The following is a 230,686-nucleotide window of genomic DNA, read 5'->3' as shown; positions in this document are numbered from 1 at the left end:
TTGGCGCCGGGGGATTTCTTCGGTGCCTCGATCACCTGAAGCCGCCGCCGCTCGGCCTTGGGTAGGTTCATGTCATCGGTGCATTCGGCGACGAGCGATGCGACACGCTCTGAGAATCGCTGCGCAAGCTCCTTGCGCGTGGTGTCGGTGTCTTCGATCGTATCATGCAGCCAGCCGGCCGCGACCAGCTCGGCGTCGGCGCCGTCGGTCGCGGTCGCCAACAGGTTCGCGACCTCCGCGAGATGATTGATGTAAGGCTCGTTGCCGCGCCTCTTGCGCGCCATGCCGTTGTGGCGCTGCGCGGCCAGCTCGGCAGCTTCGCAGATGAGGCGGATTGGGGACATGCTCATGCCACCGTCGAGTCATCAGAGGCACCGCTCTCTCCGTTCCCTCCCCCCTTGCGGGGGAGGGTCAGGGAGGGGGGTGCTCCGGGCTCCGCTGCCTGAAGGATGGCAAGAGCCACGCCCTCCAGGTTCTTCATGACGTCGTCATTGGTGAAGCGAAGCACCCGATAGCCGCGGGATTCGAACCACGCGTCGCGCCGTTCGTCATGCTGGATACGCTCTTCGAAGTCGTGGCTTTCACCGTCGATTTCAACGATGAGCTTGCAGGAATGTGCGACGAAATCGGCGATGTAGTTGCCCATGGGAGCTTGCCGGCGAAAGCCGAGGCGAGCCAAGCGATGGGCTTTGAGATGACGCCAGAGCAGCGTCTCTGCACGCGTCATCGCGCGCCGCAATTCGCGAGCGCGGGTTCTTTGCAATTGAGAGACCTCGTCGTGTGGCATACCCCCCTCCCCGGCCCTCCCCCGCAAGGGGGGAGGGAGCGAGACAGCTGTGCCCACCTCACTGCAGATCACGGCACTCATCTCAGCTTACGATCACAGCTTCCCCATCACATCGCCGCGGAAGCCGTAGATGGTCTTCTTTCCCGCCAAGGCGACGAGTTGCACGTCGCGGGTCTGGCCGGGCTCGAAGCGGACGGCGGTGCCGGCGGCGATGTCGAGGCGCATGCCGCGCGCCTTCTTGCGGTCGAACTTCAACGCGGGGTTGGTCTCGAAGAAATGGTAGTGCGAGCCGACCTGGATCGGGCGGTCGCCGGTGTTGGCCACCGTCAGCGTCACCGTCTTGCGGCCGGCATTGAGCTCGATCTCGCCGTCCTGGATGAAGCGTTCGCCGGGAATCATGTGCTACCTCGTCTTGCTCTGCTGCTTCATGGCAGGGCTTGTCCCGGCCATCCACGTGGAGCCACCTGGTTCGAAGGTCGTGGATGCCCCGGCCGAGCCCGGGCATGACGGTGTTGTTATAGCGTCGTGTCTCAACGGATCGGCTCGTGCACGGTGACCAGCTTCGTCCCGTCAGGAAAGGTCGCCTCGACCTGGATGTCGTGGATCATCTCGGGGATTCCGGGCATCACCTGATCGCGGGTAAGCACCTGCGCGCCGGATTGCATCAGCTCGGCGACGGTGCGGCCGTCGCGCGCCCCTTCCAGGATGAAATCGGAGATGATCGCGATCGCCTCGGGATGGTTGAGCTTGACGCCGCGGTCCAGCCTGCGGCGCGCCACGATCGCCGCCATAGAGATCAGAAGCTTGTCCTTTTCGCGGGGAGACAGGTTCATTCAGAATCTCTTCCGTTCAACTCGTCAGTTCAGCATTCAATTCAGCCAGAGCCGCGGCAGGGCCGCGCCGGTGCGCGCCAGCACAGCCATCATGTCGGCGCGCAAACGCGCCGCATCTTGGGCACAGAACCGCGCCATTGCAAAGCCATTCCAGGCCGAAATTCCGACCTCGCCGGCGAAAGATTCGGACGCTTCTCGGATGCGCTCGACCAGGGCCTCGTCGCCGGGCACGATCAGGGCCGTACCGATCGCGGCGCCGCCTTTGGCAATGGCCGATCGCGCGAGCTTGGCGCCGATGTTACCGTCGAGCCGGACCGTCTCGGCGAATACCAGCTTGCCGCCATGCCTCAGCCGCCAGCGATCGACGAACTCGCCCTGCTCCATCCGCTCGCCCATGGCGGTGCGGCCGAACACGACGATCTCGCACAGCAGGAGCGAGGCGGCCTCGTCGAGCGCGATGTCGAAACGGCGCTGCACCCGGGCGCGGTCGAACAGGATGGTCTCCTGCGGCAGCCACGACAGATGCGCCCCTGCGCCGACCTGCAAAGCGATGTTGAGCTGCGCTGCCGGCCCCGGTGCGCGATAGACCTTTTCGGCGGCCGCCGTCGTCAAGGTCAGACGCGAGCCTTGGCCTGCCGTGACGTCGATATCGAAACTGTCGCCGCCGGCAACGCCGCCGGCCGTGTTGACGAACACGCCGGACAGGCCCCGATCCTCCGGCGAGGGAAAGCGGACACGGAGGGAGCCGGATTCATGCAAGGCGCCGCGCCGCGTCACCCCCTCGCGGGCGTGCACGTCGAAGCGCACGGCACCGCGGGCGCGGTTGGCCTCGAACACAGAAGATGTCGCCAAAGTGTCGCTGCGCATCCGTCTCCCCAGCCGGTCGCGGCAGAATGGTCTACAGCGCCATCTGGCGGCTGATCTCGCTCGCGTCGAGGTTTGCGCGGTCGCAGGTGAACTTCACCGCGCCGCGATCCATCACCGCGAAACTGTCGCCGAGTTCGCAGGCAAAGTCGAGATATTGTTCGACCAGCACGATGGCGATGTTGCCGAGGTTGCGCAGATACGAGATGGCGCGGCCGATGTCCTTGATGATCGAGGGCTGGATGCCTTCGGTCGGCTCGTCCAGCAGCAGCAGCTTCGGCCGCATCACCAGCGCTCGGCCGATCGCGAGCTGCTGCTGCTGGCCGCCGGAGAGGTCGCCGCCGCGCCGGCCCAGCATCGATTGCAGCACCGGGAACAGCGAGAACACGTCGTCCGGAATGTGCCTGTCCTCGCGCTTGAGCGGGCCGAAGCCGGTCTTGAGGTTCTCCTCGACCGTCAGCAGCGGGAAAATCTCTCGGCCCTGCGGCACGAAGCCGATGCCCTTGCGGGCGCGCTCATAGGGCTTCAGGCCGGTGATGTCACTGCCGTCGAGCATGATCGCGCCCGAGGCGATCGGATATTGTCCGACCATCGCGCGCAGCAGCGAAGTCTTGCCGACGCCGTTGCGGCCGAGCACACAGGTGACCTTGCCGGGCTCGGCCGAGATCGAGACGCCGCGCAGCGCCTGGGCTGCGCCGTAGAACAGGTTGATGTTCTTGACCTCAAGCATCGCTCAGCGCCCCAGATAAACTTCGATGACCCGCTCGTTGGACGAGACCTGGTCGATGGTCCCTTCCGCCAGCACTGTGCCCTCGTGCAGGCAGGTGACCTTGACGCCCAGCTCGCGCACGAAGGTCATGTCGTGCTCGACCACCATCACGGTGTGGGTCTTGTTGATCTCCTTCAGCAGCTCGGCGGTCAGATGCGTCTCGACGTCGGTCATCCCCGCGACGGGCTCATCGACGAGCAGCAGCTTGGGATCCTGCGCCAGCAGCATGCCGATCTCCAGCCACTGCTTCTGGCCGTGGCTGAGGCTGCCGGCAAGGCGGTTGCGGGCGTCGGTGAGGCGGATCGTCTCCAGAACCTTGTCGATCCGCTCGGACTCGGCCTTGCTGCCGCGCCAGAACAGCGTGCCCTTGACGCTGTGGTCGACGTTAAGCGCGAGCAGCAGATTGTCCTGCACGGTCTGGCTCTCGAACACGGTCGGTTTCTGGAATTTGCGGCCGATGCCGAGCTCGGCGATGCGGGTCTCGTCGAGCCGTGTCAGATCGGTGACGCCGTCGAACAGAACCGTCCCCTCGTCAGGCTTGGTCTTGCCGGTGATGATGTCCATCATCGTGGTCTTGCCGGCGCCGTTCGGGCCGATGATGGCGCGCATCTCGCCGGGCTCGAGCGTCAGCGACAGATTGTTGATGGCGTGGAAGCCGTCGAACGAGACGTGCACGCCGTCGAGATAGAGCATTGCGGATGTGGTGCGGCTGTCCATGACGTTCATGTGCGCCTACTCCGCCATCTTGGGTTCGGTGACACCGTCCTCGGCCGCGGCACTCGCCATGGTCGCGGCGTTGCGCTTTTCCTTGGACTGGTCCCACCAGGCGTTGAAAGTGCCGACGATGCCCTTGGGCAGCAGCAGCGTCACCAGGATGAACAACGCGCCCAGCATGAACAGCCAGTACGGCGCGAGCACGCCCGAGGTGAAGAAGGTTTTGGCATAGTTGACGACGACGGCGCCGAGCGCGGCGCCGACCAATGTGCCGCGGCCGCCGACCGCGACCCAGATCACCGCCTCGATCGAATTGCCCGGCGCGAACTCGGACGGATTGATGATGCCGACCTGCGGCACGTACAGCGCTCCGGCGACGCCGGCCATGCAGGCCGACACCGTGAACACGAACAGCTTGTAGGATTCGACCCGGTAGCCGAGGAAGCGCGTGCGCGATTCCGCATCGCGCACCGCAATCAGCACCTTGCCGAGCTTCGACGAGACGATGGCACGGCAGATCAGGAAGCCGGCGATCAACGCCAGGCAGCTCAACGCAAACAAGGCAGCGCGCGTCCCTTCTGCCTGGACGTTGAAGCCGAGGATGTCCTTGAAGTCGGTCAGGCCGTTGTTGCCGCCGAAGCCGAAATCGTTGCGGAAGAAGGCGAGCAGCAGCGCATAGGTCATCGCCTGCGTGATGATCGACAGGTACACGCCGGTGACGCGGGAGCGGAAGGCGAGCCAGCCGAAGCAGAAGGCGAGCAGCCCCGGCACGACCAGCACCATCAGGGCGGCGAACCAGAACATGTCGAAGCCGTACCAGTACCAGGGCAGCTTCGAATAGTTCAGGAACACCATGAAATCGGGCAGGATCGGGTTGCCGTAGACGCCGCGGGTGCCGATCTGCCGCATCAGGTACATGCCCATCGCATAGCCGCCGAGCGCAAAGAACGCGCCGTGACCGAGCGATAGGATGCCGCAATAGCCCCAGATCAGGTCGATCGACAGCGCCAGGATCGCGTAGCAGACATACTTGCCCCAGAGCGCGACCAGATAGGTCGGCACCTGCAGGAACGAGCCCGCGGGCAGCAGCAGGTTGGAGAGCGGGATGAGGATGCCGCAGGCCGCGACGACGGCAAGGAAGATCGTCGCGCTGCGGTCCAGCGATCGCGTCAGCATGTGAGGGGTCATGCTTCCACCGCACGGCCCTTGAGCGCGAACAGACCGCGCGGCCGCTTTTGAATGAACAGGATGATGAGGACCAGGATTGCGATCTTGCCGAGCACGGCGCCGGCGACCGGCTCCAGGAACTTGTTGGCGATGCCGAGCGTGAAGGCGCCGACCAGCGTGCCCCAGAGATTGCCGACCCCGCCGAACACCACGACCATGAAACTGTCGATGATGTAGCTCTGGCCGAGATTGGGGCTGACATTGTCGATCTGCGACAGCGCCACGCCGGCGATGCCGGCAATGCCCGAACCGAGACCGAAGGTCAGCGCGTCCACACGCGAGGTCGCGATGCCCATCGAGGCCGCCATGCGTCGGTTCTGTGTCACCGCGCGCATCTCGAGGCCGAGCGCGGTGTAGCGCAGCATCGCGAGCAGGATCGCGAACACGGCAAGCGTGAAGAGCAGGATCCAGAGCCGGTTATAGGTGATGGTGATCTGGCCGAGCTCGAACGCGCCGCTCATCCAGGAGGGATTGCCGACCTCGCGGTTGGTCGGGCCGAACATGGTGCGCACCGCCTGCTGCAGCACCAGCGAGAGACCCCAGGTCGCCAGCAGCGTCTCCAGCGGACGGCCGTAGAGGAAGCGGATGATGCTGCGCTCGATCAAGACGCCGATCGCGCCGGCGACGAGGAAGGCGAGCGGCACGGCGATCAGCAGCGAATAGTCGAACAGGCCGGGATAGCGGGTGCGGATCACCTCCTGCACCACGAAGGTGGTGTAGGCCCCGAGCATCACCATCTCGCCATGCGCCATGTTGATCACGCCCATCACGCCGAAGGTGATGGCGAGCCCGATCGCGGCGAGCAGCAACACCGAGCCGAGCGAGAGGCCGTACCAGGCGTTCTGCACCATGGACCAGACCGCGAGCGAACTCTGGATCGAGCCGATCGCGCTCGCGGCCGCCTTGGTCACCGAGGCCGGCTGGTCGCCCATGCCGGTGAGCAGCGCCAGCGCGTCCTGGTCGCCGCGCGCCTTGAGCGTGGCCACGGCCTCGAGCTTCTCGACCTCGGTCGCATCGGACTTGAACAGCAGGATGGCGGCGCGGGCCTCGCCGAGGGCCGTCTTGACCGCTCTGTTGCCTTCCTTGGCGAGCGCGGCATCTACCGCATCGAGCGCCGTCTCCTCATGCGACTTGAAGACCGATTGCGCGGCCTGCAGGCGCGTTCCGACATCCGGCGATTGCAGCGTCAGGCTGCCGATCGCGGCATCGACGCTGCGGCGCAGACGGTTGTTGAGGCGCACCGCGCTCGCACTATCGGGAACGCTGGCCACCGCCTCGCCGGTCGCGGCGTCGATCGACCTGCCGTCGGTACCGGTGACGTAAACCTTCTTGCTGTCCGGATCGGCCATCAACCGGCCGTCCTGGAGCGCGCTGATGATGGGGAAGGCCAGCTTGTTGCCGCTGCCCGCGACCGCGCCGATCGCCTCTTCCGTGTCGGAGAAATCGTCATTGGCGAACTTGGCGACTCCGTCCTCGAACGGGCCGGCGAAGGCCGGCAGCGCAAACGCGATCAGCAATAGCGAGAGCGCAAGCGAGCAGAGGCGCGCGGACAAATAGGCTGGCACTGTGAATGACCCCGGCGGGAATGGGTGGAGAAGGCGGCGGGATCGCCGCCTTCTCCGGTCGCGCAATGGCGTGTCAGATCCGGATCAGGAGCCGGAACCGAGGCACTTGTTGGTCTTGGTGTTGAAGTTGCCGCACTTCTTGCCGACCCAGTCGCCGATCAGGTCCTTGGAGCCATCGAGCTCCTTCGACCAGGCATCGCCCGCGACGAGGCTCGGGGTCTTCCAGACCACGTCGAACTGGCCATTGCCCTTGATCTCGCCGATGAACACTGGCTTGGTGATGTGGTGGTTCGGGAGCATCTTGGAGGTGCCGCCGGTCAGGTTCTTGGCTTCGATGCCCGGGAGAGCGTCGATGACCTTGTCGGGATCGGTTGACTTCACCTTCTCGACCGCCTTGACCCACATGTCGAAGCCGATCACGTGCGCTTCCATCGGATCGTTGGTCACGCGCTTCGGATTCTTGGTGTAGGCCTGCCACGCCTTGATGAACTTCTCGTTCTCCGGCGACTTGATCGACTGGAAGTAGTTCCAGGCGGCGAGATGGCCGACCAGCGGCTTGGTGTCGATGCCGGCGAGCTCTTCCTCACCGACCGAGAACGCGACCACCGGGATGTCCTTCGCCTTGATGCCCTGGTTGCCGAGCTCCTTGTAGAAGGGAACGTTGGCGTCGCCGTTGATGGTCGAGACCACCGCGGTCTTCTTGCCGGCCGAGCCGAACTTCTTGATGTCGGCCACGATCGTCTGCCAGTCGGAGTGACCGAACGGCGTGTAGTTGATCATGATGTCGTCCTGGGCGACACCCTTGGACTTGAGATAGGCTTCCAGGATCTTGTTGGTGGTGCGCGGATAGACGTAGTCGGTGCCCGCGAGCACCCAGCGCTTCACCTTCTCTTCCTTCATCAGGTAGTCGACGGCGGGGATCGCCTGCTGGTTCGGCGCCGCACCCGTATAGAACACGTTGCGCTCGCTCTCCTCGCCCTCGTACTGCACGGGGTAGAACAGGATGCTGTTGAGCTCCTTGAACACCGGAAGCACCGACTTGCGCGACACCGAGGTCCAGCAGCCGAACACGACCGAGACCTTGTCCTTGGTGATCAGCTCGCGCGCCTTCTCGGCGAACAGCGGCCAGTTCGACGCGGGGTCGACGACGACGGCTTCGAGCTTCTTGCCGAGAACGCCGCCCTTCTTGTTCTGCTCGTCGATCAGGAAGAGGATGGTGTCCTTCAGCGTGGTTTCGCTGATCGCCATGGTGCCGGACAGAGAGTGCAGCACGCCGACCTTGATGGTGTCGTCCGCGGCCTTCGCGCCAGTCAATGAAGCCAGACCGAGCATCAGTCCGGCGGTCGCGGCGAGCACGCCGCGGCGGCTAAATGATGCCGCTATATCGTGAGTAGATTTGCTAAGCATGAGTGTCTCATCTCCCTGACGCAGACGTGAAAAACGCTGCGAAACGGCCCCACGGCCGCCTGCGATTAACGGATTCGCAAGAACCGTGCCATGGGCTTAACACCATTCAACTTATTGATTTTACTGTAAAAATTTTGGGAAAACGGAGTCTTGGGGCGAAGCGACCGCTCAAATCTTGAGCAACGAGAATGTATGCCAAAGCGGCAGGCTGGTCATTTTTTGAGCAAATTCTTTGCTCTGGCTAAATTTCCGGCATAACTATTTCTGCACTGCAATCGCCATTTCGCGCCAGCCTGCCTTGAAAGCGCCCCTTGGATGTTCCATATGAGCAGCCGAGACCTCTTGCGAATCAAGAGGTCGTTGCGAGCCGCGTGTTCTTAAGCCCCTTAACGGGCCTCTGGCTTGCCCCATATCTCCCAAGCCATCCGACACCCTAAACACGCAGGTGTCTTCTCGACACCCTTTTGCGCGCGCCGCGCCGATTGCGCCGGGCGTCCGCTTTTGACATGGAAAGAACCCATCTTTTGACTTCGTTTCAGGATTTCGGCCTCGCCGAACCGATCGCGCGTGCTCTCGCGGAAGAGAACTACGTCACTCCCACCCCCATCCAGGCCCAGACCATCCCGATCGCGCTGACCGGGCGCGACGTCGTCGGCATCGCCCAGACCGGCACCGGCAAGACCGCCTCGTTCGCGCTGCCGATCCTGCACCGCCTGCTCGAGCATCGCATCAAGCCGCAGCCCAAGACCTGCCGGGTGCTGGTGCTGTCGCCCACCCGCGAGCTGTCCGGCCAGATCCTCGACAGCTTCAACGCCTATGGCCGCCACCTGCGCCTCGCCTCGACGCTGGCCATCGGCGGCGTGCCGATGGGCCGCCAGGTCCGCGCCCTGATGCAGGGCGTCGATGTGCTGGTCGCCACCCCCGGCCGCCTGCTCGACCTCGTGCAGAGCAACGGGTTGAAGCTCTCGAGCGTCGAGTTCCTCGTGCTCGACGAGGCCGACCGCATGCTCGACATGGGCTTCATCAACGATATCCGCAAAATCGTCGCCAAGCTGCCAATCAAGCGGCAGACGCTGTTCTTCTCGGCCACCATGCCGAAGGACATCGCCGAGCTCGCCGACGCCATGCTGCGCGACCCCGCGCGCGTCGCGGTGACCCCGGTGTCCTCGACCGCCGAGCGGATCAACCAGCGCATCGTCCAGGTCGACTTCTCCGCCAAGCCGGCGTTCCTGACCAAGCTTCTGAAGGATGAGCCGGTCAACCGCGCCCTGGTCTTCACCCGCACCAAGCACGGCGCCGACAAGGTGGTGAAGTCGCTCGAGAAGGCCGGCATCCCTGCCAGCGCCATCCACGGCAACAAGTCGCAGAACCATCGCGAGCGCACGCTGGCCCAGTTCCGCTCGGGCGAGATCCGCACCCTGGTCGCCACCGACATCGCCGCCCGCGGCATCGACGTCGACGGCATCAGCCACGTCATCAATTTCGACCTGCCCAACGTGCCGGAAACCTACGTCCACCGCATCGGCCGAACCGCGCGCGCCGGCGCCGACGGCACCGCGATCTCGCTGGTGGCCGGCGGCGAGGAGCTCAGCTATCTCCGCGACATCGAGCGGCTGATCCGCGTGGCGCTGCCGCGCGAAGACCACCGCACCGATGCGGGCCGCCGCGACGCCGGCCCTCCCCCGCCGCAGCAACGGCAGGGCCGGCCGGGCGGCCGCCCGGGCCAGCGTCCTCAGGGCGCCCGGCACGGCGACGGACGGCGTGGCGACGAACGGCATGCTGACGGACGTCATCACAGCGCCGGCAGGCCGGCCGACGGACGGCCCGGCGAAGGACGTCATGGCGAGGGCAGACCTGTTGATGGCAGGCCGGGAGAAGGCCACAAGGCCTCCAAGGGGTCTCGCCGCCGCCGTGGTCCTGGTGGTAAGATGAATTCCTCACCCGCCGATCGGTCGGAACAGCGTCCCGCGCATAGCGCCGGCAAGCCTGATGGAATACAAGGCGTTGCCTTTTTGCGTCGCGAGAGCCGCCCCACCGGCCGACCGAACCGCAATCCTCATTCGAACTAGCAGTCTACGACTGGAGACACCCACATGGCTAAGGAAGAGCTGATCCAGTTCGAAGGACTGGTCACCGAAATCCTCCCCGACGCCCGCTACCGCGTGCAGCTCGACGCCGGACACGAGATCGTCGCCTATACCGCCGGCAAGATGAAGAAGAACCGCATCAAGACCCTGGCGGGCGACCGCGTGACGGTGGAGATGTCGCCCTATGACCTCGAAAAGGGCCGGCTGATTTTCCGCCACAAGGACGAACGCCCCAGCGGCGTGGGCGGACCGCCTCGTCCCGGACAGCGCGGCGGCCAGTTCCGTCGTCGCTAGTCGAGCGGCGGCGCGGCAGTAAAATTCCGAGTCTTCCATTGGTCCGCCGTGAACACCACGGCGGATCAAAAAATCGTGCGCGGCTGGATTGTTTTGACGCTGGAATTCCGATAAAAGGAATTTATCGATTTTCGGCCGGACGACATTAGCATCCACCGGTACAGCCGGTTCAGACACGCTGACGACCCTTCCAAAAATTCGATCTAACTGGCCTGCGCGAGCAGGCTGTCACATTGTGTTATCTGAGAAGGGACTACCCCCGTGAGCATGGGAACCGTGAAGTGGTTTAACGCGACCAAAGGCTTCGGCTTCATTCAGCCCGACGACGGCGGCCAGGACGTGTTCGTCCACATCAGCGCTGTGGAACGTGCGGGCCTCGGCACGCTGCGCGAAGGTCAGAAGATCTCCTACGAGATCGTGGCCGACCGCCGTTCCGGCAAGTCGGCTGCGGACAACCTCCGCGCCGCAGGCTGAACCCACCGGGCCTCGCCCGATCGGCTCGCAAGAAGCAAGAAGGCCGTGCGCAACGCACGGCCTTTTTCATTTTCAGGCCCCCCTCGGGAGCGTCAGCACGAGGACGGCACGTTGTTGTATTGAACGCAAGTGGCCTGCCGCGGCCGCGTGTAGGACAGATCTTTCAGCGGTATGTTCGACTTCAACACGTAGCCCACCGACGGCGTGTAAGTGTAGCTCGCCTCGCTGAGGATGAGATAGGTCGACGGAATCAGCAGCGTCGGCGGAATCTCGTTGGTCACCTTGTCGCCGGCCTTCCGGCCCGACGTCGCCAGCGTCGCTTGCGTCGCGCCGCTCGCGATGGTTCCGGCCTTGCTCCACTGCACCGTAGCAATGCTGTCCGCATCGATATAGATCTGGGAGATCGAGCCTTTCACGAGAGTAGCGTCGTAAGGCATCACGATCGAGATGCTCGCCGTGAACGTGTTCTGCATGTCGGCATCGGCAAGCGTCGTCGATTGCGACGTCAGATCGGACAGCGTCCGTGCGATCAACGTGACCTTGCGATCGATCGCCACTGCCGACGAGAATTCGACGGTCCCGAAGAACATCACCAGCATCAGCGGGACGATGACGGCGAATTCGGTCGCCGCGAGCGCGCGCGTGTCGGCGACGAAGTCACGCGCCGAGCAGCGGGCATTCCCCAGGAAGTTCGCAATCGCCTGCATTGGCCCGCCCAGATCCATCTGCCTCAGAAGGGTTCGTTCTTGAAGGCTGCGGTCGCCACCAGCAGCCGCTTGTTGCTGCAGCCGATGTTGTAGCCGAGGCCGGTGACGAAGAGCGGCCATTGATAGAACAGCCGCACCACGACGACCTGGCTGGAGCTGCCGGGATTGTATTGCACGCCGGCCGGATTGAAGGTGCAGGAATCGCCGTAATTGGTGAGGCTCAGCGCCGTGAAGGAGCTGGTGCTGACCACGTCGACGTAAAGCTTGCTGCAATCGAACAGCGCCGGGATCTGGGTGCAGACATAGGCCTTGAACGTGGTCTGATTGCATGCCGAGACCGCGTTGGGCACCGTCTGACAGGCCGCCACCGAGCCGCCCTGTGCTTGCGCCTGACCGGTCAGGATCGCACGCGCCGAATTCTGGGTGATGGTCTCGAGCACCTGCCCCGCGAAGAACACCAACGCGGTCTCGATGATGGCGAACAGCAGTCCGAAGAAGACCGGAGCTACCAGCGCGAACTCGACCGCGGCGGAGCCGCGGCGGCTGCCTCGAAACCGGCATAGCGCTTTCCGGAGCGTGAATCTCGTAGGCGCAGGCATCGCGTCAAATTCCCCAGCAGCGGCGATCATCTGCTTCGTTCAATAGCTAAAACTGATTGTTTAAGTGTTGCAGGCGATTCACGCTGCACGAAGCGGTCGGTTAAGGATGCGTTAACCCCGCGCGCCGGCGGCGGCCAAGGATGACGCGCAGAGGGACGTCGCTGGCATGCAGAAGCGGCGCCGCAGAATCAGGCGATCCACCCCGGCGCGAACCCGCCAATCGCTCCGGCTAGTTGGACTTGGTGGCCGCACCGGCGTTGCCGCTGGCACTGCTGCTCAGCGAACCGGCCTGGTTCATGGTGTTGTTGAAGTAGGTGTCGCTGTCCCCAAGCGTCACCCGACGCTGGCAGAGCGGCATGCAGCTGTAGGACTCGCGCTCGATCCCGCGATAGACGGTGACGAGCCGGTCGCTCGGGCCTTCGACCTGAATCTGACGGTCGACCAGAATCTCGCCGCCCCGGTCGAGCGCAATGAAATTGGTGGCACCGTAGCCCTTGCCGGTCACGACGATCATGCCGCCGGGCTGGAGCGTGACGTCGGCGATCAGGGGATTTCCGACCACGATGGTCGCCACCTTGCCGGGCAGCCGCACCAGCTTGGCCTGGTCGACGTTGACGGCGATGGTGTCGGCGGTCGGTTCGGCGAGCCCGGCAGCCGGCGATGCCAGCACTGCGGCAGCAACCAGAAGACAGACCCGCGCATGACGGCGCAGCAATTCCTTACGCATACTCATACTCCCGGGACGTCACAAACCGGCAGAAGCGAACAGCTAACAGCGGAGCCGGTGCCCGACCCGGCTAACCTGCCCTTAATTTGTGAACGTTCCGCAAACTCGCCGACGATTGTTTGAACGTAGTCGAGATTTGCCGCCGATTTTCCCACCCTACTGGCGGAACGGATAGGCCAATTGGCCCCCGATCTCCTTCGGTATGGCCGCTTCGTCCTTGCCGTAATCCTGCGGCAGCCGCCCCTCCGGCATGCGGAACGTGCCGAACAGCACGTCCCAGACCGGGAACGTCCCGGCGAAATTCGTGTTGCCGCCTTCCGTGAGCGACGTGTGGTGCCAGCGGTGGAACACCGGCGTTGCCAGCAGATATTTGAACGGTCCGAAGGTCCAGTTCAGGTTGGCGTGCACGAACGCCGAATGGAAGGTGGTGAATGGGCCAACCCAGAGCATGATGTTCGGGGAAATGCCGGCCATCAGCAACACGACGTCGACGCTGATCGTGCCGAGCAGGAGATTGATGGGATGGAAGCGGGCCGCCGAAATCCACCCGATTTCCTCGGACGAATGGTGGATGGCGTGGTACTTCCAGAAACCGCCGTCATGGAAGAAGCGGTGGATCCAGTACAGCATGAAATCGGACAGCACCAGGAACAGCAGGGCCTGCACCCACAGAGGCAGCTGCGCCAGCGGCCCATGGCCGTTGTCGTAGAAGGCGATGAGCTCGTCGGCGTCGTGGATGTTGAAGACGACGGCGGCGCCGACGATCAGAAGTCCGATCCGCATGGTGCGGGCGAACACCGGAACGAAAAACCAATAGCAGATGTCGGTGATGATCTCCCGCTTGCGCCACCACGGGGCGCCGGGGTTGCAGGCCCAGAAATGCTCGAGCACGGTGAAGACCGCCGCGAGCACGAAGGTGACGGGGAGCAACTTCGCGATGGTCTCGCCGAGCATCAGGGCGACTTGCATGGGCAGGCTCGACATCATCGCCTCTCTCCGCGAATTCCGGTCCTCGCTTACGCCTACTCCGTGAGATTTAAGGGAGGGTGAAGCGACCGCCGTGCCGGCGACGCATCTGGAACCGAAATTGAGGCCGCGGCTTTAAGGCGAAATTCACTCTGGACAAAAGCATCGCGCCGGACGCGGGTTTACGCGATCGGATTAACTCTACCGAAAGAGCTCGGCTCACATGGTCATCGGGTCAAAGACAGCGCCGAACGAGGCGATCCCACCCGAATGGAGTTTTGTTCATGAAGAGCTTGATTGCGCGTTTCGCAAAGGATGAATCCGGCGCAACCGCCATCGAATACGGTCTGATCGCCGCCGGTATCGCGCTGGCCATCATCACCGTCGTCAACAGCCTCGGCAGCACGCTCAACACCAAGTTCACCTCGATCAGCACCGGGCTGAAGTAAGCAACAGACGAACGACGGCAAAAGCCCCGGACCTCCGGGGCCTTTGTTTTTCCAAGGACGGCGAGTTCCAGTGGCGTTGCGTGAGTCCAGAACCGGTGCCGCGGTCGCGGCAGACGAGGCAGCTGCGGCCGAGGTCGGCTCGCCGGTCTATTGGGTCTGCCTTGCGCTGCTGCTTGCGACAGTCGCGCTCGCCGTGCGCATTGCCAGCCTCTGGTAGGCATGCGTTCCGCAGCTTCGGCCTTGCGTGACCCTCGCGGCCGTTGTCGGTTTGTTTAGCACTGCCGGCTAGAATGCGGCGACGCCAGTTTCCGCGGCAAACTCAGGCCTCAAGACGCAGCCCATGATCCTCGACCTTGCGCGCCTTCTGCTCTTCCCTGCCCTGATGGCGTTCGCCGCCGCGAGCGATCTGTTCACGATGACGATCTCCAATCGCGTGTCGCTGGCGCTGGTCGCAGGCTTCTTCGCGCTTGCCCTTGCCGGTGGCATGGCACCTTACGAGATGCTGAGCCATGTCGGCGCCGGCGCGCTCCTGCTCGTCATAGCCTTCGCCTGCTTTGCGATGGGCTGGGTCGGCGGCGGCGATGCCAAGGTCGCGGCCTCCGTCGCGCTTTGGTTCGGGTTCGCGCAGCTGATGAACTTCCTGCTCTACGCCTCGCTGTTCGGCGGTGCGCTGACGCTGCTCCTGCTCCAGTTCCGGCAATGGCCGCTGCCCTACGGGCTGGCGGGTCAGGCCTGGCTCGCGCGGCTGCACGCCAAGGAGAGCGGCATCCCCTACGGCATCGCGCTCGCGCTGAGCGCGCTGATGGTCTACCCCGAGACCGAATGGGTGAAGGCGATCGACCTCGCTCACCTCGCACTGCGCTGAACGCACCGGGTAAACCCGGCGTTAAGGCGATTTAGATACGCCTCATTAACCATGCTTTGACGAATAGCTGGTCAACTGCCGATTACGGCGGCGGCAGCGTCGCGGCGTCTTGTTGGAAAGTGAAGCGTATGAATAGGGCACGCATTGTCGTCCTGGCGGTCGCCATCAGCGCCGGCGGCGTCGCCGCGTACCTGGCGAGCGGCTCGGACCAATCTGCGCCGCCTCCGGCTCCGGTCGCCCAGCTTCCGACCGTCGACGTCCTCGTGGCCAAGAACGACATCGGCCTCGGCCAGACCGTGAAGCCGGAAGACGTGCAATGGCAGACTTGGCCGGCCGCGACCGCCAGCGCCACCTTCATCCGCCGCAACGAGCGTCCCGAGGGCGCGACCCAGGTCACCGGTTCGATCGCGCGCGCCCCGTTCATTCAAGGTGAGCCGATCCGCGACCAGAAGCTGGTCAAGGCCGAAGGCTCCGGTTTCATGGCTGCAATCCTGCCCACCGGCATGCGGGCGATCTCGACCGAGATCTCGCCGGAGACCGGCGCAGGCGGCTTCATCCTGCCCAACGATCGAGTCGACGTCCTCTTGACCCGCCGGCTGAAGAACCCGGACCAGAACAACGGCGCCCCCGACATCGTCACCTCCGAGATCATCCTGGCCAATATCCGAGTCCTCGCCATCGACCAGGCGCCAAAGGAAAAGGACGGCCAGAACGCGGTGGTTGGCAAGACCGTCACCCTCGAGCTCAATCCGGCGCAGACCGCAACACTCTCCGCAGCCCGCCAGAGCGGCACGCTGACGCTGGCGCTGCGCAGCATCGTCGACGTCAAGATGAGCGAAATCACGCTCGATGATTCCGCGCAGAAGCGGGACGGTGTTTCGATCATTCGCTACGGCATTCCAAGTCAGACGGCGAAAGCACGATGAAGACAGTCGATATGAAACGCAGGGTGGATTTGGCGACGATGCGAACCTCGGCGGTTCGCGCCCTGTCGTTTTCGGCCGCGTTGGCGCTGGCGCTCAACCCGTTGCTGACCCCCGCGGTCGCCGCCGATTACCGTCCCGGGGCCCTGGCCGCGGCGGATGGCCAGATGAACGCGCGCTTCCTCTCGCTCGGCGTCGGCAAATCCGTCGTGATCGACCTGCCGCGCGACATCAAGGACGTGCTGGTCGCCGATCCCAAGATCGCCAACGCGGTGGTCCGCTCGGCGCAGCGCGCCTATATCATCGGTGCCACGGTCGGCCAGACCAATATCGTGTTCTTCGATTCCGCCGGCCAGCAGATCGCGGCCTATGACATCGCGGTCAAGCGCGACCTCAACGGCGTGCGGGCCGCGCTGAAGCAGATACTGCCGAATTCGGACATTCAGATCGACGGGCTCGGCGACGGCATCGTCCTGACCGGCACGGCGGCGAATCCGATGGAAGCGCAGCAGGCCAACGAGCTCGCCGCGCGCCTGGCCGGCGGCGTCGACAAGGTGGTGAACTCGATCGTGGTGCGCGGCCGCGACCAGGTCATGCTCAAGGTGACGGTGGCCGAGGTCCAGCGCACCATCGTCAAGCAGCTCGGCATCGACCTGAGCGCCAGCCTCAATTACGGCACGTCGGTGGTGAGCTTCACCAACTCCAATCCGTTCACGGCGCTCGGCAAGAATCTCGTAGACGGCAACAATTTGACGGCGAGCTTCGGCGGTTCGTCGTCGGTGCAGGCCACCCTGCGCGCGATGGAAACCGCGGGCGTGATCCGCACGCTGGCCGAACCGAACCTGACCGCAATCTCCGGTGAATCGGCCACGTTCATCGCCGGCGGCGAATTCCCGGTCCCGGCAGGCTATGCGTGCGACCCCACCACCCATGTCTGTACCACCCAGATCAGCTTCAAGAAGTTCGGTATCTCGCTCAACTTCACCCCCGTGGTGCTGAGCGAAGGCAAGATCAGCCTGCGCGTGATGACGGAGGTCTCGGAGCTCTCGAACGAAAACGCGATCACGCTGTCGCAGGCCGTGACCTCGACCTCGGTGAACTCGCTGACGGTGCCCTCGATCAGGACCCGCCGCGCGGAGACCTCGCTGGAAATTCCCTCCGGCGGCGCGATGGCGATGGCCGGCCTGATCCAGCAGCAGACCAAGCAGGCCATCAGCGGATTGCCGGGGCTGATGCAGCTCCCGATCCTCGGCACGCTGTTCCGCAGCCGCGACTTCGTCAACAACGCCACCGAGCTGGTCGTGATCGTGACGCCCTATGTCGTTCGCGCGGTGGCGCCAAAGGACTTGTCGCGGCCGGATGACGGCTTCGCGCCGCCTGCGGATCCACAGGCCCAGCTGCTCGGCAACATCAACCGCATCTACGGCGTGCCGGGCCGGACCGAACCGGCCAAGAACTACCGCGGCACCTACGGCTTCATTACCGACTGAGGCGGAACGGGGACTTCACGATGATCACAAGACCACCCCAGCTTCGCAAGCGCGCCATCCGTCTCGGTGGCGCGCTGGTCGCAATGGCGCTCGCGCTCAGTGGCTGCCAGCACGACGAGGTCGTCACCGCCTCGATTCCGACCGACTACAAGCAGCGCCACCCGATCGCGATCGAAGAGCAGAATCGCTCGATCGTCGTCTTCGTCGGCCATGCCCGCGGCGGACTGACCGCTGCCCAGCGCGCCGACGTGATGGGCGTCGCCTCGGCATGGCTGCGCGAAGGCACCGGCGCCATCCGCATCGACGTGCCGTCCGGCACGCCCAATGCGCGACCGGTGGCGGACACGATGCGCGAAATCCAGGCGATGCTGGCCGCGGCGGGCGTTCCGCCGCGGGGTGTCAACGTTCGCCCCTACCAGCCCGAGGACAGGCGCTTCCTGCCGCCGATCCGTCTCACCTATTCCAAGATCGCAGCGATCGCAGGCCCCTGCGGCCTGTGGCCGGACGACATCGGCCCTTCGATGAAGAACAAGGGCTGGTTCGAGAACAAAGAGTACTACAATTACGGCTGCGCCTATCAGCGCAACCTCGCGGCGATGGTCGACAATCCGTCGGACCTCGAGCAGCCGCGGCCTGAAACGCCGTCTTACACCCCCCGGCGCATCACCGGTCTCGAGAAGTATCGCAAGGGACTGACGAGCGCGACCACCTATCCCGAAGCCGACAAGGCCAAACTCAGCGACACCGGCAAATGATCAGCTACGCTCGCCAGACACACGAAGAGCAGCCGGAAGCCCCGCCTCCGCCGGTCGAGGAGCATATCGCGCCCTCGCCGCGCGTCTCGGTCCAGGCCTTCTGTGAGACGGTCGAGACCGCGGCCGCGGTGCAGTCGGCCGGCGAGGATCGCCGCCTCGGCAAGGCCCATCTGAAGATCCAGATGGGCGGCATGGCAGCCGCGATCGAAGCCTACCGCTCGGCTCCCACGCCGAACGTGATCGTGCTCGAGAGCGACGGCCGCAACGACCTCCTGGGCGGGCTCGACCAGCTCGCCACCGTCTGCGATGCCGGCACCCGCGTGGTCGTGATCGGCCGCATCAACGACGTCACGCTCTACCGCGAGCTGGTGCGCCGCGGCGTCAGCGACTATGTGCTCGCGCCGGTCGGCGCGATCGACGTCGTACGCTCGATCTGCAACCTATTCTCGGCGCCGGAAGCCAAGGCGGTCGGCCGCATCATCGCCGTGGTCGGCGCCAAGGGGGGCGTCGGGGCTTCCACCATCTCGCACAACGTCGCCTGGGCGATCGCGCGCGACCTTGCAATGGATGCCGTCGTCGCCGATCTCGACCTGGCCTTCGGGACCGCCGGGCTCGACTACAACCAGGATCCGCCGCAGGGCATTGCCGACGCCGTGTTCTCGCCCGATCGCGTCGACACCGCCTTTATCGACCGCCTGCTGTCGAAATGCACCGACCATCTCAGCCTGCTGGCGGCGCCGGCGACGCTGGACCGGGTCTATGATTTCGGCACCGACGCTTTCGACTCCGTGTTCGACACGCTGCGCTCCACCATGCCGTGCATCGTGCTCGACATTCCGCACCAATGGTCGGGCTGGACCAAGCGCGCCTTGATCGGGGCGGACGACATTCTGATCGTGGCCGCCCCCGACCTTGCCAATCTGCGCAATACCAAGAACCTGTTCGACCTGCTGAAGGCCGCGCGCCCCAACGACCGGCCGCCGCTCTACTGCCTGAATCAGGTCGGCGTGCCGAAAAGGCCCGAAATCGCCGCCGCGGAGTTCGCCAAGGCGATCGAGAGCCAGCCGATCGTCTCGATCCCGTTCGAGCCGCAGATCTTCGGCTCGGCGGCCAACAACGGCCAGATGATCGCGGAGATCTCCGCCAACCACAAGTCGATCGAGATGTTCCTTCAGATCGCCCAGCGCCTGACCGGCCGCAGCGAAACCAAGAAGCAAAAGTCGTCCCTGTTTTCACCCCTGATTGACAAGTTGCGGGGAAAATAGCCGCCGCATGGAGTTGTTAAGTGTTCGGTAAGCGTAGCGGAACAGACACCGACCTTCGGGCGCCCAAGCCCGGCGCCGTGTCGCTCGAGCCTGCCCAGGCTCCGGCGCCGACGGTCTCGCGCGCCCCCCCGCCGCCGGCCGTCGCCTCGCCGCCGCTTGCTCCCGCCAAGGCTCCGCCGCCCCCGGCCATGGAGAGCCGGCGTTCCGACAATTATTACGAGGTCAAGGCGACCATCTTCGGCGCGCTGATCGAGGCGATCGACCTCGCCCAGCTGGCCAAGCTGGATTCGGAATCCGCCCGCGAGGAAATCCGCGACATCGTCAACGAGATCATCGCGATCAAGAACATCGTGATGTCGATCGCCGAGCAGGAGGAACTGCTCGACGACATCTGCAACGACGTTCTCGGCTACGGCCCGCTCGAGCCGCTGCTGTCGCGCGACGATATCGCCGACATCATGGTCAACGGCGCCAACACAGTCTACATCGAGGTCGCCGGCAAGATCCAGCGCACCGGCATCCGCTTTCGCGACAACCAGCAGCTCCTCAACATCTGCCAGCGCATCGTCAGCCAGGTCGGCCGGCGCGTCGACGAATCCTCGCCGATCTGCGACGCGCGCCTCGCCGACGGCTCCCGCGTCAACGCCATCGTGCCGCCGCTGTCGATCGACGGCCCGACGCTCACCATCCGCAAGTTCAAGAAGGACAAGCTGACGCTGGATCAGCTCGTCAAGTTCGGCGCGATTTCGCCCGAGGGCGCCGAGATCCTCCAGATCATCGGCCGCGTCCGCTGCAACGTGCTGATCTCCGGCGGTACGGGCTCGGGCAAGACGACGCTTCTCAACTGCCTGACCAACTACATCGAGCACGACGAGCGCGTCATCACCTGCGAGGACGCCGCCGAGCTTCAGCTCCAGCAGCCCCATGTGGTGCGGCTGGAGACCCGTCCGCCCAACATCGAGGGCGAGGGCCAGGTCACCATGCGCGAATTGGTGCGCAACTGCCTGCGTATGCGGCCCGAACGCATCATCGTCGGCGAAGTCCGCGGACCCGAGGCGTTCGACCTGCTCCAGGCCATGAACACCGGCCATGACGGGTCGATGGGCACGCTGCATGCCAACAATCCGCGCGAAGCGCTGTCGCGCTGCGAATCCATGATCACGATGGGCGGCTTTTCACTGCCCTCGCGAACGATCCGCGAGATGATCTGCGCCTCGATCGACGTCATCGTCCAGGCCGCGCGCCTGCGCGACGGCTCGCGCCGCATCACCCACATCACCGAGGTGATGGGCATGGAAGGCGACACCATCATCACCCAGGACATCTTCCTCTACGACATGATCGGCGAGGACGCCAACGGCAAGATCATCGGCCGCCACCGCTCGACCGGAATCGGCCGTCCGAAGTTCTGGGAACGCGCCCGCTATTACGGCGAGGAGAAGCGCCTTGCCGCGGCCCTCGACGCCGCGGAAGTGGCGCCGACGACGTGAGCAGGTCAGCGACGCCATGAACATACAGGTCCTCGCCCTCGCATTTCTGGCCACCGCCGCGGTCGGCGGCATCGCCTGGGTCTTCCTCTATCCGCTGCTCTCCGGGGAGCGGAAGGCGGAAAGCCGGCGCGCCTCGATCTCGCGTGCCGACGCGCCGATGGCCAAGCAGAGCGAAAAGAGCCAGCGATCGCGCCGCGAGCAGGTCGAAACGTCGCTGAAGGATCTCGAGGCACGGCGTCAGCAGGAGAAGAGCGTTCCGCTCAATATCCGCCTCTCCCAGGCCGGACTGGACTGGACGCCGCAGAAATTCTGGATCGTGTCCGCCGTCGTGGCGGGCGTCTTGTTCGCGGCGGCCCTGTTCGTCGGCGGCGGCCTGCTCGGCGCCGCCGGTCTCGCCTTTGCCGGAGGTTTTGGCCTGCCGCGCTGGGCCCTCGGCTTCCTGAAGAAGCGCCGGGAGGACAAGTTCCTGAAGGCACTGCCCGACGCGGTCGACGTCATCGTCCGCGGCATCAAGGCCGGCCTGCCGCTGTTCGAATCGATCAAGGTCGTCGCGGCCGATTCGCCAGAGCCGCTGCGCAGCGAATTCCTCGCCATCATCGAGACGCAGGCGATCGGCATGCCGCTGGGCGAGGCTTGCTCCCGGCTCTATGAGCGCATGCCGCTGCCCGAAGCCAACTTCTTCGGCATCGTCATCTCGATCCAGCAGAAATCGGGCGGCAACCTCTCCGAGGCGCTGGGCAACCTCTCCAAGGTGCTGCGCGACCGCAAGAAGATGAAAGAGAAGATCCAGGCGATGTCGATGGAAGCCAAGGCCTCCGCCGGCATCATCGGCTCGTTGCCGCCGATCGTGATGTTCCTCGTCTATCTCACGACGCCGCACTACATCTCGCTGCTTTGGACTCATCCCACCGGCCAGCTGATGCTGGTCGGCTGCGTCATCTGGATGTCGATCGGCATCATGGTGATGAAGAAGATGATCAATTTCGACTTCTGACGGTGATGCATGGTCGAGTTCCTCGTTTCGAAACTGCATGACGTCCGCTTCATGACGATGCTGCTGGCGGCCATCGCCGCCAGCGCCACCGTCTATACGCTGGTGATGCCGCTGTTCGCCGGCGAGGGACTCTCCAAGCGCATGAAGGCGGTCGCGAGCGAGCGTGAGCGCATCCGGCAGCGCGAGCGTGAGCGCCTTAACAAGAACGAAAAGGTCTCGCTGCGCCAAACGCCGAAGCAGCTCGTCTCCAAGGTCGTGGAGGACTTCAACCTCACGAAATGGCTGGCGCAAGAGGCGGCGCGGGACAAGCTGATCATGGCCGGTTACCGCGGCCAGGCGCCCTATATCACCTTCCTGTTTGCCCGCCTGGTCACGCCGATCGTGCTCTTCGTCGGCTCGCTTCTCTACGTCTTCGTGATCGCGCACATGGACAAGCCGGTGCCGATCAAGATCGGCATCTGCATCGGCGCGGCCTATCTCGGTCTCCAGGCGCCGATGCTGTTCCTGAAGAATGCGATCTCCAAGCGCCAGCTCTCGATCAAGCGCGCCTTTCCCGATGCGCTCGACCTGCTCCTGATCTGTATCGAATCCGGCATGTCGGTCGAAATGGCGTTCCGGAAGGTCGCCACCGAAATCGTGGGACAGTCGATCGCGCTGTCGGAGGAGTTCACGCTGACCACGGCCGAGTTGTCCTACCTGCAGGACCGCAAGGTCGCCTATGAGAATTTGGCGCGACGCACCGGGCTCGAGGGCGTCAAGTCGGTCTGTCTCGCGCTTCAGCAGGCGGAACGCTACGGCACCCCGCTCGGTCAGTCCTTGCGCGTCATGGCCCAGGAAAACCGCGACATGCGGATGACCGAGGCCGAGAAGAAGGCCGCCGCGTTGCCGCCGAAGCTGACGGTGCCGATGATCCTGTTCTTCCTGCCAGTGCTGTTCGTCGTCATTCTCGGACCGACCGGCATCAAGATCACCGAGATGCAGTGACACGAGCCGTCGTCCGCGCGGTCCGCGGGACGGCTGCGAATGCTGAAGATCAGAGCTTGATCAGTCGGGCTGGTTGAGCGCGGCGACCGGGGTCCGCTTCGGCCCGCCGCGATGATGGTCGCTGCGGCTCAGCATGTCCTTGAGATAGGCGACATTGGCCGCGGCCTGATCCGGCGGCAGATCCGCCTTCACGATGGTCTCGGCCTCGGCGAAACGGCCCTGGAGACCGACGACGAGGCCGAGATTCTGCCGCACCCGGCTGCTGGCGCGCGGCGAGGCGTAGGCTTGCCGCAACGCCTCTTCGGCCTTGGGCAGATCCTTCGACAGCATGTAGGACAGGCCGAGATTGGAAAGCACGCCGGGATCACCCGGCGCGATCTTGAGCGCGCTCGCATAATAGGAGCGCGCCTCGCCGTGACGGCCCATCTGGTCTAGCGCGGTGCCCTGCACCGAGAGCAGGCGCCAGTCCGGATTATCAGGCGAATGCGCTTTCGACAGGACGTCGTAGGCCTGCTGGAAATTGCCGTTGTCGGCGAGCGCGCGGCCATACTGCGCGAGCAGCGCCTTGTTGCCGGGATTGGCGATGGTCGCCTGCTCAAGCACCGCGGCGGCCTGGGCGCGTTGGCCGTTGGCGCGCAAGGCCTGGCCATAGGCGAGCGCCGCCTCGGCGTCCCTGGGATTGGCACGGTAGCGCTCGCCATAGACCTCGACGGCGCGCGCGGGATCGGTGGGCGCCGCCTCTGCCCGTGGTCCGCCGAGCGAGCCTGTCACATCGGAGAGTTTCGACATGCCCGTGCAGCCGCCGAGGCCCATGGCCACCGCCGCGACCAGCGAGGTGGACGCAAGAAGCCGGGCGAAACTGAACCGTTGACGCATGACGCCTTGACTCTCGAGCCGATTGATCGAGCCGAACGCGTCAGCAATAGGCTGTTAACCCTAACGGCGGGTTAACGCCGCTTCGCAGGGCCATCTCACCCCCGCCTGCCGTGGCACCTCTGCCAAGGTCGGGATCGAGGCCGAGCGCCTGCCGGTCCGGATCCCGCAGCCATTGCCGCCGCTCAATAGTCGATCGCAAGCCGCTTGCGGATTTCGTCGACGCGCTTGTCGAGTGCATCGAACCGCGCGTGGACCGAGCGGTCGTGGAGATAGAACACGTAACCGCCGGCAAGGAGCGCGAAGATCCAATGGTGGTGCTCGACATAGCCAAAGATCGCCTCGACGGCATGGCCGATGAACGTGACCACGCTCCACACGAATTCCATTGCATGTCCTCCCGGCGCGTTTGTCGTCGCCCGATCTCCAGCGCTGGCGACCCTTGCCGGAACCTAGCATGGGCCCCTTGCCGCGAGTAGCGCCTCGCCGAAACGGTGTCAGCAAAGCCGATTGCAGCCGCGGCGAAACTCTGCGAAGTCTCGTCCGTTCGCATCACCCGTTTGATCCGACGATCCGGACCCGCCAATGCCTTCTGTCTTCGAGACGTCATCCACCGCCATCCCGATCACCTTCGTTACGAAATCGAGCTGGGATCGGGTCGCCGAGGCGCTGCCGCCGCCGCAACGCCAGTTCGCCACCTCATGCGCCTTTGCTGCCAAGCCCGGCGGTTATCTCGCCCTGCCCGCGCCCGATGGCGCGATTGCACAGGTGCTGTTCGGGCTTGAGGATGAGGGTGCAAGATCGCGCGACCTGTTCCGGCCCGGCGCGCTGCCCGGCCTCTTGCCGCCGGGCATTTATCGCTTTGCCAATGCCCCGCACGATACACGGCTGGCGGCACTCGCCTTCGCGCTCGGCACCTACCGCTTCGCGCGCTACCGCAAGGCTGACAGGCCCGAGGTCCGGCTGGTGCCGCCTGACGGCGTCGACCCGGCCGAGATCGAGCGGATTGCTAATGCCGCAATTCTCGCGCGCGACCTCATCAACACGCCGTCCAACGACATGGGGCCGGATGAGCTCGCCGCCGCCGCGCAAGCCCTCGCCGCCGAGTTCGGCGCAAGCTTCGCCTGCACCATCGGCGAGGAGTTGGAGAAGCACTTCCCGCTGATCCACGCCGTCGGCATGGCTTCCAGCCGCGCGCCGCGGCTGATCGACATCGGTTGGGGCGATCCCGATCATCCCAAGGTGACGCTGGTCGGCAAGGGCGTGTGTTTCGACACCGGCGGGCTTGACCTGAAGCCGTCGAGCGGCATGCTGATCATGAAGAAGGACATGGGCGGCGCCGCCAACGTGCTGGCGCTGGCGCGCATGGTGATGGATGCGAAGCTGAAGGTGCGCCTGCGCGTGCTGATTCCGGCGGTGGAGAACGCGGTCGCCGGCAACGCCTTCCGCCCGCTCGATATCTTCACCTCGCGCAAGGGCATCACGGTCGAGATCGGCAACACCGACGCCGAGGGACGCCTGGTGCTCGCCGACGCGCTGGCGCTGGCCGACGAGGAGAAGCCCGACCTGCTGATCGACCTGGGCACGCTGACCGGCGCGGCGCGGGTCGCGCTCGGGCCGGATCTGCCGCCCTTCTATACCAATGACGAGACCCTCGCCGCCGACCTTGCGCGCTGCGCGGTGAAGGAGAACGATCCGTTGTGGCGCATGCCGCTGTGGCCGCCTTACGATCAGTGGCTGGACTCCAAGACGGCCACGATCACCAACGCGCCATCGGGCGGCTTTGCCGGCTCGATCACCTGCGCGCTGTTCCTGCAACGCTTCGTCGAGCACGCCGGGAGCTGGCTGCACGTCGACATCTACGGCTGGACGCCGTCGGCCAAGCCGGCACGCCCCGAAGGCGGCGAGTGCCAGGCCGCGCGCGCCATCTACACCTTGCTGAGCGAGCGCTATGCATGATCCGCGAATAACACCGGCGCGGCGCGACCTCGCCGCGAAATATCTTGAAGGCAAGGTGCAGGCGGATCGCTTCGTCGCAGGCGAGGACTTCGAGGTGATTGAGCCGGTCGCGCCGGTGCGCGAGCAGCCGTCCTCGAGCGCGATGCTGATGACGGAGGCCCTGCGCGGCGAGCGCGTCACGGTCTACGACCGCAACGGCGAGGGTTGGGCGTGGGGCCAGCTCAATGGCGATGGCTATGTCGGCTGGCTGCCGGATGCGGCGCTCGTGAAGCCTTCGGCCGCCCCGACCCACGTGGTCAGCGCGTTGCGGACGTTCGCATTCCCCGGCCCGTCAATCAAGCTGCCGCCGGCCGAGACGCTCGTGATGGGATCCAGGCTCGCCGTGGCGCGCGAGGACGGCAGCTTTGCCGTGACGCACGACGGCAGATATCTGCCGAAAACGCATCTCGCCGAGCTCGATCATCGCGAGCCGGACTTCGTCGCAATCGCCGAGCGCTTCGTCGGCACGCCCTATCTCTGGGGCGGCAAGAGCAGTCTCGGCATCGACTGCTCCGGCCTCGTCCAGGTCTCGCTGACGGCAGCAGGGATCGGCTGCCCGCGCGACAGCGACATGCAGCTCGCCGGTCTCGGCCGCACACTGGAGCCGCATGAGCGAAGCCGCTTGCAGCGCGGCGATCTGATCTTCTGGAAGGGTCACGTCGCGATCGCCCGCGACGGCAGCACCATGGTTCACGCCAACGCGTATCACATGGCGACCGTGATCGAGCCGATCGAGCCGGCCATTGCGCGAATCAGGCAGGCCGGCAGCGAGGTCGTTGCAATCAAGCGGCTCTGACGGGGCTTACGTCGCCACCGAGCCGTTCCCCGCCGTCTCCAGCCGGAACGCGGCGGCGAACAGCGCGCGCGTGTAATCCGTCTTCGGGTTCTTGAACAGCTCGGCAGCCTGTCCCTCTTCGACGACCTTGCCGCCGCGCATCACGATGAGATGGCTGGCGAGAGAGGCGACGACGCGCAGATCGTGCGAGATGAACATGTAGGTGAGCTCGCGCTTGCGCTGCAGCTCCCGCAACAGGTCGACCATCTGCGCCTGGAACAGCATGTCGAGCGCGCTGGTCGGCTCGTCCAGCACGACGAAATCCGGCTCCAGCACCACCGCGCGTGCGATGCTGATGCGCTGGCGCTGGCCGCCGGAGAATTCGTGGGGATAGCGGAAGCGGGTATCGGGCTTCAGCCCGACGTCTTCCAGCGCCTTGACGACGCGCGCCTCACGCTCCTCACGCGACAGCTTCGGCTGATGCACGGAGAGGCCTTCGGCGATGATGTCGGCGATCGACATGCGCGGCGAGAGCGAGCCGAACGGGTCCTGAAACACGATCTGCATGTCGCGCCGGAACGGGCGCATCTCCTTGAAACGCAGGCCCTGGATATCCTTGCCCAGGAACACGATGCGTCCGTTCGAGGAGATCAGCCGCAGCAGCGCCAGCCCCAGCGTGGTCTTGCCCGAGCCGGATTCGCCGACGACACCGAGCGTCTCACCCTTGCGCACCGCGACGCTGACACCGTCGACCGCCTTGATGTGGCCGACCGTTTTGCGCATCAGGCCGCGCTTGATCGGAAACCACACTTTCAGATCGTTGACCGACATCACCACCGGTGCGTCCGGCTGCGGCGGCGCCGGATCCGGCTTCGGCTCTGCCGCGAGCAGGTCGCGCGTATAGGGATGCTTCGGCGTCTTGAACACCTGCTCGACCGGGCCCTGCTCGACGATCTCGCCGTTCTTCATGACACAGACCGTGTCGGCGATGCGGCGCACGATGCCGAGATCGTGGGTGATGAACAGCAGGCTCATGCCGAGCCGCGAGCGGATGTCGGCGAGCAGCGCCAGGATCTGCGCCTGCACGGTGACGTCGAGCGCCGTGGTCGGCTCGTCCGCGATCAATAGATCCGGTTCGTTGGCGAGCGCCATCGCGATCATCACGCGCTGGCGCTGGCCGCCGGAAAGCTGATGCGGATAGCTGTTCAGCCGCGTCTCGGGCTCGGGAATGCCGACCTGCGTCAGCAGCTCCAGCGTCCGCCTGCGGGCCTCCGCGTTGCTGGTCGGATTGTGCAGCTGGATGATCTCGCCGATCTGCGCCTCGATCGTGTGCAGCGGATTGAGCGAGGTCATCGGCTCCTGGAAGATGATGGAGATGTCGCTGCCTCTGATCTCCCGCATCTCCTGCTCGGAGCGATCGATCAGCTCCTGCCCCTTGAAGCGGATGCTGCCCGAGGGATGCGAGGCGTTCGGATAGGGCAGCAGCTTCAGGATCGAGAGCGCGCTGACCGACTTGCCGGAGCCGGATTCGCCGACCAGCGCCAGGCATTCGCCGCGCTTGATCTGGAACGAGACCTTGTCGACCGCGAGCGTGGTGGCGCCGCCCTGATGGAAAGCCACCGAGAGATCGCGAACGGCAAGCAGGGGCTGGTTGATCGCATCCATGACCTTACCTGAACGTCTTGCGCGGATCGAAGGCGTCGCGCACCGCTTCGCCGATGAAGATCAGGAGCGACAGCATGATCGCGACCGAGAAGAAGCCGGAGAAGCCGAGCCAGGGCGCCTGCACGTTGGACTTGGCCTGCGACAGCAATTCGCCGAGCGAAGGCGATCCCGGCGGCAGGCCGAAGCCCAGGAAATCGAGCGCCGTCAGCGTCATCACCGAGCTGGACACGATGAAGGGCAGGAACGTCATGGTCGCAACCATCGCATTCGGCAGCAGGTGGCGGAACATGATGACCGGGTTGGACACGCCGAGCGCCCGCGCCGCCTGGATGTATTCGAAGTTGCGCCCGCGCAGGAACTCGGCGCGCACGAGACCGACCAGCGAGACCCAGGAGAACAGCAGGAGGATGCCGAGCAGCACGAAGAAGCCGGGCACGAGCACCGAGGACAGGATCAGGAGAAGATAAAGCGAGGGAATCGCCGTCCAGATCTCGATGAAGCGCTGGAAGATCAGATCGACCCGGCCACCGAAATACCCCTGCACCGCGCCCGCGGCGATGCCGATGACGGACGAGATGATGGTGAGGCAAAGGCCGAACAGCACCGAGATGCGGAAGCCATAGATCAGCCGCGCGACGACGTCGCGGCCCTGATCGTCCGTGCCGAGCCAGTTGTATTCGAGGTCGCGGCAGCTCTTCAGCCCCTTCTTCTCCACCACCGGCTGGCACTGCTTCTCGGTCAGCATCCAGGTCGGCGGCGACGGCGCCGGCGTCGGCAGGTCGAGATTGTGGGTGTCGTAGGAATAGCGGATCAGCGGCCAGACGATGCTGCCGTTCTTGTCCTTGATCAGCTTCTGCAAGTACGGATCGCGATAGTCGGCCGCCGTCTCGAAGTCACCGCCGAAGGTGGTTTCCGAATAGGTCACGAAAGCGGGCCAATAGAGCCGGCCGTCGAACTTGATCAGGAAGGGGCGGTCGTTGGCGATCAGCTCGGCGAACAGCGAGACCACGAACAGGGCGATGAAGATCCAGAACGACCAGTAGCCGCGCCGGTTGGCCTTGAAGTTCTGCCAGCGCCGCCGGTTGAGCGGCGAAGGCGCAAACGGCTTGCGCGTGATTGGAACGGCGTCGCCAAGGGGCGACTTCGCTGTGGTTTCGATCGGCGTCGGCGCGGTCAGCGTCATCAGACCTCCCGCGCCTCGAAGTCGATCCGGGGGTCGATCCACATATAGGTGAGGTCGGAGACCAAATTGATCACGAGGCCGACCAGCGAAAAGATGTAGAGCGTGCCGAACACCACGGGATAGTCGCGGTTGAGCACGCTCTCGAAGCTGAGCAGCCCGAGCCCGTCCAGCGAGAAGATGGTCTCGATCAGCAGCGAGCCCGAAAAGAAGGCGTGGATGAAGGTGCCGGGGAAGCCCGCGATCACGATCAGCATCGCGTTGCGGAAGACATGGCCGTAAAGCACCCGGCCCTCGCTGCAACCCTTGGCGCGCGCAGTCATGACGTATTGCTTGCGGATCTCGTCCAGGAACGAGTTCTTGGTCAGGAACGTCATGGTGGTGAACGCGCCCAGTCCCATCGCGATCAGCGGCAGCGTCAGATGCCAGAAATAATCGATGATCTTCCAGTACCAGGGAAACTGCGACCAGCCGTCCGAGGTCAGTCCGCGCAGCGGGAACCAGTTGAAGAAGGAGCCGCCGGCAAACAGGATGATGAGCAGGATCGCGAACAGAAAGCCGGGAATCGCATAGCCCAGCACGAGAATGGTCGACGTCCAGGTGTCGAAGCGCGTGCCGTCCTTGACCGCCTTGCGGATGCCGAGCGGGATCGAGATCAGGTAGGTGATCAACGTCAGCCAGATCCCGAGCGAGATCGAGACCGGCAGCTTTTCCTTGATGAGCTGGAGCACGCTGACGTCCCGGAAATAGCTCTTGCCGAAATCGAAGCGGGCGAAATTCCACACCATCAGCGCGAAGCGTTCCGGGGCCGGCTTGTCGAAGCCGAACTGTGCCTCGAGCTTCTTGATGAAATCGGGATCGAGGCCCTGCGCGCCGCGGTATTTCGAGTTGATGGCATCGCCGCCGGCACCGACTTGCCCCGGCGCGCGCTGTGCAAAGTCACTGCCGCCCGAAATGCGCGAGGTGCCGCCGGTATCGGCCCCCGAAAGTTGCGCGATCACGCGCTCGACCGGGCCGCCCGGCGCGAACTGCACGACGACGAAGGAGACGAAGAGGATGCCGAGCAGGGTCGGAATCATCAGGAGGAGACGGCGGGCAATATAGGCGCTCATGATTATTTCGCCTGCTCCAGCTTGGCGGCCTTGGCCGGTTCATGCCACCAGATATCGGGCGCGCCCACGCCGTTGGCGTAACGCGGCAGCTTCGGCGGATGACCGAACTGGTCCCAGTAAGCCAGCCGATGCGTCTTGTTGTACCATTGCGGCACCCAATAGCGGCCGGCGCGGAACAGACGATCGAACGCGCGGCAAGCGACGGTCAGCTCCTCACGGCTGTCGGCCGCCATGATCTTCTCGATCATGGCGTCGATGGCCGGGCTGGCGACGCCCGCAAGATTGTACGAGCCCTTGGTATTCGCGACCTGCGAGGAGAAGAACGCGCGCATGGCATCGCCAGGCGTCGCCGACATGCTGAAGCGCTGGATCGTCATGTCGAAGTCGAAATCCTCCACGCGCGCGCGATATTGCACGGCATCGACGAGGCGGAGGCTTGCTTCGATGCCGAGCGTTGCCAAATTCTTGATATACGGCGCGTGATGCGGCTGAAGCGACGGCTCCTCCGCCAGGAATTCAATCTTGAATACCTCTCCGCTCGGCAGCATTCGCTTGCCATCCTTGATCGGATAGCCGGCTTCGTTGAGCAGCTGCTGCGACTTGCGCAAGAGAGCGCGGTCCTGCCCCGAGCCGTCGGAAACCGGCGGCGCGAATGGCGCAGCGAACACTTCATCGGGAACCTGACCGCGGAACGGCTCCAGCAGCTTCAGCTCTTCCGGCGACGGCGGCCCGTTGCTCGCCATGAGATCGGAATTCTGGAACGGCGACACCGTACGGGCATAGGCGCCGTACATGATGGTCTTGTTGGTCCATTCGAAGTCGAACGCATCGATCAGTGCCTCGCGCACGCGCGGGTCCTTGAACTTGTCGCGCCTTGTATTGATGAACCAGCCCTGCGCGCCGGACGGCGTGTCGTCGGGCACGACCTCGAGCTTGACGCGGCCCTCCTTGACGGCGGCGAAATCATAGCGCGTCGCCCAGATGCGCGAGGTGAATTCCTCGCGGTAGAGATAGTTCTTGCCGGTGAATCCCTCGAAGGCGACATCGCGGTCGCGATAGAACTCATAGCGCACGACATCGAAATTATAGGTGCCGCGGCAGGGCGGCAGATCGGCGGCCCACCAGTCCTTCACCCGCTCATACTCGATGTAGCGATTGACCTCGAACTTGCTCACCTTGTACGGACCCGATCCCAGCGGAATCTCCAGAGACGATTCATCGAACGGGCGAGAGGCGTAATAGGCTTTCGAGAAGATCGGCAGGCTCGCGGCATAGAGCGGCACGTCGCGCGCCCGCCCCTTGGCAAAGGTGACGACGAGCGTTGCATCGTCGACCGCTTCCGCGCCGATCATGTCGCGGAGCTGCACGAGGATCAGGGGATGCCCCTTGGTCTTCAGCGCCATCAGCGAAAACGCCGCATCGTGCGCGGTAAGCTTGGTGCCGTCGTGGAATTTCGCCTCCGGCCGGATCGTGAAGCGGTAGACCAGCCTGTCCGGCGAGATCTGCACGGATCTGGCGGCGAGCCCATACATCGCATCAGGCTCGTCGCTCGCGCGCACCATCAGCGGTGCGAATGTCATGTCCATGCCTTGCGCGCCATCGCCCTTCAGGATGAAGGCGTTGAGCGAGTTGAAGGTCTGGTAGGACTGGTTATAGGCCCGCACCGACGGAATCAGCGAGAACGTGCCGCCCTTCGGCGCATCGACGTTGACGTAGTCGAAATGGTGGAAATCGGCGGGATATTTGAGATCGCCGAACGCCGAGATGCCGTGCGCCTCGGTCCCGGCTTCCGTTGCACCCGCACGGCGCAACGGCGCCCCCATGGACGCCCCGAGGGCGCCGCCAACACCCAAGGCCAGCACGTGGCGGCGTGACATCTGCGTCATGCGGGGGATATCCTTCACGACTTCTTTGCGATCCGCGCCGCCTTGTCTGCGTCGTACCACCAGATGAACGGGAAGCCGGACTGACCGTATCTCGGCAATTCCGCCGGCCGGCCGAAGCGGTCCCAGCGCGCCGTGCGGATCTTGTTGTAGGTCCACTGCGGCACGACGTAGTGATTCCACAGCAGCACGCGGTCGAGAGCCTTGGTGGCTGCGACGAGATCATCGCGATCGGTGGCGTAGATCAAGCGCTCGATCAGCTTGTCGATGGCCGGATTCTTGATGCCCGCGATATTGCGCGACCCCGCGATGTCGGCCGACTTGGACGACCAGAACTCGCGCTGCTCGTTACCCGGCGACTGCGACTCGCCCCACGAGTTGGTGACGATGTCGAAATCCCACTCGCGCGTCCTGTTCTCGTACTGGGTCGGATCGACCGTCCGCACGCTGACGGCAATGCCGAGCCGCTCCAATGACGGCTTGTAGAACAGCGTGATCCGCTCGAAGCTCGGATCCGAGTTCAGCAGTTCGAGGGTGAACTGGGCGCCGGTCTTGACGTCGACCAGCTTGCGGTCGCGCACCTCGTAGCCGGCTTCCTTGAACAGGCGCAGGGCCTCGCGCAGATTCTCGCGCACAGCCTCCGGACTGCCCCCCACGGGATTGCTGTAGGCCGTCGTGAAGACTTCGGGTGGGACCTGGGCGCGCACGGTCTCGAGGATCTCGAGCTCCTTGCCCTGCGGCAAGCCAGTCGCCATGAGCTCCTCGATGCCGTCGAAATAGCTGCTGACGCGCTTGTACTGGCCGTAGAAGATCTGCTTGTTCATCTCCTCGAAGTCGAACGCAAAGTTGAGCGCACGGCGCACGCGGGGATCGCTGAACTTGCCGCGGCGCAGGTTCGGCACGAAGGCCTGCATCACGCCTGAGCTGCGATTGACGAACTCCTCGAGGATCACACGCTTGTCGGTCACGGCCGGGAAGTCGTAGGCGGTCGCCCAATTCTTCGCGCTGTTCTCGGTGCGCCAATCGACCTGGTCGGCCTTGAAGGCCTCGATCGCCACGGTGGCGTCGCGGAAATATTCGTAGCGCAGCTCGTCGAAATTGTTGCGGCCGACATTGGCAGGCAGGTCGCGGCCCCAATAATCCTTGACCCGTTCAAGTGCGATCGACCGTCCTGCAACGAAGTCCTTAACCCGGTAGGGACCGGAGCCGAGCGGCACTTCGAGCGTCGTCGCCGAAACGTCCCGCTTGCGGCCCTGCGCGTCGGTCCCCTCCCACCAATGCTTCGGCAGGACCGTGAGCTGGCCGACGATCTGCGGCAGCTCGCGGTTGCCCGGCGCGTCGAACACGAATTTCACCTCGCGCTCGCCCACCTTCTCCGCCCGGACCACATGGCTGTAATAGGCCGAGTACATCGGGTGGTGCTTCTTGAACGAATCGAGCGAGAAGATCACGTCGTCCGCAGTCACCGGCTTGCCGTCGTGCCATTTGGCCTGCGGCCGCAAGCGGTAGGTGACGAAGGAGAAATCGTCGGGATGGCTGACGGCCTCGGCCAGCGCGCCGTACTCGGTCGAGACCTCGTCGAGCGAGGCCGTCATCAGGGATTCGTAGATGAATGCGACGGCACCTGCGACCTGCCCCTTCACGCCCGACACGACGATGTTGAAATTGTCGAAGGTGCCGACGGCGATCTGGCGGGCAACGCCGCCCTTGGGCGCTTCCGGATTGACGTAGTCGAAGCGCTTGAAGTCAGCGGGGTACTTGACCTTCCCGAACAGCGACAGGGCATGACGCCAAGGCAGCTCAGTTGCTGATTGCGCCTGCGCTGAGCCGATGGCGGGAACGCCGGCCGCGGAACCGAGGACGGGAAGCGCTGCGGCCGCAGTGCCTGTGAGCAGGAGATCGCGTCGGGTAATGGCCAAATCAACATCCCTGTCTTGAAGGAGGCTACTCCTTTAAGTTCCCAATATAGGCGAGGTTTCGACCGAATATGTTGCTTTTTCCTCATCTTGAAGGGCCGGATGGCCCGCCAGATGCGGCCAAACGCCCCGATAAATTCACCGGGAGGCCCGGGTACGAAAACGGCCAGGCTTCTCAGCCTGGCCGCCTCTTCCAAGACAGATTGTTGAGGCCTTACTTCGAGGCCGTCGGCAGCGGCTGCGGATGCTCTGACAGCGAATTCAGATAGGCGATGACGTCGGCGCGCTCGGAATCCTTGGCAATACCGGCGAAGCCCATCGCGGTGCCCGGGATAAAGCCCTTCGGATTGGCGATGAACTTGTTGAGATCGTCGAACGTCCAGTTGCCGCCCTTGGCCTTGATGGCGGCCGAGAAGTTGAAGCCGCCACGACCCTGGCCCTTCGGCTCGCCGACGACGCCATAGAGGTTCGGCCCGACGCGATTCGGGCCGCCCTTCTCGAAGGTGTGGCAGGCGCCGCACTTCTTGGCGGCGGCGGCGCCCTTCTCGATGGAGGCGGTCTGGAGCAGCTTTTCGATCGGCTCGGACGGTGCGGCCGCAGCGCCGCCTTCCTTGCCGTGGCCGGCATCTTCCTTCACCGCGATCTCGAAGCCCGGCTTTTCCGGCATCTTGGGCGAGAACAGCGCATTCGCGGTGAAGCTCGTCACCAGCAAGAAGAGACAGGTGCCGAGCACGGCACCGAGAATTTTATTGAGTTCGAAAGAGTCCATTTCCGGCCAGGCCCCACACCGCAAGAAGGATCGAGCGGCCGGGCGGCCGCCAGGACGAGCCTCGGGAGAATCAACCGTTCGCTATCGTTTCCCCGAGTTTTGCCATTGAGATATCGGTTTGCCCGGGGTCTGGCAACCCGTATAAGCGAGCCGCCTTCAGGCTCGTCCCCACCCCCTTGCTCGGCGTGAAAAACGCCCCGTTTCCAGACCCTTGACCCCAAGACCTTGCCGCCAAGAACTTGACCCCATGATCGACCCTCGCATCCTGGTGCTGATCCCGGCCCGCATGGCCGCCACCCGCCTGCCCGGCAAGCCGCTCGCCGATATCGCGGGCCTGCCGATGATCGTCCATGTGCTGCGCCGCGCCGAGGCCGCTGCCATCGGCCGGGTCGCGGTCGCAACCGACACGCCGGAGATCGCCTCGGTGGTGGCCGCCCATGGCGGCGAGGCGGTGATGACCCGCCCCGATCACCCATCCGGCTCCGACCGCATCCATGAAGCCATGCAGAAGCTCGATCCGGAAGGAAGGGCCGAGATCGTGGTCAATCTCCAGGGGGATTTCCCAACCATCACGATCGACAACATCCGCGAGGTGCTGCCTCCCCTGCAAGACCCGGCCGTGGACATCGCGACCCTGGCCTCGCAGATTCATACCGAGGAAGAGGACCTGGCGCCGAGCGTGGTGAAGGCGATCGGAACCTCGCTTGGCGGCAGGCGGATGCGCGCACTTTACTTTACCCGCGCGACGGCCCCTTACGGCGACGGACCGCGTTACCACCATATCGGGCTCTATGCCTACCGCCGCGCCGCGCTGGAGCGCTACGTCTCGCTTCCGCCGTCTCCGCTGGAATTGCAGGAAAAGCTCGAGCAGCTCCGCGCGCTGGAGGCCGGCATGCGCATCGACTTCACCATCGTGGATACAGTGCCCCGCGGAGTTGATACGCCGGCGGACCTGGAAACCGCCCGCAGCATCCTTTCCAAATCCTGAGCCGCTGTTACAAGGCCGATCATGAGCAAGATGAAGATCGCATTCCAGGGCGAACCCGGAGCCAATTCGCACATCGCCATCGTCGAGGCCTATCCGGACGCCGAGCCGATGCCCTGCGCCACCTTCGAGGACGCGCTGTCGGCGATCTCGTCCGGCGAGGCCGATCTCGGCATGATCCCGATCGAGAATTCGGTGGCGGGCCGCGTCGCCGACATCCATCATCTCCTGCCGGCCTCCGGTCTCTTCATCATCGGCGAGTGGTTTCTCCCCGTTCGGCATCAGCTGATGGCGGTGAAGGGGACCAGGCTCGAGGACATCAAGAGCGTCGAGAGCCATGTGCATGCGCTCGGCCAGTGCCGCCGCATCATCCGCAAGCTCGGCATCAAGCCGATCGTTCACGCCGATACGGCCGGCAGCGCCCGCGACATTTCCGAGCGCAAGGACAAGACGGTGGCCGCGATCGCCTCGCGCCTCGCCGCAAAGATCTATCGCCTCGACATCCTCGCCGAGGACATCGAGGACGAGGCCCACAACACCACGCGCTTCGTGGTGCTGGCGCGCGAGCCGAAATGGGCCGCGCAGGGCTCCGGCCCGCTGGTCACAACGTTCGTTTTCCGGGTGCGCAATTTGCCGGCCGCGCTCTACAAGGCGCTCGGCGGCTTTGCCACCAACGGCGTCAACATGACCAAGCTCGAGAGCTACATGGTCGATGGCAATTTCTTCGCCACGCAGTTCTACGCCGACGTCGACGGCCACCCCGAGGACAAGAGCCTCGCCTTCGCCATCGAGGAGCTAAAATTCTTCTCGCGCGAATTCCGCATCGTCGGCGTCTATCCCGGCCATCCGTTCCGCGCGACGTTCAGCGAATCGCAGCAGAGTTGATGACGTCGTTCCGGGGCACGCGAAAGCGTGAACCCGGAACCTCGAGATTCCGGGTTCGATGCTTCGCATCGCCCCGGAATGACAATCAAGCCGCCGGTTTCGCCAGCCCGAACGCCTCCGCCAGCAGCGAATACGACCTTTTCCGCGCCTCGTGATCATAAACGGCGGTGATGACCATCAATTCGTCCGGCTTGCTCGCCTCGATCAGCGGCTGCAGCTTCCTCTGCACGGTCGCGGGGCTGCCGACGAACAGGCGGGAACGGTTGCGCAGGATAGAGGTGCGCTCGGCGTCGGAATAGGGATAGGCCTGCGCCTCCTCGACGCTCGGCAGCGGCAAATACTGACCGCGGTCGCGGCGCAGCCTGTTGAGGTCGAACGAAGAGGCGAGCCGTTCAGCCTCCACGTCGGTATCGGCCGCGATGGCGGCGACCGCGAGGATCGCGTGCGGGCTCGCGCGCCAGGCCGAGGGCTGGAAGCGATTGCGGTAATGCACCATCGCATCGACCGCATCGTGGGAGGCGAAGTGATGGGCGAAGGCGAAGCCCATGCCGATCTGCGCTGATAGCTCCGAGGAATAATCGCTGGAGCCGAGCAGCCAGATCGGCGGCAGGGCCGTATCGTCGGGCATGGCGACGACGTTGTTGTAGGGGTGCCCGGCGGGGAATTCGCGCGTCTGCCACAGAATCAGTTCGTGCAGCCGCTCCAGAAAATCATCACCCTCGCGGCGATCGAGCCGGCTGCGCAGCGCGTAAGCCGTCGCACCGTCGGTGCCGGGCGCGCGGCCGAGGCCAAGGTCGATGCGGCCGGGAAACAGCGCCTCCAGCATCTTGAAGCGCTCGGCTACCACCAACGGGGCGTGGTTGGGCAGCATCACCCCGCCGGAGCCGACGCGGATATGCTTCGTCACCGCTGCGATCTGGCCGATCATGAGGTCGGGCGCAGGGCTCGCGACGGAGGCGAGGTTGTGATGCTCGGCGAGCCAATAGCGGACATAGCCGAGGCCGTCGACATGGCGCGCCAGATCGATGCTGTTGCGCAGCGCCGCCGCAGGCTTGGTGCCGGTGGTGACGACGGAGAGGTCGAGAACGGAGAGCGGGATCATGGCGGCCTAACGTAGTGGACGGCCGCGCGGCGACAATGGGGCGGCTGCGCAGGTCTGGCGTGTGCCGGCCGCGAGCAGATGCGGCAGCCCGGGGCGACGAGATGGGCCAATTAACATCTAGATAACGATCGCATCGTTCTGCCCACCAGCTGAAACTAACCACATCTCGGCTCCTCGCTTACATAATATATTGATGTTTAATAAGTTTTATGGAAGACAGATCATCCCACTAGGATCCATACGCGACTGATAATTCCAGAAGAATTGACAGAAGTGGGCCACTTCCCATTCCCGATGGGCTGTCGATCAAGTCGCCTTTGGCTTATCTTGGGCGCCATGTGAGCTGACCGTCGGCCGCCGAATCCGGCGCCGAGACTTTGGCGGCGGCAAAGCTGGAGTGAGTGGGGCCATGACCGATCTGACGATTCCTGCCCGGGCCGACCGGCAAGACGGGCACCTGAAGCGGCCTGCGATCTCCTTCGAGTTCTTTCCACCCAAGACCGAGGAGATGGAGCGCAATCTCTGGGAGACCATCAACCGGCTCGCCCTGCTCGAGCCGAAATTCGTCTCGGTGACCTACGGCGCCGGCGGCTCCACCCGCGAGCGCACCCATGCGACCATCGCCCGGATCCTGAAGGAAACCGCGCTGCTGCCGGCGGCGCACCTGACCTGCGTCGGCGCCTCGCGCGGCGAGATCGACGAGATCGTCGACCGCTATCACGAGGTCGGCGTCCGCCACATCGTCGGCCTGCGCGGCGATCCCGCCGGCGGCATCGGCACGCCCTATGCCAGCCATCCCGACGGCTACCAGAGCTCGGCCGAGCTCGTCGCCGGGATCAAGAAGCGGCACGCCGATATCGAAGTGTCGGTCTCGGCCTATCCCGAGAAGCATCCCGAGGCGCGCGACTTCGACGCCGACATCGACACGCTGAAGGCCAAGGTGGATGCCGGCGCGACCCGCGCGATCACCCAGGTGTTCTTCGACAACGACCTCTACTTCCGCTATCTCGACCGCGTCCGCGCCCGCGGCATCGACATTCCGATCGTCCCGGGCATCATGCCCATGCACAATTTCAAGCAGGCGCGCAATTTCGTCACCCGCGCCGGCACCACGGTGCCGGACTGGTTCGCCGCGAAATTCGAGGGCCTCGACGACGATGCCGAGACCCGCAAGCTGGTGGCCGCGACGGTGGCCGCCGGCCAGGTGCAGAAGCTCGCCAAGCACGGCGTCGACACCTTCCATTTCTACACCATGAACCGCGCCGATCTCGTGTTCGCGATCTGCCATTTGCTCGGCATCCGCGCCAAGAGCGTCCAGAAGGCTGCGTGAAAGAAAATGACCGTCCCCGTTTCCGCCAAGCGAACTGCCCTGCTCAACGCCGCCCGCGAGCGCATCCTGGTGCTCGACGGCGCCATGGGCACGATGATCCAGAATCTGCAGCTCGACGAGCAAGCGTTCCGCGGCGAGCGCTTCAAGAACTTCCATCGCGACCTGCGCGGCAACAACGATCTCTTGATCCTGACGCAGCCGCAGGCGATCGAGGACATCCACGCCGCCTATTTGCGCGCCGGCGCCGACATCGTCGCGACCAACACGTTCTCCACCACGTCAATCGCGCAGGCCGACTACGACCTCGCCGACATCGTCTACGAGATGGCGCGTGAAGGCGCCCGCCTTGCCGGCAACGCCGCACGGCGCGTCGAGGCCGAGGACGGCAAGCCGCGCTTCGTCGCGGGCGCCATCGGCCCGACCAACCGCACCGCCTCGATCTCGCCTGATGTCTCCAATCCCGGCTACCGCGCCGTCACCTTCGACGACTTGCGCAAATCCTATGGCGAGCAGATCCGCGGCATGCTCGACGGCGGCGTCGACCTCCTGCTGGTCGAGACCATCTTCGACACGCTGAACGCCAAGGCGGCGCTCTATGCGGTCGCCGAGATCACCGAAGAGCGCGGCATCGACATGCCCGTGATGGTGTCGGGCACCATCACCGACAAGTCCGGCCGCCTGCTCTCGGGCCAGATGCCGGAGGCGTTCTGGAATTCGGTGCGGCACGCCAGGCCCATCACCATCGGCTTCAACTGCGCGCTCGGCGCCGAGGATCTGCGCGCGCATATCGCAGACATCGGCCGCGTCGCCGATACGCTGGTCTGTGCCTATCCCAATGCCGGCCTGCCCAACGAGTTCGGCCAGTACGACGAGAGCCCGGAGTACATGGCGCGGCTGATCGGCGAGTTCGCCCGCGACGGCCTCGTCAACATCGTCGGCGGCTGCTGCGGCACCACGCCGGATCATATCGCGGCGATCGCAGCGGCCGTCGCTCCGCACAAGCCGCGCATCGTGCCCGCGATCGAACCGCGCCTGCGGCTGTCCGGGCTGGAGCCGTTCGTGCTGACGGACGCGATTCCGTTCGTGAACGTCGGCGAGCGCACCAACGTCACGGGGTCCGCCCGCTTCCGCAAGCTGATCACCGCCGGCGACTACACCGCCGCGCTCCAGGTCGCGCGCGACCAGGTCGAGAACGGCGCGCAGATCATCGACGTCAACATGGACGAGGGGCTGCTCGATTCCGAAGCGGCGATGGTGACCTTCCTCAACCTCGTCGCCGCCGAGCCCGACATCGCCCGGGTCCCCGTGATGGTCGATTCCTCGAAATTCTCGGTGATCGAGGCCGGCCTGAAATGCGTGCAGGGCAAGCCGGTGGTCAACTCGATCTCGATGAAGGAGGGCGAGGAGAAGTTCATTCACGAGGCCAAGATCGCCCGTCGCCATGGCGCGGCCGTGGTGGTGATGGCGTTCGACGAGGTCGGCCAGGCCGACACGTTCGCGCGCAAGACCGAGATCTGCAAGCGCGCCTACGACATCCTGGTGAGCAAGGTCGGCTTCCCGCCTGAGGACATCATCTTCGATCCGAACGTGTTCGCGATCGCGACGGGCATCGAGGAGCACAACAATTACGGCGTCGACTTCATCGAGGCGACGCGCTGGATCCGGCAGAACCTGCCGGGCGCGCATGTCTCCGGCGGCGTCTCCAACCTCTCCTTCTCGTTCCGCGGCAACGAGCCGGTGCGCGAGGCCATGCACTCGGTGTTCCTGTATCACGCCATCAAGGCCGGCATGGACATGGGCATCGTCAATGCCGGGCAGATGATCGTCTATGACGACATCGACCCCGAGTTGCGCCAGACCTGCGAGGACGTCGTCCTCAACCGCGATCCGGGTGCGAGCGAGCGGCTCCTGGCGCTGGCGGAGAAATTCCGCGGCAAGAAGACGGAAAGCAGGGAAGCCGATCTCGCCTGGCGCGAATGGCCGGTGGAGAAGCGGCTGTCGCATTCGCTGGTGCACGGCATCACCGAATTCATCGAGCAGGACACCGAGGAAGCCCGCAAGACGTCTTCGCGCCCGCTCGACGTGATCGAGGGGCCGCTGATGGCCGGCATGAACGTGGTCGGCGATCTCTTCGGCGACGGCAAGATGTTCCTTCCGCAGGTGGTGAAATCCGCCCGCGTGATGAAGCAGGCCGTGGCCTGGCTGATGCCGTTCATGGAGGAGGAGAAGGCGCGCAACCTCGCCAACGGCATCGGCACCGAGGGTTCCTCGTCGGCCGGCAAGATCGTGCTCGCGACCGTCAAGGGCGACGTCCACGACATCGGCAAGAACATCGTCGGCATCGTGCTCCAGTGCAACAATTTCGAGGTCATCGACCTCGGCGTGATGGTGCCCGCGGCCAAGATCGTCGAGACCGTGAAGGCGGAGAAGGCCGACATCGTCGGCCTCTCGGGCCTGATCACGCCCTCGCTCGACGAGATGGCGTTCTTCGCCGGCGAATTGCAGCGCGAAGGCCTGAAGCTGCCGCTGTTGATCGGCGGCGCCACCACCAGCCGCGTGCATACGGCGGTCAAGATCGACCCGAGCTATCGCGCCGGCCCCGTCGTGCATGTCAACGACGCCAGCCGCGCCGTCGGCGTCGCCTCCTCGCTGCTCTCGCCCGAGAAGCGCGAGACCTATGCCGCCGAGGTGCGCGCCGAATACGCCAAGATCTCGGAAGCGCATCTGCGCGCGCAGGCCGACAAGAAACGGCTGAAGCTGGCTGACGCCCGCGCCAACCGCGTGCCGGTCGATTTCACCGCCAACAAGCCGGTGAAGCCGACCTTCCTCGGCATCCGCAGCTTCGACGACTACGACCTCGCCGAACTGATCGACTACATCGACTGGACGCCGTTCTTCCAGACCTGGGAGCTCGCGGGACGCTTCCCCGCCATTCTCGACGATGCCAAGGTCGGCGAGGTCGCGCGCTCGCTCTATGACGATGCACGCAAGATGCTCGACACCATCGTCAAGGAGAAATGGTTCCGGGCCCGCGCGGCGATCGGCTTCTGGCCGGCCAACGCGCAAGGCGACGACATCGTGCTCTATGCCGACGAGAGCCGGACCAAGAGCATCGCCACGCTGCACACGCTGCGCCAGCAGTTGGAGAAGCGGGAAGGCCGCTTCAATGCCGCGCTCGCCGACTTCGTCGCGCCCGCGGGTGTTCCCGATTATATCGGCGGCTTCGTCGTCACCGCCGGCATCGGCGAGGATGCGGTCGCCGACCGCTTCAAGATGGCCAACGACGATTACTCCTCGATCCTGTGCAAGGCGCTGGCCGACCGCCTCGCCGAGGCCTTTGCCGAGCGCATGCATGCCCGGGTGCGCCGCGAGTTCTGGGCCTATGCGCCGGACGAGACGCTCTCCGCCGACGATCTGATCCTGGAGAAGTACCAAGGCATCCGCCCGGCGCCCGGCTATCCCGCCCAGCCCGACCACACCGAAAAGGCGACGCTGTTCGAGCTGCTCGATGCGGAGACGACCTGCGGCGTGAAGCTGACCGAGAGCTTTGCGATGTGGCCGGGCTCCTCGGTCTCGGGCCTCTACTTCGCAAACCCCGCGAGCTATTATTTCGGCGTCGGCAAGATCGAGCGCGACCAGGTCGAGGACTACGCCGCGCGCAAGGGCATGAGCGTCGCGGAGACCGAGCGCTGGCTCGCGCCGGTGCTGAACTACATCCCGCCGCAACAGACCGACAAGACCTTTGCGGCCAAACCGGCCAACGACGAGACCCCAGAGGATCTCGCCTCGCATCCGCCGGGCTGCACCTGCGCGGTGCATCTGGTCTGGCAGAAGAAGCGCGCGGGGGCGGGATAGACCCGCCTGCCAGACAAAAAATGCGAAAACAACCCCATGCACAGTAGAATGGGGTTGAAAAGGTTGAATAATTTCGGTCCACCCGAAGACGCTTTGCGGCGTCGGGCAAAACAGCGGTACTATTGCATCATCGGGCTGTCCCGCGCGGTGCCGCAACGGCGGCGGATGTATCCTGTAACCCTCCCACATGCACGGTGCCCATCCTCCCCTGGAGGGGGAGGATCGGTTCGCATGCAGCGAAGCGGAATGCGAACCGAGGCGGGGTGACAGTCTGTCCGCGGAAGCGCTGCCCGTGTGGAGAGATCACCCCACCCCGCTCGCGCTTCGCGCGATCGACCCTCCCCCTCCAGGGGAGGGTGAGATCTCACCCCTTCGGCGGGGCCAGCGGCTGCACGATCTCCTTGAACGGTGCCAATGCCTCGCAACGCTCCGCATGTGCGGTTAGCGCCGGATAGCGCGAGGCGTCGAACAGCTGGGGATGGGCCTCGCGGGTGAAGCGGACGACACAGGCGACCGCGACGTCGGCGTGGCCGATGCGATCGCCCAGCCAGTACGGCGTCGTCACCTTGGCCCGCTCGGCTTCCAGCACCTTGAGCACGTCGCCGATCTGCGCCTGGCAGCGCTCGACCCAGAGCGCGAGCTGCTCCTTTCGCAGCACGCGCTCGTAGAGCAGGCTCACCGCCTTGTCGCCGAGGCCGGAGGCCAGCGCGCAGATACGCAGATGCCTGCGCCGCTCAACGCCGGCGCGCGGCAGCATCGCCTTGGCCTCGCCGACGAAGTCGTCGAGATAATCGAGAATGATCGTGCTCTCGATCAGCACCTCGCCGTCGTCGAGCACCAGGGTCGGCACGCGGCGCAGCGGATTGTACGGCGCGATCTTGTCGGCATCGCCGAAGGTCGACCACGGCCGGTGCTCGAAGGGAAGCCCGTAAAGCTTCAGCGCGATCGCGACGCGGCGGACGAAGGGGGAATCATATTGGCCGATCAGGAACATGGTTCTCGCTCTTCTCAATCATTGGACACGGCAGGGCCGATCAGTCTCCACGACCGGCTCGGTGCGGCGCAACAATTATCTCGGAAACGGAGCATTGCGCCGGCTGCAACGACGCCCGCAATGCCTCACGTGCTACCCGTCAAAGACCGTCCTGGATCGAGCGCTTGATCGCAGCGATGGCCGTCTCGTTGCGCTTGTACATCGTCCACTGCTTGATCCGCTTGGCGCGCACCAGCTTGGCTGATGTCAGCACCCGCATGTGCTCGCTCAATGTCGGGGCGCTGACGCCGAGCTTTTCGGCGATCAGCAAGCCGCAGACGCCGTCCTCGACCAGGTCGCCATCGGCCTGCTCGCGAAAATGCTTCCGCGGATCGCGCAGCCATTCCAAGATCTGCAGGCGACGTTCGTTGGCGAGCGCACGCAGGGCGAGGGCAAATTTCATTTAGTTATTTTGCTAATTACCTAATTGATGTCAACTCGTCGATGCGCTATTCTGCGTGGCATCATGACAGCGACAATGGACATCACGCGGGAGCGGATCGCGGCGACCGAGCCGGTCATACGCCCGCATATCAGGCGCACGCCGCTTGTTCAGGCCGATCTCGCCGATTTCGGTCTGCCGACCGCGCCCGTCACGTTCAAGCTCGAGATGCTGCAGCATTCCGGATCGTTCAAGGCGCGCGGCGCCTTCGCCAATCTGTTGCTGCGGCAGGTGCCGCGGGCCGGTGTCGTCGCCGCATCCGGCGGCAATCACGGCGCGGCGGTCGCCTATGCGGCGCAGCGGCTCGGCCTTCCCGCCACGATCTTCGTGCCCGACATCACCTCGCCGGCCAAGGCCGAGCGGATCAGGAATTATGGCGCGAAGCTCGTGATCGCGGGCAGCCGCTACGCCGATGCGCTCGCCGCGAGCGAGGCGCATGTCGCGCAGACCGGCGCGCTGGCGGTTCATGCCTACGATCAGGCCGAGACCCTGCTCGGCCAGGGCAGCGTCGGACTGGAGCTGGAGCAGGATGCGCCCGGCATCGACACGCTGCTGGTGGCGGTCGGCGGCGGCGGACTGATCGGCGGCATTGCGGCCTGGTACGGCGGCCGGACGCGCATCGTCGCGGTCGAGCCCGAGCAATCGCCAACCCTGCACAGCGCGTTCGAGGCGGGCGCCCCGGTCGATGCGCCGGCCGGCGGCATTGCCGCCGACAGCCTTGCGCCGCGACGCGTCGGCGAATTGATGTTTCCGGTCGCGCGCGCCCATGTCGAGCGCGTCGTCCTGGTCAGCGACGATGCGATCCGGCAGGCCCAGGCCGCCCTGTGGTCGCACCTGCGCCTCGTCGCCGAGCCCGGCGGTGCAGCCGCCTTTGCCGCGGTTCTCTCCGGCCGCTATCGTCCCTCGCCAGCCGAGCGCATCGCGGTTCTGGTCTGCGGCGCCAACACCAATGCGGTGAATTTCGACAGCTGATCGGGAATGACATGACGGGACCGCGCGGACTGATCCTGATATCGATCCTGCTGCCGATGATCGCTGCCGCCCAGGCCCAGGACCGCCCGATCGGCTTCCTGACGCCCTCGAAGAACATCGCCTGCCAGTTCTTCACCGATAACGGACAGGGCGTGCTCCGCTGCGACATCATGAACATGGAGAGCCGGCCGGGGCGGCCGGCCGATTGCGACCTCGATTGGGGCCACGCCTTCGAGATGAGCGCGAAGGGCGCCGCGGGCCGCATCTGCGCCGGCGACACCGTGATGGACCCATCACTGCCGGTGCTGGCCTATGGCGAGGTGTGGCAGCGCGCGGGATTCACGTGCAGGTCGGAGCAGACCGGGCTGACGTGCTTCAACGCGATGCAGCGGGGGTTTTCGCTGGCGCGGGGGAAGCAGGAGGTGTTTTGAGAAGTAGCCCGCACGAAGCGGAGCGACATGCAGGGATCTTTTTGAGCGCTTTCCCGGATGTCGCTTCGCTGATCCGGGCTACGGCCGTGCTAATCGATAATCGGCACATGCTTCGCGGCCGTTCGCGGCGCCGTGCCGTCGAGGCGCGGATCGTCGGCAATCTCGATCTGGCGGCGGAACGCGCGGAAGCCGGAGCGCTGGTAGAAGGCGACGGCGGAGGGATGGTCGAGGGTACAGGTGTGGACCCAGACGCGGCGGACGTCGCGTGACCATGCGCGCTCCAGCGCGCGGTTCATCAGGAAGCGGGCGGCGCCGGTGCCGATCAAGGGTGCGGTGACGCCGAAATAGGCCAGCTCGCACTGGCCGGGGTCGCGGAAGTCGAGTTCGAGCAGGCCTTCGTCGCGGCCGCCTGCGACCAGCGCGTAGATTTCAACATCAGGCGCTTGGATGATTGCGGCGAGCTCAGTGTCGGTCATGCGGGAGCGCGAGAACCACAGCCAGTCCTCGCCGACGCGGCGGAAGATGTCGCGGTACCAATGAAGCGCGGGGGAATCGACCTTGCGCAGCGACCAATTGCCGGGCGGATCGTCGCGGCGCGCGGGAGGTGCGGTCATCTCCAGATGGGTGACGACGGCGGCGATCTTGCCGTTGGGGACGTCGGAATAGCCGTCGGGGATCATTTGTCCTTACCTTCGTTCGCTGGAGAGCAGCCCGTGCCGGTGGCTCCATGCTCCGTCATTGCGAGCGAAGCGAAGCAATCCAGACCGTCTCCGCAGGGGCAGCCTGGATTGCTTCGTCGCAAGAGCTCCTCGCAATGACGGTGTGGCGGCCGCTGACCACGCCTCGCTCCATGCGGGTACGCGAGACCCGCCTACCCCTCCCCCTCGTCACTCGCCAGCACGCCCTTCACCGCCCTCGCCCAGCCCGCCAACTTCCGCTCGCGCGTCGCCTGGCTCATGTTCGGCTTGAAGCGATGCTCGAGGCGCCAATTGTCGGCGAACTTGGTCGGCTCGGGATAGACGCCGGCGTTGAGGCCGGCGAGGTAGGCGGCGCCGAGGGCCGTGGTCTCCTGGATCACGGGGCGGTCGACCGGGGCGTCGAGGAGATCGGCGAGGCGCTGCATGGTCCAGTCGGACGCGGTCATGCCGCCGTCGACGCGGAGCACGACGCTGGCGGTCTCGGAGCTCGGCCAGTCCGCGCGCATCGCGGCCCAGAGGTCGAAGGTCTGGTAGCAGACGCTCTCCAGCGCGGCATGGGCGAGCTCGGCGGGGCCGGTGTTGCGGGTGAGGCCGAACAGCGCGCCGCGCACCCTAGGATTCCAATAGGGCGCGCCCATGCCGACGAAGGCGGGGACGAGATAGACGCTCTGCATGGAGTCGGACTGGTCGGCCAGCTGTCCGGTCTCGGCGGCGTGCTTGATGATGCCGAGGCCGTCGCGCAGCCATTGCACCGCCGAGCCGGCGACAAAGATCGAGCCTTCAAGCGCGTAGGTGCGTTTGCCGTCGAGCTGGTAGGCGACCGTGGTGAGCAGCTTGTTCCTGGAGACGACCGGCGTGGTGCCGGTGTTGAGCAGCGCGAAGCAGCCGGTGCCGTAGGTGGACTTCATCATTCCCGGGCGGAAGCAGGCCTGGCCGATGGTGGCGGCCTGCTGGTCGCCGGCGATGCCGGAGATGGCGATCGCGCCGCCGAACAGATCGGGCGTGCTCTCGCCGAAGCGGGCGGAGGAGTCCTTCACCTCGGGCAGCATCGAACGCGGCACGCCGATGATCTCCAAGAGCTCGTCGTCCCACTGCCCGGTGTGGATGTTGAACAGCAGCGTGCGCGAGGCGTTGGTGGCGTCGGTGGCGTGCACCTTGCCGCCGGTGAGGCGCCACAGCAGGTAGCAATCAACGGTGCCGAACATCAATTCGCCGCGCGCGGCGCGGGCGCGGGCGCCGGGGACGTGATCGAGGATCCAGGCGACCTTGGTGCCGGAGAAATAGGGATCGATGATCAGGCCGGTCTTCTGCGAGATCACCGGCTCGCGGCCGTCTGCTTTCAGTTTCGCGCAGATGTCGGCGGTGCGGCGGTCCTGCCAGACGATGGCGCGGTGCACGGCCTGCCCCGTGGCGCGGTCCCACACCACGGTGGTCTCGCGCTGGTTGGTGATGCCGATCGCGGCGATGTCCTTTGCGCTGAGGCCGGCCTGCGCGATCGCTTCGCGGCACACCATCACAGTCGAGGTCCAGATGTCCTCCGGCTCGTGCTCGACCCAGCCGGAGGCCGGGAAATGCTGCGGGAATTCCTGCTGCGCTTTGGCGGCGATGGAAATATCGCCGCGAAACACGATCGCGCGCGAGGAGGTGGTGCCCTGGTCGATGGCGAGGACGAAAGACATGGCGGCGCATCCTGGCGTTGCCCCCGGGGGGTACGTTGATTGAGGCAGAGAAGACGGGATTGCCGGCCAGAGGTCAAGGCGTGCGCGGCAGGCGCCTTCTTACCCTCCCCTGGAGGGGGAGGGTCGGATCACATGCAGCAAAGCGGAATGTGATCCGGGGTGGGGTGACGGTCTCTCCGCAGCGAACAGTGCCCGTGGGGAGAGATCACCCCACCCCGCTCGCGCTACGCGCGATCGACCCTCCCCCTCCAGGGGAGGGTAAGAGAGGGCGCTTCTCGATTAGGTTGGCGTTTTTCGCTTGCGCCGGTGAGCGAGGTGCATAGTTTGCGTCCCGCGCGAGCCATAGAGTCAACATAGACCCGCTCCATCACCGCGGTCAGATCGTTTGAGAGCTCCGAATTCCAGAAGCGGATGACGCGGTAACCTTCGTTCTCAAGCCAGCGTTGGCGTTCGAGATCGCGTGCGGCCACATCGTCTTCATTATGGTGTCCACCATCTAACTCGACGATCAGCCGTTTGGCCGGACAGAAAAAGTCGACGATGTAAGGACCAATTGGCGCCTGGCGGCGGAAGTGCGAGCCGTCCATCGGAAGTTCTTTGAGCGCACGCCATAACATCCGTTCGTGGGGCGTGGTATTCGCTCGCAGCCTCTTTGCGGCGGCGCGTCGGATTGATGTTGAGACCATTGTTGTGGCTTCACCCCACCCCGCTGCGCATTGCATGCGCAGCGACCCACGGGCGAGCTAGCTCGTCCCGGACCCCTCCAGGGGAGGGTAAGGGAAGCGCGGCATCAACGCAATTGCAAGTGGTGTGACGCTACACCGCGGCCGTGGTCACGCCGCCGTCGATGACGATGGTCTGGCCGGTCATGAAGCTCGACGCATCGGAGGCGAGGTAGGCGACGGCGCCGGCGATCTCGTCGGGCTCGCCGATGCGGCGGAGCGGCGTGGTAGCGGTGCGGCGCTTCAGCATGGCTTCGTCTTCCCACAGCGCGCGAGCGAAATCGGTCTTGACCAGGCCGGGCGCAATGCAATTGACCCGCACGCCTTTCGGGCCCCATTCGCCGGCGAGCGAGCGGCACAGCGCGAAGTCGGCGGCCTTGGAGATGCCGTAGGCGCCGATCACGGTGGAGCCGCGCAGGCCGCCGATCGAGGAGATGATGATCACCGAGCCGTTGCCGCGCTCGGCCATCTCAGGGATCGTGAGCGCGGAGAGCCAGATGTTGCTCTTGACGTTCGAGCCCATGATCTTGTCGAAGGCCTCGTCCGTGATGTCGAGCAGCGGGCCGTAATACGGATTCACCGCGGCGTTGCAGACCAGGACGTCGATCTTGCCGTAATGCTTCGTGGCGCCGGCGATCAGCGCCTCGACCTCGGCCTTGCGCGCGATGTTGCAGGGAATGACGATGGCGTCGCCGCCGGCTGCAATGATGCCGTCGGCAACCTCCTTGCAGGCCTCGGCCTTGCGCGAGGAGACCACCACCTTGGCACCGAGCCTGGCGAGGAGCTCGGCGGAGGAGCGGCCGATGCCGCGGCTGGAGCCGGTGACGACCGCGACCTTGCCGGTGAGATCGAACGGGGTGTTTTTCATTGTTGTTTGAACTCCCTGTTTCCGTCATGGCCGGGCATAGCCGTCTGAAGGACGGCGTCGCTTCCGCTCGCCTATGCCCGGCCATCCACGTTCTTCCTAGTCGGCAAGACGTGGATGCCCGGGACAAGCCCGGGCATGACGATCTTTGTGCAGATGCCGCCTCGCAATGCGACGGCTAGACCAACCCGCCCGCGTCGGCGACGCGGCGCTGGTGGTAGTCGGTGTCGCCGAAGGTGTTCTCGATCATGGTGAGGCGCTTGAAGTAGTGGCCGATCTTCGCCTCCATGGTCATGCCGATGCCGCCGTGAAGCTGGATCGATTGCTGGCCGACGAATTTGGCCGACTTGCCGATCTGCACCTTCGCCGCCGCGATCGCGTTGCTGCGCTCCTTGGCGTTCTCGAAATCGTTCGCCATGGTGGCGAACATCGACATCGAGCGCGCCTGCTCGGCCGCGACGAACATGTCGGAGGCGCGGTGCTGCAGCGACTGGAACGAGCCGATCGCAACGCCGAACTGCTTGCGCGTCTTGATGTACTCGACGGTGGTCTTGAGCGATTCGTCCATCAGCCCGACCGCCTCGGCGCAGAGCGCGACGCGGGCCTCGTCCACCACGCGTTCGATCAGCGCGAGCGAATCCTCGGGATTGCCGAGCACGGCGTCCGCGCCGACCTCGACGCCGGTGAAGGTGATGTCGGCGGCGTGCAGGCCGTCCTGGGTCGGATAGCCCTTCCTGGCGACGCCCTTGGCATTCGCCGGCACCAGGAACACGCCGATGCCGGACTTGTCGCGGCGCTCGCCCTTGGTGCGCGCGGTGACTAGAAGCGTATCGGCATTCTCGCCGTTGAGCACGACGAACTTCTCGCCGTCGATCACCCAGCCGTCGCCCTTCTTCTTCGCGGTCGTGGTGACGTCGAACAGATCGTAGCGCGAATTCTTCTCGAGCTGGGCGAAGGCGAGCGTCTTGCTGCCGTCGATGATCGAAGGGACGTGCGCGGCCTTCTGCGCATCGGTGCCGGCATGGCGCAGGAAGCCGCCGCCGATCACCACGGTCGCCAGATAGGGCTCCAGCACCAACGCCTTGCCGAGCGCCTCCATCACGATCATGGTCTCGACACCGCCGCCGCCGAAGCCGCCTTCGGCCTCGCTGAAGGGCAGACCGAGCAGGCCCTGCTCGGCGAGCTTGAGCCACACCGTCTTGCTCCAGCCGCCCTTCTCCGCCATGTATTTCTTGCGCTGCTCGAAATCGTAGGAATCGGTCAGCAGGCCGTCGATGCTTTCCTTGAGAAGCCGCTGCTCCTCGTTCAGATCAAAATCCATTGTTTTCTGCTCTCCCGGTATTGAGGTCGTCATGCCCGGCCTTGTGCCGGGCATCCACGTTCTTGGTGCCGCTAGGCGTGGATGGCCGGGTCAAGCCCGGCCATGACGGCGAGTGTGTGGTTATGGATTCCGGGCTCGCGACTTGGTCGCGCCCCGGAACGACGCCTAGAGCCCCAGCACCGCCTTGGCGATGATGTTGCGCTGGATCTCGTTGGAGCCGCCGTAGATCGAGACCTTGCGGTTGTTGAAGTAGCTCGGCGCGATCTGGGCGGTCCAGTCCATGGCTTCGTTCGAGCCGTCGTCGCCGTGCACGTCGTAGGGCGCGGCGAACGGGCCGATCACTTCCATGAGCAGCTCGGTGGTGGTCTGCTGGATCTCGGAGCCCTTGATCTTCAGCACCGAGGACGCCGGATTGGGCTTGCCCTTGCCTTGCTTACCCTCGTCGGCGACGACGCGCAGCTGGGTCAGCTCGAGCGCCTTCAGCTCGATCTCGCAGGCCGCCAGCTTCTCGCGGAACGCGGCATCCTGGATGATCGGCTTGCCGCCGGATTCGACCTTGCCGGCGAGATCGCGGATGCGGCGCAGCCGCTCCTTGGAGACGCCGACACGGGCGATGCCGGTGCGCTCGTTGCCGAGCAGGAATTTGGCGTAATCCCAGCCCTTGTTCTCTTCGCCGATCAAATTCTCGACGGGCACCTCGACGTCGTCAAAGAAGACTTCGTTGACCTCATGGCCGCCGTCGATGGTCTGGATCGGGCGCACGGCGACGCCCTTGGACTTCATCGAGAACACGATGAAGGAGATGCCCATCTGCTTCTTGGCATTGTTGTCGGTGCGGCAGAGGCAGAAGATCATGTCGGCGTGCTGGGCCAGCGTGGTCCAGGTCTTCTGTCCGTTGATGATCCACTTGTCGCCACGGCGCTCGGCCTTGGTCTTGAGCGAGGCGAGGTCCGAGCCGGAGCCGGGCTCGGAGAAGCCCTGGCACCACCAATCGTCGACATTGGCGATGCGCGGCAGGTACTTTTTCTTCTGCTCCTCGTTGCCGAAGGTGTAGATGACCGGGCCGACCATGCTGACGCCGAAGGCGAGCGGCTGCGGCGCCGGATGGGCCTGAAGCTCCTCGTTGAAGATGTAATGCTGCACGGCGGTCCAGCCGGTGCCGCCATATTGCTTGGGCCAGTGGCTGACGCCCCAGCCCTTCTTGTTGAGGATGCGCCACCAAGTTACCATCTCGTCCTTGGAGAGATGACGGCCCTCGACCATCTTGCGCCGCGTATCCGGCGGGACGTTGTCGCGGAAGAACTGCCGTACTTCCTCGCGAAACGCCTGCTCTTCTTTCGTGAATGCGAGATCCATCGGATCCTCCTGTGAGCGACTTTTTTCCTACTCAACCCGCCGTCATTCCAGGATGCGCCGTAAGGCGCAGGCCCGGAATCCATATCCCCGACTGGTGGTTATGGATTCCGGGCTCGCCGCTTCGCGGCGCCCCGGAATGACAGAAACATTTACTGCAGCACCTCGAACAGACCCGCCGCGCCCATGCCGCCGCCGACGCACATGGTGACGACCGCGTATTTGGCCTTGCGGCGACGGCCTTCGATCAGGGCGTGGCCGGTCAGGCGCGCGCCCGACATGCCGTAGGGATGGCCGACCGCGATCGCGCCGCCGTCGACGTTGATCTTGTCGGGGTCGATGCCGAGCTTGTCGCGGCAATACAGCACCTGCACGGCGAAGGCCTCGTTGAGCTCCCACAGGCCGATGTCGTCGACGGTGAGGCCGTGGCGCTTGAGCAGGCGTGGCACGGCGAAGACCGGGCCGATGCCCATCTCGTCCGGCTCGCAGCCGGCCGAGACGAAGCCGCGGAAGATGCCGAGCGGCTTGAGGCCGCGCTTGGATGCTTCCTTGTCGCTCATGATCACCGAGGCGCTGGCGCCGTCGGAGAGCTGGCTGGCATTGCCGGCGGTGATCGAGAAACCTTCGCCGCGCACCGGCTTGAGGCCGGCAAGGCCTTCGATCGTGGTCTCGGGACGCGGGCCTTCGTCCTGCGACAGCGTGATCTCCTTCATCGTGACAGCGCCGGTGGCCTTGTCGGTGACCGCCATCTGCGTCGTGATCGGCGCGATCTCCTCCTTGAACTTGCCGCCCTGCTGGGCCGCCGCGGTGCGGCGCTGGCTCTCCAGCGAATACTCGTCCTGCTTCTCGCGCGAGATGCCGTAGCGCTTGGCGACCACCTCCGCCGTGTCGATCATGGGCATGTAGACCTCGCCCTTGATCTTGAGCAGCGCCGGATCCTGGGCGTGGAAGCCGTTCATCTTGTCGTTCTGCACCAGGCTGATCGATTCGCCGCCGCCGCCGACCGCGATCTCGACGCCGTCGAAGATCACCGAGCGCGCAGCGAGCGCGATCGCCTGCAGGCCCGAGGCGCATTGCCGGTCGATGGTGGTGCCGGCGACGGTGACGGGAAGGCCGGCGCGCAGCAGCGCCTTGCGCGCGATGTTGCCGCCGGTCGCGCCCTGCTGCAGCGCGGCGCCCATCACGACGTCCTCGATCTCCTTGGGATCGACCTTGGCGCGCGCGACGGCTTCGCCAATGGCGTGGCCGAGCAGCGTGGCGCCCTCGGTGGCGTTGAGCGCGCCGCGATAGGCCTTGCCGATCGGGGTGCGGGCGGTGGAAACGACGACGGCGTCGGTCAAGAACGACCTCCTGATGCTTGTTGAACGGATTGTGACGGTTTCTGCTGCTGGCGCAATTCGTGACGCGACAATTTCCCGACCGGCGTGCGCGGCAGATCGTCAACGAACTCGACCGCGGCCGGGACTTCGTGCTTGCCGAGCTTGCCGTTGAGCTGCGCGCGCAGCTCGTCGAGCGAGAACGGCTTTGCGCCCGGCTTCAGCTTGATGAAGGCCTTGGCGGCTTCGCCCCGATAGGGGTCGGGAATGCCGAGCACGATCACCTCGTGCACGCCCGGAATCGTATAGATCGCCTGCTCGATCATCTGCGGATAGACGTTGAAGCCGCCGGAGATGATCATGTCCTTCTTGCGGTCGACCAGGAAGAAATAGCCGTCGGCATCGACGTAGCCGATGTCGCCGGTGAGGAAACGGCCGTCGACGAAGGCGTCCGCCGAGCCGTCCGGCTTGTTCCAATAGCCCCTGGTGACGTTCGGGCCCTTGATGCGGATCTCGCCGACCTCGCCGGGCGGAAGCACGCGCCTGGGATCGTCCAGCGCGACGACGTCGAGCTCGATGCCGGGCAGCATCAGGCCGATCGAGCCGGGCTTCTCCGGCCCGGTGGGCGGGTGGCCGGTGCCGGGCGAGCAGGTCTCGGTCATGCCCCAGCCGCTCTTCAGCTTCTTGCCGACCTTGCGCTCGAAGAAGCTCGCGATCTCCACCGGCAGCGGCGCGCCGCCGGAGCCGATGGTGACGAGCGAGGAGAAGTCGCGCTTGTCGAGGTCGGGAAGCGCCGCGATCGCGATCCACATCGTCGGCACGCCCGGAAAGTAGGTCGCGCGCTTGACCTCGATGTCGCGCATCACGGCTTCGACGTCGAAGCGCTGATGCAGCGAGATCAGGTTGCCGCGGCTGAGCGAGGACAACAGCACCACGGTGAGCGCGTAGATGTGGAACAGCGGCAGCACGCAGATCACGCGCTCGATCACGTCGCCGCGCGTGGCGCGCCCCGGCTTGCCCCAGACGTCGTAGATCGACACCGCGGAGGTGAGATTGCCGTGCGTGAGCATCGCGCCCTTGGGCAGGCCGGTGGTGCCGCCGGTATATTGCAGCAGCGCGACGTCATCGGCCGTCACGACCGGCCATTGCGCCGGCGCAGTGGCGCCCGCGACGAAGGCCTTGAAGGTAACGATGCGGGGATCGTCGGGGATCGCCGCCTGCGGCGTGCCGACCTTGCCCCAGGTGTCGTCCTCGCAGACGACGAGGCGGTCGATCAGTCCCTTGTCCAGGAATTTGAGCGCGGTCGGCAACAAGGCCTGGAGGTTCGAGGTGACGAGCAGACGCGCGGCGGAATCCGACACCTTGTGCGTCAGCGCGATCTCGCCGTCGAGCGGCGAGAGGTGCGCGACACGGGCGCCCGCCTTCAGCGCGCCGAAGAAATTGACGGGATGGTCCGGCGAATTGCCGAGGAACAGCGCGATCGACGTGCCCTTGCCGCAGCCGGCACGGAGAAAAGCCGCGGCGGCGCGCTCGGCCAACGCCGCGAGCTCGGTATAGGTGATGGCGCGATCGCGGAATTCCAGCGCGGTGCGCGGACCGTAATCGGCGGCAGCCTTCGACAGCAGGTCGGGCAACGTGCCCTGGACGATCGGATCGTCCCAATGCACGCCCTCGGGGTAAAACTGTTCGCCGGGATGGGTCATTTTAGGATTGCTTGAGCGAGCAACTAACACAGACCGTCATTCCGGGGCGCGACGAAGTCGCGAGCCCGGAATGACGAGGGTTGGGACAAAGCCCCCATCACGCCGCCTTCGACGCCGCCGCGAGCGAGGCGAAGGTCTTGCCTTCCGCCGCGAGCTTCTTCAACAGCGGCGCGGGCTCGAGGCTCGGATCGTTGGTCTCCTTGGCGTAGTAGGAGAGCCGGTCCGCGATGTGCTTGAGACCGACGCTGTCGGCCCAGAACATCGGGCCGCCGCGGTAGATCGGCCAGCCATAGCCGTAGAGCCAGACCACGTCGATGTCGGAGGGACGTGCCGCAATGCCCTCTTCCAGGATCTTCGCGCCCTCGTTGATCATCGGATACATCATGCGCTCGAGGATCTCCTCGTCGCTGACGACGCGCTTCTTGCGGCCGAGGCGGGCAAGCGTCTCGTCGATCAGCTTCTCGACCTCGGGATCTGGCAGCGGCGCGCGGGAGCCGGCTTCGTACTTGTAGTAGCCCTTGCCGGTCTTCTGGCCGAAGCGGCCGGCTTCGCACAGCGCGTCCGCGATCTCCGACTTGATGCCGCGGTCCTTGCGCGAGCGCCAGCCGATGTCGAGGCCGGCCAGATCGCCCATCGCGAACGGTCCCATCGGCATGCCGAATTTGGTCACGACGGCATCGACCTGCTGCGGCAAGGCGCCCTCGAACAAGAGCTTCTCCGACTGCTTGCCGCGCTGGGCCAGCATGCGGTTGCCGACGAAGCCGTCGCAGACGCCGACCACGGCCGGCACCTTTGCGATCTTGCGCGCGATATTGACGGCCGTCACGAGGGCGTCCGGCGCGGTCTTGTCGGCGCGCACGATCTCGCACAGCTTCATGACGTTGGCCGGCGAGAAGAAGTGCATGCCGAGCACGTCCTGCGGACGCTTGGTCGACTTCGCGATCTCGTCGATGTTGAGGTAGGACGTGTTGGAGGCGAGCACGGCGCCCTGCTTGGCGTACTGGTCGAGCTTGCCGAACACTTCCTTCTTCACCGCCATGGTCTCGAACACGGCTTCGATGACGAGGTCGGCATCGCCGACATTCTCGATGCCGACGACGCCGTTGATCAGCGCCATGCGCTTGGCGGGCGCATCGGCCGGAATGCCGCCGCGCGCTGCGGTCGCTTCCCAGTTCTTCTGCATGATGCCCATGCCGCGCTTGAGCTGCTCCTCGCCGGTCTCGATCAGGGTGACGGGGATGCCGGCATTGGCAAAGGACATCGCGATGCCGCCGCCCATGGTGCCGGCGCCGAGGATGGCGACACGGTTCACCGGACGCGCCTTGGTGCCTTCGGGGACGCCGGCGATCTTGGCGGCTTCGCGCTCGGCGAAGAAGGCGTAGCGCTGCGCCTTGGACTGGTCGCTGGCGACGAGCTTGAGGAAGCCCTCGCGCTCTTTCTTCAGACCCTCGTCGAAGGGCAGGTCGATGGCGTAGCCGACGGCGTCGGCGGCGGCGAACGGCGCCTCCAGGCCGCGCGACTTCTTGGTCATGGCGGCGACCGCATTGGTGAAGATCGAGCGGTCGGCCTTGGCGGCCGCAATCTTGGAATCGTCGTCGCGCAGACGCCGCAGCGGACGCTTCTCCGCGATGAGCTTGCGCACGAAGGCTTCGCCGCCCGATGCCGGTCCCTCGACGATCTCCTCGATCAGGCCGTTCTTGAGCGCTTCCGCCGCACCGATGGGATCGCCGCCGACGATCATCTTGACCGCGAGTTCGGGACCGACCGCGCGCGGCAGGCGTTGGGTGCCGCCGGCGCCCGGCAGCAGGCCGAGCTTCACCTCGGGCAGGCCGAGCTTGGCCTCTTTCACCGCGACGCGGAAATGACAGGCGAGCGCGACCTCGAGGCCGCCACCGAGCGCCGTGCCGTGGATCGCGGCGACCACCGGCTTCGGCGAGTTCTCGATCTCGGACAGCACGTCGTTGAGGGCGGGCGGCTTCGGCGGCTTGCCGAACTCGGTGATGTCGGCGCCCGCGATGAACGTGCGACCGGCGCAGGTCAGCACGATGCCCTTGATGGCGGGATCGGCGATTGCGGCTTTGATGCACTCCAGGATGCCACCACGCACTGCGGCACTCAACGCGTTGACCGGAGGGCTGTTGACCGTGACGATCCCGACCTCGTCATGACGCTCAAGCTTGACCACTTCGCTCACGGTGTTCCCTCCTTGGTGGGGATTAACTTTTGTTCGATTTCGCGGTGCGGAATTTAATTCCGCATCTTGACGGCAGGGTTATTTTGAAGCACGTGGCTTGTCAACGACTCCGCGCAAGAAGCAGATCAGGGATGAAGCGTACAGGAAAGAAGACAGCGACCGATCGGAATTTCGTCGTCGCGCTTTCCCGCGGACTGGACGTATTGCGAGCATTCCACCCCAATGACGGCCTTCTGGGCAATCAGGAGATTGCGGCGCGCACCAATCTGCCGAAGCCGACGGTGTCGCGGCTGACTTACACGCTGACCAAGCTGGGTTATCTCGCGCCGGTTCCCCGCTTCGAGAAGTACCAGCTCACCCCTGCCGCGATGTCGCTCGGCTACGCCGCGCTTGCCAATCTCGGCGTTCGGCATTTGTCCGAGCCGTTCCGCGAGGAGGTGATGCGCGCGACCGGCGGCGCCGTCGCGGTAGGCGGCCGCGACCGTCACAGCATGATCTATTTCGGGCAAAGCCGCGGCAGCGAGACGGTCGGCGTTCAACTTGACGTCGGCTCCCGCGTGCCGATCGCAACCAGTGCGATGGGCCGTGCCTATTTCTGGGCGCTCGACGACGCGGATCGCGCGGAGTTGTCGCGCCTGTTGCGCGAGCATTACGGCAGCCGCTGGCCGAAGATGCGCGACGGGTTGGAACGTTCCGGCGAAACCGTCGCGAAATACGGTTTTGCGATTTCGGTCGGCGACTGGCACGACGACATCGGCGCCGCCGGCGTCGCGCTCAAGCTCAACGACGGAACCGGACCTTACGCATTCAATTGCGGCGCGCCCGCATTCCGCTTCACGGAAGAGCGTTTGATCAACGACATTGGACCGCGTCTCTTGGCGATGGTAAGGAACATCGAAGCGGCACTCGGGGGTCTGATGCCGCATTCAAAAAAAGACGTCAGCAAAAAGCTGAAATCAGGAGGGAAAGTTGCTCGTTTGGCCGAGGGGATCAGATAGCCTTTGTCATCGTCGGGAGCGGTTCGCATCGCCCCTGCGCTCACTGAACGACGTGAGCGAGACGAGATGACGCAGGCACAGCTCGCGCAGGGGACATCGCCCCTGCTCGCGGTTCGCGACGTCAGCGTCGTGTTCGGCGGCATCGTCGCGCTCAACGGCGTGTCATTCGACATGCACAAGGGCCAGATCCTCGGCTTGATCGGCCCCAACGGCGCCGGCAAGACCACGCTGTTCAACTGCCTGTCCCGGCTGTATCAGCCCTCGTCCGGCGACATCCTGATGGAAGGCGCAAGCATCCTGACGCGCCCGCCGCACCGGATCGCCGAGATCGGCATCGGCCGTACCTTCCAGAACGTGGCGCTGTTTCCGAACCTCTCGGTGATGGACAACGTTCGCGTCGGCGCCCATGCGAAGACCTCCAGCGACATCATCAGCGACTCCTTGAGGCTTGCCTGGGTCCGGCGCAGCGAGGCCAGCATCAACAGGAAGGTGCAGGAGATCCTCGCGTACCTCGGCCTCGAGGATGTCGCCCATACCGTCGTGTCCGGCCTGCCGTTCGGCACGCAGAAGCGCGTCGAACTGGCGCGCGCGCTGGCGGCGGATCCGAAGATCCTGCTGCTCGACGAGCCGGCCGGCGGCCTCAACCACGAGGAAGTCTACGTGCTCGGGGACCTCATCCGCAAAATCCGCGACGAGCGCCACATGACCGTGCTGCTGGTCGAGCACCACATGGGCCTCGTGATGTCGATCGCCGACCACGTCGTCGCGCTGAATTTCGGCAAGAAGCTCGCGGAAGGCACCCCCGCCCAGGTGCAGGCCGACCCCGACGTCATCAAGGCCTATCTCGGGAGCAAGGACCAATGACGCCACTGCTCAACGTCAAGGACCTGCGCGCTTATTACGGCCAGGTCCAGGCGCTCCACGGCCTGTCCTTCTCGCTCAACGAGGGCTCGCTGACGACGCTGCTGGGCGCCAACGGCGCCGGCAAGACCACCACGCTGCGCGCGATCTGCAACATGGTGCGCTCCACCGGCGGAGTCGAGTTTGAGGGCAAGCCGCTCAACAACCGCTCCACCGAGAGCATCGTGCGGTTCGGCATCGCCCACGTGCCGCAGGGCCGCGGCACCTTCACCAACATGACCGTGGAAGAGAACCTCCAGCTCGGGGCCATCACCCGCAAGGACAGCGCCGGCATCGTCTCCGACATCGAGCGCATGTATGCGCATTTCCCGGTGTTGAAGCAGCGCCACACCCAGCAGGCCGGCACGCTGTCCGGCGGCGAGCAGCAGATGCTCGCGGTCGCCCGCGCCCTGATGCTGCGGCCGCGGCTGATGCTGCTCGACGAGCCCTCCTTCGGGCTCGCCCCGCTGGTGGTGCGCGACCTGTTCGGCATCCTCAGCAAGATCAACCGCGAGGACAAGGTGTCGATCCTGGTGGTCGAGCAGAACGCCCAGCTCGCGCTCGAGCTCGCCGATCAGGCCTATGTGATCGAGACCGGCCGCATCGTGATGTCCGGCAAGGCCAAGGACATCGCGAACAACGAAGAAATCCGCAAATCCTATCTGGGTTACTGAGGGAGCCGGGACAATGGAACTGTTTACCAACCAGGTCCTGGCCGGCATCGCCACCGGCGCGATCTATGCCTGCATGGCGCTCGCCGTGGTGATGATCTACCAGGCCATCGACCATCTCAACTTCGCGCAAGGCGAGATGGCGATGTTCTCGACCTTCATCTCCTGGCAGCTGATGCAATGGGGCGTGTCCTACTGGGCCGCCTTCCTGATCACGCTGGCATTTTCCTTCGTCGCCGGCATCGCGATCGAGCGCATCCTGTTCAAGCCGCTCGCCAAAGCGCCGGTGCTGACCAACGTCGCCGGCTTCATCGCGCTGTTCGCCATCATCAACTCCTCGGCCGGCCTGATCTGGGACTTCACCATCAAGCAATATCCGACCCCGTTCGGCTCCTCGCCGTTCCTCGGCAGCCAGCTGATCTCGACCCACCAGGCCGGCATGATCGGCGTCACGATAGCGCTGCTGCTCGCGCTGTATTTCTTCTTCCAGTACACGCGGATCGGTCTTGCGATGCGCGCCGCGGCATCGGTGCCCGAATCGGCCCGCCTCGTCGGCATCAACACGAGCTGGATGATCGCGCTCGGCTGGGGCATGGCGACCGCGATCGGCTCGATCGCCGGCATGCTGATCGCACCGGTGGTGTTCCTGGAGCCCAACATGATGGGCGGCGTCTTGATCTACGGCTTCGCCGCCGCGGTGCTCGGCGGACTGTCGAGCCCGTTCGGCGCCGTGGTTGGCGGCTTCCTGGTCGGAGTGTTCGAGAATCTCGCCGGCACCTACATCCCCGGCGTCGGCAATGAGCTGAAGCTCCCGATCGCGCTCGCGCTGATCATCTCAGTCCTGGTCGTCAAACCCGCCGGCCTGTTCGGCCGGCACATCGTCAAGCGAGTTTGATCATGAGCGCAGCAGAAGAAGTCGTCGCCGAAGGCCACGAGGCGGTCGAGGCGGTTCCGAAGCGGGCCATGACGCTGGGCACCGGCACCTCGCTGGTGGTGCTGGCGGCGCTGTTGCTCGTGCCGATGCTTGTCAAGAACTTCATCATCTTCCAGATGACGATGCTCCTGATCTACGGGCTCGCGGTGCTGGCGCTGAACATCCTGACCGGCGGCTCCGGCCAGTTCTCGCTCGGCCAGAGCGCTTTCTACGCCGTCGGCGCCTATACGTCGGCGGTGCTGATGGAGTACTTCAACGTCAACTACGCGCTGACAATTCCGGTTTCCGCCGCGATCTGCTTCGGATTCGGTTACCTGTTCGGCAAGCCGGCGCTGCGGCTGTCGGGCATCTACCTGGCACTCGCGACTTTTGCGCTCGCGACCGCGATGCCGCAACTGCTCAAGCTGAACTTCCTCGAGCACTGGACCGGCGGCGTGCAGGGCCTCGTCGTCACCAAGCCGGACGCGCCGTTCGGGCTGCCGATGTCGCAGGACATGTGGCTGTACTACTTCACGCTCGCCGTGACGGTCGCGATCTACATCTTCTCGGTCAACCTGCTGCGCTCCCGCTCCGGGCGCGCCTTCATGGCGATCCGCGACAACGAGATCGCGGCCTCCTCGATGGGTGTCAACGTCGCCTTGTACAAGACGCTGGCCTTCGGCGTGTCCGCCGGCATCACCGGCGTCGCCGGCTCGCTCGGCGCCATCGCGGTGCAGTTCGTGGCGCCCGACAGCTACACCATCACGCTGGCGATCTCGCTGTTCCTCGGCATGGTGGTCGGCGGCGTCGGCTGGCTGCCCGGCTCGTTCGTCGGTGCGGCCTTCATCATCTTCGTGCCGAACATGGCGGAAAGCATCTCCAAGGGCCTTTCCGGCGCGGTGTTCGGCGTGCTGCTGTTCCTGGTCATCTACCTCGTGCCCCATGGCTCAAGGCAGATCGCGATCCTGGGCCAGCAACTCGTCGGCAAGCTCAGAAGAAACTGAAACACTCGAAGACTGTTGTTTAAACGAAGGAGACCGAATTGCGATTTGGAAGAACACTGCGAGCCGCCGCGCTGGTCACGGCAACGGCGGCCATTGCCCTCACCTCCGGCGCTGCACTCGCCCAAAAGAAATACGACACCGGCGCGTCCGATACCGAGATCAAGATCGGCAACATCATGCCGTACAGCGGTCCGGCATCGGCCTACGGCATCATCGGCAAGACCGAGGAAGCCTATTTCCGGATGATCAACGACAAGGGCGGCATCAACGGCCGCAAGATCAACTTTGTCACCTATGACGACGCCTATTCGCCGCCGAAGGCGGTCGAGCAGGTGCGCAAGCTCGTCGAGAGCGACGAGGTGCTGGCCGTGTTCAACCCGCTCGGCACGCCCTCGAACAGCGCGATCCAGAAATATCTCAACGCCAAGAAGATTCCGCAGCTGTTCGTCGCCACCGGCGCCACCAAGTGGAACGATCCGAAGAACTTCCCCTGGACCATCGGCTGGCAGCCCTCCTACCAGAGCGAAGCCCAGATCTATGCCAAATGGCTGATGAAGGAAAAGCCCGACGCCAAGATCGCGATCCTCTATCAGAACGACGATTTCGGCAAAGACTACCTCAAGGGCACCAAGGACGGCCTCGGCGCCAAGGCCTCGTCCATGATCATCATGGAGGAGAGCTACGAGATCTCCGAGCCGTCGATCGACGGCCACATCGTCAAGATCAAGGCCGCCAATCCCGACGTGCTCCTGATCTACACCACGCCGAAGTTCGCGGCCCAGACCATCAAGAAGACCGCCGAGCTCAACTGGAAGCCGCTCCAGATCCTCACCAACGTGTCGATCTCGGTCGGCAGCGTGATGAAGCCGGCCGGTTTCGAAGCCGCGCAGGGCGTGCTGTCGGCGGCCTATGCCAAGGACTCCACCGACCCGCAATGGACCAACGATCCCGGCATGAAGAAGTGGAACGAGTTCGTCGACAAGTACATGCCCGGCGCCGACAAGACCGACACCGCCATGGTCTACGGCTACGGTGCGGCCTCAACCCTGGCCAAGGTCCTGGAAATGTGCGGCGACGATCTGACCCGCGCCAACCTGATGAAGCAGGCGGCTTCGTTGAAGGATTTTGCGCCGGACACGCTGCTGCCCGGCGTCAAGATCAACACCGGCCCCACCGACTTCGCCCCGATTTCGCAGCTCCAGATGCAGCGGTTCAAGGGTGAGAAGTGGGAACTGTTCGGTGAGATCATCAGCGGCGACGTCGCCTCCGAGTGACACGCTGACGCAATCGTCCGAGCCCAAGAAGCCCCCACGAGCGATCGTGGGGGCTTTTTGTTGACGTCACGCGTCAATCTTGTTCAATGCGGCGCCGATCCAACTCGGGGTGGGAGAATGATAACTGCCGTTCGATGTCAGGTTGTGGCGCTGGCCGCAGTCGTGTTGTGCACTGCAATGGGCAACCCGGCACTGGCGCAGACCAAATACGACACCGGCGCATCCGATACCGAGATCAAGATCGGCAACATCATGCCGTATAGCGGCCCGGCTTCGGCTTATGCCGCGATCGGCAAGGTCGAGGAAGCCTATTTCAACAAGATCAACGCCGAGGGCGGCATCAACGGCCGCAAGATCAAGTTCATCTCCTACGACGACGCCTATTCGCCGCCGAAGACGGTGGAACAGGCGCGCAAGTTGGTCGAGAGCGACGGGGTGCTCTTGATCTTCGGCTCGCTCGGCACCTCCACCAACAACGCCATCCGCAAATACATGAACGAGAAGAAGGTGCCGCAATTGTTCGTCGCGAGCGGAGCCTCGAAGTGGAACGACCCGAAGCAATATCCCTGGACCATGGGCTGGCAGCCGAGCTACGCCAGCGAGGCGCGCATCTACGCCAAGTACATCATGAAGGAGAAGCCGGACGGAAAGATCGGCGTGCTCTACCAGAACGACGATTTCGGCAAGGACTATCTGAAGGGGTTGAAGGACGGCCTCGGCGCCAAGGCCTCGATGATCGTGCTGCAGGAGTCCTACGACACCTCCGAGCCCGCGATCGACGAGCACGTCGTGAAGCTGAAGGCCTCGGGCGCAGACGTCTTCATCAGCATCACCACTCCGAAATTCGCCGCGCAAGCGATCAAGAAGGCGGCGGAGATCAACTGGCATCCGGTCCACATCATCTCCAACGTCTCGGCCTCCGTCGGCGGTGTGATCGAACCGGCCGGCATCGAGATATCCCAGGGCATCCTGTCGGCGACCTACACCAAGGACAGCTCCGATCCGCAGTGGAGTGCCGACGACGGCATGAAGAGGTTCTATGACTTCCTCGCGAAGTACGATCCCAAGGCCAACAAGCTCGAAGCCGGCGTCGTGTACGGCTATGCCGCCGCGCAGACGATGGTGAAGGTGCTGCAGATGTGCGGCGACGATCTCACCCGCGAGAACGTCATGAAGCAGGCGGCTTCCCTGAAGGATTTCGAGCCCGACACGCTGCTGCCCGGCATCAAGATCAACACCGCGCCGGACAATTTCGCCCCAATCGAGCAGCTGCAAATGATGCGCTTCAAGGGCCGGAAATGGGAGCTGTTCGGCGACGTCATCTCCAGCGAGGTGGGGCATTGAAGCCGCACCAGGGCGCAATTGAAAATAGCTTTGATCTCACAAAACAACCTCTGCGCAGCTGAGTGACGGCCCGCTTCATCTCGCGCGCCGGAATATTCCGCATCCCCTCGAAAAAGAAGCACCTCGCCGCGATGGCGCCGGCGGGCGTTCTCCTTGCTGGGCGCCCGAGAAGGGTATTCAATGCGTATCGGAGCGGCGCGCAATGATCGCTCTCGACAAGAACAATCGACACATTCAAACCGAGCTAGGGAGAGCAAGATGCCTGCAATGCATGTGCGATTGGGGGCCTTCTCGGCCGCCCTCGTACTGGCTGCCACCCTGTCCACGACAGCGTTCGCGCAGAAGAAATACGACACCGGCGCATCCGACACCGAAATCAAGATCGGCAACATCATGCCCTACAGCGGACCGGCCTCCGCCTACGGGGTGATCGGCAAGACCGAGGAGGCGTATTTCCGCAAGATCAACGCGGAAGGCGGCATCAACGGCCGCAAGATCAACTTCGTCTCCTATGACGACGCCTATTCCCCGCCGAAGACGGTGGAGCAGGCTCGCAAGCTGGTCGAGAGCGACGAGGTGCTGGTGATCTTCAATCCGCTCGGCACGCCACCGAACTCGGCGATTCAGAAATACCTGAATCAGAAGAAGGTGCCTCAGCTGTTCGTCGCCACCGGCGCCACCAAGTGGAACGACCCGCAGAACTTTCCGTGGACGATGGGCTGGCAGCCGAACTACCAGAGCGAGACGACCATCTACGCGAAGTATATCCTGAAGAACAAACCCGACGCCAAGATCGCGGTGCTCTATCAGAACGACGACTACGGCAAAGACTATCTGAAGGGCTTCAAGGACGGACTCGGAGCCAAGGCAGCCTCGATGATCGTCATCGAGGACAGCTATGAGGTCTCCGAGCCGACCATCGACTCGCACATCGTGAGACTGAAGGCCACGGGCGCCGACGTCTTCGTCAACATCACCACGCCGAAATTCGCGGCGCAGGCGATCAAGAAGAATGCCGAGCTCGGCTGGAAGCCGCTGCATTTCCTCAACAACGTCTCGGCCTCGATCGGCAGCGTGATCAAGCCCGCCGGCTTCGAGAACGCGCAGGACATCATCTCGTCGCAATATTTCAAGGACCCGACGGATGCCCAATGGAAGACCGACGCGGCAATGATCGCCTGGAACCAATTCCTGGATAAGTACTATCCGGAAGCGAACCGCGCCGACGCCTCGGTGATGTACGCCTACATCGTGAGCCAGGGTCTCGTTCACGTGCTGAAGGCCTGCGGCGACAATCTGACCCGCGAGAACGTCATGAAACAGGCCGCCAGCATCAAGGACTACGAGCCGGCCGGCCTGCTGCCTGGCATCAAGGTCAACACCTCGGCCACGGACTTCGCGCCGCTCTCGCAGCTGCAACTGATCCGCTTCAAGGGCGAGCATTGGGAGCGATTTGGCGAGATCCTGAGCGGGGACGTCGGCGGTTGATCTTAACCAGCCGCTAAAGATGTCGTCTCAATCGACTAAAGACGCAGCCCCTGCGGCTTTGCCGCAGGGGCTTTTCCTTGAAGCTTTCGAGCAAATCGTATTGAATTGCGGCCGCGTCACCAAGAACCATCAAGCCAAGAACAAGGACGCGCACATCAAGAAAAATAGGGAGATTGGAATGCCTGCTGTTACTGGCAAGATTGCCGCTGCGTCACTGGCGCTTGCGCTCTTTGCGGCTACGACATCCACCGCATCGGCCCAGAAGAAATACGATACCGGCGCGACCGACACCGAGATCAAGATCGGCAACATCATGCCCTACAGCGGACCGGCATCCGCCTACGGCGTCATCGGGCGGACCGAAGCCGCCTATTTCAAGAAGATCAACGACGAGGGCGGCATCAACGGCCGCAAGATCAATTTCGTCTCCTACGACGACGCCTACTCGCCGCCCAAGACGGTGGAGCAGGCGCGCAAGCTGGTCGAGAGCGACGAGGTGCTGCTCATCTTCAACTCTCTCGGCACGCCGCCGAACTCGGCGATCCAGAAATACATGAACTCGAAGAAGGTGCCGCAGCTGTTCGTCGCGACCGGCGCCACCAAGTGGAACGATGCGCAGAATTTCCCCTGGACGATGGGCTGGCAACCCAACTACCAGAGCGAGACGCAGATCTACGCGAAATACATCATGAAGACGATGCCGAACGCCAAGATCGGCGTGCTCTTCCAGAACGACGATTACGGCAAGGACTACCTGAAGGGCTTGAAGGACGGCCTCGGCGCCAAGGCCGCCAGCATGATCGTGCTCGAGGAAAGCTACGAGACGTCGGAGCCGACGATCGACAATCACATCGTCAAGCTGAAAGCGTCCGGCGCCGACGTCTTCGTCAACATCACCACGCCAAAGTTCGCGGCGCAGGCGATCAAGAAGATCTCCGAGATCGGCTGGAAGCCGACCCACTTCCTCAACAACGTCTCGGCCTCGGTCGGCAGCGTGATCAAGCCCGCCGGCTTCGAGAATTCGCAAGACATCATCTCGGCCGCCTATCTGAAGGACGTGTCCGACCCGCAGTGGAAGGACGACGCCGGCATGAAGGCCTTCCTGGAGTTCATGGCGAAGTACTTCCCTGAAGGCGACAAGCTCGACGGCGGCACCGTCGTCGGCTACGGCGTGGCCCAGACCCTGGTGGAGGTGTTGAAGAAGTGCGGCGACGACCTCACGCGCGCGAACGTCATGAAGCAGGCGGCGAGCCTGAAGGACTTCCGCACCGAGGTGCTGCTGCCCGGCATCAAGATCAACACCGGCCCGACCGACTTCGCACCGATCAGCTCGCTTCAGCTCATGAAGTTCAAGGGCGAGAAGTGGGACCTGTTCGGCGAGGTGATCAGCGCCGACGCCGGCGGCTAGCCCCGCGCCACTTGCAAATGCCACGCCCCCTGCGCCGACCGCGCAGGGGGTTTTTGCTTGCGCGCCGATCATGATGACGCGATTGCACAATCGAATAATGGCAGCGGCCGCTTACGCTTTTGCGCCCGATGCGATAGGCATGTGAGCGGCGCGTGACCCGCCAGCTTGTTCCGTCTGCTCAAGGCCTTTCGTGATGACCGATCGACGCCCCCTGCTCCGCGCACTCTATGATGCCGCCGTCGCCGCGGCCCATCCCAATGTGGTGCTGGCGCCGCACTTGCCGCCCGCGCCGAAAGGACGCGTGATCTGCCTCGCCGCCGGCAAGGGCGCCGGCGCCATGGCCGCAGCGGCCGAGCGGCATTATCTCGACACGCTCCGGCTCGCACCGGAACGCCTCGTCGGCATCGCCACCACGCGCCATGGCTACGGCGTGCCGACGCGCCGGATCCGCGTGGTCGAAGCCGGTCATCCCGTGCCGGACGAGGCCGGCCTGAAGGGCGCCGCCGACACGCTCGCGCTCGCAGGCGAGGCCGGGCCGGACGATCTGCTCCTGGTGCTGCTCACCGGCGGCGGCTCGGCCAACTGGATCGCGCCGAGCGAGGGCATCAGCTTCGCGCAGAAGCAGGCGGTCAACAAGGCGCTGCTGCGCTCGGGCGCACCGATCGGCGAGATGAACGTCGTGCGCAAGCATCTCTCGCGGATCAAGGGCGGCCGGCTGGCGCGCGCCGGCAAGGATGCCGCCGAGATCGTGACGCTCGCGATCTCGGACGTGCCGCATGACGATCCTTCCGCAATCGCCTCCGGCCCGACCGTGCCCGATCCGACCACGCTGGCGGACGCACGCGCCATCGTCGCGAAATACAAGCTCGACATCGACGACGCCGTCCGCCGCGCGCTCGACGATCCCCGCAACGAGAGCTGCAAGCCCGACGATGCCGCCTTCGCGCGCGCGCGTTTCGAATTGATCGCGCGGCCCAAGCAGTCGCTCGATGCCGCGGTGAAGCTCGCGCGCGAATCCGGCTACGAGACCATTGACCTCGGCGCCGACCTCGAAGGCGAAGCGCGCGAGGTTGCCGCCGCGCACGCCAGGCTGGCGCTGGACGCGCGCGCGCAAGGCAAGCGCCTTGCGATCCTCTCCGGCGGCGAGCTCACGGTGACCGTGCGCGGCCAGGGGCGCGGCGGACCGAACCAGGAATACGCGCTGGCGCTCGCCAACCTGCTCAAGGACACACCGGACGTATCCGCGCTGGCAGGCGATACCGACGGCGCCGACGGCGGTGGCGGCCACCCCACCGACCCCGCCGGAGCGCTGATCGACGCGGCGACGTTCGCCAGCATAAAGGCGCAGGGGCTGCAGCCGCAGCAATATCTCGACAACAACGACGCCACCGCGTTCTTCGAAGCCACCGGCGACCTGCTGCTGCCCGGCCCGACGCTGACGAACGTCAACGACATCAGGGTCATCCTGGTGGATTAGGGCTCGCCCTGCTCGACGCGATCGTGGCTTGATCCCAGCCGTGATCGCTTCCACGAGGCCGCTGCTGTTCCGTGCGGAAGCAGCGGGTGCAGGACATTCGCAACAAGGGAGCGTGAGCGGCCTAGCCTTTGCCGCCGACATGCTCCAGCAGCGCGAGCAGGCCCTTCAACAAGTCCGTCGGTGACGGCGGGCAGCCCCTGATGTGCAGATCCACCGGGATCGTCTCGGATACGCCGCCGACGCAGGCGTAGCTGCCTCTGAACATGCCGCCATCGACCGCACAAGCGCCGACCGCGACGACCCATTTCGGATCCGGCGTCGCGTTGTAGGTCCGCTCCAGCGCTTCCCGCATGTTCTTCGTCACGGGACCCGTGACCAGCAGCACGTCGGCATGGCGCGGCGAGGCGACGAAGCGCAGGCCGAAACGTTCGACGTCGTAGAAGGCGTTGGAAAGCGCGTGGATCTCCAGCTCGCAGCCGTTGCAGGATCCGGCATCGACCTCGCGAATGGCGAGAGAACGCCCCAGCCGGGCCTGGGCAGCGCGGTCGACTTTCGCTGCAAGCTCGGCCAGCGCCGAACCATCCGGCGCCGGAGCGGGCTCCGTCAGCGAACGATGGGTGAGGCTTTCGAACAGGGTGTTGCGCATGGCTTAGAGGTCCACGGCCGAATAGGAACAGTTGAACGACTTGTTGCACAGCGGGAAGTCGGCGATGATGTTGCCTTCGATCGCGGTTTCCAGCAGCGGCCACTGGAACCACGAGGCGTCGCGAAGGTGGCAGCGGTCGATACGCAACTCGCCATCGAGCCGCACCCACACCAGAACGTCGCCGCGGAAGGCCTCGGTGAGCGCCATGCCTTCACAGGCACCCCCGCCGCTGCGGGCCGGCAGCGCGGTCTCGAGCCCGCCCGGCCCAAGCCGGTCGAGAATCTGCTCGATCAACGCGACGCTCTGCTCGACCTCGCGAATTCGGATCCAGACCCGCGCATTCACGTCACCGGTCTCCAGGACCGGCACCTCGAACGACAGCGCGTCGTAGGGCCCGTAGGCCAGCGCCCGCCGCGCATCAAAATCGCGGCCCGAGGCGCGGCCGACATAGCCGCCGGCGCCAAACTGGCGCGCATATTCCGCCTTCACGATGCCTGTGGTGACGGTGCGGTCCTGGAGGGACGCCGTATTGTCGTAGAGCTCGATCAAGCGCGGAAACACCTTGCGCAGCTCGGCGACCAGCGCGCGTAGCGCGGACACGCCGTCCGGCGCAATGTCACGCGTCACGCCTCCGGGCACGATGACGTCCATCATCAGGCGATGGCCGAACGCGAGGCTCGCAGCGCGCAGGCAGCGCTCACGCAAGACGCCGGTCTGGGCATGCATCAGCGCGAACGAAGCGTCGTTGCAGATGGCCCCGATGTCGCCCAGATGATTGGCGAGCCGCTCCAGCTCCGCCATCAGCGCTCGCAAGAGGTTTGCTCGCCTGGGCGCCTCGATCTGTAGTGCCGCCTCCACGGCACATGCGAAAGCAAAGGCGTAGGCGACGGTGCTGTCGCCTGAGGCGCGGCCTGCGAGCTTTGCCGCGGCCTCGAGGCTCGCCCCCTGCATCAGCGCCTCGGTGCCCTTGTGGGTGTAGCCGAGCCGCTGTTCCAACCGCACCACATGCTCGCCATTGGCGGTGAAGCGGAAATGACCGGGCTCGATGATCCCGGCATGGACCGGGCCGACCGCCACCTGGTGCAACGCCTCGCCCTCGGCCGGCAGGAACTGGTACGGCCGCACGTCGCGCGATGCGTTGCGGCCGGAGAGCGGGTAGGATTGGCCCCAGGCACCGTGATCGAGCCATGGCCTCAAATCGTCGGCAGCGGTCGGAACAAGCCCGAACAGGTCATGGATGGTCCGCTCCAGCCGAAGCGCCGGCGGGTGACGGTTGGCGACGCTCGGAAATGTGCCGTCCGTACACTCGTAGCTGACGACCACGATCGCGGCCGAGCCTGCATCGCGCATCGCCATATGCACGGCGGTCGGCTCGCCCCAGAAGCCGAGCAGTGTGAGCTCCCCGTCGGCGAGCCGATCGATCGCCGCCCGCCAGCCCGCCTCCGTCACGATGGCGCGCGGCCAGGGCCGGTGCGACGGCACCGCTTTGACATGGGGGATGCTGTCGAGGATGCCCATCGCCTATCCCAGCAGCTTCGCGACGTTCTGGAAGCCGGTGACCAGCACCGGCGGCAGATAGATGCCGGCCATCAGCACCAGTCCGAGGTGCGTGAACATCGGCACGTAGGAGGCCTCAGCGGGCGCGGTCTTGCCCTTGGGCTCGCCGAACATCACCACGCCGACCCGCAGGAAAAGCCCGCCCAGCGCGATGATGATGCCGAGCACCAGGATCACCGTCAGCCAGGGCGCGCGGGCGAATGTCGAGCTCACCACCAGAAACTCGCTCATGAAGATGCCGAACGGCGGCAGCCCGACGATGGCGACCACGCCGAGCATCAGGCCCCAGCCGAGCACGGGGTTGGTCGTCGTGAGGCCGCCGATATCGGCGATCTTCTGTGTGCCCTTGACCTGCGCGATATGGCCGACGGCGAAGAAGATCGCCGACTTGGTCAGCGAATGCATGGCCATGTGCAACAGGGCCGCGAAATTGGCGAGCGGACCGCCCATGCCGAAGGCGAAGACGATGATGCCCATATGCTCGATCGAGGAATAGGCGAACATCCGCTTGATGTCGCGTCGACGGTAAAGCATCAGCGCGGCGAAGATCACCGAGGTCAGGCCCATGGTCACCATCAGCGGACCCGGCTTGATCGCCTCGGAGTTGACCGCGAGCATCATCTTGAATCGCAGCAGCGCATAGAGCGCGACATTGAGCAACAGACCTGACAGCACCGCCGAGATCGGTGTCGGGCCCTCCGCATGCGCATCCGGCAGCCAGGCGTGCAACGGCGCAAGCCCGACCTTGGTGCCGTAGCCCAGCAGGAGGAAGACGAAGGCGACGTTGAGCAACGCCGGATCGAACTGTGCGGCGTGCTTCACCAGCACCGTCCACACCATGCCGTCGAGCCCCTCGCCCACCGCGGGGCGCGCCGCCATATAGACCAGGATGGTGCCGAACAGCGCCAGCGCGATGCCGACGCTGCCGAGGATGAAATATTTCCATGCGGCTTCCAGCGCCTCGTGGGTGCGGTAGATACCGACCATCAGCACGGTCGTCAGCGTCGCCACCTCGACCGCGACCCACATCAGGCCGATATTGTTGGCGACCAGCGCGAGGTTCATCGCGAACATCAGCATCTGATACATCGCGTGATAGAAGCGCAGGAAGGCCGGCGTCAGCCGCCCGATCTCGATCTCGTGGTGGATGTAGCTCGCGCTGAAGACCGAGGTCGTGAAGCCGATGAAGGTCGTCAGAACTATGAAGACCTTGTTGAGGTCGTCGAGCAGTAGATATTGTCCGGACGTCGGCTCGATCACGAACAGGGACACCGAAGTGAGGAAGGTCGCGAGCGCCGCGACGATGTTGAGCTTCGCCGCCAGCATGTAGCCGGGCAGGATCGCGAGCAGAGCGGCGGAGACGGACGGGATCAGCAGGATCGCACCGAGCGCATCGATCGTCATCGCCGCTCTCCCCGGAAGCGATCGAGCGCCTGTACGTCCACGCTGTCGAAGCGCTCGCGGATGCGGAACAGGAATATCCCGATCACGATGAAGGCGATCAGCACTGAGAAGGCGACGCTGATCTCGACCACCAGCGGCATGCCCTTGGCGCCGGTTGCCGCCAGCACCAGCCCGTTCTCCAGCGACATGAAGCCGACGACCTGGCTCACGGCGTTGCGTCGCGTAACCATGATCAGGAGTCCCAGCAGCACCACCGACAGCGCGAAGGCGAGGTCCTCGCGCGCGAGCGCGTCGGCGCCCGGCGTCACCCGCAACATCACCACCATCGACAGCGCGACGAGGCCGATCCCGGCCATCATCGTCAGTCCGATGCCGATCACGTTCTCGATCTCGCGGTGGATACCGAGCCGCTTGATGATGCGGTGCAACGCCACGGGGATGATGATGGCCTTGAAGACCAGCGCGATCAGCGCCGTGATATAGAGATGCGGCGCTTGCTGCACATAAGCCTGCCAGCCCACCGACAGCGCCAGCACGCCGGCATGCAGCGCATAGACGTTGAGCAGCGCATAGAGCCGATCCTGGTAGAGCATCATGAAGCTCGCCAGCACGAGGGAGCCGGCGAGCAGATGGGCGATGTCGAATTGCAGGCTGCTCATCTCAGAGGCTCCCCGACACGAAGCGCAACAGCGTGGCAAGCAATGCCAGCATCAGCGCCGCACCCAGGAACTCCGGAATCCGGAACACGCGCATCTTGGCGATCGCGGTCTCGAACAGCGCAAGCAGGAAGCCGAGGACCATCAGCTTGCCGAGATAGACCAGCGCGCCAGATGCGAGCCTTGCAAGGCTCGCATCCGCGGTCGCCGTGCCCCATGGCAGGAACACGCAGGCGATCAGCGAGACATAGAGCAGAAGCTTGAGCTGCGAGGACAAGTCGATCAGCGCGAGATGCCGCCCTGAATATTCCAGCACCATGGCCTCGTGCACCATGGTGAGCTCGAGATGGGTGGCGGGGTTATCGACCGGGATGCGGGCATTCTCCGCCAGCGCCACGATGGTCAGCGCCACGAACGCCATCCCCAACGACACACGCAGGCCGACCGCGTCCGAGCCCATGAACTCGGCCACCGTGGAAAGCTGCGTCGAGCCGGCGATCATTGCGACCGAGAACGCGGTGATCAGCATCGCGGGCTCGGCGAGGGAGGCGATCATCACCTCACGGCTGGAGCCGATGCCGCCGAAGGCGGTTCCGACATCCATGCCGGCGAGCGCCTGGAAGAAGCGGGCGCTGCCGAGCAGCGCAGTGATGGCGATGAGATCGGCGGTCCAGGAGAACAACAGACCATTGCCGAAGGTCGGCACCAGCGACGCGGCGACCCAGGTGCCCGCGAACATCAGGTAGGGAATGACGCGGAACAGCCAGGATGCGTTGTCCGCGAGCACGACGTCCTTGCGCATCAGGCGGATGAGGTCGCGATAAGGTTGGAGCAGCGGCGGCCCGCGCCGGCGTAGCAGCCGTGCCTTCACCTTCCGCACGAATCCCGTCAGCAGCGGCGCGAGTCCCAGCACCAGCGACATCTGCGCGCCCTGGGAGAGGATGTCGCGTAGCCCGCTCATAGGGCCACCACCAGCAACAGCACGATCAGCGCCACGAACACCAGCGTCAGGTAGCGGCGGATGCTGAAGAACTGCAGGATATTGATGCGGTCCGTCGCAAAGCCGATGGCCTTCGCGACCGGCGCGTACAGCCCATCCCAGATCAGATCGTGCAGTTCGACCGTGAGCCGCGCGGGAAGCGGCGAGGACGGCGGCGGCATCTCGCCGATCTCGCGTGCACCAAAGATGACGCTGCCGAACACCCGGCGGATCGGCTGCGAGAAGCTGGAGGCCGAGTACTGGATCGCCGGGTCCGCGTCGGGATAGCCGCAATCCCAGGCCGGCGCGCGGCGTACGCGGTCGGAGGCGAGACGGTGAATGGCTGACGCCGCCGTCGTGCCGCACAGTGCCACGAACAGGAACACCAGAAGGCCGTTATAGGAACTGCGGCTTTCCGCGATCGGCACGATGGTGAGCCATTGCAACCCGACCTGATGCGGCATCACGTTGCCGACCATATCCTTGCTCACCGGCGCCAGTACGTCGATGAACAGTCCCGGCAGGATTCCGGCAATGAGGCAGAAGGCGGCAAGCCCGAACATCGCGGTCAGCGAGAAGCGGTCGGTCTCGTGCGCCGCCGCCGCGACATCCGAACGCGGCCGACCGAGGAAGCTGATGCCATAGAGCTTGACGAAGCAGGCCGCGGCAAAGGCGGCCGCGAGCGCCAGCAGACCTCCGACCGCCGGGATGACGAGCTTGAGGCCCCAGGAGGGCAGTTGCGGCGAAAGCAGGATCGCCTGAAAGGTCAGCCATTCCGAAACGAAGCCGTTGAACGGCGGCAATGCCGAGATCGCGACGCAGCCGACCAGCATTGCGAACGCCGTCTTCGGCATGCGATGGATCAGGCCGCCGAGCTTCTCCATGTCACGCTCGCCGGTCGCTCCCAGCACCGCGCCGGCGCCGAAGAACAACAGGCTCTTGAACAGCGCATGATTGAAGACGTGCAGCATCGCCGCGGTGAAGGCGAGCGCCGCCACCCAGTCGAGCCCTTCCGCCTTGAAAGCCAGCGCCAGCCCGAGGCCGGTGAAGATGATGCCGATGTTCTCGATCGTTGAATAGGCGAGCACGCGCTTGATATCGCGCTGCATCAGCGCATAGAGCACGCCGAGCGTCGCCGTCGGAGCGCCGATCAGCAGCACCACCATGCTCCACCACCACACCGGTTCGGGCACGAGATCAAAAACGACGCGCACGAAGCCGTAGACGGCGACCTTGGTCATGACGCCGCTCATGAGCGCGGAGACGTGGCTGGGCGCGGCGGGATGGGCGAGCGGCAGCCAGGCGTGCAGCGGCACCAGGCCGGCCTTGGAACCGGCGCCCAGCAGCACGAGGATGATGACCGTGCCGGTCAGCGTAGCGGAAGGATGCGAGGCCCGGATCGCATCGAAATCGTAACCGGCGTCGCTCGCGAGCAGGCCGAAGGCGAGCAGCAGCGCCAGCGTGCCGAAACTTGCCATCAGGATATAGACGAAGCCGGCGCGGACATTCTCCGGGTCCCGGTGATGCGACACGACCATCGCCCAGGAGGTCAGCGACATGAATTCCCAGGCGACCAGGAAGCTGAAGGCATCGTTTGCCAGCACGACGACGTTCATCGCTGCGAGGTAGGCGGGATAGAACGGCAGCACGCGGCCGGGGGAGTCCTCGTGCCGGCCGTAACCGAGCGCGAACAGGCTCGCAGCGACGCCGCCGAGATTGACGACGACGAGGAAGAAGGCGGACAGCGCATCGAGGCGGAAATGAGCACCGAGCCAGGGCAGGCCGATCGGCAGTACCGCGCTCGGCGCCGGCTGAGGGGAATGGAGCAGACCGGACAGCGCCGTGACGCAGAGCGTCGCTGTCGCGATCAGGCAGCCGCCGTAAAGGATGATCGAGCCGCGCCGGTGCGTCGACAGCAGGATTCCCGCAGGCGCCAGCGCCAGCAGAGCCGCCACCGACCATAGCGCGACGGCGATCATGGCGGGGCCTCGATCATGGCTTGTCGTCCGCGCCCGGTGGTGGAGATCTCAACCGCACTCCGCGCCCTCCGCCGCTTGACACCGCTCCCTCGGCGATCAGCTCGATGCCGGCAACCGACAGCGCCTCAACCAGCTTCACCAGGGAATCGACATTGCCGCGGATCACCCCTTCGGAGGCCTCCATGCGCTGGATCGTCGGCAGCGACAGCGAACAGCGCTGCGCGAGTTCGCGCTGATCGATCCTGAGCAAGGCACGGGCGGCTCGAAGCTGCGCGGCGGTGATCACGGGGCAGGATGTCCGTGGCGGCTACAATGATTGATTTGCCAAGCTTATGGCGCATGAAATGATGTTTCAAGCATCATTTTATATATGCAGCGCGTCATATGCGGTCGAGCGGGTCGCGGACGCCCGCAACGGAAGCCAATCAAGCCGGGACATGGCAATCGCGCGAAATGCGACGACGATGAGATTCCAGAGGCGCGCCAACGCACTCAGGGCGTGACGCCCGCTTCAAAACTCGTTGGCGATCTTCGAGAGCATCGCGATCAGGGCTTCGCGGTTGCTTTGCCCGAGCAGATCGTTCAGCCGCGCCTCGTGCTTGGTGGCGACCAGCTTCTTGGCGCGGGCCAGCACGGCCTTGCCCTTGTCGGTCAGCACCAGGATGTGCGAGCGGCGGTCGTTGGTGGAGCGGATCCGCGCGCAGAGGTCGCGGCTCTCGAGGTTGTCGAGCATCGCCACGAAGTTCGGCCTGAGGATGCCGAGGGTGGATGCGATCTCGGTCTGGTTACGGCCGGGATTTTTCTCGACCAGCAGCAGCACGGAGAACTGCGCCGGCGTGAGCTGGAGCGAGGCCATGCAGCGCAGGAAATTCTCGAACACCTTGAGCTGCGCCCGCTTCAAGACATAGCCGAGCTGCTCGGAAAGCCCGCCGAGCTGGAGCGCCTCGGCGCCCCCCTGCCCCTGCGATTCGGCCGTGTCCTTGCGGCCCTTGGCCGGATCGGCCGGCTTTTCGGAGGTCTTTTCAGCGGCTTTGGAAACGGTCATCGCCTCGTGCTCGTAATCCCGTTAAATTCGGGACGGGTCGTTCCCCACCCTTGATGTTATATTTGATAATTGTTATGGACCATATCAAATATCGCATGCGTGTTTCAACGGCTGTGAGCGGACCGTCCACCGCAATCGAGCGGACCGGTTCGTAATATGAGGGGGAGCGTCCGGTCTTGAATACCACAATCATGCTGTTCCTGGTGCAGGACGGCATCACCAATGGCGCGATCTATGCGCTGCTCGGCCTGGCGCTGGTGCTGGTATTCGCCGTCACCCGCGTCATCCTCATCCCCCAGGGCGAATTCGTCACCTACGGCGCGCTGACCTATGCCTCGCTGGCCGCGGGTCAGATGCCGGGGACGGCCAAGCTCGCGCTGGCGCTCGGCATCGGCGCCTTCGCTTTCGACCTGTTCGTGGCGCGCAAGGCGCTGCACGGGCGGCTGGTCGTGCGCAGCCTCATCACGAACATCGTGCTGCCTTCCATCGTGCTGGCGCTGACCGTGTACTTCGCCGCCCAAAAGCCGCCGGTCGCGATCTGCATCGCGCTGTCGCTGGTGATCGTCGCGATGATCGGCCTTTATCTCTATCGCATCGCGTTCCAGCCGCTGGCGCACACGTCGGTGCTGGTGCTGCTGATCGCCTCCGTGGGCGTCCACCTCGCGCTGCAGGGCCTCGGCCTTCTGTTCTTCGGCGCCGAAGGCCAGCGCGGACCGGCCGTGCTGTCCGGTGCCTTCACCGCCGGCGCGCTGCGCTTCACCGGCCAGAGCATCACCGTCTACGCCATCACCGTCGCCTTCATCGTCGGGCTCTGGCTGTTCTTCGGCCTGACGCTCTACGGCAAGGCGCTGCGCGCGACCGCCGTGAACCGTCTCGGGGCGCGGCTCGCCGGCATCCGCACCACCTTGTCGGGGCAGATCGCTTTCCTGCTGGCCTCCGTCATTGGTGCGCTGTCGGGCATCATGATCGTGCCGATCACGACGCTCTATTACGACTCCGGCTTCCTGATCGGCCTGAAGGGCTTCGTCGCCGCGATCATCGGTGGCCTCGTCAGCTACCCCTTGACCGCCGTCGCGGCGCTGGTGGTCGGCATCGTCGAGGCGTTCTCGTCCTTCTATGCCTCCAACTACAAGGAAGTGATCGTTTTCATGCTCTTGATCCCCGTGCTGCTGCTGCGCTCGCTCGCCGCGCCGGCGGTCGAGGAAGAGAAGGACTGAGGCCAAGATGCAGAGCCGGCTTCCTATCATTGTCTTCGCGCTCGTGATGGCGGCGATCCCGTTCGTCCCGGGAATGCCCCCATTCTGGATCGTGCTGCTCGACAATATCGGCCTCGCCGCCCTGGTCGCGATGGGCCTCGTGCTGCTGACCGGGGTCGGCGGTCTCACCTCGTTCGGCCAAGCCGCCTTCGTCGGCTTCGGGGCCTACACCACCGCGGTGCTGTCGACGGCCTACGGCGTGTCGCCATGGCTGACGCTGCCGCTCTCGCTCCTCGTCAGCGGCCTGTTCGCGGTGCTGCTGGGTCTGATCACCGTCCGCCTCTCCGGCCATTATCTGCCGCTCGGCACGATCGCCTGGGGGCTCGGCCTGTTCTATCTGTTCAGCAAGCTGGAATTCCTGGGACGGAATGACGGCATCTCGGCGATCCCGCCGCTGTCGATCGGCACGTTCAAGATGCTCTCGCCCGGCTCGATCTATTACGCGATCTGGATCGCCGTGATCATTTCGGCACTGCTGACGATGAACCTGCTGGACTCTCGCACCGGCCGTGCCATCCGCGCGCTCAGGCGCGGCCATGTCGCGGCGGAAGCCTTCGGCGTGCACACGCCGCGCGCCAAGCTGCTGGTGTTCATCCATGCCGCGGTGCTCGCCGGCCTCTCGGGATGGCTCTACGCGCATCTCCAGCGCGCGGTGAACCCGACCCCGTTCGGCGCGCATATGGGCATCGAGTATCTCTTCATCGCCGTGGTCGGCGGCGCCGGCTATGTCTGGGGCGGTGTCCTGGGCGCCGCGATCGTCGTGGTCCTGAAGGAGGTGCTGCAAAGCTATCTGCCGCTGATCCTGCCGGGCTCCGGCCAGGTCGAGACCATCGTGTTCGGCATCATGCTGGTGGCGCTGCTGCAGCTTGCGCCCGGCGGTCTCTGGCCCTGGCTGATGTCGTTCCTGCCGGAGCGCACGAGCGGCAGGAAGCCCGACACGTCGCAGAAGCTGGAACATCGCGCCCGTGCGGCCGGCGAGTCCGGCGTCCTGCTCCAGGTCGACAAGGCGCGGAAACAGTTCGGCGGCGTGGTCGCGGTCAACAACGTCTCGTTCGACGTGCAGGCCCGCGAGATCGTCGCGCTGATCGGCCCGAACGGCGCCGGCAAGAGCACGACGTTCAACCTGATCACCGGCGTGCTGTCGGCGACATCAGGCTCGATCTCGGTGCTCGGCAAGAAGGTCGACAACGCGCCGCCGCAGGAGATCGTCAAGCTCGGCATCAGCAGGACCTTCCAGCACGTGAAGCTCGTCCCCGACATGACCGTGCTGGAGAACGTCGCGATCGGCGCGCATCTGCGCGGCCATTCCGGGCCGATCTCCTCGATGCTGCGGCTCGATCGCGCCGACGAGGCAAAGCTGCTTGCGGAGGCCGCCCGCCAGATCGAGCGCGTCGGCCTCACCGAGCAGATGCACCAGCTCGCAGGCTCGCTGTCGCTGGGACAGCAGCGCATCGTCGAGATCGCGCGGGCGCTCTGCGTCGATCCGATGCTGCTGCTGCTCGATGAGCCCGCCGCAGGCCTGCGCCACATGGAGAAGCAGCGGCTCGCGACGCTGCTGCGTGACTTGCGTGACGGCGGCATGAGCGTGCTCCTGGTCGAGCACGACATGGGCTTCGTCATGAACCTCGCCGACCGCATCGTGGTGCTCGATTTCGGCACCAAGATCGCCGAGGGCACCCCCGCCACGATCAAGACCAATCCCGAAGTGATCAAGGCCTATCTCGGAGTGGCGGCATGAGCGCGCTGTTGTCCGTCACCGACGCCCATGTCGCCTACGGCAAGGTCGAGGCAGTGCGCTCGGTCTCGCTCGAGGTCGGGGCCAACCAGATCGTCACCATCGTCGGCGCCAACGGTGCCGGCAAGACCACGTTGCTGTCCGCCATCATGGGCATCCTGCCGCTGAAAGGCCGCGTCGTCTTTGCGGGGGAGGATCTCGCCCGGCTCGACATCGAGGACCGCGTCGCGATGGGGCTCGGCCTCGTTCCCGAGCACCGCGAATTGTTCGTGACCATGAATGTCGAGGACAATCTCGAGCTTGGCGCCTTCCGTATCGAAAGGTCCAAGGCGAGGGCCTCGATGGAGCGGGTCTATACGCTGTTTCCGCGGCTCAAGGAGCGGCGCAAGCAACTCGCCGGCACGCTCTCGGGCGGCGAGCAGCAGATGCTCGCGATGGGCCGCGCCCTGATGGGCGAGCCGAAGCTGCTGATGCTGGACGAGCCGAGCCTCGGCCTCGCCCCGATCATCGTCGCCGACATCTTCCGTATCGTCGCCGAGCTCCGCGCCGCCGGCGTCTCCGTGCTGCTGGTCGAGCAGAACGCGCAGGCGGCGCTGAAGATCGCGGACCAGGCTTACGTGATGGAGCTCGGCGAGTTCGTGCTCAGCGGCAAGGCCAGCGACATCGCCGCAAACGAGCGGGTGGCGGCGAGCTATCTCGGCTTCCAGCACGAAGGCGCGAGTGTGTTGTGACTCTCACCCTCCCCTGGAGGGGGAGGGTCGCTTCGCATGCAGCGAAGCGAAATGCGGAGCGGGGTGGGGTGACGGTCTCTCCCCATCCAACACTGCCCGATCGGAGAGATCACCCCACCCCGCTCGCGCTTCGCGCGATCGACCCTCCCTAAGTGAGCGCCGCGTTACCGAGCTCCTGTCACCTTCTCCTCCTTCAACGCCGCAACCTCCGCCTCTAGCTCCGCGATCCTCGCATCCCGCGCCGCCAGTGCCGCCGCGACATCGGGCGCGTCGAACTTCTGCGGGATGTGCTGCGGGCAGTTGGTGTCCCAGGCCGCGATCTTGAACAGGATCACCTGCTCCGGCCGGGCGCGGTAACCCTTCGGCATCAGCGAGGCCGTCAGCGCCTCGTCGTCCTCGACGACGTGCGCCTCGCCCCAGATCTTCACGCGGCGGCGATGGGCGTAGTCCATCACGAAGATGTAGGCCTTGGGATTCTCCGAGAGGTTTCCCTGCGTGATGTATTGCCGGTTGCCGGCGTAGTCGGTGAAGGCCAGCGTCTGCTTGTCCAAGACCTTCAGGAATCCCTTCGGGCCGCCGCGGTGCTGGATATAGGGCTGGCCGTCGGCCGATGCGGTGGCGAAATACAAGCTGCTGGCGTCAGCGAGGAATGCGGCGAGGTTTTCATCGACCTCGGTGCGCCATCCTCGCTGCTCGGCATGGGCATAGCCCTCGCGCGATCCCTTTCGGGTCTGGATCGATTTCACCGCCGGCGAAAAGGCGACGTCGCTGGCATAGGTGTGGGTTGCCGTCATCGGGATAACTCCTGGAATTCCGGCGCATTGGTGCGTCTGTCACGGGCTAAAGTGGACCTTCCAGAGGTTAAAACAATCGATCAGCTTGACACTTCATCATTGCGATATATGCAATAATGCGATGGACCGCCTCGAAGCCATGCACGTCTTCGTCACCGTCGCCGATCTGCGCGGCTTTGCGCCGGCGGCGCGAAAGCTGCGGCTGTCGCCCTCGGCGGTGACGCGGCTGATCGCGGCCCTGGAGGAGCATCTCGGCGCGCGGCTGCTGCAACGAACCACGCGGCAGGTGACGTTGACCGACGTCGGGAGACGCTATCTGGAGCGGGCGCGGCGGATCCTCGCCGATGTCGAGGAGGCCGACGGCTCCGCACGCGAGGAGCGCAACCGGCCGAGCGGGCGCCTGGTGGTCTCGGCCCCGGTCGGCTTCGGCCGGCTGCATGTCGGGCCGGTCATGACCGCCTATCTCAAGCGCTATCCCGAGGTCGCCTGCGAATTGCGGCTCTCCGACCATCTCGTCAACCTGGTCGAGGACGCCGTCGACGCCGCGGTGCGCATCGGCCACCTCGCCGATTCCTCGCTGGTGGCGCGCCAGGTCGGCGAGATGCGGCGGATCGTGGTGGCCGCGTCCGCCTATCTCAAGCGCCATGGCGAGCCGAGGACGCCGGAGGCGCTGCGCGGGCATCAGACCATCCAGTTCGGCCCGTCCGCGAGCTGGCATTTCATGCAGGACGGCCGCGACATCGAGGTGACGGTCGCGCCGCGCTTCACCAGCAACAGCGCCGACGCCGCCCTGCAATATGCCGAGGCCGGCGGCGGCGTGACACGGGTGCTGGCCTATCAGGCCGCCGAAGGGCTGAAGCGCGGGCGGCTGAAGATCGTGCTGGCGAAATACGAGCAGCCGGCGTTGCCGATTCACATCGTCTACCCGACCTCGCGCCTGCTCTCAGCCAAGGTGCGCGCGTTCATCGATCTCGTGGTGGAGACGGCGGAATGGAGGTTTGGGTAGGTCTCGTGTCCCGGACGCGGTGCGGCGCGAAGTGCCGGTCCGCAGAGCCGGGACTCAAAATGCAGTACGGTCCATGCGAGTATGGGTCCCGGCTCTGCGCAGCATCGTTGCACGCTGCAGCGCGTCCGGGACACGAAGAGCATCACCCCTTCTTCGGCACCACGCGGAACGTCCCGCTCGCCCGCGCGATCACGGCATCGTCGGCTTTCGCCAGACATTGCGCGAAACAGATCGTGGTTCCGGTCTTGATCGCCTCGCCCTCGACCGCGAGCCATTGGCCGATCTCGGCGGCCCCGGCATAGTCGACCGACAGCGAGATGGTGACCAGCGAGGTCGACCAGCCCGTCGCCTGGGCACAGCTATAGCCCATGGCGGCATCGGCCAGCGCGGCAATCAACCCGCCATGGATCAGCCCGCGCGCGTTGGTATGCGGCATCGCCAGCCGCAATCCCACGGTGACGCCTTTCCCGGTCTTCTTGGAGTAAAGCGGCTCCCAGGGATCGGTGAGCGGCGCCTTGCGGAAATGCGGCTCGAAGCCGGCGGGGATGTCGGTGAGGGTCATCGCTGTCTCGCGCTATCGTGTCACCGGCATTGAACACGACGGATGCGGCGGGCGCATCAATTACAAAGTTTCAAACGGGATTTGCGCGCGTGTTTGAAACGCGCGAGGGCAGCAAGCACAGATCCCGTAGGGCGGGCAAAGGCGCGTAGCGCCGTGCCCACGATCTCTGCACAATTGAGAAAATTGGTGGGCACGCTTACGCTTTGCCCACCCTACGGCACCGTCCTTAAAACGGCAGCCCTACGTAATTCTCCGAGAGCGACGTCATCGCCGCCTGCGACTGCGTGACGTAGTCGAGCTCGGCGAGCTGGATGCGCGCGCCGATGCTGCCGGTGTCGGGGAATTTGTGCAGCATCGAGGTCATCCACCAGGAGAAGCGCACCGCTTTCCAGACCCGGGCCAGCGCCTTGCCGGAATAGGCGTCGATGCCCGCGCTGGACTTCTCGTCGTAGAATTCGCGCAGCGCGCCCGCCAGATAATGCGCGTCGCTGGCGGCGAGGTTGAGGCCCTTGGCGCCGGTCGGCGGCACGATGTGGGCGGCATCGCCGCACAGGAACATCCTGCCGAAGCGCATCGGCTCGGCGACGAAGCTGCGCAACGGCGCGATGCTCTTCTCAATCGAGGGGCCCGTCACGAGGCTGTCGGCCGCCTCCTGATCGAGCCGGCGCTTCAATTCGTCCCAGAAGCGGTCGTCCGGCCATTGGTCGACATGGTCGTCGAGCGAACATTGCACGTAATAGCGGCTGCGCCTGGTCGAGCGCATCGTGCAGAGCGCAAAGCCGCGGGCGTGATTGGAATAGATCAGCTCGTGACTGACCGGCGGCGTGTCCGAGAGAATACCGAGCCAGCCGAACGGATAGACCCGCTCGAACTCTTCAATGGCCGAGGCGGGAACGCTGGCGCGGCTGACGCCGTGGAAACCGTCGCAGCCGGCGATGAAGTCGCAATCGAGCGTGTGGGTGACGCCGTCCTTGACGTAAGTTACGCGCGGGTGACTGCCGTCGAAATCGTGCACCTGGACGTCCTTGGCCTCATAGACCGAGACGAGACCGGTGGTCTTGCGCGCATTCATCAGATCGAGCGTGACCTCGGTCTGCCCGTAGATCATGACCGTCTTGCCGGTCGCACCCTTCATGTCGATACGATGACGGCGCCCGGAAAATGCGAGCTCGATGCCTTCGTGCACCAGACCCTCGGCATGCGCCCGGGTGCCCGCGCCGACCTGGTCGAGCAGCGCGACGGTTCCCTCCTCCAGCAGCCCGGCGCGGATACGGCCGAGCACGTAGTCCGGGCTCTGCCGCTCCAGAATGACATTATCGATGCCGTAAGCGTGCAGCAGTTGCCCAAGCAACAATCCGGCCGGCCCGGCCCCGATGATTGCGACCTTTGTCCGCAATACTTGCTCCTCCCGATCCTGTAGGCTTTCGTGGCGGCCTGCTTGTCGCTTCAAGACGCTCAGGATAATTATACCATATAATCGTTGGGCAAAAGGGGAGCGCGGCCGCCGCGAAGGGCGACAAATCCATGCAACAGGGCTGACGGTGGATGCGCGCCAATTCCGGCTTGAACCCGTCCGCCATCTAGATAACATGTTAATTAATCAGACCGGGCCGTCGAAGCCCGCCGTCGACAACAGGGAGAGACGCGTGATGAGAAGAGCCTGTCTGGCATTGCTGCTGGCCGCGAGCGTGACGCCTGCCTTGGCGCAGGACAAGACCTTCGATCTGAAGATCTCGCACTGGGTACCAGCTTCGCATCCGCTACAGAAGTCGCTGGAAGACTGGGCCGCGGCGGTCGAGAAGGATTCCGGCGGCACCATCAAGGGCAAGGTGTTTCCGGCCCAGCAGCTCGGCAAGGCGTTCGACCATTACGACATGGCGCGCGACGGCATCGCCGACGTCACCTACGTCAATCCCGGGTATCAGCCCGGCCGCTTCCCGATCATCGGCGCCGGCGAGCTGCCGTTCCTGATCTCTGACGCCAAGGGCGGCTCGATGGGCCTGGACGCATGGTATCGCAAACATGCCGAGAAGGAGATGAAGGACGTCAAATACTGCCTCGCCTTCGTCCACTCGCCCTCGTCCTTCCATTCCAAGACCAAGAAGATCGTGATGCCCGAAGACGTGAAGGGCATGAAGATCCGCCCGGCGCACGCCACCATGGCGAACTTCGTCACTTCGCTCGGCGGCACCAACGTGCAATCCTCGGCGCCGGAAGTGCGCGACATCATCGAGCGCGGCGTCGCCGATGGCGTCACCTTCCCCTGGGGCTCGCTGGTGCTGTTCGGCATCGACAAGGTGACCAAGTACGACATGGAGGCGCCGCTCTACACCACGACCTTCGTGTTCGTGATCAACAAGGACAAGTACAATGCGATGTCCGACAAGCAGAAGGCCGCGATCGACAAGAACTGCTCGGTCGAGATGGCGGGCGTGGTCGGCGAGCACTGGGGCAAGTTCGAGGATGCCGGCATCGCCAAGGTGAAGGCGGAATCCAGCCACGAGGTCTACAAGCTGACGGCCGAGCAGACCGCCGCCTGGAAGAAGGCCGCCGAGCCCTTGGTGAAGACCTGGAGCGACGGCGCCAAGAAGGCCGGCGCCGATCCGGATGCCGCGCTCGCGGACCTCAAGGCCTCGCTGAAGAAGTACAACGCGCTGGCGGAGTAGCCTTCGTCGAAGGAAACGCGGCGGCGAGGGGCACTCGCCGCCGTTGCCCTGCAAGGTACCGTTAGCAGCGCACGACGCTTCGTCCCCCTCTCCCCGCTTGCGGGGAGAGGGTCGGGGTGAGGGGGAGTCTCCACGGGGACGGAGACAGCGGGACTCGCGGAGAGTCCCCCTCACCCGCCACGCTTCGCGTGTCGGCCTCTCCCCGCAAGCGGGGAGAGGCGAAGGGCTGCAGCCGGGTCGAGCACAAGAATGACATCACACAGGACACACCCATGAAGCGCTCCTGGATGGATCGCGTGATCGACTCGATCGAATGGATCGCGGCCGGCTTCGTCGGCATCGTCGCGCTCGACATCTTCCTGTCGGTGCTGCTGCGCAACACGCTGAACTATTCGATTCCCGACAGTTTCGACATCGGCCGCATGCTGCTCGGCATCCTCATCTTCTGGGGCATCGCCGCGACCTCCTATCGCGGCACCCATATCACCGTGGACCTGATCTGGGCCAATGTCGGGCCGCGCTACCAGCGCATGATCGACGTGTTCGCGACGCTGGTATTGCTGTTCGTCGTGACGGTGCAGACCTGGACGCTGTTCGACAAGGTCCGGCTGACCTACAACGACAATGTCCAGACCTTCGACCTGCACATGCCGACCTGGCCATTCTTCCTCGTCGCCTGGATCGGCGACGTCTGCGCCGTGCTGCTGATCGCGATCCGCACGTACCGGCTGATCTTTCACCCCGAAGACATGCAAGAACCGAAGATCAAGGTGACGGAGTGACCATGAGTACCGACGCCGTCGCCGTCATCGGCTTCGTATCCCTGTTCGCCCTGATGCTGCTGCGCGTGCCTGTCGGCATGGCGATGGGCCTCGTCGGCGTGACCGGCTTCAGCTACCTCGTCGGTTCGACGCCGGCCCTGAAGATGGTGGGCCAGGTCACCATGCGGACGGTGACCGATTACACCTTCGGCGTGATCCCGATGTTCCTGCTGATGGGCTCATTCGTCAGCAATTCCGGCATGAGCCGCGAGCTGTTCCGGGCCGCCAACGGCTTTGTCGGCCATTTGCGCGGCGGGCTCGGCATCGCCACCGTCGGCGCCTGCGGCGGCTTTGCCGCGATCTGCGGCTCCTCGGTCGCGACCGCCGCGACCTTCTCCGCCGTCGCCTATCCCGAGATGCGCCGGTTCGGCTATCCGCAATCCTTCGCCACCGGCGTGATCGCGGCCGGCGGCACGCTGGGCGCAATGCTGCCGCCCTCAACCGTGCTCGCGGTCTACGGCATCATCACCGAGCAGGACATCGGAAAGCTGTTCATCGCCGGCATCATTCCCGGCCTTCTGGCGATGAGCATGTACATGATCACGATCTTCCTGATCGGCTATTTCCGTCCCGATTTCCTGCCCAAGGGCAAGGCGACGTCGTGGCGCGAACGCTTCGCCGGGCTGAAGGACATCTGGGCGCCGGTGCTGCTGTTCATATTCGTGATCGGCGGCCTCTACGGCCTGCCCTTCCTGCCGCGCTTCACCCCGACGGAAGCCGGCGGCGTCGGCGCCACCGGCGCCTTCATCATCGGCGTGCTGACCGGCCGTCTCGATCGCGAGAAGGTGCTGGCCTCACTGCTGCAGGCCACCCGCACCGCGGCCGCGGTGTTCACCGTGCTGATCGGTGCCCTGATCTTCGGCTATTTCCTGACGATGACGCAGACGCCGCAGAAGGTCACGGAATTCCTCACCGGCCTCGGCCTCGGCCCCTACGGCGTACTGGCGCTGATCATGGTGATGTATCTCGTGCTCGGCTGCCTGATGGACGCCATGGCGATGATCATCCTGACCGTGCCGATCATTTTCCCCGTCATCATGCATCTCGGCTTCGACCCGATCTGGTTCGGCGTCATCATCGTGATGACCGTCGAACTCGGCCTGATCCATCCACCGGTCGGTATGAACGTCTTTGTCATAAAAAGCGTGGTGAAGGACGTCTCCTTCACCACCATCTTCAGGGGCGTGATCCCGTTCGTGGCAACCGACCTCATCCGCCTCGTGATCCTGATCGCCTTCCCGCTGCTGGCGACCTGGCTGCCGACGCGGATGATGGCGAATTGAGAGGTGACGCGATGACCACACCCACCCTCGAGACCAAATACGCCTTCACCATCACCGCGCGCATCGGCGACGTCGTCACCGCCGGCGAGACCGGGATCGGCGTTCGTCGCATTATCCCGATCATCGGCGGCGAGGTGACGGGCGCGATCACGGGCAAGGTGCTCCCGTTCGGCGCCGATTTTCAGACCATCCGCCCCAACGAGCTGATCGATCTCGAAGCGAAATACGCCTTCGAGACCGACGACGGCGCCGTGGTCTATGTCGAGAACAAGGGCATGCGCTTTGGCCCGGTCGAGCTGCTGCAGAAGCTCAAGCGCGGCGAGCCGGTCGATCCCAAGCTGATCTATTTTCGCACCGTGCCGAAGTTCGAGACCGGGCATGAGAAATATCGCTGGCTGATGGAGCACATTTTCGTCGGCTCCGCGGCGCGGCACGCGGACCGCGTCGTGATCGACGTGCATCAGGTGATGTGAGGACAACTACCTCGTCATTGCGAGCGCAGCGAAGCAATCCAGCATCCCTCCGTGGAAAAATTCTGGATTGCTTCGCTGCGCTCGCAATGACGGAGAGTGTGGCAACAGCAGCGCGTCAAAATGCCCCCGAGCCTCTGGCCGCGACGTCAGACCCCGGCAACCGATCCCTGCCCCCGGGGTTAATATCGTCCCGCCTCCTTGACCTTGACTCCCCCAGAATTCGTTATACAACATAACTATTCTGACAAGGACGCAAATGACACAGGGAAACGCCGAGACCGCTGCCGCGGGTGGCTCCGGGCTACTCCGGATCGAGAGGGTGGACCGGGTTCTGACCGTGGGTCTGAACCGGCCGGCCAAGCGCAATGCGCTCAACGACGGCATCATCCTGGAAATCGGCGAGTGCTTTGCGTCCCTGCCCGAGGACATCGGCGCCGTCGTCATCCACGGCATCGGCGACCATTTCTCCTCCGGCCTCGACCTCTCCGAGCTGACCGAGCATGACGCGACCGGCGGCCTGCTGCATTCCCAGATGTGGCACCGGGTATTCGACCGCATCCAGTACAGCCGCGTGCCCGTGATCGCGGCCCTGAAGGGCGCCGTGATCGGCGGCGGGCTGGAACTCGCCTGCTCGGCGCATATCCGCGTCGCCGAGCCCTCGACCTATTTCGCGCTGCCGGAAGGACAACGCGGCATCTTCGTCGGCGGCGGCGGCTCGGTGCGGCTGCCGCGGCTGATCGGCGTCGCCCGGATGATGGACATGATGCTGACCGGCCGCGTCTATAGCGCGACCGAAGGCGCGTCCTACGGCTTCGCGCAATATGTGACGGAGGCCGGCAATGCGCTCGGCAAGGCCATGGAGCTTGCGACCAAGGTCGCCTCCAACGCGCCGCTGACCAATTTCGCCGTGCTCCAGGCGCTGCCGATGATCGCGGAGGCCAATCCGCAGACCGGTCTTTTGATGGAATCGCTGATGGCGACCGTGGCGCAGAGCGACAAAGAGGCAAAACGCCGGATCCGTGAATTCCTCGAGCACAAGACCGCAAAGGTAAAGCCGAAGCCATGAGCGCGCAGCCGTCCTCTTCCAGCATGGAGCGCGGCGCGAGCAGTTTCCCGCTGCGGCCCATCTCGTTCGGCGATCCCGCCGTCAACATCGAACGGCGCGACGACGGCACGATCTATCTCAGGCCGAAGCAGCCGCTCGGCGACTATCCGGTCCGCATCACCGACCGCCTGCATCATTGGGCGGCGACCACGCCGGATCGCGTCTTCATGGCGGAGCGCGAAGGCAGCCGCGGCTGGCGCAAGATCACTTACGCCGAGCTGCTCGTCGCGAGCCGTCACATCGCTTCAAGCCTGATTGCGCGCGGCCTGTCGGCAGAGCGGCCGGTCGTCATCCTCTCCGGCAACTCGATCGACCACGCCCTGGTCGCGTTCGGCGCATTCTACGCCGGCATTCCGTTCTGCCCGGTATCGCCGGCCTATTCACTGGTGTCGAAGGACTACGGCAAGCTGTCCTATCTGATGAAGCTGCTGACGCCCGGCCTGGTCTTCGCCGAAGATGCGGACAAGTTCGCCGATGCGCTCGCCGCCAATGTCTCGCTCGGCACCGAGATCGCGGCCTCCTATGGCCGCGTGCCGGGCCGCGACGTCACGCTGCTCGCCGACCTCATGGCGACGCCGACCCGCAGCGATCTCGACGACGTCCATGGCAGGATCGGTCCCGACACCATCGCGAAATTCCTGCTGACCTCGGGCTCGACCGGCAATCCGAAGGCCGTCATCAACACCCAGCGCATGATCTGCGCCAACCAGGTGATGCTGCGCGAGACGCTCGCTTTCCTGAAGGACGAGCCGCCGGTCATCGTCGACTGGCTGCCCTGGAATCACACTTTCGGCGGCAACCACAATATCGGACTGACGCTCTACAATGGCGGCTCGATGTATCTGGACGCAGGCAAGCCGATGCCCGGCGGCATCGAGGAGACCGTGCGCAATCTCCAGGAGATCTCGCCGACGGTCTATTTCAACGTGCCCAAAGGCTATGAATCGCTGCTGCCCTATTTGCGCGAGGACCAGGGCCTTCGTGCAAAATTCTTCGACCGCCTGCACGCGATGTTCTTCTCGGGCGCGGCACTCTCGCCGTTCATCTGGGACAGCCTCGACGAGCTTGCGGTGAAGGAAAAAGGTTATCGCGTCCCGATGCTGACCGGGCTGGGCGCGACCGAGACCGCGCCGTTCTTCATGTCGGTCAATCCGCGTACCAGCCGCTCCGGCCATGTCGGCCTGCCCGTTTCGGGCAACGACGCCAAGCTGGTGCCGAACAACGGCAAGCTGGAGGTGCGGGCGAAGGGGCCGAACGTCATGCCCGGCTACTGGCGCCAGCCCGACATCAGCGCGAAGTCCTTCGACGAGGAAGAATTTTACAAGATGGGCGATGCGCTCAAGCCCGCCGATCCCGACGATCTCAACGCCGGCTTCGATTTCGACGGCCGCGTCGGCGAAGACTTCAAGCTTGCCAGCGGCACCTGGGTCAGCGTCGGCCCCTTACGCGCGCGCCTCACCGCGGCCTGCGCACCGCTGGTGCGCGACGTCGTCATCGCCGGCATCAACCGCGACGAGATTTCCGCGCTGGTGGTGCTCGACCTCGACGGTTGCCGGCTGATCAATCCGACGCTGCCGGCCGACGATCTCGTCGTCGCGACGCGCGACCGTCTGGTGCGCGAAGCCTTCCGCGAGCGCCTGACCGGTTTCCTCAGCCAGGCAACGGGATCCTCGACACGCATCACGCGCGCGATCCTGATGGACACGCCGCTGTCGATCGACAAGGGCGAGGTCACCGACAAGGGCTCGATCAACCAGCGCGCCGTGCTGGAGCACCGCACCGAATTGATCGAGGAGCTCTACGCTGCCAATCCATCCAACCGTGTGATATCGGTCGGATAAGAAATCAACGCTACAGGAGAACGCCATGTTGTTGAAGGATCAGGCAGCCATCGTCACCGGCGGCGCATCGGGACTGGGCGCGGCCACCGCGCGAAAGCTGGCGGCCCAGGGGGCCAAGGTCGCGGTGTGCGATCTCAATACCAAGCTTGCCGAGACGGTTGCGGCCGAGATCAAGGGCGTGGCCGTGACCTGCGACGTCTCCGATGCCGCCTCGGCCGAAGCCGCGGTGGCGCAGGCTGCGAAGGCCCACGGTCCGGCGCGCCTGCTGGTCAATTGCGCCGGCATCGGCGTTGCCAAGCGCGTGGTCGGCCGCGACGGCCCGATGGCGCTCGCCGATTTCGACAAGGTGATCAAGGTCAATCTGATCGGCACCTTCAACATGCTGCGCCTTGCCGCCACAGAGATGTCCAAGCTGGAGCCGCAGGCGACCGGCGAGCGCGGCGTCATCATCAACACCGCGTCCGTTGCCGCCTATGACGGCCAGATCGGGCAATCCGCCTATTCGGCGTCCAAGGGCGGCATCGTCGGCATGACGCTGCCGATCGCGCGCGAGCTGGCGCAGTTCGGCATCCGCGTGCTCACCATCGCCCCCGGCCTGTTCCTGACGCCACTGCTCGCGAACCTGCCGCAGGAAGCCCAGGACTCGCTCGCCGCCGCGATCCCGTTTCCGCGCCGGCTCGGCCAAGCCGACGAGTTCGCCGCGCTCGCGCTGCACATGGTCGAGAACGCGTACCTGAACGGCGAGGTGGTGCGCCTCGACGGCTCACTGCGCATGGCGCCGAAGTAAATTGATGAGCGGCATTGCAACAGCGACCTCGACCTTACCTCTCCCATTGGGAGAGGTCGGCGCGCAGCGCCGCGTGAGGGGCCCTGCCCCATCGAGAGAGCGTACTCCCTCACCCGAATTGCTGCGCAATTCGACCTCTCCCTGCGGGAGAGGTGAGAACCGGCACCAGTGAGTACAAACCGCATGTTCGTGAATCGGCGCGAGGTCCAGATCCAGTGGGGCGATTGCGACCCCGCCAACATCGTCTACTACCCGCGCTACTTCGCGATGTTCGACGATTCGACCTCGACCCTGTTCGAGGTCGCCGGCTTCTCCAAGCAGGATCTGGTCCGCAAATACGGCCTGGTGGGCATCCCCATGGTCGACACGCGGGCCACGTTCTACATCCCCTCGACCTATGGCGACTGGATCACCATTGAAACGAGAATCGAGAGCATCAAGCGCTCGAGCTTCGAGGTGAAGCACAACGTCTACAAAGGCGAGGCGCTGGCGCTCGAAGGGTTCGAAACCCGCGTGCTGGTCGGCCGCGATCCCGTTAACCCCGACAAGCTGAAATCGGCACCATTCCCGGCGGAAATGGTAGCCAAGTTCACGGGGAGTTAGAGCCTGGAGCTAAATCGCCGCATCACCAAAAGAGGGGGCTGAAATACCCCCCGATTTCTGCTTTCAAAGAAACACGTAAAGGGAGGAAATAGAATGAAACGCTTTTACCTGACTGCCGCGATCGTCGCGGCGACGCTGGCCCTGCCGGCGCTGCCCGCGCTGGCCCAGTCCAGCGAGATCACCATCGGCATCACCACCACCACGACCGGGCCGGGCGCGGCCCTCGGCATTCCCGAGCGCAACGCGCTGGAGTTCGTGCCGAAGGAGATCGGCGGCGTGCCGCTGAAGGTGATCGTGCTCGACGACGGCGGCGATCCTACCACCGCGACCACGAACGCCCGCCGCTTCGTGACCGAATCCAAGGCCGACGTCATCATGGGCTCGGCGCTGACGCCGCCGACGATCGCCGTATCCAACGTCGCCAACGAAGCCGGCATTCCGCATTTCGGCCTGGCGCCGTTCCCGATCACGCCGGAGCGCATGAAGTGGTCGGTCGCAATGCCGCAGCCGATTCCGATCGTCGGCAAGGTGCTGTACGACCACATGAAGGCCAAGGGCGTGAAGACGCTCGGCTATATCGGCTATTCCGACTCCTATGGCGATCTCTGGTTCAACGACCTGAAGGCGCAGGCCGTGCCGATGGGCATGACCATCGTCGACGAGGAGCGTTTCGCCCGCCCCGACACCTCGGTGACCGGACAGGTGCTGAAACTGGTCGCCGCCAATCCCGACGCCATCCTGGTCGGCGCATCTGGCACCGCGGCCGCGCTGCCGCAGACCGAGCTGCGTGAACGCGGCTACAGGGGCCTGATCTACCAGACCCACGGTGCCGCCAGCATGGACTTCATCCGCATCGCCGGCAAAGCGGCGGAAGGCGTGCTGATGGCCTCTGGCCCCGTCATGGCCCCCGAGGAACAGCCGGACAGCGCGCTGACCAAGAAGCCGGGCCTCGCGCTCAACGCGGCCTATGAGGCCAAGTACGGCCCGAACAGCCGAAGCCAGTTCGCCGGCCATTCCTACGATGCGTTCGAGATCCTGAAGCGCGTCGTCCCGGTGGCGCTGAAGACGGCCAAGCCCGGCACGCCGGAATTCCGCGAAGCCATCCGTCAGGCGCTGCTGTCGGAGAAGGACCTCGCGGCAAGCCAGGGTGTCTACAACTTCACCGAAAAGGACCGTTACGGCGTCGACGAACGCGCCCGCATCCTGCTCACGGTGAAGGACGGCAAGTACGCGCTGGTGAAGTAGGCGCGACGAACACTCCAAGACGACGAGAGCCGGCCGAAGGGCCGGCTCTTTTGTTTTGTCCGTGTGAGCGAGCTGACGCTCCGGTAGCGCTGCGCCCCCCTCTCCCGCTTGCGGGAGAGGGTTGGGGAGAGGGTGTTACCGCGCTGGGATTGTGGCTTACGGAGCAGCGCCCCAGAGGAGAGAGCCGTCACCCGGCGCACGGGACGAAGCTTCGCTTCGCCCGGACGCGCCGACCTCCCCCGCAAGCGGGAGAGGTTGCACCGAACCCGTGGATACGCTGCGTTCCTACGCCGCCTGCCGCAGCGGGGCCCAGGCGAATTCAGGGTAATACGTCTCCATCATGCGGTCGACGAAGGCGGTGAGGTTCGGAAAGGCCTCCGCGCGCTCGCGCAAGGCCGATTCGAAGAACGGCGTCAGGACGCCGGCGAGCATACCGAAGGCGGTGGCGTCGACGCCGCAGGGCTTGCTGCCCATCAGGTACGCCTTGTCGCCGAGCTGCACCGAGAGCGCAAACAACGAGCGCACGGCGAGGTCGACATCGTCATCGGGGGCGTGGCGGCCGAGGCCGGAGAGCAGATAGTTCTCGGCGACGCGGAACTGCGCATCCTCGCGCAGCTTCTCGCGGTTGTGCTCCGGTGCGCCGTCGAAGAAGTGCGCAGGTCCCTTGGCGAAATTCACCGGATCGACCCAGCGCGCCCCGACCAGCCCCCAGTAAACATGGTGCTCCACCATCCGTTCGAACGCCCAGGCCTGCGCACGCTCGGCCAGCGACAGGCCGGCATCGAAATCGAAGCCGTAGCGACGCTCGATATGGGCGCGGATGAAGGTGGAATCAGCCACCGCCTCACCGCCGTCGTCGATGAACGGCAATTGCCCCTTGGGAGAGGCCGGCGGCATCGCCCGCTCCTTCCGGTAGGGTAGTCCCGCCATCTTGAGCTGCACCTCCGTCTTGGTGACGAAGGGGCTGATTTCCGGCAGGCCGAAGCCGGTGCCGAAGCCGTAAAGCGTGATCATGCGAGCTCTCCTGAACGTCTCGAAAGTCGACGGAACCTAGCGACCGGCTGCTGCCACCATGGTGGCAGCAGCCGTGATATGTTCTGCGAAGCGGGCTCCCCGCCAGGCGCGGCCCATCACGTGGCGGACCAGCGCGTCCGCGGCCTGGGTCAGCGAGCGTGCCACCACGCTTGCGAGAGCAAACCGGAGATCGACGGCCATGAGATCGAGCGAAACGAGGCGGCCGAATGCCGATACGGACCACGCCTGTGCCCGCAGCATCGGAATCGCCGGGCCGAAATGGGTTGGAATGATCATGGACAAATCCCCTTCAGTCGATGTGTTGTCCCGGTATAGAACCCCCCTGCTGCCAACATCCTGTCAGCAGCCGCGCGCCGCTTGCTGAAAAACCACCGATAAGAGAATTGTCATGAGACGCGCCGACCGGCTGTTTCAGATCATCCAGGTGCTGAGGCGCACGCGTAAGCCGCTGACGGCGGACGCCATCGCGGCCGAGCTCGAGACCTCGAAACGCACGATCTATCGCGACATCGCAACGCTGATCGGCCAGCGCGTGCCGATCCGCGGCGAAGCCGGCATGGGCTACATCCTGGAGAAGGGATTCGACTTGCCGCCCTTGATGCTGACGCCCGACGAGATCGAGGCGGCCGTGCTGGGCGCGCAATGGGTCGCCGGCCATGCCGATTCGGCGCTGGCGCGCGCGGCCGAAGATCTGATGGCCAAGATCGCAGACACCGTGCCCGAACGCTTGCGCCCCTTCGTGCTGGAGCCGGCGAGCCGCGCGCGCCCAAGCTGGAACAGGGAGCCGGACCGCCTGGACATGGCGCGCACCCGCACCCAGATCCACGAAGGCAAGAAGATCATGCTGCGCTATCGCGACGAGCAGGGCCGCGCCAGCGAGCGCATGATCTGGCCGATCTCGGTCGGCTATCTCGAAGCGGTGCGGCTGCTTGCCGCCTGGTGCGAGCTGCGCGGCGACTTCCGCAGCTTCCGCACCGACCGCGTCGTGGAGGCGAACTATCTCGACGAGAAATATCCGGAACGACGCGACGTGCTGCGCGCAAGATGGCGGCAGAGCCTGGTCTGGGGCCCGCCAAAGGACACGTGACGAGGATGCAGGAGAGTTCCCCCATCGATCCGTCGAGCTGCTGCCAGAGTTGCGGCGCGTGCTGCGGCTATTCGGCCAACTGGCCGCGCTTCTCGATCGAGAGCGACGAGGAGCTCGCTGCGATTCCGGAGACGCTGGTCAACGAACGCCAGTCCGGCATGCGCTGCGAGGGCGATCGCTGCTCGGCCCTGCAGGGGGACATCGGGAAAGCCACCGCGTGCGGCATCTATGCGACGCGGCCGGAGGTGTGCCGCACCTGCATGCCGGGCGATGCCGAATGCGCGATGGCGCGGCGGAAGTTCGGATTGCCGGTGATCGCAATCGTTTAGGCAGGAACGGCTTCGCCGATCTCGTCGTCGAGCTCGTCATCGAGCGGGGCGAGCACCGACAGCGGCTTGGTCGACAGCGTGATCGGCTTGCGGCCGCCCGACAGCGACGGCGAGGCTTTGGTCGCGCCTTCGCGAGACAGCGCATAGAGCGTGGAGCCGACACGGCCGCCGTTCTCGATCAGATCGCGCTCGCTGCAGCTCGCTGCGATCACGACCGCCAGCGAATGCAGATGGTTGCGGCGATAGCAGAACAGCGCCAGCCTGGCGCGCGCGTCAGGGGAAACACTCTCAACCAACCTCGGCAGGCCACTCTCGCTGGCGCGGTACATCTCGCCAAGGAGTTCGTCGCGAACCGGGCAGAAATCGCTTTCAAAGGCGTCGCGGCTTGAAAACATTGCAGTTCTCCCTCGTGTGAGGAAGATGCAGCGCAATTCTCTAATGAAAGGTTAACCACGCCGGCCGGTAGTCACCCGGGGTGCTTGCGCGCGGGCTGCGAATCGGAAGCGCTCCTGGGTACAAATGCCTCTGCGCGGCGTCATGGCCGGGCTTGTCCCGGCCATGACGGAGAACCACACGGCACGAGGAACGTGAATGCCCGGCACAAGCCCGGGCATGACGACCTTTCGTGATGCAAGCGATTGCTTCCAGCCAAAGGCCGCAGGGGCCGGTTTCAGTTCGTCGCCATGAAGATGGAAAGGCCGAAGCCGGTCAGATGATGCAGCGCCTGGTCGACGCCGATCAGGGTCCAGAACCAGGGATGCGCCAGGTCGACCCCGAAATTCGCCGAGACGAACCCCTTGGCACGGTCGATCGTGATGTGGATCACGAAGTCGATGAAGGCCACGAACCAGAATTTCGGCGCCACGATCAGGATCAGCGGCAGTGCAACCGCAAGGTGAACGAGGCAGTGCACCAGAAGCGGCAGGGCCCAGCCGTGCTTCTGGTCCTTGCCGTGCGCCATCCAGGCGGTCTGGAGGACGAAGTCGGCGATGATGTGCTTGAACGTGAGCAGCAACATCCAGCCAATGAGCGCTTCGACCGGAACCGCCGATGACATGGGTGGAAACGACAAGGCTGACGCCCTCATTGACGTGACAAGGAAATTTGGAGCGTTCAGCGCAACTTATTCTTGGACCAGGTCTGGACCGGTCAAATCGCCGGAAGGCGCGATTTATGACATCTCCCGCGGCGGAATGCAGCCGGGGGAACCGGAAATTCGCCAAGTGTGGCTAACCGGGCATAGGGGCGAGCCATGGCCGCGGAAGCCTCGCGTAAGGTTACCTTCGGCTCGAAATTTGCTTTCCGCGGCCTTCGCGCTATCATTCCAGATAGAGAATACCGTTCTTTTTTCAGACGTTTACGAATTTTAGGGCGCGCCCCGCGATCGCATCCGCGAGCTGCCCACCACCGAGACAATAAGGCCAGAGTGCTGCCATGAGTACTGAAGGCCCGATTTCGTCACTTGCCGAACCGCCGCCACGGCGCCCCAAGGTGATCAAGACCAATCAGCAGCAGGTCTTCCTCTACGTCGTGCTGACCCTGCTGTTGTCGCTGGCCACCGTCTGGGGCGGCCGCGCGATGCTGCACAATTCGGAAACGCTGACCTTTGCCGTCGGCGCCCCCAACAGCGACGAGGCGCTGTTCGCGGCCAAGCTCGCCACGGTGCTAACGTCCAACGCCTCGCGCTTGCGGATCAAGATCGTCAACAACGCCGACAGCGCCAAGGCGCTCGCACAGTTCGACCGCAAGCAGGCCGACCTCGCCGTCCTGCGCACCGACGCCAAGGTCCCGCTGCGGGCGCGCACGCTCGCGATCCTCGAGCACGATCTCGTGCTCCTGCTCGGTCCGGGCAACAGGAAGATCAAATCGATCGCCGAGCTGAAGAAGAAGAAGGTCGCCGTTCTCGCCGAGAGCGAATCCTCCCTCGCCTTCGTGCGCAGCATTCTCGACATCCCCGACGGTCCGGACGCGGCGAAGATCCAGATGGCGCCGCAGGGCGCAACGCTCGACAAGCTGTTCGCACCGGCAAACGGCTTTGGCGCGGTCGTCGCCATTGTCCATGCCTCCAGGGCGGTACGGGACAAGGCCTATGAGCAGGTCGCCCGGCGCGGCGGCTTCACGCTCAACGCGATCGACGAGGCCAAGGCGCTGGCGCGCAGGCTTCCTGGCATTTCCAGCGAGACGCTCACGGCAGGCACGCTGTCGACATCCCCGCAAATTCCCGATGACGACCTCGACACGATCGGGCTGGAATGGCTGCTGGTGGCGCAATCCAGGATGTCCCCGAGCACGGCAGGCGAGCTCGCCCGCATCGTCTACGAGAACAAATCCGCGCTCGGGCTCGACAACGGCTTTGCCACCAGGATCGAGCCGGCCTCTGTCGAGAAGGACGCCTTCGTGATGGCGCACCAGGGCGCGGCCGATTACATCAACGACGACACCAAGTCGTTCATGGATAAGTACAGCGACTTGATGTATGTGGGCGCCGCCGCGCTCAGCGTCATCGGCTCGATCTTCGCCGCGATCTACGCCAAGATCACCCGCATCGCGCCGGAGAAGGCCAGCGAACTCTCCACCGCCATCCTCGACATCGGCGAGCGGATCGAGCACGCCCACTCGCTGGATCAGCTCGAATGTCTTCAGGACGAGCTCGAGGGCATCCTGCGCGGCGCCGTCATCGGACTGCGAGACGGCACGATCAGTACCGACGGGCTCGACACCTTCAAGCTGGGCTACGAGTTCGTCCGCGACGAGATCGGCATGCGCCGCGAGCATCTGAAACGTCATGCCAGCGAGACCGAGAAGTCGGCGCCGGGCGCCGGCCCCGCCCCGCACGACGACAGCAATGTCGTGGTCGTCAAGACCGCCCAGAGCGCCTGAGCAGCCGGGTCGTTCGGGGCCGCCGCTGCAGCGCATCACGACGTGCTGCATTGCGTCTGGGCACGCGGCTGGGGCTGTGACCTCCGCCCTGTCGGTAGTCTGGAACCAGCGTGATCTGCAACCGTTGGTTCTGTTGCAACCGGAAACCGCCGCATGCGTGCACTCCTCATCATCCTCCTCCTGGGAATGCTGGCGGCGGCCGGCTACTTCGCCTATTCCGCAATGGCGGTCGATGGTGAGCCGATTCCGACGGAAGGCTACGTGGCGCTGGCGCTGGGCGCGGGGTTTTCCATCATCGTCGGCGTTGGGCTGATGGTGCTGTTGTTCTTCAGCAGCCGCCGCGGTTACGACGAGCCCCCGCATTTCAGGTAGACCCCATGACCAAGGCGGCCTGCGCCGCGGGCACCATCGGCGTGCTCAGCAGGTCTTGCTGTCGGACCGGCGGCGTGCTCTGGGTGCTCGAACTGGTGCCGGGCATTCCGGGCCTGCGACAGCTTCGAGATGGCACGGCATCCCGATCTCGCTTAGACCGGCGGCGACGCCGAGGCGAAACGCCGCGCCCTCCAAAACAGGTACGATGGAGACAAGAATGTCGGACGTCACCGACGCAGCGACCAGCCCCCTGCTCCAATGCGACGGCGCACGCGCCACCATCCGCCTCAACCGGCCGAAGCATCTCAACCGGCTCCAGGCGGAAGACCTCGACGAGCTCGTCAGGCTGTTCGACCTGATCGAGGCCGATCCAGCCATCCGCGTGCTGGTGCTGACCGGCACCGGCCGCGCCTTCTCCGCCGGGTATGACCTCAACTCGGTCGCCGAGCGCGCCGTCAGCGCAAACGAGCAGCAGAGCGCGGGCTCTGCCTTCGAACTCGTCGTCAACCGGCTGGAGGATCTCGGCGTGCCGACGATCTGCCGGCTCAACGGCGGCGTCTATGGCGGCTCGACCGATCTCGCGCTCGCCTGCGATTTCCGCATCGGCGTCGACACCGCCGAGATGTTCATGCCAGCGGCGCGGCTCGGGCTGCATTATTACCGGAGCGGTATCAAGCGCTACGTCACCCGGCTCGGCGCCGACAACGCGAAGCGATTGTTCCTGACCGCGCAAAAGATCGGCGCCCCGGAGATGCTGCGGATCGGCTATCTCACCGCCATGGTGCCGGTGGAGTACCTGGACGAGGAGGTCGACCAGCTCGCGACGGTTCTCGCCGGCAACGCGCCGCAGGCGATGGCCGGCATGAAGCGCGCCATCAACGAATTCGCCCGCGGCGAGCTCGATGATCGCGCCGCCGACCAACGCCACCGCGACAGCATGCGCGGCGAGGAGATCAAGGAAGGCATCAAGGCGTTCGCAGAGAAGAGAGCGCCGCGGTTTTAAGGGACGGGTCGGGCAGTACGAGGAGACGCTTCATACTCCATTGTCGTCCCGGACAAGCGCGCCTCAAGCGCGCTCAGATCCGGGACCAGAACCACAAGGAGTGCTTATGGCGGGAAGCTGATAACTCCGAGTCTCCGGAAAACACCTTCCCGTAGTTATGGGTCCCGGGTCTGCGCTTACGCTTGCCCGGGACGACAGCGGAGATTGAGGCGCGTTTCCCGCCATCAGAACGAAAGCCTTTACGCTCCTGCCGCCTCGGCATGCTGCGCGGCCATCTCCTCATCCGCCGCGTTGATGCGCTGGAATGTCGGTCGCGAGGTCATGCGCTCGGCGTAGCGGACGAAGACGTCCTTCTTCGGCACGATGCCGAACATCATGGTCCAGCTGAACGCCACGCCCCACAACACATCGGCAGCCGTCATGCGCTCGCCGAGCAGATACGGCCCCCTCGACAGCTGCGCTTCGAGCGCGCCGAGCATGGTGTCGTAGTCGGCATAGGGCGACTGCGTGATGGGCGCCGGCTCGCGCTGCATGAACTTGTCGATCAGCGCCGGCTCGAAGGATGAGCCGTAATAGGCGATCCAGCGTAGATATGGGCCGCGCAGAGGATCGTTCAGCGCAGGCGTCAGACCCGCCTGCGGGAAGAGATCAGCGAGATAGATGGTGATCGCGACCTGCTCGGTCACCAGGGCCTCGCGGTGGCGGATCGCCGGGACCTTGCCGAGCGGATTGATGGCGAGATAGGCCGGCTTCCGCTGCTCGCCGGCCTTCATGTTGAGGACGTGGAGATCATAGGGCGCCCCCAGCTCCTCCAGCAGCACCCGCGTGCCGGTGGCGCGGCTTTGCGGCGAGTAATACAGCGTGATGCGGTTCGGATCGGTCATGGCAGGCTCTCCTGGGGCGCTCTCTGGCAAGGCGCATCTTGTAGAGACCCATACCTGACATCCCCTGTCAGGTATGGTTTAAGGAAATCATGCGCGCGAGCCGGATGCTGTCGATCCTCACCACCCTCCAAGCCAGGGGGCAGGTCACTGCGCCCGAGCTTGCGGAGTCCTGCGAGGTCTCGGTGCGCACGATCTATCGCGACATCGACGCGCTCGCGGCGTCGGGCGTGCCCGTCTACGCCGACCGCGGCGCGGAGGGCGGTTATCGCCTGCTCGACGGCTACCGCGTGCGACTGAACGGCCTGTCGCAGAGCGAGGCCGGCGCGCTGTTCCTGACCGGATTGCCCGGTCCTGCGGCGGCCCTCGGCCTCGATGCGGCGATGATCGCCGCGCAGAACAAGCTGATGGCGGCGCTGCCCGCCCATCTGCGCGAGGACGCCAGTCGTATGCAGGAGCGCTTTCATCTGGATGCGCCGGGCTGGTTTGGCGAGGCGGAAGAACCAAGACATCTACGCACGATTGCCGGCGCGGTGCTGCGCGGGACATTGATAAAAATCCGCTATCAGAGCTGGCGTTCCGAGAAGCAGCGCCGCCTCGCGCCGCTCGGCCTCGTGCTGAAGGGCGGGAACTGGTACCTCGCGGGCCAGGTCGACGCCAGCGTGCGCACCTATCGTGTCGCGCGCGTGCTCGACTGCGCGGCGCTCGACGAAAACTTCGAGCGCCCCACCGATTTCGATCTTGCCGCCTATTGGCAGGCCGCGACACTTCGCCTCGAGGCCGAGATGCATCCCAATGTCGCGGTGGTGCGGCTGTCGCCGTTCGGCGTCAAGCTGCTCGACGCATTGAGCCAGCCTTACGTCAAGGCGCGTACGCAGCTCGCAGAGACCGGCGATGCCGACGGCTGGCGCATTGCGCGCGTGCCTGTCGGCAAGACATCCTGGCACGCCGCGGCCGAATTGTTGCGGCTCGGCCCCGAGGCCGAAGTGCTGGAGCCCGCCGATCTCCGCGACAAGATGACGGAACTGACGCAGGCGATGGCCGCGCGCTACCGCGCGGCGCGGAAAACATCACACCGGCACATTACGCCGCAGGCCACGAAACAATCCTGAAACACGATTCTCCTGATCCCGCGTGAACGCGATCGCATCTCGGCCCGACCGAGATGCAGGGACACAACAACGGCCCTAGTGCCAAATGGAGAATGAAGATGTTTCGTAAGCTTGCTCTCGGTCTGATCGCCGCCGGTTCGCTCGGCGTTGCCGCTCTGGCCCCGACCGCCGCTTCGGCCGGCGGCTTCCATCACCATCACGGTCATCACCACTGGGGTCCCGGCTGGGGCTTCGGCGGAATTTACCTCAACACCGGCGTCAGCAATTGCTACCAGGAACGCCTGGTCCGGACCCGTCACGGCCTGCGCGTGCGCGTCGTCAATGTCTGCGCCTACGGGATCTACTGAGCCGCCTGCATCTGTTGACGAATCCCGGTCGCCCGGCGACCGGGGTTCGCCATCTCAGCCTGCGAGAGCTACCGGCGTCGCCGATGCCCCGTGCCCGTCGGCGAGTGCATTGCGCTCGGAGATCCACCGTTCGGCGCGCGATCGCCGCAGCGAGGGCGCAAAGAAGAAGCCCTGGGCGACATCGCAGCCGATGCGGCGGATGATCTCGAGCGCTTCGGAGCTCTCGACGCCCTCGGCCACGACCTTCATGTTGAACGCCTTCGCCAGCGCCACCGAGGCATCGACGATCTTCATCATGTCATCGTCGGATTCGCAGCCCTTGATGAAGGACTGATCGATCTTCAGCTCGCTGAACGGCAGCCGCGCCAGGGCCGCGAGCGACGAATAGCCGGTGCCGAAATCGTCGATGGCCGTCCCGATCTTCTTGAGCCGCAGCCGCACCAGGATGTCGTTGGCACGCTCGACGTCGGCCATGGCCGAAGTCTCGGTGATCTCCACCGTCAGCGAGGTCGGCGAGATGTTCTCGCGGCGCAGGATCTCCTCGATCCGGTCGGGCAAGGCCAGATCGGACATCAGCGAGCCCGAAATGTTGACGGCAATGGTGAAGCCGGGATTGCGCTCGATCAGCTTGCGGCCCTGCGACATCGCCGATGACAGGATGCAATCGGTCACCTCGCGCATGAGGCCGGCCTCCTCGGCGATCGGAATGAAGACCATGGGCGAGACCATCCCGAATTCGGCGGTGCGCCAGCGTGCGAGCGCCTCGGCGCCGACGACCCTTCCGGTCTCAAGCGAGATTTTCGGCTGAAACTCGACGAAAAATTCGCGGTCGGCGAGGCCACGCATGATTCTCGCCGGCGTGATCGGGAGCTGCGGCGAGGTCGATGCCGCGGCCAGCGGCGCACGCCGCGGAGATTCGAGTGCGCTGCGCAAGCGGTTCAGATCGAGCGGCTTTGTCAGGCATCCGCCGACCGACAGCTTCAACCCGTTCGCGACCCGTCGCGTGGCCTTCATGATACGATCGTCGCAGCCGCTGATGATGACGATCGACATCTCGCGGAGGCCTCGCTCGGCGACGAAGTGCAACAGCTCCACCCCGTCCCGCTCTCCGAGCGACAGGTCGAGCGCCATGATCTCGAAGGCCTCGCGGCCCAGCAGCTCGGTTGCGGCCTCATAGGAGGACGCAACGACCGTCTCGTAGCCGAGTTTCGCCCCGATCTTGCCGATCAGGACTCGCTGCACCAGGTCGTCGTCGACCACAAGAAGACGGCCTCTCGTCGCGCTCATCACCAAACTCTCCAGACGTCGGCGGCGTTGATGACCCAATGCTTACAGCAGCGGTCTCGCCTGGTCATGAATACAACACGGCTAAAACTTTCCCGATCCGGAGGAATTCGTTAGGCATCTTTGTCGAGGCGCCAAGCGATTGATTTTGATCAGGTTTATGCCGAGCGCGACGGCACGGTATGGGAGTGCTCCGGGCCATCAAGCAAGTGCATGAACACGTCGTAAAGCTCGCTATCGGAAGCCGGCAAACCCACGACAAACTACGGGAATCTCGATCGGCGCTCGTCCGCCTAGCCCGCCTGCCGCTGCCGGCGAAACCAGGTCCAGGTCTCGCGCGTCGTTCGGATGTAGCCGTGGCCGCGATGTACGATCTCGTCGTCGACGATTGCGTTCAGCTTCGGCAGCGCGTGAAACGGGATCGAGGGATAGGCGTGGTGCTCGACATGGTAAGGCATGTTCCACGCAAACCATTTGACGAACGCGGCGGTGTAGGTGGTGCGCGTGTTCTCAAAAGCGCTGCGGGTGCGCTCGCAGCCGGTGTGCTCGGCATAGAGATAGGGCCGCAGGAAGAACTGCCCGATGATGAGCGGGACGATCCAGACCCAGAGCAGTAGCGCTGACGTGAACCACAGCGAGAGCGCGAGCAGCAGAGCATAGAGCGCGACATAGACCCGCGCCTCTCTGACGATGACGGCGCGCTTGCTCTCGGGGATCCAGGGCACGGTGACGTTGCCGGTGACCGCGTGACCGAGCATCAGCCGGAGACGGCCGGCGACCTGGAGCAGGCCGCTATAGGCGATCGCGAGCTGCGTGTCGGATGTCGGTTTCACCCCGACGATCAGCTCGGGATCCTTGTCAGGATCCTGGGTGTAGCGGTGATGGTCCCAGTGAAACAGGCAATAATATTCGTAAGGCAATCCGATGATGAAGGCCGAGACGTGGCCCACGGCCAGATTGAGGCCGCGACTCCTGAACGCGGTCTTGTGCGCGGTCTCGTGCACCGCCATGAACAGGAAGGCGACGACATAACCCTGCACCGCCATCAACGGCAACGCCCAGAGCACGCCCCATCTCGACGAAACCACAAAGATCGCCGCGCCCACCAGCACGATCGCGCCATAATGGCCAGCGGTCTGCATAGCGCCCTTGAGATCGGAGCGGACCGACAGATCGCGCAGCATCGTCGGCGTCAGCGGCTTCAGGCGGTGGCCGGGCTCTGAAACGGTCGTGTCGGTCATGATCGAAATGCCTGTCCTACTTGCCGAGAAGCGCCGCGACCTCGGCCGTGAGGAAAGCCAGGTCGCGCGGATTGTTGACTGGGTTGCCGGCGCGATGGCCGTGCAGCGACGGAATCGGATGCAGCACGGCCGATTTCGCGTTCACCAGCCGGCCGAGCTCGTCCTCGTTGTCGCGGGCGTCGAAATAGCGATCGGTCGCGCCCGGCATCAGCAGCATGTGGGCCTTGACGGCCGCCAGCGCGCGATCGATATCGCCTGCGAACCTCGCGCAGCGGCTGATATCGCCGTTCTGCCAGATGCCGATCTGCGCCAGAAGATCGTTGGCGTCGCGCCGGGCAAATGTCGCGTCCCAGGTGCGGACGAGATAATCCTCCAGCGAGGTGAAGCCCGCCTCGCGCCAGAGTTCGTCGCGATAAAAGCCGTGCGACATCGCCCAGCCGGCATAGACGCGCCCCATGGCGCGATAACCGGCGACCGGCTTCTCGGCGAAGCGGCCGTCGCGGAAAGCGGGATCGGCGGCGAGCGCGGCCTTCACGCTTTCGAGGAAGACGTAATTGTAGGGTGCGCAACGCGCACTGCCGCAGACCACGGCCGCGCGCGCGACCATGTCGGGATGCAGCGCCGCCCAGTGATAGGCCTGCATGCCGCCCATCGACCAGCCATAGACGAGGGCCAGCTTCGAAATGCCAAGGCGCTCGGTGAGAAGCCGGTGCTGGACCGCGACGGCATCGTGATAGCTCACCTCGGGAAACGGCGCGGGGGTATTCGACGGCGAGGATGACAGGCCGTTGCCCAAGAGGTTCGGGATGACGATGAAGTAGCGCGTGGGGTCCAGCACACCGTCGGGCCCGATCAGCCATTCGGTGTCGATGTGCTGCGCGCTGAACGAGGTCGGATAGAGGATGACGTTGTCCCTGGCCGGGGTCAGCTTGCCATAGGTCTTGTAGGCGAGCTTCAGCGAGGGGAAGACGGCTCCGGATTGCAGCGAGACGTCGCCGGCGTCGAAAATCTCGTAATCCTGCGGCCCCGTCATGCGTCCATCTCCCGCTCACGCGGCCACAGAGTGCCGCGACTTGCACGATGCATCGATCATGCCGGACCGCATCTGCATCATTGCAGTGTATACTGTACTTATAGTACAGTTATTCAAGACAAGCAAGATAGATCCGGCTCAGGCGATGGCCGCCAGATAGCGCGCGACCGACGCCGCGAAGGCGGCCTTGGCGCCGCCGGCGATGTTGCGCCCCCACCACGCGCCATAGATGCGATCGAAGGCGAGCGGCTCGACGGCTGCCGCGATCCGCCGCACCGCGGCTGCATTGAGCGGCATGTAGTTGGGATAGGAGTACATGAAGCTGACGAAGCGGCGGTCCATCGTCACCTGGGCGATGTCGCCGGTGAGCAGCGCACCCCTGCCGTCCGCACTGCGCGCCGAGTGCAGCATGGTGGCGCCGGCGAAATGACCGCCGGTTCGCAGCAACAGCACATCGTCGGAGATCCGATGGCTTTCGCCGGTCCAGTGCACGATGGAAGAATGCGGTCGCGTGACGAAAGCGCGATCGTCCGCATGCAGATAGACCGGCACGCCGCCAAAGGTGTCGCTCCAGTCGGCGACCGCGCCGTAATAGTGCGGGTGCGAGATCGCGATTGCCTTCAGCCCGCCGAGCGCTGCGACGTATTGGATGGCTTCATCGGTTGCGAGCGGAATACAATCCCACATCACGCAGCCGTCGCCTTGAGGCACCAGCAGCGCGCGCTGCCCGATGGCGAAGCTCGGTTCCAGGCCGATCCCGGTGAGGCCAAGATCGTCGCGGCCCACCACGCGATGTCCCCGCGCGAGCTGCTCGCGCGTGAGAAAGGTCTGTCCGTTCCAGTTCACGAACTGCCGCTCGTCCTCGCAGATCACGCAGGAGGCGGGCGGATTTCCGCCGCTCGGGAATTGCGCGCCGCAGGTTTCGCAGGTCCAGAGAGGCATGGCTCGAGCTCCGTAGGAGACCGCAGGATGACATTGCGAACGAGCTTTCGGCAAGGTCGATGAGCATCAGCAGTGACGGGAACCAACGCGGCGAGCGACCGTTACGTTCGGATCAACGCCAGATCGATTGGCCAAGAGGATCACGACAGACGAACAGCATGCTTGGGTATCGATGACATCGCGGCCTCCCTCCTCTTCCCGTATCTGGCCTCTGTTCGCGCTCAACTTCTTCATGGCCGACATGCAGTCGGGCATCGGGCCGTTCGTCGGCGTCTTCCTTCAGGAGCGCGGCTGGGCGACCGGGCTGATCGGCACCGCGATGACGATCGGCAACGTCGCCGGCATGCTGGTCACGACGCCGATCGGCGGCTTCATCGATGCCAGCCGCAACAAGCGGATGTGGGTCGTGATTCCCGGCATCTGCGTGGTCTCCGCCTCTGCGATCATCCTGATCTCGCAGAATTTCTGGGCGGTGACGTTTTCGCAAGTGGCGCAATCGCTGGCGAGCGCCGCGATCGTGCCGGCCGTCACGGGCATCACGCTCGGCATAGCCAAGCAGAAGGGCTTCAACGCGCTCAACGGCCGCAACCAGGCCTACAATCACGCCGGCAACATGGTTGGCGCTGCGCTCTCGGGCTATCTCGGCTACAAGTACGGCTATTTTGCCGTGTTCGCGCTGGCCGCCGTGTTCGGCGCCATCGCTATCGCCTGCGTGATGATGATCCCGGCGAAGGCGATCGACGATCGCGCCGCGCGCGGCTGCAAGGAGGACGATCCGGACAGCGCGCCGGACGCGTTCACGATGCTGCTCAAGCACCGCGCTCTGCTGGTGCTGGCGCTGGCGCTCGCGACGTTTCATCTCGGCAACGCCGCGATCGTCCCGCTCTACGGACTGGCGGCGGTCGCCGAGGGACAGGCCAACGGCCCAAGCTTCGTCGCGACCACCGTAGTCATTGCGCAGGGCGTCATGGTCGTGACCTCGCTGATCGCAATGAAGGCGGCGAGCAAGCGCAATTACTGGCCGATCATCCTGATCTCCTTCATGTTCCTGCCCATCCGCGGCGTGCTGGCGTTCTTCGTCACGGGATGGTGGGGCGTGGTGCCGATGCAGGTGCTCGACGGCATCGGCACAGGACTGCAAACGGTCGCCGTTCCCGGCATGGTCGCGCGCGCACTCAACGGCACCGGTCGCATCAATCTCGGCCAGGGCGCCGTGATCACGGTGCAGGGCGTCGGCGCCAGCCTCAGTCCCGCGCTCGGCGGCTGGATCGCACAATGGATCGGCTACGGGCCGACCTTCCTGCTGCTCGGCGGCTTTGGGCTCGCGTCGATGCTGCTGTGGTTCGCGCTCGGGGCGGCGGTGAAGAAGTACTGAGCTTCGCCATCGCGCGAACACCGCCGAACTGCTCGTACGATCCGGCGCACCGAACTGCGGCACCGCGTCGCGGTCTTCGCGCGTCATCGCGAGTGGCTTATCACGCAATCCCGCGCTTTTGCCGTTGCGGTGTACCGGCCTGACGGTACAACCTTGCTCCAAATCACCGACGAACTTGCACCTTCCGATCGATGACACAGCCACAGCTCTCATTCAGCGGCGATCCGACGGGGCCGGCCTATGAGGGGTGGCGCGAGCAGTTCTGCCGGAAGGTGATGGGGACCGATTTCGTTCCGATCGGGGACGGCCCAGTGCACCGGACGATCACGCCGGCCATCCTTCCGCGCCTGAGGCTGTCCGCCTCCTACGGGACGCCGATGAGCTTCGTGTCCATGGGCACCAACGACGAATTGGTCGTCGTCATGTCACCGAATTCGGATCTGAGCGGCACCATGGGCAGGCGCCCGCTGAACGTCGCGGCCGGCGACCTCACGATCGGAGATCCGTCGATCAGGGGGGCCAGAGTCAGTCAAATGGCCTACGGCAACTTTCAGACCGCATTATTGCCCCGCAAGGCGCTGCTGCGCGCGTGCCCGAATGCCGAGGACCTGATCGCGCAGCCGATTCCCGGCACCAGGCCGATCACATCGATGTTCCTGCGGTATTATGACCTCGCGCATACGCATTCGGACAAGCTCACCCCGGCCGAGCTCGACGCGGTCTCGCAGCACCTGTTCGACCTGGCCGTGCTGATGATCGGAGCCCGCGGCGATGCCGCCGAGGAGGCGCGCATGCGCGGCCTTGCAGCGGCGCGTTTCGAAACGCTCAAGTCCGACATCCTGGCGCGGCTGGACAGCCCCGGGCTATCGCTGACCGGTCTTTCGGCCGCGCATCGCATCAGCCCGCGGACGATCCAGCTGCTGTTCGAGCAGGCCGGCATCACCTATAGCGGCTTCGTGCTGGAGCAACGCTTGCTGCGCGCCGAGCGGCTGCTTCGAAATCCCGCCATGCGCACCCGTAAGATCATCGAGATCGCGCAGCTCGCGGGCTTCCACGACGTCTCCTATTTCCATCGGGCGTTTCGCCGCCGCTTCGGACAGACCCCGGACGACGTCCGGAAGCTTTCCGGCGAGGCCGGTTAAGCGAACTCGACCACGATCTTGCCGAAATGGCCGCCCTGCTGTATCGGCGCAGCGCGTGCGGAAGCGCTCCCGCTCAGGTGCCAAAGCTCTTCTGCACCGCCTTGTCGAGCGTCTCGCCGCCGACGAAGCGCTGGCGCAGCTCGCGCTTGAGCAGCTTGCCGCTCGGATTCTTCGGCAGGGCATCGACGAAGATGACGCGCTTGGGCACCTTGAAATGGGCCATCTGGCCGGCGCAATGCTTGATGACGGTCTCTTCGTCGAGCTTCTCGCCGCTCTTGACCACGACGATGGCCGTGACCGCCTCGATCCAGCGCGGATCGGGCAGGCCGACCACGGCGACCTCCGACACGGCGGGGATGCGATAGACCATCTCCTCGACCTCGCGGCTCGCGACATTCTCGCCGCCGGTCTTGATCATGTCCTTGACGCGGTCGACCACGGTGATGTGGCCCTCGTCATCGACGGTGGCGAGATCGCCGGAGTGGAACCAGCCGCCCGAGAACGCCGCCGCGGTCTTCACGGGATCGTTGTAATAGCCGGAGAGCAGATGCGGCGAGCGGTGCACGATCTCGCCGACCTCGCCGACCTTGACGTCCTCCATCGCATTGTTGACCACGCGCGTCTCGACGTTGAGCACGGGCTTGCCGGCCGAGCCCGCCTTGCGCAGCTGGTCCTCCGGCCGCAGCACGGTCGCGAGCGGCGCGATCTCGGTCTGGCCGTAGAAGTTCCAGAATTTGACGGCGGGCAGTCGACGCTGGAGCTCGAGCAGGACTTCCACCGGCATGATCGAGGCGCCGTAATAGCCCTTCTGCAGGGTCGACAGATCGGTCTTATCGAAGTTCGGCGAGCGCAGCATCGCGATCCAGATCGTCGGCGGCGCGAAGAACGAGGTGATCTTGTGCGCCTGGATCAGCGCCAGGATATTGTCGGCGGTCGGCTTGCCCGTGATCACGCCGGAGGCACCGAGATAGACTTGCGGCCCCAGGAACACGTCAAGCTGGGCGCAATGATAGAGCGGCAACGCGTGCAGGAACTTGTCATCCACGCTCATGCCGCCGTCGATGATACAGCTGACATACTGCCACATCACGGCTTCATGGGTCAGCATGGCGCCCTTGGGCAGCGATTCCGTGCCCGAGGTGTAGACGATCTGGGCGAGATCGCGGCTGTCGACCGACGCTTCCAGGAACGAGCCGTCGGCGTCAAGCAGATCGTCGAAGGTGGTGAGACCCGCGGGCGCGGTCGCGGGATCCTCGCCCGGCAGCCAGATCATGTTCTCGACCGCGCAATCCTTGGCGCTGGCCGCGCGGGCGGACTCGACGAAGTCGGGCCCGGCCGCGAGCAATTTTGCCCCGGAACTCTTCAGGATGAAATTGATCTCGTCGGGATTGAGCATGAAATTGACCGGCACCAGCACTGCGCCGATCCGCGCCACCGCAAAGCGCAGCGCGGCAAAGGCATGCGAATTGCGCGACAGCACCGCGATGCGATCGCCCTTGCTGACGCCGAGGCCGAGCAGGCCGCGGCCGAGCCGGTTGCAGATCGCATCCATCTCGGCAAAGCTCCAACTCACCTCGCCGCAGCTCACCGCGAGCTTGTTCGGCTCGCGCCCCGCCGAGCGGCGCAGCAGATCGCCGATGGAATGCTCGCGCGCTTTCGAAATGGTGGCTGCAATGTCTCCGGTCATTTCCGTCCCCTGAATTGGCAATCTGCCGGAGATCCGCGGAGCATGGGGCGACGCCGTTGCATTCGCGGGATTCCGATGTTTGCGCAAAACGTAGACGGCGCGATGGGCCGCGTCAATTCGGCTCGCATGCGCGGCGTCGTTACGCAAGAATTGCCGCTTCGCCGAGGCAATCTGAACCGGCGCACCAACTATAAAGTTCAAGAGGAAATACCATGTGTCGGATTATTCTGCGTGCCGCCTTCGCGGCCGGGCTCGCATCGTTCGCAATCAGTCCATCCTTCGCCCAGCAGGCGCCGCTCAAGATCGGAGTGCTCTCCGACTTCTCCTCGGTCTATTCCGACATCGGCGGCATGGGCAATGTCGAGGCGACCAAGATGGCGATCGAGGATTTCGGCGGCCAGATGTTCGGCAAGCCGATCGACATGGTCTCGGCCGACGTGCTCAACAAGCCCGACGTCGCCTCCACCATCGCCCGCAAATGGTGGGAGACCGAGGGCGTCGACATGATCATCGACCTGCCGACCTCGGCGACCGCGCTCGCGGTGATGGAGCTGTCGAAGCAATACGAGAAGATCATGATCGTGACGGATGCGGCGAGCTCCGACATCACCGGAAAATCCTGCTCGCCCTATACCGCGCACTGGACCTACGACACCTACGCCAACGCGCACACCGTCGGCAGCGCCATCGTCAAGAACGGCGGCGACACCTGGTTCTTCCTCACCGCCGACTACGTGTTCGGCCATTCGGTCGAGCGCGATACCGGCGATGTCGTGAAGGCCGCGGGCGGCAAGGTGCTGGGCAGCGTCAAGCATCCCCTCAACACGGCGGATTTCTCCTCGTTCCTGCTCCAGGCCCAGGCGTCCAAGGCCAAGATCATCGGCCTCGCCAATGGCGGCGGCGACACCATCAACGCGATCAAGCAGGCCGGCGAATTCGGCATCGTCGCCGGCGGCCAGAACCTGGCCGCGATCGTGATGTTCATCTCCGACGTGCACAGCCTGGGCCTGAAGCTGGCGCAAGGCCTGATCGTCACCGAGGCCTATTACTGGGATCTCAACGACAAGACCCGCGCCTTCGGCAAGCGCTTCCTGGAACGCGTCAAGCGCATGCCGACGATGAACCAGGCGGCGACCTACAGCGCCACGCTGCATTACCTCAAAGCCGTGCAGGCGGCCGGCACCAGGGACACCAAGACGGTGATGGCCAAGATGCGCGAGCTGCCGGTGAAGGATGCCTTCACCGACAATGGCGTGCTGCGCGAGGACGGCCGCATGGTGCACAGCATGTACCTGTTCCAGGTGAAGAAGCCGGAGGAATCGAAGGGGCCATGGGATTATTACAAGCTGCTTGCCGAGGTTCCTGCCGACCAGGCGTTCCGCCCGCTCAAGGATGGCGGCTGCCCGCTGGTGAAGTGAGGCGGCGAGGTTCGGGCGGATCGTAATCCGTTCAACAATCCGCTCGTCCGCCTGACCCATTTGGGCGGACGAGCGGCGACGACGTCGCGCAGCCCAAAATAGAGGCAAGGATGGCTCGCGCCGCGGTCTGATCTGCATCAAGTTGCGACGCAAAATTCGCTGCATGTTGGGGCCGCCCCTCCCGCGCGATCAGCGGCCGGGCGCACGTCTCTCAACAATGGGCGCCACCTCGCGGCGTTTTGAACAGATGAACTTCACTTCGGGTCGCGTCATCGCCGCGATCGCCGTCCTCGTTGCAGGTGGCGGCTACTATTATTGGCAGCACCGCGATACCAACACGCTGCCGGCAGGCTTTGCCCGCGGCAACGGCCGCATCGAAGCGGTCGAGATCGACATCGCGACCAAGACACCGGGCCGGATCCGCGACATCCTGGTTGGCGAAGGCGACTTCGTCCGCGCAGGCCAGGTGCTGGCGCGCATGGACACCGAGCAATTGCAGGCGCAGCGCCGCCAGGCCGAGGCCCAGCTGCAGCGCGCCGCGATCAATGTCGAGACCGCGAAGAGCCTGGTGAACCAGCGCGAGGCCGAACGCAGGGCTGCGGAGGCCGTGGTCGACCAACGCGTCGCGCAGCTCGACACCACGAGCCGCAAGCTCGATCGCTCCGAACAATTGATCAAGACCAGCGCGGTGGCGCAGCAGGTCCTGGACGACGACCGCTCCGCCAACGCCACGGCAAAGGCGGCGCTCGCCGCCTCCCACGCCCAGGTCGCGGCATCCGAGGCTGCGATCAGCTCCGCCCGCGCCATGGTGATCGACGCCGGCGCCGCCGTCGACGCGGCAAAGGCCGCGATCGAAAGCATCAATGCCGACCTCAACGACAGTGTGCTGAAGGCGCCGCGCGACGGCCGGGTGCAGTACCGCGTGTCGCAGCCCGGCGAGGTGCTCGCCGCCGGCGGTCGCGTCCTCAACATGGTCGATCTCGGCGACGTCTACATGACGTTCTTCCTGCCGACTGCCGCTGCCGGCCGGGTCGCGATCGGTGCCGAGGTGCGTCTGGTGCTCGACGCCATTCCGCAATACGTCATCCCCGCCAAAGCCACTTTCGTCGCCGACGTCGCCCAATTCACGCCGAAGACCGTCGAGACCGAGGAGGAGCGCCAGAAGCTGATGTTCCGCATCAAGGCGCATATCGCGCCCGAGCTGCTGCGCCAGCACATCGAGCAGGTGAAGACCGGCCTGCCCGGCATGGCCTATGTGCAGCTCGATCCGGCCGCGCAATGGCCAGGCGATCTCAACGTCAAGCTGACGAGATGAGTACGAGTGCCGCAGCCGAGCTGCCTGCCGCGCCCGGCAGCGTGGTGCATCTCGACGACGTGGGCCTGAGCTACGGCAAGACCCGCGCACTGGAAGCGATCACGCTCGACTTCCCGTCCGGCTGCATGGTGGGGCTGATCGGCCCCGACGGCGTCGGCAAATCCAGCCTGCTCTCACTGATCGCCGGAGCCCGCGCCATCCAGCAGGGACATGTCCACGTGCTCGGCGGCGACATGGCGAGCGCGCGCCACCGCCGCAACGTATGTCCCGACATCGCCTACATGCCGCAGGGGCTCGGCAAGAACCTGTATCCGACGCTGTCGGTGTTCGAGAACATCGACTTTTTCGGCCGGCTGTTCGGGCACGACAAGGCCGAGCGCAACAGACGGATCGCCGGTCTGCTGCGCGACACCGGCCTCGCGCCCTTCGCCGACCGGCCGGCGGCTAAGCTGTCCGGCGGCATGAAGCAGAAGGTCGGCCTGTGCTGCGCCCTGATCCACGATCCCGAGCTCTTGATCCTGGACGAGCCGACCACCGGCGTCGATCCGCTGTCGCGCCGCCAGTTCTGGGAATTGATCGCCTCGATCCGCGCTGGCCGGCCCGGCATGAGCGTGATCGTCTCGACCGCCTATATGGAAGAGGCCGCTCAGTTCGATTTTCTGATCGCGATGAATGCCGGCCGCGTGCTGGCGACCGGAACGCCGGCCGCGCTCAAGCAGCAGACCGGTGCCGACACGCTCGATGAAGCCTTCATCCGCCTCTTGCCCGAAGCCGATCGCGGCAATCATACCGATGTCGTCATCCCGCCGCGCGGCGAGGACCATGAGGAGATCGCGATCGAGGCCGACCACCTGACCCGGCGCTTCAACGGCTTCGTCGCCGTCGACGACGTCAGCTTCCGCATCAGGAAGGGCGAGATCTTCGGCTTCCTCGGCTCGAACGGGTGCGGCAAGACCACGACCATGAAGATGCTCACCGGCCTGCTGCCGGTCAGCGAAGGCACCGCGCGGCTGTTCGGCAAGACCATCGATGCCGGCGACATGTCGGTGCGGCGGCGCATCGGCTACATGTCGCAGGGATTCTCGCTCTATTCCGAGCTCACGGTCGCGCAGAATCTCGACCTGCATGCGGGGCTGTTCCAGCTGCCGGCGGACACCATCGCCCCGCGCATCGAGGAGATGATCGCCCGGTTCGATCTCGCCGAGGTCGCCGATTCTCTGCCCGATGCGTTGCCGCTCGGACTGCGGCAGCGCTTGTCGCTGGCGGTCGCCATGATCCACGCACCCGACATCCTCATCCTCGACGAGCCCACCTCGGGCGTCGATCCGGTCGCCCGCGACCGCTTCTGGCAGATCCTCGCCGAACTCTCCCGCAAGGACAACGTCACCATCTTCGTCTCCACCCATTTCATGAACGAGGCGGAGCGTTGCGACCGGATTTCGCTGATGCATGCCGGCAAGGTGCTGACGTCGGACACGCCCGCGGCGATCGTGGCTGCGCACGGCACCGCGACGCTGGAGCAGGCTTTCATCGCCTGCCTGGAACAGGCGATCGCGGACGCGACCGAGCCGGCCGGCCAGCCGGCGGCCGCCTTGCCAGCGCCCGCACCGGCAACCGCCGCGCCACCGGCCCGGCGCAACGCCGCATTCAGTTTGACGCGCATGCTCGCCTATTCCCGGCGGGAGACGCTCGAGCTGCGGCGCGACCCGATCCGGGCCACGCTCGCGATTCTCGGCAGCGTGCTGCTGCTGTTCGTGCTCGGCTACGGCATCAGCATGGATGTCGAGAACCTGACCTTCGCCGTGCTCGACCGCGACGACACCGCGATCAGCCGCGACTACAGCCTCCAGATCGCGGGCTCGCGCTACTTCACCGAGAAACCTCCGATCACCGACTACGCCGATCTCGACCGCCGCATGCGTGCCGGCGAGATCGGCCTCGCCATCGAGCTGCCGCCGGGCTTTGGCCGCGACGTCAGCCGCGGCCGCCATGTGGAGATCGGCGCCTGGGTCGACGGCGCCAATCCGACGCGGGCCGAGACGCTGCGCTCCTACGCCCAGGCGATCCACGCCAACTGGCTCGCGCAGAAAGGCCGCGAGCTCTATGGCGAGGCGGCGATCGCCGGCGCCTACCAGCTCCAGCTGCGCTATCGCTACAATCCCGACGTCATCAGCGTCGTCGCGATGGCGCCAGGGATCATTCCGCTGCTGCTGGTCCTGATTCCGGCGGTGCTCGCTGCGCTCGCCGTCGTGCGCGAGAAGGAGCTCGGCTCGATCGTCAATTTCTACGTCACCCCGGTGACGCGGCTGGAATTCCTGCTCGGCACGCAACTGCCCTATGTCGTGCTCGCCTTCGCCAATTTCCTCCTCCTGGTCGGCTTCGCGCTCACCGTCTTCGGCGTTCCCTTCACCGGAAGCTTTGCAACCTATGCCCTTGCCGCCCTGTTGTACGTCACGGCAACGACCAGCATGGGACTGGTGATCTCCGCCTTCATGAAAAGCCAGATCGCCGCGCTGTTCGGCACCGTCCTGATCACGTTGATCCCGGCCATCCAATATTCCGGCCTGATCGATCCGGTCTCCTCGCTCCAGGGACTGGGGGCTGCAATCGGGCAGCTCTATCCCACCACCTATTTCGTTACGATCTCGCGCGGCACCTTCTCCAAGGGCCTCGGCTTCGACACTCTCCACAACGACCTGCTGGCGCTCGCCGTCATGATACCGGTTCTGATGACCGCCGGCGCAATGCTGCTGAAGAAACAGGCCCGGTGATCATGCGCCTCGACCACGTATTTCAGCTTGGGGTCAAGGAACTGCGCGGCCTGGTGCGCGACCCCATGCTGCTCGTGCTCATCGTCTATTCCTTCACGCTTGCAATTTATGCCGGGGCCAAGGCGCTGCCGGAGACACTGAACCGCGCCGCGATCGCCATCGTCGACGAGGACCGTTCGCCAGTCTCGAACCGCATCGACCTGGCATTCACGGCGCCGTACTTCTCCGAGCCGCGCCTGATCTCGCAGTATGAAATGGACCGGCGGATGGACGCCGGGCTCGACACGTTTGCGCTGAACATCCCGCCGGAATTCCAGCGCGACCTGCTGGCACGGAAGTCGCCGGCCATTCAGCTCAACATCGACGCAACGCGGATTTCGCAGGCGTTCAACGGCGGCGGCTATGTCGAGCAGATCGTCAACGCGGAGATCGCGGAGTTCCTGGCGCGGACGCGCAATGCGCAGAGCGTGCCGATCGAGCTGACCCTGCGGGCACGCTTCAACCCCGAGCTGAAGAAATCCTGGTTCGGCGCCGTCGACGAGCTCATCACCTCGATCACCATGCTCTCGATCATCCTGACCGGCGCGGCGCTGATCCGCGAGCGCGAGCACGGCACGATCGAGCATTTGCTGGTGATGCCGGTCACGCCGCTGGAGATCATGGTCAGCAAGGTGTGGTCGATGGGGCTGGCGGTGCTCGCGGCCTCCGCGCTGTCGATCGTCTTCGTGATCAAGGGCTGGCTGGCAATCACGATCGACGGCTCGGTCGCACTCTTTCTGCTGGGGGCGGCGCTGCAGCTGTTTGCCACCACCAGCATGGGCATCTTTCTCGCCACCGTCACCGGATCGATGCCGCAGTTCGGATTGCTGCTGATGATGACCCTTCTGCCGCTGCAGACTCTGTCCGGCAGCATGACGCCGCGGGAGAGCATGCCGCAATTCGTCCAGGACATCATGCTGGCGGCACCCAACACGCATTTCGTGATGCTGGCCCAGGCCATCCTGTTCCGCGGCGCGGGCCTGGAATCGGTGTGGCCGCAGCTTCTCGCGCTCGCCGTGATCGGCGGCGTCTTCTTCGCGATCGCGCTGCGCCGGTTCCGCGCGTTCCTGGCGTGAGACACGGGCCGCGCTGCAAAAAGCGCGAAAACAACCCCATGCACAGTAGCCAAGCCCTTGCTTAGCCTACAGAATCTATTTGGCTTGTCGGGCAGTCAAGGCGCGTTGCGCGGAGCTGACCGGGGCGGGAAGCCGGGAAGCGGAGTCAGCTCAGCTCATTGCCCGGGGCCAGCATCCCCGTCAGCATCGCCTCCGCCTTGCGTTGCAGCGGCCGCGCGCCGCTTTCGGACGCGATCGCGATGGCCCCGCGCAAGGACGCGAGGACAGCCGCCTTGCCGTTCTCGCTGGCGACGGGCGTCACCACGGCCTCGCCGAACAGGGCCTCGGCCTCGAGGCCGGAAAACCCCTGCTGTCGGGCGGTGTTGCGCGCCTCGCGCAGCATGTTCTGCGCCGCCTGAACATCGCCGAGACGCCAGGTCGCGAGCGCCAGGTAGATCGAGCTGCGCAGCACGGCCGAGGTATAGCCGACCGCCTTCGCCTCCTCGCGAGCCTCGATCAGCATGCCACGCGCCCGGTCGAGCAGCCCCTGTTCCAGATAGGCCATGCCGAGGTGGCAGGCGAGCACCGGCACGAACAGCCGGATGCCGTGCTTCTGCGCCAGCACAAAACCATCTTCGAGAATGGCGGCCGCCGCGGCGGGATCGCCCCGGCCGAGCATGAGCCAGCCGCCGCTATAGGCGGCAGCGACGCGGTCGTAGGGACGGCCGGTCTCCTCGGCGATCGCGGCGGCCTGTTGCTGGAGCTGCTCGGCGGCGGCGAACTCACCCATGACGGTATGGGTGAAGCTCTTCATCATGCAGCAGAGGAGGAGGAGGGAGCGCGGCGTCGTGCCGGTCGGGGCGATGGCTTGCGGCCCCTCCAACTGCGCGTGAGCCTCGGTCAATGTCAGCGCTGCCTCGCGAAAGCGCCCGGCGAGGAAATACGCCTGTCCGAGACTGTATCGAGCGAGATTGAGCCAACCCGCATTGCCCCATTGTTCTGCGAGACGAGCCACCTCTTCCGAAACGGCGACGGCTTCGACCGGCGCTCCGAAGAAGTTCTGCGCGCCCGCTCTGACCGTCATGGCGGCGACCTTGCGTCCGATGTCGTCGATCGCCCCCGCCCGGCGCTCGGCGTCCTTTCCGAGATCTAGCCACTCGGTCACCTGACCGGACGCAATGAACGCCGCTCGCGCTTCCGTCCGCAAATCGATGGCGTCCATCTCCCGCAAAGGCGTCATGGGCGTCTTGTCCAGCGAGCCCATCGCAATCTCGAAATAGCTGGCCGCGTCTAAAAATGCCGAGCGGCTCAAGCATTTTCGGCCCGCGCTTCTGCCGTGGCTGAACGCCTTGGCCCAATCGCGCGCGCGCACTGCGTGATAGCACAGCGCGTCGGGCTCATCCGCGCCCGCCCCGTCGCTCTCCAGCCTCGCAAGAATGCGCGCATGAATGCCTTCGCGCACCTTTTCGACCATGGAATCATAGGTCACCTGACGGACCATCTCGTGCCGAAACTCGAGCACGTCGCCCAACTCGCTGTCGATCCTGACCAGCAGTTCAGCGCGATCGAGCGACGCGAGGCAATCCTGCAGGCTGTCCTCAGGCAGCTCGAGCAGCGTGCGAAGCGTGGCGACGCTCGATCGCGGGCCAAGCGCAGCCGCGACCTGTAGGATGGAGCGTTCCTGCCGCGACACCCGATCGAGCCGCGCGGCAATGACACCCTGAATACTCGAGGGGATGCCGAGCTCCTCGATCGGCCGCATCAGCGCCAGATCGCCCCATTGGCCGTGGAGCGTTCCGCTGTCTCGAAGCCCGCGGCAGACCTCCTCGATGAACAGAGGGACATTGGCCGTGTGCGAGATGATCCGGTTCTTCAGATCGTCGTTCGCCGTGGAGGGACCGAGCATGTCGGCCAGCATGGCCAACCCCGAGTCATCGTCGAGAGCCTGCATCGCGACGATTTCGGCGCGGCAGCGGGCAATCCAGACCGGCATGCCGTTTGGCCTGGACGTGAGGAGGACGAGCAGACCCGGCACCTGAAGCGAAGCCATCGTCGCCACGATCGTATCGCTGGCCCGGTCGATCCAGTGCAGATCCTCGAGCAGCAGGACCGTCGGCTGGCGACGGGCGAGGCGCTCGACGATGGCACAGCTGACCTCGGAGATTGCGCGTCCCCGGGCGTGAGGCTCGAGCTGATTCCACTGCGGATTGGTAATCGGCAGATCGAGCACGGCGTCGAGGGCGCAACGCTCAATCTCGCCCAGATCGTTGCGGGGATCCGAGGGGCTGCCGGGGTCCTTGGCGGCCGCCTCCAGAGCCGAGAGCAGCAGACGCTTGAGCGTGCTGAATGGCGCTCCCTGGAGGTTCGGGCTGCACTCGGCGTCGATCAGGCGCCAGCCGTGGGGCCTGAGCTCCTGGACAAATTCGTGCGCGAGCCGCGATTTGCCGATGCCGGCATCGCCCAGCAGCAGAACCGTCTGCCGGCCCGTTCCGGTGCCCTCGACCGCACGAGCCAGCAATGCCCGCTCGGTCGTCCGATCGACGAATCGCGAGACGCTGCGCGCACGCCGCACCCGCCAACTCGACAGATCGCTGGCCCCAACGATCCGATAGACCGGCACGGACTGATTGAAGCCGCGCAGCGGCTTGCCACCCAGAAACTCGAATCGGACGTGCCCTTCGGCAAGCTCCTGGCAGGCCTGCGACACATAGATCTGATTCGCCTCGGCCGCCGCCTCCAGCCGGGCGGCCAGGTGCTGGGCCGCTCCGCCAATCTCGTAAACCTTGGAAAACTCGCTGGCGACCATATAGGCAACGACATGGCCAGAGTGGAGACCCACGCGAACCTTAAGGCCGGGGTCACCGAGACCGGCAACACGCCGGACCAACTCGATCGCCGCATGGCAGGCCAGCGGCGCATGATTGTCGTCCGCGATCGGAGCACCGAACACCGCAGAGAGCCCGTCGCCCAATTCCTTGCTGACGATGCCTCCGAACTGACGAACCGCGCCTCTCATCGCAGCCAACGCCGGCTCCAGGCGCGAGACAGCCTCCTCCGGATCGAGATCTGCAACGAGCCCGGTCGAGTCCACGACGTCGGCACGGAGAATCGTCACGAACCGGCGTTCGCTCTCCGGTTCGGAGCGCCGCACGGCCACCCCGCATTTGGAGCACCAGCTATCGCCTGGGTCGATCGCCGACTGACACGCGGCACAATGCATTTCCGTGCCTTCAAAAGTCGCAGCACCGTCCTTCGGTCGGCGCTCGCGAGGAGACTGACGCAAGATTACCTATCGGAAGATTCATGGCAATCGAACTTGCACGCAAGCATGGCCGCATCACCAGCAGGCCTCTCTCTGGACGAAACACAATTTCAGGTGATAGCGTTTACGCGCGCGAACGTGGGGCCGCGCGTTCTGGGGGCGCCGAGGGCTTTCGCTTGGCCAACGAGCTTTTCTGGGCTGCAGGTCACCCCGATTGATTGGATCATATCGAGGACAAGGCGATGGGCGGCAAGACATATAGCGGCAAGGCATTTCGAGATTTGATGAACAGCAATTACTATCCCTTGGCAAACATGAAGAAGAGCGTGGCCAAGCTCAAGGCGTCGGACGACATCGACCTGCCAACTTTGGAATACGGCCAGTACCACTTGATCTTGACCCCTCCATCGAGGTGGCCGCAGGGAAGCGCCAAGTACTGGCACAAGGAGAAGGGCCGGGCTCGTCTCGACCTCAGCACCCAGCCGAACACCGTCCCGCTATCCAGGGATGAACCCGGCGTCATCCCGCTGACGCGATGCGACCTGCTCGATGCCTGCGTGCGGAAGTGCTTCAACTCCGAGCCCCCGATCCCGATGAAGACCAACATCATCGTCCACGCGCCGAACGACGCCTATGCCCACCGGCACGAGATCCGGCTGGAGTGGGAGTACAAGAAGGGCTCGGACAAGCCGACGCTGCTGAATCTGACCATGGTCTGCCCGTACAGGTCTTGAGCACTATCCCAGCCTCCGGCATTACTGTGACGTGCACTCAACTCGATAGAGAGGGATCGCGCTGGCGACATTCCCATTCAGACCGGCAGCGTCGGTAATTCCGAATCACGCTATTGACTTGCATGTCCGCGACGGACAGCCCGCAACTCTCCAATTAGCGATCAGCTGCAAAAACAAAAATGGCCCGCATCAAGCGGGCCATTTTCGTATCGGATCCGGTTAAATCCGAATTTGGTTGCGGGGATAGGATTTGAACCTATGACCTTCAGGTTATGAGCCTGACGAGCTACCGGGCTGCTCCACCCCGCGTTAAACACTTGCATGCCTTCGGTTAAATGCCGGGGACGGTCGGTTGAGGCCGGCGCTGCTCGCGTGGCTTTTCCAGTCCGTCCCAAAGGCTTCCTTGGAAGGCAACCCCGGGGCAGTGCCCATCGGGTGCGGGGCGTATGTATCAAGGCGAACCGGCTTTGGAAAGGGCTGCGGGGACGTTTTTTTCGACTTTATGACAGGGGAATCGACCGATTTCCGCTGCTTTCCCTGAGGTCTTGCCAGAAGTTCCACAAAGGGACAGCTTGCGGCAACAAGATTCAGCTGAAACGCAGCTGAAGGGAGGAACGCCGTGGACAAATCCCTGACAAGCGCCCCGCTGCGGGCTCTGGAAGAGGCCTTCCACGCCATGGTCGCGCGGTCGCGGGACGAGCCCGCGGCTGGCCTTGCCGAGCGGCTCGACCGGCTGGCGCGGCTGCGCGCCGTCGTCGCCGACAACGAGGAGCGCTTTCGGCAGGCGATCTCGGCCGATTTCGGCCACCGCTCGGCGGTCGAGACGACCATCGCCGAGACCATGCTGCTGTTCTCCGAGATCCGGCACGCCACCAAGCACCTGAAGGCCTGGATGGCGCCGCAGCGGGTCGCGACCGCGCTGCAATTCCTCCCTGCCCGCAACCGGCTGATGCCGCAGCCGCTCGGCGTCGTCGGCATCATCGCGCCCTGGAATTATCCGCTCCAGCTCACGCTGGCGCCCGCGATCGGCGCGCTCGCCGCCGGCAACCGGGTGCTGATCAAGCCGAGCGAGCTGACGCCGCATTTCGCAGCCCTGCTGAAGCAGACGATCGCCGCGAGGTTCGATGCGACCGAGTTGCTCGTCACCGGCATCGAGGGCGAGATCGCGCAAAGCTTTGCGCGCCTGCCGTTCGATCACCTCGTCTTCACCGGTTCGACCAGGGTCGGGCGGCTGGTCGCGGAGGCCGCGGGGCGCAACCTGACGCCTGTCACGCTCGAGCTCGGCGGCAAGTCGCCGGCGATCATCGACGCCTCGGCCGACCTCGATGAAGCGGCCGAGCGCATCGCCTACGGCAAGCTGCTCAATGCGGGACAGACCTGCATCGCGCCGGACTACGTGCTGGTGCCGGAGCCATCGCTGCAGGCCTTCGCCGAGAAGGTACGGGCCCAGATGCGGCGGATGTTCGGCACCGATCCTTCCAACAAGGACTACACCTCGATCATCTCGGACCGGCATTATGCGCGGCTCGAAAGCCTGGTCGCCGATGCGGCGGAGCGCGGCGCAAAAATCCTGCAGCCGGCGATGGCGGACGATCCGAACTGGAAGGCGCACCGCAAATTCCCGCCGACGCTGATCGTCGGCGCGACCGCAGCGATGGCGGTGATGCAGGAGGAGATTTTCGGGCCGGTGCTGCCGCTGCTTGGCACCCGCGATCCGGCCGATGCCATCGCCTTCATCAACCATCGCGACCGGCCGCTGGCGCTGTACTGGTTCGGCAAGGACGGCGCCGCGCGCGACGAGGTGCTGGCGCGCACCGTCTCCGGCGGCGTCACCATCAACGACTGCCTGTTCCACTTCACGCAGATCAACCAGCCGATGGGCGGCGTCGGCGCATCCGGCACCGGGGCCTATCACGGCGAATGGGGCTTTCGTACCTTCAGCAAGCTGAAGCCGGTGTTCTATCGCTCCAAGTTCAACCGCCTCGCCGACCTCTATCCGCCCTATGGCGGCAAGATCGCGCGGCTGGAGAAGCTGATGCGGTTCATGTCGTAGGGGTTCGTCATTCCGGGGCGCGAGGCGAACTATGGTGCGCAATTGCGCACCTGAGAATCCATTTCGCAGCACGTCATGCGGATCAATGGATTCCGGGCTCGCGCTCCGCGCGCCCCGGAATGACGAGAGACAGGGGGAAACAAGTGACTGACACATTCGATTTCATCGTCGTGGGCGCGGGCTCGGGCGGCTGCACCGTCGCGGGGCGGCTGTCGGAGGACGCGGGGACATCCGTCGCACTGCTCGATGCCGGCGGACGGAACGACAATTGGCGGATCACCACGCCGTTCGGGCTCGCCTTGCCATACAGCCCAGCCAACTGGGCCTTCGATACCGTGCCGCAGAAGGGATTGAACGGCCGTATCGGTTATCAGCCGCGCGGCAAGGGCCTCGGCGGCTCCTCGGCGATCAACGCCATGATCTACATCCGCGGCCACAGACGGGACTACGACCATTGGGCTTCGCTCGGCAATGCCGGCTGGTCGTATGCCGACGTGCTGCCCTATTTCAAGCGTTCGGAGAACAATTCCGATTTCGACGGCGAATATCACGGCAAGGGCGGCCCGCTGCATGTCAACAGGCTGCGCTCGGACAATCCGATCCACGACGTCTTCCATCAGGCCGCGCGCGAGGCGCAGTTTCGCATCCGCGAGGACTTCAATGGCGAGGACCATGAAGGCCTCGGCAGCTACCAGGCGACGCAGCACAACGGCGAGCGCTGGAGCGCGGCGCGCGCCTATGTGCAGCCCCACATGGGCAAGCGCGCCAATCTGCGCGTCGAGACCGGCGCGCACGCCACGAAGATCCTGTTCGAAGGCCGCCGCGCGGTCGGCATCGAATATATGCAGGGCAGGCAGAAAAAGCAGCTGCGCGCCCGCCGCGAGGTGATCATCGCCTCCGGCGCCTTCCAGTCCCCGCAATTGCTGATGCTGTCGGGTGTCGGCGACGGCGATGCGCTCCGTGCGCACGGCATCGGCGTCGTGCATCATCTGCCGGGCGTCGGACGCAATCTGCAGGACCATCCGGATTTCGTGTTCGTCTACGCCTCCGACTATCCGCACTTCGTTCACGCTTCGCTCGGCCGGCTGCCGTCCCTGCTCCGCGCCGTCCGGCAATACCGCCGCGAACGCCGCGGCCTGATCACCACCAATTTCGCCGAGTGCGGCGGCTTCCTGAAGACCCGGCCCGACCTCGACGTGCCGGACATCCAGCTGCACTTCGTCATCGCGATGCTCGACGACCATGGCCGCAAGAAGCACAAGCAGGCGGGTTTCTCATGCCATGTCTGCCTGCTCAGGCCGAAGAGCCGCGGCAGCGTCTGGCTGAAAAGCGCCGACCCGCTCGCGGCGCCGATGATCGATCCGAACTTTCTCGGCGAGGAAGACGATCTGGAGACCCTGGTCGCGGGCTTCAAGACCACGCGGCGGCTGATGGAGACGCCGGCGCTGCGCGCGCTGCAGAAGCACGACATGTTCACGGCGAACGTGAAGACCGACGACGACATCCGCGCCATCCTGCGCGAGCGCGTCGACACCGTCTACCACCCCGTCGGCACCTGCAAGATGGGGACGGATGCGATGGCCGTGGTCGATCCGGCGCTGAAGGTGCACGGCGTCGAGGGATTGCGCGTGGTCGACGCCTCGATCATGCCGACCCTGATCGGCGGCAACACCAATGCGCCGACCATCATGATCGGGGAGAAGGCGGCGGACATGATCCGGGCGGAGATGCGGACGAGTTGAGAGACGATGTCGCCGCGTCATCTTCCGCTGTCGTCCCCGCGAACGCGGGGACCCATAACCACAGGGAGAAGTGTGGGACGCGATGGCAACTCCGAGTCTTCGCCAAATCACGTCCTGTGGTTATGGGTCCCGGATCTGCGCGCGCCTGAGGGCGCGCTTGTCCGGGACGACAGTTGGGCTCAATTCAGCAGGAAGCCACCGCCGACGGTGACGACGCTTTTCCGACATTCGAATATGCCCGGACTTTTGAAGCCAAGATTACAGACGATTTTAACGATCTGAAACCGGATTGATCGGACTTGCGTTCACTTGCTCCGTCAAGGCAGGGTTGCGCGCATGAACAGTTTCGATCTCGCCGTCTACGCCGCGCTCGCCGTCGCGGTCGGCTTCGGTTTCAGGACCGGCCTGCTGCGCAGCGCCATGACCATCCTCGCCTATCTCCTCGCCGCGCCGATCGCGGTCTCGCTGATGCCGTTGATCGCGCCGCAGATCGCAGGCAATCCGAATTCGCCGCTGCTGCAGAACTGGATCTGGTTCTTCGGCATCTTCGTCGTGGTCGGCATGCTGTTCGGGCATATCGGCCGCATCGCGTTGAACGACACCATCGGCGAGGCCGGCCTCGGCGACCGGCTCGGGGGCGCCGCGCTCGGCGCCGTCAGGGTCGGCCTCGTCGCCACCACTTTGGTCCTGGTGTTCGACCAGCTCGTGCCGACCAACCGCCAGCCGCCGTTTCTCGCCGGCTCGCATCTGCGGCCGCTATTCTCGATGGCGGGGCAGATGGGCTTCAAATCGCTGCCGCCGGAAGCGGCCTCCGCGATCGACCGCCTCAAGCAGGAGCGGCGGATCTAGAGCGCATTTGCATCGCTGGCGCGGGGTGCATGCATTTTGGTGCGAGCCCATGCCTTATCAGCGGCGCCACGATTGGTTAAAGTGTCCGCTATCCAAAACCTGCCTGACATTTACGGGAGTGAAACAGTGGATCTTGGGATCAAAGGTCGCCGCGCCATCGTCTGCGCATCCAGCAAAGGCCTCGGCCGTGCCTGCGCCATCTCGCTGGCGGACGCCGGCGTTCACGTCACGCTGACCGCGCGCGGCGCCGAGGCGCTGACGAAGACGGCCGACGAGATCCGCAAGGCCTATCCCGACGTCACGGTGACCGAGATCGTCGGCGACATCACGACGCCGGCTGGCCGCGAGGCCGTGCTGAAGGCCTGCCCGGAGCCCGACATCCTGATCAACAACGCCGGTGGCCCGCCGCCCGGCGATTTCCGCAACTGGACCCGCGACGACTGGATCAAGGCGATCGACGCCAACATGCTGACCCCGATCGAGCTGATCAAGGCGACCGTGGACGGCATGATGGCGCGCAAGTTCGGCCGCATCGTCAACATCACCTCGGCCGCGGTGAAGGCGCCGATCGACATCCTCGGCCTCTCCAACGGCGCGCGCGCCGGCCTCACCGGCTTCATCGCCGGCCTGTCGCGCAAGACCGTGATCAACAACGTCACCATCAACGGCCTGTTGCCGGGCCCGTTCGAGACCGACCGCCTGACCAGCACTGCGAAGGGCGAAGCCGACAAGCGTGGCGTCACGCCGCAGCAGATCCTGGCCGAGCGCGCCAAGCTCAATCCCGCCGGCCGCTTCGGCCAGCCCGACGAGTTCGGCTATGCCTGCGCCTTCCTGTGCGGGGCCAAGGCCGGCTTCATCACCGGCCAGAACATCCTGCTGGACGGCGGCGCGTTCCCGGGGACGCTGTAGTTGCCGTTGTAGGACGCCGAAGCATCCACGTCGTCATGGCCGGGCTTGTCCCGGCCATCCACGACTTGCCGCAGAGCACGTAGAACGTGGATGCCCGGGACAAGCCCGGGCATGACGGTCCTGCGCAGACCGTCGTTGGCTCTTTCCGTGCGAGCCTAGAAACTCACCTCTGTTTAGTCGGCTCGTCCTCGTCCTGCTGGCTGGGGCCGGACGAATCGGCCGTGGTGCGCTCGTCGCTCCAGTCGATGCCGAATGCATCGAGCCCGTCGGCGAGCAGGTCGCCGAGCATGGGCTCGCCGAGCAGATAATGCACGGTTTCGCGGCGCGGGCTGCGATATTCGGTGCGGGCCTCCGCCGCGCGGGCGCGCAGATCGTCCCAATCATCGATCGTGCCGTCGCCGCGACCGAGCCAGGTCAACGCGACGAGATCGAGCTGCTCGTCCTCGTTCAAGGCGATCATGAAGCTGCCGAGTTCCTGGACGACGGGATCGGAGCCGTCGTCCTCGAGGACGTCGAGCGCATCGTCATCGCTCGGGTTCGAGCCGGAATCCGGATCGGAATCGCCCTCCTTGACGTCGAATTCGCGCGCCTTCTCGATGATGAAGGCGACTTTGTCAGCGGAAATCGCAAGCTCTGGCATGGCTCCTCCTCCGGTTCCGGCGATAACGCCGCATCGCGTCAGATGATCCATTGCGCATCATGGCGGAAACGGCGCATGTTTCCTCCGTCTTTCTCCGTCATTCCGCGCCGCGACGAAGTCGCGAGCCCGGAATCTCGAGATTCCGGATTCGATGCTTGCGCATCGCCCCGGAATGACGGGAAGTGAAGCAAAAAAGAAATGGGGAGGTGCCGGATGCAATGGAAGGTCGGTCGGGTCAAGATCACCAAGGTGGTGGAATTGGAGACGGTCGGCTCGACCCGCTTCATCCTGCCGCTCGCGACCAACGAGGAGATCCAGAAGCTGCCCTGGCTGATCCCGCATTTCGCCACCGACGAAGGCCGGCTGAAGATGTCGATCCATTCGCTGGTGGTGGAGACGCCTTCGCGCCGCATCGTGGTCGATACCGGGCTCGGCAACGACAAGCAGGGCCGCAACGTTCCGACCTGGAACAACCGCAGCACGCCCTTCCTGGAGACGATGAGCGCGGCCGGCTTTGCGCCTGACAGCATCGATACCGTGCTGTGCACGCATCTTCACGTCGACCATGTCGGCTGGAATACGAAGCTGGTGGACGGCAAATGGGTGCCGGCCTTTCCCGAAGCGCGTTACGTCTTCGGCAAGACCGAATACGAGCACTGGCGCGACCACTCCACCGAGCCGGACAAGGCGGCGGTGTTCAACGATTCCGTGCAGCCGATCGTCGATGCCAGCCGGGCCGATCTGATCGCGAGCGACCACCGGCTCTGCGAGGAGATCAGCATGATCCCGACCCCGGGCCACAGTCCCGGCCATATGAGCATTCTCATCCGGTCGGACGGCGAACAGGGCCTGCTCACCGGCGACGTCGCCCATCACCCTTGCCAGATGGCGCACCTCGACTGGTCCTCGACCGCCGATTCCGACCCGGGCCAATCGGCCAGGACACGACGGGAATTGTTCGGCCGCTTTGCCGACACGCCGACGCTGGTGATCGGCGGACATTTCGCGGCCGGGCACATCGAGCGGGAGGGGGACGCGTTCAGGTTCGTGGCGCTGGGGTGATGGCCGTGTCCCGGACGCGGTGCAGCGTGCAACGCTGCTCCGCCGAGCCGGAACCCAGTTCGCTGCAACCTGGGTCCCGCCTCTGCGTCGCGTCATTTCATGCCGCGCCGCGTCCGGGACACGAGGCCAAGACCGCCCACGAATTTCGAGGGCTGCAATGCGCCGCCTTTCGGCGGTTGAATTTCCAGCCGCCCTGTTCCATGAAGCTATTAACCGATCGGTCCAATCCCAAGGGAGAAACGAGAATGAAGCTTGTTCGTTACGGCGAGAAGGGTGCGGAAAAGCCCGGCCTGATCGACAAATCCGGCCAGTTGCGCGACCTCTCCGCGCATGTGAAGGACCTCACGGGTGAGGCCTATTCGCCGGAGAGCCTGAAGAAGCTGGCAGGCCTCGATCCCGCCTCGCTGCCCGCCGTCTCCGGCAAGCCGCGGTTCGGCGCTCCGGTCACCGGCATCTCGAAATTCGTCGCGATCGGCCTCAACTATTCCGACCATGCCAAGGAGACCGGCGCCGACATTCCGAGCGAGCCGATCATCTTCATGAAGGCCAACACCTCGCTGTCCGGCCCGAACGATCCGGTCGAGAAGCCGCGCGGCTCGACCAAGCTCGACTGGGAGGTCGAGATCGCCGCCATCATCGGCACCCGCGCCAAGTACGTCTCGGAAGCCGACGCGCTGAACCATGTCGCCGGCTATTGCGTCTGCAACGACGTCTCCGAGCGCGCCTTCCAGATCGAGCGCCTGGGCCAGTGGACCAAGGGTAAGTCGCACGACACGTTCGGCCCGCTCGGACCGTGGCTCGCGACCAAGGACGAGATCAAGGACGTGCAGAACCTGTCGATGTGGCTCGACGTCAACGGCCAGCGCCGCCAGACCGGCTCGACCAAGACCATGATTTTCTCCATGGCCAAGTGCATCTCCTACGTCTCGCAGTTCATGACGCTGCTGCCCGGCGACGTCATCACGACCGGCACCCCGCCCGGCGTCGGCCTCGGCATGAAGCCGCCGACCTTCCTCAATGTCGGCGACGTCGTCACGCTCGGCATCGAGGGCCTCGGCGAGCAGAGGCAGGAGATCGTGGCGGCGTAAGGCGCACGCACATCATACGTCGTCATGCCCGGGCTTGACCCGGGCATCCATGTCTCACAGTCTGACCACGACGCGACGCGTGGATGGCCGGGTCAAGCCCGGCCATGACGGAGGAAACACCGTTCGCATACGATTGATTGCAGGGAATAGTCCCCATGAAGCTCACCTTCTCCCCCGCCTCGCCCTTCGCCCGCAAGGTCCGCATCGCCGCGATCGAGCTCGGGCTGATCGACAAGATCGAGTTCACGCCCGCCAGCGTCGCGCCGGGCACGGCCAACGAAGATTATTCGAAGATCACGCCGCTGAAGAAGCTGCCGGTGCTGATCACCAATGACGGCGACGTCATCTTGGACTCCTATGTCATTGTCGAATATCTCAACGAGATGGCCGGCGGCAGCCTGATTCCGGATTACGGCCCGCGGCGCTGGAAGGCCAAGACCAATCACTCCCTGATCAACGGCATGCTCGATTCCATGCTGCTGTGCCGCTACGAGAAGATGATGCGGCCGCAGGGCCTGCAATGGCAGGCCTGGTCGGACGATCATTGGAACAGGGCCTGGACCGGCATGGCGCGCTTCGAGAACATGCCGGAGGTGCTGAACGGCCCGTTCGATATCTCGCAGATCGGCCTCGTTTGCGTGCTCGGCTATGCCGATTTCCGCTTCGCCGATTGCGGCTGGCGCAAGGCCTATCCGAAGCTCGACGCCTTCCATCAGAAGATGCTCGAGCGTCCTTCCGTGAAGATCTCGGTGCCGCCGGCCGCGTAACAGCTGGAGTTGTCATGAGCCTGAAATTCTCGGTCGGCGATCTCACCATCCATCGCATCATCGAGCAGGAGACCTCGTTCGTCCCGGCGCTGGAGATGCTGCCGGGATTGACGGCGGAGGTGCTGGCCGAGAACCGGGCGTGGATGCGCGAAGCCAAGGCGCTGGACGAGCAGGATGTTCTGCTGCTGTGCTTCCAGTCCTACGTGGTGAAGACGCCGCACCACACCATCCTGATCGACAGCTGCATCGGCAACGACAAACCGCGGCCGCAGCGGCCGAAATGGAACATGAAGACCGACGACACCTATTTGCGCGCGCTGGGTGCCGCCGGGTTCTCGCCTGACGACATCGACTTCGTGATGTGCACACATCTGCATGTCGACCATGTCGGCTGGAATACGCGGCTGGAGAACGGCCGCTGGGTGCCGACCTTCCCGAAGGCACGCTACCTCTTCGCCAAGCAGGAATTCGACCATTGGTCCGCGCAGAACGCGAAGGCGGAAGTCCCACCCTTCGCCGACAGCGTGCTGCCGGTGGTCGCGGCCAACAGGCACGAGCTCGTCGGCAACGACCACGAGATCGGCGACCACGTCCGCATCCTGCCGACGCCGGGCCACACGCCCGGCCATATCGCGATCACGATGGGGCGCGGCAAGGACGATGCGGTGTTCTCCGGCGATCTCATGCACTCGCCGCTGCAGACGCTCTATCCGGAGCTGTCGATCAAGTTCGACGTCGATCCGGCCAAGGCGGCAACGACGCGCCGCAGTTTTCTCGAGCGCTATTGCGACACCGACACGCTGTGCTGCACCGCGCATTTTCCCTCGCCCTCGGTGGGCAAGATCCGGCGCAAGGGCAATGCGTTCGTGTGTGCGGCGGTTTAGCGAGATGCCGTAGGGTGGGCAAAGCTTCCGCCGTAGCTCGAAGAGCGAAGGCGGATGCGTGCCCACGATTCCGTGCATTGTGAGAAATGGTGGGCACGGCGCTTTGCGCCTTTGCCCACCCTACGATACTGCCCGTGTGGAGAACATCATGACTGCACTCCCCGACGTTCCCCTGCCCGCCGGCATCCGCTCGCGCTATGTCGAAGGCGTCAACGGCTTGCGCATGCATGTGCTGGAGGCGGGCTTCGAGACCAAGGGGCGGCGCTGCATTCTCCTGCTGCACGGTTTTCCTGAACTGGCGTTCTCCTGGCGCAAGGTGATGCCGGCGCTCGCCGCGGCCGGCTATCACGTCATCGCGCCGGACCAGCGCGGCTATGGCCGCACCACGGGCTGGAGCGCGGATTACGACGGCGATCTTGCGCCGTTCTCTCTGCTCAACCTGGTGCGTGACGCGCTCGCCCTGGTGTCGGCGTTCGGCTACAGGCAGGTCGACGTGGTCGGACATGATTTCGGCAGCCCGGTCGCGGCCTGGTGCGCGCTGATCAGGCCCGACGTGTTTCGTTCGGTGACGCTGATGAGCGCGCCGTTCGGCGGAGCGCCGTCGCTGCCCTTCAACACCGCAGACGCGCCAGCCAGGCCTGCAGCCGAAGATCCCGTTCATCGCGAACTGGCCGCGCTGCCGCGTCCGCGCAAGCATTATCAATGGTACTACTCGACGCGCGAGGCCAACGCCGACATGCTCCGCGCGCCACAGGGCGTGCACGATTTCCTGCGCGCCTACTACCATCACAAGAGCGCGGACTGGATCGGCAACAAGCCCTACCCGCTCGGGTCATGGTCGGCAGGTGAGCTTGCGAAGCTGCCGACCTATTACGTGATGGACCTGAACGAGACCATGGCGGAGACGGTTGCGAAAGAAATGCCGTCGCCGGCGGCGATCGCCGCCAACCAATGGCTGCCGGACAGCGAGCTCGCCTATTACAGCGCCGAATATGGCCGCACCGGATTCCAGGGCGGGCTGCAATGGTATCGCTACGGCACCTCAGGCATGCTGAACAGCGAGATGCAATTGTTCTCCGGCCGCAGCATCGACGTGCCCTCGTGCTTCATCTCGGGCAGGCAGGATTGGGGCACTTACCAGCGCCCCGGCGTGTTCGAGGCGATGCAGGCGCGCGCTTGCACGAAAATGCTCGGCTGCCATCTCGTCGACGGCGCCGGCCATTGGGTGCAGCAGGAGCAACCGGCCGAGGTTAACCGCCTGCTACTCGACTTCCTCGCAAGAGCGCGCACGGCCTGATTTGACCTGGGAACAGCGGCCTCCTATATAGTTTAGAATAATTCTAAACTGAGATGACAGGGCCGCCGTGAAGAATTTTGCCGATCTGACCGAGCGCGAGGTGCTGGCGGTCGCGATCTCCTCCGAGGAGGAGGATAGCCGCATCTACATGACTTTCGCCGAGGACTTGAAGGAGCGCTATCCGGACTCGGCGAAATTGTTCGAGCAGATGGCCGAGGAGGAGCGCGGCCACCGGCACATGTTGCTAGAATTGTACGAGCAACGCTTCGGCCCGCATCTGCCGCCAATCCGCCGCGAGGACGTCAAGGGGTTCCTGCGTCGCCGTCCGGTCTGGCTCACCAAGAACCTGTCGCTCGATGCCATCCGCAGGGAAGTCGAGACCATGGAGATGCAGGCGGAGCGCTTCTACGTGAAGGCCGCCGAACAGGCCCAGGACGTTGGCGTGCGCCGCCTGCTCGGCGACCTCGCCGAAGCCGAGAAAGGTCACGAGGAGACCGCCGCCAAGCTGACGGGCCAGATCCTGAATTCCGATGCCCGCGCCGAGGAGGATCGCACCAACCGCCGCATGTTCGTGCTGCAATACGTGCAGCCCGGACTTGCCGGCCTGATGGACGGCTCGGTCTCGACGCTGGCGCCGCTGTTCGCGGCCGCCTTCGCCACCCACCAGAACTGGCAGACGTTTCTCGTCGGCCTTGCCGCCTCGATCGGTGCCGGCATCAGCATGGGCTTTGCGGAAGCGCTGTCCGACGACGGCTCGCTGACCGGGCGCGGCTCGCCCTGGCTGCGCGGCGTCACCTGCGGCGCGATGACCACGCTCGGCGGGCTCGGCCACACCGCGCCCTATCTGGTGCCCGACACCTGGGCCAACGCGTTCTGGATCGCAACGGCGGTCGCCTGCGTCGTGGTGTTCTTCGAATTGTGGGCGATCGCCTTCATCCGCTCGCGCTACATGGATACGCCGTTCCTCCAGGCCGTGTTCCAGATCGTGCTCGGCGGCGCCATCGTGCTCGCGGTCGGGATATTGATCGGGGCCGCGTAGACGTTTCCGCACCCACTGTCATGCCCCGGCTTGTCCGGGGCATCCCTACGCCGCGACCTATCGGTTCAACCACAGCCTTCTCTGGAATACTGGATCGCCCGGTCAATGCCGGGCGATGACACCGACTTTGTTGTTGGCCGTGCCGCTACGGCTCGCAGCATATCAATCTCCATCAAACAGCCGTTGCGAGATCCGGCCAAACTGCGCACCATCCTTCAACAACCGGAACAGGAGACGCGCCGTGGCCAAATCGGAATGGAGTTTCAAGAGCGCGGTCGGGCTGTCGGCCGCATTGAGCGCGAAGAAGGTCTCCGCGGTCGAGCTCACCCAGGACGCGATCGCCCGTATCGAGCGTCACGACGGCAAGATCAACGCGATCTGCGTCCGGGATTTCGATCGCGCCCTCGGTGCCGCGCGCGAGGCGGACGCCGCCTTGGCTCGCGGCGAGCGCAAGCCGCTGCTCGGCCTGCCCGTGACGGTGAAGGAATCCTTCAACATCGCCGGCCTGCCGACGACCTGGGGATTCCCGCCGCAGAGGAATTTCAAGCCTGCCGAAGACGCGTTGCCGGTGGCACGCATCAAACAGGCTGGCGGCGTGATCCTCGGCAAGACCAACGTGCCGGTAGGCCTCGGCGACTGGCAGAGCTACAACGACATCTACGGCACCACGAACAACCCCTATGATCTCGGCCGCACGCCGGGCGGATCGTCCGGAGGATCGTCGGCGGCCCTCGCCGCAGGTTATTGCGCGTTCGCCACCGGCTCCGACATCGGCGGCTCGCTGCGGGTGCCGGCCTTTCATTGCGGCATCTTCGCGCATAAGCCGACTCTCAATCTCTGTCCGGCGCGCGGCGAGACCCCGCCGCCGTTTCCGGCAATTCCGCGCGAGGACGACCTCGCCGTCATCGGGCCGATGGCGCGCACGGCAGCCGATCTCACCTTGCTACTCGACGTCCTGGCCGGTCCGGAACCGCTGGACGCCGGTGTCGCCTACAAGCTCGAGCTGCCCGCTGCACGGCATCATTCGTTGCGGGACTTTCGCGTCCTGGTGATCGACAGCCACCCGCTGTTGCCGACCGATGGAGACGTCCGCGGCGCGATCGACAGGCTCGCAACTGATCTGTCGAAGGCCGGCACGCGGATCGCGCGCGAGAGCGGTCAGCTCCCGGAGTTCGCGGAGACGTCGCGGCTCTACATGCGCATGCTCCTGAGCTTCCTCGGCGCCTTCTTCCTGCCCGATGAGCTTGCGGATGCGCAGGCACGGGCGAGCCAGCTTTCGCCCGAGGATCGCAGCCTCGGTGCGGAGCGACTGCGCGGCATCACCGCAAGCCACCGCGCCTGGGTACTCGACGCCGGCGCCCGCGCCGGCCTGCGTGCACAATGGCGCGCGCTGTTCAAGAGCTTCGACGCGGTGATCTGCCCGATCATGCCGACGCCGGCCTTTCCGCATGACCATTCGCCGGATCAGAACCTGCGGCGTATTAGCATCGACGGCAAGGACTACCCCTATTCCGATCAGCTGGCTTGGCCGGGGATTGCGACGTTACCCGGCCTGCCTTCGACGGCCGTTCCGTTGGGCCTGTCGAAGGGCGGCCTGCCTGTCGGCGTGCAGATCGTCGGCCCATGGCTGGAGGATCGCACGCCGCTCAAGCTTGCCGAACTGATCGAGCGCGAGTTCGGCGGGTTCGTGCCGCCGAAGATGTTCGATGATTAGCCGCCCGTCTTGGCGAGAAGCTCTTGCAAGGCAATCAGGAAATCCGGCCGCGCTGCTCGATTGGATGGCTTCGGTTCCGCCTTTGCTCCTCGATCTACGGCGGAGACGTCGCTCGCGATGATCGAGAAGACAATATCGAGATTCCGGCTCGCGCTCCGCACGCCCGGGAATGACAGGGCGGGATTCGATGGCCGTCCGTAAAGCAATCGCTAACCAAACAATCTTTTCCCAAGCATCGGGCAAACTGCACATCTGAGATTTATACAACTGGCAATTGTTCGTCCGTCAAGACTGTAAGCCGCGAAATACCGTCAGGAGTCTTCAACCGCGAGGGCGTCGCGACAATGCGCTGCGAAGCTCGAAGTGCTCGTGAACCTGGCGGAGGGTACCGCTCGAATCCTGGAATGATTGCGTGACGAACGACACGATCGAGATAGGCGCGCTCCGCAATCCCTATCATCGCGTCAATGCAGGCCGATCGCTCCCCGAGAGATGGCGCATTCCGACCGTCCTCATGCTGGCGTGTGGATTTGCGGGCCTTGGATTCCGCTACCTCGCCCGGGAGCACACCAACAGCGACGCCGTTCAGTTCCTGATCCCGTGGTACACTTTTGCTCGGGATCACGGTGTTGGCGCGCTGGCCGAGCCCTTCACCAACTACACCCCATTCTACAGCTACCTCCTGCTGATCGCCGCCTCCTTTGATTGGCTCGGCCAGCCGCTTTCGCTCGTGAAGACTATCTCGGCGATATTCGAGCTCGGTTGCGCGATCGTCGTTGCGCAGATGGTGTGGCGAGCAACAAGAGTGCCATTGCGCGCGTCCATGGCCTTCTGCTCGGTTTGGCTTGCACCGACGGTGCTCTTCAATGGAGCGATGTGGGGACAGGCCGATTCGATCTGGACCTTCTTCGCGCTGCTGTCCGTGGCGTTGTTCATGCGCAACCGAAATGGCGTTCTGCCTTTCGCAATAGGCTGCTCGGTGAAAGCGCAGGGCGTATTCCTGGGACCGTTCGTGCTCGGCATGATCTTGCGCCGCAAGATTCACCTGGCGTGGCTTGCAGCCATTCCGGGAGCCTATGCGATCCTCGCCATCCCCGTTCTCGTTGCAGGCCGATCTCTGGTCTCCGTGCTCGGCGTCTATCTCGGCCAAGCCAGCACATTTCATCACCTGACCATGAATGCAGCGAACGTCTGGGTGTTCGCAGGAGGAACGCCCTACACAGTCGGAGTCGCCATTGGTCTGGTGCTCGCGGCAGCGAGCGGGCTTGCCCTATCGATCTTCATCGCACAGTCCAAGCGGACCGGGCCGGAGTTCATTCTGCTCGTCGCATGCGCATCGCTCATTCTGATGCCGTACCTGCTTCCGAAGATGCATGAGCGCTACTTCTACGCGTTCGAGCTTGCGAGCATCGCCCTGGCCTGCATCAACCTGCGCTATCTGCCGTTTGCGGTGATTGCCCAGGTCGACGGCGTGCTGTCCTATCTTGCATTCGAGAGCGAGATCGTCATGGGCCTGTTGCCGGCGGCGCTCTGCAACACCTTCTTGGTGTTCTACCTCGTGCTCGATCTCCGCCAGGGCGAACGTGGATTTCGCCTTCCCAAACTGGCCTGGCTTGGCTTCATTGCGTCGACGGCAGGATTGTTCTCCTATTTGCTGTTCGCAGGTGCCGGCCTGAACATATCCCCTGCCTATATGCTCGCCGCCGGCCTTGCCGCGCTCATGACGCTGCTGCTCATAAAGGAGTCGCGCGCCTGATCGGGCGCGGCATCAGCCGTGCTAGCTGTCGAACATGATCACGCTGCGCAGCGTCTTGCCGGCCTTCATGTTGGCAAAGCCTTCGTTGATCTCGTTCAGCTTCAATTTCGCCGAGATCCAGTCCTCCAGGTGCAGCCGGCCGCGCAGGTAGAAGTCCACCAGGCGGGGCATGTCGACGCGAAAATGGTTCGAGCCCATCGACGAGCCCTGGATCCTGCGCTCGCGCAGGAAGTCGAAGCCGTGCAGCTCGATCTTCTGGCCGAACGGGATCATGCCGACGATGGTGGCGGTGCCGCCGGAAGCGAGCATGCCGAACGCCTGCTCGGCGGTCTCCTTGCGGCCGAGCACCTCGAACGAATGATGCACGCCGCCATTGGTGAGGTCGCGCACCTGCTTCACGACGTCCCCGTCGGCGGGATTGATGATGTCGGTGGCGCCCAGCTTGGTCGCGAGCTGGAGCTTGGCCGGATTGGTGTCGATGGCGATGATGCGGCCGGCGCCGGCGATCTGCGCGCCGTTGATCGCGGCCATGCCGACGCCGCCGCAGCCGATCACAGCGACCGTCTCGCCCGCCGTCACCTTCGCCGTGTTCACCACCGCGCCGTAGCCGGTGATGACGCCGCAGCCGATCAGCGCGGCGAGATCGAGCGGCATCTCTTTGCGGATTTTGACGATGGCGTTCTCGTGCACCAGCATCTGCTCGGCAAACGACGACAGGTTGAGGAACTGGTGCAGCTTCTCGGGCTTCGACCATTGCATCCGGTTCGAGACGCCCGGCAGCATCTTCACCGTGGTATCGGTGCAGAGCACGGTGCGGCCGGTGGTGCAATTGTCGCAGGTGCCGCAAAACACTGACAGGCAGGTGACGACGTGGTCGCCCGGCTTGACGTAGGTCACATCGGAGCCGACCTGCTCGACGACCCCTGCGGATTCGTGCCCGAGCACTGCGGGCAGCGGATGCGGATAGAGTCCTTCCATGAAGTGCAGGTCGGAATGGCAGAGACCGGCGACCGCCGTGCGGATCAGGACCTCGCGTGGACCCGGCTTCGGCAGGCTGACATCCTCGATGACGAGCGGCTGGTTGACTTCATGGAGGACGGCGGCCTTCATCGGTGTTTCCTCGTCATCTTTGTTTCATTCGTCGTCGACTCTACACCTCTCCCTACGGCAGAGGTGTACTGCGCTCGCTGCAACTCTTAGCCTACGCCGCCAGAACCAGTTCGCCAACCTCGCTCATGCCGGCGTCGCGATCCCCAAGCAGCAGCTCAGCAATCCTCGCCTGCGCGGTATTTTCCGTCAGCCGGAACGGGTCGTTCGGCGACACCCTGTGGTCGATGACGAGCCGCGAGAGCAGCAGGCGGCGCGCATCGCCGCGCATGTCGTGGATGCGGTGCGCTTCCCAGGCGAGCGCAACCGCGCTGGCGACATGATAGAGCAGGCTGGTGGCGCGGCGGGCATCCGCCTCGTTCTCGGACTTGCTCGCGACCTCGCGCGCGAAGCTGACGGCGCGATCGGTGAGGTCGCGCAAACGGTCGCGCCAGGCCTGCGGCACCGACGCACTGTCATCGAGCCGGGCCTGCAGATCGGCCGCGAGCGCGGACTCCGCGCCGTGCCGGCCGACCGCGCGCCGGAGCGCATCGATGGCCACTATGTTGCCGGTGCCTTCCCAGACCGAGCCGAGATGCGCATCGCGCAGCAGCCGCGCGGTGGCGAACTCCTCGATATAGCCGATGCCGCCGCGCATCTCGAGCGCATCGCCGCAGACCTTGCGCGCATCGCGGGTGGCGCGGAATTTCAGCGTCGGCGTGAGGATGCGCAGCAGCGCCGCCGCATCCTGGCTGCCGGCTTCGGCGCGGTCGAGCGCGTCCGCGGTGAGGAAGCTCATCGACAGCGCCTGCTCGACCGGCAGCATGATCTTCAGCATCTGGCGGCGGCCGAGCGGCAGGTCGATGATGCGGCTGCCGAACACCACGCGGTTCTTCGCGACTGTCATGGCATCGTGATAGGCGCGGCGCATCAGCGCGGTGGACTTGACGCCGTTGGAGAGCCGCGAGGAGTTCACCATCTCGGCCATCTGCACGAAGCCGCGGTCGAGCTTGCCGACCGCGTAGGCGATCGCGCCTTCCAGCTTGATCTCGCCCGAGGCCATCGAACGGGTGCCGAGCTTGTCCTTGAGACGCACGATCCGGTAATGGTTCTGCGCGCCGTCGTCGAGGAAGCGCGGCATCAGGAACAGGCCGACGCCGCGCGTGCCGGGGCCGGCGCCTTCAGGACGCGCCAGCAGCATCACGACCTTGGCGTCCGCATTCGAGCAGAACCATTTTTCACCATAGAGGCGCCAATGGTCGCCCTCCTGCACCGCGCGTGTGGAGAGCGTGCCGACGTCGGAGCCGCCCTCCTTCTCGGTCATGAACTGGCCGCCCTGCGTCAGCTTGCTCATGTCGGTCGAGGTCAGGCCGTCCAGATATTTCGCCTTGAGCGCCTCGCTGCCGAAATTCGCCAGCAGCTTGGCGCAGCCGTCGGTGACGTTGATCGGGCAGCCCATGCCAAATTCGGTCTGGTTGAACAGGAAGGTGAAGGCATGCTTGGCCACCACGGGATACTTGTCCGGCCAGCCCATGATGCCCTTGCGGATGGAGAGCGCGTGAATGCCGAACTCGCCGAAGGCGGCGTTCTCCAGCTCGCGATAGGCCGGGTGATATTCGATCGACTGCACGTCGCGGCCGAACTTGTCGCGCTGGTGCAGAATGGGCGTGTGCCGGTCGGCAAGCCGCGCGCATTCGTCGAGCCTGCCGCCAGCGAGCTCGCCGAGCCGGTCGAGATGCGGCTCGATGTGGCGAAACAGCGGCTCCGGCAGATGGATACGCAAGAGATCCGTCAGCGCGGGATCGGCGCGGTAGAAATTCATGCCTGTGGTATCTGGCGCCAGCAGGCCGGATGGCTCGGCCGCGACGTTGTTCGGCTGTGCTGGGGCCGGCTTGTGCATTGTGGTCCTCTATCGTTTCCGCCGTGCGGACATTTTGCGCTGATTTGGCGCTTGCCGCTTGGGATGATGTCGATCATGCTCCAGCCGCGGAGAGCGATAAAGCCGCAAATTGTCAGGGAGGCATGATCGCCGTGAAGGAGCAATTCGCTCTGCGGAATTGTGATCGCGCCGGCTGGTTGTTCGCGTCGGCGTACATAGATCTACGGCTCCCATCCCAAGAGATCACGCCATGGAACATCCGAAATACAAGATCGCCCTCATCGTCGGCGCCGGCGAAGGCCTGAGCGCGTCGCTGGCGCGGCTGCTCTCCGCGCAGAATATTCGCCTGGCGCTGGCCGCGCGCAAGATCGAGAAGCTTGGCGCGCTCTGCAGCGAGACCGGCGCAAAGGCCTATGCCTGCAACGCGGCGGATCCGGAGGAGGTCGAGCGGCTGTTCGGCCTGGTCGAGCGCGAGATCGGCACGCCCGACCTCGTGGTCTACAATGCCAGCGGCCGCACGCGCGGGCCGTTCGTCGACCTCGTGCCGGCCGACGTCGCCAACGCGATCGCGGTCAGCGCCTATGGCGGTTTCCTGGTGGCGCAACAGGCCGCAAAACGCATGCTGCCGAACAGGCACGGTGCGATCCTGTTCACCGGCGCTTCGGCCAGCGTCAAGGGCTATGCGCAGTCGGCCTCGTTCGCGATGGGCAAGTTCGCGCTACGCGGACTGGCACAGAGCCTGGCGCGCGAGCTGTCGCCGCAGGGCATTCATGTCGCGCATTTCGTGATCGACGGCGGCATCAGGAGCGCGGCGCGGACGGAGGCCGCGGACAGACCGGATTCGATGCTCGACCCCGGTGCGATCGCGCAGAGCTATTGGAACGTCTTGCAGCAGCCGCGCAGCGCCTGGAGCTGGGAGCTGGAGCTGCGGCCCTGGGTGGAGAATTTTTGAGGCGAGCTGCCGTAGGGTGGGCAAAGGCGCAAAGCGCCGTGCCCACGATCTCGGCGAAATTGCGCAAAAGACGTGGGCACGCTCCGCTTTGCCCACCCTACGAGAGAAGGGAGAGAGCGAACATGACCACGGAAACCAGCATCGACACCGGCACCAACGAGCTCCTCTGCGTCATCCGCGACCGCGTCGCCGTCATCACGCTGAACCGGCCGGAGGCGCGCAATTCGCTGTCGGACGCGCTGACGCCGGCGCTGCGCACGATGATCCGGACCTGCGGCGAGGATCGCGAGGTCGGCGCGCTGCTGCTCACGGGCGCGGGCGAGGCCTTCTGCGCCGGCGGCAACGTCAAGGGCATGGGCGCGCATCGCGATCCCAAGAAGCTCGAAATGTCCTTCGACGACAAGGTCGCCGATCTGCAGGAGCGGCAGCGGCTGCTGACCGGCGCGCTGGTGTCGGTGCGCAAGCCGACCATCGCCGCCCTGCCCGGCCCCGCGGTTGGCGCCGGCCTTGCCATCGCGATGGCCTGCGACATCCGCATCGCCGCACAATCGGCCTTCGTCGCCACCGGCTATGCCCGCATCGCGCTGTCGGGCGATTACGGCATCGCCTGGCTGCTGACGCGGCTGGTCGGCACCGCGCGGGCGCGCGAACTGATGTTCACCGGCGACCGCGTCGATGCCGCACGGGCCGAAGCGATCGGGCTCGTCAACCGTGTCGTGCCCGACGACAAATTGCATACCGAGGCGTTCGCGCTGGCCAAATCGCTCGCTGAAGGTCCGCGCCTCGCGCTGCGCTACATGAAGGACAATCTCGACGAGGCCGTGCTGTTCGACTTCGAAACCGCGCGCGACCACGAAGCCGAGCGGCTGGTGCGCCTGACCACGACCGCCGATCACAAGGAGGCGGTGCAGGCGTTCATCGAGAAGCGGAAAGCCGTGTTTACGGGGAAGTAGCCAGTCATCCGAATCCCGGATTGCGCTTCGCTCCATCCGGGCTACGAAAAAACGCCCGGCGCTGGTTTCACCAGGCCGGGCTTCTCAGTTGTGTCAGGCCGAGGCTGAGGGGCGTTCGGCCTGACGGGAAAGGGCGGCGAGGCGCCAGCTCGCGCAGGGGATGTCTTTCGGCGCGACCGAGATATCCTTGCCGAAGCGCACCAACTTCCAATCGTCGGGATGATTGACGAATGCGAAGCCGGATTTGCGCGCGAGCGACACCATGGTCTCGTTGGAGCGCAGCGTCTCGCCGAACATCTGCTCGGCACCAAGCGCGGCGGCGCGGCATTCGAGGTTATTCATCAGCGCGGTGGCAATGCCGTGGCCCTGCCAGCGGTCATGGACCGACAGGCCGAATTCGAGCGTCGCGGTTTCGGCATGCAGCGCATAGCGCGCCTCGGCGACGATGGTCTCGAAGCCGTCGACCAGCATGGTTGCGACGATCGTAAAGCGCTCGCGATCGCCGATCTGGAGGAAGTCGCGCAGCAACCCTTCCGGCAATTCACTGACGGCGCCGAAGAAACGGTTGTAGCGCGAGCGGGTCGAGAGCGAGCGGAAATAGTGCTGGAGCTCCTCGGTATCGCGCGGCTCGACGAAGCGGACGTTGAGCGCCTCGCGGTGCCGGGTGCGCAGCGTGTCCGAATATTGCTTCAGGTCTTCGAGACGAAGGGTGCCCATGACACATGCCCATATGGGAAAGGGAGCGCCGGCGCCCCTGTGGTCAGGCGGCGCCGGCCTGGCGGCCAATCAGGCCCGCCAGAAGGGTTTCTCGGCCTCGAAGGCGATATCGGACCAGGACAGTCCGACGTCCTGGAGATCGCGTGCGGTCCATTGCGTGAGCTCGCGCCGGGTCCGGTAGCGCTCATGCCAGACGTGAAGCGTCTCGCCGATCTGCTCGATCAAGCCAGGCGCATGATGATTTGTCATCGAGTTGTGAGTCAAAGTAGACATTTCGAGCTCCTAGAGCTAACCTGACCGCTAATATCTGCTTCCTGGTGCACTGCGACAAACGACAATTTGTACCTTTTCGCATGAAATAACGTCATGTATCCTGCCGCCAAATGACTGCCAGATTGCCGTCCCTGAACGGATTGCGGGCGTTCGAGGCTGCCGCGCGCCATCTCAGCTTCACGCTGGCAGCCAGCGAGCTGAACGTGACGCAGACCGCGATCAGCCATCAGATCCGCAGGCTCGAGGAGGAGCTCGGCATCCGCCTGTTCATCCGGCAGAACCGCGCGCTGGCCCTGACGCCGGAAGCGCGCGACTACCTGCCGGGCGTTCGTGCCGCCTTCAACGACCTGCGGCTTGCGACCGACCGGCTGCTGCGCAAGGACGACGACAAGGTGCTGACGGTCTCGACGCTGGCTTCACTTGCCGCGAAATGGCTGCTGCCGCGGCTGAGCGATTTCCAGGAGCAGCATCCCGGCCTTGATGTGCGCATCACCACCTCGACCAGCCTCGTCGACTTCCAGCGCGACAATGTCGATGCCGCGATCCGCTACGGCCGCGGCCAGTGGCCGGGCCTGCGCGCCGATTGGCTGATGGCGGACGAGCTGTTTCCGGTGTGCAGCCCTTCGCTGCTGCACGGCGACAAGCCGCTGCGCCGTCCGGAGGATCTGCGCAACCACGCGCTGCTGCACACTTCGAGCACCAACAGCGACGACTGGCGGCTATGGCTGACCGCGGCGGGCCTGCCGGCCGACATCGCCAGGCATCCCGGCATCACCTTCGACATGATCTTCATGACCATCCAGGCCGCGATCGACGGCATCGGCGTGGCGATGGGGCGGACCTCCTATGTGCAAGACGACATCGCCAAGGGCCGGCTCGTGGTGCCCTTCAAGATCGCACTGCCGGCCGATGCCGGTTTCTACCTGGTCGCCCCGGAGGGCCGCCGCGAGGCGCCGAAGCTGACCGCGTTCAGGCAGTGGCTGATTGCTGCCACGCAGAACAAGGCGTGAAGAAAAACAGCGGCTTCGGCCCGCCCGGATATCATTCCGGGGCGCGCGTAGCGCGAACCCGGAATCCATTTTTGCCGCCGTTCCGCTGTACGATGGATTCCGGGTTCAGCCCTGCGGGCTGCCCCGGAATGACGGCGAGAGTTACAGCTCCACCACCACGTAATCGCTCTCGACGCTCACCGGGATCGTCTCGGCGACATAAGGCCCCTTCACCACCTTCGCACCCGGCTCGACATGGGCCGGATAAGCCTTCACGCGGAAGCGGCGGGGGTCGCAATAGGACTGGCCGGTGCGGATGTCGAACTCCCAGCCGTGCCAGGGGCAGCGGATGATCTCGCCGAGCTTGGTGTACTCGATCTCGCCGGGATTGCTGGACTGCGCGAGGCCGATCAGCGGACCCTCGCACAGCGCCGCGCCCTGATGCGGACAGCGGTTCATCAGGCCGAAATATTCGCCCTTGATGTTGAAGACCGCGATCGGCCGTCCGTCGATCTCAAGGAATTTTCGCGTGCCCGGCGGAAGCTCGTCGACCGGCGCGATGACGTGTCTCGCCATCAGGAAATGCCGTACAGCTTCTTGGCATTGCCGAGATAGAATGCCTCGCGGTTGGCCTCGCTGACGCCCGCCGGCAAGACGCGCGAGGGCTCGTCATAGTCCCAATGCGGATAGTCGGTCGCGAACAAGAGCCGGTCCCAGCCGATCCAGTTGATGACGTCGAACAGATCCTCGCGCCGCTCCGGATCCTCCATCGGCTGCGTGGTCCACCACACCTGCTCGCGGATATATTCCGAGGGTGGCCGCTTCACGTGCGGCACCTCGCTGCGCAGGCGCTGCCAGGCCTTGTCGAGCCGCCACGCCAGCGATGGCGCCCAGCCGAAGCCGGCCTCGATCATCACCATCTTCAGCTTCGGGAAGCGCGCGAACACCCCTTCGAGCACGAGACTCGCCAGCGCCGATTGCTGGCACTGCGAATGCCCGACCATCTCCTCGATGTAATAGGAAGGCCAGCCCGACGGCGTGATCGGATTGCCGCCGAAGCCAAAGGCATGCACGCCGACGGGCAGGCCGGCTTCTTCCGCGGCCTGATAGATCGGCCAATAGCGGCGCTGGCCGAGTGGCTCGACATTGCGGCTGAGCAGCAGCACCTGCACGAAATTCTTGTCGCCGGCGCGCTCGCGGATCTCGGCGGCCGCCGACAGCCCATCCTCATTGCCGACGACGATGGACGCCTTCAGCCGCTTGTCCTTGCTGGTCCATTTGTCGATCTGCCAGTCGTTGATTGCCGAGCACAAGGCGGCCGACAGCTCGTGATTGCGGATGCCCTGCCCGGTGTTGAGCGGATTGAGCACGCCCAGCTGCACGTTGTTGGGATCGAGCAGCTGCTTCTGCATGAAGGACAGCGAGGATCCCTGCGGCCCGCCCTCGGGCGGATAGGCGTCGCGGCGCGAGGCGTTGGGCTGCGCCTTGGGGTAAGGCGGGCCTTCCATCATGCCCTGATAGGCATGGACGCCATAGACCTCGAGATGATGCTGCCAGCGTTTGGCGAGATAGGGATAGAGCTCGGTGCGGGTGGCGCGGGCCGGATGGATGTCGCAGTCCGCGATCGCGGTCTTGGCGGTCAGGGGGGACGCGGCTTCTTGGTTCTCGCGGAACTGGATATTCATCGCCTTGCCTCCTCTGGCAGCGGGCTCATTTCAGGCGGGGATAGGTTGCATGCGGATTGTCGATCATGATCTTGCGCACGAGATCGGGGGACAGACCTTCGGGCAGCGCGTCCTGGCCGTCGAATTGCCAGTGCGGATAGTCCGTGGAGAATAGGACCAATTCGTCGGACTGCATATGCTCAAACAGGCGATTTAATGTCGCCTCATCCGGCGGTGCATCAAATGGCTGTAACGAGAAGCGGATGTTGCTGCGCACAATGTCCAGCGGCGCGCGATCGACCCACGGCGTCTCCATCCGCACGCCGCGCCAGAACTTGTGCAGCCGCCAGAGATAGGGCGAGATCCAGGAGACGCCCGATTCCAGCATCACCATTTTCAGGCGCGGATATTTGGCGAACACGCCCTCGACGATCAGGCTGGTGAGCTGGGTCTGGAACGCCTGAGCCTGACCGACATAATCCTCGATGTGATAGGAACCCCATCCCACCGCGGTCGGTGGATTGTGATAGGCGGAACCGGCGTGGATGCCGACGGGTAGTTCCAGCCGCTCCGCGGCCTCGTAGATCGGCCACAGCGCGCGCTTGCCGAGCGGCGTGTCGCCCATGACAAGCATCAGCACCTGCACGAAGCGCTTGTCCGGCGCACAGCGCTCGATCTCGGCCACGGCTTTCTCGACGCTTTGGGTGGGAATCACAATCGAGCCGCGCAGCCGCGGATCGCGATCGAGCCACTCCGTCACGAGCCAGTCGTTCAACGCACGGCAGAAGGCCGCCTGCATGTCCTCGGAGAACACCATCTGCACGCCGTAGAGCGGATTGCAGATGGCATGCTTGAGCTGGAAGGGATCGAGCACGTGACGCTGCATGTCCTCCAGGCTCTCGCCGGGCTTGCCGCTCTCGGGACGCCAGTCGGGCCGCGCCGTGATCGGCGACCTCTCGGGATAGGATTGCGAGATGAGGTCGACCATGCCGCGCGTCGTCACCTGATCGCGCCAATAATCGTTCAGGTAGGGCAGCAGGCTGGTCAGATGCGGCACGGCCGGATGCACATCGCAATCCACCCCGCCGGCGATCAGGGACGCCATGACGTCTCCCTTCTCACGTTTCCTCGCTTGTCTTTTCTGTCCCCGCCATTCAATCAGGCCTGCCGGTCGCCCGCAACTCGGCCAAGGCTTCCGGCATATGCTAGGAAGGCGCAGCTCGGTTGCGGGAAACGAGAGGTTCAGGGAATGAAAGAGCTCGTCGGCATTGCGGAACAGATCGCCGCCAAACTGATCGCGCGCAAACAGACCATTGCCGTCGCCGAATCCTCCACCGGCGGCCTGATCGCCGCGAGCCTGCTCGCGGTACCCGGCGCGTCCGCCTATTTCCTCGGCGGCGCGGTGGTCTACACCCGAGACGCCAGGCGCGTGCTGATGGATATTTCGGACGAAGGAATGAGGGGTTTCCGCTCCTCGTCTGAGCCCTACGCACAGCTGCTGGCCGGACAGATGCGAACGCGCTTCGGCAGCGACTGGGGCCTGTCCGAGACCGGCGCAGCCGGCCCCACCGGCAACCGTTACGGCGACGCGGCCGGCCATAGCTGCATGGCGGTTGCAGGGCCTGTGTCGGAGGTGATGACGCTGGAGACCGGCAGCAATGACCGGTACGGCAACATGCAAATGTTCGCTGCGGCGACGCTGAAGCTGCTGTTGCGGAAATTGGAGGGCTAAGCTGCTACTCGCCTTGAATGAGCCGGGGCGGCCTCGCCACCAACACCACTGTCATCGCCCGGCCTCGACCGGGCGATCCCGTACTCGAGACGGCGCGGCTGGAATCGAGAAGCCGCGGAGTACTGGATGCCCGCCTGCGCAGGCATGACGGCGGAGAAAGCGCTACGGCTACCGTCCCAAATGCCGCATGAAGATCCGCACCACATATCCCTGCACCCGTGGCGCTTCATCGTAGACATCCGACGCGATCCGCTCGATGGTCTCGCGCAGCGACAGGAATTGCGCCTGACGCGCGCTGCTTTCGGTGCCTTGCATGCCCGCGAGCTCGTCCATCGCGGCGTCGCTGATCTGGCAATGCACGACCTCGCCGTCGTTCAGCATGGTGAAGCGAAAGGCCAGCCGTTCACGGTCGTGGCCGATGATCCTGTCGCGCGTCAGTGGCATCAAGTCGTCCCGGTCGAGCACCCCCGCGACGGACAATGCTGAAAATCGCTCCGGTTGTCAGCAGCAAAGAGCAACTTCGCCCTACTGGAACGCCACCTCGGCAAAGCTGCGAAGCTTTCGCGAATGCAGCCGCTCCGTTTCCTGCTGCTTGAGCCGCTCCAGCGCCTTCAGGCCGATCTCGAGATGTTGGCCGACGCGGCGGCGGTAGAATTCGCTGGCCATGCCGGCGAGCTTGATCTCGCCGTGCAGCGGCTTGTCGGAGACGCACAGCAACGTGCCGTAAGGCACGCGGAAGCGGTAGCCGTTGGCGGCGATCGCGGCCGATTCCATGTCGAGCGCAACGGCGCGCGATTGCGACAGGCGGCGGATCACCTCAGGCCCGGAGATCTCCCAATTGCGGTTGTCGACGCTCGCCACCGTCCCCGTCCGCATCAGGCGCTTGAGCTCGAAACCTTCGAGGCCGGTGACGTCCTCGACCGCCTCTTCGAGCGCGACCTGCATCTCGGCCAGCGCCGGAATCGGCACCCACGGCGGCAGCTCGCGGTCGAGGACGTGATCCTCGCGCACATAGCCGTGCGCGAGCACGTAATCGCCGAGCCGCTGCGTGTTGCGCAGGCCCGCGCAATGGCCGAGCATCAGCCAGGCGTGCGGGCGCAGCACGGCGACGTGGTCGGTGACGTTGCGCGCGTTCGACGGACCGGTGCCGATATTGATCAGGGTGATGCCGCGATAGCCCGATACGACCAGATGGAACGCCGGCATCTGCGGCATGCGCGCGGGCGCGATGCCGCTGATCGCGCCGCCGCTCTGCGTGATGACGTTGCCCGGCGTGACAAAGGCATCGAGGCCGGCCTCTCCCGACTGAAGGCGCTGCTGACAGAGCTGCGCGAAAGCGTCGACGTAGAACTGGTAATTGGTGAAGATCACGAAGTTCTGGAAATATTCGGGATCGGTGCCGGTGTAATGATAGAGCCGACGCAGCGAGTAATCGACGCGGGCGGCGCGGAACAGCGACAGCGGCTCGGCCGCACCGGGCCGGAGCTCAAAGGTGCCGTCGGCGATGGAATCGTCGATGGCGGCGAGATCCGGCACGTCGAACGCATCGCGCAGCGATCGCGCGACGGTCGAATTCTCGCTGGTGGTGATGGCGGCCTCGATATTGATGTCGCGGCGATAGGCGAAATGGATCGGGATCGGCTCGGCCGATTCGCCGATCTCGACGGGCACGCCGTGATTCTGGATCAGCAATCCGATCTGCTCGACGAGATAGCTGCGGAACAGATCCGGCCGCGTCACGCTGGTTTCATGCACGCCGGGCCCGGCGACGAAGCCGTAGGCAAGGCGCGAATCCAGCCGTGCATGCGTCGCGGTGGTGATGCGCACGAAGGGATAATAGGCCCGCACCCGCGTGGTAACGGCCTCGCCGCCGACATAGGCCTCGAACCGCTCGCGCAGGAATCTTGTGTTGCGCTCGTAGATCTCTTCGAGACGGGCGACGGCGAGGCCGGCGTCGGAGAAGGATTCAGTGGCGATGGAGGGAGGAGATTGCATTGTTCGACCGCCGGGTTATTTGAGCTTGAGTCGAACTATAGCAAAGAAGGCGGTGCCGTAGGGTGGGCAAAGCGAAGCGTGCCCACCGATATGCTCATCGTGGGAAAGATCGTGGGCACGGCGCTTTGCGCCTTTGTCCACCCTACGAGACTGGATTGCTTCGATACGCTCGAAATGACGGGTGAAAATGACGCGCTTTCGCGCGTCATTTCTCCCTGAACGCGCGCATCAGCTGGTCGTGCAGCGGCTTCATCAGGTAGGACAGCATGGTGCGGTCGCCGGTCTGGACGAAGGCTTCCACGGGCATGCCGGGAATCATCTTGACGTCGCCGAGGCGGGCGATCTCTTCCGCCGGCATCGAGACGCGGATGGTGTAGTAGCTCTGGCCGGTGCGCTGGTCGGTGGTGACGTCGGGCGAGACGCGGCTGACGAGGCCGTTGAGCTCGGGCGTGGTGCGCTGGTTGAATGCGGACAGGCGCAGCAGCGTCTTCTGGCCGATCTGGAGCTTGTCGATGTCGACCGGATTGACCTTGGCCTCGACCTGGAGGTCGTCGGTCTGCGGCACGATCAGCATGAGAGCGTCGCCGGCGGTGACGACGCCGCCGACCGTGTGCACGTTGGATTGCAGCACCATGCCGTCCTGCGGCGCGCGGATGTCGATGCGGCGAAGCTGGTCTTCGGCGGCGACCTTGCGCTCGATCAGCTCGCCGATCTTGTCGTTGGTCTCGCGCAGATCCTTGGAGACTTCGCTCACCACGTCCTTGTCGACCTGGATGATCTGCAGCTCGGTCTCGGTGATCTTGCCCTTGGCCTGGGCGCGCGCGGCGATGTACTGCGCGCGCTCGCCGTTGAGACGCGCCGAGTCGCGTTCGAGCTGGGTCAGGCGCGAGAGCTGCACCAGACGCTTGTCGTAGAGATCGCGCACGCCGGTGAGCTCGTTCTGCACCAGCGCGATCTCCTGATCCTTGGCCTTCTCCTGGGCGCTGAGACCGGCGATCTCCTCGTTGAGCTGGGTGATGCGCTCGCGCAGCTGCGCCTTCTGTCCGGCACGGCCGTTGACGCGGACGTCGAACAGCTTGGTTTCGGCGGAGAGCAGCAGCTTGACGTCGGGATCGCCAGCGCGGTCGAGCAGGGTTTGCGGAAATTCGATCCTGTCGACACCGCGCTGCTCGGCCTGCAACCGGGCCGCGCGCGCCTGCGCGGCATCGAGATTCTTGGTGACGATGGCAAGGTTCGCTCTGGTGACGGTGTCGTCGAGCCGCACCACGATGTCGCCGGCCTTGACCAGGTCGCCGTCGCGGGCGCGCACCTCGCCGACCACGCCGCCGGTCGGATGCTGCACCTTCTTGACGTTGGATTCGACCACGATCTGGCCCGGCGCGATCAGCGCGCCCGAGATCAGCACGGTCGACGCCCAGCCGCCAAGACCGACGACCAGCACCAGCACGATGCCGAGTCCGAGCAGCAGGTGAAACTTGATCGAGTCCCGGACGGTGTTTTTCGCGGCAGGCTTCGGGCCGCCGATGGCCATCGTGCTCATGGCTTGGTGCTCATGGTTTGGCCACTCCGCCTTCACTGACGATCTTGATCGGCGCCGGCGGCGTCGCCCGCGGCTGCAGCACCTGGGCCAGCACCTGTTCCTTCGGGCCGAACGCCTGCATGCGACCGTCGCGCAGCACCAGGATCTGGTCGACCGCCTCGACGCCGATCGGGCGGTGCGCCACCACGACGACAATGGCGCCGCGCTCGCGGGCGGCGCGGACGGCGCGGGTCAGCGCCTCATCGCCTTCGGTGTCGAGATTGGAGTTCGGCTCGTCCAGCACGATCAGGAACGGATTGCCGTAGAGCGCGCGCGCCAATGCCACGCGCTGCGCCTGGCCTGCCGAGAGCGCGGTGCCCTGCTCGCCGACCTGCGTGTTGTAGCCCTCGCGCATCTTGATGATCATCTCGTGCACGCCGGCTTCTTTCGCCGCCGCGATGATGGCGTCGGACGTCGCCTCGGGATCGAACCGGCTGATGTTCTGGGCGATGGTGCCGCCGAACAATTCGACGTCCTGCGGCAGATAGCCGATGTGCCGGCCGAGCATGTCGGACGACCATTGGTCGAGCGCTGCGCCGTCGAGCCGCACCTTGCCGCGCACCGGCTGCCAGACCCCGACCAGCGCACGGATCAGCGACGACTTGCCGGAGCCGCTCGGGCCGATCACGCCGAGACCGTTGCCCGCTGTGAGCGTGAAGTTGATGTCCTGCACGATGAGGCGCTGGTCGCCAGGCGGCACCATGGCGACGCCTTCGACCGAGAGCCGGCTGGTGGGTGGCTGCAACTGCGTCGGCGTTGCCTGTGCCGGCATCTGCTCCAGCAGGCGGGTGAGGCGATGCCAGCTCTGGCGCGCGGCGACGAAGGATTTCCAGTGCGCAATGGCGAGGTCGACGGGTGCCAGCGCGCGGGCGGAGAGGATCGAACCCGCGATGATGATGCCGGCGGTCGCCTCCTGGTGGATGACGAGATAGGCGCCGACCGCGAGCACGGCCGATTGCAGCATCATGCGCAGCACCTTGGCGATCGCGCCGAGCCCGCCGGCGACGTCGCTGGCGCGCTGGTTGCCGGCGAGATATTTTTCGTTGGCCTCGCTCCAGCGCTGGTTCATCCGGCCGGCCATGCCCATCGACACCATGACTTCGGCGTTGCGGCGGCTGGCCTGGGCGAGATCGTTGCGCTGGGCGGCAAGGCCCATCGCCTCCTTCGCCGGCTGGCGGGACATGAATTCGGTGACCAGCGTCAGGCCGACCAGGATAATGGCTCCGATCAGCGCGGTGACGCCGATCATGACGTGGAAGGCGAAGCAGATGGCGAGGTAGAGCGGCAGCCAGGGCAGATCGAAGAATGCGCTCGGGCCCATGCCGCCGAGGAAGGAGCGGACATTGTCGAGATCACGCAGCGGCTGCAGACCTTCGTTGCGGCTGCCGACCAGCAGCGGCAGGCGCACGATGGTGTCGAACACGCGCTTGTTGAGCGCCTCGTCCAGCGCGGTGCCGATCCGTCCAAGGATCCGGTTGCGGATCATGTCGAGCACGCCCTGCGCCATATAGAGGAAGCCGGCGAGGATGATCAGGCCGACCAGGGTCGGAATGCTGCGGCTCGGCAGCACCCGGTCGTAGACCTCCAGCATGAAGATCGACCCGGTCAGATAGAGCAGGTTGATCATGCAGCTCATCAGGCCGACGCCGACGAACGCCGTGCGACAGGCGCGCAAGGCGTCACCGAGCTCTGAACGGCGGACGCCGGAGGCTGCCATCAGTCTGGTCTCTTTCTGGTGGGGCCAAAGCCCCTGATTTCACGGGCAATTCAGGCTACGCGTCCCGAATTAACATCATGTTGGCGCTGCGTCCAACGCGGGCCGGCTCATTCAGAACCCCGATAGGCCACATCTACTCCCGACGGCCGGGCACGCAAGCCCGGTATTTCACAGTCTTTGCGGCTTTTTGGTGCAGATGTGGCCGCCCCTCCCCAGGTCTGGAAGAGGCGGCAGTTCCGATCGATCGACCCGGGCTGCTGCTAGAGCCGGCCGCCGCCCCGCACCAGCCGCACCACCAGCAGCAGGATGACCGCACCGATGGCGGAATAGACGATCTCGGAGACCAGGCCCGTGCCGAGGCGGATGCCGAGCCTGGGAAACAGAAGGCTCGCCACCAGCGCACCGCAGATGCCGATCACGATGTCACCGATCAGGCCGAACCCGGCGCCCCGCACGATCTTGCCGGCCAGCCAGCCGGCGACCAGGCCGACGAACAGGATGACGAGCAGGCCCTCATTGGAAATGTGCATCGGTGAAGTCCCTCTCCTTCAACGCCCGGCATGGAACGGGAACCGGGATGAATGGAGTCTGAATGGCACGAGGCTCGCGCGGCCGCGAGCCTGGTTGATCTCGTCCAAAGCTATGACACCGCTGTGAAGGGCTCCGCCAGCACACATCGTGCCGCCCGCCCCGGGCCGACCTCCACATTCGCAGGCAGCCGCTCCAGGCAACGCGGCTCGGCGAGCTTGCAGCGCGGGGCGAAGGAGCAATTGTGGGGCATTTCGGCCAGCGAGGGCGGCGTGCCGGGGATGGTCTCCAACCGCTGGCCGCGCCTGGCGCCGTGGATGGTGGAGGCAAGCAGGCCTTTGGCGTAGGGATGCATGGGGCTGCGGACGATGTCGCGCAAGCTGCCCTGCTCGACGATCTGGCCGGCATACATCACCGCGACACGGTCGCAGATCTCGATGGCGACGCCGATGTCGTGGGTGACGAAGATCACCGACATGCCGAACTCGCGCTGCAGCTCGCGCAGCAAGAGCAGGATCTGGATTTGCACGGTGGCATCGAGCGCCGTGGTCGGCTCGTCCGCCAGCAGGATTTTTGGCCTACAGGCCAGCGCCAGCGCGATCATCGCGCGCTGGCGCATGCCGCCCGACATCTCATGCGGATAGGCATCCAGCCGCCGCTTCGCCGAGGGGATGCGCACGACCTCGAGCATCTCGAGTGCACGAGCCCTGCCCTCCGCATAGGTCTTGCCCTCGTGGCGCACGACGCTTTCGGCGATCTGCGCGCCGATGGTGTAGACCGGATCGAGCGCGAGCGCAGGCTCCTGGAAGATCATAGAGACGGTCTGGCCGCGGAACGACGACAATTGCTCGTCGTTCATGGCGAGCACGTCCTGCCCCATGACGTTGACCTTGCCGGAGATCTGCGTGCGCTTCTTCGGCAACAGCCGCATCAGCGCGCGCAGCGTCACGCTCTTGCCCGAGCCGGACTCGCCGAGCAGGCCGAGCACCTCGCCATCACCCAGCGACAGGCTGAGGTCGTTCACGGCATAGACCGTGCGCTCGCCGGTGAAGCGGATGTTGAGGCCGGAGATCTCGACGAGCTTGGTCATGACGGCAGTTTCGGCAATCGATCGTGATAATCGGTGACGCGCTGGAAGGCGGCGCCGATGGTGAGCAGGGTCGCCTCGTCGAAGGAGCGGCCGATCAGCTGCATGCCGACCGGCAGGCCGCTCCTGGTGAAGCCGGAGGGCACCGTGAGCGAAGGCAGGCCGAGGAAATTCACCGGGCGGGTGAACAGCGTCAGCCGCTGCAACAGCGCCGGCGCGTTCGGGCCGCCGCCGACATCGCTCTCCTCGATCGTCGGCGCCGGCACCGGCGAAGCCGGCGCGATCACCGCATCGACGCCTGCGGTAGCGGCGTTGTGTGCAGCCAGCGCGGGGCCGCGCCAGCGCATGGCCTCCAGATAGGTGATGGCGGGAACGGCGAGACCGTTCTGAAGCCGCATCAGCACCTGCGGGCCATAATCCTGCGGGCGCTCGATCATCCAGCGCTTGTGGAAGGCGGCAGCTTCCGCGGCGAGCACGAGCTGGCTCGCCGAGGACAATTGCCGCTGATCCGGCAGCTCGACCTTGACGATGTCGGCGCCCTCGCGCTTGAGCAGCGCGATGGTCTCGTCCAGCACGCGCGCGACCTCGGCGTCGAGATCGTCGACGTAGAACGAGGCGGGCACGCCGATCCTGAGGCCTTTTAGCGAGCCCTTGGTGGCGGCGACGTAGTCCGACAACGGCTCTTGGCTGCATGTCGAGTCGGCGGGATCGGGGCCGGCCATCAGTGCCAGCAACAGCGCGCAATCTTCGGCGGTGCGGGCCAGCGGACCGACCGTGTCGAGCGATTGCGACAGCGGCATCGCGCCGGCGCGGCTGACGCGGCCGACCGTGGTCTTCAGCCCCGTCACGCCACAGAAATGCGCGGGCATGCGGATCGAGCCGCCGGTGTCGGAACCGAGCGCCGCATAGGTCAGCCGCGCCGCGACCGCCGAGCCGGAGCCCGACGACGAGCCGCCGGTGATGTGGGCGACGTTCCAGGGATTGCGCACCGGACCGTAATGGGCGTTGTGGCCGGTCGGGCCATAGGCGAATTCGGCCAGGTGCAGCGTGCCGAGGCGGACCTGGCCGGCATCCTTGAGCCGTTGCAAGGCGGTGGAGGTCACTGTCGGCACGAAGTCGCGGCGGATCAGCGAGCCACAGGTCGCGACATGGCCGGCGTCATAGTACATGTCCTTGTGCGCGAGCGGCACGCCGTGCAGCGGACCGCGGACCTTGCCCGCAGCGAGCTCGGCATCGGCGGCATCGGCCGCCTTCAGCGCGGATTCTGCCTCAATCGACATGAAGGCGTTGAGATGCGGCTGCCATTGCGCGATGCGGTTGAGCAGCGCGCGCGTCGCCTCATGCGAGGACAGCTGCTTCATCGCGATCGCACGCGCGACCTCGGTGAGCGTCATCAGTGCGGGTTCAAGGCTCATTTCGACACCTTCTGCGTCTGCACGATCGGGTAGAGCGCGGGCTCGAGATCGAACGGCAGCGTACCCGCGATGGTCGCAAAGCCTTCGAAGGCAGGTCCGATGGAGTTGGAGATGCGGGTCGCGATCTCGTCATCCACGGGCACGCCGGCGATTTGCGCGATGGGCTTGATCTCTTTCGGTGTCGGTCTCGTCATGCGGTGATCTCCCTGGGCGCGCGGCTATGGCCAGAACCCGGAATTGCCATGTAACACGCGGCCTCGTGGCCCATCTTATCCAGCGCGGTCAGCTTTGGTGTCGCATTTGCGCAGAGCGGCTCCGCAAACGGACAACGGGTGTGGAAGCGGCAGCCCGGGGGCGGATCGATCGGGTTCGGCGGATCACCCGTGATCGGCGGCGTCTCGGTGCGCCTGTCGGGGTCTGAGGACGGCATCGCGGCCAGCAGTGCGCGCGTGTAGGGATGCGCCGGACGATCCCAGACCTGGTCGACCGGGCCGAGCTCGACCACCTCGCCGAGATACATCACCAGGACGCGGTCCGAGATGTAACGGACGACGTTGAGGTCGTGGCTGATGAAGAGATAGGTCAGGCCGAATTCGCGCTTGAGGTCGACAAGCAGATTGAGCACCTGCGCCTCGACGGATTTGTCGAGCGCGGAGACGGCTTCATCCAGGATCACCAGCCGCGGCGACAGCGCCAGGGCACGCGCGATGTTGACCCGCTGGCGCTGGCCGCCGGAAATCTCGTGCGGGTAGCGATTGGCGAAGGTCTCGGAGCGCAGTCCGACCTTGCCGAGCAGCTCGCGCGCGAGGGTGCGCGCCGCGCCATCGGCCATGCCGTGCACCTTGGGGCCGAAGGCGATCGACTCCTCGATCGTGAGTCGCGGGTTGAGCGAGGCGTAGGAATCCTGGAACACCATCTGCATGCCGCGGCGCAGCTCGCGCAGGCTCAGCGATTGTCCCACGGTCATGCCGTCATAGACGATGTCGCCGGTATCGCGCGGCATCAGATGCATCAAAAGGCGCGCGGTGGTGGACTTGCCGCAGCCGGATTCGCCGACGATGCCGACGGTCTCCCCCTTGGCAACGGCAAAGGAGACGTTGTCGACGGCACGCACGGTGCGCCTGGCAGCGAACAGCCCGCCCCGCACCGGGAAGTGCTTGGTCAGGCCGTTGACCTGCAGCAGCGGCTGCGCGACGCCGCCGACGTCTTCGACCGGCTCGAGCATGGCAATGTTGGTCTCGCTCATGGCTAGTTCCTAATGTCCATGGCGCTGCGCAGGCCGTCCGAGAGCAGATTGAAGCAGATCGAGACCGCGAAGATCATCGCGCCGGGCAGGGCTGCGACCCAGGGATTGACGTAGATCGCGGTGCGCAGGGTGTTCAGCATCAGGCCCCATTCCGGCTCCGGCGGCTTGGTGCCGAGGCCGAGGAAGGAGAGACCGGCGGCCAGGATCATCGAAACCGAGATGAGACTGGTGGCATAGACGAAGATCGCGCCGAGCACGTTGCCGAGGATATGTACGCGCATGATGGTGAAGGGCCCCGCGCCGGAGGCGCGCGCGGCCTCGACGAAATCCATGTTGCGCACGCCCGTGGTGACGCTCTCGGCGACGCGGGTGATCTGCGGCACGAACACGACGGTGAGCGACACGATCGAGTTGAGGATGCCGGCGCCCAGTGCGCCGGAGATCGCGATCGCCAGCAGCACGGAGGGGAATGCATAGAATACGTCGACCGTGCGCATGATCGCGGTGTTGAGCTTGCCGCCGACATAACCGGCAATGAGGCCGAGCGAGGTGCCAATGCCGAAGGCGAGGATCACCGGCAGGATACCGATCACCAGCGACAGTCGGCCGCCATAGACCAGCCGCGCCAGCATGTCGCGGCCGAGCTCGTCGGTGCCGAGCGGATAACCAGGCGTGCCGATGTGACGGAGGCGGCGGATCATCGAGCCCTTGTAGGGATCCTCGAGGCCGAGCCAGGGCGCGAGGATCGCCGAGAGGAAGATCAGCAGCAGCACCAGCGCGCAGGCCATGCTGACCTTGTCGCGCCGGATGCGGCGGCCGACGGTCGCCCAATAGCCGCGTGCCTTGGTCGCGGGCGCAGCCTGCAACGCGGCGTCGGCGGTGGCGGACAGGGGAAGCTCGCTCATCGGCTGGCTCCCTGTGCGTATGGGTGTGGTCGGTGCGAACCGCGGGCTCCCTTAACCTCTCCCGCTTGCGGGAGAGGTCGTCGCGAAGCGACGGGTGAGGGTTCTCTCCTCTTGGAGGTTCTTGCGAGCGGCGACACCCTCTCCCCAACCCTCCCCCGCTCGCGGGGGAGGGAGCGCACCGGCTTCGCGGCTATAGCTCGGCTCAAATGCATCCCGCTAGCCCCGCTTGATGCGCGGGTCGATCGCGGCTTGGGCGATATCGACCAGGAGATTGAGGAAGACGAAGAACAGCGCCAGGATCAGGATCGTGCCCTGCAGCAGCGGCAGGTCGCGCTGGAAGATCGCCGAGTTGAGCAGGAAGCCCGAGCCCGGCCAAGAAAACACGGTCTCGATCAGGATCGAGCCGCCGAGCATGTAGCCGAGCTGAAGCCCCATGACGGCCAGCGCGGTCGGCGCGGCGTTCTTGATGACGTGGCGGAACACGCCGGTTTCGCGCAAGCCCTTTGCACGCAGGGCCTCGACGAAATCCTGACTCAGGATGTCGCCGGTGAGCGCGCGCACGGTGCGGGTGACGATGCCCATGGGAATCACCGACGTCGTGATCGCCGGCAGCACTAGATATTTCAGATGCGCCCAGTCCCAGGCCCAGGAATTGGAGCCGCTCGGGCCGGCGCCGACCGCGGGCAGCCAATTCAGCTGCACCGAGAAGATGATGACGAGCAGCATGCCGAGCCAGTAATGCGGCACCGACACACCAGCGATGGCGAAGGAGGTCGCGACCTTGTCGATCCAGGTCTCGCGGAAATAGCCGGCGATCAAGCCGAGCAGGATGCCCATGGTGAAGCCGATGATGGCGGCCGCGATCGCCAGCGTGACGGTGTTGCCGACCGCGCGCATGACCTCGGCGAGCACGGGGCGTCCCGTCGCGATGGAATTGCCGAGATCGCCATGCAGGGCACGAAGCAGCCAAAGCCCGAACTGCACCGGCAACGGCCGGTCAAAGCCATAGGCGGTGCGCAGCTGCGCGGCGAGCTCCTGCGAGGCATCGGCCGGCAGCACGGCAACGAGCGGATCGCCCGGCGTGATGTGCACGAGCAGGAAGCACACCAGCGCAACGCTGATGACGATCGGGACGACATAGACGATGCGTCTGGCGATATAGGCGAGCACGGGTCTTCTTTCTTCCTTCTCCCCTTGTGGGAGAAGGTGGCGCGAAGCGCCGGATGAGGGGTTCTATCCGCGGATACAGCATTGTCGAATGAGGAAGGGTCACTCGCGGAGAGAGACCCCTCACCCGGCTTCGCTTCGCGAAGCCACCCTCTCCCGCAAGGGGAGAGGGTACACTGAGCAAGTCGAGACTATTGCTTGATCGACACCGGCGAGAAGTCGATGAACCAGCTCTTCGGCTGCACGACGCCTGTCACCTTCGGGCTCATGGCGCGCGGACCGACGTCGTGGGCGACGTAGAGGAAGGCGGCATCGTCGACGGAGGCCGCGTGCAGCTCGGCGAGCGCGGCGTCGCGCGCGGCTGGGTCGAAGGTCTGACGCGCCTTCTTCACCAGCTCGTCGAACTTGGGGTTGTTGATGAAGCCCCAATTGTTCGAGACCGGCGGCGCCATGCCCGATTGCAGGAAGCGCACCAGCGCGAAGAACGGATCCATCGCCGCATAGGTGACGTTGGTCGCGTTCGAGCCGTTGGCGCTGGGATCCTTTGCGCCGCGGCGCCAGTTGGTGAACAGCGTATTCCACTCGATGACGTCAAGCTTCACGTCGAAATAGCATTCGGCCAGCGCCTGCTGGAGATATTCGTTCATCGCCAGCGGCTGCATCTGTCCCGAGCCCGACGCGGAAGTCTGCGTCTTGACCGTCAGCTTTTTGTTCGGGCCAAAGCCCGCTTCCTGCATCAGCTTCTGGGCGGCGGCCTTGTCATATTTGATCTCGAAGGTCGGCTTGCCGCGCCAGGGATGGCCGGGCTCGAAGGTGCCGGTCGCGGGCACCATCAGGCCGGCGAGCAGGCCGTCCTTGAGGCCTTCGCGGTCGATGCAGAGGTTCGCGGCCTTGCGCACGCGGATGTCGTTCCAGGGCGAGCCTTCGACGCGCGAGAACTGCCAGGGCCAGACATGCGGCTGCTCGTTGGCGTAGAGCTTGAAGCCCCGCTGCTTCAATTCGGGAATCGCGTCCGGCGCCGGTGCCTCGACCCAATCGACCTGCCCGGAGAGCAGCGCCGCGGTGCGCGCGTTCGCTTCCGGCATCGGCAGCAGCACCATCTTGTCGACCTTGGGCACGCGTGCCTTGTCCCAATAGCTCGCGTTCTTCACCAGCTCGAGCCGCTCGCGCGGCGTGAAGCTCGCCATCTTCCACGGACCGGTGCCTGCGGCGTCCCTGGCAAACGCCGTCCATGCGGCTTGCGACTTCGCCTTGGCGTCGGCGCCTTCGGCCTTGTCGTAGAAGTGCTGCCACTTCGCCGGGCTCGCCATGAACAGATTGGTGAGGTTGATCGGCAGGAAGCTGTCGGGCTCCTTGGTGGTGAGCTCGACCGTCATGTCGTCAATCTTCTTCGCCGACGCCAGCGTCGGCATGCGCGAGGCCGTGACGCCGACCTGGCTGGCGTCAAATTGCGGCGCATCCTGCTTCAGCACCTTCTCGACGTTCCATACCACGGCGTCCGCGTTGAACGGCGAGCCGTCGTGGAAGGTCACGCCGGGGCGCAGCTTGAAGATCCACTTGGTCTTGTCGGCATCGTCGACCTTCCACTCGGTGGCAAGGCCGGGGATCACCACGCTTGCCTTGTCGGCAGAAGACAGATCCCAACCTGTGAGCGCGTCGTACATGGTGAGGCCGGTGAAGCGATTGCCTTCAAAACCCTGATCAGGCTGGCCCAGCGTGCGCGGAATATCGGCAGCGGTCATGCCGATGCGCAGCACGGTCTCCGCGCTGGCCACGCGCGGCCAGGCCGCCGCCGTCGTTAGAGCGAGCACCGCGATCAATGCCGCGCGTGTGTTCTTCTGAGTAAGCATCGCCTCAATCCTTTTCCGGCTTCGATGACTATTTTTGATGCAATCGTATGCAATGGCTATGCCAAAGAGAAACTTATTCTGCAATTTGGCCCTGCGACGACAAGTCCTCGTAGGCATTACGCAGGTGCACGCGTCGCCCTGCCTATTCTGGCATCAAGATTGCAGGTTTGGTCTCGAAATCCCCTGGGAGCTCTGGACCATGCGTCTTCGTCTGTCGATTTGTCTCGCCGTGCTTGCGCTGGCGTCGTCCGCAATCTCGGCGCGCGCCGAAACCGTGCTGCGCTACGGCATCTCGATGGCGGACATCCCGCTGACCACGGGTCAACCCGATCGCGGCGCCGGCGCCTATCAGTTCACGGCCTACACGATCTATGACCCGCTGGTGGCCTGGGAGATGGACGTCGCCGATCGTCCCGGCAAGCTGGTGCCGGGACTGGCGACCGAGTGGAAGGTGGATGACGCCGACAAGACCAAATGGCGCTTCACGCTTCGCAAGGGCGTCAAGTTTCACGACGGCAGCGAGTTCAATGCCGATGCGGTGATCTGGAATCTGGACAAGGTGCTCAACGACAAGGCGCCGCAATTCGACAAGCGGCAGAGCGCGCAGGTGAAGACCCGCCTGCCCTCGGTCGCGAGCTATGCCAGGATCGACGACTTCACGGTGGAGATCACGACCAAGACGGTCGATTCCTTCTTTCCCTATCAGATGCTGTGGTTTCTGGTGTCGAGCCCCGCGCAGTACGACAAGCTCGGCAAGGATTGGGACAAGTTCGCCAGCCAGCCTTCCGGCACCGGCCCGTTTAAATTGACCAAGCTGGTGCCGCGCGAGCTCGCAGAACTCAGCAAGAACCCCGACTACTGGAACAAGAAGCGCATCCCGAAGGCCGACAAGATCGTGCTGGTGCCGATGCCGGAGGCGCTGACGCGCACCAATGCGCTGCTGGCGGGCCAGGTCGATCTGATCGAGACGCCGGCCCCGGATGCGGTGCCGCAACTCAAGGCCGCCGGCATGAAGCTCGTCGACAACGTCACGCCGCATGTCTGGAATTATCATCTGTCGGTGCTGCCGGGCTCGCCCTGGACCGACATCCGCCTGCGCAAGGCGCTGAACCTCGCGATCGATCGCGATGGGGTGGTCGGGCTGATGAACGGCCTCGCAAAACCCGCCAAAGGCCAGGTCGATCCGTCCAGCCCGTGGTTCGGCAAGCCGGCCTTCGAGCTGAAATACGATCTCGCCGCAGCGAAGAAGCTGGTCGAGGAAGCCGGCTACTCCAAGGCCAAGCCGCTGAAGGCCACCTTCATCATCGCGCAAGGCGGCACCGGCCAGATGCTGTCGCTGCCGATGAACGAATTCCTGCAGCAGAGCTTCAAGGAGATCGGCATCGAGATCGACTTCAAGGTGGTCGAACTCGAGACGCTCTACACGCATTGGCGCAAGGGCGCGGCCGACGAGATGAATGCCGGCATCACCGCCAACAACATCGCCTACGTCACCTCGGACCCGCTCTACGCCATCGTCCGCTTCTTTCATTCGGGCCAGATCGCGCCCGTGGGCGTCAACTGGGGCGGCTACAAGAATCCGAAGGTGGATGCGCTGATCGACGAGGCCAAGCAGACGTTCGATTCCACCAAGCAGGACGAGCTGCTGGCGCAGGCGCACGCCCTGATCGTCGACGACGCCACGCTGGTCTGGGTCGTCCACGACACCAACCCGCACGCGCTGTCGCCGAAGGTGAAGCAGTTCGTGCAGGCCCAGCACTGGTTTCAGGATCTGACGACGATCGGGATGGAGTGAGGGCGGCAAACGCAGCTGCCGTAGGGTGGGCAAGCGCAGCGTGCCCACCATTTCAACATTGCAGAGTAAGACCGTGGGCACGGCGCTGACGCGCCTTGGCCCACCCTACGGCAGCGCCGATGCGGCGACTACTTCGTCAGCAGCGCATATGCTCCGGTCCAGTTCTCCGGCGGCGGATTGAGCTGGAAATCCTTGATGCGCGCCTCGTAGAGCCTGAACAGCTTTTCCAGCGTGTCGGCGTCCTCGCTCTTGCGGCCGCGTTCGATCGCATCGAGCGCGCCCTGCCAGTCGCGGCTGCGATAGCAGCTGAGCATCTCGATGGTGACGTTGCGCAGGCGCTGGAAAGTGGCGGAATGCATCACATCCTCGCGGCCGGCGATGGCGTAGATCACCTCCGGCTCGGTCTTGCCCTTGACCATGATGAAGTCGAGCTCGAGGATCGCGAACTTGTCCTTGGCGGCGAGCGCGGTGCGGGAGCCGACGATGATGGGAAAGCCGTATTCCTTCGACTGGCCCTCCAGGCGCGAGGCGAGGTTCACGCTGTCGCCGAGCACCGAATAGTTCTTCTTCAGGTCGGAGCCCATGTTGCCGACCACGCCGATGCCGGTGTTGAGGCCGATGCCGACATTGAGCGGAATGTAGACGTGGCCGCCCTCGGTGGCTTCCTTTTCGCGCTCCTTGTTGACCGCGTCGATCTGCTCCAGCATCTGGATCGCCGCCTCGCAGGCGTTGACCTCGTGCTCGGCATCGTCGAGCGGCGCGTTCCAGAACGCCATGATGGCGTCGCCCATGTATTTGTCGATATAGCCCTTCCGCTCGATGATGACGTCGGTCAGCGGCGTCAGGAAGCGGTTCATCAGCGCGATCAGGCCTTGCGGGTCGTGCTTGTAGCTCTCCGAGATCGTGGTGAAGCCGCGCACGTCCGAGAACATGATCGTCATCTCGCGCTCCTCGCCGCCGAGCACGAGCTTTTCCGGCGACTGCGCCAGCTGCTCGACCAGGACCGGCGACATGTATTGCGCGAACTGCCCGCGGATCTGCACGCGCTGGCGCTGCTCGCGCACGAAGCTCGCGAAGATCAGCGTCAGATAAACCGCCGTGGTCGAGAGCAGCGGATAGGTGAAGTCGATGAGGTAGCGGTACTGCGCGTAGAAGAACCAGGACGTGCCGACCAGGATCGCCGCGAACGTCGCACCGGCGAGCACGAGGCGCACGGGACCGAGATTCGGCGTGAAGATAATGACGAGCAGGCCGATGATCAGCGCGGCGAGCAATTCAACCCCGAGCGCGTAGTTCGGCTGGGAAATCACCGCGCCGCTCAACACGCTCTCCAGCACCTGGGCATGGATCTCGACCCCCGGCATGGTCGCAGAGACCGGCGTGGTCTTGATGTCGTTAAGCCCGGCCGCAGAGGTTCCGACCAGCACCAGCTTGCCGGCGAACCTGCTCGGCGATGCGCTGTTGTCGAGCACGTCGGCGGCGGAGACGTAGATCGAGGGGTCCCGACGCGCGTAGTGCACCCAGAACTGGCCGTTCTTGTCGGTGGGGATCTCGACACCCTTGATGCGGATCGACCTGATACCGGTCTTGTCGGTCCGGACCAACAGCGTCGGCGTGCCCGTGACGACGCGCAGAATCTCGAGGCTGAGCGAGGGCATGATGTTGCCCTGTGCGCGCATGATCATCGGCACGCGGCGGATGAATCCGTCCCGCTCTTTCCTGATTGAAAACAGCCCGCGGCCGGCCGCGACCATCTCGATGACCGGCACGTTGCGCAGCAAGCCTGGAAATTCGAACAGGAAGCGTTCGGCCCCCTCCTCCCCGACCGTCGCCACTCCCGTGAACGGAAGCGATTTGTCCAGCTCGGACAGGACGGCCGGAAGCCCGGTCTCGCCCAGCACCACACGCGAGCGCTTGATCGCATCGGCGAGAATCTGGTCGTTGGTTGGCAGCTCACGCAGCTTGGCGCGCGTGGCGTCGTCGAGATGGCGCATCTGGCCCGCGACCAGATCCGGGTTGAGCCGGTCGGGCTCCGAAAACACCACGTCGAAGCCGATCGCGACCGCACCGCTGCTGGTGAGATTCTGGATCAGGTCGGCAATTCGCGTGCGCGGCCACGGCCATTGGCCCAGCTTAGCGAGGCTCTTGTCGTCGATGTCGACGATCACGACCGGCCGCGCCGCCTTGTGGCGCGGATCGATCAATTGAAACATGTCGAAGGTGCGCAGCCGCAATTCCTGGATCGGCGGCGGATCCCACAGCCGCGCGCCGGCGAACAGCACCAGCAGCGCAAGGCACATCAGCCGCGCGAAGCCCAGCTTCCGCGCAAACCACCGCCGCAGGATCTTGAGACGTTTCATTTCGATCGGACTTCCTGCAACCGCCTGGGGTCCAATCTTGGATCGCCAGGACGCAAATGGCCATCGCTTCGGCAGCAAAGGACAGGGATTTTTTACCGCGGTCGAGGCGCAAAGAAGAGCCGCGTCCCCGCAGAGGCGTCGCTCTAACTCACATGAAGGATGAAATCACTGGCGTGGAGATTGCCGGCAACAACATTCTTCAGGAGGATCTTGTCATTGGCATCGAGCGTGAGCAGGGTATCGTCGCCCTGCTGCTCCGTGAGCGCGGAGACTTGCGTCCACGACGTGATGTTGGTGAACTGCCGCAGGTCGATCTTGTCGAGCCCGGTCTCGAAATCGCTCACCGCGTGCTGGATCGGGTCCTGCGACGACGTCGGCGCGAACACGAACTGGTCTTTCGCGCCGCCACCGATCAAGGTGTCGCTCGACTCGGTCGCGAAAATGACGTCCTTGCCGCTGGTGCCCTGGAGGGTGATGCCCTGGCTGTCGGCACCCTCGACGAAGATGAAGTTGACGGTGTCGTAATGACCCGCCGAGTCGGCCACGGTCAGTGTGATCTGGTCGGTCGCGGGCGGCACGGGGAACTCATCGGCGCTGGCGCCGACGGGATCGTAGGCGATGCCAGCGCCGCTCGCGAGCCCCGTGTTGATCTGAGCGAGTGAGCCGGACACCGGATAGACATCGACGCTGCTGACATCCGGGTGCGCGGTCGAGAGCGTGACGGTGAACGTATCCGCCGCCGCGCCCGAATCGGTGTCGATGACGACGAGGTCGGTGATGATGTCGTTGCTGTTCTCGATGATGTGCTCGACCTGGAAGCCGGAGGTATCGATGACAGGCCCGCCGCCGGCTTTAACGACCACATCCTCGGTTATCGTATAGGTGTCCGTCAGCGGCCCGCCAAGGCCGTTAGCGGAGTCGATGACGGTGACGCCGACGTGCAGGTTGAACTCGCCGTGGTACCCGGCCGGGGCAGTCATCGTCAGTCCCGAGGCCGCCAGCGATGCGATTTCTGCCGCCCCGATCAGCCACTGGCCGGCATCAGCGCCGGTTCCAGCATGACCGACCGAGAAGGTCGCGCCAGCCGGATAGCCCGAGAGCTTGATCAGGAGCGTTTCGGACCCGTCGCTATCGACCGCCGCCGCAGTGATGGCCGGCAGCTTGATCGGACTGTTGGAGCCAAATCCAGGCACCGCGAACACGCGCGCTTCGACGTCGTTGCCACCGTCGCCCGGGGAGAACCAGGTCGAGACGATCTTGCCGTCCGAAGTCACGGCGGTCGGATTGGAGCGATCGGCCAGGAACAGCTGGTCGCCGTTCGTGGTCTCGTTGATGACGAACGACGAGCCGACCGAGTGCAACGATGCATCAAAGCGCTGCCCCAGAAGTCCGAGGCTCCCGGGAGCGTCATGGCCCTGATAGGTAACGAGGAAGCCGCCGTCCGGCAGGGCTTGCAAGGTAGCAGTGGTCGCATCCGAGATGCTCACCTCGTTGCCGATTGGCGCACCGGTCGAACTGAAATGCCTCAGCACGAGCGTGTTCGCGTCAGTGTACGATACGACGATCGATCCGTCCTTCAGGACGGCGAGTTCGCCGCCATATTGATCGCCTACGGTGTTGGTGTTGACCTGCACCTCTCCGCCGAGCTTGTTACCTTGCGCATCGAACCGCTGGAAGTAGACGCCCCAGCTGCCCGATCCCTCGTCCTGACCATAGGAATGCCAAGACGCCACGAAGCCGCCATCGGCGGTCCCGGCGACGGAATCACCCTGCTGCTGGCTGACTGTCTCAGTATTGATCAAGAAAGGTCCGGACGTCGGGACCCCGCTGGAATCGTAGACGATCCCGTAAGTGCCTGACGCGCTGGCGTCGGACGTGACGTAGGTGATGACGAAGCCGCCGTTCGACAGCGCGGCAAGCGTCGCGTTCTCGCCATATCCGGCGAGGGAGACCTCGCCGCCTGCCGGCGAACCCGAGGAATCAAAGCGCTGCAGGTGGATGGTTGCCCCGTTGTCGCTGCCGGAGGTCCAGCTCACGACGAACCCTCCGCCCTCCAGCCCGACGACATACGGGCTCGACTGATTGCCCGCCGTCGCCGTGTTGACACGGAACTCGCCCCCGATCTTTGCGCCGGAGCTGGCATAGTGCTGAGCGTAGATGCCGGCGCCGTCGCCGTCCTGCCCCTGCGACACCCAAGCGATAACGTAGCCGCCGTCCGAGAGCGCGCCGATCGCGCTGTAAGTCTGGTCGTTCGCGGTCGTGGTGTTGACCAGGAACTCTCCCACATCCGCGATCGGCGTATGGTCGATGTTGAACGCCGGCGCATCGGCCACGGGGGTCACTTCCGTGCTCAGCGTCGCCGCCGCTGAGACGCTGGAGCCGATCGAGGGCGACGTGATATCGATCAGGACGGGCGTCGTGACATTGCCGCCATAGGTATCATCCAGGGCATGCACGTCGAGGCTACCCGGCGCGCCACTGAAATTTGCGGCCGGCACGAAGCGGATCAGCGTGTCGGTGGCAAGCAGGAGCGCGCTGCTGTCGCTGACACCCGCGATATCTGTCCATTGATTGCTACCGGCAACCTGGTACTGCCAGACGCCTTCCGCGGCGGTTGCATGGGAGGCCGTGACGGCGACGGCCTTGAAGCTCGCGCCCGCATCGGCATCGTGGAATCCGGCGGCAAAGAGCGCCCCGACGCTGGACCCGGCGGGAGCAGTGGCATCTTCGCTGATCGCGCCGAGCGTCGAGTTATTCAGCGTCGGCGCGTCGTTGCTGCCCACGATGGTGACGGTGACATCGCCATTGCCGGTGCCGGTCGCGGCGTGCCCGTCGCTCGGAACGATCGTGTATTGCAGCGACAGCGTCTGCCCGGCGGCGAGGAAATCGAAGGTCTGGCTGCCCGAATTGAACTGCCACGTGAACGGGGCGCCGGAAGCCGTGCCGTTCATGATATCGCCGGGAACGGAGAGATAACCCAACAACGTCTCGTGCGACAGCCCGCCGACGGTGCCGGGTTGGTTCACACCTTCGAAGATGACCTGCACTTCGCTAACCGACACCGTGACGTGATCGGTCGAGTCGACGTCGGAGAGTGTCAGCACGCCATGCGTTTGCAGCCCGGCGTTGGTTTCCATGAGATCGGCAAGGTCGATGCCGAGGCTTTGGCCGGCATTGACCTTATTGGCGACCGTGGTCCCGCTGCTGCCGCCGAACTGGTAATACGCAGCCAGATTGGCCTCGTTGCCGGTGAGCGCGGTGAAGTCGATCGACTGGATCTGCTGCTGCGTGAGCGCGGTGGTCCAGACGCTGACATCGGCGATCGAGCCCGTGAAACCTTGCTCCCCGAAGCCTGGGGCGTACCTGTCGCTCGCCGCCCCGATCATCATGTAGGACGGATCCTGACCGCTACCGACCGCGTTCGCGCTTCCACTGTGGGAATAGACGGCGTTGCCATCGACATAGAGCGTGTAGGTGCCTTGGTGGCGCGTCAAGGCGAGGTTATGCCATTCCCCCGCGGGAAGCGCGAAGCCGGTATCCAGGATATCGACGCCCCCTTCGAGGATCTCGATCTCCAGATGGCCGCTGACGACCGTTCCGATCAGACCGAAACCGGCCGTCGAGGTATTGCCGTTGTAGAACAAGACCTGGCCGCCGGGCGCAGCGCCTCCGTTCCAGTTCAGCCGGCCATCCAGCGTCACGCCATCGGACGCAACCGTCGGCACCTCGCCGACGGCGATGGTCCGGCCGTCGAAGTCCATGTGGTCCGACGTGGCATAGGAGATGGCCGGCGCGTCGTTCGTGCCGGTGATGGTGACGGTGACCTCGGCGGTGTCGGTCCCGCCCTTGTGGTCATCGAGGGTGATGGTCGACACCACGGTCGCGGTCTGACCTTCGCCGAGGAAGTCCAGGGCACTGTCGGCGATGGAATAGCTCCAGGCGATCGCGCCGTTGTTCTTGTTGCCCGCCTGCTGAATCGTCAGAGCCTGCTCGAGGGCGCTTTCCTGTCCCGCCGTCAGCGTCAGCTGCGTGGTGTGATCAGCATCGAGCCATGTCGTGGCCTGGCCGGAGATCGTCGCCGTCGGCCGGTCGGTCAGGTCGATATCGGTGAAGTGGATCGTACCTGTCCCGCCCGAGACCGGGTCGAGCGCCGCGGAGCCGGTGGTATCCGCGAGCTCGGAGAAGCTCACGGTCGGTGACGCCTCGGCCGCGGCGAAGTTCGGCGCATCATCGTTCGCGTTGAACGTGATCAGGGTGCCGCCATGGCCGTCGCTGCTGCCGGCGAAATGCCCGTTGCTGTAGTCAGCCCCGGTCAGGTTGAGGCTGATGTGGTTGCCGTCGGCATCGGTGACCGTCAGCACGCCGCCGGTCGAGGGATCGGCGTTGGCGACATAGACCGCGCTGGTGCCGACGCCGTACTTGATGGTGGACAGGTCGATCGTGTCGTCGGCGGACAGTTGCGCAATCGATCCGCCAAAGGTCGCCGTGTCGATCCGAAGCGCAGCGCCGTCGCCGGCGAGCGTGATCGTTTGCGTGACCGTGCCCTCAAGCTTCAAGAGCGCGCCGTCGTGTACGGTAACCGATCCCGTGCCGGACAGCGAGCCGAACAGCGTGAGGGTGCCGTCGTTGACTTCGATGGTACCGGTGTTGGTGATCGCGCCGGAAATCTTCGCCGTTCCCCAGCTGTCGATCTCATGTGAATTGACGATGCTCAGGCCGCTGCCGGTAATCCAGGCCCCATTGAGCAGGTCGATGTCACCCGCATTGACGATCGAGGACGCATTGCCGAAGACGCTGGTGCCGGAGACGGTCCAGATGCCCCCCGCCTGATTGTTGAAGGTGGCGGTGGCAACCGAAATGTTGCCGTTGATGTCGCCGGAATTGTTGATCGTGACGGAGCCGCCGGTCTCGACGATCGCATACGTCGTCGAGGTCACCGCGCCTGCATCGTCGGGCCCGATCGTGCCGGAATTGTCGATCGTCACCGTGCCGGTCGCATTCCCCTGAATGTAGATCGCCGCGTGACCGGTCGCGGCCGCAATCGAGCCGGAATTGGTGATGTGTGTCGATCCGGTCGCGTCCACCGCGTTCTGGGTGACGCTGATGCCGGCCAGGCTGGTGCTGGTGATATCGCCGTGATTGACGATGGTGACATCGCCGCCGCCAGTCGCAAGAGCCGCTACGCCGACCGATCCAGTGGCGGAGCCATTGTTGGTGACGCTGACGTCACCCCCGCCGTGATCGAACGCGCCGATCGCGATGCCTGCGGCGTCAATATCCGAATTCTCGCCGGTCGTGACCGTGACGTTACCGGCGCCCCAGGTGAACGCCTCGATGCCGTAACCTGCGTCGGCTGTGATCGTCGCATCGCTGGTGACGATGACATCGCCGTTGACTGCGCTCGAGAAAGCGCCGGTGCCGCCAGGCTTGTAGCCGGCGATGATCCCGCCCGGCGTGGTGCCGTCGTTGTTCAGGGTCGAGCCGGAATGGATAGCGCCGTGCGCCTCGACCGAAATCGTGCTGCCCACGGCGGCCGCGATCGCGACGGCGTAATTGACGGCGACGATGCCCGAGCTGCTCGAGGTAATATTGTCGCCATCCGCCAGGGTGACCGTGATATCGCCGGCATCGAGGCTAAAGGCCCTGATGCCGTAGCTCGTCGCACCCGAGATCGTGACGTCCTCGCCGAGCGTGACCGTCACGTCGCCCGCGCCGCCGCTCAAGGCCGCGGCGTTGATTCCGATGCTCTGGGCGCCCGAAACCGAAATCGCCGTCCCGGCGAAGCTGTTCACCGTGACGCCGCCGTTTCCGTAGTTATAGGCGTTGATGCCAAGGCCGGCCGCGGCGGTGATGTCGGCGTAATTGTTGACGATCACGGTGGCATTGACCAGCGTGTTCGCACTGGTGCCGTTCGTGGCACCGGTATAGCCGGCCTCGATGCCGGCCGGCGCATTGCCGGCCAGGTTCGGGCTGCTGCCGGAATTGATCGTGCCGTGGGCGTTGACCGTAATGGTGCTGCCGGCCGCGGCGTCGAGCAAGGCCGCACGATTGACGGCGACGATACCGGAGCTGCCCGAGGTGATGAGGCTGCCCGCCTCCGTCGTGACAGTCTGGTTGCCGCTGCCATAGCTGCGCGACCGGATGCCGTAGACCGAGCTGCCCGTGATCGCGCCGCCGGCGTCGATGGTGATGTCGCCGTCGCCCTGCGTGACCGCGTCGATACCGTATGCGCCGCCACCGGCGCCGCCGAGCTGGGTAACCGAGATGTCACCGTCGTTGGCGGCGTTCGAATTCTCGACCAGCACGCCGACCGAATTCGCGCCATTGCCGGTCGCCTTGCCGGTGACATTGTTGACCGTGATGTCGCCGGAGCCGGTCGTCCCGTCGCTCAGCCAGATGCCGTGGCCGGCGAGGCCGGTGATGTCGCCCGTCGCGGTCAGCGTGATGTCGCCGAAGCCGTTCTGGGTGACGACGAGGCCATTTGCCGCGCCGGTCAGCGCACCGGTCGGGTTCAGAACGATATTGGCGCGATTGCCGCTGGTCCCACCCGATGCGGTGACATCGAGCGCATCGCCTTGCAACGAGTTGATATCGGCATCACCCGTGACCGTGAGGGTGCCGCCGGTCGAGGCCTCAACTGTGATGGTGCCGGTGAAGTCATGGCTCGTGGCATCGAGCTGGAGCGTATTAAGGCCGCCGGCGAAGGTGACGGTCTGCGCATCCGCGCCGCCCAGCGCGAGCGTCGCGCCGTCGTCCACGATTAGCGTGCCGACGCCGGTGACACCGCCGGACAGATTCAGCGTGCCGGCCTGGACTTCGATCGTGCCGGTGTTGGTCACGGCGCCTGTGATCGTGTTGCTGCCCGAGACGCTGTAGAGATTGCCGGCATTGCTCAGGCTGCCGCCATTGATCGAGACACCGGCCAGATAGAGTGTTGAGGCGTCATCGACCGAGATCGTCCCGCCGGTATTGCCGATGATGGCAGCCGTCAGCTTCAGCGTGCCGCCGGTCACCGCCTCGATCAAGCCATGATTGGTGACGGCATGGATCGTAGCCGGATCGATCGTCAGCGTGCCGCTGGTGACGGACAGCATGCCGGTGCTGGCGATCGTGATATCGGCATCATCGATGGCGCTGATGCCGGTCGATTCCAGCGTGCCGAGAATGACAAGCGTGCCGCCATCGACCGTCGCACCGTCGACGATCAGCGTCGCACCGGCATCGGTCTGGATGGTGCCGCCAGCATTGGCGACATCGCTCTTCAGCACCAGCGTGCCGCCGGTCAAATCGATCAGGCCGGAATTGGCGACGGCGGTCAGCGTGTCGATCGTACCGCCTGCTTGCAGCGTCAGCGTGCCCGCATTCGTGATCGTGCTGGTGTTGGTGACGACCACGCCGGATGTCCGGGTGATTGTCTCGACGTCGATCGCGCCGCCGACGGTGACGTGGCCTCCGAGCGAGTTGGTGAACTTCGCGTCGGCATTCAGGGTGAGCTTGCCGCCGATGGTCAGCGTGCTGTTGTTGATCACCTCGGGCACCTTGTGGCCCGGCGTGGTGTCGTAGTCGTCGAGCGTCAACGACTTGGCGAAGGCCGCCACGTCGATCGTCACCGGATAGGACGGGGTCAGGCCGTGGAGCTGATCGGTGATGACGATGACGTCGTCCTGGTCGGTCGGGACCGTGCCGGTGGCCCAGTTGCCCGCGTCCTGCCAGAGGCCGCCGGAGGGAGCGCCGGGTTCCTCGGTCGCGATCCACACCACGGCAGGCGCATCGGTGCCGGTGATCGTGACGGTGATGGTTTGCTGCGAGGACCCGCCTTGCGAGTCCGTGAGCGTCACGGTGTAGACCAGCGTCAGCACCGCGCCCTGGGGGATAAAATCGGCGAGATAGACCGGCAGATCGGCCAGCGACCAGTTGATGGTGCCGGTGCCGTCCCCGGTGCTGTCGGCGCCGGCCGCGATCGCGACGGACATCGCGCTCTGGAACGCTGCAAGCGGCCCCGGCGGCACGCTGCCATCAGGCAGCGTCGCACTGGTCAGCGCCACCGACACGGTATGCTTGTCGGTGAGGTCGACGTCGTTGAAATTCAGCGTGCCCGACGTCGGAACCTCGCTGGTGAGCGGGCCACCCGGCACGCTGGTGCCGCCCTCGAAGGTGATGATCGGGACATCGGTGGTGATCACCGGCTTGTCGTTGGTCCCCGTGATCGTGATGGTGATGGGGATGAACGCCGATTCGGGGCTCACTGCGAAATTGGTGTCGACGCGGACCATGTAGGTCAGGGTCACGGTTTCGCCGGCGGCAAGGAAATCGAAGACCTTGTCGGGGATCGTGTAGGTCCAGACCGCCGAGCCGTTGTTATTGTTACCGGGATCGGAGACGACGCTGATCTGGATCTGCGTTGCCGCGATGCTCTGCTTCTGGAGCGCGGAGAGCGAGCCGGTGACGTCGTGCTGGCCGGCGTCCTTGTAGACATAGTTCGGCGCTTCGGCGAGGCTGATGCTCACCGTCGGCCGGTCGCCAAGGTTTTGGTCGACGAATCGGATCAGGCCGGAGATCGTGTCGGCATCCGTCGCGCCGGTGGCGCCGGCACGCTCGGTCAACGCGAACGCCGTCTTCACAATGCCGCTGGCGTCGAAGCTCTGCGCGATCGGCTGGCCGGGGATACGCACGATGGGCGGCGTGGGGGTGCTGGGCCCCTCCTGCCCTTGCGGATTGAGGTTGACGAAGGTCGCGATCGCGATCGGGCCGGAACTCGACTTGAACACCACGTCCAGGCTCATCGGCGTGAGCGTGTCGGTGAAGTTCGTGGTCAGCTTGGTGTTGGTGTTGTTGTCGGAGAACTTCAGCGTGAACACGTCGGTGATCAGCTTCTGCACGTCCGGCGACATCAGCGCATTTGTGATCGAGACGTTGCCGCCGCTGATCTGGATCATCTGTCCGGCCTGGTTGACCGTCGCGATCGGCAGCAGCGTGACCTTGTCGAACAGGATGTAGGAGCCGGTCGTGCCGTTCGGCTCGACCAGCACCTGGAAGCTCGCTTGCGGCTGCGGATCGCCGCCGCCGGCGGGAACGACGAAATTGATCTGGGTGAGCACCGCGGTGCCGCGGATGCCCATGGTGGCGACCGGGGTGTCGATCTTCATGTCGCCGTGCTTGGCGGTCTCGCCGGCGACGAAGGTGATGGTGCCGGCGACGAGGCTCAGCAACGAGGAATTGCTCGACCCATTGGGGTCGTAGACCATTTCGTTCAGCACCATCCGCGCATTCGAGGACAGGCCGAACACGGTGCCGTCGATGAAGGTGATGCCGAGGGTCGAATCGGCGCCGGTCGAAACCACGTCGCCCTTCTCGACGTTGTCGCCGTTGTTCAGGATGACCGAGACGCCGTTGCGGATCGCGGTCGCGCTGCCCACGAGCTTGGTGACGTGGCCGATGACCTGGCCCGCGCCAGCGCCGGGCGCGGCTTGCGCAACCTGGACATGGCCGGTGAGCGCGCTGACGATTTCGCCAGTGAGGTGGGCGCCATCGGGCGAGGCGAGCGCGGCACGCTTGTCGCCCCGGAAATAATCGTGAACGACGAACTCGTGCCCCTCATGGGACAGGACGAGATCGAGGCCTGTGCGCTTGAACTCGCCGTTGAAGATCAGGTTGGGGTCGGGAACGACGAACGCGCCCTCGGGCACATGACCCTGCGCTTTCGCCGTAAAGGAATCCACATGGGCATCGCCGGGCGAGCGGAAACCCTTGCCGTCCAAGGAAATCGCGCCGTCAAACTGGCCAGCGTAATTCAACCGGGCACCGTCAAAAGGGTTAAAATTTAAGTAAGTATCAACTGCCTAAGCTTGCATAGCATTAGCAAGTCCTTAGCGATACCACCTATTGCTTGTGTGATTCCGCATCACTTGGCTTCAGGAGCCCCCACGGATACGGCTTTCGTAAGAGGAGAGGAAGTAATACGTCAAATATTCTGAAGTCGAATCCGGCCGTTTTGCGCGCATTTCCAGTCATCCAAAGTAATCTGCTGTATAGTTTCGGGAGCAGATACTTATGTCATCTTCCCGTCGCGAAGTCCCGCCACATCCTGCGGCAAATACGGAGTTAAATCTGTGACCTAACTAACAGAACCCCATGAAATTGGGGGGTGTTAGCCATCGCGCGCAGATTCGGCCCTCCCACAACCTGTGTCTGCATTTGCCTCCGTTTGGCGGCAGCCGGACACCTCCTAGCCGGCGAATCGTAAAATTTTACGCAATCTGGACTGGTCCATTTCATCCTGTCTCCCGGTTTTGCCACCCCAGCCGGGCGCGTTAAGCAGAACAAAACGGCCCGTCTCGCACTATCTCCCCGAAAGCAACAAAGCCCGGCACGTCGAGGTCGAGGGGGATCCGGCGAAGCCAGGGAAGGGGATGTCAGATGGAGACCGCTGCTCGCTCGCGCGCCTGGCGCGCAATCCTTGTGCTATGCGGACTGATTCTTTTCGGATCGGCCGCCGAGCTTCGCGCCGGCTCGCTGCTGTCGCCGGGAGCCGGCGTTCTCGTGCGCAAGTCCGCCGAGCCGTTCGGCGTGTTCGCCTTCGCCATTTCGTCCGGAAGCCTGCGGCAGAAATGGCTTGCGCTGAAGGACCGGCTCGACGACGACATGGTGCAGCTGGCGCTGTGCGACGGCGACCGGGACAATTGCGCATCGCCTGCGGCCCTCAAGCTGCTCGCCATCGTCGACCAGGCCCGTGCTCGCGACGGCCGCGCCCGCCTCGGCGAGACCAACCGCGCCATCAACCTGGCCATCCGGGCCGCCAATGACGGCATCGACGACGTCTGGAGCTCGCCGCTTGCGACCTTCGCGAACGGCACCGGCGATTGCGAGGACTACGCCATCGCCAAGCTGGCCGCGCTGCGGCTGGCCGGAATTGCCGCCGAAGACCTTCGCATCGTCGTGGTGCGCGACCTCAGGGCCGGTGAAGATCATGCGGTCGCCGCGGCAAAGCTTTACGGCCACTGGCTGATGCTCGACAACCGCCGCATGGCGATGCTCGAGGACGACGCTGCGCGCAGCTACCAGCCGCTGTTCGCACTCGACCGGTCGGGCGTGCTGAAATATGTCGACGAGCCTGTGCGATTCTCCATGGTCGCTGCCGAGGTCCGTTGACCGGTCCGGCGGACTCATAGCCCGGACATCGCCTCAGAGGTCCCCCACAAGGCCATTCCACCGCGCCATCCGTGACGCTAGCATGGCCGGGGCCGTGCCGGGGGACGAAGAGAATGCGCATCACCGTGCTGTCTGTGCTTGCGCTCCTGGCATTGCCGGCCGCACCGGCCTTGGCGCAATCCGCGCCGTCCGACCGCTCCATCGCCGATCAGCTTCCGCTCTTCACCAAGAACAACTGCCAGCAGATTCGCGACCCCGGCAATCAATTGTTCTGCGGTGATGTCGCGCTCGCGGCCGCCGCCGAGAAGCTGAGCACGGCGATCGAGGCGCGGCTCGCCCGCCTGCCCGATCGCCTGCCTGCGATCGAGGAGAACGCGATCTGGATCCGCCAGCGCAATCTCAGCTGCGGCATCGTCGGGCAGAGTCCCGTCCGCGCCGATGATTTCGATCGGGTGAAGGCGTGCCTGCTCAAGGTGACCGAGGAGCGAGCCGCGATCGTGCGCGATCCCGACTTCGACTGCCTGGCAGCCAACACCGCGGCGGGCGCACTGATCTGTGCGGACCCGTCGCTGGCGCTGGCGGAGACGGAGCTCAATGGCCAGGTGCTCGGCCTGATCGGCAAGCTGGACCCGACCGCGGCGCGCTTTGCCTTCGCCGAATATGGTAGGTGGACCCGCGAGCGCGATCGCAAATGCAATCTGGTCGGCAAGGAGAACGTGCCGCTGCAGGAGCTCGAAACCGCGGAGGACTGTCTCGCCGATCATCTGAGGCGCAAGACCGAGGAAATCCGCGCGGCCAAGGGAGACCCAAGGAAGGCGTTCGGCCGGCAAATCGCGGCCCGCCTCCCCGACACCGACGCGATCGACTTCTGCGCGGCGCGGATCCATGCGGCCAATTCCTGCGGCAATTTCCTGCGCATCAACCGCGTCTACGCGCTCGACAGCCAGGTGACCGAGCAGGAGGCGCAGGTCACGGGCGAAATCGAGATGGCCGTGCTGGCGCCCTTCACCATGTGCAGCAAGGTCGCGACCACCTGCACCGGCACCTGCTGGGACGCAAGGACGGGCCGTCCGCAGGCAGGCGCGGCCAACAACGGGCGCTCGGCGGAATCGTTCAACGTGACCCGCCGCCTGCGCATCCAGCGGACCTTTGCTTTCGTGAAAGCCGCCGACGGCTGGCGCTGCCGGGAGGACGAGCTGGCCCCGGTGAATGCGGGGACAGCGGGCGGGGGATCGTAGCGTGTCTCTTCTCCCTCTCCCCGCTCTTCGCGGGGAGAGGCCAGAAGCATCAGAACATCAGATTGTCCTTCACCAGCACCCAGCGGCCGCCCTTGACCTGCTGCACCTGGGTGATCGTGTTGGCGAGGTGGTCGGTCTTGGAGAACTTGGTCGGCGGCGAGTTGAAGATGTCGAGGAACTTCTCGCCCGATTCCAGCGCATCGAGCATCTTCTGGCCCGTGAGGTCCTTGCCCGCCTTCTGCGCATAGAAGGCGAAGGTCATCATCGCATTGTAGCCGATAATGGCCTGCGTGTTGGCGTCGGCGCCGAACATCTTCTTGTAGTTGACGAGCCAGTCCTTCACCTTGCCCTTGGCGGTGTCCTCATAGGGAATCTCGAAGCCGCTGGCGGCGTAGAGACCCTCGACGGCTTCCTTGCCCAACGCAGGAACCTCCATCACGTTGGTGGGGGTGGCACCGAGGAAGGTGACGTCCCAGCCGAGCTTCTTGGCTTCGGACATCGCCCCGATGGTCTCGCGGAGCACGGTGCCGAGCACGACGAGGTCGCAGCCATCGGACTTCATCTTGGCGACCTGCGCGCTGAAATCGGACGCGCCGCGCTTGTAGCTCGTGATCGAAGCCGGCTGCGCCTTCATGGCGGTGAGCTGCTGATTGAAGCCGTCGAGCACGTTCTTCCCGTACTCGTCGTCCTGATGCATGATGCAGGGCTTCTTGAAGCCCTTCCATTCCATCATGTATTTCAGCGCGGCCCGGGTGCTCTCGACGTAGGGCAGCAGATTGTTGAACTTCAGCCGCTCCTGCGGCTTGGCCGGGTCGAACTTGAAGGTGAACTCGGCCGCCGTCAGCGGGAACAGCTGCAGCACGCCGGCATCGAACAGGATGTCCTGCGCGGCGAGCACGGTCGGCGATCCCATCGGTCCCACCATCGCGAAGATCTTGTCGCGCTCGATCAGCTTCTGCGAAGCCAGCACGGCCTTCTTCGGATCGTAGCCGCTGTCCTCGACGACCAGTCGGATCTTGCGGCCGTTGACGCCGCCGGCCGCGTTGATCTCCTCGGCCGCCATCTTCATGCCGTTGGAGACCGGAACGCCCCATCCCTTGATCGGACCCGACAAGTCCTGGTGGGTGCCGACGACGATCTCTGTCGCCGAGATGCCCTCGTTGGTGACCTTGGTCTGCGCCGCGGCCGGCAGACAGGTGAGCACCATTGCACTCACAGCAAGGCCGAACGCGCTGAACGATTTCGACATTGACGTCTCCTCTCCTAAAGGCCCGTGTTACGCGAAGGGCGGGGGCCGTCGCTCCTTCGCTTTCTCAGATGCGACTTTTCTTCTTTGCGCATGCCCCTTCTCGGAAAACCGGTTTCCACTCTTCCGGAGCATTCGCATGCGTCATGCCACGGCGCGCTGGCGATACATCGCTTCGATCTCGGCGGCATAGCGCTTGTTCACGAAGCCGCGCTTCAGCTTCATGGTCGGCGTCAGCTCCTCGTCTTCCGGCGTGAGTTGGCGCTCGATCAGGTAGAACTTCTTGATGGTTTCGACGCGGGCAAAATTGCCGTTGACCTGCTCGATCTCGCGCCAGATCAAGTCCTGAATCTCCACTGCCCGGCACAGGCTGGCATAATTGGTAAAGGGAATGTCGTGGTCCTGGGCGAATTTCTCGACATTCTCCTGGTCGATCATCACGAGGCAGGTCAGATATGGCCGCTTGTCGCCGATCACGACGGCATCGGAGATGTAGGGCGAGAACTTGAGCTGATTCTCGATCTCGGACGGCGTGATGTTCTTGCCGCCGGAAGTGATGATGATGTCCTTCATCCGGTCGGTGATGCGGACGAAGCCTTCATTGTCGATGGTGCCGACGTCGCCAGTGTGCAGCCAGCCGCGTGAATCGATGGTCTCGGCGGTCTTCTCCGGCTGGTTCAAATAACCCATGAACAGGAAGTCGCCCTTGATCAGGATCTCGCCCTCCGGCGACAGCGCGACCTCGCCCCAGGGCACCGCGGTGCCGACCGAGCCGAGCTTGATCCGCTCCGCCGGCATCATGGTGGCGACGCCGCAATTCTCGGTCTGGCCGTAGACCTCGTGCACGTCGATGCCGAGCGCGAGATACCAGCGGATCAGCTCCGGCGCGATCGGCGCTGCGCCTGTGAAGGCGATGCGGCAGCGGTCGAGCCCGATCATGCGGCGGATGTTGCGGAAGGCGATGCGATAGGCCAGTCCGTTGGCGATGCGCAGCGATAGCGGCGGCGGCTTGCCCTCGAGCCTGTACTCGACCATGCGGTAGCCGATGCCGATGGCGCGGCGATAGACCCATTGCTGCAGCGGCGTCGCGTCCTTCAGCGCGATGGTGATCGCTGAGTAGAACTTCTCCCAGATGCGCGGCACCGCGAGGAAGACGGTCGGCTGCACCTCGCGCAGATTGTCGGGTACTGTCTCCGGGCTCTCGGCGAAATTCATCACCGAGCCGAGCGCGACCGAGATGTAATAGCCGCCGATGCGCTCGGCGACGTGGCAGAGCGGCAGGAAGATCAGCCTGTCCTCGTCCTCACGGGCGGGGATGAAGTCGTTGGCGTGCCGCATCTGGTGCGTGACGCTGCGGTTGGCGTGCATCGCGCCCTTGGGCGGGCCGGTCGTGCCGGACGTGTAGACGAGGATGGCGAGATCGCCGGCGCCGCGGCTGTCGATCATCTCCTGCCACAGCGCCTCGCGCCCGACCATGTGATTGCGGCCGAGCGCGCAAAATTCGTCGAGGGACATCACCATGTCGTCGGAGAAGCCGCTGAGACCCTCCATGTCGAACACGATGATCTTCTGCAAGGACGGACAGCGCGCGCGGCAGGCGAGAATCTTGTCGAGCTGCTCCTCGTCCTCGGCGAAGATGACTTTCGTCCCGGAATCGTTGACGAGGTATTCGACCTGGGACGAGGAATCGGTCGGGTAGATGCCCGAGGAGACGCCGCCGGCGCACAGGATGCCCATGTCGGCATGGACCCATTCCGGGACGGCGTTGGCGATGATGGAGGCGACCTCGCCGGGCCTGAAGCCGGTCGCGTGGAGCGCGTAGGCGATCTCCTTCGAGATTTCCAGCCATTGCCGCCAGCTGGTCGGCTGCCAGATGCCGAACTTCTTCTCGCGGATAGCCGGCCGATCGCCCCGCGTCTCCGCAGCGCGCAAAAAGCTCTTTGCGATCGTATCAGCGACCGTCAGCACCGCCGGTCCGGCCATGCGCGTCTCCTCCTTGTCGCTCTGCCCTCCGCTGCCTGCCTTGCCGGCGGTCTTTGCTTGCGGGCAATCCCATCTTACTGCCGGCGCTTTCTCACCGCCACGTCTTCTTCTTCTTCCAGCGCCGCTCGCCGCGCGCGCCGGCTTCCTTGGCGCCAAGGTAGAACTCCTGGATGTCCTGGGAATGCATCAAGCGGTCGCAGCTGTCGTTCATCACGATGCGGCCGATCTCCAGCACGTAGCCGTAATGCGCCGTCTCCAGCGCCACCTTGGCATTCTGCTCGACCAGCAGGATCGACATGCCCTGCTCCTCGTTGACCCGGCGGATGATGGTGAAGATCTCCTTCACCAGCAGCGGCGACAGGCCGAGCGAGGGCTCGTCGAGCAAGAGCAGCGTCGGCCGGTTCATCAGGGCGCGCCCGATCGCGAGCATCTGCTGCTCGCCGCCGGAGAGCTGGCCGGCCGGCTGGTTGATGCGCTCCTTCAAGCGCGGGAAATAGCCGTAGACGCGCTCCAGGTCCTCCGCCACGCCGTCACGGTCCTTGCGCGGATAGGCGCCCATCATCAGGTTCTCACGTACCGACAGGAACGGGAACACCTCCCTCCCCTCCGGCACATGGCTGAGGCCGAGCCGGACGATCCGGTCCGCCTCCATGCGCTGGATCGGCTTGCCCAGGAATTCGATCGAGCCCTTCTGGGGGTCGAGAATGCCGGAGATCGTCTTCAGCACGGTGGTCTTGCCGGCGCCGTTCGCCCCCAGCAGCGTGACGATGCGGCCGCGCGGCACCTCCAGCGAGATGCCGCGGATCGCCATGATCGGTCCGTAATAGCTCTCGATGTTGGAGAGCTTGAGGATGATATCGGGTGTCGCCGCAGCATCCATGCGTCAGGCTCCCAGATACGCGGCGACGACGTCGGGGTGCTGCTGCACTTCGGCGGGCGAGCCCATCGCCAGCACCCTGCCGTAGTTCAGCGCAATGACCCGGTCGGAGACGCGATTGACCAGCGACATGTCGTGCTCGACCATCAGCACAGTGATGCCGAGCTCGCTCTTCATGTCGCGGATCCAGAACGACATGTCGTCGGTTTCCTCGACATTGAGGCCGGAGGACGGTTCGTCCAGCAGGATCAGCTTCGGCTCCGAGCACAGCGCGCGTGCCAGCTCGATCACCTTGCGCACACCGTAAGGCAGGCCCGAGATCAGCTTGTCGCGATAAGGCTCGAGATCGAGGAACTCGATGACCTGCTCAACCCTGCGGCGGTGCACCTTTTCGTTGGCCCGCACGCTCGGCAGGAACAGCAGCTCCTGCCAGAGCTGCGTGGTCGAGTGCCGATGGCGGCCGACCAGAAGGTTGGAGAGCACGGTCGCATTCTCGAACAGCTCGATGTTCTGGAAGGTCCGGGCGATGCCGAGCTTGGCGATGTCGTAAGGCGCCTCTTCCGTGATGTCCTGGTCCTCGAAGAAGATCCGGCCCGACGTCGGCCGGTAGATTCGCGAGATCAGGTTGAAGATCGAGCTCTTGCCCGCGCCGTTCGGCCCGATGATCGACAGGATCTCGCCCTTCTCGAGCGCGAAGGACACCGCATCGACGGCCTTGAGGCCGCCGAAATGCAGCGACAGGTTCTCGGCGCGAAAATAGCTCATCGGTTGCGCTCCGACTTCACGTAGATCTTCTGCCGCTTGAAGGTGGCGCGCTTGTAGAGCGGGAACAGCTGGAAGAAGAGCTTGATCTTCAGCCAGCGGCCGTAGAGGCCGAGCGGCTCGAACAGCACGAACAGCACGATGATGATGCCGTAGATCGCGCCCTTCAGGCCGTTGAGCGAGGCGAACGCCGCGACCTTCGACTGGATATCTCCCGCTATGGCCGGGCCGGCGCCGAAGGCCGCCGCGATCCCGGCGATCACGCCGGGCATGTCGTCCTTGAGGTAGGTCAGGAACGGATCGATCATCACGATGAAGATCGCGCCCAGCACCGCGCCGTGCAGGCTGAAGGCGCCCCCGATCAGGATCACGATGATGAACTCGATCGAGAGCTGCAGCGTGAACATTTCCGGCGAGATGAAGGAGAGCTTGTGGGCGAACAGCACGCCGGCAAAGCCCGTGATCGCCGCCGAGATCGCAAAGGACTTCACCTTGTAGAGTGCGACATTGACGCCCATGCTGCGCGCCGCGGTCTCGCTGTCGCGGATCGCCACGAAGGCGCGTCCGGTCGGCGAGCGCAGCAGGTTGAGCGCGCCGACGATGGTCAGCACGAGGACGGCAAGACAGAGATAATAGAAGGTCGGGCTGTCGCGCGGCACCGTGATGCCGAGCAGCGACAGCGTCTTGACCCGCATGCCCTCGTTGCCGTGGGTGACGCTCTCCCAGCGCGCCAGGATCTCCTCCACGATCAGGGCAAAGGAGATGGTGGCTATGACGAGGTAGATGCCGGTGAGGCGCAGGGCGGGAAAGCCGACCATCGCACCGATGATGCCGGTCAGGCCGCCGGCGACCAGGAAGTAGACCGGGAACGGCACGTTGTATTTCTGCAAATATGCGGCGGTGTAGGCCCCGATGGCGAGGAACGCAGCGTGGCCGAGCGAGGCCTGGCCGGTGAAGCCGGTCAGGATCAGAAGCGCGACGCCGACGATCGCATAGATGCAGACGAAGACCAGCTGGCTCATCAGATAGCTGGAGAGCACATAGGGCGCGATCAGCAGCAGCGCGAGCAGGATGCCGTACGAGACCCAATAGCCCGAATGCGGGAACAGCTTGATGTCGTCCTCGTAATCGGTCTTGAACAGGAAGCGCATGGCGTTCAGACCTTCTTGCGGACGTGGTGGCCGAACAGGCCTTCGGGCTTCAGGAGCAGCACGGCGAGCAGCACGAGATAGGGCGCGACATCCTTCCAGCCTTCGGGCAGGTAGAAGCCGGCCATGCTCTCGATCACGCCGATCAGGACGCCGCCGACCACCGCGCCCGGGATCGAGCCGAAGCCGCCGAGCACCGCGGCCGGAAAAGCCTTAAGGCCGAGCACGAGGCCGACATTGGAATGGATGAAGGTGATCGGCGCCAGCAGCACGCCGGCGCAGGTCGCCACCGCCGCGCTGATCGCCCAGACGATCGACACCACGCGCTTGACCGGAATGCCCATGTAGTAGGCCGCCAGCATGTTCTCGGAGCTGGCCCGCATCGCGGTGCCGAGCGTGGTCTTGTTGAAGAACAGCCACAACAGCGTGCACAGGATCATCGTCGCCGCGATCACCGACAGCTTATCGTAGGCGAGCACCAGCGAGCCGATCCGCAGCACGCCCTGGCTGAACGGGGTCTCGATCTTCAGATCGTCGGTGCCCCAGATCATGCCAGCGATCGAGCGCAGGAAAAAGCCGAGGCCGATGGTCGCCATGATGATGGAGAACTGTGGATAGCCGAGGATCGGCCGCACCACCACGCGCTCCGCCAGCATGCCGAACAGCGCCATCGCGGCCACCGCACCGGCAAAGCCGATCCAGTAGTTTAGGCCCATCATGCCGATGAAGGTGAAGGCGAAAAAGCCGCCGAGCATCATCAGATCGCCCTGGGCGAAATTGACGACCTCGGTGGCCTTGTAGACGAGCACGAAGCCGAGCGCGATCAGCCCGTAGACGCAGCCGAGCGCAACACCGCTGACCAGCTGCTGAACGAAATCCAGCATTGACGCGCGTCCTCCCGATGCAACCGGCGGTTCTTCCCGACCGCCGTGCCGCATCTTGTGTCCAGTCGCTACGCAGTCGTTTCGCTGCGTTAGCGCCATTTGTCCGGAACCAATTCAGCCTGAACCGCTCAGCGCTGTCAACAAACGGTGACTTGTCGGGGTGACTTGCCTTTAGTCCAATCCGGATGACGGAATTTGCTGCAGCGCGATTCACCGTGCCGAAACATCTTCGGATCATGGTCGGAAGCGATGCAAACCGGATGGTGTGGCCGTCATGAAGCCGGACAGCTCGGCGCTCGAAGTCCTGGGGTTAACGAAGCGTTTTGACCGTCTGGCGGTCGATAGCCTCGATCTGACCGTCCATGCCGGCGAATTCTATGCGCTGGTCGGCCCCAACGGCGCCGGCAAGACCACGACTTTGCGCATGGTTGCAGGCCTGCTGCGCCCCGATGCCGGCCGCGTCTCGATCTTCGGCATCGATGCGCTCCAGGACCCCGTGGCCGCCAAGCAGGTGATGGCGTGGGTCTCCGACGAGCCGATGATCTACGACAAGCTGACCCCGCTCGAATATCTCGAATTCGTCGCCGGCCTCTGGGGCATCGCGCCGCCGGTCTCCGAACCGGTCGCGCAGGGCCTGCTCTCCTCGCTCGGGCTCGCGCCGCACCGGCACGAGCGCTGCGAGGGGTTCTCCAAGGGCATGCGTCAGAAGGTGGCGCTGGCCGGCGCGCTGGTGCACGATCCCCGCCTCATCATCCTCGACGAGCCGCTGACCGGGCTCGATGCGGTCTCGGCCCGGCATGTGAAAGGCCTGCTCAGCGAGCGTGTCCGGGCCGGCTGCACCGTCATCATGACCACGCATATTCTCGAGGTGGCCGAGCGCATGGCCGACCGGATCGGTGTGATCGCTTCGGGCCGCCTCGTCGCCGAAGGCACGCTGACCGAATTGCGCCAGCAGAACGGCGATGCCGACACCAGTTTGGAGGATCTCTTCATCGCGCTGGTGACGCTGCCGGAAGCCGCATGAGCTCGGCGACCGCGCTCTCCTGGTTCGCCCGCCACGAGCTCCGGCTCGCCTGGCGCGAATGGTTCGCCATGATGACCGGCGGACGGCGCAAGCGGACGCGCGCCGCTATCATCGGCCTGGTCTGCTTCGCCGCGCTGCTGCACCTGCCGGCCTGGGCGGTGATCGGCCGTTTCGCCGATCTGCAGCTGCCGCTCGACAAATCGTCGCTGATCGTGATCTCGGCGACGATCTTTCTCGCCTGGACCTTGATGCTGTCGCAGGCGATCGAATCGGTGACGCGGGTGTTTTACGCCCGTGCCGATCTCGACCTGATCATGTCCTCGCCGGCGCGGCTCGCCAATCTGTTCTCGGTCCGCATCGCCGCGATCGCGCTGACCGTCACCGCGATGGCGCTGCTGTTCTCGACGCCCTTCATCGACGTGCTCGTGATCGGCGGCGGCGCGCGCTGGCTGGCGGCGTTCGGGGGCGTCGTCGCCATGGGCCTGTCGGCCGCGGCGATCGCGATCGCCGTCACCATCCTGTTGTTTCGCCTGATCGGCCCGGCGCGGACGCGCCTGATTGCCCAGATTCTCGCCGCGATCATCGGCGCCGGCTTCGTGATCGCGCTCCAGGTCGCCGCGATCATGTCCTACGGCACGCTGTCGCGCTTCACCATTTTGACCTCCGGCACCTTGGCCGCCTACGCCCCCGACGTCGACAGCATCTGGTGGTGGCCGGCGCGGGCCGTGATGGGTGACAACGAGGCCCTGCTGCTGCTCCTGGCGCTCGCTCTGGTGCTGCTCGGAAGCGTCATGGCGATCTTCTCGCACCGCTTCGCGGACACGGCGATCGACGCCGCGGCCTATGGCGCGTCCGGCGGCAGGCGTGCGAAGGAGCGGCCGTTCCGTAGCGGCTCGCGGCAACAGGCGCTGCGGCGCAAGGAATTCTCGCTGCTCTGGCGCGATCCCTGGCTGATCTCGCAGACCCTGATGCAGCTGCTCTATCTGGTGCCGCCGGCCCTGCTGCTCTGGCGCAATTTTGGCGACAGCTCGGCGGCGCTGACGCTGATCACGCCCGTCATCGTGATGGCGGCCGGGCAGCTCGCCGGCGGACTTGCCTGGCTGGCGATCTCGGGCGAGGACGCGCCCGACCTGGTCGCGACGGCGCCGTTGACGCCATCCAGCCTCATCCGCGCCAAGATCGAGGTGGTGCTGATCGCGATTGCCGTCATCTTCTGCCCGCTGGTCGCAACACTCGCTTTCGCCTCGCCCTATCAGGCCGCGATCAGTGCCGGCGCGGTCATCGTCAGCGCGGCCTCCGCGACGGCGATCCAGCTCTGGTTCCGGGTGCAGGCCCGGCGCAGCCAATTCCGGCGCCGCCAGACATCGTCGCGGCTGGCGACCATTGCCGAAGCTTTCTCCTCGATCGGCTGGGCCGCGACGGCAGCGCTGCTGCTCGCGCTCCCCGTCGCGGGCCTCATCAGCGGCCTGATCACCGCGAGCCTCGTTGCGGTCACCTGGAAGTTCAGCCCAAGGCGGGACTAGGATGAGGGGGCGACAGGTGCGACACTGACGCGCTGTTGATCGCCGGCTGTTGGCGCGTCTCGGCATTGCACGCTACACTTTGTCTTGGGCGTCATCGGGGACGGATTCATGTGGCGACTTGTTTCGGCGGCTTTGGCGCTGTTCGGCGCAGCTCTCTCACCTGCCCTCGCCCAGCAGCCCCAGCGCAGCGAGTGCCTGGCGATGGCGAACGCGGCGCCCCGTGCGATGTCGGTCGCATTCCGGCAGGCGGCGGCCGCGGCCGAGGTCGAGATCAGCTATGCCGGCCATTCCACCTATTACATCGACACGCCCGGCGGCTTGCGCATCGCGACCGATTACAGCGGCGCCTATCAGGTGGGACGGCTGCCCGACGTCGCCACCATGAACCGCGCCCATAGCACCCACTACACTCTTTTCCCCGACAGGCGCATTCCGCACGTGCTCCACGGCTGGAGCGACGACGGCAAGCCGGCGATCGTGTCGGAACGCATCGGCGATGCCTTCATCCGGAATGTCACGACCGACATCCGCCGCTATTTCGGCGACGATGCCGGCTCCGACATGATCCGCGACGGCAATTCGATCTTCATCTTCGAGGTCGCGGGCCTCTGCATCGGCCATCTCGGCCACCTCCATCACAAGCTCGACGACAGCCATTTCGCCCAGATCGGGCGGCTCGATATCGTGATGGTGCCGATCGACGGCACCTACACCATGTCGCTGGACGGCATCTCCGAGATCACCAAGCGGTTGCGGGCCTCGGTGGTGCTGCCGATGCACCGCTTCGCGACCCCGCTCGACGACTTCATGCGCCGGATCGGCCAGCATTTCGAGATCGACCGGCACTACGGGCGGTCCTTCCGGATGTCGCGGGATGCGCTGCCGTCGAAGCCGACGGTGATCATCCTCGACGGGGTCTGAGACGCAATTTTCTCCAAGCCGGCCGCCGGCCGGTCGTGTTGATCTGCCTGCAACAGGAGAGCGACATGACCGACTTTGCCAGACTGTTGCACGCGGACGGACCGAACCCCGAGCATGCGGCGGCGCTTCAGCTCTATGGCCGCTTCGTCGGCGACTGGGATGCCGAGATCACCGCCCATGGATCCGATGGCACGGAACACACCGCCCCCGGCGAGATTCATTTCGGCTGGGTGCTGGAGGGCCGTGCCGTCCAGGACATCTGGATGATACCCCGGCCGACGGGCGCGCCGGCCTTCCCGATCGCCGGCAATTGGTACGGCACGACGCTGCGCGTTTACGATCCAACCATCGATGCGTGGCGGATTTCCTGGTTCGATCCCGCCCGCAGCGTCTTCCGCCACCAGATCGGCCGTCCGCGCGGAGAGGACATCGTGCAGGAAGGCACGACCGAAGCCGGCGAACTGACGCGGTGGAGCTTCACGGAGATCAGCCAGGACTCCTTCCATTGGCTCGGCGAAACCAAGCCCGCACCGGCGCAGGATTGGCGGCTGACGGTGGAAGTCAAAGCACGACGGCGCTGGCCCTAGGCATCGGCCGGCCGTGATATCGAAACGAGAAGAGGGGCCGGGATGTCGATCCCGGCCCCTCTTCGTCGTGGCCGCTGGGAAGCGTCCTTGAAACCTTTTTGTCCTTAGCCGGCACCCATCAGCGAGGCCGGACGGGGCGCGCCGGTGGAGACGAACATCTTCTTCAGCTTGTTGACGACGCGGATCAGGAAGCCGATCATTACGGGATTGGTCTTGCGGCAGAAGGCGATCTTCTTGACGTGGCCTTCGACATGCCATTTGGCATGCGCGCCGTCGCGGAAGAAGATGACGTCGCCGGGGCCGTAGCGCTTCGGCGGCATGCCGTCGCTCTCGAGCACGATCGATCCTTCCATGATCATGATCGTCTCGTCGATGTCGTAGTACCAGTTGAACCGTCCTTCAGTGCAGTGCCAGACGATGGTCTGGGCGGTGCGGTCTTCGCTGGTGGACAGGACGCGCGAGCGCGCGACCGGATTGCCCTCGATGATCCAGGACGGCTCGATCGGGCTCGGCTCGAGGTCCACATTGAAACTGCCGACTTCAATCAATGCCATTTGCTTCCTCGGAAATGATATTTTGCGGCCGGCTCCGGCCGGGAGTGTTCGAAAGATGCACGGACGCTAGTCGCCCGTTTCTAATTCTTTCTTACATCGATTCCGAGAATCAGCCGGAAGCAACACGTGCAGACGGTTAACGTCGCAATTCCCTTGCAAATCCGCGGACATGACCAGGTCCATCCCGGGTGCGACAAAGTGCGCAGGCACCGGAACGGAGCCCAACAATGCCGTTGCGGCCGCGCTCCGCCGCTCGTCAGCGATCAAACAGGGCGATCCAGACTACTTCGCCCACTCGCCCTTGCGGAACACCGGCACCTTGCTGCCGTCGGGCAGGATGCCGTCGATATCGGTCTCGGCGGAGCCGATCATCCAGTCGATATGGATGAGGCTCTGGTTGCCGCCTTGCGCCGCGATCTGCTGCGGGGTGAGCTGCGCGCCATTGACGAAGCATTTCGAATAGCATTGGCCGAGCGCGATGTGAGATGCCGCGTTCTCGTCGAACAGCGTGTTGTAGAACAACAGCCCGCTCTGCGAGATCGGCGAGGAATGCGGCACCAGCGCCACTTCGCCGAGGCGGCGGGCGCCCTCGTCGGTGTCGAGCACCTTGTTCAGCACCTCCGCGCCGCGCGAGGCCTTTGCGTCGACGATCTTGCCGTCCTCGAAGCGCACCGCGATGTTGTCGATCAGCGTGCCCTGATAGGACAGCGGCTTCGAGCTGACGACATGGCCGTAGACGCGGCGGCAATGCGGCGTGGTGAAGACCTCTTCGGTCGGGATGTTGGCGTTGCAGCTGATGCCGTTCTTGGAGAGCGAGGCACCGCCCTCCCATTCGTGGCCGTCGGCCAGGCCAATGGTGAGGTCGGTGCCCGGTCCTGAATATTGCAGGGCGCGAAAGCGCTGGCCGTTGAGCCAGTTGGTCCGCTCGCGCAGCACCGCATTGTGGCTGGCCCAATTGGCCATCGCATCCTCGCGATCGACGCGGGACGCCGCGAAAATTGCATCCGCGAGCTTGCCGACCGCGACCTCCTCGGGATCGTTGGGGAAGACCTGCTTGGCCCAGGACGGGCTCGGATAGGCGATGATGTTCCAGTTGGTGTCGAAATTGACGATCTTCTCCAGCGCGGGCTGATACGCCATCGAATTCGCCTTGCTCGCGCGCGCCACCTTGGACGGATCCTCGCCCGACAGCAGCATCGGGTTGTCGCCGACGATGGCGAGCCGCGCGGTGTTCTCCGAGAACGCCTTGGCCATGCCCTCATAGAGCCAGCCGGCGGCACGATCGAAACTGCTGTCATGGCCGTGGCGGTAGCGCGCCAGCGTCATCTCCTCGTCCGACAGGATCGGCGTCACGATACCGGCGCCGGCCTTGTATGCATGCACGGCGATCCGCCTGACCAGCGGCAGCGCGATCGCGGGCGCCGTGAGCAGCAGATCCTGTCCCGGCCGCAAGCCCAGGCCCACCTTCACCGCCACCTCGGCCAGCCGGTCGAGCTTCGCGGGATCGATGGGAGCGTTGGAATTGCGGTGATCAGTCATGCCGGGCCCTCTGCCGAAAGTCTCTGGTTCAATCTAAGCCTAGCACCGCAAGGCGCAAGTGCGCGAGCACCTTGCGATACGGAGAAGATACGCAGTTTCACGCATATTGGTTTTCAACGCGTTGCCGATTTCAGCACCCGGTCAACCATGGCAGGCGCGAGTCCGAGGTAATTTTTCGGTGAGGTGAGCGCCTCGATTGTGACACGGTCGATGCGGCTCGAGACGCGGGAGTCGGAGGACAGCGCATCCGCCAGGCTCAAGCCCTTGTCATTGGCGAGCCGGCAAGCGTCGTAAACCACGTCATGGGCCTCCTGCCGGCCAAGCTGCGGCGCGAGCCCCATCATGACTGCTTCGGCCACGATCAGGCCGCGGCTGATCGCGAGGTTGTCGTTCATCTTCGCCTCGTCCACGATGAGGCCCGCAAGTGCAAACTTCGCCTGATGCAGCGCGCCGGCCGTCAGCACGAAGCTTTCGGGGATGGCCATCCATTCGGCGTGCCAGGGACCCGTGGCGCGCTCGAAATCCTGCACCATGGCGTCGAGCATCAGGCCGGCGTGCTGGCGCACCGCCTTGGACGCCGCCAGCATCAATTCCGACGAGATCGGATTGCGCTTCTGCGGCATGGTCGAGGAGGCGCCGCGACCCTTGACGAAGGGTTCGTAGACTTCGCCGAACTCGGTCGAGGCCATGATCATGATGTCGAGCGCGATCTTGCCGAGCGAGCCGGTGACGAGCGCAAGGAAGTTTACCGCCTCGGCAAAGCCGTCGCGCGCGACGTGCCAGGTCGAAACGGGAACGCCAAGCTTCAGCTCGGCGCAGAGCGCCTCCTGCACCTCGAATCCCTTGTCGCCGAGCGAGGCCAGCGTACCGGCGGCGCCGGCGAACTGACCGACCAGCACGCGCGGCTTCAACTGCGCCAGCCGCTCGGCGTGGCGATCGAGCATGGCGAGCCAGATCGCGGTCTTGTAGCCGAAGGTCACCGGCAGCGCCTGCTGGAGATGGGTACGGCCGGCCATCGGCGTGTCGCGGTGGCGCCTCGAGAGGTTCGCCAGGATGCCGCGGAGCTCGTCGATGTCCCGCGCCACGATATCGAGCGCAGCGCGGAGCTGCAGCACCACGGCGGTATCCATGATGTCCTGCGTGGTCGCGCCCCAATGCACGTAGCGGCCGGCCTCGCCGCACTGCTTCACCATCTGATGCACCAAGGGGAGGATCGGATATCCGACGATGTCGGTCTCCTGCCTGAGCAGATCGAAATCGAGCGCGGCGACGTCGGTCCGCGCCGAGATCGCCTCGGCCGCCTGCTGCGGGATCACGCCACATCTGGCCTCCGCCTTCGCCAGCGCCACCTCGACCTCGGCATAGCGCGCGACCAGCGCGACGTCGGAGAACACCTCGCGCATCTCAGGCGTGCCGAAGGCATCGCGGAACAGCATGGAATCGAGCACGGTGGTGGAAGCGCTGAAGGCGGGCATGGGCGTTTCTTCGTGGTTGGTGTTTTGGTGGGGATAGCTTACGCAGTCGGCGCAGCTCGGCAAAGGGCATTCACCGTTCGTCACATCCACCGCACGGCGGCGTCATGACGGCACGTCGCTTTCACCCCGTCATCCTGAGATGCGAGACATGGAACGCAACGCGTCCCATGGGGAGCCTCGAAAGATGAGCGGCCGCGATGCAGCCGGGCCGTCCATCCTTCGAGGCCTCCGCTATGCTCCGGCGCCTCAGGATGACGGTGCTGGTGGCGAGCGGTAACCACCTGGTCGCGGTTGTATTCCCTCCGAAAACCGCATGACTGCCATCACGCGATCTCGATGAACCAGGCGGCCCTCTCGGCAGACACATGGTTTTCGACCCAAATTTCTTTTCATTTAGTCCATCCGATTTCGCAATGAGGCCTGAGTTTTCGACGTGCAGTTTCTGTTCCAGGACCACCTTCTCGATACCGACCGGCGCGAGCTGAGCCGCGAGCAGGTTCCAATTGCCGTGGAGCCGCAGGTCTTCGATCTCGTCGTCCACCTCATGCAGAACCGCGACCGGGTGGTCAGCAAGGACGAGTTGATCGACAAGATCTGGCACGGGCGCAGCGTCTCCGAATCCACCCTGACCAGCCGGATCAACGCGGCACGCAAGGCGATCGGCGACAGCGGCGCGAGCCAGGCGCTGATCCGCACCATCGCCCGCAAGGGTTTTCGCTTCGTCGGCGATGTCGAGGCCAAGGTCGGCGCGAGCGCGCCGGAGCATGGCCGCGCCGCCGGGGGGCCACGCGCTGCGCTGGCGCTTCCCGAGCGGCCCGCGATCGCCGTGCTGCCCTTCACCAATATGAGCGGCGAGGCCGGACAGGATTATTTCTCCGACGGCATCAGCGAGGACATCATCACCGCGCTGTCGAAGCTGCGCTGGTTCTTCGTCATCGCGCGCAACTCATCCTTCGTCTACAAGGGCCGCGCCGTGAATATCCGCGAGGTCGCGCGCGAGCTCGGGGTGCGCTACGTGGTCGAAGGCAGCGTCCGGCGGAGCGGCGAGCGGGTGCGCATCTCGGCCCAGCTCAACGACGTCTCGACCGGCAGTCATCTCTGGGCCGAGCGCTACGATCGCGAGCTCGCCGACATCTTCGCCGTGCAGGACGAGATCACCGAGGCGATCGTCGCCGCGATCGAGCCGCAGCTCTACGCCGCCGAAAGTTTTCGCGCCGAGCAGAAGCCGCCCGGCAGTCTCGACGCCTGGGATCTTGTCATGCGGGCATTGTCGCACCATTGGCGTATTACCCGCGAGGACAACGCCGCCGCGCAAGCGCTGCTCGAACAGGCCGTCGCGATCGATCCCGCCTATGGCAAGGCGCTGGGCCTGCTCGCGACCAGTCACATCTTCGGCGCGCATATGGGCTGGGCCGACATGGAAGTTACGCTTCCCATCGCCGAGCGCTCGGCGCTCGCGGCGGTGGAAGCCGACCGCGAGGACGCCTGGGCCCATCACGGCCTCGCCTACACTTATCTGTTCCGCCGCCGCTTCGACGACGCGCTGGCCGAGTTCGAGCTGGCGCTGCAGCTCAACCCGAATTTCGCGATGGCGCATGCCTTTTACGGCGTGACGCTGTGCTATGCTGGCCGATGGCAGGACGGCGACGCCGCCGCGCGCCGGGCGCTGCGGCTCAGTCCGCGCGACCCGCTCGCGGCGATCTATTGCGGGGTTGCGGCCTATGCCCGGTTCGTCGGCCGCGACTACGAGGGTGCCGTGCAGATGGCGCGGGAATCGCTGCGGCAACGCGGCGATTTCGTCGGTGCGCACCGCGTGCTGACGGCTGCCGCCGGGATGTCAGGAGATCCGGCGCTCGCGGCGTCGGCCCTGGACGGTCTACGCCGCGCTCAACCGGGGGTCTCGCTCGCCTGGATCACACGCGAGCTGCCGATGCTGCGGGACGAGGATCGGGCGCATTACCTGGAAGGATTGCGGCGCGCGGGGCTGACGTGACAGCGGCTCGACAAACGATGCCCTAATCGTCGTCAGGCCCGAACAGCCTGATCTGCGGAAGACCGCCGCGCGGCCGGCCGGCATAATCGCGCGCATCGGAATCTTCGCGGATGTTGCGCGCAACGTCGTCCCAATCGGTGCGGTCGCGCATGCCGCGCTGCTCGCGGCCCTCATGGTATTGGCGGCGCTCGGCCCAGCGGTCGCGCCGCTCGATTCGGCGCCGCTCGGACGCAGCGCGCCTCACGTCGGAATCCCTCGCCTTGGCATAGGCGTTGTCAGGTGAAGAGGCCGGATCGATCGACGCTTGCTGCTCGCCGGGCTTTGCGGCTCTCGGTGACGATGCGACCGCTGGCTTGGACTGTTCCTTGGACTGTTCCTTGGGCGGCTCAACTGCAGCTGCCTGCGAAGGCGGGGGTGCCGGCGGTTCGGCATTCACCTGAGCGGGCTGCGCGTCAGGCCTCGCGACTTCGGGCTTTGCGGCTTCAGACTTGGCTTCGGCCTGCGCCGGTGCGGCGATCATGGCGCCGAAGGCTTGCGAGCCGGTGAGATAATTGACCCGTTCCGAGGGCGCGTTTGTCGCCACCGGCGCGCCGGCGGATTCGGCGCGCTGCGCCATCTTGCTGGTGTCCGGGCCCTGTTTGGACGCGACCGGATTCATGATGTTGCCGGCCACGATCCCGCCGCCCAAACCAATGGCGATGGCTGCAACGATGGTTCCGGCACCGACGAAATAGGCTGTCGAGGCGCGCATTGATCCACTCCCTCTTTGGAGCGAGCAACGCGCGTCGATTGCCGGATGTTCCTGGTACGAAAGCAGTTCCCAAAGGAACTTAAGCGTCAGATCTGCTGCGCGACCTTCTCGAGCCCGATGAGGCGAGCGAGCTTGCGCACTTCCTCTTTCTGGTCGTCACGCAGCTGGAACAGCAACGGCATGGCCGCCGACTTCAGCTGCTGGACCTCATCGCAATTCGGGTCGATCTGAGCGCTGGGTGGCGCGTTCGGATTGGAGAGCTTGTTGGCCGAGATCTTGCGGACAACGTTGCGCAGCGCGCTCTCGACCGAGGGCCAGTAATATTCCTGCGACGAGGACAGTTTCAGGCGGTCCCTGATCCCCGCAATCTGTGCGTCGGACAGCAGCGTATAATTCTTCTGCGGCTGCGGCTTGGCCACCACCTTCGGCTTGGCGGGGACTTCGACGGCGGGAACTTCCGCCGCGGCAGGCGCCTCGGACAGCGCCGGCTTGGGCATGGGGAAATCGGACGGCGTTGCAGCGGCGAAGGCCTGGCGCAGCGGCTCGGTCAGCAAGGGCGCTTGCGAGAGCCTGTCGGCGGGCACCTGGACCGGCTCGAATGCGGCCGATGCCAGGGCGAGGGTCGGGACCAGACGGTCGGCCTTGGCGGCGCGGTTGGTTGCGAGCGGCTTGGGCGGAGGCGTCTGGGCGATCATGTCTTCGCTGACGCTGGGGACGCTGTCGCGGCCGAGAATGGCGGTGGTGGCGGCGCCGAGGACGAGGAAGCAGGTCAGCACAACGATGGTGATGGCTTTGGACAAACGTCTCTCCGGGAACGGACGCTTCACGAGTTTGTTAACGATGCCCGGGAAAAGGGCGCGAATTATGGCTTGAGTGTGCCTTGGTTGCGACAATCAGCATGTCTGCCGCGACATCTTGCGTAAAAGGCAAGGGAAATCAGGCAGCTGCAGCCAGCTCGTAGGCGTCCTGGATGTCCGCGACGATCTCGGATGCCTCCCAGACCGCGCGCGGCTCGACCGATTGCAGCGCCACCGTCCAATTGCCGCCCCGGCGGGTGCGGGGGACGCTGACGATGTCGAAGCGGACGTTGCGGCACAGCGGGTGGCGGGCCAGGGCATGAGCGACGCGGACGCGGATTTCGTCCAGCGAAGCCGCCGTCTTGGTGTTGAGATAATCGAAGTCCATCGCCTGTCCCTCTCGGTCCTGATTGGCGGCCGTGAGAGGATTCTTGGCGGGCGATGGTTAATCTGCCGTTAAGTGAGCGAGACGGAAGAGCGCGGGATTAACCGTGATCGAGGACGAGCGGAGCCGCAATTCTACGGGGAGCGGCGCGCCCTCGCCTCACGATATTCGGCCACCGTCCGCGCAACGAGATCGTCGACCGCGAGCACGTCGGTGACGCCCGAGCTGGAATGCCCGCCGCTCCAGATGTCGCGCCAGCGCTTCGGACGGCTCTCGCGCGCGGCAACGTCGATATCCGCAGCGATGTCGATCGCCCCGTGCGCCGGCAGATCGTCGGGATCAAGCCCGGCGGCCACGATCGACGGCCTCAGCATGCTGGTCTGCAGGCCCGTGAACGCGGTCGTCAGCAGGATGTCGTCGGCGCTGCTCTCGACCAGCATACGCTTGTGGCGATCGTCCGCCATGCTCTCGCGCGTCGCAATGAACTTGGTGCCCATGTAAGCGAGATCGCAGCCGAGCACTTCGGCCGCATACAGCGCGCGGCCGTCGCTGATGCCGCCCGCGAGCACGATGACGCCGTCATAGAACGCGCGCACCGCGCGGACGAAGGCGAACGGGTTGAGCCAGCCGGTCTGCCCGCCGGCGCCCGCGGTGAGCAGCACCAGCCCGTCGGCACCTGCTTCCGCCGCACGTTCGGCATGGCGGATGGAAGCAACGTCCGCCAGCACCAGCGCACCGGCATCGTGCAGCGGCTTCACCATTGCTGCGGGCGAGCCAACCGAGGTGATCACGATCTCCGGCCTGTGCCGCAGCAGCACGGCGAGATCCTGCTCCAGCCGCGCATTGGAGCGGTGCACGATCAGGTTCGGGCAGAGCGGCGCTGCCTTGCGGCCGGTCTGGTCTTCGTGCTGGCGCAGCCGTGTCTCGATGGTGGTCAGCCATTCATCGAGTTGGTCCGTGCTGCGGCAATTCGCGGTGGGGAAGCTGCCGATCACCCCGCTCCGGCACGCAGCGACCATGAGCTCGACGCCGGACACCAGGAACATCGGCGCTGCGATCAGCGGCAGAGCGAGACGATCGCCGAAGCGTTGCAGCCGATCTGACGTCACGCAAATCTCCTTTTCACGCATGCCTCCCTCGCGCGGGCTTTGTCGTTTTCTCCCGCAGTCTGTGTGCTAGCGTCGCCGGCAACATTGGCACGTCAGAAGCCGGTGACAAAGCAACGAGGAAACATATGACCGATCCGCTTCACGCATCGTCCCCGACTTGTGCGCAGACGCTACGGGCGCTGTCGCGCTATCCCGGCCGCGTTGCCTTCGCCTGGCCGGGCGGATCGTTGAGCTATCGGGGTGCCACCGATCTCATCGGACGCATCCAGGGCGTGTTCATGCGTCTCGGCCTGCCGGCAGGCGCGCGCGTCGCCTTCCTCACCGCAAACCGCGCCGACACCTGGTGCGCCGGCGTCGCCGCGCAATTGTCGCGGCTCTGCATCACCTGGCTGCATCCGTTGGGATCGCTGGAGGATCAGCTGTTCCAGCTCGAGGATTCCGAGGCCGAGATGCTGGTGGTCGATGCCGCCGCCTTCCGCGACCGCGGCGGCGAACTTGCGGCAAGAGCGCCCCGGCTGAAGGCGGTCTTCACCATGGGGCCGGCCGGCTACGGTGCCGATCTGTTGGCCGCCATCGAGAGCTCCGGACACGCCAGCGCGCGGTCCCTCGCCGACCTCGACGATCTCTCCACGCTGAACTACACCGGCGGCACCACCGGCAAATCGAAGGGCGCGCTGCGCTATCACCGCGAGAATGCCGGAGCCGCCGCCGCGATCCTCGCCGATTTCGAGATCCCCGACGCGGCACGCTACCTCACGGTCGCCCCGATCAGCCATGTCGCCGGCACCAAAGTGCTGCCGACCTTGATGCGCGGCGGCACCGTGCACATGCTGAGGGGATTCGATCCCGAGGCGGTGCTGACGACGATCGCACGCGAGCGCATCAATTTCACGCTGTTCGTGCCGACCATGATCTACGTGCTGCTCGATCATCCCGCGCTTGAAAAGACCGATCTCACCTCGCTCGAGCTGGTGCTCTATGGCGCGTCGGCGATGTCGCCGAGCCGGCTGATCGAGGGCATCGAGCGGATCGGACCGGTGTTCTCGCAGCTCTACGGCCAGACCGAGTGCTATCCGGTCTCGGTGCTGCGCAAGGCGGATCACGATCCCAAGACGCCGGAGCTGTTCCTGTCCTGCGGCTTCCCGATTGCGGCCTGCGAGGTCAGGATTCTCGATGACAACGACGACGAGGTAAAGACAGGCGAGGCCGGCGAGATCTGCGTGCGCGCCCCGCATGCGATGGCGGAGTACTGGAGGCGGCCCGACATCACCGCCGAGACGCTGAAGAACGGTTGGGTCCACACCGGCGACATCGCGCGCCAGGACGAGCGCGGCTATATGTTCATTCTCGACCGCAAGAAGGACATGATCGTGTCCGGCGGCTTCAACATCTTCCCGCGCGAGGTCGAGGACGTGCTGTCGCAACATGCCGATGTCGCCATGGTCGCGGTCGTCGGCATTCCCGACGAAAAATGGGGCGAGGCCGTCACCGCCATCGTCGTGCCGCGCGAGGGCGCAACGCCGGACCCGGACGAGCTGATCCACCTGGTCAAGACACGAAAGGGCTCGGCACATGCGCCCAAGCAGATCCGGTTCGTCAAGCAATTGCCGATGACCGGCGTCGGCAAGGTCGACAAGAAGGTGCTGCGCGCAGGCTTCTGGAGCGGCCGGGACCGGATGGTGGGATAAATATCCGGGATTCTACGGGGCCGCTGTGTCCCCGACACCACAACGCGGAACGGAGTGGTTGGCGGCGCGGCTCACGCAATTGCCGGCGAATCGGGGAATCACCTAGACCGCTGCTGGGGCTGGGAAGCGGAGAGTGAGATGAGAGTCGCTTCCCTGGAAAGTGTGGTCGCCGCGGTCACGTTGATCACGGCTATCATCGTGGTGCTGTGGGAGATCAAGATCTTCTACGGAATGTGAACTGGCAGGATGCCCGGGTCGAACCCGGCCTCGCATCCCTTCCGCGGCGGCGGAAGCCTGCCGTTCAGTTGCGCAATGCGCGACATAGCTTTTTCACGATCGGTGTCATCGTCCGGCTTGACCGGACGATCCAGTATTCCAGAGACAGTCGTTGTTGAATCGAGAGGCCGCGGCGTACTGGATGCCCCGTCCAGCCGGGGCATGACAGTGACGTTGACGCGCGAGCATCGCTCGCTCGTCATGCCGTCGCCTCAGCGCTTCTCGATCACCAGGCTCTGCACCGCGCGGCCGAAATAGCCGCGGCGGTCGGCGAGGCGCGACATGGCAAGCCCGCTGCCGTCGGCGCCGATCCAGGACTCACCGTCGAGCAGGATCCATTCGCCGACCGGCTGACGCGCGAAGCTCACGCTGAGGTCGGCATTGATGTAGGTCCAGGCGCGGAAGTCGAGCGTCGAGGCGGTGCCGTTGGAGAAATCGGCGGCGACCACGGCGCGCATGGCCTGCGAGATCGCTTCCCCCTCGATCAGCGGATGGTCGACGCGAAACCAGATCGCGCCGGCGCCAGCCTGGCCGAAGCGGCCGCGCGCGGCACGCATCGAGACCGAACGCACGAACGGGCTGGTGGCGGCGTGACCGTCCTCGGACAGCGAGTCCTCCGGCGAGGGCAGCGTGACCGGCAGCTCCTCGACGTCGTCGGGCAGCGCCAGCGCCTGGCGCCGGATCTTGAGCACGGTGGCGCCGACCACCTGGACGCCGTCGGCAAGCAGCTTGATGTTGCAGAGCTGGATCTTGCGGCCCTCGCGCAGGACCTCGGTCGCGATCGTGAGCGGCGCCACCGGGACGGGGCGCATCAGGTCGATGGTGACGCGCGCGATGTCCATCGGAGCAGGCGTCGGGATGCGCTCGGCCGCCCACGTCACCAGCGAGGCCGGCGCCGAGCCGTGCTGCATGCGCCGATCCCAGGGACCGGCGGCATCCGGGCTGGTGACGACGCTGTCGCCGTCGACGCGGTAGATCGCGGTCATCACTCAAATCTCTGTTGGCTTTGAATGTCGAAGCTTAGCAAAAAGTGTCGTCCCTGCGAACGCAGGGACCCATAACCCCAGCGAGAAGTTGTTGCGCGAGAGTCGCAACCACGAATCTTCGTCAAATTCCTCCCTGTGGTTATGGGTCCCGGATCTGCGCGCGCTTAAGGCGGGCTTGTCCGGGACGACAGTTTCCTACAACGGCGGATCGATCGCTTCGTCATATTCCTTCTTGAAGCGCGCGATCAGCTCGGCTGCGGGCACCACCTTGTCGATGCTGCCGATGCCCTGGCCGCTCCCCCAGATCTCCTTCCAGGCCTTCGGCTTGGCGCGTTCGCCGGAGGCGTCGGTGCCGAAATTCATCTTGGAGGGATCGGAGGTCGGAAGATTGTCCGGATCCATGCCGGCAGCTAGGATCGAGGGCTTCAGATAATTGCCGTGCACGCCGGTGAAGAGGTTGGAATAGACGATGTCGTCGGCGCTCGAGCCCGCGATCATCTCCTTGTAGCGCTCGACCGCGTTGGCTTCCTTGGTGGCGATGAAGGCCGAGCCGATATAGGCGAAGTCAGCGCCGAGGATGCGTGCGGCGCGGATCGCCTTGCCGTTGCCGATCGCACCCGACAGCGCGATCGGGCCGTCGAACCATTTTCGCGTCTCGGCGACGAAGGCGAGCGGCGAGATGGTGCCGGCGTGGCCGCCGGCCCCCGCCGCGACCAGGATCAGGCCGTCGGCACCCTTCTCGATCGCCTTGTGCGCGAACTTCTGGTTGATCACGTCGTGGAAGACGATGCCGCCCCAGCCGTGCACGGCCTGGTTCAGCTCCTCGCGGGCACCGAGCGAGGAGATGATCATCGGCACCTTGTACTTGGCGCAGAGCTGCATGTCGTGGTCGAGCCGGTTGTTCGACTTGTGCACGATCTGGTTGACGGCAAACGGCGCCGACGGCCGTTCCGGATGGGCGCGGTCATAGGCCGCGAGCTCCTCGGTGATCCGTGCCAGCCATTCGTCGAGCAGCTCCGGCGGCCGCGCGTTCAGCGCCGGAAACGAGCCGACCACCCCCGCCTTGCACTGCGCGATCACGAGATCGGGCACCGAGATGATGAAGAGCGGCGAGCCGATCACGGGGATCGACAGGCGCCCCTTGAACAAGGCAGGCATGGACATTGCGAGACGATCCTCTGTTGGCCGGTCATGGAAGGTTGGGCGCCATACCAACAAGGCAATCTTTCCACTGTCAAGTATTGCGTTTTGACGCCGTGGCGGAGGCGCCAGCGATACTATTCCAAGGCGTGGAATTTTCTCGGCGTCATTCCGGGGCGCGCCGAAAGGCGCGAGCCCGGAATCCATCGGGCGTCAGTACGCGCGGTGAAATGGATTCCGGGTTCGCGCTTCGCGCGCCCCGGAATGACGAGAGGACAGACCAGCTCCTACCCGATCAAATCCGGATTGATCAGTCGCTCGAACGAGAACATCTCGTCCCACTTCTCCTGCGTCAACAGCTGGCGTTCGACCACCACGATCTGGTGCAGCGACTTGCCGCTCTTGTAGCCCTCGCGCGCGATCTCGGCGCATTGCTTGTAGCCGAGCAGCGGCTTCAGCACCGTGACGATGCCGAGCGAGTTCAGCACCATGTTGCGGGTGTGCTCCTCGTTGGCTGTGATGCCGACCACGCAATTTTCCCGCAGGCTGTTGACCGCGCGCTCCATGGTGCGGATCGAGAAGAACAGCGCGAACGAGATCACCGGCTCCATCACATTGAGCTGGAGCTGTCCCGCCGAGGCCGCCAGCGTCACCGTCGTGTCGAGCCCGATGACGAGGAAGCTGGTCTGGTTGACCACTTCGGGGATCACGGGATTGACCTTGCCGGGCATGATCGAAGAGCCCGGCTGCAGCTGCGGCAGGTTGATTTCGTTGAAGCCGGCGCGCGGGCCGGAGGCGAGCAGGCGGATGTCGTTGCAGATTTTCGTCAGCTTGCTCGCCGTGCGCTTCAGCACGCCCGAGAGTTGCACATAGGCGCCGGTGTCGGAGGTCGCCTCGACGAGATCGCCGGCGAGGATGAAGTCGACGCCGGTCAGCGCGCTCAGATGCCGGACCGCGAGCTTGGGATAACCGACCGCGGCCGTGACGGAGGTGCCGATCGCGGTGGCGCCGAGATTGATCTCGCGCAGCAGCGCACGCGCTTCCGAGATGCGCTCGACCTCCTCGCCAATCGTGGTGCCCCAGCCCCGGAATTCCGCCCCGAGCGACATCGGCACGGCATCCTGCAGATGCGTGCGGCCCATCTTCAGAACCCGGTCGAACTCGCGCCCCTTGGCGAAGAAAGCTTCCTGGAGCTGGCGCAGCGCGGTCATGTAGCTCTCGAGCCGCAGGATCAGCGCGAGGCGGAAGGCGGTCGGATAGGTGTCGTTGGTCGACTGGCCGTAATTGACATGGTCGTTGGGACTGACGTGCTGATAGTCGCCCTTGCCGAAGCCGAGCGATTCCAGCGCGAGATTCGCGATCACCTCGTTGGCGTTCATGTTGGTGGAGGTGCCGGCACCGCCCTGGATGAAATCGGTGACGAACTGATCCATCATCTCGCCGGCGATGACGCGGTCGCAGCCGAGGATGATCGCGTCCGCGACCCTGGCGTCGAGCACGCCGAGATCGCGATTGGCCATGGCGGCGGCCTTCTTGACGTAACCGAGCGCCTTCACGAAGTAAGGCTCCTGGTTCATCGGAATGCCGGTGATGTGGAAGTTCTCCTTTCCCCGGATGGTCTGGACGCCGTAGTAGATGTCGTCGGCGATCTCACGCTGTCCGAGGAAGTCCTGCTCCGTCCGGCTCATGGGCGATCCTTGTTGCTTGCGCGCGGACCATCACGTCAGTTCTGGCACAGCGCGCTGGTCACGAAAGTATCGGTGCGGCAGTCGTCCGGTTTGCGTTGCCGGCCGGGGATCAAGACCTTGGCCGAGCATTTTTCCGCGGAATCGGCATTCAGGCTCTTGCCTTCCTTGTAGCCCTTGCCTTGGCAGAGCTGGTCGGCGGCCTGCTTGCAGTCTGGCGCGCCGTTCGACGAGACCGGGCAGGCCACGCGCCCCGACACCATGGTCGAGGGCTTGGCCAGCCGTGACAGGTCATTCATGGTTTCACTGGGGCTTTTGATCGGCGGCAGGATCGAGGGCAGCTTGTCGAACAGCTTGCCCATTTCATTGATCAGCCCGGGATTTTCCTCTTGCGCCGGCGGCGCCGATGGAGCGGGTGTCGACGGTGGCGGCGCGGCCTGCGCGCCCGGCGCCTGCAAGCCGAGCGATGGCGGGGCGGATTGCGGCCATCCGGTCCCGCCGCCACCGAGCAGGAGCGCAAGCATCGCGAGAATCAGCGTGCCCGGTCGCATGACCTGTTTGCCGGATCGATCCGTCATGACCACAACCGTAGCCGAACCAGAGGTGACGGCAAAGCGCGGAGGTTTAGATCAGCTTGATCGCCACTACGAAGCCGAGCACCAGCACGATGGCGCCGAGGGCGACCCAGAGTCCGAGATGCCGCTCGATCCTGACCCGGATCCAGTCGCCGTAGCGGTTGAGCAGGATCGCGACGACAAAGAAGCGTCCGCCGCGCGCGACGATCGAGCACAGGATGAACAGGAGGATGTTGTAGCCGGCAAAGCCCGAGGTGATGGTGACGAGCTTGTAGGGAATCGGCGTCAGCCCCTTGAGCAGGATGATGACGGCACCCCATTCCGCATAGGAGGCCCGGAAGGCGTCGACCTTGTCGGCGAGGCCGTAGACCTGGATCAGCCATTGGCCGAGCGAGTCGAACAGCAGCGCACCGATGGCATACCCGACCACGCCGCCAAGCACCGAGGTCACGGTGCAGATTGCGGCGTAGAGCCAGGCGCGCTGCGGGCGCGCCAGCGACATCGGAATCAGCATCACGTCCGGCGGGACCGGAAAGAAGGAGCTCTCGGCGAAGGATACGGCCCCCATGATCCAGAGCGCGTATGGCTTGTGGGCGGCGTCGATGCACCAGTCGTAAATACGTTTCAGCATGGCGCCGCGATGAAGCACCATGGGACGGATTTGTCCATGCCGAGATTGGGGCGAATTGTGAGGTTTCTAGTGGCGCTTGCGCGCGGCGCGACCCTCGAGCGCGACAATTGGCCGCCTGGCGGCCACGCGCGGTGACGCGACCTTGGGCAGCTTCATCGAGGATTTCGGCAGCTTCTCGGCGATGCCGAGCATGTCTTCTCGCCGCGTCATCTCGCGCCAGACGTCCTCGGGGCGCACGCCGGCAGAGGCCCAGAGCACGGTGAGATTGTACAAGAGGTCGGCGCTTTCCCGGATCACGGCCTCGGAGTCGCCATTGACGGCATCGATCACGACCTCGATGGCCTCTTCGGCGAGCTTCTTTGCCATTTTCGAGGGCCCGCGCTGAAACAGCCGGGCGGTCCGCGATGTTGCCGGATCAAGATCCCTGGCCGCGAGCACAGCCAGATATAGCCGCTCAAGCGAATCACTCATGGTACTCAAAACTACTCTAAACAAATGGCGGGCGTGTTAACGCTCGGCAATAAAAGCAGAAAACAGGCCGGCGCGGCAAGCGCGACGGCCTGTTCTCCGATGACGCAGGGCCGATCAGTTAATAGCAGCTGTAGCCCGAATAGCCGTGGGCGCAGGGGTTTTTGTAGCCGCCATAGGTGTAGCGGTTGCTCGAGTCGTAATAATACGAACCATAGCCGGGGCTGCTGTAGTAGACCGGGCCGCTGTCGTAGTAGTAGCCCGGACCCGGATCATAGGCGTAGGCATCGCGGCTGGCTGCGATCGCCAGGCCGGTCGCGGCCAGGCCGAACATCGCTGCAGCGGCGGCGCCGCCACCACCGCCATGCCAATGACGACCGCCCGCGTAAGAGGCGGTGGGTGCAGCGGCGGTCAGAGCCACCACGGCGGCGGTAGCAAGAATGGCCTTGCGGCCCGCAATCTTGGAGAATCGGTCGAACATGTCTTGGGCCCTCCTTTGGGACCTGGGAATGGACGCCTGCGGACAGGCTCATGCATTCAAACCCGCATGACCTAAGTTGGGTTCCCCAACCCCAACACAAGCTGAACGGGGTTGCGTAATCGTGACGCAACCGTCGCTCATCCGCCGTTCATGTTGGCGCGCGCACGGTGTCGCCGGCCGGCGCTGCGAGCGTCACGAAACCATAACAATGCGGGACCGGCGCAACTGATGTCGGAATTCAAGACGATCGCGCTTCGTTGCCTGCTGGCCCTCACGATCTCGCTTGCGACACTGATTCCACGCGGTGTCAGCGCGGCCGAGACGCCTGCGCCGTCCTCAATTGCCATTCACTTCACCTTCGACCGCCCGCCCGACGCAAGCATGGCGCCGTTCTTCCTTGCGGCAAAGGACGGCAGGTTCGGCGCCGAGCGTCTGAACGTGTCCTTCAGCAGCGCGGCCGGATCGCCGGAGGCACTCGCCCGCGTCGCCAAGGGCGCCAGCGAGCTTGCGCTCGTCGACATCAACGAGTTGATCCGGTTTCGCGACAAGGAGGATGCGGCGCCGATCAAGGCGGTGTTCGTGCTGTTCAACCGCGCGCCGTACGCGATCATGGCGCGCAGGAGCCGCGGCATCCATCTGTTGCCCGATCTCGACGGCAAGACCGTCGGCGTTGCCGAGGCCGACCTGTCGATGCGGCTGTGGCCGGCGCTGGCGCAGCAGAACGGCATCAAGGCATCGCGCGTCAAATTCCACAAGATCAGCGCGGCGGTGCGCGAGCCGATCCTGTCCGCAGGACAGGTCGATGCCGTCGCGGGCTTCAGCCATCTCTCGGCGGTGAACCTGCGCGACCGCGGCGTGCCCGGCGCGGATCTCGTGGTGCTGCGCTATGCCGATTACGGCTGCGAGGCCTATGGCTTCGCCGTGGCGGTCAATGCCGCCTTCGCCGCAGCAAAGCCGGACGCCGTGAAAGGCTTCGTCCGCGCCTTGATCGCCGGCATCGCCGCCACCGTCAAGGAGCCGGCGCGTGCGGCGGACGACGCCGCGAGCCGCATCGACGGCGGCGACCGCGACCTGGAGCTGGAACGCCTGCGCACCGTTCTTGCCGACAACGTCCTGACCGACGAGGTCAAGCGCAACGGTCTCGGCGGCATCGAGCCACGGCGCCTGGAGCGCTCGATCGACCAGATCGCGCAGGACTTCAAATTCCGCAAGCGGCCCACCCCGGGCGACGTCTTCGACGACCAATTCCTGCCGCCGGTCGCCGAACGGCTTATCAATTGAGAAAAACCGGCGGCTTCCGCTATATCTCGCGCGCGATCCCTGCTTAGAATGCGGGCTCCGTCGTCCGCTCGAGTTTCGTCACCCGCATGTCCATCCTCCGTCTCTATACCCGCGTTCTTGAGTTGCTCGGCAACGAGGCGCGGCTGGGCTGGCTGCTCGCGGTCGCCAATCTGCTGCTGGCGGGCTCGCAATTCGCCGAACCCGTGCTGTTCGGCCGGATCGTCGACGTGCTCTCCGGCAAGACCGTGGCCGGCTCGAACTCGGCCTGGCCGTTCCTGGCTGCCTGGGTCGCGTTCGGGCTCTTCACCATCCTGTGCAGCGCGGTCGTGGCCTTACAAGCCGACCGGCTCTCGCACCGCCAGCGCCAGGCGGTGCTGACCGACTATTTCGAGCACATCCTGCAACTGCCGCTGACCTTCCACTCCGGCACCCATTCGGGCCGGCTGATGAAGGTGATGCTCAACGGCACCGACGCCTTGTGGCGGCTGTGGCTCGGCTTCTTCCGCGAGCATTTTGCCGCCATCCTCTCGGTCGTGGTGCTGCTGCCGCTGTCGCTCTACCTGAACTGGCGGCTCGCCATCCTGCTATTCGTGCTCTGCATCGTCTTCACCGCACTGACGACCTTCGTGGTGCGCAAGACCTTCGGCATGCAGATGGAGGTCGAGGAGCAATATAGCGAGCTCTCGGCGCGCGCTTCCGACGCGCTCGGCAACGTCGCGCTGGTGCAGAGCTTCGTCCGCGTCGAGGCCGAGGTGAAGGGGCTGCGCTCCGTCGCCGATCAATTGCTCGAAGCCCAGATGCCGGTGCTGTCGTGGTGGGCGCTGGTCACCGTCATCACGCGCGCCTCCACCACCATCACGGTGCTGGCGATCTTCACGTTCGGCATCGCGCTGCACGACCAGGGACTGACCTCGGTCGGCGAGATCGTGATGTTCGTGAGCTTCGCGACGATGCTGATCCAGAAGCTCGAACAGGTCGTGAGCTTCATCAACAACGTGTTCATGGAAGCCCCGCGCCTGCGCGAGTTCTTCAATGTGCTCGACGCCGTGCCCGCCGTGCGCGACCGCTCCGACGCGATCGACGCCGGCAGGCTGTCCGGCCTCGTCGAGTTCAACGACGTCACCTTCTCCTATGACGGCAAGCGGCCGGCGATCGAGGATCTCACCTTCACCGCGCTGCCCGGCCAGACCATCGCGCTGGTCGGCCCGACCGGCGCCGGCAAATCGACCGCGATCGCGCTCTTGCACCGCGCCTTCGACCCGCAATCCGGCGTCATCAAGATCGACGGCATGGACCTGCGCGGCGTGACGCTGACCTCGCTGCGGCGGAACATCGGCGTCGTGTTCCAGGAAGCGCTGCTGTTCAACCGGTCGATCGCGGAGAATTTGCGCGTCGGCAAGCCGGATGCGACCGAGGCCGAGATGCGCCAGGCGGCCGCGCGCGCACAGGCGCTCGAGTTCATCGAACGCAGCGGCGGCTTCGAGACAAATGCCGGCGAGCGCGGGCGCATGCTGTCCGGCGGCGAGCGGCAACGCCTGTCGATCGCCCGCGCGCTGCTGAAGGACCCGCCGATCCTGATCCTGGACGAAGCCACCTCGGCGCTCGACGCCGTCACCGAGGCCAAGGTGAATGCCGCTCTCGACGAAGTGATGAAGGGCCGGACCACCTTCGTCATCGCCCATCGCCTCTCCACCATCCGCAACGCCACGCGGATCCTGGTGTTCGAGAACGGCCGCGTGACCGAAAGCGGAACTTTCGATGAACTCGTGGCCAAAGGCGGCCATTTTGCCGAGCTCGCCAGGGCTCAGTTCATGGTGCAGGAAAGCGCACGGGCCAGCGTGACGGCCTCTGAGGTTGCCGCGACGGCCGCCAAATCCCCGTAGCAAGTCCCCACAGCGCCGTCGAAATTCGGCCTATTTCATTGCGGAATACCGCACCCGGCCCCCTATTCTCGACGCATCAGCCGGTATAGGTTCGCTGCGCCGCAAGCGGCGGCGCTGGATTTCAGAACCGACAATCAGATCACGAGAGCCGCCGGGAACCGGCGGGCCTCCAAGGACCGGAATCGGATAGTGCACGCCCTACGCCCGCTGCTTCGCAAATCCTTGTTCAGCCTGTTCGCTGCGAGTCTCGCATGTGCCGCGCTGCTGGCGCCGCGCGGGGCGAGCGCCGAAGCGCTGCTGCTGATCGAGGCCGACAGCGGCAAGGTGCTGCAGGCGGACAACGCGACCATTCCCTGGTATCCGGCCTCCGTTACCAAAATCATGACCGCCTATGTGACGCTGAAGGCGGTCAAGGAAGGCAGACTGACGCTCGACACGCTGCTCACGGTTTCGCCGGTTGCAGCCTCGCAATCGCCCTCGAAGATGGGGTTCCGTCCGGGAACGCAGCTCACCGTCGACAACGCGCTGAAGATGGTGATGGTCAAGTCGGCGAATGACATGGCCGTGGTGCTTGCCGAAGGTGTCGGCGGCTCGGTCGACGGCTTCTCCGCGATCATGAACGACACCGCGAGGAAGCTCGGCATGACGCAGACCAGCTACGTCAATCCGAACGGCCTGCCCGCCGAAGGTCAGATCACGTCGGCGCGCGACCTCGGCATTCTCGCGCGCGCGTTCCTGCGCGACCTGCCGGAATACGAATATTTCGTGCACATCCCGGCGATCCGCTTCGGCAAGCGCGTTACCGGTAATTTCAACAAGCTGATCGGCCGCTATCCCGGCGCCGACGGTTTCAAGACCGGCTTCATCTGCGCCTCCGGCTACAATCTCGTCGCCTCGGCCACGCGCAACGGCCGCCGGCTGATCGCGGTGGTGCTGGGCGCGAGCTCCGGCACCGCGCGCGCGGTGAAGGCCGCGCAGCTGCTGGAGCGCGGCTTCAGCCAGGACACTCTGACATGGCTTCGCCCCTCGCTCGGCACGGTCGATAACCTCGTGCCGGTCGACGCCTCGCCGCCGAACCTGCGCGACGAGATGTGCGGGCCCCACCGCAAGCGGCCGGCCAGCGACGACGACGATGCGCTGATTGCCGCCAATGGCGGCGCCACCGGGTTGGCGTCCGCGACCGGCGGCGAAGCCCAGGTGACGTTCTTCACCGCCGGCCTGCAGCCGCCCCTGATGAAGGCCTCCGAGCTGATGGCCTCGGCGCCGGCGCCGACCGAGCCCGTGCTGGTCTACACCGGCCCGACCCGCACCGGCACCGCCCTGATCGCGGCGGTCGCGGCCGACGCCGACCAGCAGGCGGCGTCCTCCAAGCCGCGTGGCAAGAAGTCGCGCGTAGCCAAGAAGCCGGATGCGGCCGACAAGCCGAAAGACGCGGCCAAGGACGCCAGCAAGGACACCAAGACCGCGGCGGTGAAGCCGGATGCCAAGCCGGCGGGGGTCAAGAGCAACGGCGGGAACAACGGCAAGAGCGACGGCAAGAACGACGCAAAGAGTGATCCCAAGACTGCGGCGAAGCCGGCAGCGCCCAAGCATGCTGCCACCAAGCCTGATGCGGCGGCTAAACCCGCCGAGAAGCCTGCGGCCGGCGGCGATCCGAAGCCCGCCAAGCCCAAGGCCGCGACCAAGCCCGCGGCCAAGCCGGCCAACAACAGTTAACGGCGCACCCCCGGGCCGATCCGGCCCGGCTTCGCACCTGCGACAGCCGTTCGCGATGATTCCAGTAGCCACTTCCCGACCTTTGCCCTAAGCGTCGACGGCTTGCCACCGGTTCCGGCAGGCTCGATACTGGCGGCAATGCGGCAAGCCCGAGACACAACGGGCTCTGGTCAATGAGGGGAGTTTTCCATGGAGCGCATCTGGCTCAAGCAATATCCGCCCGGCGTGCCCGCCGATATCGAGCCGACCCAATACGCATCGCTGGTCGACCTGCTGGAGGAGAGCTTCACCAAGTTCGCCGACCGCAAGGCGTTCATCTGCATGGACAAGTCGATCAGCTACCGCGACCTCGACCAGATGTCGGTCGCGCTCGCGGCCTATCTTCAGGGCCGCGGACTGCAGCGTGGCGCCCGCGTCGCCCTCATGATGCCGAACGTGCTGCAATATCCGGTCGCAACCGCTGCGGTGCTGCGGGCCGGCTTCGCTGTCGTCAACGTCAACCCGCTCTACACCCCGCGTGAGCTCGAGCACCAGCTCAAGGATTCCGGCGCCGAAGCCATCATCGTGCTGGAGAATTTCGCCCACACCGTCGAGCAGGTGATCGCCAGGACGGCGGTGAAGCATGTCATCGTCGCCAGCATGGGCGACCTGCTCGGCTTCAAGGGCGTGATCGTCAACCTGGTCGTTCGCCGCGTCAAGAAGATGGTGCCGGCGTGGTCGCTGCCGGGCTCGGTCTCCTTCAACGACGCGCTGTCCGCCGGCCGCGGCATGACCTTCAGCAAGCCCAAGCTCTCGCCGGGCGACGTCGCCTTCCTGCAATATACCGGCGGCACCACCGGCCTCTCCAAGGGCGCCACCCTGCTCCATCGCAACATCGTCGCCAACGTGCTGCAGAACGATGCCTGGCTGCAGCCGGCGCTGGCCGCGCCGCCGCATGTCGATCAGCTCATGATCGTCTGCGCGCTGCCGCTCTATCACATCTTCGCGCTGACGGCCTGCTACCTGCTCGCGGTGCGCGCCGGCGGCTGCAATCTGCTGATCCCCAACCCGCGCGACATCCCCGGCTTCATCAAGGAGCTGGCGAAATATCAGGTCAACAGCTTCCCGGCCGTCAACACGCTGTACAACGGCCTGATGCACCATCCCGACTTCAAGAAGCTCGACTTCTCCAAGCTGAAGATCTCCAACGGCGGCGGCATGGCGGTGCAGCGTCCCGTGGCCGATCAATGGAAGGCGGTCACCGGCTGCTTCATCGCCGAGGGATACGGCCTGTCGGAGACGTCCCCGACGCTGACCTGCAATCCGGCAACGGCAACCGAATTCACGGGATCGATCGGCATCCCGGTGCCGTCGACCTGGATCTCGATCCGCGATGACGACGGCAACGAGGTCCCGCTCGGTCAGGCCGGCGAGATCTGCGCCAAGGGTCCGCAGGTGATGTCTGGCTACTGGAACAGGCCGGAGGAGACCGCCAAGGTGATGACCGCGGACGGCTATTTCCGCACCGGCGACATCGGCATCATGGACGAGAAGGGCTACACCAAGATCGTCGACCGCAAGAAGGACATGATCCTGGTCTCCGGCTTCAACGTCTATCCGAACGAGGTCGAGGAAGTGATCGCGGGCCATCCGGGCGTGCTCGAATGCGCCGTGATCGGCATCCCCGATTCCAAGTCGGGCGAAGCGGTGAAGGCTTTCGTGGTGAAGAAGGATCCCAACCTCACCGCCGAGGCGTTGATCAAGTTCTGTCAAGAGCAGCTCACCGGCTACAAGGTGCCCAAGCAGATCGAATTCCGCACCGACCTGCCCAAGACCAATGTCGGCAAGATCCTGCGCCGGCAGCTGCGCGACGAGAAGAAGGCCGAGGCGGCGTAAGCTGCTCCGCTGATGACGGACGTCGGTGACATCGCGCCATCGGGCATTCTTGCCTTCTGGCGCGAAGCCGGCCGCGAGCGCTGGTACACACGCGACGACGCTTTCGACGCGGAGATCCGGCGCCGCTTTCTTGCGCTGTGGCAGAAGGCGGCCGCCGGCGAACTGGCATCATGGGAAGACAATGACGCAGGCGCCCTCGCGCTCGTCATCGTGCTCGACCAGTTTCCCCGCAACATGTTTCGCGGCACGCCCGAGGCCTTTGCCAGCGACGCGCTGGCGCGCGAGGTCGCCCGCCGCGCCATCGACCGGGGTGTCGATGCCAGGGTCGATCCGATCCTGCGCGAATTCCTCTATCTGCCCTTCATGCATTCGGAGCACCTGCCCGACCAGCTGCATTGCGTCGCGCTGTTTCAAGACGCCGACAGTGCCAACAAGGCCGACAATGCCGAGAACCTGAAATACGCCCGGGAGCATGCCGACATCATCCGCCGCTTCGGTCGTTTCCCTCACCGCAACCGCGTCCTCGGACGTACGTCCACGGAGGAAGAGCAGGCCTTCCTCGACAGTGGCGGTTTTGCCGGCTGATGACATCGAGGTGAAGGGCCGCCTGCGCCGCTTTCACTGCCGGCAATATTGTGCAGCCTCCCCGCACGGTCTAAAAAGCGGGACCGATTTTCAGGGAGACTGACCATGGCGATCCAGATTGGCGACAAGCTGCCCGAGGCGAAGTTCCGCGTGATGACCGCGGAAGGCCCGCAGGTGAAGACCACCGACGATATCTTCAAGGGCAAGAAGGTGGCGCTGTTCGCCGTGCCCGGCGCCTACACCGGCACCTGCCACAAGATGCATCTGCCGAGCATCTTCCTCAACGCCTATGCCATGAAGGACAAGGGCGTCGACAGCATCGCGATCGTCTCCGTCAACGACGCCTTCGTCATGAACGCCTGGAAGCGTGACACCGACCAGCGCGACGAGGCCATCTTCCTCGCCGACGGCAACGCCGACTTCACCAAGGCAATCGGCATGGAGCTCGACGCTTCCGCCAACGGCCTCGGCATCCGCTCCAAGCGCTATTCGATGCTGGTCGAGGACGGCGTGGTCAAGAGGCTGAACCTCGAGGCGATGCCCGGCAAGGTCGAGGTCTCCGGCGGCGATACGCTGCTCGGGCAGCTGTAAGCTTTAGACCCAGCCCGTTTTCAGGGATGACGTCATGCCCGGGCTTGTCCCGGGCATCCACGTTCTTGGCTCGGCGCGGCAAGGCGTGGATGGCCGGGTCAAGCCCGGCCATGACGAATGGAGAGAGCCAGCCCCCTCGCTACTCGCTGATCCGGGTCTGCAACCGCGCCTTCACGATGCCGTCTCGCGCGAGCTGATCGGCGCGCTCGTTTTCGGGGTGGCCGGCGTGGCCCTTGACCCAGTGCCAACGGATCTCGTGCTGCTTCAGCGCGGCGTCGAGGCGCTGCCATAGCTCGACATTCTTCACCGGCTTCTTGTCGGCGGTGCGCCAGCCGTTGCGCTTCCAGCCGAAGATCCAGCCGGTGATGCCCTGCCGGACGTACTGGCTGTCGGTGTAGAGATCGACGATGCACGGCTTCTTCAGCGCTTCGAGCGCCGAGATCGCCGCCATCAGCTCCATCTGGTTGTTGGTGGTGTGCGGCTGGCCGCCGTTCAGCTCTTTTTCCTTGTCGCCGAACCTCAGGATCGCGCCCCAGCCGCCCGGCCCGGGATTTCCCGAGCAGGCGCCGTCGGTATAGATCGTGACATTCGGACGCTCGCTCACGCCACCAGCCCCGAGGGCATCAGCCCATAGTCGCGCACGCTGCCGACGCCCTGGTGAAAGCGCAGCTTGCGGACATATTCCAGCGGATCCTTCGGCTTTACCAGCGCACCGGGCGGCACGTTGAGCCAGTCGACCAGCCGCGTCAGCAGGAAGCGGATCGCCGCTCCGCGGGCCAGCAGCGGCAGCGCGGCCTCTTCCGCCTCCGAGAGCTTTCGCACCCGGCCATAGGCGTTGAGGAAGGCCCTCGCCTTGGTGACGTTGAAGGAATGATCCGGCTCGAAGCACCAGGCGTTGAGGCAGATCGCGACGTCGTAGGCCAGCATGTCGTTGCAGGCGAAGGTGAAGTCGATGATCCCGGACAGCTTGTCGCCGAGGAAGAAGACGTTGTCGTTGAAGAGATCGGCGTGGATCACGCCTTCCGGCAGATCGGTCGGCCAGATTCCGCTCGAGAGATGATCGAGCTCGGCCGCGAGGAAGGCCCGCAGGCCCGGCTGAACCTCGTCGGCGCGGTGTGAGGCCGCATCGAACAGCGGCCGCCAGCCGGAGACCGACAGCGCGTTGGCGCGCCTGATCCCGAAGTTCGCCCCGGCCAGATGCATCTTCGCCAGCCCCTCGCCCACCCCGGCGCAATGCGCCACGTTCGGCTTGCGCGGCCACATGCCTTCGAGAAAGGTGATGATGGCCGCAGGCCGTCCCGACAGCTCGCGCAGCGCCTCGCCGTCGCGTCCCTTCACCGGCAGCGGGCAATTGACGCCGTGCTCGGCCAGATGCGTCATCAGCGCGAGGAAGAACGGCAGATCGTTCTTCGCCACGCGCTTCTCGTAGAGCGTGAGGATGAACGACGCCTGCTTGCCCCCTTGGCTGGTATGCAGCAGGAAGTTGGTGTTCTCGACGCCCTCGGCGATGCCCTTGTAGGAGAGCAATTCGCCGAGCTCATATTGCTTCAGGAAATCCGCAAGCTCGTCGGCGGCGACGTCGGTATAGACCGCCATCAAGGTCTACTCGGCGGCAGCTTCGGGACGTACCTGACGCGGCAGCGGGAAGAACTCGTTCTCTTCCGCGGCCGAGACCGTCTCCACATGCAGCGTGTAGCGCTCGGCGAAGGCGTCCATGATCTCCTCGACGATCACCTCAGGCGCGGAGGCGCCCGCGGTGATTCCGAGGCTCGTGAGATTGCCGAACTTGTCCCAGTCGATGTCCGCGGCACGCTGCGCCAGCACCGCGATCTTGCAGCCCTCGCGCTCGGCGACCTCGCGCAGGCGCTGCGAGTTCGACGAATTGGGGGCACCGACGACGATGAGCGCGTCCACCACCGGCGCCACCTTCTTCACCGCGAGCTGGCGGTTGGTGGTGGCGTAGCAGATGTCTTCCTTGTGCGGGCCGTTGATGTTGGGGAAGCGCTCCTTCAAGAGCGCCACGATCTCCGCGGTGTCGTCGATCGACAGCGTGGTCTGGGTCACGAAGGCGAGGTTGTTGGGATCCTTCGGGGCGATGGTCTTGGCGTCCTCGGCGGTCTCGATCAGGGTCACGGCGCCGGCCGGAAGCTGGCCGAGCGTGCCGACCACCTCGGGGTGGTGGGAATGGCCGATCAGGAAGATCTCGCGGCCGCGCTTGAAATGGATCGCGGCCTCGCGATGGACCTTGGTCACCAGCGGGCAGGTCGCATCCAGCGAGAACAGATTGCGGGATTGGGCGTCGGCCGGAACCGATTTCGGCACGCCATGGGCCGAGAACACCACCGGCGCGGACGTATTCTCCGGGATTTCGGCGAGCTCCTCGACGAAGATGGCGCCCTTCTTCTTCAACCCGTCGACGACGTATTTGTTGTGCACAATCTCGTGGCGAACATAGACGGGGGCGCCATATTTATCGAGCGCCCGTTCCACGGTGTCGATCGCCCGGACCACCCCGGCACAGAAGCCGCGGGGAGAACAAAGCACGATCTTGAGGTCTGGTTTGGCTGACATTGAGCGATCTCGGGACCGAATCACCCGTTTCGCCTTCTGGCGGGGGCGGTCGATGGATGGAATAGGGCTTAAAACGGTCGGGTTGAACTATACCGCGATTTCCAAGGGAATTGGGCCCCCTTTCGGGCGCTGTCAAGGCACTATCTATAGCAGAACCATTGCGTGGCCAGCCCCTCCCGGCTTATATAGCGCGAATTCCCTGTCATCGCTGATGACCACCGGTTTCGCCTCCAAAGGGGTGGGCGAAGCACAAAGGAGATTTGCCATGAGCAACGCACCTCTGATGCCCAAGGCGACCGCCGTCTGGCTGCTCGACAACACCGCGCTGACGTTCGACCAGGTCGCCGATTTCACCAAAATGCATCCCCTCGAGGTGCGCGCGATCGCCGACGGCGATGCGGCCCAGGGCATCAAGGGCATGGATCCCCTCTCCAACGGCCAGCTCACCCGCGAGGAGATCGAGAAGGGCGAGAAGAACCCGGATTACCGGCTCCGCCTCCAGGAGAGCAAAGTGGTGCTGCCGCCGCAGCCCAAGCGCAAGGGCCCGCGTTACACCCCGGTGTCGCGCCGCCATGAGCGTCCGAGCGCCATCCTCTGGCTGCTGCGCAGCCATCCCGAGCTCAAGGACGCCCAGATCATGCGCCTGGTCGGCACCACCAAGAGCACCATTGCCAGCGTCCGTGACCGCACCCACTGGAACACGTCGCAGCTCACCCCGATCGATCCTGTCACCCTCGGCCTCTGCTCGCAGATCGAGCTCGATTTCGAGGTGCAGCGCGCCGCGAAGGAAAAGCCGATCGATGCGGCCTATGGCGGCGCCACGCTGCTGCCGGCCTCCGAGACCACCCGCAAGGACGAATACGAATCCGCGGAGAAGTCCAGCGACGACCTCAACGTCGACGCCGTGTTCGCCAAGCTGAAGACGCTCGGCGGCAAGAAGCAGGACGACGAGGAGGAGTAGGTCCTCTCTTTTCGCTCGCTGCAAACGCAAAAAGCGCGGCAGGAAAACCTGCCGCGCTTTTTTGTTTTGTGTGCCTCTCCCTCGGTGGTCGTCCCCGCCTAGTGCGCAATTGCGCACGGGGGCGGGGACCCATATCCCCAGGGAGAAGTTTGGCGAAGACTTCAGAACTTATACGTCACGCCGGCGCCGACCAGCCACGGATCGATATGCGCGGTGCCGGTGACCGGCAGGCCGGAGACGGTCGCGCTGAAATCCGGGCGCAGCCAGAGCTTCTTGACGTCGACGTTGAGACCCCAGTGCCGGTCGATCATGTAGTCGAAGCCGAATTGGACGGCGCCGCCCCAGGCGTTGCTGACGTGCAGGTTGGTGGTGGTGGCGACGATCGCGGGCGGACCGGCGATGGCGGCGGGCGCATTGGCCGCCGAATTGTTGAAGAACACGGTGTAGTTCACGCCGGCGCCGACATACGGCTTGAACGCGCCGAACTGGTCGAAGTGATATTGCAGCGTCAGCGTCGGCGGCAGCAGCGTGGTCTTGCCGATCGGCAGGCTCGCGAGCGAGCCGGTGCCGGTGATCGAGTGCCGGGTCACGCCCAGGATCAATTCGGCCGCGATGTTCTTGGTGAAGAAATAGCTGATGTCGAGCTCGGGGACGACCTGGTCGCTAATCGAGAGCCCGGAGTTCGGCGAGGACAGCGAGGGCACGCCCGCCACATTGACGGTCGAGCCGCCGGCATCCGGCAACACGCCGAGCACACGCAGGCGAATCATCCACGGATTGAATGCCTCCACCGGCGGCGGCGCCTTCCTGTAAACCGGCAAATCGGCGGCCTGCACCGATGCAAACGTGCCCACGAGCATCGCGCCAAAAGTCGCAAGCCGCGCCAGGTTTCTTGTCGTTCTCTGCATTTCAATCCCCTTCAGCCATTTCCCGCGCATCGTTGCGCGACATGAGCGTCAGAGCAGAAAGGGGCCGCTAGGGGATTTGATCCCGATCAATTCAGGCGAAGGCCGCCACGATTTGGCCACGGCGTTGCAGATGTGTCACGAAATGCACGAAGGCGAGACGTGCCGGGCGGCAACATGGTGCCGCAGTCCCACGTCAGGGCCGCTCGGGATGGTTCAGCATGTATTCGCCGAGGTCGCGCTGGCGGCGGTCGGCGCGCGCGGTGGCGGCGTTGCGCTGGACGTCGCGGTCCTTGCGGCAGGCCACGTATTCCGGCGAACCCTGCGCATAGCCGCGGCCCTGGCACACCGCGTCGTCATCGTCGCCGCCCACCGCCACCGCATTCTGGTAGCGCGCGGAGCAGGCGGAGAGAACGACGGCGAGAGCCAAGACGGTCAGCAGGCGTGGCGCGGCGGCGAGTGGCATCGAGGGTCCCTTGTTGACCGACCCTGTTTAGCCGGGAATGAGGAGAATGTAAGTCCCCGGACGCCGTCGCACGCACGCTGTCATTCCCCGCGCAGGCGGGGAATCCAGTACGCCGCGGCGGTCATTTGGTCACACTGCTGCCGCGGCGTACTGGATCACCCGCTTTCGCGGGTGATGACGGCGGAGTTGGGGTAGGGCCTCGCGCCTCACTGGCACGACTGTCAGAGCAAACCTCACACCCGCCCCTTCAGCGCCTCCCCGATCTCGTCGAGCGCCTTGGGATCCTCGATCGTCGCCGGCATGGTCCAGGACTCGCCGTCGGCGATCTTCTTGATGGTGCCGCGCAGGATCTTGCCGGAGCGCGTCTTGGGCAGGCGGCCGACGGTGATGGCGAGCTTGAAGGCGGCGACCGGGCCGAGCTTGTCGCGCACCAGCGCAATGATCTCCTTCTCGATCTCGGCCGGCGCGCGTTTCACGCCGGCCTTGAGCACCAGGAAGCCGCAGGGCACCTCGCCCTTGATCGCGTCCTTGACGCCGAGCACGGCGCATTCGGCGACATCGGGATGCGAGGCCAGGATCTCCTCCATGCCGCCGGTGGAGAGCCGATGGCCGGCGACGTTGATGATGTCGTCGGTGCGGCCCATGACGAAGACGTAGCCGTCCTCGTCCTTGTAGCCGGCATCCGAGGTTTTGTAATAGCCGGGGAATTCGCTCAAATACGCTTCCTTGAAGCGCGCATCCTGATTCCACAGCGTCGGCAGGCAGCCCGGCGGCATAGGCAGCTTGATGACGATCGAGCCCATCGTGTTGGGCCCCACGGGCTTGGCCGCCTCATCGACCACGTCGACCTGATAGCCCGGCATCGGTACCGTCGGCGAGCCGTGCTTCACCGGCAGCATGCCGAGCCCGACCGGGTTGCCGGCGATGCACCAGCCGGTCTCGGTCTGCCACCAATGGTCGATCACCGGCACCTTCAGCTGCGCTTCCGCCCATTCGACCGTCGGCGGATCGGCGCGCTCACCGGCCAAAAAGAGCGTGCGGAATTTCGAGAGGTCGTATTGCCGGATGAACTTTCCTTCCGGATCATCCTTCCGGATCGCGCGGAACGCAGTCGGCGCGGTGAAGAACGCAACCGCCTTGTGCTCCGAGATCACGCGCCAGAACGCGCCGGCGTCGGGCGTGCCGACCGGCTTGCCCTCGTACATGATCGTGGTGGCGCCGTGCAGCAGCGGGCCATAGACGATGTAGCTGTGGCCGACCACCCAGCCGATGTCGGAGCCGCACCACCACACCTCGCCCGGCTTGACGCCATAGAGGTTGAACATCGACCATTTCACCGCGACGAGATGGCCGCCATTGTCGCGCACGACGCCCTTCGGGATGCCCGTGGTGCCCGAGGTGTAGAGGATGTAGAGCGGATCGGTCGCCGCAACGGGCACGCAAGGCGCCTTCTTGCCGTCGTTCAGCGCCTTGCGGCGCAGGCTCGCCCAATCGTAATCCCGGCCCGGCGTCAGATCGCAGGTGAGTTGCGGACGTTGCAGCACGATGCAGGCTTTCGGCTTGCTGCCGGCAAGCTTGATCGCCTCGTCGAGCAGCGGCTTGTACTGCACGATGCGACCGGGCTCGATGCCGCAGCTTGCGGAGAGAATGAGTTTCGGCTGCGCGTCGTCGATGCGGGTGGCGAGCTCCTTCGCGGCGAAGCCGCCGAACACCACGGAATGCACCGCCCCGATCCGCGCGCAGGCGAGCATCGCGACCACGGCCTCCGGCACCATCGGCATGTAGAGGATGACACGATCGCCCTTGGTGACGCCGAAATCCTGCATGATCGCGGCGAGCGCCTGCACCTCGCTCAGCAGCTCGGCATAGGTCAATTTGGTGACGCTGCCGGTCAGCGGCGAATCGTGGATCAGCGCGACCTGGTCGGCGCGGCCACCTGCGACATGGCGGTCGAGCGCATTGTAGCAGGTATTGACGACACCGCCGGTGAACCAGCGGCCGTAGGTTCCCTGCCCGGGGTCGAAGATCTTCCTGGGCGGCTCGATCCAGTCGATGTCTTTCGCCGCCTCGGCCCAGAAGCCATCGGGGTCGGCGAGCGAGCGCGCATGGACCTCGTGATAGCGACTTTTACCGTTCATTGCGCGCTCCCGTTCCCTTTGTTCGCCTGGCCCCGAACCTCGTGGCAGGACAGACGCCCCGCCATGACCAGGATCAATGCCGGCCTTGATTGAGGGCTATTTTCCCGGGAACGGGCCGCGGTTCAAGCTGAAAAGAGACTGGTCTTTCCCCGTTCTCCCCGCTTGCGGCAGGGTCGTCGCATGTGGCTTCTTTGAAGGACCTGAGCGCGCGCCTCGTCCTTCGAGACGACCGCTTCCGCGGTCCCTCAGGATAAGGCTTAACGGGCCTCGGCGCCCGCTAAAACAGCTGCCACACACTCCGCCCTCATCCTGAGGGCCCGCCGGAGGCGGGCGTCTCGAAGGATGCGCCGCAGCGGAGCGACACCATATGCGATAGCCCTGCCGCACGCGGAGAGAGAGGCGAAGGGGCGCCTCAGCTCTCCATCGCGTTCAGCCGCAGCAAGCGATCCTGCATGACCTTCTTCAGGTCATAGCCGGGGCGACGGAAGCTCGCATCGCGCGTGACGAGGAAATCGCGCTGGGACTTGCGCAGGCCATCCGCCCCGCGTTTGCCTGCGGATTTCAGCACGCGCGCGTAGGCCTCGGCGATCTGGCGGTCGAGCACGCCAAGCTGCGGATCGGCGCAGATCACTTGCTCGACCTCGCGCTTTGCGGTGGCGCAATCGAATGACGGACCGCGGTCATCGGGCGAGCGCGCATGCATGGGGCCCGGGGACGCCGCGCCGAATTTCGCGATCTCGGCGATCATGGCCCGGCGGCCGTTGGCTGCGTTCTCGTTGCCGGGATCGAGCTTCAGCGCCATCTCGTAATCCGCCAGCGCCTTCTTACGCTCGCCCATCTTCTTGTAGAGCACGGCGCGGTTGTTGTAGGTCTTTGCGAAATTCGGATCGAGCTTCAGTGCGGCCTCGTAGTCGCTCAGCGCGGCCCCGAGCTCGCCCTTGAATTGATAGGAATCGCCGCGGTTGGTCAGGAAGTTGGCGCGCGGCTCACGCCGGATCGCGAGGTCGTAATCGGCAATGGCCTAGTCGTACTCGCCCATCGCAGCATAGGTCAGGCCGCGGTTGTCGTAATACTCCGGCACCTTGGGATCGCGCCTGATCGCCTCGCCGTCATCGGCGACCGCCTTGTCGAGCTGGCCGAGCTTCTTATAGGCCGCCCCACGATTGGTATAGGTGCGGGGCCGGTCGGGGTCGAGCCGCAGGGCCTCGTCGAAGTTCTTGATCGCCTTCTCGTTGTCGCCGCCGAGATAATAGGCCACGCCGCGGTCGGACCAGGCCTGCGCAAAGTCCGGCTTCAGCTTGATCGCCTGGTCGTAGTCGGCGAGCGCGCGGTCGAGCCGGCGCTGATTGGTGTAGACGACACCGCGCAGCTCGTAGGCCTCCGCGTCTGCGGGGTCGAGCTCGATCGCCTTGCCGAGGTCGGCCGCGGCGCGATTGAGGTCGCCGCCGGCCTCGCGCAGGAGGTCGCCGCGCAGGCGCCAGGCCTTTGCATTCCTGCCGTCGAGCGCAATGGCGCGATCGATGTCCCGGAGAGCTTGGGTGAGGCCGCCCGAAGTCCGGGCATGGGCATCGGCGCGGACCAGCAGGGCCCCGGCGCGATCGGAGGCGGGATTGGCGGCTTGGTCGATGATGGTCGCGCAAGCGGCCATCAGCTCCGCTGGAGCCGCCTTGCTGCCCATCACGCAGTCGGTCCCGGCCGAGGCCGGCGCAGCGAGGACGAGGCCCATGGCAGCGCTGAGCAAGAAGGCGCGAAACGAACTCTTGGCAAGCCAAAGCGCTTGCGCGGAATGATGCGTGCCGCACATGGCAGTTTGCTCCGTGACGTCAGGTTTTCACCATTGTCGCAGCGGGCACGGGATGGGTTCAATTCGCGTCTGTCCACGCCTTACTCTCGGCACGAAGAACGTGGATGCCCTGGGCCTTCACCGCGTCGAAGCGGCTTCGGCCGCGCCGGCGGGACAAGGCGGGCATGACCTCAATACCCGTCCGCCCCATTGATCTGTTGCAGCCGCTCCTGCATTGCCTTCTTCAGATCGTAGCCCGGCCGGCCGTACGCCGCGTTGCGGCGGGCGATGAACTCGTCCTGCTCCCGCTGGAGCTTCCTGGCATCCGCCGGGTTGCGCGCCTCCCGGATCGCGCGCGCGTTGGACCCGAAAATCTCGCGGTCGAGATCGGCCAGCTCGCGATTTCGACAGATCGCCTTCTCCACGGCCCGGACCGCATTCCGGCAATTGAAGCTGGGCTTGCCGGCGACGGCCATCTGCGCGCCGATGCGCTCGAGCTCGCGCGCCATCGCCTTGTGATTGGCCTTGGCCTTCTCGTGGTTCGGATCGATCTTCAGGGCCGCAGCGAAATCCTGCACCGCCTTGGGCCTGTCGCCCTTCCTGAGCCAGAGTTCGCCGCGCGCATTGAAGATGTCGGCAAGCGTGGGATCGAGCAGGAGAACGCGGCTGTCGTCGGCGATGGCGCGGTCGACCTGATCGTGCCGCGCATAGAGCGCCGCGCGCGCGACCAGCACCTTGATCAGATCCTCCTTGGCAGTCTTCTCATTGTCGATCACGGCAGCGCAGGCTGTGGCGGCCCTGTCCATCTCGTCGGCCGCGGCCGCCGCGAGGCATGATTCGACATCAATCTTGATCACCGCAGCCGGCTCACCGCCGGTCGCAGCCTGGGCGGCGCCGAGCGAGAGCGCGTAGAGCAACACGGCACCTGACGATTGGATCAGTTTTTGAACACGCATGCTCGTCGCAGTCGGAAATCTTGCTTTCGGTCTTGCTTCGGTCTTGCATTACGCCTTGACTCGGGACCGCACAATCCATGACGGCCGGATTGGTGCTAGCTTGTGGCACCGCGCACATCGGTTTCGGGGATCATCGTGTCGACATTCGAACGGATCATCGCGTTCTGCTCGGCAGCCATTGGCCTTATCGGCGCTGACGCGGCGGATCAAGTCGCCTATCCGGCGTTTCGCGCCGTCGGCGGCGCGCTGATCGCCTTCGTGCCGTCCAGTCCGTCCTGAACGCTGGAGCCCGACCTCGCACTGGCCCTTTTTGTCGCACCGGTCCTGCTCGACGCCCGATTCGACACCTCGCTGCGATCGCGCAGAATTGAGCGCTCACGCTTGTGCGGGACGACAGCGGAGGATGAACGGCCACGTTGAACCAAACCCCACCTTCCCAGACTCACTCGTGATGACGACCCTGACCGACGACCGTCGTGTGCGCGCGCGTGATGCGTCGCCCGCACGATACTTTTATCTGCATATGTCCCTGGCCTGCGCGGCCACCGCGTTTCTCGGTTTCGCGCCGACCTATTGGGTGCCGCTCGCGCACCGGACGTTGTCCGCAAGCCCCGTGATTCATTTTCACGGATTCTTGTTCTTCACCTGGTCTCTCTATTTCGTGCTGCAGAGTTGGCTCGCGGCCTCGGGTCGTGTGGTCAATCACCGCTCGCTCGGCATCGCCGGCGTGTCGCTCGCCACCGCGATGACGATCTTCGGCTTCCTCGCCTCCGTGCACGTGATGCAGCATTCCGCCGCGCTCGGGCAGCGCGAGGCCGGCATCGGCTTCTCGATCGTGCCGATGAGCGGGATCGCGTTCTTCGCGATCGTGTTCGTGCTCGCGATCGTGAACACGCGCAGGCCCGAGATTCACAAGCGGCTGATGCTGCTTGCTGCGGTCTCGATCCTCGACGCCGCCATCGCGCGCTGGTTCCTGACCTTCCTGGCGCCTCCCGGACCTCCCGGCCCGCCGCCGGTGCCGGTCACGATCCCGCCGGCCGTCGTCGCCTCGCTCCTGCTCGTCGTCGCCATGGTGCGCGACTGGCGCGCCGAAGGCCGCGTGCATCCGGTCTATATCTACGGCACGGTGGCGCTGCTGGCGGTGAAGGTGCTGAACTGGCCGGTCAGCGAGAGCGCGGCGTGGCATTCGTTCGCCGGCGGCATCCTGGCGCTGGCGCAGTAGCTCTCGGTATCGTCCCGGACAAGCGAAGCGCAGATCCGGGACCCATAACCACAGGCCGTGGTTTGGCGAGGAATCGGAGTAACCACCTGGCAAGACAACCGCTCCCTGTTATGGGTCCCGGGTTCGCGCTTTGCGCGCCCCGGGACGACAGCGGAGTTTGAGGCTACGCCCCCGCCTTGCAGGTAATCCCGCCGTCGACCACGAGCTCGATCCCAGTCACATATTTCGACTCGTCCGAGGCCAGGAACAGCGCGGCGTTGGCAACGTCGAAGGCATCGCCCATGTGCCCCATCGGCACCTGCGCATCGCGGGCGCGCCACATCGCCTCGACGTCGCCCTTGGCGTAGCTGGCGGCGAGGCCTGCGGAATGCTCGACCATCGGCGTCTTCATCAGGCCGGGCAGGATCGCATTGACGCGCACATGGTGGCGCGCGAACTCGATCGCGGTGGTGCGCGTCATCTGGTTCATCGCCGCCTTCGAAGAGCCGTAGGTGACGTAGGAGATGCCCATGTGGCGGATCGAGGCGATCGAGGAGATGTTGATGATCGAGCCGCCGCCCTGCTTCACCATCACGGGGATGACGTGCTTCATGGCGAGATAGGCGCTCTTGAGATTGACGCTGAAGACGCGGTCCCAGCTTTCCTCGGTGACCTCGACCACGCTGCCCATCTCGGCGATGCCAACATTGTTGTCGAGCACGTCGATGCGGCCAGAGGCCTTCAGGCACGCCGCCACCATGGCCTCGATCTCGCTCGCCCGCGACACGTCGGCCGTGAACGCCGTCGCCTTGCCGCCCTCGCCGGTGATGATCTCTGCGGTCTCCTCGGCCGCAGCGCCGTTGCGATCGACGCAGAACACCTGGGCGCCCTCGCGCGCAAACGTCACCGCGGTCGCCTTGCCGTTGCCCCAGCCGGGCCCGATCGAGCCGGCCCCCACCACCATCGCAACCTTGCCCTTGAGCCGATCCATCGCATGTCTCCCGTTTGTTGTTCTTGTAGCCCGGATGAACGCAGCGACATCAGGGGACAATTGTCCGCATGTCGTTCCGCTCATGCGGGCTACGGGTTGTCGCAGACCTTCATCGTGGTCACGTTAGCACCAATGGGATGCCCGACAATCTCCGACAATGTCCGGCACTGTCCGTCATGGCACAGCCGCCATTCGCCGGCCGCGCCGGAATTGCCGAGCACGACCTGTTGCATGGCGGGGCGCTTCGGCTGCCATTGAAACCAGCCGTCGACCAACCGTGCCTCCGGCGGCGGCTCCATGCCGGGGCCGGTGCCCTTGACGCGGGCCTGCACCAGTTCGAGGCCGGCGGCGGTGACGCGCCAATCCTCCTGCCAGTCGACCTTCGCGATCGAATGCGTCCAGACCAGCGTAAAGGCGGACAGCGCCAGCGCCTTCACGCCCAACGCCGTGGCGAAGCAGAGGCTCACACCGCCTCGACCGGCGCCGGCGGACGCTGCCGCCATTGCCACAGCGCGAGCGCCGCGGCGAGCACGAAGCCGGCGGTGTCGCTGAACGGGAATTCGCCGAGCAGGCAGAACGCCGCACCGAGCGCGACCAGTCGCTCGATGAGCGTCAACCGCGTGAACAGGAAGCCGATCGCGGCCATGCCGAACAGGCCGATCGCCACCAGTGCCTTCAAGGCCGCCAGTGCCACCGCCCCGTAGAAGCCGAGCTGGGCTGCCATGGGATCGCCGCCTTGCAGCATCAACGCGGGAGAATAGACGAAGATGAAGGGGATGACGTAGCCGGCGAGCGCGATGCGCATCGCCTCCCAGCCGATCTTGTCCGGGTTCTCCTTCGCGATCGGCGCTGCCGCGAGCGCAGCCAGCGCCACCGGCGGCGAGAGGTCGGCCATGATGCCGTAATAGAACGCGAACATGTGGCTGGCGATCAGCGGCACTCCCAGCTTTGCAAGGGCCGGCGCGGCGAGCGCGGCGGTGATGATGTAGGTCGGGATGGTCGGGATGCCGGTGCCGAGCAGGATCGATAGCAGCATGGTCATGACCAGCGCCAGGAACAGGCTCTTCTCGCCGAGCCCGATCACCCAGCCGCCGAAGATGGTGCCGACGCCCGTCTGCGACATCATGCCGATGATGACGCCGACGATGGCGCAGGCCATGCCGACGGTGATGGCGGATTTGGCGCTCTCGGCCAGCGCGTCGCGGCAGGAACGCAGCGCGGCGAAGCCGCCGCGGACGAAGGCGGTGATCACGATCAAGCCGACGACGACGCTCGCGACCGGCGCGATCTGAAGGCCGTCACGCGACAGCGCGGCGACGACGAGCGCGAGCCCGATCCAGAAGATGTAGCGGATGATTGTTGCCGAGACGCCGGCGGTGATGCTGGTGCCAAGGATCAGCGCCACGGTCAGCGCGAGACCCATGCTGCCGGCATAGAGCGGCGTAAAGCCCTCGAACAGCATGTAGATGAGGGCTGCGAGCGGCAGCACGAGATACCAGCGCGTCACCAGCGCCTTCCAGGCGCTCGGGATTTCCGAGCGCTTCATGCCGACGAGGCCGTGCTTGCCGGCTTCCAGATGCACCATCCAGAACGCGGACGCGAAATAGAGCATCGCCGGGATCGCGGCCGCCTTGACGATCTCCGAATATTGCACGCCGAGCGTTTCGGCCATGATGAAGGCGACCGCGCCCATCACCGGCGGCATGATCTGCCCGCCCATCGAGGCCGTGGCCTCGACGCCGGCGGCGAAGGCACGGCGGTATCCGAACCTGATCATCAGCGGGATGGTGAACTGGCCGACGGTGACGACGTTGGCGACGCCCGAGCCGGAGATCGTGCCCATCATGCCCGAGGCGAACACCGCGACCTTGGCCGGGCCGCCGCGGGTGCGGCCGAACAGGCCGAGCGAGACGTCGGTGAACAACTGGATCATGCCGGCGCGCTCCAGGAACGAGCCAAACAGGATGAACAGGAAGATGTAGGTGGCCGAGACGTAGATCGGCACGCCGTAGAAGCCTTCGGTGCCGAACGACAGGTGCGTGACGATCTGGTCGAAGCCGTAGCCGCGATGGTTGAGCGGCGACGGCAGATATTGGCCGAAGAACCAGTAGACCAGGCAGGCGCCGCACATCAGCGGCAGCGCCGCACCCATCAGGCGCCGCGTGCCCTCGAAGATCAGCACCGCCAGCAGCGTGCCGACCACCAGATCGAGCCGCGTCGGGTCGCCGTCGCGCGCGATCAGGTCGGCGTAGAATATCCATTGGTAGAGCCCGCAGAGGAAGCCGGCACCGCCGATCGCCCAGCCGAACGCGCGGCCGGCATTGCTCCTCGCCGTGAAGTTGGCGATCAGGCCGAACGTGAGCAGAACGAGGAAGCCGACATGGACGCCGCGCACCACCTGGCTCGGCAGATAGTTGAAGGCGGCGACATAGAGCTGGAAGATCGCGAAGGCGATGCCGATCCAATAGGCGAGCGCGCCCCAGCCGCGCGGGCCGAAGCCTTCCGGAAAGCCATGCTCGAAATTGTCGAACTCGACCTTGACCTTGTCGGGCGCCGTCGCCGTGCCCTCTGCCTTTTCCAGCATCTCGCTCGTCCTTTGCCGTCCAGCGCTCTTAAGCTTGGCACGGTCCACCCGCGCCGTCATGCCCGGGGCTCGTCCCGGCCATCCACGATCTCTCTCACTTGCCCCTAGAACGTGGATGGCCGGGACAAGCCCGGCCATGACGTCCGACGAAAGGGAGCCGACCTTATTTGATCAGCCCTTTTTCCTTGTAATAGCGGATCGCGCCGGGGTGCAGCGGAACCGGGCTGCCGCTGGCCGCGGTCTCGAGCTTGATCTCCTTGCCGGCCGCGTGCGCGTTCACGAGCTCCGGCAGCGATTCGTAGACCAGCTTGGTCATCTGATAAGCGAGATCGTCCGACACGGCGGAGCTGGTGACGAGATAGTTGATCACCGCCGCCGTCGGCACGTCCTTGTCCTGGCCGGTATAGGTGTTGGCCGGAATGATCGCGGAGACGAAAGGCGGGCCGATCTTGTCGACCGTCTCCTTCGGCACCGACACCACCGTGATCGGGCTCGAGGTCGACAGGTCCTTCAGCGAGGCGACGCCAAGCCCGGCCGATTGCAGCGTCGCGTTGAGCTGCCGGTTCTTCATCAGATCGACGGATTCGGCGAACGGCAGATACTCGACCTTGCCGAGATCCTTGTAGCTCATGCCGGCCGCCGCCAGGATCGCGCGCGAATTCAGCTCGGTGCCCGACTTCGGCGCACCGACAGAGAGGCTCTTGCCCTTGAGGTCGGCCAGCGTCTTGATGCCGCTGTCGGCGGTCGCGACGATCTGGATGTAGTTCGGATAGATCGCGCCGATGGTGCGGAGCTTGTCGAGCTTGGTCTTGAAGCCGGCTTCCTCCTCGCCGTTCCAGGCGGCTTTCAGCGAATCGCCCAGCGTGAACGCCAGCTCGCCGCGACCCTGCTGCAGCAGGATCAGGTTCTCGACCGACGCCTTGGTGGCCTGCACCTGCGTCTTCACGTTCGGGATCTTGTCGCCGTAGATCTTTCCGATGGCGACCCCAAGCGGATAATACACGCCCGAGGTGCCCCCGGTCAGCACGTTGATGAAGGATTGCGCCTGCGCGCAAGGCGCCGACGCCGCCAGAGCAAAAGCCGCGGCAACGCCGAAAATGGTCCGTTTCATGGTTGTTGTTCTCCCCAAACCAGTGGCGAAATTGGCTGGATGAGGCCTGCGGGTCAACCCATCCAAAAGGCAAAACAGAACTGCGGTAAATGGCCGATCCGGCTCGATTTTTTCGGGAACTTGGGCTGCGGCGAGGCGGTGCAGCATAGACGGTCGCATAGGTGGACCAGCGCCACACCACGGACACCACAGCGTCATGGCCGGGCTCGTCCCGGCCAGCCAAGCCGTTCCGCTGACC

General features: G+C 64.9%; 201 protein-coding genes, 1 tRNA gene and 1 pseudogene (1 of these 203 running past the window's edge). 92 read left to right on the top strand and 111 right to left on the bottom strand.

Annotated features, from left to right (window positions below; translation table 11 throughout):
* The 10 genes from WI560_RS04215 to urtA form a co-directional block, all read right to left on the bottom strand.
* A protein-coding gene (locus WI560_RS04215) for an HD domain-containing protein (protein WP_375307007.1) crosses the window boundary here: on the bottom strand, positions 1-350 show its 5' portion. Its footprint begins 193 nt before the window's first position; the window shows 350 of its 543 coding nt (coding positions 1-350); it begins with the start codon at positions 348-350; its stop codon lies off the left edge, out of view.
* Complete coding sequence (locus WI560_RS04210) at positions 347-787, bottom strand: endonuclease domain-containing protein (RefSeq protein WP_375307006.1); 441 nt, start codon at positions 785-787, stop codon at positions 347-349. The genes WI560_RS04215 and WI560_RS04210 overlap by 4 nt, the downstream gene beginning before the upstream one ends.
* Positions 788-880: 93 nt before the next feature.
* Positions 881-1,186 carry an urease subunit beta gene (locus tag WI560_RS04205; RefSeq protein ID WP_232953702.1) on the bottom strand — a complete coding sequence of 102 codons (306 nt, stop codon included), beginning with the start codon at positions 1,184-1,186 and terminating at the stop codon, positions 881-883.
* Between the two features lie 131 nt (positions 1,187-1,317).
* Complete coding sequence (locus WI560_RS04200) at positions 1,318-1,620, bottom strand: urease subunit gamma (protein ID WP_007605424.1); 303 nt, start codon at positions 1,618-1,620, stop codon at positions 1,318-1,320.
* 36 nt (positions 1,621-1,656) lie between these two features.
* The gene (locus WI560_RS04195; protein ID WP_375307005.1) at positions 1,657-2,487 is read right to left on the bottom strand and encodes an urease accessory protein UreD; all 831 of its coding nucleotides are present in this window, start codon (positions 2,485-2,487) and stop codon (positions 1,657-1,659) included.
* A gap of 31 nt (positions 2,488-2,518) precedes the next feature.
* Positions 2,519-3,214: an urea ABC transporter ATP-binding subunit UrtE gene (urtE, locus tag WI560_RS04190; RefSeq protein ID WP_375307004.1), complete on the bottom strand. Its 696-nt coding sequence runs from the start codon at positions 3,212-3,214 to the stop codon at positions 2,519-2,521.
* A 3-nt stretch (positions 3,215-3,217) separates the two neighbouring features.
* Positions 3,218-3,979, bottom strand: coding sequence for an urea ABC transporter ATP-binding protein UrtD (gene urtD / locus WI560_RS04185; RefSeq protein WP_375307003.1), 762 nt, complete (start codon positions 3,977-3,979; stop codon positions 3,218-3,220).
* A gap of 6 nt (positions 3,980-3,985) precedes the next feature.
* Positions 3,986-5,155 (bottom strand): urea ABC transporter permease subunit UrtC, encoded by a 1,170-nt coding sequence (gene urtC / locus WI560_RS04180; RefSeq protein ID WP_257176633.1) that lies wholly within the window; start codon positions 5,153-5,155, stop codon positions 3,986-3,988.
* Positions 5,152-6,759 (bottom strand): urea ABC transporter permease subunit UrtB, encoded by a 1,608-nt coding sequence (gene urtB / locus WI560_RS04175; protein ID WP_375307002.1) that lies wholly within the window; start codon positions 6,757-6,759, stop codon positions 5,152-5,154. Before urtB ends, urtC begins: the two co-directional genes overlap by 4 nt.
* 84 nt (positions 6,760-6,843) lie before the next feature.
* Positions 6,844-8,166: an urea ABC transporter substrate-binding protein gene (gene urtA, locus WI560_RS04170; RefSeq protein ID WP_375307001.1), complete on the bottom strand. Its 1,323-nt coding sequence runs from the start codon at positions 8,164-8,166 to the stop codon at positions 6,844-6,846.
* Between the two features lie 506 nt (positions 8,167-8,672).
* Between urtA and WI560_RS04165 the strand changes: the two genes are divergently transcribed.
* The 3 genes from WI560_RS04165 to WI560_RS04155 all read left to right on the top strand — a co-directional run bounded on the left by WI560_RS04165 (position 8,673) and on the right by WI560_RS04155 (position 11,021).
* Complete coding sequence (locus WI560_RS04165; RefSeq protein WP_375307000.1) at positions 8,673-10,235, top strand: DEAD/DEAH box helicase; 1,563 nt, start codon at positions 8,673-8,675, stop codon at positions 10,233-10,235.
* Positions 10,236-10,259: 24 nt separating this feature from the next.
* The gene (infA, locus tag WI560_RS04160) at positions 10,260-10,547 is read left to right on the top strand and encodes a translation initiation factor IF-1 (protein ID WP_008131890.1); all 288 of its coding nucleotides are present in this window, start codon (positions 10,260-10,262) and stop codon (positions 10,545-10,547) included.
* Positions 10,548-10,808: 261 nt separating this feature from the next.
* Positions 10,809-11,021 carry a cold-shock protein gene (locus WI560_RS04155; protein ID WP_028138527.1) on the top strand — a complete coding sequence of 71 codons (213 nt, stop codon included), beginning with the start codon at positions 10,809-10,811 and terminating at the stop codon, positions 11,019-11,021.
* A 92-nt stretch (positions 11,022-11,113) separates the two neighbouring features.
* Here WI560_RS04155 and WI560_RS04150 read toward each other — a convergent pair whose 3' ends face one another.
* The 4 genes from WI560_RS04150 to WI560_RS04135 form a co-directional block, all read right to left on the bottom strand.
* Positions 11,114-11,728: a TadE/TadG family type IV pilus assembly protein gene (locus tag WI560_RS04150; RefSeq protein WP_257192850.1), complete on the bottom strand. Its 615-nt coding sequence runs from the start codon at positions 11,726-11,728 to the stop codon at positions 11,114-11,116.
* 23 nt (positions 11,729-11,751) lie between these two features.
* The gene (locus WI560_RS04145) at positions 11,752-12,327 is read right to left on the bottom strand and encodes a TadE/TadG family type IV pilus assembly protein (RefSeq protein ID WP_375306999.1); all 576 of its coding nucleotides are present in this window, start codon (positions 12,325-12,327) and stop codon (positions 11,752-11,754) included.
* Between the two features lie 229 nt (positions 12,328-12,556).
* On the bottom strand, positions 12,557-13,054 hold the full coding sequence (locus WI560_RS04140; RefSeq protein ID WP_028138530.1) for a pilus assembly protein N-terminal domain-containing protein: 498 nt from the start codon (positions 13,052-13,054) through the stop codon (positions 12,557-12,559).
* 156 nt (positions 13,055-13,210) lie between these two features.
* Positions 13,211-14,038 (bottom strand): sterol desaturase family protein, encoded by an 828-nt coding sequence (locus WI560_RS04135; RefSeq protein ID WP_375308767.1) that lies wholly within the window; start codon positions 14,036-14,038, stop codon positions 13,211-13,213.
* A 266-nt stretch (positions 14,039-14,304) separates the two neighbouring features.
* Between WI560_RS04135 and WI560_RS04130 the strand changes: the two genes are divergently transcribed.
* The 10 genes from WI560_RS04130 to WI560_RS04085 all read left to right on the top strand — a co-directional run bounded on the left by WI560_RS04130 (position 14,305) and on the right by WI560_RS04085 (position 23,235).
* Positions 14,305-14,469: a Flp family type IVb pilin gene (locus WI560_RS04130; RefSeq protein WP_028138532.1), complete on the top strand. Its 165-nt coding sequence runs from the start codon at positions 14,305-14,307 to the stop codon at positions 14,467-14,469.
* A gap of 76 nt (positions 14,470-14,545) precedes the next feature.
* Positions 14,546-14,686, top strand: coding sequence for a hypothetical protein (locus tag WI560_RS04125; protein ID WP_375308979.1), 141 nt, complete (start codon positions 14,546-14,548; stop codon positions 14,684-14,686).
* A gap of 123 nt (positions 14,687-14,809) precedes the next feature.
* On the top strand, positions 14,810-15,334 hold the full coding sequence (locus WI560_RS04120) for a prepilin peptidase (RefSeq protein WP_257176625.1): 525 nt from the start codon (positions 14,810-14,812) through the stop codon (positions 15,332-15,334).
* Between the two features lie 128 nt (positions 15,335-15,462).
* Positions 15,463-16,260 (top strand): Flp pilus assembly protein CpaB, encoded by a 798-nt coding sequence (gene cpaB / locus WI560_RS04115; protein WP_375306998.1) that lies wholly within the window; start codon positions 15,463-15,465, stop codon positions 16,258-16,260.
* 11 nt (positions 16,261-16,271) lie between these two features.
* On the top strand, positions 16,272-17,747 hold the full coding sequence (locus tag WI560_RS04110; protein ID WP_375308766.1) for a type II and III secretion system protein family protein: 1,476 nt from the start codon (positions 16,272-16,274) through the stop codon (positions 17,745-17,747).
* Positions 17,748-17,767: 20 nt separating this feature from the next.
* Entirely contained in the window at positions 17,768-18,502 is a 735-nt protein-coding gene (locus tag WI560_RS04105) for a CpaD family pilus assembly protein (RefSeq protein ID WP_375306997.1), read from the top strand.
* A complete protein-coding gene (locus WI560_RS04100) occupies positions 18,499-19,767 on the top strand; it encodes an AAA family ATPase (protein WP_028138537.1) in 1,269 nt (422 codons plus the stop codon). The genes WI560_RS04105 and WI560_RS04100 overlap by 4 nt, the downstream gene beginning before the upstream one ends.
* Positions 19,768-19,787: 20 nt before the next feature.
* Positions 19,788-21,257: a CpaF family protein gene (locus WI560_RS04095; protein WP_028138538.1), complete on the top strand. Its 1,470-nt coding sequence runs from the start codon at positions 19,788-19,790 to the stop codon at positions 21,255-21,257.
* A 16-nt stretch (positions 21,258-21,273) separates the two neighbouring features.
* Entirely contained in the window at positions 21,274-22,251 is a 978-nt protein-coding gene (locus WI560_RS04090) for a type II secretion system F family protein (protein ID WP_257176622.1), read from the top strand.
* A gap of 9 nt (positions 22,252-22,260) precedes the next feature.
* Positions 22,261-23,235 carry a type II secretion system F family protein gene (locus WI560_RS04085; RefSeq protein ID WP_375306996.1) on the top strand — a complete coding sequence of 325 codons (975 nt, stop codon included), beginning with the start codon at positions 22,261-22,263 and terminating at the stop codon, positions 23,233-23,235.
* Between the two features lie 60 nt (positions 23,236-23,295).
* Here the strand turns inward: WI560_RS04085 and WI560_RS04080 are convergent, their stop codons facing one another.
* Both WI560_RS04080 and WI560_RS04075 read right to left on the bottom strand, forming a co-directional pair.
* On the bottom strand, positions 23,296-24,111 hold the full coding sequence (locus WI560_RS04080) for a tetratricopeptide repeat protein (protein WP_375306995.1): 816 nt from the start codon (positions 24,109-24,111) through the stop codon (positions 23,296-23,298).
* Between the two features lie 182 nt (positions 24,112-24,293).
* A complete protein-coding gene (locus WI560_RS04075) occupies positions 24,294-24,497 on the bottom strand; it encodes a hypothetical protein (protein WP_375306994.1) in 204 nt (67 codons plus the stop codon).
* 196 nt (positions 24,498-24,693) lie between these two features.
* Here WI560_RS04075 and WI560_RS04070 point away from each other — a divergent pair, with 196 nt between their 5' ends.
* A complete protein-coding gene (locus tag WI560_RS04070) occupies positions 24,694-26,067 on the top strand; it encodes a M17 family metallopeptidase (protein ID WP_375306993.1) in 1,374 nt (457 codons plus the stop codon).
* On the top strand, positions 26,060-26,902 hold the full coding sequence (locus WI560_RS04065; protein WP_375306992.1) for an NlpC/P60 family protein: 843 nt from the start codon (positions 26,060-26,062) through the stop codon (positions 26,900-26,902). Before WI560_RS04070 ends, WI560_RS04065 begins: the two co-directional genes overlap by 8 nt.
* 6 nt (positions 26,903-26,908) lie before the next feature.
* Here the strand turns inward: WI560_RS04065 and WI560_RS04060 are convergent, their stop codons facing one another.
* From WI560_RS04060 to WI560_RS04035, 6 genes are all read right to left on the bottom strand, one after another.
* The gene (locus WI560_RS04060) at positions 26,909-28,546 is read right to left on the bottom strand and encodes an ABC transporter ATP-binding protein (protein WP_375306991.1); all 1,638 of its coding nucleotides are present in this window, start codon (positions 28,544-28,546) and stop codon (positions 26,909-26,911) included.
* 4 nt (positions 28,547-28,550) lie between these two features.
* The gene (locus tag WI560_RS04055) at positions 28,551-29,729 is read right to left on the bottom strand and encodes an ABC transporter permease (protein ID WP_028138546.1); all 1,179 of its coding nucleotides are present in this window, start codon (positions 29,727-29,729) and stop codon (positions 28,551-28,553) included.
* Positions 29,729-30,838, bottom strand: coding sequence for a microcin C ABC transporter permease YejB (locus tag WI560_RS04050; RefSeq protein ID WP_028138547.1), 1,110 nt, complete (start codon positions 30,836-30,838; stop codon positions 29,729-29,731). Before WI560_RS04050 ends, WI560_RS04055 begins: the two co-directional genes overlap by 1 nt.
* A gap of 2 nt (positions 30,839-30,840) precedes the next feature.
* Complete coding sequence (locus tag WI560_RS04045) at positions 30,841-32,724, bottom strand: extracellular solute-binding protein (protein ID WP_375306990.1); 1,884 nt, start codon at positions 32,722-32,724, stop codon at positions 30,841-30,843.
* 14 nt (positions 32,725-32,738) lie between these two features.
* Positions 32,739-34,640 carry an extracellular solute-binding protein gene (locus tag WI560_RS04040; protein WP_375306989.1) on the bottom strand — a complete coding sequence of 634 codons (1,902 nt, stop codon included), beginning with the start codon at positions 34,638-34,640 and terminating at the stop codon, positions 32,739-32,741.
* Positions 34,641-34,851: 211 nt separating this feature from the next.
* Entirely contained in the window at positions 34,852-35,406 is a 555-nt protein-coding gene (locus tag WI560_RS04035; RefSeq protein ID WP_375306988.1) for a c-type cytochrome, read from the bottom strand.
* Between the two features lie 247 nt (positions 35,407-35,653).
* Here WI560_RS04035 and WI560_RS04030 point away from each other — a divergent pair, with 247 nt between their 5' ends.
* Entirely contained in the window at positions 35,654-36,394 is a 741-nt protein-coding gene (locus tag WI560_RS04030; protein ID WP_375158663.1) for a 3-deoxy-manno-octulosonate cytidylyltransferase, read from the top strand.
* Positions 36,395-36,415: 21 nt separating this feature from the next.
* The gene (locus WI560_RS04025; protein ID WP_375306987.1) at positions 36,416-37,276 is read left to right on the top strand and encodes a prephenate dehydratase; all 861 of its coding nucleotides are present in this window, start codon (positions 36,416-36,418) and stop codon (positions 37,274-37,276) included.
* 85 nt (positions 37,277-37,361) lie between these two features.
* On the opposite strand, the gene WI560_RS04020 is transcribed toward WI560_RS04025, so the two are convergent.
* Positions 37,362-38,378 carry an LLM class flavin-dependent oxidoreductase gene (locus WI560_RS04020; RefSeq protein WP_375306986.1) on the bottom strand — a complete coding sequence of 339 codons (1,017 nt, stop codon included), beginning with the start codon at positions 38,376-38,378 and terminating at the stop codon, positions 37,362-37,364.
* Between the two features lie 409 nt (positions 38,379-38,787).
* On the opposite strand from WI560_RS04020, the gene metF reads away from it, so the two are divergent.
* Positions 38,788-39,708, top strand: coding sequence for a methylenetetrahydrofolate reductase [NAD(P)H] (gene metF / locus WI560_RS04015; protein ID WP_375306985.1), 921 nt, complete (start codon positions 38,788-38,790; stop codon positions 39,706-39,708).
* Positions 39,709-39,714: 6 nt separating this feature from the next.
* Positions 39,715-43,563: a methionine synthase gene (gene metH / locus WI560_RS04010; RefSeq protein WP_375306984.1), complete on the top strand. Its 3,849-nt coding sequence runs from the start codon at positions 39,715-39,717 to the stop codon at positions 43,561-43,563.
* A gap of 364 nt (positions 43,564-43,927) precedes the next feature.
* Here metH and WI560_RS04005 read toward each other — a convergent pair whose 3' ends face one another.
* Positions 43,928-44,557 carry a glutathione S-transferase family protein gene (locus WI560_RS04005; RefSeq protein WP_375306983.1) on the bottom strand — a complete coding sequence of 210 codons (630 nt, stop codon included), beginning with the start codon at positions 44,555-44,557 and terminating at the stop codon, positions 43,928-43,930.
* A 139-nt stretch (positions 44,558-44,696) separates the two neighbouring features.
* Complete coding sequence (locus tag WI560_RS04000; RefSeq protein WP_375306982.1) at positions 44,697-44,999, bottom strand: ArsR/SmtB family transcription factor; 303 nt, start codon at positions 44,997-44,999, stop codon at positions 44,697-44,699.
* 27 nt (positions 45,000-45,026) lie between these two features.
* Between WI560_RS04000 and WI560_RS03995 the strand changes: the two genes are divergently transcribed.
* Positions 45,027-46,010, top strand: coding sequence for a threonine/serine dehydratase (locus WI560_RS03995; RefSeq protein ID WP_375306981.1), 984 nt, complete (start codon positions 45,027-45,029; stop codon positions 46,008-46,010).
* 11 nt (positions 46,011-46,021) lie between these two features.
* Positions 46,022-46,441: a DUF6636 domain-containing protein gene (locus WI560_RS03990; protein WP_375306980.1), complete on the top strand. Its 420-nt coding sequence runs from the start codon at positions 46,022-46,024 to the stop codon at positions 46,439-46,441.
* An 89-nt stretch (positions 46,442-46,530) separates the two neighbouring features.
* On the opposite strand, the gene WI560_RS03985 is transcribed toward WI560_RS03990, so the two are convergent.
* The 9 genes from WI560_RS03985 to WI560_RS03945 form a co-directional block, all read right to left on the bottom strand.
* Entirely contained in the window at positions 46,531-47,121 is a 591-nt protein-coding gene (locus WI560_RS03985) for a GNAT family N-acetyltransferase (RefSeq protein WP_375306979.1), read from the bottom strand.
* Between the two features lie 191 nt (positions 47,122-47,312).
* Positions 47,313-48,818, bottom strand: coding sequence for a glycerol kinase GlpK (gene glpK, locus WI560_RS03980; protein WP_375306978.1), 1,506 nt, complete (start codon positions 48,816-48,818; stop codon positions 47,313-47,315).
* Positions 48,819-49,042: 224 nt separating this feature from the next.
* Positions 49,043-49,435, bottom strand: a complete 393-nt coding sequence (locus WI560_RS03975; RefSeq protein WP_375308765.1) for an endonuclease domain-containing protein — start codon at positions 49,433-49,435, stop codon at positions 49,043-49,045.
* Positions 49,436-49,634: 199 nt separating this feature from the next.
* Positions 49,635-50,408, bottom strand: a complete 774-nt coding sequence (locus tag WI560_RS03970) for an SDR family NAD(P)-dependent oxidoreductase (RefSeq protein WP_375306977.1) — start codon at positions 50,406-50,408, stop codon at positions 49,635-49,637.
* Positions 50,409-50,583: 175 nt separating this feature from the next.
* Entirely contained in the window at positions 50,584-51,726 is a 1,143-nt protein-coding gene (pimD, locus tag WI560_RS03965; RefSeq protein WP_375306976.1) for a pimeloyl-CoA dehydrogenase small subunit, read from the bottom strand.
* A gap of 165 nt (positions 51,727-51,891) precedes the next feature.
* Positions 51,892-53,082, bottom strand: a complete 1,191-nt coding sequence (gene pimC, locus WI560_RS03960) for a pimeloyl-CoA dehydrogenase large subunit (RefSeq protein WP_375306975.1) — start codon at positions 53,080-53,082, stop codon at positions 51,892-51,894.
* A gap of 149 nt (positions 53,083-53,231) precedes the next feature.
* Positions 53,232-54,419, bottom strand: a complete 1,188-nt coding sequence (locus WI560_RS03955; protein WP_375306974.1) for an acetyl-CoA C-acyltransferase — start codon at positions 54,417-54,419, stop codon at positions 53,232-53,234.
* A complete protein-coding gene (gene pimA, locus WI560_RS03950) occupies positions 54,416-56,098 on the bottom strand; it encodes a dicarboxylate--CoA ligase PimA (RefSeq protein ID WP_375306973.1) in 1,683 nt (560 codons plus the stop codon). Before pimA ends, WI560_RS03955 begins: the two co-directional genes overlap by 4 nt.
* 97 nt (positions 56,099-56,195) lie before the next feature.
* Complete coding sequence (locus tag WI560_RS03945; protein WP_375306972.1) at positions 56,196-58,292, bottom strand: 3-hydroxyacyl-CoA dehydrogenase NAD-binding domain-containing protein; 2,097 nt, start codon at positions 58,290-58,292, stop codon at positions 56,196-56,198.
* A gap of 131 nt (positions 58,293-58,423) precedes the next feature.
* Between WI560_RS03945 and WI560_RS03940 the strand changes: the two genes are divergently transcribed.
* The 10 genes from WI560_RS03940 (at position 58,424) to WI560_RS03895 (ending at position 69,769) form a co-directional block, all read left to right on the top strand.
* On the top strand, positions 58,424-59,290 hold the full coding sequence (locus WI560_RS03940; protein ID WP_375308764.1) for an IclR family transcriptional regulator: 867 nt from the start codon (positions 58,424-58,426) through the stop codon (positions 59,288-59,290).
* A gap of 66 nt (positions 59,291-59,356) precedes the next feature.
* Complete coding sequence (locus tag WI560_RS03935; RefSeq protein ID WP_028138570.1) at positions 59,357-60,154, top strand: ABC transporter ATP-binding protein; 798 nt, start codon at positions 59,357-59,359, stop codon at positions 60,152-60,154.
* A complete protein-coding gene (locus tag WI560_RS03930; RefSeq protein WP_028138571.1) occupies positions 60,151-60,864 on the top strand; it encodes an ABC transporter ATP-binding protein in 714 nt (237 codons plus the stop codon). The genes WI560_RS03935 and WI560_RS03930 overlap by 4 nt, the downstream gene beginning before the upstream one ends.
* Before the next feature lie 13 nt (positions 60,865-60,877).
* Positions 60,878-61,756: a branched-chain amino acid ABC transporter permease gene (locus WI560_RS03925; RefSeq protein ID WP_028138572.1), complete on the top strand. Its 879-nt coding sequence runs from the start codon at positions 60,878-60,880 to the stop codon at positions 61,754-61,756.
* 2 nt (positions 61,757-61,758) lie between these two features.
* Entirely contained in the window at positions 61,759-62,778 is a 1,020-nt protein-coding gene (locus WI560_RS03920) for a branched-chain amino acid ABC transporter permease (protein ID WP_375306971.1), read from the top strand.
* Between the two features lie 38 nt (positions 62,779-62,816).
* Entirely contained in the window at positions 62,817-64,052 is a 1,236-nt protein-coding gene (locus WI560_RS03915; RefSeq protein WP_375306970.1) for an ABC transporter substrate-binding protein, read from the top strand.
* Between the two features lie 177 nt (positions 64,053-64,229).
* Positions 64,230-65,396: an ABC transporter substrate-binding protein gene (locus WI560_RS03910; protein ID WP_375306969.1), complete on the top strand. Its 1,167-nt coding sequence runs from the start codon at positions 64,230-64,232 to the stop codon at positions 65,394-65,396.
* A 258-nt stretch (positions 65,397-65,654) separates the two neighbouring features.
* Positions 65,655-66,884 (top strand): ABC transporter substrate-binding protein, encoded by a 1,230-nt coding sequence (locus WI560_RS03905; RefSeq protein WP_375306968.1) that lies wholly within the window; start codon positions 65,655-65,657, stop codon positions 66,882-66,884.
* A 178-nt stretch (positions 66,885-67,062) separates the two neighbouring features.
* Entirely contained in the window at positions 67,063-68,292 is a 1,230-nt protein-coding gene (locus tag WI560_RS03900) for an ABC transporter substrate-binding protein (RefSeq protein WP_375306967.1), read from the top strand.
* 193 nt (positions 68,293-68,485) lie between these two features.
* Complete coding sequence (locus WI560_RS03895) at positions 68,486-69,769, top strand: glycerate kinase (protein WP_375306966.1); 1,284 nt, start codon at positions 68,486-68,488, stop codon at positions 69,767-69,769.
* Positions 69,770-69,890: 121 nt separating this feature from the next.
* On the opposite strand, the gene WI560_RS03890 is transcribed toward WI560_RS03895, so the two are convergent.
* The 8 genes from WI560_RS03890 to WI560_RS03855 form a co-directional block, all read right to left on the bottom strand.
* Positions 69,891-70,415, bottom strand: a complete 525-nt coding sequence (locus WI560_RS03890) for an NADH-quinone oxidoreductase subunit B family protein (protein WP_375306965.1) — start codon at positions 70,413-70,415, stop codon at positions 69,891-69,893.
* A gap of 3 nt (positions 70,416-70,418) precedes the next feature.
* On the bottom strand, positions 70,419-71,933 hold the full coding sequence (locus WI560_RS03885; RefSeq protein ID WP_375306964.1) for an NADH-quinone oxidoreductase subunit C: 1,515 nt from the start codon (positions 71,931-71,933) through the stop codon (positions 70,419-70,421).
* 3 nt (positions 71,934-71,936) lie between these two features.
* Positions 71,937-73,376 (bottom strand): hydrogenase 4 subunit F, encoded by a 1,440-nt coding sequence (locus WI560_RS03880; protein ID WP_375306963.1) that lies wholly within the window; start codon positions 73,374-73,376, stop codon positions 71,937-71,939.
* Positions 73,373-74,035, bottom strand: a complete 663-nt coding sequence (locus WI560_RS03875; protein WP_028138582.1) for a hydrogenase-4 component E — start codon at positions 74,033-74,035, stop codon at positions 73,373-73,375. Before WI560_RS03875 ends, WI560_RS03880 begins: the two co-directional genes overlap by 4 nt.
* A 1-nt stretch (position 74,036) precedes the next feature.
* Complete coding sequence (locus tag WI560_RS03870; RefSeq protein ID WP_257176581.1) at positions 74,037-74,993, bottom strand: respiratory chain complex I subunit 1 family protein; 957 nt, start codon at positions 74,991-74,993, stop codon at positions 74,037-74,039.
* Entirely contained in the window at positions 74,990-76,990 is a 2,001-nt protein-coding gene (gene hyfB, locus WI560_RS03865) for a hydrogenase 4 subunit B (protein WP_375306962.1), read from the bottom strand. The genes WI560_RS03870 and hyfB overlap by 4 nt, the downstream gene beginning before the upstream one ends.
* Positions 76,991-77,003: 13 nt before the next feature.
* Positions 77,004-77,276 (bottom strand): transcriptional regulator, encoded by a 273-nt coding sequence (locus WI560_RS03860; RefSeq protein ID WP_375306961.1) that lies wholly within the window; start codon positions 77,274-77,276, stop codon positions 77,004-77,006.
* Between the two features lie 225 nt (positions 77,277-77,501).
* Positions 77,502-78,035 (bottom strand): MarR family winged helix-turn-helix transcriptional regulator, encoded by a 534-nt coding sequence (locus WI560_RS03855; RefSeq protein WP_375306960.1) that lies wholly within the window; start codon positions 78,033-78,035, stop codon positions 77,502-77,504.
* Between the two features lie 176 nt (positions 78,036-78,211).
* On the opposite strand from WI560_RS03855, the gene WI560_RS03850 reads away from it, so the two are divergent.
* The 3 genes from WI560_RS03850 to WI560_RS03840 are packed head-to-tail and all read left to right on the top strand — an operon-like array spanning position 78,212 to position 81,757.
* Positions 78,212-79,252, top strand: coding sequence for a branched-chain amino acid ABC transporter permease (locus tag WI560_RS03850; RefSeq protein WP_257192809.1), 1,041 nt, complete (start codon positions 78,212-78,214; stop codon positions 79,250-79,252).
* 7 nt (positions 79,253-79,259) lie between these two features.
* Entirely contained in the window at positions 79,260-81,029 is a 1,770-nt protein-coding gene (locus WI560_RS03845) for an ATP-binding cassette domain-containing protein (RefSeq protein ID WP_257192807.1), read from the top strand.
* The gene (locus tag WI560_RS03840; protein ID WP_375306959.1) at positions 81,026-81,757 is read left to right on the top strand and encodes an ABC transporter ATP-binding protein; all 732 of its coding nucleotides are present in this window, start codon (positions 81,026-81,028) and stop codon (positions 81,755-81,757) included. The genes WI560_RS03845 and WI560_RS03840 overlap by 4 nt, the downstream gene beginning before the upstream one ends.
* 164 nt (positions 81,758-81,921) lie before the next feature.
* On the opposite strand, the gene WI560_RS03835 is transcribed toward WI560_RS03840, so the two are convergent.
* A complete protein-coding gene (locus tag WI560_RS03835; RefSeq protein ID WP_375306958.1) occupies positions 81,922-82,551 on the bottom strand; it encodes a pyridoxamine 5'-phosphate oxidase family protein in 630 nt (209 codons plus the stop codon).
* Positions 82,552-82,672: 121 nt separating this feature from the next.
* Between WI560_RS03835 and WI560_RS03830 the strand changes: the two genes are divergently transcribed.
* A complete protein-coding gene (locus tag WI560_RS03830) occupies positions 82,673-83,557 on the top strand; it encodes a LysR family transcriptional regulator (protein ID WP_375306957.1) in 885 nt (294 codons plus the stop codon).
* A 142-nt stretch (positions 83,558-83,699) separates the two neighbouring features.
* Here WI560_RS03830 and WI560_RS03825 read toward each other — a convergent pair whose 3' ends face one another.
* Together WI560_RS03825 and pobA are read right to left on the bottom strand one after the other, a co-directional pair.
* Positions 83,700-84,119 carry a PaaI family thioesterase gene (locus WI560_RS03825; RefSeq protein WP_375306956.1) on the bottom strand — a complete coding sequence of 140 codons (420 nt, stop codon included), beginning with the start codon at positions 84,117-84,119 and terminating at the stop codon, positions 83,700-83,702.
* A 226-nt stretch (positions 84,120-84,345) separates the two neighbouring features.
* The gene (pobA, locus tag WI560_RS03820) at positions 84,346-85,515 is read right to left on the bottom strand and encodes a 4-hydroxybenzoate 3-monooxygenase (protein WP_257192802.1); all 1,170 of its coding nucleotides are present in this window, start codon (positions 85,513-85,515) and stop codon (positions 84,346-84,348) included.
* A 253-nt stretch (positions 85,516-85,768) separates the two neighbouring features.
* Here pobA and WI560_RS03815 point away from each other — a divergent pair, with 253 nt between their 5' ends.
* The 9 genes from WI560_RS03815 to WI560_RS03775 all read left to right on the top strand — a co-directional run bounded on the left by WI560_RS03815 (position 85,769) and on the right by WI560_RS03775 (position 94,943).
* Positions 85,769-86,785, top strand: a complete 1,017-nt coding sequence (locus tag WI560_RS03815) for a TRAP transporter substrate-binding protein (RefSeq protein ID WP_028138594.1) — start codon at positions 85,769-85,771, stop codon at positions 86,783-86,785.
* A gap of 272 nt (positions 86,786-87,057) precedes the next feature.
* A complete protein-coding gene (locus WI560_RS03810) occupies positions 87,058-87,567 on the top strand; it encodes a TRAP transporter small permease (protein ID WP_257176274.1) in 510 nt (169 codons plus the stop codon).
* Positions 87,568-87,569: 2 nt separating this feature from the next.
* Entirely contained in the window at positions 87,570-88,889 is a 1,320-nt protein-coding gene (locus tag WI560_RS03805; protein ID WP_257192800.1) for a TRAP transporter large permease, read from the top strand.
* A gap of 11 nt (positions 88,890-88,900) precedes the next feature.
* Positions 88,901-89,362, top strand: a complete 462-nt coding sequence (locus WI560_RS03800; RefSeq protein ID WP_375306955.1) for a DUF3237 domain-containing protein — start codon at positions 88,901-88,903, stop codon at positions 89,360-89,362.
* Positions 89,363-89,618: 256 nt separating this feature from the next.
* The gene (locus WI560_RS03795; RefSeq protein ID WP_028138599.1) at positions 89,619-90,428 is read left to right on the top strand and encodes a crotonase/enoyl-CoA hydratase family protein; all 810 of its coding nucleotides are present in this window, start codon (positions 89,619-89,621) and stop codon (positions 90,426-90,428) included.
* A complete protein-coding gene (locus tag WI560_RS03790; protein ID WP_375306954.1) occupies positions 90,425-92,308 on the top strand; it encodes a feruloyl-CoA synthase in 1,884 nt (627 codons plus the stop codon). Before WI560_RS03795 ends, WI560_RS03790 begins: the two co-directional genes overlap by 4 nt.
* Positions 92,309-92,333: 25 nt before the next feature.
* Positions 92,334-93,095 carry an SDR family NAD(P)-dependent oxidoreductase gene (locus tag WI560_RS03785; RefSeq protein WP_257176269.1) on the top strand — a complete coding sequence of 254 codons (762 nt, stop codon included), beginning with the start codon at positions 92,334-92,336 and terminating at the stop codon, positions 93,093-93,095.
* 183 nt (positions 93,096-93,278) lie between these two features.
* Positions 93,279-93,698 (top strand): acyl-CoA thioesterase, encoded by a 420-nt coding sequence (locus tag WI560_RS03780; protein ID WP_375306953.1) that lies wholly within the window; start codon positions 93,279-93,281, stop codon positions 93,696-93,698.
* A 93-nt stretch (positions 93,699-93,791) separates the two neighbouring features.
* Positions 93,792-94,943, top strand: a complete 1,152-nt coding sequence (locus WI560_RS03775) for an ABC transporter substrate-binding protein (protein ID WP_375306952.1) — start codon at positions 93,792-93,794, stop codon at positions 94,941-94,943.
* A 285-nt stretch (positions 94,944-95,228) separates the two neighbouring features.
* Here the strand turns inward: WI560_RS03775 and WI560_RS03770 are convergent, their stop codons facing one another.
* Together WI560_RS03770 and WI560_RS03765 are read right to left on the bottom strand one after the other, a co-directional pair.
* Positions 95,229-95,957, bottom strand: a complete 729-nt coding sequence (locus WI560_RS03770) for a glutathione S-transferase family protein (RefSeq protein ID WP_375306951.1) — start codon at positions 95,955-95,957, stop codon at positions 95,229-95,231.
* A 36-nt stretch (positions 95,958-95,993) separates the two neighbouring features.
* Complete coding sequence (locus WI560_RS03765) at positions 95,994-96,254, bottom strand: hypothetical protein (RefSeq protein WP_028138605.1); 261 nt, start codon at positions 96,252-96,254, stop codon at positions 95,994-95,996.
* A 112-nt stretch (positions 96,255-96,366) separates the two neighbouring features.
* Here WI560_RS03765 and WI560_RS03760 point away from each other — a divergent pair, with 112 nt between their 5' ends.
* Together WI560_RS03760 and WI560_RS03755 are read left to right on the top strand one after the other, a co-directional pair.
* Positions 96,367-97,065, top strand: coding sequence for a YafY family protein (locus tag WI560_RS03760; RefSeq protein ID WP_212087737.1), 699 nt, complete (start codon positions 96,367-96,369; stop codon positions 97,063-97,065).
* Between the two features lie 5 nt (positions 97,066-97,070).
* A complete protein-coding gene (locus tag WI560_RS03755) occupies positions 97,071-97,394 on the top strand; it encodes a YkgJ family cysteine cluster protein (protein WP_375306950.1) in 324 nt (107 codons plus the stop codon).
* On the opposite strand, the gene WI560_RS03750 is transcribed toward WI560_RS03755, so the two are convergent.
* The gene (locus WI560_RS03750; RefSeq protein ID WP_375306949.1) at positions 97,391-97,789 is read right to left on the bottom strand and encodes a hypothetical protein; all 399 of its coding nucleotides are present in this window, start codon (positions 97,787-97,789) and stop codon (positions 97,391-97,393) included. The two genes, WI560_RS03755 and WI560_RS03750, sit on opposite strands and share 4 nt — an antisense overlap.
* A 275-nt stretch (positions 97,790-98,064) precedes the next feature.
* Positions 98,065-98,412 (bottom strand): DUF3307 domain-containing protein, encoded by a 348-nt coding sequence (locus tag WI560_RS03745; RefSeq protein ID WP_375308763.1) that lies wholly within the window; start codon positions 98,410-98,412, stop codon positions 98,065-98,067.
* Between the two features lie 416 nt (positions 98,413-98,828).
* Here WI560_RS03745 and WI560_RS03740 point away from each other — a divergent pair, with 416 nt between their 5' ends.
* The 3 genes from WI560_RS03740 to WI560_RS03730 all read left to right on the top strand — a co-directional run bounded on the left by WI560_RS03740 (position 98,829) and on the right by WI560_RS03730 (position 101,649).
* A complete protein-coding gene (locus WI560_RS03740) occupies positions 98,829-100,274 on the top strand; it encodes a TAXI family TRAP transporter solute-binding subunit (protein WP_375306948.1) in 1,446 nt (481 codons plus the stop codon).
* A 153-nt stretch (positions 100,275-100,427) separates the two neighbouring features.
* Entirely contained in the window at positions 100,428-100,646 is a 219-nt protein-coding gene (locus tag WI560_RS03735; protein ID WP_375306947.1) for a hypothetical protein, read from the top strand.
* 217 nt (positions 100,647-100,863) lie between these two features.
* The gene (locus tag WI560_RS03730; RefSeq protein ID WP_375306946.1) at positions 100,864-101,649 is read left to right on the top strand and encodes an enoyl-CoA hydratase/isomerase family protein; all 786 of its coding nucleotides are present in this window, start codon (positions 100,864-100,866) and stop codon (positions 101,647-101,649) included.
* Positions 101,650-101,888: 239 nt separating this feature from the next.
* Here the strand turns inward: WI560_RS03730 and WI560_RS03725 are convergent, their stop codons facing one another.
* On the bottom strand, positions 101,889-102,533 hold the full coding sequence (locus tag WI560_RS03725) for a glutathione S-transferase family protein (protein ID WP_375306945.1): 645 nt from the start codon (positions 102,531-102,533) through the stop codon (positions 101,889-101,891).
* An 89-nt stretch (positions 102,534-102,622) separates the two neighbouring features.
* Between WI560_RS03725 and WI560_RS03720 the strand changes: the two genes are divergently transcribed.
* Both WI560_RS03720 and WI560_RS03715 read left to right on the top strand, forming a co-directional pair.
* Positions 102,623-103,642 carry a helix-turn-helix transcriptional regulator gene (locus WI560_RS03720; RefSeq protein WP_375306944.1) on the top strand — a complete coding sequence of 340 codons (1,020 nt, stop codon included), beginning with the start codon at positions 102,623-102,625 and terminating at the stop codon, positions 103,640-103,642.
* A 98-nt stretch (positions 103,643-103,740) separates the two neighbouring features.
* The gene (locus tag WI560_RS03715) at positions 103,741-103,989 is read left to right on the top strand and encodes a hypothetical protein (RefSeq protein WP_028138614.1); all 249 of its coding nucleotides are present in this window, start codon (positions 103,741-103,743) and stop codon (positions 103,987-103,989) included.
* Positions 103,990-104,043: 54 nt separating this feature from the next.
* Here WI560_RS03715 and WI560_RS03710 read toward each other — a convergent pair whose 3' ends face one another.
* The 4 genes from WI560_RS03710 to WI560_RS03695 all read right to left on the bottom strand — a co-directional run bounded on the left by WI560_RS03710 (position 104,044) and on the right by WI560_RS03695 (position 108,489).
* Positions 104,044-105,276: an EAL domain-containing protein gene (locus WI560_RS03710; RefSeq protein ID WP_375306943.1), complete on the bottom strand. Its 1,233-nt coding sequence runs from the start codon at positions 105,274-105,276 to the stop codon at positions 104,044-104,046.
* A gap of 290 nt (positions 105,277-105,566) precedes the next feature.
* On the bottom strand, positions 105,567-106,514 hold the full coding sequence (locus tag WI560_RS03705; RefSeq protein WP_375306942.1) for a fatty acid desaturase: 948 nt from the start codon (positions 106,512-106,514) through the stop codon (positions 105,567-105,569).
* 16 nt (positions 106,515-106,530) lie between these two features.
* Entirely contained in the window at positions 106,531-107,547 is a 1,017-nt protein-coding gene (locus WI560_RS03700) for an alpha/beta fold hydrolase (protein WP_375306941.1), read from the bottom strand.
* A gap of 138 nt (positions 107,548-107,685) precedes the next feature.
* The gene (locus WI560_RS03695; protein WP_375306940.1) at positions 107,686-108,489 is read right to left on the bottom strand and encodes an MBL fold metallo-hydrolase; all 804 of its coding nucleotides are present in this window, start codon (positions 108,487-108,489) and stop codon (positions 107,686-107,688) included.
* A 172-nt stretch (positions 108,490-108,661) separates the two neighbouring features.
* Here WI560_RS03695 and WI560_RS03690 point away from each other — a divergent pair, with 172 nt between their 5' ends.
* Positions 108,662-109,864 (top strand): MFS transporter, encoded by a 1,203-nt coding sequence (locus WI560_RS03690; protein ID WP_375306939.1) that lies wholly within the window; start codon positions 108,662-108,664, stop codon positions 109,862-109,864.
* A gap of 191 nt (positions 109,865-110,055) precedes the next feature.
* Entirely contained in the window at positions 110,056-111,006 is a 951-nt protein-coding gene (locus WI560_RS03685) for an AraC family transcriptional regulator (RefSeq protein WP_375306938.1), read from the top strand.
* A 73-nt stretch (positions 111,007-111,079) separates the two neighbouring features.
* Here WI560_RS03685 and WI560_RS03680 read toward each other — a convergent pair whose 3' ends face one another.
* Complete coding sequence (locus WI560_RS03680; RefSeq protein ID WP_375306937.1) at positions 111,080-112,693, bottom strand: acyl-CoA synthetase; 1,614 nt, start codon at positions 112,691-112,693, stop codon at positions 111,080-111,082.
* 212 nt (positions 112,694-112,905) lie between these two features.
* On the opposite strand from WI560_RS03680, the gene WI560_RS03675 reads away from it, so the two are divergent.
* The 4 genes from WI560_RS03675 to WI560_RS03660 all read left to right on the top strand — a co-directional run bounded on the left by WI560_RS03675 (position 112,906) and on the right by WI560_RS03660 (position 119,312).
* Entirely contained in the window at positions 112,906-114,111 is a 1,206-nt protein-coding gene (locus tag WI560_RS03675) for an ABC transporter substrate-binding protein (RefSeq protein WP_375306936.1), read from the top strand.
* A gap of 247 nt (positions 114,112-114,358) precedes the next feature.
* Positions 114,359-115,426, top strand: coding sequence for an HlyD family secretion protein (locus WI560_RS03670; RefSeq protein WP_375306935.1), 1,068 nt, complete (start codon positions 114,359-114,361; stop codon positions 115,424-115,426).
* The gene (rbbA, locus tag WI560_RS03665) at positions 115,423-118,197 is read left to right on the top strand and encodes a ribosome-associated ATPase/putative transporter RbbA (RefSeq protein ID WP_375306934.1); all 2,775 of its coding nucleotides are present in this window, start codon (positions 115,423-115,425) and stop codon (positions 118,195-118,197) included. Before WI560_RS03670 ends, rbbA begins: the two co-directional genes overlap by 4 nt.
* 2 nt (positions 118,198-118,199) lie before the next feature.
* Entirely contained in the window at positions 118,200-119,312 is a 1,113-nt protein-coding gene (locus WI560_RS03660) for an ABC transporter permease (RefSeq protein ID WP_375308762.1), read from the top strand.
* Between the two features lie 145 nt (positions 119,313-119,457).
* Here the strand turns inward: WI560_RS03660 and WI560_RS03655 are convergent, their stop codons facing one another.
* Positions 119,458-122,511 (bottom strand): AAA family ATPase, encoded by a 3,054-nt coding sequence (locus WI560_RS03655; protein WP_375308761.1) that lies wholly within the window; start codon positions 122,509-122,511, stop codon positions 119,458-119,460.
* A 284-nt stretch (positions 122,512-122,795) separates the two neighbouring features.
* On the opposite strand from WI560_RS03655, the gene WI560_RS03650 reads away from it, so the two are divergent.
* A complete protein-coding gene (locus WI560_RS03650) occupies positions 122,796-123,287 on the top strand; it encodes a hypothetical protein (RefSeq protein WP_375306933.1) in 492 nt (163 codons plus the stop codon).
* Between the two features lie 232 nt (positions 123,288-123,519).
* Here WI560_RS03650 and WI560_RS03645 read toward each other — a convergent pair.
* Positions 123,520-123,596, bottom strand: a tRNA-Met gene (locus tag WI560_RS03645).
* Between the two features lie 367 nt (positions 123,597-123,963).
* Here WI560_RS03645 and WI560_RS03640 point away from each other — a divergent pair.
* The 4 genes from WI560_RS03640 to WI560_RS03625 all read left to right on the top strand — a co-directional run bounded on the left by WI560_RS03640 (position 123,964) and on the right by WI560_RS03625 (position 128,840).
* A complete protein-coding gene (locus tag WI560_RS03640) occupies positions 123,964-125,340 on the top strand; it encodes a coniferyl aldehyde dehydrogenase (RefSeq protein WP_375308760.1) in 1,377 nt (458 codons plus the stop codon).
* A 143-nt stretch (positions 125,341-125,483) separates the two neighbouring features.
* The gene (locus WI560_RS03635; RefSeq protein ID WP_375306932.1) at positions 125,484-127,082 is read left to right on the top strand and encodes a GMC family oxidoreductase; all 1,599 of its coding nucleotides are present in this window, start codon (positions 125,484-125,486) and stop codon (positions 127,080-127,082) included.
* Between the two features lie 336 nt (positions 127,083-127,418).
* The gene (locus tag WI560_RS03630; RefSeq protein ID WP_375306931.1) at positions 127,419-127,931 is read left to right on the top strand and encodes a CvpA family protein; all 513 of its coding nucleotides are present in this window, start codon (positions 127,419-127,421) and stop codon (positions 127,929-127,931) included.
* A gap of 126 nt (positions 127,932-128,057) precedes the next feature.
* Positions 128,058-128,840, top strand: coding sequence for an SDR family oxidoreductase (locus WI560_RS03625; protein WP_375306930.1), 783 nt, complete (start codon positions 128,058-128,060; stop codon positions 128,838-128,840).
* A gap of 163 nt (positions 128,841-129,003) precedes the next feature.
* Here WI560_RS03625 and WI560_RS03620 read toward each other — a convergent pair whose 3' ends face one another.
* The gene (locus WI560_RS03620; RefSeq protein ID WP_257176245.1) at positions 129,004-129,480 is read right to left on the bottom strand and encodes a DUF3775 domain-containing protein; all 477 of its coding nucleotides are present in this window, start codon (positions 129,478-129,480) and stop codon (positions 129,004-129,006) included.
* Between the two features lie 213 nt (positions 129,481-129,693).
* Here WI560_RS03620 and WI560_RS03615 point away from each other — a divergent pair, with 213 nt between their 5' ends.
* From WI560_RS03615 to WI560_RS03580, 8 genes are all read left to right on the top strand, one after another.
* The gene (locus WI560_RS03615; protein ID WP_375306929.1) at positions 129,694-130,542 is read left to right on the top strand and encodes an MBL fold metallo-hydrolase; all 849 of its coding nucleotides are present in this window, start codon (positions 129,694-129,696) and stop codon (positions 130,540-130,542) included.
* A 245-nt stretch (positions 130,543-130,787) separates the two neighbouring features.
* Positions 130,788-131,630 (top strand): fumarylacetoacetate hydrolase family protein, encoded by an 843-nt coding sequence (locus WI560_RS03610; protein ID WP_126259631.1) that lies wholly within the window; start codon positions 130,788-130,790, stop codon positions 131,628-131,630.
* Positions 131,631-131,785: 155 nt separating this feature from the next.
* Entirely contained in the window at positions 131,786-132,397 is a 612-nt protein-coding gene (locus WI560_RS03605) for a glutathione S-transferase family protein (RefSeq protein WP_375306928.1), read from the top strand.
* A gap of 14 nt (positions 132,398-132,411) precedes the next feature.
* A complete protein-coding gene (locus WI560_RS03600; RefSeq protein WP_375306927.1) occupies positions 132,412-133,281 on the top strand; it encodes an MBL fold metallo-hydrolase in 870 nt (289 codons plus the stop codon).
* 148 nt (positions 133,282-133,429) lie between these two features.
* Positions 133,430-134,578: an alpha/beta fold hydrolase gene (locus WI560_RS03595; protein WP_375306926.1), complete on the top strand. Its 1,149-nt coding sequence runs from the start codon at positions 133,430-133,432 to the stop codon at positions 134,576-134,578.
* A gap of 67 nt (positions 134,579-134,645) precedes the next feature.
* Positions 134,646-135,617: an iron exporter MbfA gene (gene mbfA / locus WI560_RS03590; protein ID WP_375306925.1), complete on the top strand. Its 972-nt coding sequence runs from the start codon at positions 134,646-134,648 to the stop codon at positions 135,615-135,617.
* Between the two features lie 241 nt (positions 135,618-135,858).
* On the top strand, positions 135,859-137,331 hold the full coding sequence (locus WI560_RS03585; protein WP_375306924.1) for an amidase: 1,473 nt from the start codon (positions 135,859-135,861) through the stop codon (positions 137,329-137,331).
* A gap of 412 nt (positions 137,332-137,743) precedes the next feature.
* Entirely contained in the window at positions 137,744-139,087 is a 1,344-nt protein-coding gene (locus WI560_RS03580) for a hypothetical protein (RefSeq protein ID WP_375306923.1), read from the top strand.
* Positions 139,088-139,108: 21 nt separating this feature from the next.
* On the opposite strand, the gene WI560_RS03575 is transcribed toward WI560_RS03580, so the two are convergent.
* Complete coding sequence (locus WI560_RS03575) at positions 139,109-140,197, bottom strand: Zn-dependent alcohol dehydrogenase (protein WP_375306922.1); 1,089 nt, start codon at positions 140,195-140,197, stop codon at positions 139,109-139,111.
* A 91-nt stretch (positions 140,198-140,288) separates the two neighbouring features.
* Positions 140,289-142,073 (bottom strand): acyl-CoA dehydrogenase family protein, encoded by a 1,785-nt coding sequence (locus WI560_RS03570; RefSeq protein WP_375306921.1) that lies wholly within the window; start codon positions 142,071-142,073, stop codon positions 140,289-140,291.
* Between the two features lie 229 nt (positions 142,074-142,302).
* Here WI560_RS03570 and WI560_RS03565 point away from each other — a divergent pair, with 229 nt between their 5' ends.
* Both WI560_RS03565 and WI560_RS03560 read left to right on the top strand, forming a co-directional pair.
* Entirely contained in the window at positions 142,303-143,004 is a 702-nt protein-coding gene (locus WI560_RS03565) for an SDR family NAD(P)-dependent oxidoreductase (RefSeq protein ID WP_375306920.1), read from the top strand.
* A 122-nt stretch (positions 143,005-143,126) separates the two neighbouring features.
* On the top strand, positions 143,127-143,957 hold the full coding sequence (locus WI560_RS03560; protein WP_375306919.1) for an enoyl-CoA hydratase: 831 nt from the start codon (positions 143,127-143,129) through the stop codon (positions 143,955-143,957).
* Between the two features lie 93 nt (positions 143,958-144,050).
* Here the strand turns inward: WI560_RS03560 and WI560_RS03555 are convergent, their stop codons facing one another.
* Positions 144,051-144,674, bottom strand: coding sequence for a GNAT family N-acetyltransferase (locus tag WI560_RS03555; RefSeq protein WP_375306918.1), 624 nt, complete (start codon positions 144,672-144,674; stop codon positions 144,051-144,053).
* A gap of 69 nt (positions 144,675-144,743) precedes the next feature.
* A complete protein-coding gene (locus tag WI560_RS03550) occupies positions 144,744-144,947 on the bottom strand; it encodes a DUF1127 domain-containing protein (protein WP_257176233.1) in 204 nt (67 codons plus the stop codon).
* A 110-nt stretch (positions 144,948-145,057) separates the two neighbouring features.
* On the opposite strand from WI560_RS03550, the gene WI560_RS03545 reads away from it, so the two are divergent.
* Positions 145,058-145,957, top strand: coding sequence for a transcriptional regulator GcvA (locus WI560_RS03545; protein WP_257192755.1), 900 nt, complete (start codon positions 145,058-145,060; stop codon positions 145,955-145,957).
* A 141-nt stretch (positions 145,958-146,098) separates the two neighbouring features.
* Here the strand turns inward: WI560_RS03545 and WI560_RS03540 are convergent, their stop codons facing one another.
* The 3 genes from WI560_RS03540 to WI560_RS03530 are packed head-to-tail and all read right to left on the bottom strand — an operon-like array spanning position 146,099 to position 148,705.
* On the bottom strand, positions 146,099-146,512 hold the full coding sequence (locus tag WI560_RS03540; protein WP_375306917.1) for a Rieske (2Fe-2S) protein: 414 nt from the start codon (positions 146,510-146,512) through the stop codon (positions 146,099-146,101).
* Positions 146,512-147,621: an amidohydrolase family protein gene (locus WI560_RS03535; RefSeq protein WP_375306916.1), complete on the bottom strand. Its 1,110-nt coding sequence runs from the start codon at positions 147,619-147,621 to the stop codon at positions 146,512-146,514. Before WI560_RS03535 ends, WI560_RS03540 begins: the two co-directional genes overlap by 1 nt.
* A gap of 25 nt (positions 147,622-147,646) precedes the next feature.
* The gene (locus WI560_RS03530) at positions 147,647-148,705 is read right to left on the bottom strand and encodes an amidohydrolase family protein (RefSeq protein ID WP_375306915.1); all 1,059 of its coding nucleotides are present in this window, start codon (positions 148,703-148,705) and stop codon (positions 147,647-147,649) included.
* Positions 148,706-148,849: 144 nt separating this feature from the next.
* Here WI560_RS03530 and WI560_RS03525 point away from each other — a divergent pair, with 144 nt between their 5' ends.
* Positions 148,850-149,332, top strand: a complete 483-nt coding sequence (locus tag WI560_RS03525; protein ID WP_375306914.1) for a CinA family protein — start codon at positions 148,850-148,852, stop codon at positions 149,330-149,332.
* Positions 149,333-149,500: 168 nt separating this feature from the next.
* Here WI560_RS03525 and WI560_RS03520 read toward each other — a convergent pair whose 3' ends face one another.
* The 12 genes from WI560_RS03520 to WI560_RS03465 form a co-directional block, all read right to left on the bottom strand.
* Positions 149,501-149,776 carry a DUF1488 family protein gene (locus WI560_RS03520; protein WP_375306913.1) on the bottom strand — a complete coding sequence of 92 codons (276 nt, stop codon included), beginning with the start codon at positions 149,774-149,776 and terminating at the stop codon, positions 149,501-149,503.
* An 81-nt stretch (positions 149,777-149,857) separates the two neighbouring features.
* On the bottom strand, positions 149,858-151,327 hold the full coding sequence (locus WI560_RS03515; protein ID WP_375306912.1) for an AMP nucleosidase: 1,470 nt from the start codon (positions 151,325-151,327) through the stop codon (positions 149,858-149,860).
* 205 nt (positions 151,328-151,532) lie between these two features.
* Positions 151,533-152,867, bottom strand: coding sequence for an HlyD family type I secretion periplasmic adaptor subunit (locus WI560_RS03510; protein ID WP_257176225.1), 1,335 nt, complete (start codon positions 152,865-152,867; stop codon positions 151,533-151,535).
* Between the two features lie 10 nt (positions 152,868-152,877).
* Positions 152,878-154,626, bottom strand: coding sequence for a type I secretion system permease/ATPase (locus WI560_RS03505; RefSeq protein WP_375308759.1), 1,749 nt, complete (start codon positions 154,624-154,626; stop codon positions 152,878-152,880).
* A gap of 257 nt (positions 154,627-154,883) precedes the next feature.
* Positions 154,884-155,153, bottom strand: a complete 270-nt coding sequence (locus WI560_RS03500) for a GlsB/YeaQ/YmgE family stress response membrane protein (protein WP_028138655.1) — start codon at positions 155,151-155,153, stop codon at positions 154,884-154,886.
* Positions 155,154-155,263: 110 nt separating this feature from the next.
* Positions 155,264-156,241: an ABC transporter ATP-binding protein gene (locus tag WI560_RS03495; RefSeq protein ID WP_257176224.1), complete on the bottom strand. Its 978-nt coding sequence runs from the start codon at positions 156,239-156,241 to the stop codon at positions 155,264-155,266.
* The gene (locus WI560_RS03490) at positions 156,238-157,653 is read right to left on the bottom strand and encodes an amidase (protein WP_375306911.1); all 1,416 of its coding nucleotides are present in this window, start codon (positions 157,651-157,653) and stop codon (positions 156,238-156,240) included. Before WI560_RS03490 ends, WI560_RS03495 begins: the two co-directional genes overlap by 4 nt.
* The gene (locus WI560_RS03485; RefSeq protein WP_135164504.1) at positions 157,650-157,847 is read right to left on the bottom strand and encodes a hypothetical protein; all 198 of its coding nucleotides are present in this window, start codon (positions 157,845-157,847) and stop codon (positions 157,650-157,652) included. The genes WI560_RS03490 and WI560_RS03485 overlap by 4 nt, the downstream gene beginning before the upstream one ends.
* Positions 157,844-158,899 (bottom strand): ABC transporter ATP-binding protein, encoded by a 1,056-nt coding sequence (locus tag WI560_RS03480; protein ID WP_375306910.1) that lies wholly within the window; start codon positions 158,897-158,899, stop codon positions 157,844-157,846. The genes WI560_RS03485 and WI560_RS03480 overlap by 4 nt, the downstream gene beginning before the upstream one ends.
* Positions 158,900-158,901: 2 nt before the next feature.
* A complete protein-coding gene (locus WI560_RS03475) occupies positions 158,902-159,804 on the bottom strand; it encodes an ABC transporter permease (RefSeq protein WP_257176221.1) in 903 nt (300 codons plus the stop codon).
* Between the two features lie 216 nt (positions 159,805-160,020).
* On the bottom strand, positions 160,021-160,974 hold the full coding sequence (locus tag WI560_RS03470; RefSeq protein WP_024338965.1) for an ABC transporter permease: 954 nt from the start codon (positions 160,972-160,974) through the stop codon (positions 160,021-160,023).
* A 188-nt stretch (positions 160,975-161,162) separates the two neighbouring features.
* Positions 161,163-162,821: an ABC transporter substrate-binding protein gene (locus tag WI560_RS03465; RefSeq protein ID WP_257176220.1), complete on the bottom strand. Its 1,659-nt coding sequence runs from the start codon at positions 162,819-162,821 to the stop codon at positions 161,163-161,165.
* Between the two features lie 199 nt (positions 162,822-163,020).
* Between WI560_RS03465 and WI560_RS03460 the strand changes: the two genes are divergently transcribed.
* Positions 163,021-164,616, top strand: a complete 1,596-nt coding sequence (locus WI560_RS03460; RefSeq protein ID WP_375306909.1) for an ABC transporter substrate-binding protein — start codon at positions 163,021-163,023, stop codon at positions 164,614-164,616.
* A gap of 128 nt (positions 164,617-164,744) precedes the next feature.
* Here the strand turns inward: WI560_RS03460 and WI560_RS03455 are convergent, their stop codons facing one another.
* On the bottom strand, positions 164,745-166,976 hold the full coding sequence (locus WI560_RS03455; protein ID WP_375306908.1) for a CHASE2 domain-containing protein: 2,232 nt from the start codon (positions 166,974-166,976) through the stop codon (positions 164,745-164,747).
* A 143-nt stretch (positions 166,977-167,119) separates the two neighbouring features.
* Complete coding sequence (locus WI560_RS03450) at positions 167,120-176,734, bottom strand: LamG-like jellyroll fold domain-containing protein (protein WP_375306907.1); 9,615 nt, start codon at positions 176,732-176,734, stop codon at positions 167,120-167,122.
* A gap of 658 nt (positions 176,735-177,392) precedes the next feature.
* Here WI560_RS03450 and WI560_RS03445 point away from each other — a divergent pair.
* Both WI560_RS03445 and WI560_RS03440 read left to right on the top strand, forming a co-directional pair.
* On the top strand, positions 177,393-178,124 hold the full coding sequence (locus tag WI560_RS03445; protein ID WP_375306906.1) for a transglutaminase-like cysteine peptidase: 732 nt from the start codon (positions 177,393-177,395) through the stop codon (positions 178,122-178,124).
* A gap of 113 nt (positions 178,125-178,237) precedes the next feature.
* Entirely contained in the window at positions 178,238-179,362 is a 1,125-nt protein-coding gene (locus tag WI560_RS03440; RefSeq protein WP_375306905.1) for a lysozyme inhibitor LprI family protein, read from the top strand.
* Between the two features lie 49 nt (positions 179,363-179,411).
* Here WI560_RS03440 and WI560_RS03435 read toward each other — a convergent pair whose 3' ends face one another.
* From WI560_RS03435 to WI560_RS03410, 6 genes are all read right to left on the bottom strand, one after another.
* Positions 179,412-180,611: an ABC transporter substrate-binding protein gene (locus WI560_RS03435; RefSeq protein WP_257182515.1), complete on the bottom strand. Its 1,200-nt coding sequence runs from the start codon at positions 180,609-180,611 to the stop codon at positions 179,412-179,414.
* A gap of 141 nt (positions 180,612-180,752) precedes the next feature.
* Positions 180,753-182,591 carry an AMP-dependent synthetase/ligase gene (locus WI560_RS03430; RefSeq protein WP_375306904.1) on the bottom strand — a complete coding sequence of 613 codons (1,839 nt, stop codon included), beginning with the start codon at positions 182,589-182,591 and terminating at the stop codon, positions 180,753-180,755.
* 91 nt (positions 182,592-182,682) lie between these two features.
* Positions 182,683-183,471, bottom strand: coding sequence for an ABC transporter ATP-binding protein (locus WI560_RS03425; protein WP_028138669.1), 789 nt, complete (start codon positions 183,469-183,471; stop codon positions 182,683-182,685).
* A gap of 3 nt (positions 183,472-183,474) precedes the next feature.
* The gene (locus WI560_RS03420) at positions 183,475-184,233 is read right to left on the bottom strand and encodes an ABC transporter ATP-binding protein (protein WP_126259595.1); all 759 of its coding nucleotides are present in this window, start codon (positions 184,231-184,233) and stop codon (positions 183,475-183,477) included.
* Positions 184,230-185,381: a branched-chain amino acid ABC transporter permease gene (locus WI560_RS03415; protein ID WP_375306903.1), complete on the bottom strand. Its 1,152-nt coding sequence runs from the start codon at positions 185,379-185,381 to the stop codon at positions 184,230-184,232. Before WI560_RS03415 ends, WI560_RS03420 begins: the two co-directional genes overlap by 4 nt.
* Positions 185,382-185,386: 5 nt before the next feature.
* Complete coding sequence (locus WI560_RS03410; RefSeq protein WP_028138672.1) at positions 185,387-186,262, bottom strand: branched-chain amino acid ABC transporter permease; 876 nt, start codon at positions 186,260-186,262, stop codon at positions 185,387-185,389.
* A 274-nt stretch (positions 186,263-186,536) separates the two neighbouring features.
* Here WI560_RS03410 and WI560_RS03405 point away from each other — a divergent pair, with 274 nt between their 5' ends.
* The 4 genes from WI560_RS03405 to WI560_RS03390 all read left to right on the top strand — a co-directional run bounded on the left by WI560_RS03405 (position 186,537) and on the right by WI560_RS03390 (position 190,317).
* Positions 186,537-187,286, top strand: a complete 750-nt coding sequence (locus WI560_RS03405) for an ABC transporter ATP-binding protein (protein WP_375306902.1) — start codon at positions 186,537-186,539, stop codon at positions 187,284-187,286.
* The gene (locus tag WI560_RS03400) at positions 187,283-188,809 is read left to right on the top strand and encodes a permease (protein WP_375306901.1); all 1,527 of its coding nucleotides are present in this window, start codon (positions 187,283-187,285) and stop codon (positions 188,807-188,809) included. Before WI560_RS03405 ends, WI560_RS03400 begins: the two co-directional genes overlap by 4 nt.
* 108 nt (positions 188,810-188,917) lie before the next feature.
* Entirely contained in the window at positions 188,918-189,730 is an 813-nt protein-coding gene (locus WI560_RS03395) for an MBL fold metallo-hydrolase (RefSeq protein ID WP_375306900.1), read from the top strand.
* A gap of 65 nt (positions 189,731-189,795) precedes the next feature.
* Entirely contained in the window at positions 189,796-190,317 is a 522-nt protein-coding gene (locus WI560_RS03390) for a hypothetical protein (protein ID WP_375306899.1), read from the top strand.
* Positions 190,318-190,421: 104 nt separating this feature from the next.
* On the opposite strand, the gene WI560_RS03385 is transcribed toward WI560_RS03390, so the two are convergent.
* From WI560_RS03385 to pcaB, 3 genes are all read right to left on the bottom strand, one after another.
* Positions 190,422-190,871 (bottom strand): cupin domain-containing protein, encoded by a 450-nt coding sequence (locus WI560_RS03385; RefSeq protein WP_028138677.1) that lies wholly within the window; start codon positions 190,869-190,871, stop codon positions 190,422-190,424.
* Positions 190,872-191,153: 282 nt separating this feature from the next.
* Positions 191,154-192,410 (bottom strand): aminopeptidase, encoded by a 1,257-nt coding sequence (locus WI560_RS03380; protein WP_028138678.1) that lies wholly within the window; start codon positions 192,408-192,410, stop codon positions 191,154-191,156.
* A 113-nt stretch (positions 192,411-192,523) separates the two neighbouring features.
* Entirely contained in the window at positions 192,524-193,885 is a 1,362-nt protein-coding gene (gene pcaB / locus WI560_RS03375; RefSeq protein ID WP_375306898.1) for a 3-carboxy-cis,cis-muconate cycloisomerase, read from the bottom strand.
* A 433-nt stretch (positions 193,886-194,318) separates the two neighbouring features.
* Here pcaB and WI560_RS03370 point away from each other — a divergent pair, with 433 nt between their 5' ends.
* Positions 194,319-195,878: a winged helix-turn-helix domain-containing tetratricopeptide repeat protein gene (locus tag WI560_RS03370; RefSeq protein ID WP_375306897.1), complete on the top strand. Its 1,560-nt coding sequence runs from the start codon at positions 194,319-194,321 to the stop codon at positions 195,876-195,878.
* Between the two features lie 22 nt (positions 195,879-195,900).
* Here the strand turns inward: WI560_RS03370 and WI560_RS03365 are convergent, their stop codons facing one another.
* The 4 genes from WI560_RS03365 to WI560_RS03350 all read right to left on the bottom strand — a co-directional run bounded on the left by WI560_RS03365 (position 195,901) and on the right by WI560_RS03350 (position 198,920).
* Positions 195,901-196,629: a hypothetical protein gene (locus WI560_RS03365; protein ID WP_375306896.1), complete on the bottom strand. Its 729-nt coding sequence runs from the start codon at positions 196,627-196,629 to the stop codon at positions 195,901-195,903.
* A gap of 86 nt (positions 196,630-196,715) precedes the next feature.
* Positions 196,716-197,429 (bottom strand): hypothetical protein, encoded by a 714-nt coding sequence (locus WI560_RS03360; protein ID WP_375306895.1) that lies wholly within the window; start codon positions 197,427-197,429, stop codon positions 196,716-196,718.
* 136 nt (positions 197,430-197,565) lie between these two features.
* Positions 197,566-197,814, bottom strand: a complete 249-nt coding sequence (locus tag WI560_RS03355; RefSeq protein ID WP_028138683.1) for a hypothetical protein — start codon at positions 197,812-197,814, stop codon at positions 197,566-197,568.
* A gap of 131 nt (positions 197,815-197,945) precedes the next feature.
* On the bottom strand, positions 197,946-198,920 hold the full coding sequence (locus WI560_RS03350) for an NAD(P)H-dependent flavin oxidoreductase (protein WP_375306894.1): 975 nt from the start codon (positions 198,918-198,920) through the stop codon (positions 197,946-197,948).
* A gap of 125 nt (positions 198,921-199,045) precedes the next feature.
* Here WI560_RS03350 and WI560_RS03345 point away from each other — a divergent pair, with 125 nt between their 5' ends.
* Positions 199,046-200,608 carry an AMP-binding protein gene (locus WI560_RS03345; protein ID WP_375306893.1) on the top strand — a complete coding sequence of 521 codons (1,563 nt, stop codon included), beginning with the start codon at positions 199,046-199,048 and terminating at the stop codon, positions 200,606-200,608.
* Between the two features lie 488 nt (positions 200,609-201,096).
* Here the strand turns inward: WI560_RS03345 and WI560_RS03340 are convergent, their stop codons facing one another.
* The 7 genes from WI560_RS03340 to WI560_RS03310 all read right to left on the bottom strand — a co-directional run bounded on the left by WI560_RS03340 (position 201,097) and on the right by WI560_RS03310 (position 206,850).
* Complete coding sequence (locus WI560_RS03340) at positions 201,097-201,870, bottom strand: thioesterase family protein (protein ID WP_375306892.1); 774 nt, start codon at positions 201,868-201,870, stop codon at positions 201,097-201,099.
* 195 nt (positions 201,871-202,065) lie between these two features.
* Entirely contained in the window at positions 202,066-203,034 is a 969-nt protein-coding gene (locus WI560_RS03335) for a nitronate monooxygenase family protein (protein ID WP_028138687.1), read from the bottom strand.
* A 263-nt stretch (positions 203,035-203,297) separates the two neighbouring features.
* Complete coding sequence (locus WI560_RS03330; RefSeq protein WP_375306891.1) at positions 203,298-204,698, bottom strand: aspartate ammonia-lyase; 1,401 nt, start codon at positions 204,696-204,698, stop codon at positions 203,298-203,300.
* A gap of 35 nt (positions 204,699-204,733) precedes the next feature.
* Positions 204,734-205,273, bottom strand: a complete 540-nt coding sequence (locus WI560_RS03325) for a hypothetical protein (RefSeq protein WP_375306890.1) — start codon at positions 205,271-205,273, stop codon at positions 204,734-204,736.
* A 46-nt stretch (positions 205,274-205,319) separates the two neighbouring features.
* Positions 205,320-205,901, bottom strand: a complete 582-nt coding sequence (locus tag WI560_RS03320) for a YqaA family protein (RefSeq protein ID WP_375306889.1) — start codon at positions 205,899-205,901, stop codon at positions 205,320-205,322.
* A 66-nt stretch (positions 205,902-205,967) separates the two neighbouring features.
* On the bottom strand, positions 205,968-206,372 hold the full coding sequence (gene hisE / locus WI560_RS03315; RefSeq protein ID WP_257196628.1) for a phosphoribosyl-ATP diphosphatase: 405 nt from the start codon (positions 206,370-206,372) through the stop codon (positions 205,968-205,970).
* Positions 206,373-206,490: 118 nt separating this feature from the next.
* Positions 206,491-206,850, bottom strand: coding sequence for a hypothetical protein (locus WI560_RS03310; RefSeq protein WP_375306888.1), 360 nt, complete (start codon positions 206,848-206,850; stop codon positions 206,491-206,493).
* Between the two features lie 228 nt (positions 206,851-207,078).
* On the opposite strand from WI560_RS03310, the gene WI560_RS03305 reads away from it, so the two are divergent.
* From WI560_RS03305 to WI560_RS03280, 6 genes are all read left to right on the top strand, one after another.
* Entirely contained in the window at positions 207,079-208,131 is a 1,053-nt protein-coding gene (locus WI560_RS03305; RefSeq protein ID WP_375306887.1) for an ABC transporter substrate-binding protein, read from the top strand.
* 86 nt (positions 208,132-208,217) lie between these two features.
* Positions 208,218-210,014, top strand: coding sequence for a glucan ABC transporter ATP-binding protein/ permease (locus WI560_RS03300; protein WP_375306886.1), 1,797 nt, complete (start codon positions 208,218-208,220; stop codon positions 210,012-210,014).
* Positions 210,015-210,203: 189 nt separating this feature from the next.
* Complete coding sequence (locus WI560_RS03295; protein WP_375306885.1) at positions 210,204-211,730, top strand: D-alanyl-D-alanine carboxypeptidase family protein; 1,527 nt, start codon at positions 210,204-210,206, stop codon at positions 211,728-211,730.
* Between the two features lie 189 nt (positions 211,731-211,919).
* Entirely contained in the window at positions 211,920-213,605 is a 1,686-nt protein-coding gene (locus WI560_RS03290) for a long-chain fatty acid--CoA ligase (protein WP_375306884.1), read from the top strand.
* A 12-nt stretch (positions 213,606-213,617) separates the two neighbouring features.
* On the top strand, positions 213,618-214,190 hold the full coding sequence (locus tag WI560_RS03285; protein WP_375306883.1) for a DUF924 family protein: 573 nt from the start codon (positions 213,618-213,620) through the stop codon (positions 214,188-214,190).
* 105 nt (positions 214,191-214,295) lie between these two features.
* Positions 214,296-214,781: a peroxiredoxin gene (locus tag WI560_RS03280; protein ID WP_375306882.1), complete on the top strand. Its 486-nt coding sequence runs from the start codon at positions 214,296-214,298 to the stop codon at positions 214,779-214,781.
* A 139-nt stretch (positions 214,782-214,920) separates the two neighbouring features.
* Here the strand turns inward: WI560_RS03280 and rnhA are convergent, their stop codons facing one another.
* Genes rnhA through ispH form a run of 3 tightly spaced genes read right to left on the bottom strand, consistent with a single transcriptional unit; the run spans position 214,921 to position 217,352 of the window.
* Positions 214,921-215,385, bottom strand: a complete 465-nt coding sequence (rnhA, locus tag WI560_RS03275; protein WP_375306881.1) for a ribonuclease HI — start codon at positions 215,383-215,385, stop codon at positions 214,921-214,923.
* Entirely contained in the window at positions 215,382-216,377 is a 996-nt protein-coding gene (locus WI560_RS03270; protein ID WP_375306880.1) for a homoserine kinase, read from the bottom strand. Before WI560_RS03270 ends, rnhA begins: the two co-directional genes overlap by 4 nt.
* 6 nt (positions 216,378-216,383) lie before the next feature.
* Positions 216,384-217,352 (bottom strand): 4-hydroxy-3-methylbut-2-enyl diphosphate reductase, encoded by a 969-nt coding sequence (gene ispH, locus WI560_RS03265; RefSeq protein ID WP_257178292.1) that lies wholly within the window; start codon positions 217,350-217,352, stop codon positions 216,384-216,386.
* 265 nt (positions 217,353-217,617) lie between these two features.
* Here ispH and WI560_RS03260 point away from each other — a divergent pair, with 265 nt between their 5' ends.
* A complete protein-coding gene (locus tag WI560_RS03260) occupies positions 217,618-218,313 on the top strand; it encodes a DUF1013 domain-containing protein (protein ID WP_028138702.1) in 696 nt (231 codons plus the stop codon).
* A gap of 161 nt (positions 218,314-218,474) precedes the next feature.
* Here WI560_RS03260 and WI560_RS03255 read toward each other — a convergent pair whose 3' ends face one another.
* The 5 genes and pseudogenes from WI560_RS03255 to WI560_RS03235 all read right to left on the bottom strand — a co-directional run bounded on the left by WI560_RS03255 (position 218,475) and on the right by WI560_RS03235 (position 224,561).
* Positions 218,475-219,221 carry an OmpW family protein gene (locus WI560_RS03255; protein WP_375306879.1) on the bottom strand — a complete coding sequence of 249 codons (747 nt, stop codon included), beginning with the start codon at positions 219,219-219,221 and terminating at the stop codon, positions 218,475-218,477.
* A gap of 193 nt (positions 219,222-219,414) precedes the next feature.
* Complete coding sequence (locus WI560_RS03250) at positions 219,415-219,684, bottom strand: hypothetical protein (RefSeq protein ID WP_375306878.1); 270 nt, start codon at positions 219,682-219,684, stop codon at positions 219,415-219,417.
* 233 nt (positions 219,685-219,917) lie between these two features.
* Positions 219,918-221,822 carry a propionyl-CoA synthetase gene (locus WI560_RS03245; protein ID WP_375306877.1) on the bottom strand — a complete coding sequence of 635 codons (1,905 nt, stop codon included), beginning with the start codon at positions 221,820-221,822 and terminating at the stop codon, positions 219,918-219,920.
* Between the two features lie 412 nt (positions 221,823-222,234).
* Positions 222,235-223,626 (bottom strand): annotated as a pseudogene (locus WI560_RS03240) (tetratricopeptide repeat protein).
* Between the two features lie 170 nt (positions 223,627-223,796).
* Positions 223,797-224,561, bottom strand: a complete 765-nt coding sequence (locus WI560_RS03235; protein WP_375306876.1) for a tetratricopeptide repeat protein — start codon at positions 224,559-224,561, stop codon at positions 223,797-223,799.
* Positions 224,562-224,696: 135 nt separating this feature from the next.
* Between WI560_RS03235 and WI560_RS03230 the strand changes: the two genes are divergently transcribed.
* Both WI560_RS03230 and WI560_RS03225 read left to right on the top strand, forming a co-directional pair.
* Positions 224,697-224,840, top strand: coding sequence for a hypothetical protein (locus tag WI560_RS03230; protein WP_375306875.1), 144 nt, complete (start codon positions 224,697-224,699; stop codon positions 224,838-224,840).
* A gap of 172 nt (positions 224,841-225,012) precedes the next feature.
* On the top strand, positions 225,013-225,783 hold the full coding sequence (locus tag WI560_RS03225; protein ID WP_375306874.1) for a hypothetical protein: 771 nt from the start codon (positions 225,013-225,015) through the stop codon (positions 225,781-225,783).
* Positions 225,784-225,946: 163 nt separating this feature from the next.
* Here WI560_RS03225 and WI560_RS03220 read toward each other — a convergent pair whose 3' ends face one another.
* The 4 genes from WI560_RS03220 to WI560_RS03205 all read right to left on the bottom strand — a co-directional run bounded on the left by WI560_RS03220 (position 225,947) and on the right by WI560_RS03205 (position 230,448).
* A complete protein-coding gene (locus tag WI560_RS03220) occupies positions 225,947-226,753 on the bottom strand; it encodes an SDR family NAD(P)-dependent oxidoreductase (RefSeq protein ID WP_375306873.1) in 807 nt (268 codons plus the stop codon).
* Between the two features lie 89 nt (positions 226,754-226,842).
* Positions 226,843-227,256, bottom strand: coding sequence for a DUF1850 domain-containing protein (locus WI560_RS03215; protein WP_375306872.1), 414 nt, complete (start codon positions 227,254-227,256; stop codon positions 226,843-226,845).
* On the bottom strand, positions 227,217-229,337 hold the full coding sequence (locus WI560_RS03210; RefSeq protein ID WP_375306871.1) for a TRAP transporter permease: 2,121 nt from the start codon (positions 229,335-229,337) through the stop codon (positions 227,217-227,219). The genes WI560_RS03215 and WI560_RS03210 overlap by 40 nt, the downstream gene beginning before the upstream one ends.
* 163 nt (positions 229,338-229,500) lie before the next feature.
* Positions 229,501-230,448, bottom strand: a complete 948-nt coding sequence (locus WI560_RS03205) for a TAXI family TRAP transporter solute-binding subunit (protein WP_375306870.1) — start codon at positions 230,446-230,448, stop codon at positions 229,501-229,503.
* Positions 230,449-230,686 lie beyond the last annotated feature (238 nt).

The organism is Bradyrhizobium sp. A11 (genome assembly GCF_042077125.1).
GTDB lineage: Bacteria > Pseudomonadota > Alphaproteobacteria > Rhizobiales > Xanthobacteraceae > Bradyrhizobium > Bradyrhizobium japonicum_B.
The sequence above is the reverse complement of the archived record's forward strand: the minus strand, read 5'-3'. Positions and strand labels throughout refer to the sequence as shown.

Excerpts from the sequence above, each read along its gene's own strand:
- WI560_RS04210 (WP_375307006.1), bottom strand. The coding sequence starts at position 787 with ATGCCACACGACGAGGTCTCTCAATTGCAAAGAACCCGCGCTCGCGAA.
- WI560_RS04205 (WP_232953702.1), bottom strand. The coding sequence starts at position 1,186 with ATGATTCCCGGCGAACGCTTCATCCAGGACGGCGAGATCGAGCTCAAT.
- WI560_RS04200 (WP_007605424.1), bottom strand. The coding sequence starts at position 1,620 with ATGAACCTGTCTCCCCGCGAAAAGGACAAGCTTCTGATCTCTATGGCG.
- WI560_RS04195 (WP_375307005.1), bottom strand. The coding sequence starts at position 2,487 with ATGCGCAGCGACACTTTGGCGACATCTTCTGTGTTCGAGGCCAACCGC.
- urtE (WP_375307004.1), bottom strand. The coding sequence starts at position 3,214 with ATGCTTGAGGTCAAGAACATCAACCTGTTCTACGGCGCAGCCCAGGCG.
- urtD (WP_375307003.1), bottom strand. The coding sequence starts at position 3,979 with ATGAACGTCATGGACAGCCGCACCACATCCGCAATGCTCTATCTCGAC.
- urtC (WP_257176633.1), bottom strand. The coding sequence starts at position 5,155 with ATGACCCCTCACATGCTGACGCGATCGCTGGACCGCAGCGCGACGATC.
- urtA (WP_375307001.1), bottom strand. The coding sequence starts at position 8,166 with ATGCTTAGCAAATCTACTCACGATATAGCGGCATCATTTAGCCGCCGC.
- WI560_RS04165 (WP_375307000.1), top strand. The coding sequence starts at position 8,673 with ATGGAAAGAACCCATCTTTTGACTTCGTTTCAGGATTTCGGCCTCGCC.
- infA (WP_008131890.1), top strand. The coding sequence starts at position 10,260 with ATGGCTAAGGAAGAGCTGATCCAGTTCGAAGGACTGGTCACCGAAATC.
- WI560_RS04150 (WP_257192850.1), bottom strand. The coding sequence starts at position 11,728 with ATGCAGGCGATTGCGAACTTCCTGGGGAATGCCCGCTGCTCGGCGCGT.
- WI560_RS04145 (WP_375306999.1), bottom strand. The coding sequence starts at position 12,327 with ATGCCTGCGCCTACGAGATTCACGCTCCGGAAAGCGCTATGCCGGTTT.
- WI560_RS04140 (WP_028138530.1), bottom strand. The coding sequence starts at position 13,054 with ATGCGTAAGGAATTGCTGCGCCGTCATGCGCGGGTCTGTCTTCTGGTT.
- WI560_RS04135 (WP_375308767.1), bottom strand. The coding sequence starts at position 14,038 with ATGTCGAGCCTGCCCATGCAAGTCGCCCTGATGCTCGGCGAGACCATC.
- WI560_RS04130 (WP_028138532.1), top strand. The coding sequence starts at position 14,305 with ATGAAGAGCTTGATTGCGCGTTTCGCAAAGGATGAATCCGGCGCAACC.
- WI560_RS04120 (WP_257176625.1), top strand. The coding sequence starts at position 14,810 with ATGATCCTCGACCTTGCGCGCCTTCTGCTCTTCCCTGCCCTGATGGCG.
- cpaB (WP_375306998.1), top strand. The coding sequence starts at position 15,463 with ATGAATAGGGCACGCATTGTCGTCCTGGCGGTCGCCATCAGCGCCGGC.
- WI560_RS04110 (WP_375308766.1), top strand. The coding sequence starts at position 16,272 with ATGAAACGCAGGGTGGATTTGGCGACGATGCGAACCTCGGCGGTTCGC.
- WI560_RS04105 (WP_375306997.1), top strand. The coding sequence starts at position 17,768 with ATGATCACAAGACCACCCCAGCTTCGCAAGCGCGCCATCCGTCTCGGT.
- WI560_RS04100 (WP_028138537.1), top strand. The coding sequence starts at position 18,499 with ATGATCAGCTACGCTCGCCAGACACACGAAGAGCAGCCGGAAGCCCCG.
- WI560_RS04090 (WP_257176622.1), top strand. The coding sequence starts at position 21,274 with ATGAACATACAGGTCCTCGCCCTCGCATTTCTGGCCACCGCCGCGGTC.
- WI560_RS04085 (WP_375306996.1), top strand. The coding sequence starts at position 22,261 with ATGGTCGAGTTCCTCGTTTCGAAACTGCATGACGTCCGCTTCATGACG.
- WI560_RS04080 (WP_375306995.1), bottom strand. The coding sequence starts at position 24,111 with ATGCGTCAACGGTTCAGTTTCGCCCGGCTTCTTGCGTCCACCTCGCTG.
- WI560_RS04075 (WP_375306994.1), bottom strand. The coding sequence starts at position 24,497 with ATGGAATTCGTGTGGAGCGTGGTCACGTTCATCGGCCATGCCGTCGAG.
- WI560_RS04070 (WP_375306993.1), top strand. The coding sequence starts at position 24,694 with ATGCCTTCTGTCTTCGAGACGTCATCCACCGCCATCCCGATCACCTTC.
- WI560_RS04065 (WP_375306992.1), top strand. The coding sequence starts at position 26,060 with ATGCATGATCCGCGAATAACACCGGCGCGGCGCGACCTCGCCGCGAAA.
- WI560_RS04060 (WP_375306991.1), bottom strand. The coding sequence starts at position 28,546 with ATGGATGCGATCAACCAGCCCCTGCTTGCCGTTCGCGATCTCTCGGTG.
- WI560_RS04055 (WP_028138546.1), bottom strand. The coding sequence starts at position 29,729 with ATGACGCTGACCGCGCCGACGCCGATCGAAACCACAGCGAAGTCGCCC.
- WI560_RS04050 (WP_028138547.1), bottom strand. The coding sequence starts at position 30,838 with ATGAGCGCCTATATTGCCCGCCGTCTCCTCCTGATGATTCCGACCCTG.
- WI560_RS04045 (WP_375306990.1), bottom strand. The coding sequence starts at position 32,724 with ATGACGCAGATGTCACGCCGCCACGTGCTGGCCTTGGGTGTTGGCGGC.
- WI560_RS04035 (WP_375306988.1), bottom strand. The coding sequence starts at position 35,406 with ATGGACTCTTTCGAACTCAATAAAATTCTCGGTGCCGTGCTCGGCACC.
- WI560_RS04030 (WP_375158663.1), top strand. The coding sequence starts at position 35,654 with ATGATCGACCCTCGCATCCTGGTGCTGATCCCGGCCCGCATGGCCGCC.
- WI560_RS04025 (WP_375306987.1), top strand. The coding sequence starts at position 36,416 with ATGAGCAAGATGAAGATCGCATTCCAGGGCGAACCCGGAGCCAATTCG.
- WI560_RS04020 (WP_375306986.1), bottom strand. The coding sequence starts at position 38,378 with ATGATCCCGCTCTCCGTTCTCGACCTCTCCGTCGTCACCACCGGCACC.
- metF (WP_375306985.1), top strand. The coding sequence starts at position 38,788 with ATGACCGATCTGACGATTCCTGCCCGGGCCGACCGGCAAGACGGGCAC.
- metH (WP_375306984.1), top strand. The coding sequence starts at position 39,715 with ATGACCGTCCCCGTTTCCGCCAAGCGAACTGCCCTGCTCAACGCCGCC.
- WI560_RS04005 (WP_375306983.1), bottom strand. The coding sequence starts at position 44,557 with ATGTTCCTGATCGGCCAATATGATTCCCCCTTCGTCCGCCGCGTCGCG.
- WI560_RS04000 (WP_375306982.1), bottom strand. The coding sequence starts at position 44,999 with ATGAAATTTGCCCTCGCCCTGCGTGCGCTCGCCAACGAACGTCGCCTG.
- WI560_RS03995 (WP_375306981.1), top strand. The coding sequence starts at position 45,027 with ATGTCAACTCGTCGATGCGCTATTCTGCGTGGCATCATGACAGCGACA.
- WI560_RS03990 (WP_375306980.1), top strand. The coding sequence starts at position 46,022 with ATGACGGGACCGCGCGGACTGATCCTGATATCGATCCTGCTGCCGATG.
- WI560_RS03985 (WP_375306979.1), bottom strand. The coding sequence starts at position 47,121 with ATGATCCCCGACGGCTATTCCGACGTCCCCAACGGCAAGATCGCCGCC.
- glpK (WP_375306978.1), bottom strand. The coding sequence starts at position 48,818 with ATGTCTTTCGTCCTCGCCATCGACCAGGGCACCACCTCCTCGCGCGCG.
- WI560_RS03975 (WP_375308765.1), bottom strand. The coding sequence starts at position 49,435 with ATGTTATGGCGTGCGCTCAAAGAACTTCCGATGGACGGCTCGCACTTC.
- WI560_RS03970 (WP_375306977.1), bottom strand. The coding sequence starts at position 50,408 with ATGAAAAACACCCCGTTCGATCTCACCGGCAAGGTCGCGGTCGTCACC.
- pimD (WP_375306976.1), bottom strand. The coding sequence starts at position 51,726 with ATGGATTTTGATCTGAACGAGGAGCAGCGGCTTCTCAAGGAAAGCATC.
- pimC (WP_375306975.1), bottom strand. The coding sequence starts at position 53,082 with ATGGATCTCGCATTCACGAAAGAAGAGCAGGCGTTTCGCGAGGAAGTA.
- pimA (WP_375306973.1), bottom strand. The coding sequence starts at position 56,098 with ATGACCCATCCCGGCGAACAGTTTTACCCCGAGGGCGTGCATTGGGAC.
- WI560_RS03940 (WP_375308764.1), top strand. The coding sequence starts at position 58,424 with ATGAAGCGTACAGGAAAGAAGACAGCGACCGATCGGAATTTCGTCGTC.
- WI560_RS03935 (WP_028138570.1), top strand. The coding sequence starts at position 59,357 with ATGACGCAGGCACAGCTCGCGCAGGGGACATCGCCCCTGCTCGCGGTT.
- WI560_RS03930 (WP_028138571.1), top strand. The coding sequence starts at position 60,151 with ATGACGCCACTGCTCAACGTCAAGGACCTGCGCGCTTATTACGGCCAG.
- WI560_RS03925 (WP_028138572.1), top strand. The coding sequence starts at position 60,878 with ATGGAACTGTTTACCAACCAGGTCCTGGCCGGCATCGCCACCGGCGCG.
- WI560_RS03920 (WP_375306971.1), top strand. The coding sequence starts at position 61,759 with ATGAGCGCAGCAGAAGAAGTCGTCGCCGAAGGCCACGAGGCGGTCGAG.
- WI560_RS03910 (WP_375306969.1), top strand. The coding sequence starts at position 64,230 with ATGGGCAACCCGGCACTGGCGCAGACCAAATACGACACCGGCGCATCC.
- WI560_RS03905 (WP_375306968.1), top strand. The coding sequence starts at position 65,655 with ATGCCTGCAATGCATGTGCGATTGGGGGCCTTCTCGGCCGCCCTCGTA.
- WI560_RS03900 (WP_375306967.1), top strand. The coding sequence starts at position 67,063 with ATGCCTGCTGTTACTGGCAAGATTGCCGCTGCGTCACTGGCGCTTGCG.
- WI560_RS03895 (WP_375306966.1), top strand. The coding sequence starts at position 68,486 with ATGACCGATCGACGCCCCCTGCTCCGCGCACTCTATGATGCCGCCGTC.
- WI560_RS03890 (WP_375306965.1), bottom strand. The coding sequence starts at position 70,415 with ATGCGCAACACCCTGTTCGAAAGCCTCACCCATCGTTCGCTGACGGAG.
- WI560_RS03885 (WP_375306964.1), bottom strand. The coding sequence starts at position 71,933 with ATGGGCATCCTCGACAGCATCCCCCATGTCAAAGCGGTGCCGTCGCAC.
- WI560_RS03880 (WP_375306963.1), bottom strand. The coding sequence starts at position 73,376 with ATGACGATCGATGCGCTCGGTGCGATCCTGCTGATCCCGTCCGTCTCC.
- WI560_RS03875 (WP_028138582.1), bottom strand. The coding sequence starts at position 74,035 with ATGAGCAGCCTGCAATTCGACATCGCCCATCTGCTCGCCGGCTCCCTC.
- WI560_RS03870 (WP_257176581.1), bottom strand. The coding sequence starts at position 74,993 with ATGAGCGGGCTACGCGACATCCTCTCCCAGGGCGCGCAGATGTCGCTG.
- hyfB (WP_375306962.1), bottom strand. The coding sequence starts at position 76,990 with ATGATCGCCGTCGCGCTATGGTCGGTGGCGGCTCTGCTGGCGCTGGCG.
- WI560_RS03855 (WP_375306960.1), bottom strand. The coding sequence starts at position 78,035 with ATGACCGTTTCCAAAGCCGCTGAAAAGACCTCCGAAAAGCCGGCCGAT.
- WI560_RS03845 (WP_257192807.1), top strand. The coding sequence starts at position 79,260 with ATGCAGAGCCGGCTTCCTATCATTGTCTTCGCGCTCGTGATGGCGGCG.
- WI560_RS03840 (WP_375306959.1), top strand. The coding sequence starts at position 81,026 with ATGAGCGCGCTGTTGTCCGTCACCGACGCCCATGTCGCCTACGGCAAG.
- WI560_RS03835 (WP_375306958.1), bottom strand. The coding sequence starts at position 82,551 with ATGACGGCAACCCACACCTATGCCAGCGACGTCGCCTTTTCGCCGGCG.
- WI560_RS03830 (WP_375306957.1), top strand. The coding sequence starts at position 82,673 with ATGGACCGCCTCGAAGCCATGCACGTCTTCGTCACCGTCGCCGATCTG.
- WI560_RS03825 (WP_375306956.1), bottom strand. The coding sequence starts at position 84,119 with ATGACCCTCACCGACATCCCCGCCGGCTTCGAGCCGCATTTCCGCAAG.
- WI560_RS03815 (WP_028138594.1), top strand. The coding sequence starts at position 85,769 with ATGAGAAGAGCCTGTCTGGCATTGCTGCTGGCCGCGAGCGTGACGCCT.
- WI560_RS03810 (WP_257176274.1), top strand. The coding sequence starts at position 87,058 with ATGAAGCGCTCCTGGATGGATCGCGTGATCGACTCGATCGAATGGATC.
- WI560_RS03805 (WP_257192800.1), top strand. The coding sequence starts at position 87,570 with ATGAGTACCGACGCCGTCGCCGTCATCGGCTTCGTATCCCTGTTCGCC.
- WI560_RS03800 (WP_375306955.1), top strand. The coding sequence starts at position 88,901 with ATGACCACACCCACCCTCGAGACCAAATACGCCTTCACCATCACCGCG.
- WI560_RS03795 (WP_028138599.1), top strand. The coding sequence starts at position 89,619 with ATGACACAGGGAAACGCCGAGACCGCTGCCGCGGGTGGCTCCGGGCTA.
- WI560_RS03790 (WP_375306954.1), top strand. The coding sequence starts at position 90,425 with ATGAGCGCGCAGCCGTCCTCTTCCAGCATGGAGCGCGGCGCGAGCAGT.
- WI560_RS03785 (WP_257176269.1), top strand. The coding sequence starts at position 92,334 with ATGTTGTTGAAGGATCAGGCAGCCATCGTCACCGGCGGCGCATCGGGA.
- WI560_RS03780 (WP_375306953.1), top strand. The coding sequence starts at position 93,279 with ATGTTCGTGAATCGGCGCGAGGTCCAGATCCAGTGGGGCGATTGCGAC.
- WI560_RS03775 (WP_375306952.1), top strand. The coding sequence starts at position 93,792 with ATGAAACGCTTTTACCTGACTGCCGCGATCGTCGCGGCGACGCTGGCC.
- WI560_RS03770 (WP_375306951.1), bottom strand. The coding sequence starts at position 95,957 with ATGATCACGCTTTACGGCTTCGGCACCGGCTTCGGCCTGCCGGAAATC.
- WI560_RS03765 (WP_028138605.1), bottom strand. The coding sequence starts at position 96,254 with ATGATCATTCCAACCCATTTCGGCCCGGCGATTCCGATGCTGCGGGCA.
- WI560_RS03760 (WP_212087737.1), top strand. The coding sequence starts at position 96,367 with ATGAGACGCGCCGACCGGCTGTTTCAGATCATCCAGGTGCTGAGGCGC.
- WI560_RS03755 (WP_375306950.1), top strand. The coding sequence starts at position 97,071 with ATGCAGGAGAGTTCCCCCATCGATCCGTCGAGCTGCTGCCAGAGTTGC.
- WI560_RS03750 (WP_375306949.1), bottom strand. The coding sequence starts at position 97,789 with ATGTTTTCAAGCCGCGACGCCTTTGAAAGCGATTTCTGCCCGGTTCGC.
- WI560_RS03745 (WP_375308763.1), bottom strand. The coding sequence starts at position 98,412 with ATGTTGCTGCTCACGTTCAAGCACATCATCGCCGACTTCGTCCTCCAG.
- WI560_RS03740 (WP_375306948.1), top strand. The coding sequence starts at position 98,829 with ATGAGTACTGAAGGCCCGATTTCGTCACTTGCCGAACCGCCGCCACGG.
- WI560_RS03735 (WP_375306947.1), top strand. The coding sequence starts at position 100,428 with ATGCGTGCACTCCTCATCATCCTCCTCCTGGGAATGCTGGCGGCGGCC.
- WI560_RS03730 (WP_375306946.1), top strand. The coding sequence starts at position 100,864 with ATGTCGGACGTCACCGACGCAGCGACCAGCCCCCTGCTCCAATGCGAC.
- WI560_RS03725 (WP_375306945.1), bottom strand. The coding sequence starts at position 102,533 with ATGACCGATCCGAACCGCATCACGCTGTATTACTCGCCGCAAAGCCGC.
- WI560_RS03720 (WP_375306944.1), top strand. The coding sequence starts at position 102,623 with ATGCGCGCGAGCCGGATGCTGTCGATCCTCACCACCCTCCAAGCCAGG.
- WI560_RS03715 (WP_028138614.1), top strand. The coding sequence starts at position 103,741 with ATGTTTCGTAAGCTTGCTCTCGGTCTGATCGCCGCCGGTTCGCTCGGC.
- WI560_RS03710 (WP_375306943.1), bottom strand. The coding sequence starts at position 105,276 with ATGAGCGCGACGAGAGGCCGTCTTCTTGTGGTCGACGACGACCTGGTG.
- WI560_RS03705 (WP_375306942.1), bottom strand. The coding sequence starts at position 106,514 with ATGACCGACACGACCGTTTCAGAGCCCGGCCACCGCCTGAAGCCGCTG.
- WI560_RS03700 (WP_375306941.1), bottom strand. The coding sequence starts at position 107,547 with ATGACGGGGCCGCAGGATTACGAGATTTTCGACGCCGGCGACGTCTCG.
- WI560_RS03695 (WP_375306940.1), bottom strand. The coding sequence starts at position 108,489 with ATGCCTCTCTGGACCTGCGAAACCTGCGGCGCGCAATTCCCGAGCGGC.
- WI560_RS03690 (WP_375306939.1), top strand. The coding sequence starts at position 108,662 with ATGACATCGCGGCCTCCCTCCTCTTCCCGTATCTGGCCTCTGTTCGCG.
- WI560_RS03685 (WP_375306938.1), top strand. The coding sequence starts at position 110,056 with ATGACACAGCCACAGCTCTCATTCAGCGGCGATCCGACGGGGCCGGCC.
- WI560_RS03680 (WP_375306937.1), bottom strand. The coding sequence starts at position 112,693 with ATGACCGGAGACATTGCAGCCACCATTTCGAAAGCGCGCGAGCATTCC.
- WI560_RS03675 (WP_375306936.1), top strand. The coding sequence starts at position 112,906 with ATGTGTCGGATTATTCTGCGTGCCGCCTTCGCGGCCGGGCTCGCATCG.
- WI560_RS03670 (WP_375306935.1), top strand. The coding sequence starts at position 114,359 with ATGAACTTCACTTCGGGTCGCGTCATCGCCGCGATCGCCGTCCTCGTT.
- rbbA (WP_375306934.1), top strand. The coding sequence starts at position 115,423 with ATGAGTACGAGTGCCGCAGCCGAGCTGCCTGCCGCGCCCGGCAGCGTG.
- WI560_RS03660 (WP_375308762.1), top strand. The coding sequence starts at position 118,200 with ATGCGCCTCGACCACGTATTTCAGCTTGGGGTCAAGGAACTGCGCGGC.
- WI560_RS03655 (WP_375308761.1), bottom strand. The coding sequence starts at position 122,511 with ATGCATTGTGCCGCGTGTCAGTCGGCGATCGACCCAGGCGATAGCTGG.
- WI560_RS03650 (WP_375306933.1), top strand. The coding sequence starts at position 122,796 with ATGGGCGGCAAGACATATAGCGGCAAGGCATTTCGAGATTTGATGAAC.
- WI560_RS03640 (WP_375308760.1), top strand. The coding sequence starts at position 123,964 with ATGGTCGCGCGGTCGCGGGACGAGCCCGCGGCTGGCCTTGCCGAGCGG.
- WI560_RS03630 (WP_375306931.1), top strand. The coding sequence starts at position 127,419 with ATGAACAGTTTCGATCTCGCCGTCTACGCCGCGCTCGCCGTCGCGGTC.
- WI560_RS03620 (WP_257176245.1), bottom strand. The coding sequence starts at position 129,480 with ATGCCAGAGCTTGCGATTTCCGCTGACAAAGTCGCCTTCATCATCGAG.
- WI560_RS03615 (WP_375306929.1), top strand. The coding sequence starts at position 129,694 with ATGCAATGGAAGGTCGGTCGGGTCAAGATCACCAAGGTGGTGGAATTG.
- WI560_RS03610 (WP_126259631.1), top strand. The coding sequence starts at position 130,788 with ATGAAGCTTGTTCGTTACGGCGAGAAGGGTGCGGAAAAGCCCGGCCTG.
- WI560_RS03605 (WP_375306928.1), top strand. The coding sequence starts at position 131,786 with ATGAAGCTCACCTTCTCCCCCGCCTCGCCCTTCGCCCGCAAGGTCCGC.
- WI560_RS03600 (WP_375306927.1), top strand. The coding sequence starts at position 132,412 with ATGAGCCTGAAATTCTCGGTCGGCGATCTCACCATCCATCGCATCATC.
- WI560_RS03595 (WP_375306926.1), top strand. The coding sequence starts at position 133,430 with ATGACTGCACTCCCCGACGTTCCCCTGCCCGCCGGCATCCGCTCGCGC.
- WI560_RS03575 (WP_375306922.1), bottom strand. The coding sequence starts at position 140,197 with ATGAAGGCCGCCGTCCTCCATGAAGTCAACCAGCCGCTCGTCATCGAG.
- WI560_RS03570 (WP_375306921.1), bottom strand. The coding sequence starts at position 142,073 with ATGCACAAGCCGGCCCCAGCACAGCCGAACAACGTCGCGGCCGAGCCA.
- WI560_RS03565 (WP_375306920.1), top strand. The coding sequence starts at position 142,303 with ATGGAACATCCGAAATACAAGATCGCCCTCATCGTCGGCGCCGGCGAA.
- WI560_RS03560 (WP_375306919.1), top strand. The coding sequence starts at position 143,127 with ATGACCACGGAAACCAGCATCGACACCGGCACCAACGAGCTCCTCTGC.
- WI560_RS03555 (WP_375306918.1), bottom strand. The coding sequence starts at position 144,674 with ATGGGCACCCTTCGTCTCGAAGACCTGAAGCAATATTCGGACACGCTG.
- WI560_RS03550 (WP_257176233.1), bottom strand. The coding sequence starts at position 144,947 with ATGTCTACTTTGACTCACAACTCGATGACAAATCATCATGCGCCTGGC.
- WI560_RS03545 (WP_257192755.1), top strand. The coding sequence starts at position 145,058 with ATGACTGCCAGATTGCCGTCCCTGAACGGATTGCGGGCGTTCGAGGCT.
- WI560_RS03540 (WP_375306917.1), bottom strand. The coding sequence starts at position 146,512 with ATGGCGAGACACGTCATCGCGCCGGTCGACGAGCTTCCGCCGGGCACG.
- WI560_RS03535 (WP_375306916.1), bottom strand. The coding sequence starts at position 147,621 with ATGAATATCCAGTTCCGCGAGAACCAAGAAGCCGCGTCCCCCCTGACC.
- WI560_RS03530 (WP_375306915.1), bottom strand. The coding sequence starts at position 148,705 with ATGGCGTCCCTGATCGCCGGCGGGGTGGATTGCGATGTGCATCCGGCC.
- WI560_RS03525 (WP_375306914.1), top strand. The coding sequence starts at position 148,850 with ATGAAAGAGCTCGTCGGCATTGCGGAACAGATCGCCGCCAAACTGATC.
- WI560_RS03520 (WP_375306913.1), bottom strand. The coding sequence starts at position 149,776 with ATGCCACTGACGCGCGACAGGATCATCGGCCACGACCGTGAACGGCTG.
- WI560_RS03515 (WP_375306912.1), bottom strand. The coding sequence starts at position 151,327 with ATGCAATCTCCTCCCTCCATCGCCACTGAATCCTTCTCCGACGCCGGC.
- WI560_RS03510 (WP_257176225.1), bottom strand. The coding sequence starts at position 152,867 with ATGAGCACGATGGCCATCGGCGGCCCGAAGCCTGCCGCGAAAAACACC.
- WI560_RS03500 (WP_028138655.1), bottom strand. The coding sequence starts at position 155,153 with ATGCACATTTCCAATGAGGGCCTGCTCGTCATCCTGTTCGTCGGCCTG.
- WI560_RS03495 (WP_257176224.1), bottom strand. The coding sequence starts at position 156,241 with ATGACCAAGCTCGTCGAGATCTCCGGCCTCAACATCCGCTTCACCGGC.
- WI560_RS03490 (WP_375306911.1), bottom strand. The coding sequence starts at position 157,653 with ATGAGCCTTGAACCCGCACTGATGACGCTCACCGAGGTCGCGCGTGCG.
- WI560_RS03485 (WP_135164504.1), bottom strand. The coding sequence starts at position 157,847 with ATGACGAGACCGACACCGAAAGAGATCAAGCCCATCGCGCAAATCGCC.
- WI560_RS03480 (WP_375306910.1), bottom strand. The coding sequence starts at position 158,899 with ATGAGCGAGACCAACATTGCCATGCTCGAGCCGGTCGAAGACGTCGGC.
- WI560_RS03475 (WP_257176221.1), bottom strand. The coding sequence starts at position 159,804 with ATGAGCGAGCTTCCCCTGTCCGCCACCGCCGACGCCGCGTTGCAGGCT.
- WI560_RS03465 (WP_257176220.1), bottom strand. The coding sequence starts at position 162,821 with ATGCTTACTCAGAAGAACACACGCGCGGCATTGATCGCGGTGCTCGCT.
- WI560_RS03460 (WP_375306909.1), top strand. The coding sequence starts at position 163,021 with ATGCGTCTTCGTCTGTCGATTTGTCTCGCCGTGCTTGCGCTGGCGTCG.
- WI560_RS03455 (WP_375306908.1), bottom strand. The coding sequence starts at position 166,976 with ATGAAACGTCTCAAGATCCTGCGGCGGTGGTTTGCGCGGAAGCTGGGC.
- WI560_RS03445 (WP_375306906.1), top strand. The coding sequence starts at position 177,393 with ATGGAGACCGCTGCTCGCTCGCGCGCCTGGCGCGCAATCCTTGTGCTA.
- WI560_RS03440 (WP_375306905.1), top strand. The coding sequence starts at position 178,238 with ATGCGCATCACCGTGCTGTCTGTGCTTGCGCTCCTGGCATTGCCGGCC.
- WI560_RS03435 (WP_257182515.1), bottom strand. The coding sequence starts at position 180,611 with ATGTCGAAATCGTTCAGCGCGTTCGGCCTTGCTGTGAGTGCAATGGTG.
- WI560_RS03430 (WP_375306904.1), bottom strand. The coding sequence starts at position 182,591 with ATGGCCGGACCGGCGGTGCTGACGGTCGCTGATACGATCGCAAAGAGC.
- WI560_RS03425 (WP_028138669.1), bottom strand. The coding sequence starts at position 183,471 with ATGGATGCTGCGGCGACACCCGATATCATCCTCAAGCTCTCCAACATC.
- WI560_RS03420 (WP_126259595.1), bottom strand. The coding sequence starts at position 184,233 with ATGAGCTATTTTCGCGCCGAGAACCTGTCGCTGCATTTCGGCGGCCTC.
- WI560_RS03415 (WP_375306903.1), bottom strand. The coding sequence starts at position 185,381 with ATGCGCTTCCTGTTCAAGACCGATTACGAGGACGACATCAAGCTGTTC.
- WI560_RS03410 (WP_028138672.1), bottom strand. The coding sequence starts at position 186,262 with ATGCTGGATTTCGTTCAGCAGCTGGTCAGCGGTGTTGCGCTCGGCTGC.
- WI560_RS03405 (WP_375306902.1), top strand. The coding sequence starts at position 186,537 with ATGAAGCCGGACAGCTCGGCGCTCGAAGTCCTGGGGTTAACGAAGCGT.
- WI560_RS03400 (WP_375306901.1), top strand. The coding sequence starts at position 187,283 with ATGAGCTCGGCGACCGCGCTCTCCTGGTTCGCCCGCCACGAGCTCCGG.
- WI560_RS03395 (WP_375306900.1), top strand. The coding sequence starts at position 188,918 with ATGTGGCGACTTGTTTCGGCGGCTTTGGCGCTGTTCGGCGCAGCTCTC.
- WI560_RS03390 (WP_375306899.1), top strand. The coding sequence starts at position 189,796 with ATGACCGACTTTGCCAGACTGTTGCACGCGGACGGACCGAACCCCGAG.
- WI560_RS03385 (WP_028138677.1), bottom strand. The coding sequence starts at position 190,871 with ATGGCATTGATTGAAGTCGGCAGTTTCAATGTGGACCTCGAGCCGAGC.
- WI560_RS03380 (WP_028138678.1), bottom strand. The coding sequence starts at position 192,410 with ATGACTGATCACCGCAATTCCAACGCTCCCATCGATCCCGCGAAGCTC.
- pcaB (WP_375306898.1), bottom strand. The coding sequence starts at position 193,885 with ATGCCCGCCTTCAGCGCTTCCACCACCGTGCTCGATTCCATGCTGTTC.
- WI560_RS03365 (WP_375306896.1), bottom strand. The coding sequence starts at position 196,629 with ATGCGCGCCTCGACAGCCTATTTCGTCGGTGCCGGAACCATCGTTGCA.
- WI560_RS03355 (WP_028138683.1), bottom strand. The coding sequence starts at position 197,814 with ATGGACTTCGATTATCTCAACACCAAGACGGCGGCTTCGCTGGACGAA.
- WI560_RS03345 (WP_375306893.1), top strand. The coding sequence starts at position 199,046 with ATGACCGATCCGCTTCACGCATCGTCCCCGACTTGTGCGCAGACGCTA.
- WI560_RS03340 (WP_375306892.1), bottom strand. The coding sequence starts at position 201,870 with ATGACCGCGATCTACCGCGTCGACGGCGACAGCGTCGTCACCAGCCCG.
- WI560_RS03335 (WP_028138687.1), bottom strand. The coding sequence starts at position 203,034 with ATGTCCATGCCTGCCTTGTTCAAGGGGCGCCTGTCGATCCCCGTGATC.
- WI560_RS03330 (WP_375306891.1), bottom strand. The coding sequence starts at position 204,698 with ATGAGCCGGACGGAGCAGGACTTCCTCGGACAGCGTGAGATCGCCGAC.
- WI560_RS03325 (WP_375306890.1), bottom strand. The coding sequence starts at position 205,273 with ATGACGGATCGATCCGGCAAACAGGTCATGCGACCGGGCACGCTGATT.
- WI560_RS03320 (WP_375306889.1), bottom strand. The coding sequence starts at position 205,901 with ATGCTGAAACGTATTTACGACTGGTGCATCGACGCCGCCCACAAGCCA.
- hisE (WP_257196628.1), bottom strand. The coding sequence starts at position 206,372 with ATGAGTGATTCGCTTGAGCGGCTATATCTGGCTGTGCTCGCGGCCAGG.
- WI560_RS03310 (WP_375306888.1), bottom strand. The coding sequence starts at position 206,850 with ATGTTCGACCGATTCTCCAAGATTGCGGGCCGCAAGGCCATTCTTGCT.
- WI560_RS03305 (WP_375306887.1), top strand. The coding sequence starts at position 207,079 with ATGTCGGAATTCAAGACGATCGCGCTTCGTTGCCTGCTGGCCCTCACG.
- WI560_RS03300 (WP_375306886.1), top strand. The coding sequence starts at position 208,218 with ATGTCCATCCTCCGTCTCTATACCCGCGTTCTTGAGTTGCTCGGCAAC.
- WI560_RS03290 (WP_375306884.1), top strand. The coding sequence starts at position 211,920 with ATGGAGCGCATCTGGCTCAAGCAATATCCGCCCGGCGTGCCCGCCGAT.
- WI560_RS03285 (WP_375306883.1), top strand. The coding sequence starts at position 213,618 with ATGACGGACGTCGGTGACATCGCGCCATCGGGCATTCTTGCCTTCTGG.
- WI560_RS03280 (WP_375306882.1), top strand. The coding sequence starts at position 214,296 with ATGGCGATCCAGATTGGCGACAAGCTGCCCGAGGCGAAGTTCCGCGTG.
- WI560_RS03270 (WP_375306880.1), bottom strand. The coding sequence starts at position 216,377 with ATGGCGGTCTATACCGACGTCGCCGCCGACGAGCTTGCGGATTTCCTG.
- ispH (WP_257178292.1), bottom strand. The coding sequence starts at position 217,352 with ATGTCAGCCAAACCAGACCTCAAGATCGTGCTTTGTTCTCCCCGCGGC.
- WI560_RS03260 (WP_028138702.1), top strand. The coding sequence starts at position 217,618 with ATGAGCAACGCACCTCTGATGCCCAAGGCGACCGCCGTCTGGCTGCTC.
- WI560_RS03255 (WP_375306879.1), bottom strand. The coding sequence starts at position 219,221 with ATGCAGAGAACGACAAGAAACCTGGCGCGGCTTGCGACTTTTGGCGCG.
- WI560_RS03250 (WP_375306878.1), bottom strand. The coding sequence starts at position 219,684 with ATGCCACTCGCCGCCGCGCCACGCCTGCTGACCGTCTTGGCTCTCGCC.
- WI560_RS03245 (WP_375306877.1), bottom strand. The coding sequence starts at position 221,822 with ATGAACGGTAAAAGTCGCTATCACGAGGTCCATGCGCGCTCGCTCGCC.
- WI560_RS03235 (WP_375306876.1), bottom strand. The coding sequence starts at position 224,561 with ATGCGTGTTCAAAAACTGATCCAATCGTCAGGTGCCGTGTTGCTCTAC.
- WI560_RS03225 (WP_375306874.1), top strand. The coding sequence starts at position 225,013 with ATGACGACCCTGACCGACGACCGTCGTGTGCGCGCGCGTGATGCGTCG.
- WI560_RS03220 (WP_375306873.1), bottom strand. The coding sequence starts at position 226,753 with ATGGATCGGCTCAAGGGCAAGGTTGCGATGGTGGTGGGGGCCGGCTCG.
- WI560_RS03215 (WP_375306872.1), bottom strand. The coding sequence starts at position 227,256 with ATGGCGGCAGCGTCCGCCGGCGCCGGTCGAGGCGGTGTGAGCCTCTGC.
- WI560_RS03210 (WP_375306871.1), bottom strand. The coding sequence starts at position 229,337 with ATGCTGGAAAAGGCAGAGGGCACGGCGACGGCGCCCGACAAGGTCAAG.
- WI560_RS03205 (WP_375306870.1), bottom strand. The coding sequence starts at position 230,448 with ATGAAACGGACCATTTTCGGCGTTGCCGCGGCTTTTGCTCTGGCGGCG.